Below are 166,019 nucleotides of genomic sequence, written 5' to 3'. Positions count from 1 at the left end.
CGGCCGCGGCGCCGGCGCCTCCACACGGGCCGCCTCGCGGCCGGCCGCCGCGGGCGCCTGGCGCACCACGCGCGGCATCGGGGCGTCGAAATCGTCCTCGGGGTCATATTCGACCGACGGACTGTCGAGCACGCCGCCGAATCCATCCTCCTCGAAATCAGGCTCGATGCGCGGCGCGTCCTTGAGCACGGGCGGACGCGGCGCGTCATAATCGGAATCGTAGGTGTCGAACTCGTCGAGAATGTCGCGTTCTGGCGGCCGCCGCTTCAACCGCTGGCCGAACATGCGCCGCACGAAGGCGCGCAGCGAAAGCCACCAATGGGTGATCGCGCCGAGCACCAGGGAGCCGCCGCCTTCGTCTTCGTCGTCTTCCTCGTCATCGAATTCTTCGGCCGTCGCCCGGCGTGCGGCGGGCATGACGACCTCTTCTTCCTCGTCATATTCATGGCGCTCGAAGCCAATGACGGCGGAAGCGAAAAGCATCATCCAGACGGCCGGAACGGCCAGGATCACGGCGGTGATCATGGCGAGCACGCCGCCGGGATATCCGCCGGTGAAAAAGCCCGGTACTTTCAGCACGAGATCGCCGAACACGCCGCCAAGGCCCGTCGGCAGCGGCCAGGTGGATGGTATGTCGAAGCAGCCGGCAATCGCCGCGCTCAAAAGCGCTGCACCGAACCAGGCAAGGCCGCGCCGCGGCAAGCGGTCGAGGCCGCGCGCGCCGGCCAGACGCAGGCCCCAGGCGAAAGCGGGGATGAGAGCGGCGACCGATGCCAGGCCGAAGAACTGCATGGCCAGATCGGCGAACACGGCACCGGGATAGCCCATGGCATTGGTGACCACATTCGACGTCGCATGGCTGAAGCTCGGATCGGCGACGTTCCAGCTGGCCAGGCCGGCGACGGCGAATGCGCACAGGCACAGCAGTCCGATCCCGACCAACCGCGTCAGCTGCCGGAGCAGGAAGATCTGGATGCCGTGTCCGATGGCGGATACGGCGAATGCCTGGGAACTGCCTGGGCGCATTACTCACCCCCTGTTACGCGCGTCGTGGCGTCCGGACCGAAGGCCGGGCGGATTCGTCGTCCCAACAGTATCGAGGCGACGGTTAATGCGGCATTAACCATGGCGCGATTGCACCACCGAAAAACGAAAATGGCCCGCCGAAGCGGGCCATGACCGTCCGGGGCCGGAGGCCACCGGATAAGTGCACCGTGCAGCCTACCGCACGGTCGACGCCGTGAACTCCGGATAGGCTTCGACGCCGATTTCCGCCAGGTCGAGGCCAGTCATCTCCTCTTCCTCGGAAACGCGCATGCCCATCGTCGCCTTGAGGATCGCCCACACGACGAGGGCCGCCACGAAGGTGAAGACGCCATAGGCGATGATGCCGACGAGCTGCACGCCGAAGCTGGTGCCAGGATTGGTGATCGGCACCGCGATCGTGCCCCAGATACCGGCCAGCAGGTGAACCGGAATGGCGCCGACGACGTCGTCGATCTTGAACTTGTCGAGCAGCGGCACCGTCAGCACCACGATCACGCCGCCGATGGCGCCGATGACGATGGCGGCAAACGGTCCGGGCGTCAGCGGCTCGGCCGTGATGGAGACCAGGCCGGCCAGCGCGCCGTTGAGCACGAAGGTGATGTCGACCCGCTTGTAGAGAATCTGGGCCAGGATGAGCGCCGCCACGACGCCGCCGGCCGCCGCCAGGTTGGTGTTGGCGAAGATGCGGCTGATGTCGGCTGCATCGCCAATCGTGCCCATGGCGAGCTGCGAGGCGCCGTTGAAGCCGAACCAGCCGAGCCACAGGATGAATGTGCCGAGCGTTGCGAGCGGCATGCTGGAGCCCGGGAGGGCGTTGACCACGCCGCCGGGGCCGTATTTGCCCTTGCGCGCGCCGAGCAACAGGGCGCCGGCAAGCGCCGCCCAGCCGCCCACCGAATGGACCAGCGTCGAGCCGGCGAAGTCGGAAAAGCCCATCTGCGAGAGCCAGCCGCCGCCCCACTGCCACGATCCGGCGATCGGATAGATGAAGCCGGTCAGCACGACGACGAAGATCAGGAACGGCCACAGCTTGATGCGCTCGGCCAGCGAGCCCGAGACGATCGAGGCGGCGGTGGCGACGAAGACCATCTGGAAGAACCAGTCGGAGGCCGTCGAATAGCCCGTCTCCAGAAGAGCCGCCGTATCGGCTCCCTCGAGACCGACGGGATCGAACGCATAGGGCCACAACGTGCCGAAATAGCCGTTCACGTCGACATACATCAGGCTGTAGCCGACGAGCCAGTACATCAGCCCGGCGATCGAATAGAGCGCGATGTTCTTCAAGAGCTGCATCGACACGTTCTTCGAGCGCACCAGCCCGGCCTCGAGCATGGCGAAGCCCGCCGCCATCCACATGACGAGGAAGCCGCCCAAGAGGAAAAGCAAAGTGTTGAAAATGAAGGCCGTGTCGGCGGCCTTGGCGAATTCGGGCGCGGCCTCGGCGGCCGCCTCCTGGGCGAATGCCCCGAGCGTTCCAAACGCGGTCAGTCCGACCGCGCCGAGCAGCGCCGGCCGCGCCGCCCTCAACAGGCTTGCAGAAATAGTCATCGTCCTCTCCTTGAAATCGATATGGCGTTCAAAGCGCATCGACGTCGGTCTCGCCGGTGCGGATGCGCACGGCCTGCTCGATCCCGAAGACGAAGATCTTGCCGTCCCCGATCTGCCCCGTCTTTGCAGTGCCGCTGATGGCGTCGACGGCCTTGTCGACCATGTCGGGCGCCACTGCGACCTCGATCTTGACCTTTGGCAGGAAGCTCACCGCATATTCGGCGCCGCGGTAGATCTCCGTGTGTCCCTTCTGCCGTCCGTAGCCCTTGACCTCGGTGACGGTCAGGCCCTGGATGCCGACGGCGGTGAGCGCTTCGCGCACCTCGTCGAGCTTGAACGGCTTGATGATTGCCATCACGATTTTCATAAGGTTTCACCCTTTGCTGTGCGGTTCCCCCGCGTTACGTGACACCGCCGGCGGGGCCGCACCCAGCCGGAGAATGCCAAGGGTGATTCAAGCTCCGTGCCAGATTCTGCGCAGGGTCGCCAAATCGTTGATAATGCATGACTTCGGCGCACGGAGAGCCGGTCCACCGTGTCAAATTATGAGCACAATGGCCTAAGGCCGAATCAATTTGGGCAGATTGCCTATTTTTTGGGCAGAGAACGGATCCGGATGAGGCCTTCCTGAGCCACGGACGCGACCAGCGTCCCGTCGCGCGCATAGATGGCGCCACGCGAAAGCCCGCGCGCGCCCTGCGAGGAGGGGCTGTCCTGGGTGTAGAGCAGCCAGTCGTCGAGCCTGTTGGGCCGATGGAACCACATCGCGTGGTCGAGGCTCGCCACCTGCAGGTCCGGGTCGAAGACGGCCCGTCCATGGGCGAAGGTCGAAGTGTCGAGCAGCGTCATGTCGGACATGTAGGCCAGGACCGCGGCCTGCAGGCGCCGGTCGTCGGGCACCGCGCCGGTCGCCCTGATCCAGATGTTCTGGTGCGGCGGCAGCTTGTCGCGGCTCGTATAGTGCTCCAGATTGACCGGCTTGATCTCCAGGGGCCGCTCGCGGGCCCAGAACTTGCGGATATGATCGGGAACATGCTCGGTCGCATCGAGCAGTTCGCGCTGCGACTTCAGCGTCTCGGGCTGCGGCACGTCGAGCGGTATCGGCATCTGGTGGGCCAGGCCGCCCTCATCCACCTGGAACGAGGCCTCGAGCGAGAAGATCGCCTGGCCATGCTGGATGGCGACCACGCGCCGGGTGGTGAAGGAGCCGCCGTCGCGGATGCGGTCGACCTCGTAGATGATCGGCACCTTGGTGTCGCCCGGGCGCATGAAATAGCCGTGCAGGGAATGCACCTGCCTTTCAGGCGCGACGGTGCGCTGGGCCGCGACCAGGGCCTGGGCTATGGTCTGTCCGCCGAACACCCTTTGCCAGTTGACCTGTGGGCTGCGACCACGAAACAGATTGTGTTCGAGCTGCTCGAGGTCGAGAATGGACAGGAGTTCCTGCATGGCGGACGACATCGGTGCCGGGCTCCAGATGAGGTGGAAACAAATGAGCCTGGCGGTTCGAGCAGGAAGCCCCCGCCAAGTCAAGCGGCAAGCCCGGGCGGCCGCGCAGCCGACGGTAAGGAGGATATGCGCATGAGCAAGCGACTGGACGGAGCCGCACTCGACATTCTCGTGGCCGGGGCCGGCTATGCCGGCCTGGCGGCGGCCGTATCGATCAAGCAGGCGCGTCCCGATCTCACCATCGCCGTCGTCGATGCCGCCCCGTCTCGCACCTGGGAAAAGGATGGACGCGCATCCGCCGTCGCCGCCGCCGCATGCCGCATGCTCGCCCGGCTCGACTGCTGGGACGAGATCGTCCCGCACGCCCAGGCGATCACCGAGATGATCGTCACCGATTCGCGTACCGCCGATCCCGTGCGGCCGGTTTTCCTGACCTTTGACGGCGATGTCGCTGCCGGCGAACCCTTCGCGCATATGGTGCCCAACAAGGCGCTGAACGGAGCGCTGCGGCGGCGCGCCGGCGAGCTCGGCGTCGACGTCATCGACGGGGTCGGCGTTGATCATTTCGAGATCGAGCCGGCCGCCGCGACGATCGGCTTGGCCGACGGCGTGACCTTCCGCGCGCGCCTTCTGGTGGCCGCCGACGGCGTGAAGTCGCGCCTGCGCTCCATGGCCGGCATCAAGACCCTGGAGTGGGAATACGGCCAGTCGGGCATCGTGTGCACCGTGGCCCATGAGCGGCCGCATGAGGGACGCGCGGAAGAGCATTTCCTGCCGTCCGGCCCCTTCGCCATCCTGCCGCTGACCGGAAACCGCTCCTCCATCGTGTGGACCGAGCGCACCGCGGAAGCCGAGCGCCTCGTGGCCGAGGACGACATCGTCTTCGAGCACGAATTGGAGCTGCGCTTCGGCCACAAGCTCGGCGCGCTTCATGTCGAGGGACCGCGGCGCGCCTGGCCGCTCGGGCTGACGCTGGCGCGCGATTTCGTCAAGCCGCGCTTCGCGCTGGCCGGCGACGCGGCGCATGGCATCCACCCGATCGCCGGCCAGGGGCTCAATCTCGGCTTCAAGGACGTCGCCGCGCTGGCGCAGGTCCTGGTGGAGGCCGACCGGCTGGGCGAGGACATCGGCGCCCTGGACGTGCTCGAGCGCTACGCGCGCTGGCGCCGTTTCGACACGCTGCAGATGGGAATCACGACGGACGTGCTGAACCGTATGTTCTCCAACGATTTCGCGCCGCTGCGCACGGTCCGCGACATCGGGCTCGGCCTCGTCGACCGCATGCCGCGCATGAAGGATTTCTTCATCCGCCAGGCCGCGGGGCTTGCCGGCCCGACACCGCGGCTGCTGCGCGGCGAGGCGATCTGATGGCGACCGCGGCCGGAAACTCTCGGTAGGGTCGTCGGGCGGTCACAAAAATGCGCCATTCAGGGGCGGCAATGGGGCATTGCCGCCTGCTGCCGAACACCACGAGAGGAGATACCGATGAACCGCACCGCAACCGCAATCTGGAAAGGCGCGCTCAAGGACGGAACGGGTACGCTTGAAGCACAAAGCGGCGCCCTGTCGGGCCAGCCCTATTCGTTCAAGACCCGCTTCGAGGACGAGAGCGGCAAGTCCGGCACCAATCCGGAGGAACTCATCGCCGCTGCCCATGCCGGCTGCTACGCCATGCAGTTCTCGCATTTCCTGGCCGAGAACGGCACGCCGGCCGACAAGATCGAGGCAAAGGCCGTCGTCACGCTCGTTCCCGGCACCGGGATCACGGGCAGCGCCTTGAGCGTCGTCGGCACCGTGCCGGGCATCGACGAGGCCAGGTTCAAGCGACTGGCCGAAAAGGCGAAGGCCGAGTGCCCGGTCTCCAAGGCGCTCGGCGCCATCGACATATCGCTCGATGCCCGGCTGGCCTGATTGCCGGCTTGCAGCCCCGGGTGGCGCAATCGCACGATTGTGACCGCAAATCACCTCCGCGCGCAACGGACGGTCGTGCGGAGGCACTACTTCGCCACCAAAGAACACCTAAATACGTCTAGGATTCCCTATCGGTTCAAACCGGGAGGACACAATGCTGCATGCCACCGAGCCGCGCAAACTGAAGGTGCCGGCAGGCAAGTCGACGCTTGTTCTCGACGACATCACCGAGGTCGCGTCCAAGCTGCAGGATTTCGACCAGCACGAACAGGTCTGGCTCGGCCGTGACGCCGAACGCGGCCTGACGGCCATTGCCGCCATCCACAACACCGCGCTCGGCCCGGGTCTCGGCGGCACGCGCGTGTGGCCACACGAAAGCTTCGAGGCCGCGCTCACCGACGCGCTCCGGCTTTCGCGCGGCATGACCTACAAGTCGGCCGTTGCCGGCATGCCCTTCGGCGGCGCCAAGGCCGTCATCGTCGCCGATGCGAAAACCGACAAGACGCCAGAACTGTTGAGTGCCTATGCCGACATGCTGGCCGCGCTGGAAGGCCAGTTCTACACCGGCGAGGATGTCGGGCTCACCGTGGCCGACGCCGATTTCCTGCGCGAGAGAACCCCGAACGTCACCGGCACGACCAAGGGCGGCAGCGGCAACCCGTCGCCGGTCACCGCTCATGGCGTCTTTCTCGGCATCAAGGCGGCGCTCAAGCAGCAGCGCGGCCCCGGCGATCTCGTAGGGGTGCGGATTGCCGTCCAGGGGCTGGGCTCGGTCGGCTGGGCGCTGTGCGAAGAACTGCATGGCGAGGGCGCGAAGCTCATCGTTGCGGACATCGATGCGCAGCGCGTCGAGCGCGCCGCCAGCGAATTCGGCGCGACACCGGTCGCCACCGACGCCATCATTGCGGCCGAGGCCGATGTCTTTGCGCCCTGCGCGCTGGGCGGCGTCGTGTCGGAGGCGACGATCCCGACGCTCAAGGCGGCGATCGTCGCCGGGGCGGCGAACAATCCGCTCGCCCGGCACGAGGATGCAAGGCGGCTGATGGAGCGCGGCATCCTCTATGCACCGGATTACGTCATCAATGCCGGCGGGTTGATCAATGTGGCGGCGGAGCTTGCGCCGGGCGGCTATGACCGTGCCGCGACCATGACCAAGGTGGCCGCGATCCCGGTCACGCTCTCGGCAATTTTCGAGCGCGCCCAGGCACAGGGCAGGCCGACCAACGATGTTGCGGCGGAAATCGCCATGGAACGCATCGAGAAAGCCAAGGCGCGGCCGGCCTGAGCCTGCTCCGGAAGGCGGCAACCGGCCTGCGTGAGGAACTGCGGAAAAAGGTGTTGGATCGGCGAACTCATTCCGCAATGCGGCGAGCCGATCCGGGCATGCACCTGCAGGCCTATTTCACAAGCCCACTGAAGGCCATCTCGCCCCAGACCTCCTTCACCCGCTGATCGCGGCCGCAACCCTCGCGGTAGCCATTGTAGGCGTCCGCTTTCGTGACAAAGCCGAAGCGCGTCAGGATGTGCTCGTCGCTTCGATAATAGTTCTGGTGATAATCTTCCGCCGGCCAGAAGGTGACCGGCCCTAGAACAGGCGTCACCACCTTGCCGCCAAGCACGGCATTGGCCTCCTGCTTTGCCTTCTCGGCCGCCGCCTTCTGCTCCGCGTCCAGCGCGTAGATGGCGGTCGAGTAGCTCTTGCCCCGGTCGCAGAACTGGCCGTTCGGGTCAGTGGGATCGACCGTGCGCAAGAGGATATCGGCAAGCTGCTTGTAGCTCACTTTCGTATCGTCGAAATCGATCTTCACCACCTCGCGGTGGCCGCCGGAGGAATAATTGCGGTAGGTGGGATTTTGCGTCTCGCCGCCGGCATAGCCCGAAACCGTGTCGAGCACGCCGGGCACCTTGTCGAAATCGGCCTCCACGCACCAGAAGCAGCCGCCGGCGAATATGGCCGTCTTTTCCTCTGCGGCTGCGGGATGCGGTAGAGTGAGCGCCGTCGCGAGTGCAAGAGCAGCCAGAACGGCATAAGGACGAGTCATGGGGCGGGCCTCCGTTTCAGACGATTCCTATCGCCACGGGCCGCCTTCGCAAACTCACTCCGCTACACGCTTGCGTGAGCGGCCAACACCGACGCCCTCAGACGCGCCGCTCCACCATCATCTTCTTGATCTCGGCGATCGCCTTGGCCGGGTTGAGCCCCTTCGGACAGGCCTGGGTGCAGTTCATGATGGTGTGGCAGCGATAGAGCCGGAACGGGTCTTCCAGATCGTCGAGCCGCTCGCCCGTCGCCTCGTCTCTGCTGTCGATCAGCCAGCGATAGGCCTGCAGCAGCACGGCCGGGCCGAGATAGCGATCGCCGTTCCACCAGTAGGACGGGCACGACGTCGAGCAGCAGGCGCACAGGATGCACTCGTAGAGCCCGTCGAGCTTGGTGCGGTCCTCGTGGCTCTGCAGCCATTCCTTGGCCGGTTCGGGCGACACCGTCTTCAGCCACGGCTCGATCGAGCGGTGCTGGGCGTAGAAATTGGTCAGATCCGGCACCAGGTCCTTGACCACAGGCATGTGCGGCAGCGGATAGACCTTGACCACGCCGTCGACCTCGTCCACGCCCTTGGTGCAGGCGAGCGTATTGGTGCCGTCGATGTTCATGGCGCAGGAGCCGCAGATGCCCTCGCGGCAGGAGCGGCGCAGCGTCAGGGTCGGATCGACATTGTTCTTGATCCACAACAGCGCGTCGAGAATCATCGGCCCGCAATCGTCCATGTCGACGAAGTAGGTGTCGACGCGCGGGTTCTCGTCGTCGTCCGGCGACCAGCGGTAGATGCGGTATTCGCGCAGGTTGGTCGCGCCTTCCGGCTTCGGCCAGGTCTTGCCCTGCTTGATCTGCGAATTCTTGGGGAGCGTGAGTTGGACCATTGTCTCTTATCCGTTCGCCGCCTGCTCGATTGCCGGCCCTAGATCGTTGTTTTCCTCGATCCTCAGCATTCGCATATCGCGTACCGATGGGCGGAACCAAGGGAAGCGTCTTGTAAGATCTTGCACGGCAAGCACACAGCTCACAGCGTTGACCGTCTCATCACCGAAATGGACGCTCCCCTGCTGCCAGTCGAAGCCGTGGTTGCGCAATGCATTCCGGATATCGGCATAGGCGTTCCGCCACGAAGCGTTGCCGTAACTCTGCTCCAGTGTCTGAGTGTCCAGATCAAAGGTGATCGCGTACATCCTGCCCCCACGCGCGCTATTGTGTCCGATCATGTTCATGGCGAAATCCCTTTCCCCACGACGGTATCACAGCCAACAACCGTTCAGTATACCCGCGCCTTGGGCGCGATCTTTGCCGGGTCGATGCCGCCTTCGGAGATCGGCAGCATGGTTTCGGTGTGCACCGGGCGGTAGTCGAGCTTCACCTTGCCCTTCTCGTCGACCCGCGAAAGCGTGTGGACACGCCAGTTCTTGTCGTCGCGCTCGGAAAAGTCCTCGCGTGCGTGCGCCCCGCGACTTTCCTTGCGCGCTTCGGCGCCGTAGACGGTGGTGATCGCACAGGCCATCAGGTTTTCCAGCTCCAGCGTCTCCACGAGGTCGGAATTCCAGATCATCGAACGGTCGTGGACCTTGAGGTCGGACAGTTCGCCCCACAGCTCGGAGATGCGCTGGCAACCCTTTTCCAGCGATTCCTGCGTGCGGAAGACGGCGGCGTCCTCCTGCATGGCGCGCTGCATTTTCTCGCGCAGCTTCGCCGTCGGCGTGCCGCCGTCGGCATGGCGGATGCGGTCGAAACGGTCCATGATCTTCTCGACCGCCTTCTCGTCGATCGAAGGAATTTCCGATTCACGATCGACAACCTTGCCGGCCTTGATCGCAGCCGCACGGCCAAAGACGACGAGGTCGATCAGCGAGTTGGAACCGAGCCGGTTGGCGCCGTGCACGGACGCGCAGCCCGCCTCGCCGACGGCCATCAGGCCGGGCGCCACGCGGTCGGGGTCCTTCTTCGTCGGGTTCAGCACCTCGCCCCAGTAGTTGGTCGGGATGCCGCCCATATTGTAATGCACCGTCGGCAGGACCGGGATCGGCTCCCTGGTCACGTCGACGCCGGCGAAGATGCGCGCCGATTCGGAGATGCCGGGCAGGCGCTCGGCCAGAACGGCCGGGTCGAGATGATCGAGATGCAGGAAGATGTGGTCCTTGTTCTTGCCCACGCCGCGGCCTTCGCGGATCTCCATCGTCATGCAGCGCGAGACGACGTCACGGCTTGCAAGGTCCTTGGCCGAGGGCGCATAGCGCTCCATGAAGCGTTCGCCCTCGGAATTGACCAGATAACCGCCCTCGCCGCGCGCGCCCTCGGTGATCAGGCAGCCCGCGCCGTAGATGCCCGTCGGGTGGAACTGCACGAACTCCATGTCCTGAAGCGGCAGCCCGGCGCGCGCGATCATGCCGTTGCCGTCGCCGGTGCAGGTGTGCGCCGAGGTGGCGGAGAAATAGGCCCGGCCGTAGCCGCCGGTCGCCAGCACCACCATCTTGGCGGCGAAGCGATGGATCGTGCCGTCGTCGAGGTTCCAGGCGACGACGCCGGTGCACACGCCGTCCTGCGACATGATCAGGTCGAGGGCGAAATATTCGATGAAGAACTGCGCGTTGTGCTTCAGTGACTGGCCGTAGAGCGTGTGCAGGATCGCATGACCGGTACGGTCGGCCGCCGCGCAGGTGCGCTGCACCGGCGGACCGTCGCCGAAATTCTGCATGTGGCCGCCGAAGGGCCGCTGGTAGATCTTGCCTTCCTCGGTGCGCGAGAAGGGCACGCCGTAATGCTCGAGCTCATAGACGGCGGCCGGCGCCTCGCGCGCCAGGTATTCCATCGCGTCGGTGTCGCCGAGCCAGTCCGACCCCTTGACGGTGTCGTACATGTGCCACTGCCAGCTGTCCGGGCCCATGTTCTTGAGCGAGGCGGCAATACCGCCCTGGGCGGCAACGGTGTGAGAACGGGTCGGGAAGACCTTGGTGATGCAGGCCGTCTTCAGGCCCTGCTCGGCCATGCCGAGGGTGGCGCGCAATCCTGCGCCGCCCGCGCCGACGACGACCACGTCGAACTTGTGGTCGATGAACTCATACGCCTTGCCCGACGGCTGGGTATTGGTGCTTGCCTTGGCCATGGACTGGGTCAGCCTCCGAACGCAATTCTGAGAAGAGCAATCACCGAGGCGAGCCCGACGGCGATCGTGAAGAATGTGCTGAGCACGAGCAGGATGATTTTAACGCCCTCGGCATGCACATAGTCCTCGATGACGACCTGCATGCCGAGCCGCATATGGACGAGGCCGGACACGATCATCAGCATGAGCATCAGATTGACGAAGGGGTTGGCGATCGCCGCCCGCGTCGCTTCGTAATCGGCGCCGTTGATCGCGATCAGGAAACCGATGAAGAACAGGATCAGCGGGATGTTGGCTGCCGCCGTCAAACGCTGGTGCCAGAAATGATCGGTTCCTTCCTTGGCCGAACCGAGGCCGCGCACCTTGCCGAGCGGCGTACGGAAATCAGTCATCGTCAGGCCCCCCTTGCCATGTAGCCGGCGATCCAGATCAGCACCGTGAGCGTAACGGACGCGGCCACGGTCGCCCAGGCCATTTTCGTCGCAGTATGCTTGTCGAGCCCAGTACCGGTGTCCCAGACCAGATGGCGTATGCCACCGATCATGTGGTGGAGGAGCGCCCAGGTGTAGCCGAACAGCACGAGCTGGCCGAACCATGAGCCGTAGATCGCGCTGACGAAGTCGAAATAGGGCTCGGACGAAGCGGCCGCGATCAGCCACCAGGCAACGAGCAGCGTACCGAAATAAAGCGCGCTTCCGGTGATGCGGTGGACGATCGACATGACCATCGTCGGGATCAGGCGATAGACTTGAAGATGCGGCGAAAGCGGTCGTGCGCGGGTGGCTGTGGTCTTGCTCATGGCTCCCCCAGGACGAAAGGCGCGCGATGCGACGCTGCAATTGCCGATCGCGACCCAGGATGCGGCGCTTTCTAATGCGCTTTTTGCACCGCGTCAAAGCCGGAAAAGCGTTTCGGCGCCTTCCCTTATGGGCCAGTTGCGGCCAGCGGCGACTTCAATCGTTTAGATCAGCCCGCCGCGCGACCGTCAGCGTTCGCAACTCGCTGGCGTTTCGCCGGCCTTCATCCACAGTGCCTGGGTTTCGTCGAGCACCAGCGCATAAAGCTCAGCGCCATACCGGTGGCGCGATTCGGTCGGCGAGGCCGGCAGCTCGATCTTCTCTTCGCCGCCATCGTCGACGACGACGCTCGTGCCACGGTTCTCCACGGTCAGGCTGGTGCCGTCACTGCAATGATAGGCTGCAAGCCGCGGCTGCGACGATACGCTGCCTTCTTCCATCTGTGCGGACTGGGGGACACACCCCGCCGGCAGCAAGAGCGCAAGGAGCGCCAGGACACTACGCAACACACTACCTCTCGATTCGCCCCTGCGCGCCAAGAATCGATCAATGCCGGCAAAAGATCAACCGGTCACCGTCGCTGCCGCATCGCTCGATCAGCGGTCGAAACGGATGATGTAGCTGGTCCAGTCGGCCGGTGCGGCAATTTGCTCATAGAGCTTGCGGCCGTCTTCGGGCTGTCGCGGCGCATTGAGGAGCAGCTTGGTCCAGCCGCGCTCTTCCGCCTGATCGGCAAGCACGTCGACCATGGCCTTGGCGATGCCCTTGTTGCGGTGGTCGTGATGCACGTAGATGTGGTCGCACACGCCGCAGCGCATGCCGGAGACGGGCTCGGGCATGTCGGTGAAGATGGCGAAGCCGACAAGTTCGCCGTCCATGCGCGCGCCCAGCACCTCCGCCGTGCGATCCTGCAACACCGATTCGGCGTAATACTGGTCGGGCCGGCGCGGCGCGCCGCGTTTCAGGGCCTGTGCGTAGGCCGCCAGCAGCGGCGCGAAATCGAGCGCGTCCTTCAGTCGAAGCTGGCTGATATCGATCGAATGCTGTTTGCTCATGCGTCCTCCAATGAGCGCATTAACCATAACTGTCAATTGGTGCGCCCGAATGGGGCGGATGCAGGGTGACAAAGGTTAACAAATTACTAAAGTGTTCGGTCAGGAGGCTGCGACCCGTCAACAGGAAAGGACGCACCATGCGCTGCCAAACCCGACCCTTCGAGCAACTGCGCCGGCTGGGCGCGCTTGCCTTCATCGCCGCATCGCTCGGTCTCGCCGCTCCGGCTTCGGCCGGCAGCCTGTTTCAGGACGAAGTCCACGCCGACAGTTTCGGCAACCTGGTGATCTACAGCCCGGCCGGCTACAAGCGCATCGTCGTCGGCAAGGGCCATCTGGCCGCCGAGATGCAGCAATATGGCGACGCCGGAGAAGAATTCGACGACGGCGACGTCCGGCCACTGCGCGGTCCTTACGTCGAATATGCATCGTGCCGCCGGGCCGGCGTTCTCCTGCACGGCCGCAGCTTCATGTACGGCCTGCCCAGCAACGTCGTGCCGGTGCTGCAGCACCCGTGCCATTGAAAGGCGATCGAAAGGCGCGGGCAAGGGCGCGAAATGGCGCTGCGGCCCTGATTTGGTCACCTTTCCCACGCCTTCTTGAAGCGCCTCGATCAGCCTCCTGAACCGGATGGAACCGGAATGCGCACGAGCCAGGCCGCCACCGCACGAAGGTTGAAGCACCACGCCGCGTCGCCGGAAACGATGACCCGCAACGTGACGTCGCTGTCGCTCGCCGATCGCAAGAGGACGGACCCGTGACCCAATTGCAGGACAAGGGCGCGGCAAGCGCCGGCAATCGTCTGAAAAAGGCGTTGAAGCGCCATTTCCAGCCGCTCGACGAGGGTGAGCTGGTGCGCTGGACATTTCGCGGCCTGCTTCTCGGCGCCTTCGTCATCCTCGCCATCGATCTGGGCGAGATGGTGGAGGTGCGCGCCGCGTTCACCGGCGACAGCGCTCCCGCGGCGGCGCGAGATCCCATCCTGCCGCCGGCGCCCGGCAACGAGAGTTCGCGCGCCAACGCCCCGGCCGACCCACGCCATTACCTGACGACCAGCGATGATGCGCTGAGCATCCCGATGCGGTTCGAACTGCAGCAGGATGGCCGATTGCTGGCGGCGTCAGGCTCGATCGATGTCGGCGCTGGCGCCCGCTTCGCCACGGAACTTGCCGCGCGCGGCGACGATGTCGAGACCATCTCGCTGAACTCGCCCGGCGGCTCGCTCGACGACGCCATCGCCATGGCGCGCCTTATTCGGGAAAAAGGGTTGGCGACGGAAGTTGAAGCCGGCGCCCTGTGCGCGTCTTCCTGCCCCCTCGTGCTGGCCGGCGGCACGGCGCGCAACGTGTCCGACAAGGCGGCGGTCGGCGTCCACCAGTTCTATACCGTGGGAGAGGCAACCTACGAGCCGGCACAGGCCATGGCGCACGCCCAGGTGACCACGGCGCGCATTTCGCGCCACCTTGCCGCGATGGGCGTGGACGGTGCGCTGTGGCTGCACGCGCTCGAAACGCCGCCGAGCGCCCTTTACTATCTCTCCCCCGAGGAACTCAGCGCCTACCGGGTCGTCACCGACCCGCCCGAACTGGCGAGCCGGTAGGCAAGAAAAAAGAGCGCAGCATCGCGGCAGCGCCTATTTCCACGCGCGGATGTCGACGAACCGTCCGGCGATCGCCGCCGCCGCCGCCATGGCCGGCGAAACGAGATGGGTGCGGCCCTTGAAACCCTGCCGACCCTCGAAATTGCGGTTCGAGGTCGAGGCGCAGCGCTCGCCGGGCTTCAGACGGTCGTCGTTCATCGCCAGGCACATCGAGCAGCCGGGCTCGCGCCATTCGAAGCCGGCGGCGACGAAGATCTTGTCGAGACCCTCGGCCTCGGCCTGCGCCTTCACCAGGCCCGAGCCCGGTACGATCATGGCATCGACGCTCTCATGGACCTTGCGTCCCTCGACCACCTTGGCGACGGCGCGCAGGTCCTCGATGCGGCCATTGGTGCACGACCCGATGAAGACCCGGTCGAGCTCGATGTCGGTGATCTTCGTGCCCGGCGTCAGGCCCATATAGTCGAGCGCCCGCTGCTTGGAGGCGCGCTTGGTCTCGTCGGGGATGTCGGCCGGGTCCGGCACCACGCCCTCGACGGAGACGACATCCTCGGGCGAGGAGCCCCAGGAGACGATCGGCGGCAGATTGGCCGCGTCGAGCACGACCACCTTGTCGAAATGCGCGCCCTCGTCGCTCTTCAGCGTCCGCCAATAGTCGACGGCCCGTTCCCAGGCCTCGCCCGTGGGCGCGCGCGGCTTGTCCCTGACATAGGCGAATGTCGTCTCGTCGGGCGCAATCAGGCCGGCGCGCGCGCCTCCCTCGATCGACATGTTGCAGATCGTCATGCGGCCTTCCATGGAAAGCGCGCGGATCGCCTCGCCGGCATATTCGATGACGTGGCCGGTGCCGCCGGCCGTGCCGATCTCGCCGATGATGGCGAGGATGATGTCCTTCGCCGTCACGCCTTCGGGCAATTGCCCGTCGACGCGCACCAGCATGTTCTTCGCCTTCGACTGGATCAGCGTCTGGGTGGCCAGCACGTGCTCGACCTCGGAGGTGCCGATGCCGTGCGCCAGCGCGCCGAAGGCGCCATGCGTCGAGGTGTGGCTGTCGCCGCACACGATGGTCATGCCGGGCAGCGTGAAGCCCTGCTCGGGGCCGACGATATGGACGATGCCCTGGCGGCGGTCGACTTCGTTGTAATATTCGATGTCGAATTCGGACGCGTTTTTCGCCAGCGCCTCGACCTGGATGCGGCTTTCCTCATTGGCGATGCCGTGCGTGCGGTCGGTGGTCGGAACGTTGTGGTCGACCACGGCGAGCGTCTTCTTCGGCTGGCGCACGGCGCGGCCGGTCATGCGCAGTCCCTCGAAGGCCTGCGGGCTCGTCACCTCGTGCACGAGATGACGGTCGATATAGAGAAGGCACGTTCCGTCGTCCTGCCGGTCGACGACGTGCTCGTCGAAGATCTTGTCGTAAAGCGTACGCGGTGCGGTCATTGTCTTGCATCCATCGATGGTTGGAAAGCTGGATCAGACCGGCCAGCAAGGCCGGGAGCGGGGCCGCTCAGGAAAGTCGGCTCAACAGGGTACCGGACAGCCACGCAAAGAACCGCGACGGCAGGCGTTTCTTGTCCTGCAGCACGAAGCCTTTGTAAGCTGGATTTCCAAACAGCTTTTCCATGGCGAGGCTCATACCAGTCTTTTGGCAGGGCGGCAATCGGGCTGTCCGCTCGCAGGCAAAGCCGCCATGGCGCGACGGCTATTTCTTCGCGTCCTGTCGGTCGCGGCGTTGTGTCCGGCGGTCCTTACCCAGCAAGCGCCCCTCGACAACGCGCATCACGGTCAGCACGATCACCGCCAGCAGCGTCGCGATGACCGCCACCTGCCAGAAGCCGAGCCCGCAGGCGAGCCCGATGGAACCGGCGAGCCACATGCCGGCGCCGGTCGTCAGCCCGTGCACGTGCCCGCGGGCAAAGACGATCATGCCGGCCGCAAGGAAAGCCACGCCGGCCGTCACGGCCTCGATCAGGCGGATCGGGTCGATGCGGATTCCGTCGGTCTGGAAGGCGGAGAGATGCGCGATCTCTATGGTCAGGACGGCCGCCGTCGCCGCCGCGATGCAAACCAGAATATGGGTCCGCAAACCGGCCGGACGTGCCCGCCGTTCGCGCTCGTAACCGACCAGCGCGCCGAGCAGGGTGGCGAGAAGCAGCCGCCACGCAATGACCGGCAGCGGCAGCCAGGTCTCCTGCAGAAGATCGGCGATGAGTTCGTCCAATTGTGGCCTCCGCAAGCTGGTTCAAAACGCCGTACGGTGCGCCCGGGTTCCCCTCTGTGCCTGCGCGGAGCTGATTGAGGCAGATGGATCTCATCACCGCCAGTGGCGGCTGTTCCGCCTCTGGTCAGGGATTAAAGATTGCATTTGCATTTATCTACGCGCCGGGTAACCTCATTTTCATAAGGGGAACGGAAGCCTTCTATATCCGGATGCAGATATATCGAGGCTGATCGTCCGGCGAGTGCCGGCCGGCGCACCACGGGAGACCATGATGAACAGAGCCACAATAACGGCCGCCGCAGTTCTGCTGCTTGCCGCGCCCGGCGCGTTCGCCCAGGACGCGACAGACGTCATCGAGCGTTCAATGGAGCTTGTGCCCAGTCCGCCATGGCCGTCCGGCGACGAGGTCGGCATGGCAAACGGCCTCGGTACGGGAACCTGGATGCGCTGCGCGGCACACCTGGCCCTGCCGGGCGCCAAGGCCTACGAGTTGTCGCACGAGCGCTCGAATTCGATGCCGATGTCGCCCTTCGGCGCACCGCTCGAATATGCCTACCGTCCCACTATCGGCATTCCCGGCACGCTGCATGCCTTCAACGGGGAAGACGTCAAAAGCGGCGAGCCCGGCGCGCAAGGCACGCAGATGGACGCGCTGGGCCATTTTGCGGTGTTGCCCGAACCATGGGACGGGACGAGCGATTTTCCCGCCGACGGCGCCGAGTATTACAGCGGCTACACCCAGAAGGACGTGAAGCCGACGCCGGACTCGCCGCTGCTCAAGCTCGGCATCGAGAAGGTGCCGCCGATCGTCACCTCCGCCATTCTGCTCGACGCCAAGGCGCACAATGGCGGCACCGCGCTCGAAGCCGGCGATCGCGTGACGACGCAGGACATAGAAGAAATGCTCGAGGCGCAGGGGCTCGCCGAGCGCGGCATCCTGCCCGGCGACGTGGTGTATGTTTACACGGGCTGGAGCGAGAACTGGCAGGACCCCGCCGGCGATACGCCCTACTACACGATGGGGCCGGGGCTGGCCTTTGATGCGGCGCAATACCTGGCCGAAAAGGGCATCGTGCTCCTGGCACTCGACAACCCCTTCACCGATCCGGTGAACGAAGGCGCGCTGCAGGGCAAGGCCGGCCCGCCGGAGGGAACGCCCGAAGGGCTTCCCTTCGCCCTCCACCACTTCAATCTGGCCAAGGCCGGCATCCACCAGATCCAGAACGCCAAGCTCGACGAACTGGCCGCCGACAAGGTGTGGACGTCGTGCACCATGATCCTGCCGCTACGCTCGCGCGGCGCGTCGGGTTCGCCGGTGCGGCCTGTGTCGATCGGCGCGTCGCAAGGCTGACGAGACGAGCGGGCGCCGCGCCTTGCCGCGCCTGCATGCTCCTCGAGCGTGTCCCGCTCAAACGGTTACGTTTGAGCGAAAGGTACATGCTCCACAATAGTGATCTGGCGCGAATATCCTTGCTTCAAACGTTTCCGTTTGAAGCGAAGGCGCGCTGTCGGGAAGCTGGCTACAGCACCTCGAAGACGAAAACCTTCACGCCGATTTCCGGCTCGGCAATCGCGTAGGGCCGGAAGGTGGGCGTTTCTTCCACGAGCCGCCATTTGCCGGCGGCGGCCAGTGCGTCGAAGCGTTCGCGAAAGCCGTTGCGCTCGATGATCGAGTCGCGAATGGTGAACATGGCATGTCCGCCCCTGGCGGTGATGCGCACGAGATCGTCGAAGGCGGAAGCCGGCGCATGGCCCTCGGTAAACACGCCCGAGGCGAAGAAGGCGCGGAAATAATCGTCGGGCCAGGGCAGGCGCTCGCCTAACGCGGCCTTCTCGAGCCTCGTATAGGCCTTGCGTCCCCTGGCCACCTCTAGCATTTCCTCGGAAAGATCGAGGCCCTCGACATCGTCATAACCGAGCGCCTTGGCATAGGGGCCGGTCAGCCCGGTTCCGCAGCCCGCGTCGAGCAGCGGTCCCTCACCTGCCGGCACATAGCGCGCCAGCCAGCCGGTGATCACGAAGGGCAGGCAATAGCCGAGTTCGGCGGTTTCGCGATCGTAGCCCGCCGCCCAGGCGGCGTAGCCGGCGGCCAGTTCCTCTTCGTTCTTCGCGGCATAAACGAGATCGAGTGCTTTGTTGACAGTCATCGTTCTCCCTTCGGGGTGTTGTCGGACGGTCAGGCCCGCGCCTTGCGCATGCGACGCTCCAGGGCCCGCAAGGCGAGCGACAGGCCGACCGTCAGGATGAGATAGATGTAGGCCACCATAGAGTAGGTCTCGAAAAAACGAAACGACCCCGAGGCGTAGATCTTGCCCATCTGCGTAATGTCGGCGACGCCGAGCACGGAAACGAGCGAGGAATCCTTGGCCATGGCGACGAAATCATTGCCGAGCGGCGGCAGAATGGTGCGGATCGCCTGCGGAAAGACGATCAGCCGGAAACGCTGGAAGGGCGACAGGCCGAGCGCCTTGGCCGCCTCGATCTGTCCCGGATCGACCGACAGGATGCCGGCCCGGAAAACCTCGGCGATGAAGGCCGAGTAGCCGATCGTCAGCGCGATGACGGCGCGCCATAGAAGCGACACGTCGCGCACCAGCAGTTCGCCGATGAGACCGGCCGTCTGCAGCGGGACGGTCAGCCAGTTCCACAAGGCGACGAAGCCCGGAACGCCGGCAAAGGCAATCCAGAACAGGAGCACCAGCACCGGAACGCCGCGGACGATCTCGACATAAAACCGCGCCGCCTGGCGCAGCCAGAGCCTGTTCGACAGCGCCATCAGCGCCATGGCGAGCCCGAGCGCCGAGGCAAGCGCAAAGCCGACCAGCGTGACGAAGATGGTGATGCCGACCCCCTTGGCCACCACCGTGAACACTTCCGCATAGAGCTGGTTGACGGCGATGAAGACGGCAACGCCCGCGGCAATCGTCCCGGCGGCGACGAGCCACCAGGGAAAGTCCTTGTCGGTGGCGGAAGACGGCGGCTGCATCATCGGCCGCTAGATCGCGACGTCGTTTTGTTGAATCGCCATCACGATCGTCCTCGCCCCACCCTCACTGTCCGAGCTTGTAGTCGAGGAACCATTTCTTGTTCAAGGCGTCGAACGTGCCGTCGGCCTGCATGGACGCGATCGCCGCGTTGAACGGCGCAACCAGGTCCGAGCCCTTGGGGAAGATGAAACCGAAATCCTCCGAGCCGAGCGGCCCGCCGACCACCTTGAGCTTGCCGCCGGTGGATTCGACATAGCCATTGGCGGCGACACCGTCGGTCAGGACGAGATCGACATCGCCGGCCAGCAGCGCCTGAACCGTGGCGCCGAACGTCTCGAACAGCTTGATGCGCGGATTGGACTCGTCACCGTCGAGAATATCGTAGACCGAGACGTAAAACGGCGTCGTGCCCGGCTGCGCGGCAATCAGCAGACCATCCTGGGCGGCGAATTCCTTCTCGTCCGAAAAGCGGTCCTCGCCGGCGCGCACCAGCATGCGCATCTCCGAATGCATGTAAGGATCGGAGAAATCGACCTTTTCCTTGCGGTCCTCGCGGATTGTGATGCCGGTCATGCCGAGATCGTACTGGCCGTCGGAGACCGACTGGATCATCGCATCCCAGCTCGTATTCTGATAGGCAACCTCGAAATTGAGCCGCTCGGCCATCTCGGCCATTGCGTCATACTCCCAGCCGATCGCCTCGCCCGACTTGGGATCGACGAATTGCAGCGGCGGATAGGCATTTTCGGTGACAACCACGATGGTCCTGCCGCCGAGATCGGGAAGGTCCTGGGCGATCGCCGCCACGGGAACGAAAAGCCCCGCCAGCAACGCCAGCAACAATTTGGTCCTGTTCATTGTCCTCTCCTGCAATGCAAGGCTTAACCCGGCAAGACCGCCGTGCTCCGGCGGCGAATGTATCCGGTTACCGGGCGCATGCAAGAATGGCCAGCCGCAAACGTCCGTTCTTCACGGGCTGGAGAATCGGTTTCCACGTCTCGTGAGATTGCTCTATGCGGCCTTGCCGAAGAACTCGCGTTCCTGCGCTTGTCCGATCAGCCGGAGCCGGCCCAGATTGCGCAGCAGCCGCCGCGGCCGCTTCATTGCCTCGCGGCTCAGGAAATATTTCACCAGCAGGCTCGGCGCCTGGCTGTGCGAGCCCTTGTGGGCGACGCGGTAGACGGCGCCGGGAAACGGCAGCGCCGCCAGCGGCGTGCCGCGCTCGGCGAGGATGTCGGCGATGCGGACGTGACTGCCCAGCATGGATTTGATCCAGTCGAGCGAGGCATCCTCGAACCGGTCGGGAACGCCGTAAAGATCCGCGCGGACGATCAGCGAGGTTCCGCACACACGGTCGAATCCGTCGTATTCGAGCAGGATCTTGCCGCCATCGTCCCAGATATAGCCGCGTTCGATGGTCCATCCGTTCGCCTCGGGGTCGTCCGCCACGTGCTGGACGATGCGAGAGCTGACGAAGTCGTCGTCGTCGACGATCATGAAATAGCGACTGTCCGGCGCGGCGAGCATGCCCATGAGCACGCGGCGCCCCTTGTCGGCGCGAAACGCCTCATACACCTCGTCGAGACTGGCCGCGCCCATCTCGTGCATGTCGTTGGGCGGGAAGTCGACGCGCACCACATCGAAGCCGTCCGGCAGGTCGGGAAGATCCGCACCCTGGTTCGCCACGACGAGACCGCGCCAGTCGCCATTGGTCTGGTTCGAGATCGATCTGACGGTCTGGGCCAGGTTCGTCCGGAGAAGATCCCAATCACGGGCATTGTCCTGATGGCGCACCGGAACGATGAAGGTAAGCAGTGTCATGAAATTCAGCCTCTGCAGACGGCGCGTTATTGGACCGGCTGCCCGGTCAGTTTGGCGAACAGGCGGCGCATCGGCGATTGCGCCGAATATCTGCCCCTGTTCGCATGGGGGAAGGGCTGGCGGGGGATTTCGCGGCCCAGGAAATCGCAAAGCTCCTTCCAGCCGCAGCCGTCTTCCCAGTCGACAACAAGTAGATCGTCGGGACGATCGCGAAAGTAGCGTTTCACGTCGTCATTGTGCCTTTGGTAGCGTTCGACAAGCTGCGCTTTGGTCACGTCAGGAAACGGCAGACCGTACAATGTCTCGCGGATCCTGTTCGTCTCGTCGGAGGCGATTCCCTTGTTGGCCAACATATTGGTGTAGCTGCCGATCCACTTGTCGGCATCCCGCACCGTCAGAACGAAGCGGCTACCGGGAAAGGCCCGGTCCAGTTCGCGATACAGGATGATCCAGGGCCAATCCTCGAACGACTCCTTTTGTTCCGCCCGGGCCATGATTGCCGACAGGTCGCCCTTGCGAATGCCTTCGACGAGGCTCAGATCCTGGCTTTGGTGGTCGTAGCCCAGGATCGTGAAGCAATGACCGAGCGTCGTCGTTCCGGTCTTCGCCCAACCTATTCCGATGATCTTGGACATCCTCCTTGTCCTCCATTTGCATCGTGTTGGAATTACGCCGCGGCATTATGCTCCTGCACCAGACGCCGCGCCTGCACCCCGCCCGCCCCTTCACGCACCGGCTTCATGTGCGGCCTGGCTGCGCGCCCAATCGATCGCGTCGTCGAATGACGTTGCCCTGTGCGACAGCGCCGTTCCGCCCGAGAATGCGTCCATGAAGCGCCGCACCTTGCCGTAACTGTTGTCGAGTACGGCATGCGGCCGCCCGAGCAGCAGAGCGCAGATGTGAACGTGCAGCCGGTCGGTCACGATGGCCCGCCCGCGCGAGATCTGCCGGATGCCGCGCCGGAGCCTCGCCTTGGCCGCCGCGTCGAACTTGGCCTGCTTGATACGCTCCGCATCCAGGGATGCGGCAGCCTTCGCCACGCCGAGCGCCTTGGCGATGCGGATGCCGGTGCGCGATTCGGTGATCCAGTCCTCCACCGGGACATCGCGGTAGGCCGTCAGGTCGTATTGCGCCGCCTTTTCCTGGTCCGTGCGCAGCATTGCCAGCACGGGGACGCGCGGCGCGGACAACGGCTCGATCGGACCGATGTGGAAGGCCATGTCGGGACAAAGCCGCACCTGGCAATCGAAGTGCTTTTCTGCGAATTCTTTCGACGGCTCGTCGCGCACCAGCAGCACGAAATTCTTGTGGCGCGCAATTGCGCGCGCCATACGGTCGGCATGCTCCATCGACCTGTAATGTATGGACTGCGGAAACTGCACGACCGGACGGCCCGGCCAACGCTCCAGAATGCTCTCGCGCAGTTCCTGGTGCGCCGGCCAGATGTCGCCGAACGTCCCGCCCCCGGTGATGAGGATAGGCCCGGACGGCATCGCCTCGTCGAGCGCGTCATGGGAAAAGTCGTGCAACGCCGACATGTAGGACGGCGTCTTGTTGAACTGCGATGAAAGATAGGCCATCTGGCCCAGCCAGATCGCCGAATCGCCGACATTGCGATAGTTCGGGAAGTCGACCATCGCCACCGGTTCGTCGCCGGAGATACAGTCTTTCAGGCAATCGCGAATCGTGCCTTGCAGGCTGGAGATCAAATCCAAATGTGATGGTGGGGGCATTTCTCGTAAACGGGTTGGCTGGTCGGATTGGCTGGACATGGCAACACTCACGCGTGGCGAAATTTGGTAACGACCCTGTTCATGATCTTCAGGATCTCCGTTTCGGGTCCGTCTGGCCGTTTCATCAACAGCCAGAGCACAAGGCTCGATCCGCAATAGAGCGCCGCCCCCAGCGCAACGAGGATCGCAAGGTGAAGCGCGAGTTCGGCACTGCCGGCCGTTTGCGGCAGATAGGCCGACGCCAAGGACACGCCTGCCGCCATGACGGCGACGCTGGCCAGTGCGCGTATGTTCACCCAAAGCTGTTTCATCACCGTGACGCCGGTGAAGCGGCGCACGAGCAGCATGTTGATGAATGCGCCGACCAGCCCGGTGAATACGCGGCCGATGACGATGCCGTGCAGCCCGTAGAGCATCAGCCCGATGACCATGACGGGCACCCGCACGAGCAGCATCTGGGCGCTGCGTATGAACAGCATCCGCGTCTCCCCCTTGGCCATGCCGAGCGGCTGGACGAGCGAGCCCAGCGTCTGCAGGGCGAAGACGGAGGAAAGCGCCTGGATGATGAAGATTATGGGCAACCATTTCTCGCCCAGCGCCAATCTGACGAGCGGATCCGCGACGACCGCAACCCCGATGCCGGCCGGCAGCGCGACGGCGGTGACCAGCGCCTGGGCGCGCTGGTAAGCCGCGGCAAGGCGCGGCGCGTCGTCGCGAATGCTGGCGAAGCCGGGATAGATCGTCAGGGTGAGCGGCGCGGTCGTCTCGCGGGTCGCCATCATCGAGAGATTGCTGCCGAAGGAATAGTAGCCGAGCGCCGGCGCGCCGAGCATCTTGCCGACAAGCAGGTAGTCGAAGCGCCAGTTGAGCGTATTGACGATCTGGCCCGCCGTGAGCCACGCCGAGAAGGAAAAGAATTCCCTCATGTGCCGAAAGGTGATCCTGGGCCGGAACGGCAGCACCAGATAGGAAACGGCGACATTCGTCGCCTGGGTCACGAGCGTTCCGACCACGAGCGCCCAATAGCTGTGATAGATCATCGCAATCGCCAGCGAAGCGATGAAGCCGGCGAGCTTCTGTGAGACGCTGACGATGAATTCCTGCCAGAAGATCAGCCGGCGCTGAAAGGTGATCAGGCGCGGATTGGTCAGGCCGCTCAACAGCATGCTGAAGCCCAAGGCAAGCATGACGCCGAACAATTCGGGCTGTTCGAACACCACGGATGCCGGATAGGCGCAAACGGCAAAGAGCAGGCAGAGGATCAAGCCGCGTGCGGCGTTGAGCGTCCAGGCGGCGCTGAAATGCGATTCCTCGGGCGCCTTGTGACGAATCAGCGCCTGGGCGAGCGACAGTTCGGTGACGGTCGAGACGATCATGAGGATCGTCATGCCCAGCGCAACGATACCGAAATCGGACGGCGCCAGATACCAGGCCAGTATGATTGTGCTCAAGGCGCCCAGCCCGTTCACGATCGCTCGCGACAGGCCCAGCCACATGCTTCCCTTGATCAGCCGCCCGGTGATGCTGGTCATGTTGCCAATCGGGCAATGGCGGTGCGCCGCGAACAAGCCGGGCGACGTGCCGCCTGGAAAGCGGGTCTTGCGAATGCAACAATCGTCAAAGCGGGGTCCGCCGATGCCAAATCTTACTCCACTGAGAACTGGCAGCACCGGCAACCAGTCATTCCCGCGCCTGTTGGCCCGCGCCTGTTGGCCCGCGCCTGTTGGCCCGCGCCTGTTGGCCCGCGCCTGTTGGAAAGTGCTTGCCATCAGGTCGGCGGCCGAAGCCGAGGCAATCTAGATGCGCCCATGCTGCACTGCAATAGACGCCCAATCACGGTTGGTTTCAAGCATAAGGCCAACGCGAGAATGATCGCCGGATCGGCACACCGGCGATGCACGGCCGTCATTGCGTTCGGGTCGGCGCGCACGTTCACCTCGCCAACGAAAAAAGGCGGCCGAAGCCGCCTTTTAAGCAATTTCTGATCCGACGGCCGCCTATTCGGTGGCGTTCTCCGCCGTTGCGGCTGCGTTTTCTGCCGCAGCCTTCTCGGCTGCCAGAGCCTCGGCCGCTGCCACCTTCTCAGCCTCCAGACGCGCCTTTTCGGCGGCCAGCGCCTCGCGCTCGGCTTCGTTCAGCTTGCGCGCACGCACGCCGGTGTTCTCCGAGATACGTGCCGACTTGCCGCGCCGGCCGCGCATGTAATAGAGCTTGGCACGCCGCACCTTGCCGCGGCGCACGACCTCGACGCCCTCGACGAGCGGCGAATAGACCGGGAACACGCGCTCCACGCCCTCGCCGTAGGAAATCTTGCGCACGGTGAAGTTCTCGTGCAGACCGGCGCCAGAGCGCGCGATGCACACGCCTTCATAGGCCTGGATGCGGGTGCGCTTGCCTTCGGTGACGCGCACCTGAACGCGCACCGTGTCGCCGGGAGAGAATTCCGGCAGCTTGCGCTGCGCTTCGATCTTGGCGGCCTGCTCGGCCTCGAGCTGACGGATGATGTCCATCGCTTCAAACCTCTTCTTGCTTCTCGACAGCCAGAGCGCCCGACGCTCGCCTGCAGTTCCTGGACCGCTGGGCTATGCCGCACCACCCGGACGGGCGACGAGGCAGGGACGATTGCACCGCATTTGTTGACGGTTTCAAAAGGCCGATCATTCGGCTTCGCGCGGGCACTTACACGCTTTTGCCGCCTTTGTCACCTGCTCGCGGAGAAATTCGCCGACAGTCTCGGCCTGGCCCAACGATCCGCGCGCGTTGCGCCCCTTGCCTAAGTCACGGTGACTGTCTAAACGCCGGGCTCTCTTCTTCACGCATCCTTCCAGTCCATCTCCACCACACTATCGTGACACTCCTCGCGGCCAGTCTCCTCTTCCTCGCCGGTTTCCTTTCCGGCGCCATCAATGCCGTCGCCGGCGGCGGCACCTTCATCTCGTTCGGCGCGCTGAGCCTTATCGGCGTCGCGCCCATTTCGGCCAATGCCTCCTCTTCGATCGCCCAGATACCCGGCTATATCACGTCGACGATCGCCTATTGGCGCGACATTGCCGGCATGTGGCGCGGCGCACTTCTCCTATGTGGACTTTCCGCCCTCGGCGCCCTGATGGGCGCGCTCGTTCTGCTGGCGCTCGACAATCCCTCCTTCCGCGCCATGGTGCCATGGCTCCTGATTGCCGCGACGGCGCTCTTTGCCGCCGGCCCGTGGCTGAAGCCGAAACCGCGCGACGAAGCCGGCCCGGTCCATGCAATCACCGGCCGGATCGTCCAGTTCCTCACCGCCGTCTATGGCGGTTTCTTCGGCGCCGGCATGGGCATCATGATGCTGGCGACGCTCGGCATCACCGAACGTGGCGATTACCACCGTCTCAATGCGCTGAAGAATATGCTGTCGATCGTCATCGCCGCGGTCGCCATTACCGTCTTCGTCTCCGGCGGCGTGGTTGCCTGGCGCGAGGTTGCCTTCATCGTGCCCGGCGTCGCCTGCGGCGGCTATACCGGTGTCTGGGCGGCCAGACGGGTGCCGCAGACGGTGGTGCGCGGCTTCGTCGTGGCCTTCGGCCTCTTCCTGGCCGGATACTACACGGTGACCGGCTGAGCTTATACGGTCATCGAGACGACGGGTCGCCCCGGTGCAGGAGATCGGGACGGCGCTGCGCGGTCAATTCGCGCGCCTTTTCGCGCCGCCATTCGGCGATCTTGGCATGATTGCCCGAGGTCAGAACCTCGGGGATGGAGCGGCCTTCGAATTCCTGCGGCCGCGTGTAATGGGGATGCTCGAGCAGGCCGCTTTCGAAGCTTTCCTCCTCGCCCGAGACCGCATTGCCCATCACGCCGGGCAACAGCCTGACGACCGCGTCGAGCAGCACCAGTGCGGCCGGCTCGCCGCCCGAAAGGATGTAGTCGCCGATCGAGATTTCCTCCAGATCGCGCGTCTCGATGACCCGCTGGTCGACGCCCTCGAAACGCCCGCACACGATCACCGCTCCCGGTCCCTCGGCGAACTGGCGCACGCGCGCCTGGGTCAGCGGCCGGCCGCGCGGGCTCATCAGCAGCTTCGGCCGCGTGTCGCCGGCCGGCGCGGCGTGATCGATGGCACGCGCCAGGACATCGGCCCGCATGACCATGCCGGCTCCGCCGCCCGCCGGCGTATCGTCGACGCTGCGGTGGCGGTCGGTGGCGAAATCCCGGATCTGGTGCGTCTCCAGCGACCAGTCGCCGCGCTCCAGCGCCCGCCCGGCAAGCGACAGGCCCAGGGCGCCCGGAAACATCTCCGGATAAAGCGTGAGCACTGAAGCGCGAAAGCTCATCGAGCGCCTTTCCCCGGGCCGGCACCGGCACCGGTTTCCTCGTCCTCGTCATCGAGCAGGCCGGCCGCCTTTCGATCAATGATGAGCCTGCCCGCCGCAATGTCGATCGTCGGAACGGCAGCCCGCGTGAACGGCACGAGCACGCTCGCGCGTCCCGCGCCCACGATCTCCACGATGTCGCCGCCGCCGAAGTTCTGCACCGCCTTGACCTTGCCGACAAGCGCGCCCGTCTCGTCGAGCACGTCGAGGCCGACCAGATCGGCATGGTAGAACTCCTCCTCGTCGAGTTCTTCCGGCAAGGCCGCGCGCTCGACGAACAGCCGCGTGCCGTTGAGCGCTTCGGCCGCATTGCGGTCATCGACCCCTTCGAAACGCACGACCACAACGTCCTTTTGCGCCCGGATCTGCGCGATGACGAAAACCCGGCCATTCTCGCTCAAAAGCGGGCCGTAATCGCCGAGCGCCAGCGGATCGTCGGTGAACGACTTCACCCGCACCTCGCCGCGTATGCCGTGCGCGGCGCCGATCACGCCCATCTCGACCGGATTGTCTGGTTTTGTCATCGCTCTGCTCTATTGCGGTCGGGCCATTATATCAATCGCGCCCATTCACCTGACGCTAACCGTCGCGGGCGACAATTGTACCGCGACAGGGAGACATTCGGCACGTGGCCAAACCGTCGACTGAAAAATTCCTCATTCCCGGCAAGCCCGATCTTCTTGCCGCGCGCCAAGACTGGCTGGCCGGCCTTGCCGGCGCGCGCCGGCTGGCGGCCAACACGCTTGAAGCCTATGAGCGCGACACGCGGCAGTTTCTGCAGTTCCTGACCGGCCATCGCGGCGGACCGCCCGGCCTGTCCGACATCGCCGATCTGCGCGCGGCGGACCTGCGCGCCTTTCTCGCCTGGCGGCGCGGCGACGGCGCAGGCGCCCGCACCCTTGGGCGCGGATTGGCCGCCATCCGCTCCTTTCTGCGGCATCTGGAGCGCCAAGGGGTTGCCAACGCGGCCGGGGCCACCGCGCTCGCCTCGCCCAAACAGCCGAAATCGCTGCCGCGGCCGCTGACCGCCGAGGATGCAAGGCGCGTCGTGTCGAACGACGAGCAGACCGCCGAGGAACCCTGGATCGCGGCGCGCAACGCCGCCGTGCTGACGCTGCTTTACGGCTGCGGCCTGCGCATTTCCGAAGCGCTCGGCCTGACGCCGGGCCTGTTCGACGCAGGCGCCGGCGAGACATTGCGCATCGCCGGCAAGGGCGGCAAGACCAGGCTCGTGCCGCTGCTGCCCGTGGCGCGTCAAGCGGTGGCCGAGTACCGGCGCCTGTGCCCGTGGCGCCTGGAAAGCGGCACGCCGCTTTTTCGCGGCGCGCGCGGCGGCCCGCTCGCCGCGGCCATCGTCCAGCGCGAGATGCGCCGGCTGCGCTCGGCGCTCGATTTGCCCGATTCGGCCACGCCGCACGCGCTGCGTCATTCCTTCGCCACCCATCTGCTCGGGCGCGGCGGCGATCTGCGCACCATCCAGGAACTGCTCGGCCATGCCAGCCTGTCGACGACGCAGGTCTATACCGGCGTCGACACCGAGCGCCTGCTCGACGTCTATCAGGCAGCCCACCCGCGGGCCTGAAACGCACCAAACTTCACGCGCGGATTAACGGTTTCGCCGCTTTTTCACGCTATCATTGCAGCATGTACGACCATCGCATCCACGCACCGACGCACGATATCGGCGAACCGGCGACGACGCTCGCCCTCAGGGTCCTCGCAGTCCTCAACACGCTCTTCTTCCTGGGCTTCCTGCTGGTTGCCTCATTGGCGGCTTCGAACGCCCATGCGGCCGACGGCGAATGCACCGGCGAAGACCTTGTCTCGCAGTTGGAGCGCAACGATCCCGACGCGCTCGCCGCCATTCACGCCGAGGCCGCAGCGACCCCCAACGGGCGCGGGCTCTTGTGGAAGGTCGAGAAGGCCGGCACTGAGCCTTCCTGGCTCTTCGGCACCATGCATATGACCGATCCGCGAGTGACCCAGTTGCCCGAGGAGGCGGGCGCTGCATTCGAGGCGTCGAAGACCGTCGTCGTGGAAACGACCGAGATCCTCGACCAGAAAGCCATGATGGCGGCGATGATGAAGCATCCCGAGCTCACCATGTATACGGGTGACGAGACGCTGTTTTCGCGCCTTTCGGCGGCGGACAGAGAGCTCGTCGAACAAGCCCTGGAAGCGCGCGGCGTGCCGCCGGCAAGCGTTCAGCGCATGAAGCCGTGGATGCTCACGGCACTCGTCACCCTGCCGGCCTGCGAACTCGCCCGCAAGGCCGAGGGCGCCGCCATTCTCGACGCCAAGCTGGCCAGGCAGGCCAAGCAGCAGGGCAAGTCGCTCGCCGGGCTCGAAACGGCCGTTGGCCAATTGCAGGCCATGGCGTCGCTGCCGATGGAGTTCCACATCGAAGGCCTCGTCGACACGCTCAGGCTCGGCGGACGGATGGACGATGTGATGGAGACGATGATCCGGCTCTACGCCGCCGGCGAGATCGGCATGATATGGCCGCTTTTCCGTTCCGTCCTGCCGAACGAGGAGACCGACGGTCCCGGCTATGCGGCGTTCGAGGAGCGCCTGATCAAGGCGCGCAACCGAACCATGGCCGAAAACGCCGCACCGCTGATCGACAAGGGCGGCGCCTTCATCGCCGTCGGCGCGCTGCATCTGCCGGGCGAGGAGGGCCTGGTGGAAGTCCTGCGCCGCCAAGGCTATTCCGTGTCCCCCGGCACCTGACAGGTTGCGGCCGGCAAGGCGCGTTCACGCAAAGCGTGATTTGGCGCGGCGCCGAGGCTCTGCTAGCCTTTCGGCGTTCGCCTTTCGTCGATCCATCGATCCTGAAACGGGGATCCTGAAAAGGGAATGTCGGCATGAAACATCTGCTCATCCTTGCGGGGGCGCTCGGATTGTCGCTTTCTGCCGCTCAGGCATGCGACTTTCACAAGACGGCGCACGGAGAGAAGAACATGTCGGTTGCCAGCAGCGATGTTGAACCGATCTCCACGCCCGACAAGAGCTTGACGACGGCTTCGATCGTCAAACCGGATTCGGAACGCCCGGCTGAAGCACCGGACGACTGACAGCAATAACTTCCAGGGGTGCGCCCGGCCTTCGAGCCGGGCACTTTTTTGCGCTGCGGCAGCCGCGCGAGGGCCTGCCGCGACTGAAAGGCGCGGAATCACGGACAAAGAAGGGCGGACTTCACTCGTGATGCAACCACGCTGGCAGCGACACATTTCCCGTGTTGCTGCCGTGGGGTGTGATGCGCCAGAATCCGCACACTGCATGGAGATCGTGATGACTGACCACGACAGGAAGCCCGACCCCGTGGGCCTGGGCAATCCGCATGAACCGCCGGCCTCTGTCCGGCGGAAGCCTGCTCTCCGTCGAGGCCGCAGCCTGAACGGCGCGGCCGTGGCGCTGGTGCTCGTCGTTCTCGGCGTGCTTGCCTTTGCCCTTCTCGGCGGCCCCGGCCCTGAACGGGAGCCACAGGTTCAGGCTCAGGCCCCCGCACAGAGCGACCATCGCATGACGACGGGATCGATCGAGCGGGAGGCACAGCCCGGCGAGCAGGCGATACCGCCGCTCGACCTCAACGATCCGGCAGAGCCCGTCCAGCCGGCGCCGGCGAACTGAACCGGTTCCCTCTCGCTGCACCATGCTGTGAAAGACCGCACCACCGCTGGAAGGGTGCGGTCTTTTCGCTTTGGCATCGCCGGCGGCAGTGGCCGACAGTCGGCCTCACATGTGGATCGGCTTGGCGAAAGTGGCGAGTGCTGCCTCCTTGACCGCTTCCGACATGGTCGGGTGCGCGTGGCAGGTACGCGCCAGATCCTCCGAAGACCCGCCGAACTCCATCAGCACCGCCGCCTCGTGGATCATCTCGCCGGCGCCGAAGCCGACGATGTGGACACCCAGAACACGGTCGGTCTTCTTGTCGGCAAGCACCTTGACGAAGCCGTCCGTATGCAGCGAGGCGCGCGCCCGGCCATTGGCCGAGAAGGGGAACTTGCCGGACGTGTATTCCACGCCGTCCTTCTTCAGCTCCTCCTCCGTCTTGCCGACGGATGCGACTTCCGGGCTCGTATAGACCACGCTCGGGATGACGTCGTAATTCACATGGCCCGCCTGGCCGGCGAGGATCTCGGCCACGGCCACGCCCTCGTCCTCCGCCTTGTGCGCCAGCATAGGGCCGGCGATCACGTCGCCGATGGCGTAGATGCCTTCCACTGACGTGCGGAAATTGCTGTCCGTCTTCACGCGGCCGCGATCGTCGAGCAGGATGCCGGCTTCCTCGCAACCCAACGCCTCCGTGAATGGCTTGCGCCCCGTGGCGACCAGCACGACATCGGTCTCGACGGATTCCGCATCGCCTCCCTTGACCGGCTCGAAAGTCACCTTGGCGCCCTTCTTGGTCTTTTCGACCCCGGTCACCTTGGAGCCCAGCTTGAAGTCGATCTCCTGCTTGGCCAGCATGCGCTGGAACTGCTTGGCGACCTCGCCGTCCATGCCGCCGAGGATCGTGTCGAGGAATTCGACGACGGTCACCTTCGTGCCGAGCCGCGACCAGACCGAGCCGAGTTCGAGGCCGATGACCCCGCCGCCGACGACGACCATGCTGCCGGGCACTTTTTCGAAATCGAGCGCGCCGGTCGACGACACGATGACCTTTTCGTCAAACGTCAGCTCGACACCGGGGATGCCGGCGACATCGGAGCCGGTCGCGATCACGATGTTCTTGGTCTCGATCTCTTCCGTCGTGCCGTCATCCTTCGTCACGACGACCTTGCCCTTGCCGGCGATCTTGCCGGTGCCGTGAAAGCCATCGATCTTGTTCTTCTTGAACAGGAAATCGAGCCCCTTGGTGTTCTGCTCGACCGTCTGCGTCTTGTGGGCCAGCATCTGCTTGAGATTGAGCTTCGGCTTGCCCACCTCGACGCCCAGCGCGGCGATGGAATGGCCGGCCTCGGCAAAGACTTCCGAGGCGTGAAGCAGCGCCTTGGAGGGAATGCAGCCGACATTGACGCAGGTGCCGCCATAGGTGGCGCGCTTCTCCACCACCGCCGTCTTCAGACCGAGCTGCGCAGCCTTGATGGCGCAGACATATCCGCCCGGTCCGCCTCCGATCACGACAACATCATACGCCATGCTTCATTCCTTTCAGTTCCGTTCTGGATCGGCGCCTATTCCTGGCAGCCGCTCAATTGAAATACATCCCATGGAAGGCGGTCCAATCCGCCCTCCGCGTAAAGACGCGAGTTGCCGACGGCCGGGCCGAGATCGGCCAACAGCAGTCGTTCGGCCGCCGGCTTGCCCCGAGACGGCAGCGGTCCGATTTCCCCCTTGTCATCCACTCCATAAAGGGCGCCCTGCCAGATGATGCAGGCGTCGAGCTCCGCCCCCGTTGCGTCGCCGTGCGGGCAATCCTGCGCGACCAGACCGTAAGACCGGCCGCCCGCCTGTTCATGCCGGATGACGCTTCCGTCGAGAACGATGCCTTGACCCAGAAGGAGCCTGAACGCCGCCATCTCGGCTCCGCCGCGCATGGCGGGGCGGAAGTCGATCGCCGCGTCTCCATGTGGCTGCGAATAGACGGCCAGCTCTTGCGGGCAGGCGGCATGTGCAGCCGCGGGGAGACATGCGCCGAGGAGAACGGCCGTTCCTGTGATGATGTGTCTGACGCCGCGCCCCACCGCGATCACCCCTTCTTCAGCGGCGCGTTGAAAGCCCAGACATGGCCGAACGGGTCGCGCACCCTGCCATAGCGCGCGCCCCAGAACTGGTCGGCCACCGGCATCGTCGCCGCCGCGCCTTCCGACACGGCGCGCCCAACGATCGCATCGACCTCTTGCGGCGTCGCCAGATTGACGTTGATCGCCAGTCCGGCGCCGCCCCGGGTGACGGGCGACAGGACGTCGGGCGAAAATTCGGGAAACTCGTCGTGCAGCATGATCTCGGTGCCGAAGAGCGAAAGATTGGCATGCAGCACGCGCTCCTGGTCCTCGGCCATCTGCTCGAAGTTCTCGACCGCGCCGAACGCCTTTTCATACCAGGCGATCGCCGCCTTGCCGCCCTTGACGCACAGATGGACCTGGACGGGTGGGACATTGGGTTCGAAGGCCATGTCTGATCTCCTTCGTTCCGCGACCGGCAGTCGTTTGCGCCTGACCGTCGGACGGTTCAGCGTTCGGTCAATGCCAGCCGCAGGCCGAAGCCGGCGAATACGCCGGCCACTGTTCGGCGCATCCACTTCATCACCGCTCCGTTCTCCAGCAACCGCGCGCCGGCCATTGCGGCGGCTGCGCCATAAAGGATGAAGACGGCAAATGTCATGACCATGAAGACGCCGCCCAGGAAAAGCATCTGCAAGACGGGAGACGGCGCCCCGGGATCGATAAATTGCGGCAGGAACGCGAGGAAGAAGACCGACAGTTTCGGGTTCAGGATGTTGATGAGGAAGCCCGTCCTGACGGTCGGCAGGAACGCGGCCGTTCCCTTGCCGCGCTTGCCGAGTTGCATCGGCCCGCTTTCCCTCAGCGTTCGCCAAGCGAGATAGAGGAGATAGGCCGCCCCGGCATAGCGCAAGGCCTGAAACAGAACGGCGCTCGTGTGCAGGATCGCCGCCAGTCCCGCGACCGAGGCGAGGATCGCCGGCAGGATGCCCAGCGTGCAGCCGAGCGCCGCGGCAACGCTCGCCCGCCGTCCGGCCGAAAGCCCCGTCATCACCGTGTAGATCACGCCGGTGCCCGGCACCAGGACGACGATCAGCGCGGTGATGAGGAAATCGGGGCTCATGAGGCAGGCCTACCCGGCGATCAGAGATCGAGCACCAGCCGCTCGGGATCCTCCAGGCTCTCCTTGACGCGCACCAGGAAGGTCACGGCTTCCTTGCCGTCGACGATGCGGTGATCGTAGGAGAGCGCCAGATACATCATCGGGCGGATCTTGATCTCGCCGGCGACGACCATCGGCCGTTCCTGGATCTTGTGCATGCCAAGGATGCCCGACTGCGGGGCGTTCAGGATCGGCGTCGACATCAGTGAGCCGTAGACGCCGCCATTGGAGATGGTGAAGGTGCCGCCCTGCATGTCGGCCATCGACAGCTTGCCGTCGCGCGCCGCCAGGCCAAGCCGGCCGATCTCTTTCTCGATCTCGGCAATGCCCATCTGGTCGGCGTCGCGCACCACCGGCACGACAAGTCCCTTGTCGGTGCCGACGGCCACGCCGACATGGCAGAAATTCTTGTAGATGATGTCGGTGCCGTCGATCTCGGCATTGACCGCCGGGATCTCCTTGAGCGCATGGGTGACCGCCTTGGTGAAGAAGCCCATGAAGCCCAGCTTCACGCCGTGCTTCTTCTCGAACAGGTCCTTGTATTTCTTGCGCAGATCCATCACCGCCGTCATGTCCACCTCGTTGAAGGTGGTCAGCATGGCGGCGGTCGCCTGCGCGTCCTTGAGGCGCCGCGCGATGGTCTGGCGCAGGCGCGTCATCTTCACGCGCTCCTCGCGCGGTTCGTCCTCGGCCGGCGACGGCGCGCGCGCCACCTTCGGCTGCTCGGCCGGCGAGGAGGCCGTGCCCCTGGCAATGGCGTCGAGCGCATCGCCCTTCAGCACCTGTCCGCGCTTGCCCGAACCATCGACCTGGTCGGCGGATATGCCGGCTTCAGACAGAAGCTTGGCGGCCGACGGGGCGGGCGGCATGTCGCCCTTGGCGGTCTTGCCTTCGCCGTCGGCCTTGGCGGGCTTTTCCGCCGCTTCCGCCGAACGCCCGGCATCACCGTCACTGCTCGCCTGAGCCACCGCGTCCTTGCCTTCCGACGGCTTCTTCGCCGCCGGCGCGCCCGAGCCTTCTGCGATCATGCCGAGAAGTGCGCCCACCTCGACGGTGTCGCCTTCCTTGACCGAGATCTCCTCCAGCGTGCCGGCAGCCGGCGCGGGCACTTCCAGCGTGACCTTGTCCGTCTCCAGCTCGACGAGCGTCTCGTCGGCCGCGACCGCCTCGCCCGCCTGCTTGAACCATTTTCCGATCGTCGCTTCTGTGACCGATTCGCCGAGGGTCGGTACGCGGATTTCGGTTGCCATTGTTCTGTTCCGTTGCCTTCTTGCTCGTACAGGCTGCAATCACTCGCCCAGCGCATCTTCGAGGAAAGCCCCGAGCTGCGCCAGATGTTTCGACATGAGGCCGGTGGCCGGCGACGCCGCCGCCGGACGTCCGGTGTAGCGCACACGCTGATGCTTGGCGTCGATATGCGCCAGCACCCATTCCAGATAGGGATCGATGAATGCCCAGGCACCCATGTTCTTGGGTTCTTCCTGACACCAGACCATCTCGGCATTGCGGAAGCGCGACAGCTCGTTGATCAGCGCCTTGGCCGGGAAGGGATAGAGCTGCTCGACGCGCAAGAGGTAGATATCGTCGATGCCGCGCTTTTCGCGCTCCTCGTAGAGGTCGTAATAGACCTTGCCCGAGCACATGACGACGCGCCGGATCTTGGAATCCTTGACGAGCTTGATCGGCTGGTCGGGAAGCTGCTGCGCATCGTCCCACAACAGGCGGTGGAAGGAGCTCTCGCCCGACATCTCGCCGAGCGTCGACACCGCGCGCTTGTGGCGCAGCAGCGATTTCGGCGTCATCAGGATCAGCGGCTTGCGGAAGTCGCGCTTCATCTGCCGGCGCAGGATGTGGAAATAGTTGGCCGGCGTGGTGACGTTTGCCACCTGCATGTTGTCTTCGGCGCACATCTGCAGCCAGCGCTCCAGGCGGGCTGAGGAATGCTCCGGTCCCTGGCCTTCATAACCGTGCGGCAGAAGGCACACGAGGCCCGACATTCTCAGCCATTTGCGCTCGCCCGACGAAATGAACTGGTCGAAAACGACCTGCGCGCCATTGGCGAAGTCGCCGAACTGCGCCTCCCACAGGACCAGCGCGCGCGGATCGGCCAGAGAATAGCCATATTCGAAGCCGAGCACCGCCTCTTCCGAAAGCATCGAATTGATGACTTCGTAATGCGCCTGGGCCGGACCCAGATTGTTGAGCGGGATGTAGCGGCTCTCGTCCTTTTGATCATAAAGCACGGTGTGACGCTGCGAGAAGGTGCCGCGTTCCGAGTCCTGGCCGGACAGCCGGATCGGATTGCCGTCGAGCAGGATCGAGCCGAAGGCCAGCGCCTCCGCCGTCGACCAGTCGATGCCCTCGCCGGAATCGATCATCTTGCGGCGATTGCCGAGGAAACGGTTGATGGTGCGGTGCGCCTCGAAATCCTCCGGCACCTCGGTCAGCTTCTTGCCGACTTCCTTCAGCGTCTTGACCGGCACGGCGGTCTTGCCGCGGCGTTGCTCGTCCTGATTGTCCGCCGTGCGCAGGCCGGTCCAGGCCCCGTCGAGCCAGTCCGCCTTGTTTGGCTTGTAGGACTGGCCGGTATCGAACTCGGCCTCCAGATTGGCCCGCCAGTCGGCTTTCATCTTCTCGAAATCGGCCTCGGTGACGAGGCCCTCACCGATCAGCTTCCTGGCGTAGATCTGCAGCGTCGTCTCGTGCTTGCGGATGCTGCGATACATGATCGGCTGCGTGAAAGCCGGCTCGTCGCCCTCATTGTGGCCGAAGCGCCGGTAGCAGAACATGTCGATGACCACCGGCTTATGGAACTTCATGCGGAATTCGGTGGCGATCTTGGCCGCGTAGACGACGGCTTCGGGATCGTCGCCGTTGACGTGGAAGATCGGCGCCTCGATCATCTTCGCCACATCGGACGGATAGGGCGAGGAGCGCGAGAAGCGCGGGTTGGTGGTGAAGCCGATCTGGTTGTTGATGATGAAATGCAGTGTGCCCGCGACCCGGTGACCACGCAGGCCCGACAGGCCGAAGCATTCGGCCACCACGCCCTGGCCGGCGAAGGCCGCATCGCCGTGGAGCAGCAGCGGCAGCACCTTGGCGCGTTCCTCCAGCGGAACGATGTCCTCGCGCTTGCGGCCCGAAATCAGGTCCTGCTTGGCGCGCGCCTTGCCCATGACGACCGGGTTGACGATCTCCAGATGCGACGGGTTGGCGGTCAGCGACAGATGCACCTTGTTGCCATCGAACTCGCGGTCGGAGGACGCGCCGAGATGGTATTTCACGTCGCCTGAGCCTTCCACGTCGTCGGGCGCGAAGGAGCCGCCCTTGAACTCGTGGAAGATGGCGCGGTGCGGCTTGGCCATGACCTGGGAGAGCACGTTGAGGCGGCCGCGATGGGCCATGCCGAACACGATCTCCTTCAACCCCAGCGAGCCGCCGCGCTTGACGATCTGCTCGAGCGCCGGGATCAGCGCCTCGCTGCCGTCGAGACCGAACCGCTTCGTGCCCTTGTACTTGACGTCGATGAACTGCTCGAAGCCTTCCGCCTCGACCAGCTTCTGCAGGATCGCCTTCTTGCCGTTCTCGGTGAAGTCGATGCCCTTGTCCGGCCCCTCGATGCGGGCCTGGATCCAGGCCTTTTCCTCCGGATTGGAGATGTGCATGAACTCGACGCCGAGCGTCGAGCAATAGGTCCGCTTGAGAATATCCAGCATCTGCCGGATGGTGGCGAATTCCAGCCCCAGGACGTTGTCGATGAAGATCAGCCGGTCATAGTCGGCCTCGGTGAATCCGTAGGTCGCCGGCGACAGCTCGTCATAGTCTTCGAGCGGCTTGGCGATGCCGAGCGGGTCGAGATTCGCATGCAGATGGCCACGCATGCGGTAGGCGCGGATCATCATGATGGCGCGTACCGAATCGCGCGTCGACTGCAGCACGTCCGTGTCCGACAGCGTGATGCCGGCAGCGCCCGCCTTGTTCTTGGTCTTCTTCTCGAAATGCTTTTCGACCTGGCCCCAGTCGCCGTCGAGAGCCGAGACGAGCTCGCCATTGGCCGCGATCGGCCAATTCGGTTTCTCCCACGACGCGCCGTCGGCGTTCTTGCGCACGATGTCGGCGTCGTCCTTCAGCGAGGCGAAGAACTCGCGCCACTCGTCGTTCACCGAAGCGGGGTCGTTCTCATAATCGGCGTAGAGCTCGTCGATATAGTGGGCGTTGCCGCCATAGAGGAATGAGGTGAGCGAAAACTGGTCGTTCGCCTGGTCTTGCCGAGACATTTTCGTTTCCGGGGTTTTGCCCCGTCTCCTTGCTTGGAGCGAGTAGCGAATAGTTATTGGCGAGTAGAGGAAAGGCAGTGCTCTCGCGCCGCTTTGATGTTTGTGAGCCCTATTCGCTATTCCCTACTCCCTATTCACTCAACCCTTGATCGCCTCGACCAGCGTCTGGCCGAGCCGCGCCGGCGATGGCGATACGCGGATGCCCGCTTCCTCCATCGCGGCGATCTTGTCTTCCGCACCGCCCTTGCCGCCGGAAATCACGGCGCCGGCATGGCCCATCGTGCGTCCGGGAGGCGCGGTGCGCCCGGCGATGAAGCCGGCCATCGGCTTCTTGCGGCCCTTCTTCGCCTCGTCCTTGAGGAACTGTGCGGCGTCTTCCTCGGCCGAACCGCCGATCTCGCCGATCATGATGATGGATTGCGTGGCGTCATCGGCCAGGAACATCTCCAGCACGTCGATGAACTCGGTGCCCTTGACCGGATCGCCGCCGATGCCGACGGCCGTCGTCTGGCCGAGGCCGGCATTGGTCGTCTGGAACACCGCCTCATAGGTCAGCGTGCCGGAGCGCGAAACGACGCCCACCGAGCCCTTCTTGAAGATGTTGCCGGGCATGATGCCGATCTTGCACTCGTCCGGCGTCAGCACGCCGGGGCAGTTGGGGCCTATGAGCCGCGACTTGGACTTGTCGAGCCTGGCTTTCACCGTGACCATGTCCATCACCGGAATGCCCTCGGTGATGCAGACGATCAGCGGGATCTCCGCCTCGATCGCCTCGATGATGGCCGCGCCGGCGCCCGCCGGCGGCACATAGATGACCGATGCGTCGGCGCCGGTCTTTTCCTTGCCTTCGGCCACCGTGGCGAAAATGGGAAGCTGCGCGCCGCTCTCGACCGAGCCCCAGGTCTCGCCACCCTTCTTGGGATGGATGCCGCCGACCATCTTGGTGCCGTTATAGGCCAGCGCCTGCTCGGTATGGAAGGTACCGGTCTTGCCGGTCAGGCCCTGGACCAGAACCTTGGTGTCTTTGTTGACGAGAATGGACATTCCTAAGTTCGCCTTTCGATCAACGATGCATGTATTTTCGAGAAAACGGGCCGCGTGTCAGACCAGCTTGAGCTTCGGCTTCGTTGGCAAGCAGCTTTCCTGCCATATCGGCTACCGACATGCCCTCCAATTCGGCCAGATACTTGATCCGTTCCATGGTTTCTTCGGACACTTCCACAACGATCTGTTTGGGTTCAGATTTTCCTGTCATGGCACTGCCCGTTGACTTTCCTACAACCGCTTCAACTCAGTTACCGTCAGTTCGCTCTCGGCATCGCCGGTGTTCAATGTCGTCGCCGGTTCGAACATCAGTACGACCGGTTCCTTTGTCAGCGACCGGGGCCGGTGCTCCAAGCCGCGCGGCACGACAATGAATTCGCCTTCGCCCATCTCCACCGCGCCGTCGCGAAAATCGATGGCGATGCGCCCGCGCAGGACGAGGAAACCCTCATCCTCGTTTTCGTGGGAATGCCAGTCGAAGACCTCGCCGAACTTGGCGAGCTTGACCTGGGCATTGTTCACATCGCCCGCGACATGGGGATCGAACACCTTATCGATGCGCCGGTCGGCGGCCTCCAAAAGGTTGATCTTCCTGGGCGGCATAGCGCTATCCTTCGCTTACTGCCTTCACGATCTTCTTGGCCGCATCGTCGAGGTCGTCGGCTGCAATGACGTTGAGCCCGCTCTCGTTGATGATCTTCTTGCCGAGCTCGACATTGGTGCCTTCCAGCCGCACGACCAGCGGCACCTTCAGACCGACTTCCTTGACCGCCGCAACGACACCCTCGGCGATCACGTCGCAGCGCATGATGCCGCCGAAGATGTTGACCAGGATGCCCTTCACGTTCGGATCGGCGGTGATGATCTTGAAGGCGGCCGTCACCTTCTCCTTCGACGCGCCGCCGCCGACATCGAGGAAATTGGCGGGCTCGGCGCCATAGAGCTTGATGATGTCCATCGTCGCCATGGCGAGACCGGCACCGTTGACCATGCAGCCGATATTGCCGTCGAGCGCCACATAGGCGAGGTCGTATTTGGAGGCCTCGATCTCCTTGGCGTCCTCTTCCGTCGTGTCGCGCAGTTCGACGATGTCGGGATGGCGGAAGAGCGCGTTGTTGTCGAACGACACCTTGGCGTCGAGCACGCGCAGACGGCCGTTCTCCATGACGATCAGCGGATTGATCTCGAGAAGGCTCATGTCCTTTTCGGTAAAGGCCTTGTAGAGTATCGGGAACAGTGCCTCGCCGTCCTTGGCCGCCTCGTCCTCGAGCTTCAGCGCCGCGTTGAGCGCCTTGACGTCGTCCGCCGTCACGCCCTTGTCGGGATCGATCGCCACCGTGACGATCTTGTCCGGCGTTTCCTCGGCCACGGTCTCGATGTCCATGCCGCCCTCGGTCGAAACCACGAAGGCGACACGGCCGACCGTGCGGTCGACGAGAATCGACAAATAGAGCTCGCGGGCGATATCGGCTCCATCCTCGATGTAGAGGCGGCCCACCTGCTTGCCCTCGGGTCCGGTCTGCTTGGTCACAAGCGTGTGGCCGAGCATCTCCTTGGCGTCGGCTGCAGCGTCCTCGATCGACTTGGCAAGCCGCACGCCGCCCTTGGCGTCGGGGCCGAGTTCCTTGAACTTGCCCTTGCCGCGGCCGCCGGCATGGATCTGGCTCTTGACCACGTAGAGCGGGCCGGGAAGCGATTTCGCCGCCTTCTCCGCCTCGTCGGCGCTCATGATCGCCACACCCTCGGCAACGGGAGCGCCGTAGCTCTTGAGGACCTGCTTGGCCTGGTATTCGTGAATGTTCATGGCTGCGCGGCTCGCTTGCTTATTTCAGGTTCGGGGCGATGTTGGCGCAGGCCTCGCACAGCCCGGCAACGGCTTCGACCGACTTGTCGAACATGGCGCGTTCCGACTTGTCGAGGTCGATCTCGATGACGCGCTCGACGCCATCGGCGCCCAGCACGGTCGGCACGCCGACATACATGTCCTTCACGCCGTATTCGCCCGACAGATGCGCCGCGCAGGGAAGAACGCGCTTCTTGTCCTTCAGGTAGCTCTCGGCCATGGCGATGGCGGAAGCGGCCGGCGCGTAGTAGGCCGAACCGGACTTCAGCAGGCCGACGATCTCCGCGCCACCGTCGCGCGTGCGCTGCACGATCTGGTCGAGCTTGTCCTGCGTCGTCCAGCCCATCTTGACGAGATCGGGCAGCGGAATGCCGGCCACCGTCGAGTAGCGCGTCAGCGGCACCATCGAGTCGCCATGCCCGCCGAGCACGAACGCCGTCACGTCCTCGACCGACACCTTGAACTCGTCGGCCAGGAAATAGCGGAAACGCGACGAATCCAGCACGCCGGCCATGCCGACCACCTTGTTCTTCGGCAGGCCGGAGAATTTCTGCAGTGCCCATACCATCGCGTCGAGCGGATTGGTGATGCAGATGACGAAGGCGTTGGGGGCATATTTCTTGATGCCGGCGCCGACCTGCTCCATCACCTTCAGATTGATGCCAAGAAGATCGTCGCGGCTCATGCCGGGCTTGCGCGGCACGCCGGCCGTCACGATGCACACATCCGCGCCCTCGATCGCCGCATAGTCGTTGGCGCCCGAGAAACCTGCATCGAAGCCGTCGACCGGCGAAGACTGCGCGATGTCGAGCCCCTTGCCCTGCGGAATGCCCTCGGCGATGTCGAACAGGACGACGTCGCCCAGTTCCTTCAAACCGACCAGGTGAGCGAGCGTTCCGCCGATCATGCCGGAACCGATGAGCGCGATCTTGTTGCGTGCCATTTTGTCTGGATTTCCCCTGCGACGATACGGGCCGAACGGGCCCCGGTGAAATGATCTGCTGTGTTTTGCGTCCCGCGTCGGGGCGCCCTTGTCTGCACTGGAATTCACCGGTGGCCATAAACCGGACCGTATTTAAATTCAACCGGTTCTTTCAGAGCGAATGAATTCAATCGTTTAAGATATTTGGGATTTACGTAAACGTAAGAAATATTCGCAGCCCGGAAACCCGATTGCCGGGCACGCCCCGGAATAGCGGGCGACCAGAGAGCGCGCAGCCTTCGGCGTCGTGCCCTTATCCGGCCGTAGCGCGCGCCGGTTCCTCTTCCTCCAAGCTTGCCAGCCAGTCCCTGCTTTGCATCTCGATAAGGCGCGAGACGGTGCGCTCGAACTCGAACGCTTCGGCGCCGATGCGCCCGCGATAAAGCCCCTGCGGCTGCGCCGCCGCGCTGGCGACGAGCCGGATGCGCTTGTCGTAAAGCGTGTCGATCAGCAGGATGAAGCGCTTTGCCTCGTTGCGGCTGGAATCGTCGAGTGTCGGGATATTCTCCAGAAAGATCGCCCGGTAGCGCTCCGCGATGGCCAGGAAGTCGCGGGCGCCATGCGGCTTCTCGCACAATTCGGCAAAGGTGAACCGCGCCGCATCGCGCGCCGCACGGCGGACGACGATGCGCCGACCCTTGACCGCGATCGCCTCCTCGCGCTCCTCGGCGCTGCCGGCATAGTCGCGCCAGGCGCGATCGAAGGCGACCGCGGTGTCCGCGTCCAGCGGCGTCAGATAGACGGGCACGCGGCCGAGCTTTTCCATCCGGTAGTCGGTGTCGCTGTCGAGCGCCACGATCTCGGCATGTCGTTCGAGCAGGCCTATGAACGGGGCGAAGAGCGGCCGGTTCAGCCCGTCCTTGTAGAGGTCCTTCGGCGCGACGTTGGACGTGGCGACCAGCACCACCCCTTCATCGAAGAGGGCCGCGAAGAGCCGCGACAGGATCATCGCGTCGGCGATGTCGGTCACCGAGAACTCGTCGAAACACAGAACCCACGCCTCGGCGGCGAGCGCCTTGGCGACCGGCGGGATCGGGTCATTGCCCTTGGCCTCGCCGGCTTTGACGGCCGCGCGGTGGCGGCCAATACGGTCATGCACGTCGGCCATGAAATCGTTGAAATGCACACGCCGCTTGCGCTTCACCGGGACGAGCCGGAAGAACAGGTCCATCAGCATCGTCTTGCCGCGCCCGACGCCGCCATGGACATAGAGGCCCTTCACCGGCGCCGGCGCGGCGCGGCGGGCGAACAGCCAGCCGAGCGCACTCGACTTGGCCGCCAGCCGCTTGGTGGCGATCTCCTCGATCAGGTGATCGAGCGCCCGCGTGACGGCGAGTTGCGCCGGATCCAACGCCACGTCGCCGCGCTCGACCAGATGCTCGTAGGCCTGGCGCACAGAGGGGAAGGGTTGCAGTCCGTCACGCAGCGACATTGGCTTGGCGGCTTTCAACACACCTTAGCGCGAGAGCGAGATCGGCTGGCCGGAGGTCGTCTGGCCGTCGAACCGTTCGGCGCTGGAGGAATAGAGCCGCGCCAGCACGCTGCCGCCCTCGTCATACAGCGAAAGCTGCTTGCCCGCGACGTTCCACGACTTCACGCCGTCGAGCGGCGGCGGACAGCGCAGCGGACCGGCACGAAAGCCCTGTCCGAATTTCGTCTGCGGCGTCGCCACCCGGCAGCTTTGGCCACCAACTTCCGCGTTCCAGACGCCGGCCACGCTGCCTGCCGTGATCTCCGGCGCCGCCGCGGCGGCCGTTTCGAACGCTTCGGCGCTGGCCGCGGGATCGGCCGCCGTCTCCGTGCCGGGCACGGTCGGGAATGAATTCGGACCCGTTGGTCCCGAGGGCTGCTGCGGCGGGGGAAGCTGGCTTGACTGAACTGACCCCGACGGGGCCGCCGTAAGCGGTGCGGGACTCCGCGAATCGAGCGACCCGAAACGCGAACTCTGGCAGCCCGAAACCGTCAGCGCCGCCAAGGCAAGGACGAGGACAGTCTGGGTTGTAAGTTTCATGCCTGTTTTCTCCGTGGGGGCGATCGGCCGTCCGGATCCGGCCTGTTTCTTGAGGGACATAATCATGGCATTGTTTTGGTCAGTTTCTCAAACCCATGGTTAACACCGTGTTGACGCGGCCATTACAAGGCCAAATCGCCGTGCCGGACGCATGACAGCGCCATTCTGGTCGATTTCATTCCATTGTTGAGATTCTGCAACGCAAAGGTCGGGTTATGGCACCAGCCAGCCTCAGATCATTGCAGCCGTGCCGCCGAAGTAATATCTTTAAACCAGCATTCCTTACCTTCGCCGAGGCTTTCATGACCGCCACAGTCACCACGAAAGGCCAGGTAACGATCCCCAAGCCGGTGCGCGATATGCTTGGGATCACTGCCGGCAGCAAAGTCGATTTCCGCCGCGCCGCCGATGGCAGCGTCATCCTGATACGTGTCGACGGCAAGCCGCCGGCAAGCCGCTTTGAGCGGCTGCGCGGTCATTCCGGCAAGGGGCTTGGCACCGACGCCATCATGGCCCTGACACGCGGCGAAACGTGACGCTTGTCGACACCAATGTGCTGCTCGACCTAGCGCGCGTTTGCTTCAAACGGAAACGTTTGAAGCAAAGATATGCGCGCCAGATCAATATGTTGGAACATGTACCTTTCGCTCAAACGATTCCGTTTGAGCGGGACATGTTCTGGTTACGAACGATCCGAACTGGGCAGATTGGTCGGTCGCACAGCTCGAGGCGGCGTTGCTTGCCGGCCCGCTTCTCATAAACGATGTCGTCTATGCCGAACTCTCGGTGCGTTATGAACGGATCGAAGATCTCGATGCGTTCGTCGCCGCCGCACGTCTCCAGTTCACGCCGATGCCTCGGGCAGCCCTCTACCTCGCCGCCAAGGTGTTTGTACGATACCGTAAGCAAGGCGGAACGCGCACCGGTGTGCTCCCGGACTTCTTCATCGGCGCACATGCGGCCGTCGCCGACGTGCCGCTGTTGACCCGCGATGTCGGCCGCTATCGCGCCTATTTCCCGAAGCTGCGCCTGATCGCACCGGGTTGATACCGGCGCGCCAATGCCTATCTCGAAAGCCATGCGCAGGCGGTCGGTGCTCAAATGGCTTGGACTTGGCGGTATCGCTGCCGCAGCGGGAGGCATGGCGATGGTTGGACGCGCAAACGGCGCAAATTCCTACTACCAGGGTCCGGCGAGCGATCATTTCGACGGCCGGATCTTCTTCAATCCGAACGGCAGCCCGCCACGTCCCTTCGGCGATTTCCTGAAATGGCAGTTCGACGGCAAGCGCGCCAAATGGCCGGCTGCATTCCCCAGTCCGCATCCGCCGGCAAGGCCCGATTTGACGCTCGATGGCGACCGGCTGCGCGTCACAATGGTCGGGCACGCCAGCCTGCTCATCCAGACGGCCGGGCTCAACCTGCTCACCGACCCGGTCTGGTCCGAGCGTGTTTCGCCCTTTTCCTTCATCGGCCCGAAACGCGTCAACGAACCCGGCATCGCCTTCGACGGACTGCCGAAGATCGACGCCGTGCTGCTCACCCACAACCACTACGACCATCTCGATATCGCCACCTTGCAGAACCTGCACGAGCGCCACGACCCTCTCCTGGTGACACCGCTCGGCAACGACGCCATCGTCAGGAAATCCGTGCCGGCCATGCGCATCGCCTGCGGCGACTGGGGCGACAGCTTCGCCCTTTCGCCCGAACTGCGCGTGCACATCGAGCCGGCGCATCACTGGTCGGCGCGCGGCACGGGCGATCGCCGCATGGCGCTGTGGTCGGCCTTTGCCGTCGAGGCGCCGGCCGGCAATGTCTACGTCGCCGGCGACACCGGCTTTCACGACGGCGTCAACTACCGCGACGCGGCGGCCAAGCATGGCGGCTTTCGTCTCGCCGTCCTGCCGATCGGCGCCTATGAGCCGCGCTGGTTCATGCAGGGTCAGCACCAGAACCCGGATGAAGCCGTGCGCGGCATGAAACTGGCCGGCGCGGCCTTTGCCGCCGGCTGTCACTGGGGAACGTTCCAGCTGACCAATGAGCCGATCGAGGAGCCGCGCGACCTGCTCCACACCGCACTCGATCTACACGGCGTGGACCGCGAACGCTTTCGCGCCATGCTGCCCGGCGAGGTCTGGGACATCCCGTCGGCGGCCGCCTGATCATCCGCTCGAGAGGAACCCTCGGCGCATTTCAGCGTTTAGTTACAATCGCAATCGCACCGAAGAGGGTCTCATGCTGAAATGGATTCTGATCCTTCTCATCGTTGCCGCCGTGGCCAGCCTGCTCGGCTTTCACTCGATATCGGGCATCGCCATGACCGGTGCGAAGCTTCTCATCGGCGTTGTGCTGGTCCTGTTCCTCCTCGTCGTCCTCGGCATCATCGCCGTCGCGTGAGCGGCAGTGCCGGCGACCAGCCGTATTTCCCCATCCCGGCAACGCCCTTGACGGTCTGGTAATTGCCCGCTCATTCCGCCATATAGGGGCCGAACCGAGAGAATGACGGGCGGCAATGACAACTGGCGCACCCTTTGCGAAGATGAACGGGCTCGGCAACGAAATCATCGTTGCCGACATGCGCGGGCGCGCCGACCGTGTCTCGCCGGCCGCCGCAAAGGCGCTGGCCGCCGATCCGGCGACCAAGTTCGACCAGATCATGGCGATCCACGACCCACGCATGGCGGGCACCGCCAATTTCGTCGAGATCATCAACTCCGACGGCACGCCGGCCCAGGCCTGCGGCAACGGCATGCGCTGCGTCGTCCAGGCGCTGGCTGCCGAGACCGGGCAGAAGGTCTTCACCTTCCAGACCGTCGCCGGCATCCTCAATGCGCGCGAAAACGACGACGGAACGATTTCGGTCGATATGGGCGAGCCGCGCTTCGGCTGGCAGGACATTCCGCTCGCCGAGGAGTTTCGCGACACGCGCATGATCGAGCTGCAGATCGGCCCGATCGACGCGCCGGTGCTTCATTCGCCGTCGGTCGTCTCGATGGGCAATCCGCACGCCATCTTCTGGGTCGACGAGGACGTGTGGTCCCATGATCTCGACCGTTTCGGGCCGCTGCTCGAAAACCACCCGATCTTTCCCGAGCGCGCCAACATCACCATCGCGCGGGTGACGGCGCCCGATGCCGTGACGATCCGCACCTGGGAGCGCGGCGCCGGTCTGACACGCGCCTGCGGGTCGGCTGCCTGCGCCACGGCCGTTGCCGCCGCGCGCACCAGGCGCACCGGGCGCGAGGTCACCATCACCGTGCCCGGCGGACCGCTCGCCATCGAATGGCGCGACGACAATCACGTCGTCATGACCGGGCCGGCCGAATGGGAATTTTCCGGCACGTTCGATCCCGCCACCGGCGCCTGGGCGCGCGACGTGGAAGGCGTGGCGTGATGGCGGTCGACGTGATCACCTTCGGCTGCCGGCTCAACACCTACGAGTCGGAAGTCATGAAACGCGAGGCCGAGGCGGCCGGGCTCGGCACGCTGAAGGACGGCGCCGTTGTCATCAACACCTGCGCCGTGACGGCCGAAGCGGTGCGCCAGGCCAGGCAGTCGATCCGCAAGGCGCGGCGCGACAAGCCTGGTGCGCGCATCATCGTGACGGGCTGCGCCGCCCAGACCGATCCGGCCTCCTTTGCCGATATGGGCGAAGTCGACCTGGTGCTCGGCAACGAGGAGAAGCTGAAGGCCAATTCCTACCGCGCCCTGCCGGATTTCGGCGTCAACGACACCGAGAAGGTGCGCGTCAACGACATCATGTCGGTCACCGAGACCGCCGCCCACATGGTCGACGCCATCGAGGGCCGGGCGCGCGCCTTCGTTCAGGTGCAAAACGGCTGCGACCACCGCTGCACCTTCTGCATCATCCCCTATGGACGCGGCAATTCGCGCTCGGTGCCGATGGGTGCGGTTGTCGAGCAGGTCAAGCGGCTGGTCGGCAATGGCTACCGCGAAGTCGTGCTGACCGGCGTCGACATGACGAGCTACGGCGCCGACCTGCCGGGAAGCCCACGTCTCGGCCGTCTTGTGGCGACGATCCTGAAACAGGTGCCGGACCTGGCACGGCTGCGGCTTTCCTCGATCGATTCCATCGAGGCCGACGACGACCTGATGGCGGCGATCGCCACCGAAAGCCGGCTGATGCCGCATCTGCATCTGTCGCTGCAGGCGGGCGACGACATGGTGCTCAAGCGCATGAAGCGTCGCCATCTGCGCGACGATTCCATCCACTTCTGCCACGAGGTACGCGCCTTGCGCCCCGACATCGTCTTCGGCGCCGACATCATCGCCGGCTTTCCGACGGAAACGGAGGAAATGTTCGAAAACTCGCTCAAAATAGTCGAGGAATGCGGGCTGACCCATCTGCACGTCTTCCCGTTTTCGCCGCGCGAGGGCACCCCGGCGACGCGCATGCCGCAGGTGGCCCGCAATATCGTCAAGCAACGCGCCGCACGCCTGCGTGCGGCTGGCGAGGCGGCGCATCGCGGCCATCTCGACGCACTCGTCGGCACACGCCAGCGCATCCTCGTCGAACGCGACGGCATCGGCCGCACCGAAGGCTTCGCCCTTGCCGCGATCGACAAGGGCCGACCCGGCGAAATCGTCGAGTGCCTTGTTGCCGGCCACGACGGCACGTGCCTCACAGCGGCCGCGGCCGATCGGAAGGCGGCATAGCGGGCATGGCGTTCGGGTTCATCAAGAAGGTCTTCTCCTTCGGCAAGAAGGAAGTCGAGGAACGCCCGGACGAGACCGAGGCGGCCGCCCTGCCGCCGGCAACGGAAACAGAAGCGGCTCCGACGCCCACCCCGCCGCAGCCTCCCGCGGAACCGGCGGCAGACGAGACAGTCGCTCCGGCGCCTCAGCCTGTTTCTGACGAGGACAAGACCGAACCGGAACAATCCGCGCCGCCGCCTCTCGAAGAAAAAAAAGGTGAGGCGGAAACCTCGGCACCAGTCTCTGCCGACCAGGATGAAAAGGATGAACCGGAGGCGCCGGCCGCTCCTCTGCAGGAGCCGGAGCTTGAGGAGCCGGAGCGCGAAGAGCAGCATACGGCAACCGAAAGCACGCCGCAGCCGGCTGCAGCGTCCGATCTCGAAGAGGCCGACATCGCACCGACACCGCCTCAGCCCAGGCAGCAGTCGGACGCCTCGCCTGTCCTTCGACAGGCTCAGGAAGAGGAGAGCGCACCGGAATTTCCTGTTCCAGCGGACGAGCGTGAAAGCGAAGATCCGCATACCGGCGTTGATAGTGCATCGGCACCCGACGACGTGGTCTCGACGACGCCGGACGTCGATGAGGACGAGGACGTTGAAGCACCCGCGCCCCAACGCGTCACCGTGGCGAAGTCGGTCGAGCAGAAGACCGAACCGGCGCCGGCACCCGAGCTGGCCGCAAAACCGAGCTGGTTCCAGCGTCTGCGCTCGGGCCTGTCGCGCTCGTCGAAGGAACTCTCCGGCAACATTGCCGGCGTCTTCACCAAGCGCAAGCTCGACGAGGACACGCTGCAGGATCTGGAGGACGTGCTTATCCAGGCCGATCTCGGGCTCGAAACCGCGATGCGGGTGACTGGCGCGCTCGCGTCCGGCCGCTATGGGCGCGACGTTTCCGACGCCGAGGTCCGCGCGGTGATGGCCGAGGAAATCGAGAAGGTGCTGGCGCCCGTCGCCCAGCCGCTGGAGCTCGACCTGTCGCACAGGCCGCATGTCGTCCTCGTCGTCGGCGTCAACGGCACCGGCAAGACGACGACGATCGGCAAGCTCGCCGCCAAGCTGGTCCAGGGCGGCCTGTCGGTGACGCTTGCCGCCGGCGACACGTTTCGTGCCGCTGCGATCGAGCAGCTCAAGATCTGGGGCGAGCGCACCGGCTCGCCGGTCATCGCCTCCAAGCTCGGCGCGGACGCGGCGGGCCTTGCCTATGACGCGTTTGAGAAGGCGAAGGAAGCCGGCTCCGACGTGCTCATCATCGACACGGCAGGCCGCCTGCAGAACAAGGCCGAGCTGATGGCGGAGCTGGAAAAGATCGTGCGCGTGCTCGGCAAGCTCGACCCCGAGGCGCCGCACACGGTCCTGCAAACCGTCGATGCAACCACCGGGCAGAACGCGCTCAACCAGGTCGAGATCTTCCGCAATGTGGCCGGCGTCAACGGCCTGATCATGACCAAGCTCGACGGCACGGCGCGCGGCGGCATCCTCGTCAGCATCGCGGCAAAGCACAAGCTGCCGGTCTATTTCATCGGCATCGGCGAGCAGGTCGACGATCTGGAACCGTTTTCCGCCGGCGATTTCGCCAAGGCCATCGCGGGGGTTGACTGAGATGCCGGACATGCAGTCGCTCTACATTGCCTTCCACAGAACGCACGGCAGCAGGATTGATGAATAAACCCGTCTTCGAACGCGATCCCGCCGACCCGAAACGCAAGGCGATCAACCCGCTCCTGAAGCTGACGCTGGAGCTTGGGCCGCTGATCGTCTTCTTTTTCGCCAATTCGCGCGGCGAATGGCTGGCCGGGACATTTCCGGCGCTGGGCAATCTCGGCGGACCGCTCTTCATTGCCACCGGCCTGTTCATGGTCGCAACGGCAATCGCGCTGGCCGCCTCCTGGCTCTTGACCCGCAGCCTGCCGATCATGCCGCTCGTCTCCGGCGTCGTCGTCTTCATCTTCGGCGCGCTGACGCTGTGGCTGCAGGACGAGACCTTCATCAAGATGAAGCCGACCATCGTCAACGTGCTGTTCGGCGCCGTGCTCATCGGCGGGCTCGCCTTCGGCAAATCGCTGCTCGGCTATGTCTTCGATTCGGCCTTCCGTCTCGACGCCGAGGGCTGGCGCAAGCTGACGCTGCGCTGGGGCCTGTTTTTCTTCTTCCTGGCCCTAGCCAACGAGATCGTCTGGCGCTCATTCTCGACCGACGCTTGGGTGGCGTTCAAGGTCTGGGGGATCATGCCGATCACGCTTGTGTTCACTTTCAGCCAGATGCCGCTCATCATGCGCCACTCGCTGGACGACGAACTGAGCGGAAAGGGCTGATATGGAATTTGTCTCGAGCCAGGAAGAGCTGCGACGCATCTACAAGGCGCCCGGCGAGCGCGCCGTGCAAAAGGAATTGCGCGCGATCGATCCGCATAGCCGCAATTTCATCGCCAGGAGCCCGTTCGTCCTGATCGGTTCGCAGGACGCCGAAGGCAATGCCGACGTCACGCCGAAAGGCGACAAGCCGGGTTTCGTGGCGGTGCTGGACGATCACACGATCGCCATTCCGGACCGGCCGGGCAACAACCGGCTCGATACGCTGGAAAACATTCTCGTCAATCCCGCCGTCGGCCTGATCTTCTTCGTTCCCGGCATGAACGAGACGCTGCGCATCAACGGCGAGGCCCGGATCACCGCCGACGACACCATGCGCGAGCGCTTCGCCGTCGACGAAAAACAGCCTCTTTCGGTCATCGTGGTCAGGGTCAGGGCCGTCTACATGCATTGCGCCAAGTCGTTCCTGCGGTCGCAACTGTGGAACCCCGAGAGCTGGCCGCCTCGCTCGGCGATGCCGACGCTGGGCGAGATCCTGAAGGATCAGATCGAATTGGCCGGCACGGCGGCCGACACCGACCGCGCCCTGGAGGAAGCCTATCGCAAGACGCTGTGGTAGAGGCCAAGTCCCTACTGCGCTGACAGCGCCTTCTCGATCTCGGGCAGCAGTTCCTCGCGCGCCGACCGCTCGGTGAACGGCCCGACATGCTTGTAGAGGATCGTGCCGGCGCGCCCGACGAGGAAGGTTTCCGGCACGCCGTAGACGCCCCAGTTGATCGCCGTGCGCCCGTGCTCGTCGACGCCGATCGTATCATAAGGATTGCCCAGCTCGCCGAGGAAGCGGCGCGCATTCTCCGGTTTGTCCTTGTAGTTCAGCCCGGCGATCTCGATGCGCTCGTCGCGCGCCAGTTCCATCAGGATCGGATGCTCCTGCCGGCAGGGTGCGCACCAGGACGCCCAGACATTGACCAGCGTCACCCGGCCCTCGAGCGATTCGTTGGTCAGGCCCGGCAGGTCCATGCCTGGAAGCGGCGCAAGGTCGGTCGGCGGCGCCGGCTCGCCGATCAACGCAGACGGGATGGCGGTGATGTCGCGTCCCGACAGGAGTTGCGCCAGGAACACGCCGGCAAGGGCCAGGAAAATGGCCAGCGGCACGAAGACCATGAGCCGGCGCGGGCTCTTCGAAGGTGCCTCCATGCTCATCGGCCGGCATCCTTGCCGGCCGAGCGGCGGCGCACGCCGTGTGCTTCGAGTTCGGCCAGTTCGGCCTTGCGGGCGCGTTGTTCGCCGATCAGCCAGCCGATCAGGGCGGCTATCGCCATGGCCGAGATGCCGTAGGCTGCGGCGACATACATTGCGTGTGTCATGGCACTACTCCCGCCCTTCGGCCCGGCGCGCGGCGAGCCGCCGCATGGCGACGACGCGCCGGCGCCAGATCTCGTTGCGCATGGCCATGATGTGCAGCGTGGCGAACAGGACCGTGAAGCCGGCGGCCGAAACCAGGAGCGGCCACAGCATGGTCGGATGAATGGTCGGCCCGTCGAGCCTGATGACGGCAGCCGGCTGATGCAGGGTGTTCCACCAGTCGACGGAAAACTTGATGATCGGAATGTTGATGAAGCCGACCAGGGTGACGATGGCCGCCGCCCGCGCCGAGCGTCCCGGATCGTCGAGCGCGCGGGTAAGCGCGATGATGCCCAGATAGATCAGGAAGAGCACGAAGACCGAGGTGAGCCGCGCATCCCAGACCCACCAGGTTCCCCACATCGGCTTGCCCCAGATGGAACCCGTGAGAAGCGCCAGTGCCGTGAAGACGGCGCCGATGGGTGCGGCGGACTTGAGTGCGACATCGGCCAGCGGGTGGCGCCAGACCAGCGTGCCGAGCGCCGCAGCCGCCATCACCGAATAACACAGCATGGACAGCCAGGCGAAGGGCACGTGGATATACATGATCCTCACCGTGATGCCCTGCTGGTAATCCTCCGGTGCGGCGAAGCCGAGCGACAGGCCGATAGCCAGGAGCAGGGCCGCGATGCCGCCGAGCCACGGCAGAACGATGCCCGCCAGCGCCAGGAAACGCGTCGGATTGGCCAGGTCGGCAAGCCTCTTGGTGGAAAGGGCGGTTTCGCTCATAGCGCTCTTATATATGTGTCGGCGGCGGGCCGGCAATTGATCCCGATTGCCGCAGGGCACCGATAAGCGGATCGTGATTGCTCAATCGGCCGACCATCTCAGCGCAAGGGCCGCGGCGAGCGGACCGAGCACGGCGAAGAACAGGGTCAGCGCCGTCATCATCAGAAACGGCGGCAGGAAGGGATCGGGCTCGGTGATCGCGCCGTAGCTGGCCGAAACGCCGAAGATCAGGACCGGGATGACGAGCGGCAGAACGAGCACGGAAACGAGCAGGCCGCCGCGCGGCAGCGCCACCGCGACCGCCGCGCCCACCGCGCCGATGAAGGCGATGGCCGGCGTGCCGACGAGCAATGTCAGCGTCGCCGCGGCAATGCCGACCGGTTCCATGTTCATGAACAGGCCGAGCAGCGGCGCCGCGACCACCAGCGGCAGGACGCTCGCGGTCCAATGCGCCAGGCATTTGACGAAGACCGTGAAGGCAAGCATCTGGCGCGCGCCGTTCATGACCAGGAGATCCAGCGAACCGTCCTCGCGGTCGGCCTGGAAGAGCCGGTCGAGGCCGAGAAGTGCGGCCAGCAGCGCCCCGATCCACAGGATCGCCGGCCCGATGCGCGCCAGAAGGTTGAGATCCGGCCCGACGCCGAAGGGCACGACGGCGATCACCGCCAGGAAGAACAGGATGCCCACCAGCGCCCCGCCGCCGGCGCGAATGTTGAGCCTGAGATCGCGGATGTAGAGTGCTAGCATGGGTCGGGGGCTTTCCCTTGCCGGATTTCTCGCCCTGTCGCACCCCCCTCTGGCCTGCCGGCCTCAAAGATCAGCGTCACACGTTTCCCCCCATCCTCAACTCCCCCGCCCCCTCGATCGCCAGCGGCAGATGGGTCGCGGCGACGATCATCCCGCCCTCCTTCAGATGCGCCCGCATCAGCGCGGCGAATTGCGCCTCCGACGCCGTGTCGAGCCCCGCGGTCGGCTCGTCGAGCAGCCAGACCGGCCGATGGCTGACCAGAAGCCTGGCGATCGCGGCGCGCCGTTTCTGGCCGGTCGAGAGATAGGCAAAGGGCAGATGGCCGATCTCGCCGAGGCCCACACTGTCGAGGGCGGCATCGACCGCGAGGTGCATTTCGCCCATGAATTGCTGCCAGAATCTGAGGTTCTCCTCGACCGTGAGCGCCACCTTCATGCCGTTCAGATGACCGAGATAGTGGCAGGCCGCCGCCGGATCGGGCCAGCGCTCGCCGCCGCTTTCCAGACCGACGGTGCCGGCCGCCACCGGCAGCAGCCCCGCGACAACACGAAGCAGGGTCGACTTGCCCGCCCCGTTGGGACCGGTGACGAGCAGGCAGCCGCCTGGATCGAGCGTGAAGCCGACCTTGGAAAAGATCGTCTCGCCGCCGCGTTCTCCGGCCAGATTGTCAGCGACGAGGCGCATCTTGGACCCTGTGTCGTGGTCATCGCGGACGGCTGCCGCGCCATGGATGTGCGAAGCAACACAAATTGTGCTCGCAACACTGGAACTCTGTTTAGAAATTCTCTAAGAGAACGGCAACCGTGCCAGCGGTCGGCGCGGGAACAAATTTGCGCCGAACCAGCGCGCCCGCCGCCTTGAACGGAAGGAGCGCCCGGAAGCGGACAGCGGAAATGACCGTACCCGCACCTTTGCGCGTGATATGCATGCCACTGGCGTCCGTTTCCACTTCGGCAACAGACAGTTAGGGACTGCACGTGTCAAAATCTCTCGACAGCTTCAACTGCCGCCGCACGCTTAAGGTGGGCGACCGCGAATACACCTATTACAGCCTCGTGGAGGCCGAGAAGAATGGCCTCGACGGCATTTCCAGGCTGCCCTTCTCGATGAAGGTGCTTCTGGAAAACCTGCTGCGCAACGAAGACGGCCGCTCGGTCACCAAGGCAGACATCGAGTCGACCAAGGCCTGGCTGGAGGATCGGGGCTCGGCCGGCTACGAAATCGCCTATCGCCCGGCCCGCGTGCTCATGCAGGACTTCACCGGCGTCCCCGCCGTCGTCGACCTTGCCGCCATGCGTGACGGCATCAAGGCGCTCGGCGGCGACCCGCAGAAGATCAACCCGCTTGTGCCCGTCGACCTGGTCATCGACCACTCGGTCATTGTCGACGAGTTCGGTTCGCCCATGGCCTTCGCGCGCAATGTCGAGCTCGAATACAAGCGCAACGGCGAGCGCTACCGCTTCCTCAAATGGGGGCAGAAGGCGTTCAAGAATTTCCGCGTCGTGCCGCCCGGCACGGGCATCTGCCACCAGGTCAACCTCGAATATCTCGGCCAGACCGTGTGGACCAGGGACGAGGACGGCGAGACCGTCGCCTATCCCGACACCTGCGTGGGCACCGATTCCCACACCACCATGATCAACGGCCTGGGCGTGCTGGGCTGGGGCGTCGGCGGCATCGAGGCGGAGGCCGCCATGCTCGGCCAGCCGGTCTCCATGCTCTTGCCCGAGGTCATCGGCTTCAAGCTGACCGGCAAGATGAAGGAAGGCGTGACGGCGACAGACCTCGTGCTCACCGTCACCCAGATGCTGCGCAAGAAGGGGGTGGTCGGCAAGTTCGTCGAATTCTTCGGCGACGGCCTCGACCATATGACGCTGGCCGACGCGGCGACCATCGGCAACATGGCGCCGGAATATGGTGCGACCTGCGGCTACTTCCCGGTCGATTCGGAAACGCTGAACTATCTCGACGTCTCCGGCCGCGCGAAAGAGCGCGTGGCGCTGGTGGAAGCCTATTGCAAGGCGCAGGGCATGTATCGCGAGACGGGCAGCGAGCACCCGGTCTTCACCGACACGCTGGAACTCGATCTCGGCGACGTCGTGCCCTCGATGGCCGGGCCGAAGCGCCCCGAAGGCCGTATCCCGCTGGAAAAGATCGCATCTGGCTTCGAGGAAGCGCTCACCAAGGAATACAAGAAGGACGCATCGGAGAAGGACAAGCGCTGGCCGGTCGAGGGCGAGGATTTCGATCTCGGCCATGGCGACGTGGCAATCGCCGCCATCACGTCGTGCACCAACACCTCCAATCCGTCGGTGCTGATCGGCGCCGGGCTCCTGGCCCGCAACGCCAACCGTCTCGGGCTGAAGCAGAAACCCTGGGTCAAGACCTCTCTGGCGCCCGGCTCGCAGGTCGTCGCGGAATATCTGGAGAACTCCGGCCTGCAGAAGGAACTCGACCAGATCGGCTTCAACCTCGTCGGCTTCGGCTGCACCACCTGCATCGGCAATTCCGGCCCGCTCAATGCGCCGATCTCCAAGACGATCAACGACAAGGGCCTGATCGCGGCCGGAGTGCTGTCGGGCAACCGCAATTTCGAGGGCCGCATCTCGCCCGACGTGCAGGCCAACTATCTCGCCTCGCCGCCGCTGGTCGTGGCCCATGCGCTGGCCGGCTCGGTGACCAAGGACCTGACCAAGGAGCCGATCGGCCAGGACAAGGACGGCAACGATGTCTATCTGAAGGACATCTGGCCCTCCAACCAGGAGATCCAGGAGTTCATCCAGAAGCACGTCACGCGTGACCTGTTCGAGACCAAATATGCCGAAGTCTTCGCCGGCGACGAGAACTGGCGCGCCGTTCAGGTGCCCGAGGGCGAAACCTATGCCTGGGACGACCAGTCGACCTATGTGCAGAACCCGCCCTATTTCGCCGGCATGGCAAAAAAGGCCAGCGACGTCACCGACATCAAGGGTGCGCGCATCCTCGGCCTGTTCGGCGACAAGATCACGACGGACCACATTTCGCCGGCCGGATCGATCAAGGCGGCTTCGCCCGCGGGCCAGTACCTCATCGACCATGGCGTCGATGTGGTCGACTTCAACCAGTACGGCACGCGGCGCGGCAATCACGAAGTGATGATGCGCGGCACCTTCGCCAATATCCGCATCCGCAACTTCATGCTGGGCGAGAACGGCCTGGAGGGCGGCTACACGATCCACTATCCCTCGAAGGAGGAGATGTCGATCTACGACGCCGCCATGCGCTACAAGGAAGAGGGCGTGCCGCTCGTCATCTTCGCCGGCGTCGAATACGGCAACGGCTCATCGCGCGACTGGGCGGCCAAGGGCACGAACCTTCTCGGCGTGCGGGCCGTCATCGCCCAGTCCTTCGAGCGCATCCACCGCTCCAACCTCGTTGGCATGGGGGTCGTCCCCTTCGTGCTGGAGGACGGAACATCATGGGCTTCGCTCGGCCTCAAGGGCGACGAGACGGTGTCGATCGAGGGTCTTGAGACGATCAAGCCGCGCCAGAAGCTGGTGGCCAAGGTCACCTATGCCGACGGCACGGTGAAGGATGTGCCGATCATCTGCCGCATCGATACACTCGACGAGCTCGACTACTTCAAGAATGGCGGCATCCTGCAATATGTGCTGCGCGATCTTGCCGCCTGACAATTGAGGCTCCGCTGCGGGCGGACCAATCCGTAGCAAGGCCGCCGGACTTTCCGCCCGGCGGCCTTGTTCTTTTGGAAAAGGTCCGCACCGCACGGCGGATTCACCGCAACGTGACTTTCTGTTGAAGCGGTCATCTGCCTATTGTGAAGGCATATCGCATCGGGGCCCTACGCCCCATCGAACAACCGGAAACACCCATGGAGCTTGGTCGACCCTTCCGAACGGCCGCCAGTGCCGCCGCTGTCCTGCTCGTGTGTCTTGCCGCACCCGGCATGGCGCAGGAGAACCGGCCGAGCGGTGTGGTCGAGCTCTTCACCAGCCAGGGATGCAGTTCCTGCCCGCGCGCCGACGCCTATCTCGACGAATTGGCCCGCAGCGGCGATCTCGTGGCGCTTTCCTACCATGTCGACTACTGGGACTATCTCGGCTGGCGCGACACGCTCGGCAGCGCCGACAACACCGCACGCCAGTCCGAATATGGCCGCAGTTTCGGCCTGCGTTCCATCTATACCCCACAGGCCGTCATCAATGGCCGCATGCATATGAGCGGCGCCAAGCGCCAGGCCGTGGCCTCGGCCCTGGATCACCTGCCAAAGGCCGGCAAGGGGCTCTCGGTGGAACTCGCCATCACCGAAAACGCCGAGAGCCTGGTGATCGAGGCCGGAGAGTCGCCCACCGGACCGCAAAAGGCCAATGTGCTTCTGGTCTTCTTCCACCCTTTGACGACGGTGAAGATCGCTCGCGGCGAGAATGCCGGACGTACCATCACCTACCGCAATTCGGTGACCGGCTTTCAGTCGGCCGGAATGTGGCATGGCAAGCGGGCAAGCTATGAGATCCCGGCCAGCGAGATCATGACGAAGGGAGGCGCGGGCTGCGCCGTGCTTTTGCAGTCGGTCGACCGGAACGGCAATCCTGGCCCTATTCTCGGCGCAGCCATTTTGGAGACGCCCGGAAGTTAAGGCGCTGAAACAAAACTGGCGGCGACCCTGAACAGGGCCACCGCCAGAAAATAGCGAAGCCGGAGGTTGGTTCGGCCCGGCGAAGACACCGTGGGCGGGGGGCTTGGGGTTACGGAGCCAGCGCCAGACCGAACCGTCTCAGGCAACGAGCAGATGTTCGCTGCGCATTGGGGCCGGAAGCGGGACAATTCACGGCAGGAATGTGGCAAACGATCACCAATTCCGACAAATTGTCCCGGACTGTGACCAATATTGTTACAGTGCGTGATCGACTTGGGCCTCCGCGCGCCCTTTCAGGGCGCCCAAACACCGCTCCACCATGTTGGATTGACGCGCTATTTGCCGCAAATCCGGTCCCGATCTCTCCTCTGATTCGTCAGCAACGCTTACGCCGCGGGCCATCGCGCGGGCCATCGCGCGGGGTTGCAATTCGGCGGCGAACGCGCAAACCTTGGATGGTCGCGAAACTGTCATGAAAGGTAGCACTGCATGGTCGATCGCGCGAACGGAGCGGAGGATGGGGACGGCTCCGCAGTACTGATCCCGCTGAGCGAGGCGAGGCGGGATCGAATGGACATACCGGTCACCTTCAACAGGCGCGAACTCGACCAGATCCTGCGAACCTATGGACGCATGGTCGCGGCCAATGAATGGCGTGACTATGCGATCGATCATCTGTCGGATCGCGCCGTATTCTCCGTCTTCCGCCGCACCAGCGAGGTGCCGCTCTACCAGATCGTCAAGAACCCGAAGCTGGCGCGCAAGCAGGGCGCCTACTCCATCGTTGCCGCCACCGGCCTCGTGCTCAAGCGCGGCCACGAGCTGGCCCGAGTCCTGGGCGTCTTCGACAAGAAGCTGAAGCTGGTGGAGGCTTGAAACCGCCCCAATGAGGCGTCTTCAAAGCGCGGCGCGAAAGATCCGCTCCGGCACCGACTCGGGATCGGGCGGCGTTGTTGTGCCGCCGTTCATGTCCAGTTGCATGAAGACCGTGTCGAGCCAGCGCCCGTGCTTGTAGCCCGAGCCTTCGAGCGTGCCGACGGGGCGGAAACCCAGCGCAGCGTGCAGCCCGACCGATGCCTGGTTGGTCGCACCGTCGCCGATCACCGCCATCATCTGGCGAAAGCCCGCTTCGGTGGAGGCGTCGATCAGCTTTATCAGCAATTGCCTGCCGAGGCCCCGGCCCCGCGCCTCAGGCGCCAGATAGATCGAATCCTCGACCATGAAGCGATAGGCGCGACGCTCGCGGAACGGTCCGGCATAGGCATAGCCGACGACTTTCCCGGCATCCGCGGCGACGAGATAGGGGTAGGACTTCTTCGCCAGCGCGGCGAAACGCGACGCCATCTCCTCTTGCGTCGGCGGCTCGAGCTCGTAGCTCGCCGTGCCGTTCGCCACGGCCTCGCCATAGATGGCGGTGATGCGATCGAGATCAGCCGTTTGTGCGGGTCTGATGGATATTGTGCTCATGATGCAGGCATTTCCGGATTTGCACAGCATTCATGCAGCGTGACGCCGCAAAAGAAAAGGGCGGCCCGCAGACCGCCCTCGAGATTTCGATTGGTCCAGCGGTTCCTATTCGCGGTTGCCCAGGAACTGCAGCAGGAACATGAACAGGTTGATGAAGTCGAGATAGAGCCGCAGCGCGCCCATGATGGCCTTGCGGCCGGCAACCGCCGTACCGTCGCCTTCAAAGTACATCTCCTTGATCTGCTGCGTGTCATAGGCCGTCAGCCCGGCGAAGATCAGCACGCCGATGCCGGAGATCGCGAACTGCAAGGCCGGCGAGGCCAGGAAGATGTTGACCACCATGGCGATGATGAGGCCGATCAGGCCCATGAACAGGAACGAGCCCATGCCCGACAGGTCGCGCTTGGTCGTGTAGCCCCACAGCGACAGCGCGCCAAAGGAGGCGGCCGTGATGAAGAAGGTCTGCACGATGCTGGCCGTCGTGTAGACGAGAAAGATCGACGACAGCGAGATGCCCATCAGGGCCGCAAAGGCCCAGAAGGTCGTCTGCGCGGCCGACACGCTCATCTTGTGAACGCGGAACGACAGGAAGAACACGAAGCCGAGCGGTGCGAGCATGATCAGCCAGCGCAACGGCGAGCCGTAGATGACGGTGCCGAACTGGGTCAGCATGTTGCCGTTGCCGAGCGTGGCGACGGCCGCGGACGGATCGCTCGTCGTCGCCAGGGATACGGTGCCCAGCGCGGCAAGGCCGGTGATGGCGAGGCCAAGCGCCATAAGGTTGTAAACCTTGATCATATAGGCGCGCAGGCCCTCGTCGATTGCGGCGTCGGCGCGGGTGCCCGCAGCGGCGGCGCGCGCATTGTAATTGCGAAGGTCAGCCATGATTTCCTCTTACTGCTACCGTCCCGTCGGGTGTCGGGCGCCGGCGTCGCCGCAGGCCCCCAGGCGCCGCTGGCGGGACTCCAGCATGCCTGCGGCTGAATATGATATTTCTTTGAGGCCAGAACAAGGGGCATCACGTCGCGCAACGCATTGTGATGCGTGTATTTTCGCGCTTCGGCGCCTGTCCGGGCGCCATCTCTCGGCCCTTTGGTGAATGTTCGGTTTCAAAAGGCGACGTTTTACAGGTTCCGCAGCACCGGCGCCGCCTTGTGGCCAAGCACGCGCCATGTGCCGACCAGGCCGAAACCGACCGTGAGGGCCAGCGCGACGGCCACGGTCGCAACGGCCACGCCGCCATCGAATGCGGCCGGCAGGTTCATGATCTGCGAGACCACGAACCAGGCCGCCAGACCACCGGCCGCCAGTGCGAAGACGGCTGTCGCCAGGCCGATCAGCGCATACTCATAGGAAAACGCGGCGATCAGCGTGCGCCGTGTGGCGCCGAGCGTCTTCAAGACGACCGCGTCGTGGATCCGGGCCCGGTTTCCCGCCGCCAGCGCCCCCGAAAGAACGAGAACCGAGGCGACCAGCGCCACCGCGGCGGCGGCGCGAATCGCCGTGGCGATCTGGCCGACGAGCCGGTTGACGACGTCGAGCGCGTCCTTGACGCGCACCGTCGTCACGGTGGGGAAGGTTCTGGTCACGGCGTTGAGGATCCGCCCCTCCTGCGCGGCGTCGGCCGCCGGTTCGATGAGCGTTGCCAGCCACGCATGCGGCGCGCCGGCAAAGGTGTTGGGCGAAAAGACCATAACGAAATTGATCGCCAGGGACTCCCATTCGACGGTGCGGAAATTGGCGATGCGCGCCGTTATGTTGCGCCCCAATACGTTGACGGTCACCGTATCGCCGAGTTTCAGGCCGAGTTCGCGCCCCTCCTCGACCGCAAACGAGACCAGCGGTTCGCCCGCATAATCGGCCGGCCACCAATCGCCTTCGGCGAGGGTCGAGTTTTCCGGCATTGATCGCGCATAGGTGATGCCGCGGTCGCCGCGCAGCACCCAGCCGCCCTGTGCCGGCACCTCGATCTCGCGCACGTCGATGCCGTTGAGCGCCATGACGCGGCCGCGCAGCATCGGCACGCGTACCAGCTTGCCGTCCGGTGCCTCGCGGGCGATAAGATCGGCGAACCGGTCGACCTCGTCATTCTGGATGTCGACGAAGAAGAAGTTCGGGGCCTGTTGCGGCAGATTGCCGGTGATCTGGCGCCGCAGATTGCCGTCGATGAGCGCCAGCGTGACGAGCAGGGTCAGGCCGAGCCCGAGCGACAGCACTACGGAAGGCGTCAGCGCGCCCGGTCGGTGGATGTTGCCCACGGCCAGGCGCAGGGCGGTCGACCGCAGGCGGGGGCTGCGCGCGGCCAGCCATTGCAGCCCATGGGCTACCCCGCGCAGGATGACGAAGGCAATGACGGTCGCCCCGACGAATATGACGGCGACGTCGCGGTCGTTCGAGCTCCATACGGCAAGACCGGCCAGCGCGATAACGACAATCCCGGCGGCCGCCAGATAGGTCGGCCTCGGCAACCCTGCCGCTTCCATGCCCATTTCGCGAAAGAGCGCCGTGGCGGGAACGTCGCGCGCCCGGCCGAGCGGCAGCAGCGCGAAAGCGAGCGTGACCATCACCCCGAACAGGGCCGCCAGCCCCAGCGCGTCCCGATGCATGCCGGGTTCGTTCGGCAGGGGCAGCACGGCTGAAAGAGCTGCACCGGCGGCGAATGGCAGCAAGGCGGCGACGAACAATCCCACGACGATGCCGATTGCCGCGATGATGAGGATCTGCACCAGGTAGATCGTGAAGACGAGGTTTCCGGACGCGCCGAGGCTCTTGAATGTGGCGATCACGCCGCGCTTGCCGTCGAGATAGGCGCGCACCGCGTTGCCGACCCCGACCCCGCCGACGACCAGCGCCGTCAGCCCGACCAGGGTGAGGAATTGCGAGAAGCGTTCGATGTTGGCCGACAGCGCCGGCGCGGCATTGGTGCGCGTGCGGATGCTCCAGCCGGCCGTCGGGAACTCGGCGGCCGCCCTGTTGCGGATCGCCGCGATATCGGTCTCGCTTGCCCCCTCGGGCAAGCGGATCTTGTAGGCATGCTCGACGAGGCTGCCCGGCTGCACCAGGCCGGACGCGCGCAGGCCGTCGAGCGAGACCATGAAGCGCGGCGCAAAGCCGAATCCGTCCGAAACCAGGTCCGGTTCGTTCTCGATGGCCGCCCGCACCTCAAACGTCGCGGCGCCCAACCGCACCTTCGCCCCCGGCTCCAGACCGAGACGCTGCAGGAGCAGCGGCGCAGCAGCGGCGCCGTAGACGCCTTGCGTCTCGTCGAACACCGCGTCCCGATCGAGTGGCGGCGCGGTGACCAGTTCACCGAAAAGCGGATAGGCGGGCGAAACGGCCTTGACCTCGACGAGCGTCTGGTCTGAGCCGTCCTCGAGGCGCAGCATGGAGCGCATGTTGGCGCTCGGCGCCACCTCGCCGAGGCTTTCGAGGAACGCACGCTCGCGCGCATCCGCCTCGCGATGGACCAGTTCGAAACGGATGTCGCCGCCCAGAAGCGTCTGGCCCTGGTCGGCAACGCCGGCGGTGATCGAGCGGGCCACCGAATTGACGCCGCCGATCGCCGCCACACCCAGCGCGATGCAGGCCAGGAAGATGAGGAAGCCGCGCAGTCCGCCGCGCATCTCACGCAACGAGAAACGGACGGCCAGCGCCAGCATGCCCAGTGGACCCATCGCTCAGGCCGAAACGGCGCTGAGCGCGCCGCTTTCGATGCGGCCTGAACGCATGGCGATCTGCCGGTCACACCGTGCCGCCAGCGCCTGGTCATGGGTGACCAGGATCAGTGTCATGTTGCGTTCGGCCGCCTTGGTGAACAGGAGATCGCAGATCTGGCGCCCGGTCGCCTGGTCGAGATTGCCCGTCGGCTCGTCGGCGATGAGAATCTTCGGCTCCGGAGCAAGCGCCCTGGCAATGGCCACGCGCTGCTGCTCGCCGCCGGACAACTCGCCCGGATAGTGCGTCACGCGGTCTTTTAGGCCAACCGCCGCCAGTTCGCGCGCCGCCACGGCGAAGGCGTCGTTATGGCCAGCCAGCTCCAGCGGCACGGCGACATTTTCCAGCGCCGTCATGTTCGGTATCAGGTGGAAGGACTGGAAAACGATGCCGATGGTGCGCCCGCGATAGGCGGCGATGGCGTCCTCGCTCTTGCCGTTCAAGGTTTCGCCGGCGATTCGTACCGTTCCCGAATCGACCCGCTCCAATCCGGCGATCACCATGAGCAATGTCGATTTGCCCGAGCCGGAAGGACCGACGATGCCGGTGGCCTCTCCGCGCGCGACGTCAAGCGTGACCTGCTTGAGGACATGGACGCGCGACGCGCCATGGCCCAATGTCAGGGAAACGTCCTTCAATTCGATTGCGGCTTCTGTCACCGGGCGTAAATCCTATATGAAGCTTGGCCAAAACGGCATCGAGGCGGGACTGTCCGCATGATATGGGTTTGACCTTATGGCAATCAAACGTCTGTTCAGCGTTTTTCTTTTTCTTGCCGGCATCTCGCTGGCGGTACCGGCTGCTGCGGCGACGATCAACATCGTCGGGTTCGGCGACAGCCTGATGGCGGGCTACCAGCTGGCACCAGGCCAGTCCTTTCCCGCAAAACTCGAAAAGGCGCTGCGCGAACGCGGTCACGACGTCACGATCGCCAATGCCGGTGTCTCCGGCGACACGACGAGCGCCGGCCTCGCCCGGCTCGACTGGTCGGTTCCCGAGGGCACCGGGCTCGTCATCCTGGAGCTCGGCGCCAACGACATGCTGCGTGGACTTTCGCCGGACCGAACGCGCGAGAACCTCGACCGGATGATCGGCGCCCTCAAAACACGCGGCATCGTCGTCATGCTGATCGGGATGCGCGCCGCGCCCAATCTCGGGGAAGAGTATGCCGCCGCCTTTGACGCGATCTATCCGAGCCTGGCGCAAAAGCACGGGCTGGTGCTCTACCCTTTCTTCCTCGACGGGGTTGCGGCGCATTCCGAGCTTCTGCTTGCCGACGGCATGCATCCCAACGCCCGCGGCGTGGAACGGATGGTCGAAAAGGCCTTGCCCTTTGTCGAGGAGGCGTTGTCCACAGCACGATGACTCTTAGACGACAGGACACATTACGGACTTGTCGTTGCCGCAAATCGGTGATTCGCTGTGTCTGACAGAGCGATTCGAGGAGGGAGCCATGCCGCGACTTTTCACCGCCCTCGAGATACCCCGCGACGCAACGCTTTCTTTGTCGCTGTTGCGTGGCGGTCTTCCCGGCGCCCGCTGGATCGACGTCGAGAACTACCACATCACGCTGCGCTTCATCGGCGACGTCGAAGGCCATGTCGCCGACGAAATCGCCAATGCGCTCGACAAGGTGCATCGCCCGGCCTTCGATCTCAGGCTGTCCGGGGTCGGCGCCTTCGGCTCCAAGAAGCCGCATGTCATCTGGGCCGGCGTTGCGCCCAGTCCGGAACTGAACGGACTGCATAGCGAGATCGACCGCCTCTGCCTGCGGCACGGTGCGTCGGCCGATGCGCGCAAATTCACCCCGCATGTCACGCTGGCCCGGCTGAAAAACGCGGCACCGCACGACGTAGCGTCCTATCTTTCGGCGCGCGGCAATTTTGCCACCTTGCCCTTCCGCGTCACGCGGTTCGTGCTCATGTCGTCGCGCGATTCGGTCGGCGGCGGCCCCTATGTCATCGAGGAGGCATGGCCGCTGGACGAGCCCGCCAACCTTTCGGCCAACCGCTCCGACGCGGTGCGGATCATGCGGTAGACATCCGCAAATCCGCCGGCACCGCCATAATAGGGGTCGGGCACCTCGCGCGCCTCGCCGAGTGCATATTCCATGAACAGATGGATTTGCGCCCGGCCGTCGGCCGGCGCCATGGCACGCAGGGTCTCCACGTTCGTCCGGTCCATGCCCAGGATGAGATCGTGACGGTCGAAGTCGCGCACATCGATCCGGCGCGCCCTTTGGCCGGATATGTCGATGCCGTTGGCGGCCGCGATTTCTACCGAGCGCGGGTCCGGCGGCGCCCCGGCATGCCAGGCGCCCGTGCCGGCCGATGCGATGTCCAGCAGCGGCGCGACGGCAATGCGCTGCCATTCGGCCCGAAACACACCCTCGGCCAGCGGCGAGCGGCAGATATTGCCCAGACAGACGAAGAGAATGGAACGGCAGGGGTTTGCCATGAAGGACAGCGCGCTATGATCAATGGGCAGTAGGGCCTCCTAGAACATGTCCCGCTCAAACGGAACTGTTTGAGCGAAAGGTACATGTTCCAGCATATTGATCTGGCGCGCATATCTTCGCTTCAAACGTTTCCGTTTGAAGCCAACGCGCGCTAACACGGACGATGACGATGACGCGAGAAAAGTTGGACGACGCGGCGATCGCCGAGGCATTGGCCGGCCTTGACGGCTGGGAGCACGAGGACGGTCGCGAGGCGATCACCAAGACATTCACCTTCCGCAATTTCAGCGAGGCGTTCGGCTTCATGGCCCGCTGCGCGCTGGCGGCGGAGAAGCTCGATCACCATCCCGAATGGCTGAACGTCTACAGGACCGTCGAGGTGACATTGTCGAGCCATGATGCAGGCGGATTGACGGAGCTCGACTTCGAGCTGGCGCGCCGGATGGACAAGATCGCCGGCTGAAATCTTGCGCCGGCCGGCCGACGAACCCACATTCCTGGCATGAGCGCATTCGATGACGTCAAGATCGGCGAGATCCTGGAGCCGGTCGGCCCCGAGGAGGAGTCGCATCGCGAGGAGCGCGTGCGGCGGCGCTTCTGGCATACGGCGCGGCGCGCGGCGCGCCACATTCCCTTCATGGACGAGGTGGTGGCGGCCTATTTCTGCGCGCTCGACGAGCGTACGCCGCCGCGCGTGCGTGGCGTACTGCTCGCCGCGCTCGCCTATTTCGTCCTGCCGCTCGACTGGATCCCCGATTTCGTCATCGGCTTCGGCTTTACCGACGACCTCGCCGTCCTGACGGCGGCGATCACCGCCATCCGCTCTCACATCACGCCGGCGCACAGACAGGCCGCCAAGAGCTTTTTCGAAGACTCCAATTGAACGGCAGCCGGCGTCCGGGCGGTGACACACTCTCGCCGTTTTCCTGCGTATCACGCTTTTTTACAGCAATGTCGAATTCCGCCGTTTCGCATCACTTGCGCCAAGCGCGAAAATTCGGCAGGGCAGAGGCGGTGAGTGGGGCGCGATTCATCCTTTCGTAACCCCGATTAATTCAAAATGAAGGGAACTCGGCCTGCGGGCCGCCACTCTCATCCGTTGATCAGGAAGATATAGGGAAACGGAACCGATATGCGTGCATTCAAATGGATCCTTGCCGGCGTGATGGCCATCGCGGTTGCGGGTCCGGCCTTGGCCCAATCGGCGACGAAGGTCGGCCAGTACAATGCGTGGGGAACTTATTCCTACCAGTCCGACAGCGGAAAGGTCTGCTATGTCCTGTCGGTCCCGACCGACAAGCAGCCCGCCAGTCTCGACCATGGCGACATTTTCTTCTTCGTCAGCCAGAAGCCGGGCCAGAACGTCGCCTACGAGCCCCAGTTCATCGCCGCCTACGATCTGCGCGACAAGGTGTCGGTGAAGGTCGGAGACCGCACGTTCACCCTGTTCACCAAGGGCAAGTCGGCCTGGCTGGAAAACGCAGCGGAAGAACCGCAACTCGTCGCCGCCATGAAGTCCGGCGCCGACATGACCGTCAACGCGACCTCCGGCCGCGGCAACCCGACGCAATACTCGTTCTCGCTGCGCGGCATCTCCGCCGCTCTGGATTCGATCGCTGCCTGCAAGTAGGCGGCGCTTCCCGGCGATCAACGTTCCCGCAGATGCGCCAGACCGGCCAGGATCAGGCCGGCGGCTTCGGCGGCGCGCCGTACCGAATCGGCCTCGAAGTGCTGCATGATGAGGCCGGGATCGCGGAAGCGAATGGTCACCGCCTCGACCAGCGCGGCCGCCTCGCCCGGATCGCGGCCGCCAAGAAGATGGTGCTCGCCGCATCGCTGCACGATCGCCTCGAGCTGGGCATGCAGCCGGTTGAGATGGCGCTGCACGACGCCCATTTCGGCCTGATCAAGCTCGAGATAGGAGCGGAAGAGCTCCGGATCCTCCGCATAGCGCGCCCGCTTGAGCTCGTATTGCCGCACCACGAAGCGCACAAGCTGCTCGGCCGGCGGCTCCTGCGAGGCGGCAATCGCCGCCAGTTCCTGCTCGATGGCCGCGAACCATCGCTCGCCCACCGCCTCCAGAAGCGCCTGCTTGCTGGCGAAGAACCGATAGGCGTTCGACTGCGACATGCCGCAGGCGGCCGCCACGTCCGACACGGTGATCCGCTTGGGTCCATGCGCCTTGAGCAGGCGTTCCGTCGCTTCGAGAAGCCGCTTGCGCACGGCATGGGTGTCGGTCTTCGGTCGTGCCAAGATGCGGCCTGTGCGTTTGTCTTCTTCCGATTGGCCCGTGCCAGGCGCACAAGCGTCGCTGAAATATATCGCCCGCACCGGGAAAGCGAATGCCCCGAATAAGAATTCTCTGGATAAGGCCTATCAATTATCACAAATGATCCGTCACGGTTTGCGTATGCCAAGACGTGACGCCGCCGCCACTTTCTGCTATGAGCCGCGTCAATCTGGCAACCGGCCGCGGCCGATCCTATCTTCCGACATCATGGCACTCAGTTTCGACATCACATCCGCAGACACGCGCGCAGCCCTTGCCGCCCGCGTTTCCGTCCCCGAGAAGCCCTCGCTCGTCGGCCTGACCCGCGCCGAGCTTGCCGAAACGCTGGTGGCGGCGAATGTCGTGCCCGAGCGCCAGGCGAAGATGCGCGCCAGCCAGCTCTGGCACTGGCTTTATGTGCGCGGCGTCTCCGATTTCTCCGAGATGTTCAACATCTCCAAAGATCTGCGTGCAGAACTCGACAAGCAATTCGCCATAGCCCGCCCGGAGATCGTCGACGAACAGATTTCGGCCGACGGCACGCGCAAATGGCTGTTCCGCTTTCCGCCGCGCGGCGCCGGCCGTCCTGTCGAGATCGAGACCGTCTACATTCCCGAAGAGGGCCGCGGCACGCTGTGCATCTCCTCCCAGGTCGGCTGCACGCTCACCTGCTCCTTCTGCCACACCGGCACGCAAAAGCTGGTGCGCAACCTGACAGCGGAAGAAATCCTCGCCCAATTGCTCACGGCACGCGACCGGCTCGGCGACTTTCCCGACCGCGACACGCCGGCCGGCGCCATCGTTCCGGAGGAAGGCCGCAAGGTCTCCAATATCGTGATGATGGGAATGGGCGAACCGCTCTACAATTTCGACAATGTGAAGAAGGCGCTGCTGATTGCGTCGGACGGCGACGGGCTGTCGCTGTCGAAGCGGCGCATCACGCTGTCGACGTCCGGCGTGGTGCCGGAGATCGACCGCACCGGCGCCGAGATCGGCGTCATGCTGGCCATCTCGCTGCACGCCGTGAACGACGATGTGCGCGACATGCTCGTGCCGATCAACAAGAAGTATCCGCTGGAAGAATTGCTGGACGCCTGCCGGCACTATCCAGGCATCTCCAATGCCAGACGGATCACCTTCGAATATGTGATGTTGAAGGACGTCAACGATTCGCTGGCCGACGCGCGCGAGCTGGTGCGTCTGCTCAGGGGCATTCCGGCCAAGATCAACCTCATTCCGTTCAATCCCTGGCCGGGCAGCAACTACCAGTGCTCCGACTGGGAAACGATCGAGAAGTTCGCCGATGTCGTCAACCGGGCCGGCTATGCCTCGCCGATCCGCACCCCGCGCGGCCGCGACATCCTTGCCGCCTGCGGCCAGTTGAAATCGCAATCGCAGCGCCTGCGCAAATCCGAGCGCCTGGCGCTGGAATCCATGATGATCGCGGGCCACGGCGAGGCGTGAGCCGCATACTCGATCATTTCCTGCGTCTGACGGCCATGCTCGTCGGCTTTGGCGCGGCCGTGCTGACGGCCAGCCTGTTCCTGAACCTTGTCTTCATCTCGGTGCTCGGCCTGACGGCCGAGGAGATCGGCTTCGTCGCCTCGACCAGCCTCGTCGTCTCGGTGCCGGTGCTGGCGCTCTTTCTCGGCTACTATGCCTTCCTGCCGGCGATCGTCGTCATGGCGGCAACGGAGATCCTCGGCCTTCGCGACTGGTTGTGGCACGCGCTCGGCGGCGGTGCGGTGTCGGCGGCGGTGCTGGCCTATGCCTGGCAGCGGCCGGGCGCCGACCCGGCCTTCAGCGATCAGGGCTTTTTTCTGATCGTCGTGGCCGCCGGATTGCTGGCGGGCATCGCCTATTGGCTCGTCGCGGGACGCGGGGCGGGCGGCTCGATCGGCGCGTGCAAGCCGCCGCCTACTTCGCCTGGGCCGTCAGGATCTTGAGCGCGAAGGCGGAGAACACGCCGGCGAACAGGTAATCCACCACCCGCGTGACCTTCGGGCTCTTTTTCATGAGCCCGGCAAACCCGTCCGCCGCCAGCACCATCGGCACCGTCACCGGCAGCGACAGCGGGATGAAAAGCAGGCCGAGGAAAAGCAGTTTCGCCGATGCGTGCGGATCGGAAACCGACACGAACTGCGGCAGGAAGGTCATGAAGAACAGGATGATCTTCGGGTTGAGCAGATTGATCCCGAGCCCCGTCGCCCAGTTGCGCCACAGCGATCCGGCCGGGCGCGTCGCCACGTCGGGCGAAAAGGCCGAGCCGCGGCGCACCGCCTGCCAGGCCAGCCACACCAGATAGCCGGCGCCGAAGATCTTGAGCGCCAGGAAGGCCTGCGGCGAAGCGACGATCAGGGCGGAAAGCCCGAGCGCCACCATCGACGTATGCACCACGATCCCCGTCATCGCGCCCGCCATGCAGGCCAGCCCTGCCGCGCGGCCTTGCGACAATGACCGACCGACGAACAGCGTCATGTCCGGCCCCGGCGTTATGGCGATGACGAACGTGGCGATGGCGAATTGCGCGATCGTTGCGTAATCCGGAACAAGATTCATCTCGGCCTATCCTCCAGCCGTCGCAGCCGCCTGATGGACCGCGCCGGGATTCGAAGCTTGCACATACCTTTCTTGGCCGCCGCACCGGCGAACCTGATCGTCATAACGCGCGCCGCCGGCTCGCGCCACTGCGCAGTCTGCAAATCGCCATTTCGAAGTTCCTGCCGTCCGACGAAGGTTCAATCGAGCGTGATCCGATAGATGCTTGCGTGACGTAACGGAATGCCTAATGTTATACAGCTAAACCAATAAAACAAACGGGAGGAGTTACAAAATGACCAGCAAAGCGATTTCCCGCCGCAAGTTCCTGGGCACTTCGACGGCCGTCGGCGCCGCGGCGGCCGGAACCCTGGCTGCGCCGGCCGTGCTTGCGCAATCTCCGATCACCATCAAGATGCAGACGTCCTGGCCATCCTCCGACATCTGGATGGATTTCGCGCGCCAGTACACCGAGCGCGTCGAACGCATGTCGGGCGGACGGATCCAGTTCGATCTCTTGCCCGCCGGCGCCGTCGTCGGCGCTTTCCAGGTGCTCGATGCCTGTCATGACGGCATTCTCGACGCCGCCCATACGGTGCCCGTCTACTGGTACGGCAAGCACAAGGCCGCATCCTTGTTCGGCACCGGACCGGTCTTCGGCGGCAGCGCGACGACCATGCTTGCCTGGTTCCACGCCGGCGGCGGCAAGGATCTCTATCGCGAGCTGACGCAGGACATTCTCGGCCTCGATGTCTATGGCTTCTACGGCTTCCCCATGCCGGCCCAGCCCTTCGGCTGGTTCAAGCAGCCCGTGACCGGCAGTGCCGACGTCGAGGGCCTGAAATACCGCACCGTGGGCCTGGCCGCCGACCTCATGCAGCGCATGGGCATGAGCGTGGCCCAGCTTCCCGGCGGCGAGATCGTCCCGGCGATGGAACGCGGCGTCATCGATGCGTTCGAGTTCAACAACCCGTCCTCCGACATGCGCTTCGGCGCCCAGGACGTGGCCAAGAACTACATGCTGTCGTCCTACCACCAGGCGAGCGAATCCTTCGAGTTCCTGTTCAACAAGGACTTCTTCGACGGGCTCGACGACGACCTGAAGGCAATCCTGGAATATGGCGTCGAAGCCGCAAGCACGGCCAATACGGCGATCGCGCTCGACAACTACTCCGCCGACCTGCAGGCGCTGCAGAAGGAGCATGGCGTGAGCGTCCACCGCACGCCGAAGGAGGTGCTCGACGTCCAGCTCCAGGCCTGGGACGAGCTGATCCCGACGCTCGAGGAAGACGAATACATGAAGCGCGTGCTGGACAGCCAGCGTGCCTGGGTCGAACGCGTCGTCTTCTACGAGCTGATGAATTCGCCCGACCTTGCGCTGGCCTACGATCACTATTTCCCGGACACGCTGAAGCTTTGATCGACGCCACGCAGTTGTGCAGATCCGGTCCGGCGGCCAGCATTCGAGCTGCCGGACCGCTTTTGGATCGGTTCGTCGCTTCGCCGGATCGATACATCAACCCAACACTTTGCTTTCGAGCAATTCCGGACGGAGAACGGGTTTTCACTTCTCCTGGAATTGCTCCAGCCGGGCGGGGAGCCTCATGATCCGCTATATCCGTCTTGCCGACCGCATCTCGGCCTGGTTCGGCAAGGCTTTCGCCTGGTGCATCATGGTGATGACGCTGGGCGTCGGCTACGAAGTCTTCGTGCGCTACGTCCTCAACGCCCCGACGGCCTGGGCCTTCGACGTCAGCTACATCATGTATGGCACATTGTTCATGATGGGTGGCGCCTACACCTTGTCGCGCAACGGCCATGTGCGCGGCGACTTCATCTACCGTTTGTGGAAACCGGCGACGCAGGCCAGGGTGGAACTGGTCCTTTATCTCATCTTCTTCTTCCCGGGCGTCCTGGCGCTGGTGATTTCCGGCTGGCGCTATGCGGGCCGCTCATGGAGCTATCTCGAAGTTAGCACGATGAGCCCGGCCAGCATTCCGATCTACCAGTTCAAGTCGGTCATCGTGGCCGCCGGGATCCTTCTCGTCATCCAGGGCGTCGCGCAGGTCCTGCGCTGCGTCGTCACCATCCGCACCGGCGAATGGCCGCGCCACGAGGAAGATGTGGAGGAGATGGAGACCATCCTTCTGCAGGAAGGCGCACAACATGCGGCGGGCACAGACGCCGACGGAGACCGTTCATGACCGACCCGCAGATCGCCGTCGCCATGCTCGGCATCTTCATCGCCGTCATCATGTTCGGCTTTCCCATCGCCTTCACGCTGATGGCACTGGGCATAACCTTCGGCTACTACGCCTATTTCGACCCCGCGCGCATGTGGCGCGACTATTACCGGGCGGTCGAACAGGGGGCGGATGCCTGGACGCTCGCCGAAAGCTGGGTGGCCGGCTTCTTCAACAACCGCGTCTTCGATCTCTTCGTCAACCAGACCTATTCGGTCATGGCCAACGACGTGCTGACGGCCGTGCCGCTCTTCCTGTTCATGGGCTACATCGTCGAACGCGCCAACATCGTCGACCGCCTGTTCTCCACGCTCAGCATCGCCGCGCGGCGGGTACCGGGCTCGATGGCCGTCGCCGCACTGATCACCTGCGCGCTGTTCGCCACCGCCACAGGCATCGTCGGCGCGGTGGTCACGCTGATGGGCCTGCTTGCCTTCCCGGCGATGCTGAAGGCGCGCTACGATACGAGCTTCGCTTCCGGCGTCATCTGCGCCGGCGGAACGCTCGGCATCTTGATCCCGCCGTCGATCATGCTCATCGTCTATGCCGCAACGTCGGGTGTCTCGATCGTCAGGCTCTATGCCGGGGCCCTGTTTCCGGGCCTGCTCCTGGCGGGGCTCTACCTCGTCTACATCATCGTCCGGGCCACGCTGCAGCCCACAGTGGCGCCACGGCCGGACATGAGAGGCCAGGAAGTGCCTCTCGGCCGGCTGCTGTTCCTGCTCCTGACCTCCTTTTTCCCGCTCGCCGTCCTGATCCTCTCCGTCCTCGGCGCGATCCTTTTCGGTCTCGCCACGCCCTCGGAAGCCGCCGCCGTGGGGGCCGGCGGGGGCCTGATCCTGGCGATGGCCTACCGCGCGCTTACCTGGCAGCGCCTGCGTGAATCGGTCTATCTGACGGTGCGCACGACGGCCATGGTGTGCTGGCTCTTCGTCGGCTCCTGGACCTTCGCCTCGGTCTTTTCCTATCTCGGCGGCGAGCAGCTCATCTCCGATTTCGTCGTCGGCCTCGACATGACGCCGCTGCAGTTCCTGCTGCTGGCACAGCTCATCATCTTCCTGCTCGGCTGGCCGCTCGAATGGTCGGAGATCATCATCATCTTCGTGCCGATCTTCCTGCCGCTGCTGCCGCATTTCGGCATCGACCCGCTATTCTTCGGCATCCTGATCGCGCTCAACCTGCAAACCTCGTTCCTGACACCGCCCATGGCCATGTCGGCCTATTATCTGAAGGGAATTGCGCCACCGCATGTGCAGCTCGTCCAGATCTTCAAGGGCTCGCTGCCCTACCTGTTGATGGTGTTCCTCTCGATGGTCATCCTCTACAATGTCCCCGAGATCGTCTACTGGCTGCCGCAACTGGTCTACGGACGCTGAGGAGGGACGAATGGCGACGCAAAACGGCAACGGCAACGGCATCTCGAGAACGGCGGACCGGATCATCGCGATCCTCGCCCTGCTTGTCTTGATCGCCTTTCTCGGCGTCATTGTCGCCAAGGTGCCGCATGCCGACCTCATCATCGTCGTGCTGATCGGCATCGCGCTCGCCGCCTTCGATTTCTGGGAACAGCTCTTCCGGCGACGATAATCGCGCGGCGGCCCGCTGCCGCAGCCGCCGGATTGCTTGCAACATCGCGTCTCGCCGTCCTATAAGCCGCAGCATTCAGCACCCCCGTTTCATGAGGACATCATGCCGGACGTCAAGAAAGTTGTGCTTGCCTATTCAGGCGGGCTCGATACCTCCATCATCCTGAAATGGCTGCAGACCGAGCTCGGCGCCGAAGTGGTGACGTTCACGGCCGATCTCGGCCAGGGCGAGGAACTGGAGCCGGCGCGCAAGAAGGCCGAGATGCTCGGCATCAAGGACATCCGCATAGTCGATGTCCGAGAGGAGTTCGTGCGTGACTACGTGTTCCCAATGTTCCGCGCCAACGCGCTCTACGAGGGAACCTATCTGCTCGGCACGTCCATTGCCCGGCCGCTAATTGCTAAACATCTTGTGGAGATTGCAGCCGAGACCGGCGCCGATGCCGTCGCCCATGGCTCGACAGGGAAGGGTAACGACCAGGTTCGGTACGAACTGTCGGCCTATGCGCTCAACCCCGATATCAAGGTGATCGCGCCGTGGCGCGACTGGAGCTTCAAGTCGCGCACCGACCTGATCAACTTCGCCCAGGCGCACCAGATCCCGGTACCCAAGGACAAGCAGGGCGAGGCGCCGTTCTCCGTCGATGCCAACCTGTTGCACTCGTCCTCGGAGGGGAAGGTGCTTGAGGATCCCTGGCTCGAGCCGCCCGAATATGTGCATCAGCGCAGCGTCTCGCCGATGGACGCGCCCGACGTGGCGACCGAGATCACGCTAACCTTCAAGAACGGCGATCCGGTCGCCCTGAACGGCAAGCCGATGTCGCCGGCCACGCTGCTGGCCGCCCTCAACGATCTCGGCCGCGACAACGGCATCGGCAGGCTCGATCTGGTGGAAAACCGCTTCGTCGGCATGAAGTCGCGCGGCGTCTACGAGACGCCCGGCGGCACGATCCTGCTTGCCGCCCACCGCGCCATGGAATCGATCACGCTCGACCGCGGCGCGGCGCATCTGAAGGACGAGCTGATGCCGCGCTATGCCGAGCTCATCTATAACGGCTTCTGGTTCTCGCCCGAGCGCGAAATGCTGCAGGCGGCGATCGATCACAGCCAGAAGGATGTCGAGGGCGAGGTCCGGCTGAAGCTCTACAAGGGCAATGTCATCGTCACGGGCCGCCGGTCCGACAAGTCGCTCTATTCCGACGCCCTCGTCACCTTCGAGGACGACCGCGGTGCCTATGACCAGAAGGACGCAGCCGGTTTCATCCGCCTCAACGCGTTGAGGCTGCGGACGCTCGCAGCCCGCGAACGCAACGGCTGACTACAATGCGCTTCGCCCCGTTTGCGGGGCGAAGTGGTCCGGCTCACCCGTCGATCTGTGCGGCCATGATGGCGATCGCCTGCTGGTAGACGGTCGCCGCATTCCATCCCTGAATGGCGCGGTAATTGGGTTGTCCGGGCTGATAGCCGGCACCGCGCCGCCAGCCATGGGCGACAAGAAAATTGGCCGTGGAGGCCAGGGCGTCAGCCGTCGAGCGCAGATTGAGACGTCCGTCGCCGTCGCCGTCGGCACCGTAGCGCAGCACGCTCCCCGGCAGGAACTGCGTCTGGCCGAGCTCGCCATGCTTGGCCCCCGTCGTCTGCGAGGAGATGACGCCGCGGTCGACCAGCGTCAGCGCCGCCATCAGATGTCCGGTAAAGAATTCCGAGCGCCGGCAGTCATAGGCCAAAGTCGCCGTCGCCGAGACGAGATTTGTGTCGCCCATGAAACGGCCGAAGCCGGTTTCCATGCCCCAGATGGCGAGCAGAGGCCCCGGCGGGACGCCGTAGCGCCGCTCGATATTGGCGAACAGTTGTCCATTCTTCTTCTTGAGCGACCGGCCCTTGGAGACGATGACATTTGAGCCGCGCACCTGCATGAACTTCTCGAGCGAATATTTGAAGCTCTTCTGGCCGCGATCGGCGCTGATGGTCGAACGCGAATAATGCGTGCCCTGCAGAGCGGCCAGCCCGCGCTGGCCTATGCCCGCGCCTCTCGCCTCGCCCGCCATCTCCTGCTTCCACGCCTCGAAGCCGCCGGCATTGTTGCCGCATCTGGCCGCCTCGGCAGCGTTGGCAAAAAGTCCGGCCACAAGAAATGCCGAAGCGAATACTCCCCATCCGGCAAACACTGCCATGACGCTCTCCTGAAGATCGAATCGAGATGTCGCGAACTTGCCATTTCCACCAGTATTTGTCACCGCTGCGCCGGATTCTTTCTCCGCGAGCAGCCGAGGGGGCTGGCCGGGCGGCAAAAACATGGCAGATCGATATCGCCATGCGGCGGTTGCATGCTCTCCCGCACGGTTCACACCCTCCATCCGTCCAATGCCCTGGTCCGATGGGAACGATATGACCGGTTGCTCGTTGCCTGTACCCGGGGGGTCGAGCAACGGAGCACAACAATGACAAGAACAATCAAGATCAGTGCCACCGGGGCTGCCGTCGCCGTCGGCATTCTCGGCCTGACAGGTGCGGTGGCGGCGCAAAGCAGCGTCATTGCCACCACGGACCTCAACATGCGCATCGGCCCGGGACCGCAATACGGCATCGTCACGGTTCTGCCGCTCGATCAACCCGCCTATCTCAACGGTTGCCTGGAAACGAGCGGCTGGTGCTCCATCAGTTATGGCGGCCGCGAGGGTTGGGTCTATTCCGACTATCTGGCAACCGATTACGCCGGACGGCAGGTGATCGTCGCCGACCATCGCGCCGACTTGGCCGTGCCGGTCGTGGTTTACGAAGGTGCCGGCGGCGCCGTGGTCGGCGGATCGACCGCGTCCGACACCCTGATCGGGCCGGCCGACACGACGGTCGGCGGCTATGTCGAGCAGACGGTCCGACCCCCGGCGGAGGTTCGTCGCTATATCTACGACCGCCCCGCAGAACCGGTCTATCTCGAGCGTCAGATCGCGGTCGGAACGGGACTTCCGCCCACTGTCGAAGTACACGAGATCCCCGATTACGAGTATGACTACGTCTACGTCAACGACCAGCCCATGCTGATCGAACCGCAGACGCGGCGGATCGTCTATATCTACAGATAGTCGGTCGCCGTCCGAGACAACGGTCCGCCGGGAAACGCCGGCGGTCCGGATCGCCGGCAGAATTGCTCGACGACCAAAGCAATGCCGTTCGGCACATTCGGCTTGACTCCGGCGGCCATATCCTGTCTACAGCGCCGACATTCAGCGACGAGTGACCACTCCGAGCAGCCGACCGGGACCCTGACAGGTATAAAGCGATCCCGGAGGTCAACACCCGGCAGCGCGATGCGCCCCCGGGTGCTTTTTGGCTTTGCCGGCCTGCTGCGGGTTCCATCACCGCCGCGGAAGCACTACTTCTCGGTTTCGAAACGATCCGAGATGCGAGGATGATCGATGTTTGAATCGCTGCAAGAGCGGCTTGGCTCCATTCTGAACGGCCTCACCGGCCGCGGCGCGCTTTCGGAGGCGGATGTCTCTGCGGCGCTGCGCGAGGTGCGCCGTGCGCTGATCGAGGCGGATGTTGCGCTCGACGTGGTGCGCTCCTTCACCGACCGCGTGCGGGCCAAGGCCGTGGGCGCGGAAGTTCTCAAATCGATCAAGCCCGGCCAGATGGTCGTCAAGATCGTTCATGACGAGCTGGTCGAAATGCTCGGCTCGGAAGGCCAGGCGATCGACCTCAACGCGCCCGCGCCGGTCGTTTTGATGATGGTCGGCCTGCAGGGCTCGGGCAAGACCACCACGACGGCCAAGATCGCCAAGCGCCTTGCCGAGCGCCAGGGCAAGAAGGTCCTCATGGCCTCGCTCGACACGCGCCGGCCGGCCGCCCAGGAACAGCTCAAACAGCTCGGCGAGCAGGTCGACACAGCCACCTTGCCGATCATCGCCGGCCAGTCGCCGGTCGACATCGCCAGGCGCGCCGTGCAGGCCGGCAAGCTCGGCGGCCACGATGTCGTTATCCTCGACACGGCCGGCCGCACCCATATCGACGAGCCGCTGATGATGGAAATGGCCGACATCAAGTCGGCCTCCAACCCGCACGAGATCCTTCTCGTCGCCGATTCGCTGACCGGTCAGGATGCAGTCAATCTCGCCCGCAGCTTCGACGAGCGCGTCGGCATCACCGGGCTGGTTCTCACCCGCATGGACGGCGACGGGCGCGGCGGCGCGGCGCTTTCCATGCGTGCCGTCACCGGCAAGCCGGTCAAGATCATCGGCACCGGCGAGAAGATGGATGCGCTGGAGGAGTTCCATCCCAAGCGCATCGCCGACCGCATTCTCGGCATGGGCGACATCGTCTCGCTTGTCGAAAAGGCCTCCGAAACCATCGACGCCGACAAGGCGGCGGCGATGGCGAAGAGGATGCAGGCCGGCAAGTTCGATCTCGAGGACCTCGCCGATCAGCTGCACCAGATGCAGAAGATGGGCGGCATGGGCGGCATCATGGGGATGATGCCCGGCATGGGCAAGATGAAGGACCAGATGGCGGCGGCCGGGCTCGACGACCGCATGTTCAAGCAGCAGCTCGCCATCATCTCCTCGATGACCCGGGCTGAGCGGACCAATCCGGATATCCTCAAGCACAGCCGGAAGAAGCGCATTGCCGCAGGCTCCGGGACCAACGCCGCCCAGATCAACAAGCTGCTGAAGATGCACCGCCAGATGGCCGATATGATGAAGGCGATGGGCGGCAAGAAGGGCAAGGGCGCGGGCATGATGCGCGGCCTGATGGGCGGCATGGCCCAGAAGATGGGGCTCGGCGGCGGCATGCCGGGCGGCATGGGCGGAATGCCCGATCTATCCAAGATGGACCCGAAGCAGATCGAAGAGCTCAAGAAGCAGGCCGAGGCCGCCGGGCTCGGCAGCGGCGGCTTGCCCGGCGGTCTGCCGGGTCTGCCCGGTGGAGGCGGCATGCCGGGCGGCGCCAAACTGCCCGGCCTCGGCGGCGGCCTGCCGGGCATGCCGAAGAAGAAATGAAGGCGGAAACGGATTTGACGGACATCAGCCAACGCGACGAGGTCCGTGCCAAGCTGGCCCAGTACCGCGCCTCGATCGACAATATCGACGCCGCACTCGTCCATATGCTGGCCGAACGCTTCCGCTGCACCCAGGCAGTGGGACGGCTCAAGGCCGAGCACAATCTGCCGCCGGCCGATTCCGCCCGCGAGGCCGCGCAGATCGAGCGCCTGCGCCGGCTGGCCCACGAAGCGCATCTCGACCCGGATTTCGCGGAGAAGTTCCTGAACTTCATCATCCGCGAGGTCATCCGTCACCACGAAATGATCGCTGCGGAAAGCGAAGACCCGTCGGAAGACGCGCCCCGCAGCGTCAGCGAAACCGGCTGAACCATCGGCCACAATACCCAGTCAAGACCCCAGGAGAATATGAAATGGCACTGAAAATCCGACTGGCCCGTGCGGGCTCCAAGAAGCGCCCCTATTATCACATCGTCGTCGCCGACGTGCGCTCCCCGCGCGACGGCCGGTTCATCGAGCAGATCGGCTCGTGGAACCCGACGCTGCCCAAGGACGCCGAACGCGTGAAGCTCAACGAGGAGCGCATCAAGCATTGGCTCGACAACGGCGCGCTGCCGACCGACCGGGTGCTGCGCTTCCTCGACCAGGCCGGCATGGCCAAGCGCCCGGCCCGCAACAACCCGAAAAAGGCCGAGCCGGGCCAGAAGGCGCAGGAACGCCTTGCCGCGATCAAGCAAGTCGAAGAGGAACTGGCGGCCAAGATCGAGGCGGAAAAGGCGGAACTCGCCGCCGCCGCGGAGGCCCCTGCGGAAGAGGCTCCTTCGGAAGAAGCCGCCTCCTGATTTGCGGCACCCTTCAACGCAGCGACGGCGGGCCTTGTGGCCCGCCGTTTTTCGTTGGCCGCCGGAAATTCCGGGTCGATAGCTCAGACGATTTGCCCGACGGGAGCCTTTTTTATTGCGTCGGCAGCCGGTAATCGAGCGGCGGCTCGCGATCGCCGATAAGTGCCTCATAGGCAAAGTCCGCACCGCGCTCCGTCTCGAATTCCGCCTTTGCCGCCACGATCGAATCGGGCGACTGGAACAGTTCCGCCGCGGTGGTTGCCAAGGTGAGCGCAGCGAGTTTCGTGCCCTTGTGGCCGATCGACATGCCGCCGGCGGCAACCGCCTGCCAGCTATGCGCCCAAGTGCCCGGCACCCAGGTCGCCGTGCCCAGCCCGACGGTAGGTGTGACCCAGCTCACATCGCCGACATCGGTCGAATAATAGCCCTGAGTCCCGAATTCGTAGGGTTCGACCTGCGAAACGCTGGAGAGGGTCGGGGCCTTGTCGCCAAGCGACGTCTGCAGCTTCTCGCCAAAGGCGGTTTCCTCATCCGTCCATTCGATCGGCGCGGCCTGGCGCAGATTGGCGTCCATCACCCGGCCAAGCGTATCGTTCGGCAACATTGAATAAACACCGCCGGTGCGTTCGACGCTGTAGCTCGTGCCGGTGCCGAGCGCCGCACCCTCGGCCGCCTTTTCAATGCGAGCGAACACGTCGGCCACAACAGCCGGGTCGGGATGGCGCACATAGAGATAGGTCTCGGCGAAGTCCGGCACGACATTGGGTGCATCGCCGCCATCGGTGATGACATAGTGGATGCGCGTTTCCTGCGGAACGTGCTCGCGCATGAGATTGACCATGTGGTTCATCGCCTCGATGCCGTCGAGCGCCGAGCGCCCCTTGTCCGGCGCCATGGCGGCATGGGCGGAGCGGCCCTCGAAGCGGAACTTGGCACTGACATTGGCCAGCGACTTGCCCTGTGAGGCTGAATTGCCGCTTGCCGGATGCCAGTGAAGCGTCACGTCGACATCATCGAACAGACCCGCGCGCACCATATAGACCTTGCCGGAGCCGCCTTCCTCGGCCGGTGTACCGTAGAGCCTGATCTGTCCGTCCACGCCATTTGCCTCGAGCCAGTCGGCGACCGCGATCGCCGCGGCCACGGATCCGGCGCCAAAGAGGTGATGACCGCAGGCATGCCCGGCCTCCAACCCGTCCATGGCCCGCCTTTCAGGCGATGCATCCTGCGAAAATCCCGGCAGCGCATCCATTTCGGCGAGGATTGCAATGACCGGTCCCTCGCCGGAGCCCCGCCTGGCGATGAAGGCAGTCGGAATGCCGGCCACGCCCGTGTCGATCTCGAATCCGTGCGCCTTCAATTCGCCCTGCAGCAACGCGCTCGTTTTCGTTTCCAGATAGCCGAGCTCGGGATTGCGCCATAGTTCGTCCGAGACCTCGTTCATCCGCGGCGCGTAGGACTCGACCGCCGCCGTGAGGTCGACACGCTGTTCGGGCGACAGCGGACCGGCCAGGGAATACAATGGAAACAGGGCGGCGGTTGCCGCCAGAATGAGCGTCTTGCGCATGGCGCACCTCGTTTGTTGGCGTGAGCTTTGCGCGCCAAGACTTGCCGATTGCACAATAGGCGGCAATGGACCACCGTGCGGGCATGATTGTCCATCGCCTGGAAATGCCGGGCGGATCAGTCGTCCGTGGCGATTGCCGCAGGGCAGCGGGAACCGACAGCCAACCCCGCGACCGCGGGCCGCCGGCCGTCCGGCGCCCCCGCGGAGGGCCAGCCGGCGTCAGGCGGCGGTGCGGCCCGTGAGCGACAAGTTACGCCGCCTGCTTCTTCGGCTGGATAAGACCGCGCGCAATCAGAAGCTCGGCGATCTGCACGGTGTTGAGGGCCGCGCCCTTCCTCAGATTGTCGGAAACGACCCACATGTTGAGGCCGTTGTCGATCGTCGAATCCTCGCGGATGCGCGAAATATAGGTCGCGTCCTCGCCGGCCGATTCCAGCGGCGTCACATAGCCCCCGTCCTCGTGCTTGTCGACGACCAGGCAACCCGGCGCCTCGCGCAGGATCTCGCGCGCCTCCTCGGCGCTGATCGGATCCTCGAACGCGATGTTGACCGCCTCGGAATGGCCGATGAAGACCGGCACGCGCACGCAGGTGGCCGTCAGCCTGATCTTCGGGTCGAGCATCTTCTTGGTCTCGGCGACCATCTTCCACTCTTCCTTGGTCGAGCCGTCTTCCATGAAATCGTCGATATGCGGGATGACGTTGAAAGCGATGCGCTTGGTGAACTTCTTGGCCTCGACCGGGTCGGCGACGAAGACGGCGCGGGTCTGCTCGAACAGCTCTTCCATGCCCTCCTTGCCGGCACCGGACACAGACTGATAGGTCGAAACCACGACGCGCTGGATCCTGGCACGCTCATGCAGCGGCTTCAGCGCCACGACAAGCTGGGCGGTCGAGCAATTCGGATTGGCGATGATGTTCTTCTTCGTAAAGCCGTCGATTGCGTTCGGATTGACCTCCGGCACGATCAGCGGCACGTCGGCGTCGTAGCGCCAGGCCGAGGAGTTGTCGATGACGACGCAGCCCTGCTTGCCGATCCTGGGCGAATACTCCTTCGACACGTTGCCGCCGGCTGACATCAGGCAGATGTCGGTGTCGGAGAAATCGTAATTCTCCAGCGCCTGCACCTTGAGCGTCCGGTCGCCATAGGAAACCTCCGTGCCGAGCGAACGGCGCGACGCCAGCGCCACGACCTCGTCGGCCGGAAAACCGCGCTCCTCGAGAATGCCGAGCATCTCCCGGCCCACATTGCCCGTGGCGCCGGCGACTGCAACCTTGTAACCCATTGTGGTCAACTCCTGTCCCTCTCTCCACGCTTCGCTTCAGGAAACCCGCCGGCCATCGCGGGTCCGGTCCCCGGGCCGAACCCGGGGAGAGGGCGAGCAGGCCAAGGGAAATCAGACCGTTTTGGTGGTCGTTTTGGCCGTGGTTTTCGTGCAGGAGCCGTGCGCGCGCGCAGCTTCATCTCCGCCAGCGTGGCCAGCGAAGCCGAACGGGTGAATTGCCATGACGAGGCCGCGCATGAAAAGCTCCGAAAAACGGCCTGTTTGTAGCGGCTTTCGGCCGGGAGTCAATGCGCGTGACGGCTCGCCCGTTCACCGGGAGTTCATTTGACGTGCCGGACTGCCGACTTACCCTCGCCCGGCAACTGTATGGAGGAGGTCGCCATGCACCATCCGTTCAACAGAAGGCAATTCGGCCTGCTGGCAGTGGCTGTCGCGCTGGCGCCGGTGGTGCCCGCCGCCGCCCATCATGGCTGGGCCTGGACCGACAATGCGCCGTTCAGGCTGACCGGCACCGTCGAACAGGTTTATGTCGGCAATCCGCATGTCACCGTGAAGGTCCGCGCCGAAGACGGGCTGTGGCATGTCGATCTCGCCCCGCTCGCGCGCACGCTGCGCGCCGGGTTCAACGAGGACTCTGCCGCGACAGGCGACGAGGTGGTTTGTCTCGGCTTCCGTTCACGCGATCCGGCTGACAAGACCATGAAGGCGGCGCGCATCACCGTGAACGGGACGGCCTACGACGTCTATCCGAACCGCGTTCCGAACATCTGAAGGACGAAGCGGACATGCTGGTCGAGTGGCTTCAGGCCCTGCATGAATGGCCGGTGGCGGCGTTCTTCCGCCGCTCCGTCTACGCCTATCCGCTGCTCAATGCCGGCCACATCTTCGCCCTGACACTGTTGATCGGCGCCATCCTGCCGGCCGATCTCAAGGTGCTCGGCTTCTTTCCCAGGATTGCGGCCGGCCCTTTCCTGCGCTCCATGACGGCGATTTCCGCCACCGGTCTGGCGCTGGCCGTCCTGACGGGCTTCCTGCTGTTTTCGGTGCAGCCGCTCGAATACGCCCGCAATCCGGCCTTCCTGGTCAAGCTCTCCCTGATTGCGCTGGGGACCGCCAATGCGCTCGTCATCCGCTTCAGCAGCGCATGGCGGGACGCATGGACCAAGGAGAGCATAAGCCCCGCTCTGCGCGCCGGGGCGCTTCTGTCCTTGACGGTCTGGGTCGCGGCACTTGTTGCCGGGCGCTGGATCGCCTTTGTGTGAAACGATCAGGCCGAAAGCGCCCGGAATTTCTCCACGATCGCATCGCCCATGGCCACCGTGCCGACCTCCGTCTTGCCCTCCGACATCAGGTCGCCGGTCCGCAGCCCATCGTCCAGAACGGCCGCGATCGCCTTCTCCAGCCGGTCGGCTTCGGCCACCATGTTGAAGGAGTAGCGCAGGCACATGGCAAAGGAGGCGATCATGGCGATCGGATTGGCGATGCCCTTGCCGGCGATATCGGGGGCCGACCCGTGCACCGGCTCGTAGAGCGCCTTGCGGCTGCCGGTCTTCGGGTCGGGCGCGCCCAATGACGCCGACGGCAGCATGCCGAGCGAGCCGGTCAGCATTGCGGCAACGTCCGACAGCATATCGCCGAACAGATTGTCGGTGACGATGACGTCGAACTGTTTCGGCTGGCGCACGAGCTGCATGCCGCCGGCATCGGCCAGCATGTGGTCGAGCGTGACGTCGGAGTATTTGGCCTTGTGCGTGGCGGTGACCACTTCGTTCCACAACACGCCGGACTTCATGACGTTGCGCTTTTCCATCGAGGTCACGTGGTTGCGCCTTGTGCGCGCCAGCTCGAAGGCGACGCCGGCAATGCGCTCGATTTCGAACGTGTCGTAGACCTGCGTGTCGATGGCGCGTTTCTGGCCGTTGCCGAGATCGATGATCTCCTTCGGCTCGCCGAAATAGACGCCGCCGGTCAGTTCGCGCAGGATGAGGATGTCGAGACCTTCGATGACATCGCGCTTCAGCGACGAGGTTTCGGCGAGCGCCGGATAGCAGATTGCCGGCCGCAGATTGGCGAACAGCTCCATCTCCTTGCGCAGCAGCAGAAGACCGGCCTCCGGCCGTACGTCATACGGCACCGAATCCCATTTCGGTCCGCCGACGGCGCCGAACAGAACCGCGTCCGCGGCCTGCGCCTTCGCCATGTCTGCATCCGAGATCGCCTTTCCATGCGCGTCGTAGGCCGACCCGCCGACAAGCCCTTCCTCAACCTCGAAGCCGGCGCCGAGCTGCTCGTTCATCGCGGCGATGATCTTGCGCACCTCGGCCATCGCCTCGGGGCCGATGCCGTCGCCGGGCAGAAGCAGCAATTTGCGTGTCGTCATGGAAAGTAACCCTCCTCGAATGCGATTAACCGCGATCTTGCTAGCGGCCAGCCCGGCAAGGTGCAAGCACGAAAAGGCGCTATTGCGCCGCTTCCGGGCGTCGCAGGGCCGTCACCTCGATCTCGATCTTCATTTCCGGCTTGTTCAGGCGGCACACGATCATGGTCGCGGCGGGCCGGATTTCGCCGAAGGCTTCGCCGAGGATCGGAAAGACGCGGTCGACATAGGAACCATCGGTCACGTAGTAATGCGCGCGCACCACATCTTCCAGGTCGAAACCACCCTCGCGCAGCGCATTACCGATGGTTGCCAGGCAATTGCGTGTCTGGTCTTCCACACTCTCCGGCATCGTCATGGTGGCGTAATCGTAACCCGTCGTGCCGGAAACGAAGCACCACTCGCCCTGCACGACCGCACGGCTGTATCCGGCGGTCTTTTCGAACGGCGAGCCTGTCGAGATCAGTCGGCGCATGAATCCTCCGGCAAGGTGATGTGACTGACGATGCGCCGCACCACCGGCGCCACGACGAGCACCGCCGGAAAGGCAACCGTCCAGGAAGGAAGCCAGGCCGAAAGCCAGCGCGCGGGAAAGGCCATGTCGACGCCCGAAGCGATCGCCGTAGACAGGCCGGAGACGAGGCACGACATCATGCCCGACAGCAGCAGGCCGAAGGCGAGGGATTCCCAACGCCGAGGCAGAAAAGGCCTCGCCATCCTCCGCTCAAGCCCAGGGGTGATGCTGGCCGTAGCTTTGCTCGAAACTGCTGATCGCCGGCGCCTTCTTCATCGTCAGGCCGATGTCGTCCAGCCCGTTGAGCAGGCAATGGCGCCTGAACTCGTCGAGATCGAATTTGACCACGCCGCCGTCGGGGCCGCGGATCTCCTTCGCCTCGAGGTCAATCGAGATGGTGGCATTGGCGCCGCGCTCGGCGTCGTCCATCAGCTTGTCGAGATCGTCCTGGCTGACCGTGATCGGCAAGATGCCGTTCTTGAAGCAATTGTTGTAGAAGATGTCGGCAAAGCTCGTGGAGATCACGCAACGAATACCGAAATCCAACAGCGCCCAGGGCGCGTGCTCGCGGCTCGAGCCGCAGCCGAAATTGCCGCCCGCCACCAGGATCTGAGCGTTGCGATAGGCCGGCCTGTTGAGCACGAAATCCGGATTCTCGGATCCATCCTCGTTGTAGCGCATCTCGGCGAACAGGCCCGTTCCGAGACCGGTGCGCTTGATCGTCTTGAGGTAATCCTTCGGGATGATCATGTCGGTGTCGACATTGACGATGGGCATCGGTGCGGCAACGCCGGTGAGCTTGGTGAATTTTTCCATGAGATGCGGCCGTTCGAGTGTTCCGGGACTATCCTGAACACGCTTTACACAGAACGGGCCGGCGAATCAAAGGGGCAGCAGTACGCATCGCTCTGCCGCCCCTCATTTTTGATCGTCCAGCGCTGCCGTCAGGCGCGGGACAGTGCCATCACGCCGGTCTCGGTGCCCGTCAGCCGGCGCGAGCGGCCATCGGCCCCGACGATCATCGTGATGCGCCGGCGCTCGGAGGAAAACAGCTCCGACGTCACCACATCGACCGGCGGATCGAAGGCGACGGTTGCCCGCCAGAGGTCGGGCTTGATCGTCTCTTCCAGTCCGATCACGCGGCCCTGCGCGGGCTTGCCGTTGAACGTCCCGACAACGCGCTCGCCGACAGCAAACGGCGCTTCCGGCCGCGCCTTCGCCGCCGCCGCGGAAAGCGTGTTCCAATCGCGGGCGCCGTGCTGGTGGGCAACGATCTCAAGCGCCCTGGAATGGCTGACATTCAGCCCATCCGCGGCAAGTGCGTCGCGCAGTCTCTTGGCATGTGTCTTGTGGTCCGCATTTCGCTGTGCGGTTGTCATCGTTTCGCTCCTTGGCAAAATGGACGGCATCATATCGCCAACGGGTGCCCGCATTGCCGTTTCGGCCGTCACAAGGACAGGGAAACGATGTCTCGGGGAAGCTTCACCATGGCTTGTCGCCGCGGGCGGCAGGGGCTTCCCGAACCCGAAGCGCTGACATAGGCGGCGCCGGGCAGGCAATCAAGAGGCGCAGGGCTGCCCCGCCGCCGATGCATTGCTGCCGCCGTCCGGTCGATGCGCTTGAAGACCGAAAAGACTGAATTTTTCATCTCTTTTGGTTGAAAGGACCAACAAACACCGAACAACAGGGCAAAATGCTTGGAGATCGTGTTAAGCTTAGGAAAAATTATAAGACAAACAGATTTGCCGCAGAATTCACGAGATGGGAGCCCTTCATGACAACCTCCAAGAGAGAACTGCCCAGCCTGCCGCTGGCCTTGACGCCGGTCGTTCTGACCTTGCTGGTCCTCGGTGTTCAGCTATTTTATTTTGACGACTTTACCCCGCATGTGCCGCTGGCCATCGGCCTGGCGATTACCGGCCTTGTCGGCATCAAGCTCGGTTTTGACTGGCACGATATCGAGAAAGGCGTGTTCCACGTCATCCATGTTTCGCTGCCGTCGGTTTCCGTGCTGATCACGGTCGGCATGATCATCGGCGTGTGGATCGCCAGCGGCACCGTGCCAACGCTCATCTATTACGGGCTGACGATCCTGTCGCCGCAGATCTTCCTGGCCGCGGCGATGGTGCTGTGCTCGGTCGTCTCCCTGTCGCTCGGCACTTCCTGGGGCACGGTGGGCACGGTGGGCCTTGCCCTGATGGGCATCGGCGCCGGTTTCGGCATTCCGGTCTACTGGACCGCCGGCGCCGTGGTTTCGGGTGCTTTCTTCGGCGACAAGGTCTCGCCCCTTTCCGACACCACCAACCTGGCGCCCGCCGTCACCGGCACGGACGTCTTCTCGCACATCAAGAACATGATGCCGACGACGATCCCCTCCATGCTGATCGCCTTCGGCGTCTATCTCTTCGCGGGCTATGCGCTGATCGACGCCGATGGCGCTTCCTTCGAGAAAATCACCGCCATCACCACGGCACTGCAGGACAATTTCCTCATCTCGTCCTGGCTCCTGCTGCCGGCGCTTTTGGTGATCGTGCTGGCGGTCAAGCGCATGCCGCCCATCCCCTCGCTCTTTGCCGGCGTGCTTGCCGGCGGCGCCGCCGCCATGCTGACGCAGGGCGTGACGCTGCACGAGGTCTTCACCTACGCCAACAGCGGCTATTCGATCGACACCGGCATCGGCGAGATCGATTCGCTGCTGAACCGCGGCGGCATCCAGTCGATGATGTGGACCATCTCACTGGTGCTGATCGCACTCGGCTTCGGCGGCGCGCTGGAAAAGACCGGCTGCCTGGAGACGATCATCAACGCCATCATGACCAAGGTGAACAGCTTTGCCGGCATCCAGACGGCGGCGATCGGCACCTCCATGGCCACCAATCTGGTTGCCGGCGACCCGTATCTGTCCATCGCCCTGCCCGGACGCATGTATGCGCCGGTCTATCGCGGCATGGGTTATTCGACGCTCAACCTGTCGCGCGCCGTGGAAGAGGGCGGAACGCTGATCTCGCCACTGGTTCCGTGGAATGCCGGCGGCGCCTTCGTCATCAGCGCGCTGGCGCTGAACGTGACGAGCGGCAATATGGAGAACCTGCTCTATATTCCGCTTGCCTTCGCCTGCTGGCTGTCGCCGGTCTTCGGCCTGATCTACGCCCATACCGGCCTCTTCTCGCCCCGCGCCTCGGAAGAGGAGAGACAGGGCTGGATCGAAAGCGGCGAGACGATCGCCGATCTCACCGACCGCGGCTGGGAACCCCAGGGAGGGGGTGAACCAAGACCGGCACTGGCCGACTGACCGCACCATCTTGTGAGGTCCCTAACCCCCGCCTTCACAGGCGGGGGTTTTTTTGTGGCCGGATTTCCGCTCTCGGCTGCCGGGTGGCGCGATCCTGCATATGCCGGAAGCGGCTCCGGCAACGCAGCTCAGATGACGTTCAGCTCGCGGTAGGGCCTGTTGTCGCGAATGCGGTCGTAGCCGAAGACCGAACAGTCGATGCTGCGATAGCCGCCGTGCACGACCAGTTCGGCGAACGCCTTGCCGACGGCCGGCGCCTGCTGCAGCCCGTGGCCGGAAAAGCCCGTGGCGAACAGGAAGTTCGGCATGTCGGGATGCGGCCCGATCACCGCGTTCTGGTCGAGCGTGTTGTAGTCGTAATGACCGGCCCAGGCGCGCGTCGGCTTGATCGCCTCGAAGGCCGGAATGCGCGCCGCCAGCACCGGCCAGATGACCTCCTCGAAGAGCGGCCAGTCCGGATCGAAATCGCCGGGGTCGGCCGGACCGTCCGTCTCCTTCGGCTCGGCCCCGCCGGTGATGTAGACCGAGCCCTCGGGGCGCACATAGATGCCCGAAGGATCAAGCAGCAGCGGCATGTCGTCGAAGCGCTCGCGCGCCTCGAAGATGAAAACCGAACGCTTGCGCGGTTCGACAGGCAGGTCGAGCCCGGCCATCGCCGCGACACGGCCCGCGCCCGGCCCGGCCGCATTGACGACCAGGCCCGCTTCGAGGCTCTCGCCATTGTCCAGCGTGACGCATGTCGCCCGCCCGCCCGCGCGACCGATGGCGCCAACCGACGCAGTGATGAGATCGACCGGCATGTGCTTCAACGCCTTGCGGTAAAGCATCAGCAATGCATGGGCGTCGAACCACCCCTCGCCGCTCATACCCAGCGCGCCCGCCGCGATCCCTTCCGTCGACAGCCAGGGATAGCGTTCGGCAAGCGTCTCGGGGGTCGCCAAGGCGATATCCGCGCCCTCGGCTTTCTGCACTTCGTGGTTGGCCTGGAGCACCGGAAGTCCTGCCTCTCCGGCGAGAATCAGATAACCCTTTTCGCGAAAGGCGATGTCGGCGTCTTCGCCGAATTCGTCTTTCAGCCGCCGGAACAGGCCGAGCGTCGCCTGCGACAACCGGATGTTCTCGGCGTTCGAGAATTGCTGGCGGATGGAGGCGCAGGAAAGCGTCGTCGCGGCGTGCTCGAAATGCGGATCGCGCTCGACGAGCGCGATCGAGCCCGAAAACCCCTCGCGGACCAGCGACCAGGCGATCGCGCTGCCGACGATCGCCCCGCCGATGATAACGACATCATAACGCGCCATGACTTGCCCCAGATTTGCGATTCGCGGCGGACGGAAGCAGGTTCGCCGCCGCGGTGCAAGAGCCGGCCCTTGCAAGGCCGCCAGGATCGGGTCAAAAAGTCGGCATGGAACTGTCGAGCCAACGTCCCCGCCGCTCCGTGCTGTTCGTGCCGGCGAGCAATGAAAAAGCCCTGACCAAGGCGGACAAGCTGTCCTGCGACGCGGTCATATTCGACCTGGAGGACGCCGTCGCACCGCAGGCCAAGCAAGCGTCCCGCGAGCGCCTTTCAGCCTGTTTTGCCCTGATGGGTGAGATGTCCCTGGAACGCGTCATCCGCATCAATTCACTGTCGAGCGAATGGGGCCGGGACGACCTTGCCGTGGCATGCGCGTGCCGGCCCGACGCCATCCTGCTGCCCAAGGTGGAAACGCCGGGCGATCTTTTGCAGGCGCGCGATGCGCTGGATCAGGCCGAAGCCGATTCGTCCATGGCTTTGTGGGCGATGATCGAGACGCCGCGCGGCGTGATCAATGTCGGTCCGATTGGCGAGCTCGGCAAGGATCGCGCGGCGCGGCTTTCCTGCCTGGTCGCCGGGACCAACGATCTGGTCAAGGAAACGGGCGTCCGCGTCGATTTCGACCGGCGCTTTATCCACCCCTGGCTGATGCAGATCGTGCTCGGCGCGCGCGCCGGCGGCATCGACGTTCTGGACGGTGTGAGCAACGATTTCCGCGATCTCGACGCCTTTGCGCGCGAATGCGCCGAGGGCGCGGCCATGGGGTTCGACGGCAAGACGCTGATTCACCCCGCCCAGATCGGGCCGGCCAATCGCGCCTTTTCGCCCGCGCCCGCGGCAATCGCGGCGGCCCGAGCCATTATTGCGGCCTTCGCCCAGCCGGAAAATGCCGGTAAGGGCGTCATTTCGCTAAACGGCCGCATGGTCGAACAATTGCATCTCGAACAGGCGCAACGTCTGCTGGCGAGGAGCCGACCGGCACAGGAAGACACCTCGCGATGAAGCTCTATCGCTTTCTCACCGGCCCGGACGATGCCTCCTTCTGTCAAAAGGTAACGGCGGCCTTGAACAAGGGCTGGCATCTCCACGGCCCACCGAGCTATGCCTTCGACGCCGAGACAAAGGCCATGCGCTGCGGCCAGGCCGTGTTCAAGGATGTCGACGGGATTGACTACGAGCCCGAGATGAACCTGGCGGATTACTGAGAACCGGAGGTCACGCACCCTTCCGCAATCGCAATATCTTCCCAAGCCGCCCGCAACGCCGCTTCGCGTCCCTTATTCGACGTTTTCCTCGATCCGGTGCATGTCGTCGTCCGACAGGCCGAAATGGTGGCCCAGCTCGTGAATCAGGACATGGACGATGATCGCGCCGAGGGTCTCCTCGTTCTCCGCCCAATAGTCGAGGATTGCGCGGCGATAGAGCGTGATCCGGTTCGGCCCCTCGCCCGTGGCGGGCGTCCAGCGTTCTGCCACGCCGCGTCCTTCGAACAGGCCCAGTAGATCGAAAGGCGTCTCCAGCGACAGATCGTCCATGATCTCTTCGCTCGGGAACTCGGCAATCTGGATGACGACGTCGCCCGTCAACGTGCGGAAGTCCTCCGGCAGATGCGCGTAGGCCTCTATGGCCATCATCTCCATCTCCTCGATGGAAGGTGACAGCTGATCGTGCAGCGCGCGTGTCATGTAGATTCGGGCCATACCTACCGTCCTTTCGCGCCATATAGCGTTTTGCCGCGCAGCTTTCGAGAGGCAAGTCCGGCTTTGGTCTGCTTCAACGACGGAGCGTCTGCCTGCGCGGCCCGGTGATATTTTTTTGCTGTGGCGGCGTCGCCCAACTGTGCTAGCCCATGGCCATGGCACAGAAGAAGGCAGGCGACGTCGAGAAGTGGCTTTCGCGACCCGATCCCGCGACCAGGCTTGTCCTGATCTACGGACCGGACCGCGGACTCGTATCCGAACGCGCGCGGCGCTTTGCCGTCAGCTCGGGGCTCGATCTCGACGATCCGTTCGCCGTCATCCGCCTCGATGCCGGCGAGGTCGAGTCCGATATCGGCCGCCTGCACGACGAAGTCCGCATGGTTCCCCTGTTCGGCGGCAAGCGGCTGATATGGCTGCGCAATGCCGGCAGTCACAAGGCTCTTGCAGGTGCGGTGAAGGCGTTGCTGGCCGACCCGCCCGACGACGCGACAATCCTGATCGAGGCCGGCGACCTGAAAAAGGGGACGGGTCTGCGCGGCGCGGTTGAAAACGCCCCGGCCGGCATGGCTCTGCCCTGTTACGCCGACGACGCGCGCAGCCTCGAGCAACTCATGGAAAGCACTTTTGCCGAGGCAGGCCTCAACGTCTCGTCCGACGCGAGGCTGCTTTTGAAAAGCCTGCTTGGCGGCGACCGTCTGGCCATTCGCGGCGAGTTGGAGAAGCTGGTGCTCTATTGTCGGAGCCAGTCGCGGGTCGAGGCCGAAGACGTGGCCGCCTGTTGCGGCGACATTGCCAGCGCATCGGCCGACACGATCGTCGACGCGGCGCTGATCGGAAATATCGACCGGATGGACGCGCAAATCGGCCGCTTCACATCCTCCGGCGCCGCCCCCTTCCTGATCCTGTCGTCCGCCATGCGCCAGTTCCAGACGCTGTCGGGCATGCGCCATGCGGTGGAGGCCGAGAGACGTTCCGTCGCCACGGTCATCGCTTCGGCCCGGCCTCCGATCTTTTTCGCCCGCCGTCCCGTCATGGAGCGTGCCTTGCAGGGCTGGACCAGCGCGGCGATCGCCTCGGCTCTGGACCGGCTTCAGGCAGCCGTACTCTTGACCCGGAAACGGCCGGATCTGACGCTCGAAACCGTGCGTCAGACAATGATTGCGCTGGCCGTGATCGCCAACCGGCAGGCTTCGCCAAGGCGGGCCTGATTTAACAGGAAAGAGCTGCCCGTATGCGCATCGGGAACGATGAATATAAGCCGGCTATCTAACGGGAATATACGCTTTGAGCTGATCGCTCGTTCAGATCGAAAGATTGATTCTCCGATCGAATTTAGCCGGCTTACGCCTGTAGGCGCCGGCACAACTCGTCCAGCTGATCGAGCGTGCTGTAGCTGATGCGCAGCTCTCCGCCCTTTTCGCGGTGACTGATCGAAACGGTCAGCCCGGTCACGTCGGTCAGCAGCTTTTCGAGTGCGAGCGTGTCGGCATCCTTCGATGCGGCCGGCGTGCGCTCCGCCCTGGCCGGGCGCTGCGCGGTCGTCTGGGCCAACGCCTCGGCCTGGCGGACCGAAAGCCCGTCGCGCACGATGCGCTGCGCCAGTTCCGCCGGCTGCTCCGCCGTCACCAGGGTGCGGGCATGGCCGGCCGAAAGCGCGCCGTCGACCAGCATGGTGCGGATATCCTCGGACAGCTTGAGCAAACGCAGCGTGTTGGCGACATGGCTGCGGCTCTTGCCGATCACCTGGGCCAGGTCCGACTGGCTGTACTGATGCTCTTCCATCAGCTTTTGATAGCCTGCCGCTTCCTCGATCGGGTTCAGATCGGCGCGCTGCACGTTCTCGATGATCGCCAGTTCAAGCGCCACCCGGTCGTCGACTTCGCGAATGATGACGGGCAGATGGGTCAGTCCGGCTCGCTGCGCGGCCCGCCACCGTCGTTCACCGGCGATGATTTCGTATCGGTCGGTGCCGGCCGGACGCACAACGACCGGCTGAACGATGCCGTGCTCCTGGATGGACTGCGAAAGGTCCGCCAGCTCCATTTCGGCAAATTTGCGTCTCGGATTGCGCGGATTGGGCGTGATGAACTCGATCGGCACCTTTCCGTCGGCTTGCGCCAAGGCCTGTCGCGGCTCGGCCGCCGGCTTGTCCATCTCGCCGATCAAGGCGGCCAACCCGCGTCCCAATCTCTTTCTCGACTGATCGTCATTCATTGCCGGAAATGCCCATATCGTTACGCAGGTGAATCAAAATCAGGCGGCGCGCAGCCGGCGCTCCCGTCGGATGACCTCGGACGCAAGCTGCAGATAGGCCTGGCTGCCCGAACACCTCAAATCGTAGAGGATGGCCGGTTTGCCATAGGACGGCGCCTCCGAAACGCGCACATTGCGCGGGATGACCGTCTGATAGACCATGTCGCCCATATGCTGGCGCACATCGTCGACCACCTGATTGGCCAGATTGTTGCGCCCGTCGAACATCGTCAGGACGATGCCCTGGATGTCGAGATCGGGATTCACCGAATGGCGGACCTGCTCGACGGTTTCCAGAAGCTGGCTCAGGCCTTCCAGCGCGAAGAATTCGCATTGCAGCGGCACAAGCACGGAATCGGCCGCCGCCATGGCATTGACGGTGAGAAGATTGAGCGACGGCGGGCAATCGATCAGCACATAGGAGTAGGAGCCCGACTGTTCCGCCGCGCCGCGCAAGGCCCGGTGCAAGCGTTTGGCGCGGTCGGGTGCGTCGGCGATTTCCATCTCGACGCCCAGAAGATCAAGCGTCGAGGCAACGATCGACAGTTCCGGCACCGCCGTTTCCATCGCCGCCTCCGTAATGGAGGCATTGCCGAGCAACACGTCATAGGAGGAAAGCCGCCTTTGCTGGCGGTCGATGCCCAGCCCGGTGCTGGCATTGCCCTGTGGGTCGAGATCGACGATCAGAACCCGTTCGCCGATTGCGGCGAGGGCCGTCGCAAGGTTGATCGCCGTAGTCGTCTTGCCGACGCCGCCCTTCTGGTTCGCCACCGTAATGATGCGTGCATCCCTACTCATCGCTTGCCCGCTTCCCCAGCCGCCCGGATGATGATGAATCGTCATGGTGTTTCAGTTTTCGAATATCAAGAATCACGCTGTCGTCATCGATAATGCTTCGATGTTGTACCAGATGGAGATTCCGCGTGTCACCGATTAGTTCGATTTCTGCGGCATAATCCCGTCCTTTGTGAAAGAGAGCGCGGCTTCCTGCGTCAATCCAGGGCCATGTCATGTCGAGCAGCGTCTCAAGCGACGCCAGGGCCCGCGCGGTGACGATCTGCGGCGGCGGGGTCGCCGCCACGACATCTTCGACGCGCCGTGCATCGACCCGGGCGCCGGCGAGACCGAGCTCGGCGAGCGCGTTGCGCAGAAACGCCGCCTTCTTCTGATTGCTTTCCACGAGCCGGACACGACTGCCGGGGCGTCCATGCAGCAGAATTGCCATCACGATGCCCGGAAAGCCGCCGCCCGAGCCGAGATCGATCCAGTCGGCCGCGGCGTCCGGCGCCAGTCGCAATAGCTGTGCGCTGTCGGCAATATGGCGCCGCCAGACGGCGCCCAACGTCGACGGCGCGGCCAGATTGATCCGACGGGCCCATTTGCCGAACAAGGCTTCGAACTGTTTCAGACGCATAAAGGTTTCACGTGAAACAGGTTCGCCAACAGCGGCTTCGAGAAGCTCCCAATCGTCGTCCTTCACGCCACGTCCTGTATAGTCGAGGTTTCGAAAGCCCGAACATAGGCGACGACGATCGCCATTGCCGCCGGTGTCATTCCGTCGATCCGATTGGCCTCGGCAACCGTCGCCGGCCGACGGAGACGCAACTTCTCCTTCAGCTCGTTCGACAGGCCCGGCACGTTCGAGAAATCGATGCCGGTCGGAATCGCCCGACTTTCCTCGCGCTTCATCTGCGCGATGTCGTGCTTCTGCCGCTCCATATAGACGGCATACTGCGCCTCGATTTCCAGCGCCTCGCCAATTCGGGGATCGATCGACTGCAGTTCGGGCCAGATCGGCTTCAACCGGTCTAGATCGGTGTCCGGATAGGCGAGAAGATCATAGGCCGAACGCCGGATTCCATCCCTGTTGAGCTGCAGGCCGTGGCGGGCCGCCTCGTTCGGCGTGAGACTGAGCGAGTGCACGAGCGCCCGGGCCCGGTTCAGATCGCCCTGCTTCGCCGCAAAGGTTGCTATCCGCTCCGGTGATGCAATGCCCAGTTCGATCGCCCGCGGCGTGAGCCGGCTGTCCGCATTGTCGGCCCGCAACGTCAGGCGGAACTCGGCGCGCGAGGTGAACATGCGGTACGGCTCGGTGATGCCCCGCGACACCAGATCATCGATCATCACGCCGATATAGGATTCACTGCGGCTGAAGATCTCCGGATCGCGCCCGCCCGCCGTCCGCGCAGCGTTGAGTCCGGCAACGATGCCCTGCGCCGCCGCCTCCTCATAACCCGTCGTCCCGTTGATCTGGCCGGCCAGAAAGAGCCCGGCGATCCGGCGTGTTTCCAGGCTGGCGCGCAGCTCGCGCGGGTCGACATGGTCGTATTCGATCGCATAGCCCGGCTGCAGGATCGTCGCCCCGGCCAGACCGGGGATGGAATCGATCATCGCACGCTGAACATCCTCCGGCAGCGATGTCGAGATCCCGTTCGGGTAGACCGTGTCGTCATCGAGACCCTCCGGCTCCAGAAAAATCTGGTGGCCTTCGCGATCGCCGAACTTGACGACCTTGTCCTCGATCGACGGGCAATAACGCGGACCGCGACCCTCGATGGAGCCGGCATACATGGCCGAGCGATGCAGATTTTCCCGGATAAGCCGATGCGTCTCTGCTGTCGTCCGGGTAATGCCGCATTCGATCTGCGGCGTCGCGATGCACTCGGTCAGGAAAGAAAACGGCACCGGCTCTTTATCGGCCGCCTGCATGTCCAGGTCCGACCAGGCAATCGTCCGTCCGTCGAGGCGCGGCGGCGTTCCGGTCTTCAGCCGTCCCAGTGAAAAGCCCGTACGGCGCAGCGTGTTTGAAAGGCCGGTCGAGGCCTTCTCGTTCATGCGGCCGGCCGGGATCCGGCGTTCGCCGATATGGATCAGGCCGCCGAGAAAAGTCCCCGTGGTCAGAACCACAGAATTGCAATCGAGACGCGTGCCGTCGGCGAGGATCACGCCGCGCACCGCATCGCCCGTGATGTCGAGATCGAAGACCTCGCCCTCGACCACGGAAAGACCGGGCTGGGCAGCGATCTCGGCCTGCATGGCCAGCCGGTAAAGCTTGCGGTCGGCTTGTGTGCGCGGTCCGCGGACCGCCGGGCCCTTGCGGCGATTGAGTAGCCTGAACTGGATGCCGGCCCGATCGGCAACGCGCCCCATGAGACCGTCAAGCGCATCGATTTCGCGCACCAGATGACCCTTGCCAAGGCCGCCGATGGCCGGATTGCACGACATGACACCGATCGTATCGGCGCTGAGCGTCACCAGGGCCGTCTCGGCACCGGCGCGGGCCGCCACGGACGCCGCCTCGCAACCGGCATGTCCGCCGCCAATGACGATAACGTCATAGCGCTGAGCCATATGCATCTCCATGCTAAAGATGGTTGAGTGATGGTCTTGCCGCGTCCCGGTGTCAAGGACGCAACGCTATCCACAACAAAAGTTTCACGTGAAACACGATCCGGGAATCCATCCGTTCATGTTTCACGTGAATCCGCAGAGGCCGCGTTGGTGGCCCGTGTTTCACGTGAATCCGTCTCCAGATCTGGATTCTGTTTCACGTGAATCACTTTCCGATACAGAATCGGGAGAAGATTTCTCCCAAAATCTCCTCAACATCGATTGCACCGGTGATCCGCCCGAGCGATTCACCGGCCAATCTCAAGCCTTCGGCACGCAGTTCCAGCCCCTTCCGTTCATTGAGCGCCTCATCGAGCCCCTTCAGGCACCACCGTAAAAGATCGACCTGCCGCTTCGTCGAGGGCAATGCGTCGTGGATATGACCCCCTTCCTGTTCAACTTTCTCGCGCAGGATAGAAATGAGCGTCGGTATGCCCTGGCCCGTCTGGGCAGAGAGGATGACATCGTGCGTTGATGCATGGCGTTCCAGCATATCTGCATCGCAGCGATCGGCCTTTGTTCCAACGCTCACGGCATCGTGGAACGCCTCGTCATGGACAAGCAGGTTCTGCCCCACCTCGCTGGCCAAAATCACCAGGTCCGCCTGGCGGGCCGCATCCATTGCCCGCTCGATGCCCAGCTGCTCGACCTTTCCTGCCTCGTTGCGGATCCCGGCCGTGTCGGCCAGGACCACCTTGAACCCGCCCAGATCGAGATTGACCACGAGAACATCGCGTGTCGTCCCGGGCTCGTCGGTGACGATGGCGACATCCCTCCTGGCCAGCGTGTTGAGCAGGGTCGACTTTCCGACATTCGGTGCGCCGATAATGGCCACCTTGTACCCGTCCCGGATGATTTCGGCATGATGGAAACCAGCAATGTGGTCCGACAGTTCCGTCGCTATTGCCTTCATGTCCCGCCAGATCTCCTCGGCCACGGAGCCCGGCACGTCGCCTTCATCGGCAAAATCGAGTTCAGCCTCGATCATGGCACGCGCGTGCAGGATCCGCTGGCGCCATTCATCGTAAAGCCGGCCCTGGCGGCCCGCAGCATTGGCCAGGGCAAGGCGCCTCTGGTTCTCGGTTTCGGCCTCGATCAGATCTGCCAGTGCCTCGGCACTGGTCAGGTCCATCTTGCCGTTGAGATAGGCGCGCCGCGTAAATTCCCCGGCTTCGGCGTGGCGCAGCCCATCAAGACGCGACAGGGCATCGAGAACGGCCGCCACCACCGCCCGCCCACCATGCAGATGCAACTCCGCGCAATCCTCGCCGGGAAAACTCGCCGGGCCGGGAAAAAAGACGGCAAGGCAGCGATCGATGATATGTCCGCCCTCATCGCGCAGTGCGACGCGATCGAGCCGCCGCGCCACTGGCACACCCCCGGCCAGTGCCACCATTGCATTGCGGCAATGCTGGCCCGATATTCGGATGACGGCGATACCGGCCGGCACGCGGCCGCTCGACAGTGCATAGATCGTGTCTCGGAATAGTGTTTGTTCGTTCACGCCATGCACCCCATCTTCACGGTCAGAAGGCGATTGGACCGATATGCCGCTTCCGCAAGAGAATCTCCTGAACCAGACGGCCAGCCCCTATCTGCGCCAACATGCCGACAATCCGGTTCATTGGCGGCCCTGGTCGGCCGACGCCCTCGCCGAAGCGCAAGAGCTCGACCGGCCCATCCTGCTCTCGGTCGGCTATTCCGCCTGCCACTGGTGCCATGTCATGGCGCATCAATGTTTCGAGGACGAAGCCGTCGCGGCGGTGATGAACCGTCTGTTCGTCAATATCAAGGTCGATCGTGAGGAACGGCCCGATATCGACCAGATCTATATGGCGTCCCTGGCGGCCATGGGAGAGCAGGGGGGTTGGCCGCTGACGATGTTTCTCACGCCGGAAGCCCGGCCTTTCTGGGGCGGCACCTATTTTCCAAAACAGGCCCAGTACGGCCGACCGGGCTTTATCGACGTGATGAACGCCATTCATGCCGCATGGACCGACAAGCGCGACGCGATCGAACACAATGCCCAGGCGCTGCGCAATCACGTCGCCGCCCGGCTTGCGTCTTCAACCACGCGCATTGGCCTGGACACCGGCATGCTTGCGCGTTTCGCCGGCTCGATTGCATCGATGATCGATCCGGTCCATGGCGGTCTTTCCGGCTCACCCAAGTTTCCCAACGTGCCGTTCATGAACGCATTGTGGCTGAACTGGCTCGAAAACGGCGAAGAGGCGCACCGCGACGCCTTCCTGAACGGCCTGGCGAGAATGCTCGACGGCGGCATCTACGATCACGTCGGCGGAGGGCTCTGCCGCTACTCCACCGATGCCGAGTGGATGGTGCCGCATTTCGAGAAGATGCTGTACGACAATGCGCTTTTGTTGCGCACAGCCTGCTGGGCCCATAGTGAGACGGGTCTCGCGAAGTATAAGCGGAGAATCGAGCAGACCGTCGAATGGGTCCTCCGCGAAATGTCAATCGGCAACGCCTTTGCGTCCAGTCTCGACGCCGACAGCGATGGCGAGGAAGGCAAGTTCTATGTCTGGACCCGTTCCGAGATCGAATCGGTTCTGGGAGCGGATGCGGAGTTCTTTCTTCACCATTATGACCTTGGTACGTCCGAGCATTGGGACGGCAGCCCCGTCCTCTATCGCAAGGGCACGGCCGAGCCAGATGCGGAGGACCGTGTGCGGCTCGACGGCATGGTCGAGACGCTCCGTGCTTCACGTGAAACACGTGTGCGGCCGGGCCGTGACGACAAGATCCTGACCGACTGGAACGGCCTCATGATCCGCGCCCTTGCCGAGGCCGGGCGTTTGTTGCAACGACGGGACTGGATACTGGCGGCCGAACGTGCCTTTGACGCCATCCTCGCATCGAGATCGAAAGACGGCCTGTTGCCGCACAGCGTGCTTGGCGAGACGAAACAGTTCCCCGCCCTGTCCAGCGACTATGCCGCCATGATCAATGCCGCGATCTCTCTTTTTGAGGCGACTGGAAAATCATCCTACCGCGACGAAGCCCGGGACCTCGACCAGATCCTCGACACGCACTATGGAGACGGCGCACAGGGCCACTACATGACGATTGAAGGCTCCGGCGATACCATCATGCGCATTCGCGGCGACAGCGACGACGCGGTGCCGTCCGCCACCAGCCAGGTCATCGAGGCCAAGACCCGCCTGTCGAGCCTCATGGGCGAAATCGGGATGCATGAGGCAGCCATCGGCGCCGCCGAACAGGCTCTCGGCCGGTCCGCGCAGCATTCCTACGGCCAGGCGGGTGTCATTGGCGCCGCCGCACTGGCCGCCGATCCGCACAAGCTGGTCGTCGTCGGCAATGATGTGGACGATTTCGTTTCGACGATGAATCGGTTTCCCGATCCAAGACGCATCGACCTCGTCTATCGTGATGCGGACGCAGCCCGCACAAACCTGCCGGAAGGCATCGATCCAGGCCGACACCCCGCCGCCGCCTACTATTGCCGCGGCCAGACCTGCCTGCCACCCGTCACCGACGCGGCCGGGCTGGCACAAGTGCTTGCCCGGCGCGGCGGCTGATCCGCCATTCAGGTGTTCATCGAATCGAAGAATTCGCCATTGCTCTTCGTCTGCTTGAGCTTGTCGATGAGGAACTCGATGGCGTCCGTCGTGCCCATCGGCGAGAGGATACGGCGCAGAACGAAGATCTTTTGCAGATCCTGGCGCGGAATGAGAAGGTCTTCCTTGCGGGTGCCCGATTTGAGAATGTCCATGGCCGGGAAGATGCGCTTGTCGGCGACCTTGCGGTCGAGAACGATCTCGGAATTGCCCGTGCCCTTGAACTCTTCGAAGATCACTTCGTCCATGCGGCTGCCGGTATCGATCAGCGCCGTCGCGATGATGGTCAGCGATCCGCCTTCCTCGATGTTGCGCGCAGCACCGAAGAAGCGCTTGGGACGCTGCAGCGCATTGGCGTCGACACCGCCGGTGAGGACCTTGCCCGAAGACGGCACCACCGTGTTGTAGGCGCGGCCGAGACGGGTGATCGAATCCAGCAGAATGACCACGTCGCGCCCGTGCTCGACCAGCCGCTTCGCCTTCTCGATGACGATCTCGGCCACCTGCACATGGCGTGCGGCCGGTTCGTCGAAGGTCGACGACACGACCTCGCCATCGACAGAGCGCTGCATGTCGGTCACCTCCTCCGGCCGCTCGTCGATCAGCAGCACGATGAGGAAGCATTCGGGGTGATTGGTGGTGATGGAGTGGGCGATGTTCTGCAACAGAACCGTCTTACCGGTCCGCGGCGGCGCCACGATCAGCCCGCGCTGGCCCTTGCCGAGCGGCGCCACGAGATCGATGACGCGCGAGGAGATGTCCTTCGACGTCGGGTTTTCGAGTTCCATGTTCAGCCGCTCATTGGGATAGAGCGGCGTCAGGTTGTCGAAATGGATCTTGTGGCGGATCTTTTCGGGGTCTTCGAAATTGATCGTGTTGACCTTGAGAAGGGCGAAATAGCGCTCGCCTTCCTTGGGGCTGCGAATCGGGCCTTCGACCGTATCGCCGGTCTTGAGCGAGAAACGCCTGATCTGCGAGGGCGAAATGTAGATATCGTCCGGCCCCGGCAGATAGTTGGCATTGGCCGAGCGCAGGAAGCCGAAGCCATCCTGCAGCACCTCCACCACGCCTTCCCCGATGATTTCCACCTCCTGCAGAGCCAGCTTCTTCAAGATGGCGAACATCAGCTCCTGCTTGCGCATGACGCTGGCATTCTCCACCTCGAGCGATTCGGCAAATGCGATCAGGTCGGTGGGTTTCTTGTTCTTTAAATCCTGGAGTTTCATTTCCTGCATCGTGAGGACTCTGTTGTAGCGGGAAAACAGCGAAGTCGGCATGAGCCGGCAGCGGTAGGGGAAAAATCGGCTGCGCTGTAGAGGAAGGAAGACCTGCCTTTTATCCTTGCTGCAAGCAAAGCGCAAGCGGGCTTTTTCGTTGCTCAGAACGGCTTGACGATGACGAGCACCACGATGGCGATCATCAGCACGGTCGGCACCTCGTTCATGAGCCGCCAATGCCGCACGCTCTTCGTGTTGCGATCCTCGGCAAACCGACGCACGGCGCCGGCATAATAGCCGTGGACCCCGGACAACACGACGACCAGCGCCATTTTGCCGTGCAACCAACCCCCGGAAAATCCAAACCCCTGCCAAGCCAGCCATAGACCGAAGGTCCATGTGAGGATCATTGCCGGATTGATGATCGCACGAAGCAGACGGCGCTCCATGAGCTTGAACGTCTCGGACTGCGCTGAACCCGGCTCCGACTGCGCATGATAGACGAAGAGACGCGGCAGATAGAGCATCCCGGCCATCCAGGCGATGACCGCTATCACATGGACGGCCTTGACCCAAAGATAGAAACGCGCCGGCACGATTGCAAACAATATCGCCGCCAGGAGCAGGAAAACGACGATTGCGACGACTGCCCGCAGTGCCGGCCGCTCCCTGGTCTTTCGGATACCGCCTGCCTCGTTCATCAGCCTTGCCTGTTCCGCACGCGCGCAATCATCGCTTCGACATGCCCAATCGGCGTGTCGGGCGTCACCCCGTGCCCGAGATTGAAGATCAGCGGCCCGTCGGCCAAGCCCCGCAAGACGGTATCGACACCCTCGTCGAGGGCCTTGCCCCCGGCCACCAGCCGTAACGGATCGAGATTGCCCTGGACAGGGCCTTCCTGCTGCAGCTTCGCCGCCTGGCTCATCGGTACTGTCCAATCCAGGCCGAGCGCCGTCACGCCGGTTCGCTGCCGATAAGCTTCAAGCATGCTGTTGGCGCCCTTGGGAAAGCCGATGATCGGCACGTCCGGATAGACGCTGCGCACCGCCTCGACCATGCGCGCCACCGGACGAACGCAGAACCGTTCGAAACAGGCCTCGTCGAGCACGCCCGACCAGGAATCGAAAATCTGCACCGCCTCGGCCCCGGCCTCGATCTGCCGGATCAGATATTGCGCCGACACGTCCGCCAGACACGCCAGCAGAGCTTCGAACGCGTCCGGCTCGCGATAGGCGAACAGCCGCGCCGGAGCCTGGTCCGGCGTCCCATGGCCGGCGATCATGTAGGTCGCCAGCGTCCAGGGCGCGCCGCAGAAGCCAAGCAGGGTCGTCTCGCCCGGCAGTTCCTTGCGCAGCCTTCGCAAGGTCTCGTAGACTGGCGCCAGATGGTCATGGACATGGCTTCCGTCCAGATGCGCGATATCGCCGGCGGAAATCGGTGTCATGACCGGACCGCGACCCTCCTCGAAGCGCAGATCGCGACCGAGCGCATGTGGTATGACGAGAATATCGGAGAACAGGATCGCCGCATCGAATCCGAACCGGCGGATCGGTTGCAGCGTCACCTCGACGGCAAGGTCCGGATTGTAGCACAGATCGAGGAAGCTTCCCGCCTTTGCCCGTACTGCGCGATATTCGGGAAGATAGCGTCCGGCCTGGCGCATCATCCAGATGGGAGGCGGTGACAGCGTCTCTCCGCGCAGCGCCCTCATCATTGCCTTGTCGCTCATCAAGCCGATGCCTTTCCCAGCTAGAACTCCCTAATAAAGGATTTCTATTTAGAGATTTATTGATTCTTAGACTCTGTCAGAATCGGGAATAGCGGATTTTCCAGATATTGCAGCGAAACGGATCGTCGCAGGCTGTGTGTGGAGCAATATAGAAGGTTCTGGGAATTATGGGCATAGGCAGAAATATGACAAATTTTTCAATGGTTTAGAAGGCATATCGACAAAAGGACTCGGCACCGCGGCGATGGAAGACTTTGGTTATCCCGGATATCGTCAACATGGGCACTGTCATTTCCCACGCGGCGCAATTGTGGACGACGGACGGTCTGATACAGTCGCGCGGCGCTACGGCGTCGATCGGGACACTCCAATCCACATCTTTCAACAGGAATGCCGGGACGGCTGTGCAGAAACACCAGAACTTCTTCCATCTCCATCTGATCTCGGACGCGACTGGCGAAACCCTGCTGGCGGCAGGCCGTGCGGCATCGGCGCAATACAAGGACGCCAGGGCCATCGAGCATATCTATCCGCTCATCCGAACCGAGAAACAGCTTTCGGCGGTGCTGGATGAAATCGACGACGAGCCGGGGATCGTGCTCTACACCATCGTCGACCAGCATCTCGCCGCGCTCATCGATGAAAAATGCGCCGCCATGGGGCTGCCCTGCGTTTCGGTGCTCGAGCCGGTGCTGACGGTCTTTCAGTCCTATCTGGGAACGCCGGCCGGCCGGCGGGTCGGCGCGCAGCATGCGCTGGACGCCGAGTATTTCCGCCGCATCGATGCGCTGAACTTCACCATGGAGCATGATGACGGGCAGCTGCCCTCCGACATCGAGGAGGCCGACGTGGTCCTGGTCGGCATTTCACGGACGTCAAAGACGCCGACCAGCATCTATATGGCCAATCGGGGCATCAAGACGGCCAATGTGCCGGTCGTGCTCGGCGTTCCGGTTCCCGAAATCCTGTTTTCCGCCAAGACGCCGCTGATCGTCGGACTGATAGCCTCGGCGGAGCGGATATCGCAGATCCGGCAAAACCGCCTCCTCGGGACCGGAAGCGGATTTTTCGACGCCAATGCCTATACCGATCGCGGGACGATCGCCGAGGAACTCGCCTATGCCCGGCAGATCTGCACGCGTCATGGCTGGCCGGTCATCGACGTGACGCGGCGGTCGATCGAGGAAACCGCGGCCGCCATCCTTGCGCTGCTGGCGCGCAGCCGGTAGCCCATGAGAATCTTGATTGATCCAAGAAAGGTGTCTCGATGCCGCAACGGCTGATCCTGGCGTCGCAAAGCCCGTTCCGGCGCGCCCTGCTTCAAAATGCCGGGCTCGAATTCGACGCGCAGGCGGCGGATATCGATGAAAGAGCGGCTGAACAACCGCTTCTTTCGGCCGGCGTCGGCCCTGAAGGCATCGCCATGGTGCTCGCCGAGGCCAAGGCCGTGGCCGTCAGCCAGGCGCATCCCGACGCGCTGGTCATCGGATCGGACCAGACATTGTCGCTCGGCGACGCCGTGCTGCACAAGGTCGCCGACATGGAGGCGGCACGCAAGCGCCTGCTGCAATTGTCGGGCAAGATCCATCATCTCAACAGCGCCGTGGTCCTGGCCAGGGGCGGCGAAGCCGTCTGGCGGCATGTCGACGTCGCCACCATGACCATGCGCCGTCTCGATCCGGCATTCATCGGCCGCCACCTGGCGCGTGTCGGCGACCGTGTGCTCTCCAGCGTTGGGGCCTACCAGATCGAAGGCGAGGGCGTGCAACTGTTCGAAGCGGTGGAAGGCGACTATTTCACCATTGTCGGCCTGCCGCTTCTGCCGCTCCTGGCCGAATTGCGTGACCAGGGGGCGATCGATGGCTGAAATGCCGCGCAAGGCTTTCGTGTGCGGCCATCCGGTCGGCCATTCCCGCTCACCTCTCATTCACACGCACTGGCTGGCCGAACACGGCATTGACGGCAGCTATGACAGCGTCGACGTGGCGCCTGCGGCCTTTGCCGAATTCATCGCCAATCTGGGTCGTGACGGCTTTTGCGGCGGCAATGTCACCATACCGCACAAGGAGGCGGCCTGGCGGCTGGCGCAATGCCGCGACGACGCGGCCGAGCAGATCGGCGCGGTCAATACGCTGTGGTTCGAGAACGGCCGATTGTGCGGCACCAATACCGACTGGCAAGGCTTTGCCGGTAATCTCGATGCGACCGCCACGGGCTGGGACAATGGCGGGACGGCGGTTCTTCTGGGAGCCGGCGGCGCGGCGCGGGCCGTCGTCTATGCGCTCGTCAGGCGCGGCTTCACGCAGGTGCGGGTGGTCAACCGCACGCTTTCGCGGGCCGAGGCGCTAGCCGGCCATTTCGGCCCGGCCGTGTCGGCGCATTCCTGGTCGTCGCTGGCGAACCTTCTGAACGATTGCGACCTGCTGGTGAATTCAACCGCACTGGGCCTGGTGGGCGACGAAAGTGCCGCGCCCGACCTTGCAGCGCTCCCCGATCATGCGGTGGTAACCGACATCGTCTATGTGCCGTTGGAAACGCCGCTGCTTCGCGCGGCGCGGGCGCGTGGTCTGGCCGTCGTCGACGGTCTCGGCATGCTGCTTCACCAGGCTGTGCCCGGCTTTGAGCTCTGGTTCGGCGTGCGCCCGGCCGTGACGCGGCAATTGCGCGATCTGGTGATCGCCGATCTGGAGGCGCAACCGTGATCAGGCTGGGACTGACCGGCTCGATCGGCATGGGCAAATCGGCCACGGCGCAAATGTTTGCCGATTTCGGCGTTCCCGTGCACGACGCCGACAAGACGGTGCATGACCTTTACCGCGGCAAGGCCGTACACCTGATCGAGGCCGCCTTTCCCGGCACCGTCGATGATGGCGAGGTCGACCGGACAAAGCTTTCGGCGGCAGTTCTCGGCGATGCGGCAAAGCTCGCCAGTCTCGAATCCATCGTCCATCCGCTGGTCCAGGAGGCCGAACGCAGGTTCCTCGAGGAGCACGAACGGCGTGGGGCGCCGCTCGTCGTGCTCGACATCCCGCTGCTCTTCGAGGTCAAGGCGACCGACAGGGTCGACCGAATACTCGTCGTGTCGGCGCCGGAAGCTGTGCAAAGGGAGCGTGTTATGGCTCGGCCGGGCATGACGGCGCAAAAGCTCGATGCAATATTGGCCAAACAGATGCCGGATGCCGAGAAGCGGCGCCGGGCCGATTTCATCATCGATACGAGCCTCGGCTTCGACCATGCGCGACACGCCGTTGCCGATGTGATCACGGCGCTGACCGGTCAAAGGCCGCAGGTTTCTGAAGGCGGCGCAACAGGGGACGGAAAGGCGGATTGATGCGGGAAATCATCTTCGATACCGAAACGACGGGTCTCGATGCGCGCGAGGATCGGATCATCGAGATCGGCGGCATCGAACTGGTCAATCGCTTCCCAACCGGCAGGAGCTTCCACGAATATATCCATCCCGGTGGTCGCGAGATTCATCCCGATGCCCAAGCCGTGCACGGGATCAGCCTTGCCGACCTGGAAGGAAAGCCGGCCTTTGCCGAGGTTGCGCAAAAATTCATCGCATTCATCGACGGCGCCAAGCTGGTGGCGCACAATGCCGGTTTCGATATGGGCTTCATCAACAGGGAGTTTGCCCGGATCGGGATCGAGGCAGTCTCTCCCGACCAGGTTGTCGACACGCTGCAGATCGCCAAGCGCAAGCACCCGATGGGGCCGAACTCGCTCGACGCGCTGTGCCGGCGCTACGGGATCGACAACAGCCGCCGGACCAAGCACGGCGCTTTGCTCGATTCGGAACTTCTGGCCGAGGTCTATATCGAGCTTGTCGGCGGCAAGCAGGCCGCCCTGGGACTCGAAGTCGCCGATGGGTACAGCGAAGCCGACGCCACGGTAGAGAAGGTGACGGCCGTTGCACCGCGCCCGCATCCCTTGCCGTCCCGGTTGACGCCGGGCGATCTGGAAGCCCATTCGGCGATGGTCGGCGGTCTCGGGGACGAGGCGATCTGGCTCAGCGAGGAGCTGGCCGCGTGGCGCGCCGATGGGAAAGCAAAAATCCCGGCCTGAGACCGGGATTTTCAAGTCATCAATCTGGTTAGAACATGTCCCGCTCAAACGGAACCGTTTGAGCAAAAGGTACGTGTTCCAACTTGTTGATCTGACGCGCATATCTTTGCTTCAAACGTTTCCGTTTGATGCGCCGTCAGCTGGCCTGGACCTTGGTCTTGGCCTGTTCCTCGGCAATCTTCTGCTGGAACATTTGCGCGAAATCGATCGGATCGAGCATGAGCGGCGGGAAGCCGCCATTGCGCGTCGCTTCGGCAACGATCTGCCGGGCGAAGGGGAAGAGCATGCGCGGGCATTCGATGAACAGCACCGGAAGCACGTGCTCCTTGGGGAAGTTGGCCAGCCGGAAGACGCCGCCATAAATCAGTTCGACATTGAACAGCACTTCCTCATCTGAGGTCGCCTTGGCGGTCAGCGTCATGTTGACGTCATATTCCGTCTCCGACATCGGATTGGCGTTGACATTGACATTGATGCCGATGCTCGGCGCCTTGTCGCGTCCACGCAGCGATTTCGGAGCGCCGGGGCTCTCGAAGGACAGGTCTTTGACATATTGCGTCAGCACGTTGAGGGAGGGCTGTGCGCCGTTTCCCGTCTTCCCTGTGCCGGTTGCCTCCTTCGGGGTCGCTGTTTCTGCCATCTTCTTCTTCTGCTTTCCTGCAACTGGGTTTTGACGCAAAATTCCGCCTGTCGCTAGCACGGTGGACCGGGACTGACAAGCGCGCGACCGCGCTCGGCCGAAAAGTGAACGCCGCGCCGCGCGAGCAACAAGGCTACGGGTTCGACAGGAGCCCGCGACCCCTCACTTGCGCCCGTTGACCCGCTTCCACGGGGAATCGGAGCGCTCGTCATGCGAATATTCGGATTCGTCGAGATCGACGACGCCGTCGTCGTCGGGCTCGAACGGTGAGCCCCGATACCCGTCCGTATTGACGTTGGTGACGATGCGTATGCGCGAGGAGAGAAAGCGCCAGACGGCGTCGCGCACGGCCGGGACGAACAGCAGGAGCCCGAAGGCGTCCGTGACGAAGCCGGGCAGAAGCAGCATCAGCCCCGCCAGAAGGATCATCGCGCCATGGATCAGTTCACGCTGCGGCACGCGGCCGCCATCGAGCTCGCGCCTGATGCGCGTCAGAATGCCGAATCCCTGATAACGCAGCAGAACGGAGCCGGCGATGGCGGTGGCAAATACCAGCGCGAGCGTGGCAAATACGCCGATCTCGCCGCCGATCAAAACAAAGGCGGCAATTTCGAGCAACGGTATTATGATGAAGAGCAGAAACAGGAACGGCAATGGCACGGACCGCATGTTGGTTGACTGTATGGCCGGATAAGCGGCCATCGCGCATATAGGAATGCAAGATCGCTATTTGAATGATAGGCGATCGCGTTCTATATGCACTCTTTGAAGCGCAGATGCGAGAGGCGGCTGCGCAGGCGTTGCTTGAGCGTGTGGATTTGCCGGTCCTGACCGGCTCGATTGGCGGACGAGATGGAATTTCTGGATTTTGGGACCCTGTTCTTCATCGTTGCCGCGGTGGTGATCTTTTTGCAACTGCGCAACGTTCTCGGTCGCCGGACCGGAAACGAGCGGCCTCCGTTCGATCCCTATACGGCGGCGCGCACCCGCACCGGCGAAGAGGCTGACGGGCAGGACAATGTCGTATCGCTGCCGCGCAGGAAAGGCGGTGCGGAGGTGGAAAACATCTATGCCGCGATCGACAAGGTCGCCGAACCGGGCACCCCGCTCAACAAGGGATTGCGGGCCGTCCGCGACGCCGACGCCGATTTCGATCCCGCCGGGTTCGTCGAGGGCGCCAAGATGGCCTACGAGATGATCGTCATGGCCTATGCCGACGGGGATCGAAAGGCGTTGAAGAACCTGCTGTCGCGCGAGGTCTATGACGGCTTTGTTTCGGCGATCTCGGAACGCGAAGGGCGCGCCGAGCAGATCCAGTCATCCTTCGTCGGCATCGACAAGGCCGATATCGTATCGGCCGAGATGAAGGGCACGGAGGCCCACATCACGCTGCGCATCGTCAGCGAGCTCATCTCGGCAACGCGCAACGACAGCGGCGCTGTCATCGACGGCGACCCGGAGACGGTGGCCGAAGTCAAGGATGTGTGGACCTTCGCGCGCGACACCCGCTCGCGCGATCCGAACTGGAAGCTTGTGGCAACCGAAGCCGAAGATTGAGGCGCAGGCGGAGATGGCGCTGTCTGCGGCCCTGCGGCGGGTCGACTTCGCCGATCTGCCCGGCTGGGACACGGACGATCATGCCGCGGCGTTCGAAGCATTCCGCCGTTGCGCCCATCATGCGGCCGTGCGGCCCTATCGCTCCGGCGCCCTGGGAATCGACTCCGCGGCGTTTCAATCGGCCTATGAGGCGGCGCGGCGCAGCGGTGCTCTGGGTCCGGATGAATCAAGGGCCTTCTTCGAACACCATTTCCGGCCTTTCGCAGTCGCGCCCGGCGGCAAGGCAGGCTTCGTCACCGGCTACTACGAGCCGATCGTTGCCGCCTCGACCGAGCGCACGTCGACATTTACGTTCCCGCTCCTGGCCCGGCCGGATGATCTGGTCGATCTCGATGACCGCAACCGTCCGGCCGACATGGATCCGTCCTTCGCCTTCGGCCGATCCGTTTCTGGCGCAATCGTCGAGTATCACGACCGCGCGGCGATCGAGCGCGGCGCAGTCGACCATCGGGTGCTGGCGCTTGCCTGGCTTTCAGACCCTGTCGATCTCTTCTTCATCCACGTGCAAGGAGCCGCGCGCCTCGTTTTCGGCGACGGCACGACCCGGCGTTTCACTTATGCGGCCAAGAGCGGCCATCCTTTCACCGGCCCCGGCCGGGTGCTTGCGGGGCTGGGCGAGATTGCGCCCGAAGATGTCACCATGCAGTCGATTCGTGCCTGGTTTCGCGCCAATCCCGGCCGAATAGACGAAATCCTGTGGCAAAACCGCTCCTACATCTTCTTCCGCGAGGCACCGGTCGCCGACCCCGATCTGGGCCCGATCGCGGCGGCCAAGGTGCCGCTGACGCCCGGTCGCTCGCTCGCCGTCGATCGATTGCTGCACACCTTCGGCACGCCCGTTCATGTCGATGCACCGCAGCTCGCCGTCGATGGCCGACCGTTCCGACGCCTGATGATCGCCCAGGATACGGGCTCGGCCATCGTCGGTGCGGCGCGCGGCGATCTCTTCTTCGGATCCGGTGACGAGGCTGGCGAGATCGCCGGCACCGTGCGTTATCCCGCCGGGTTCTACGCCCTCGTGCCGAATACGTTGGCAGGGCGGGCGCAATGAGGTCGAAGAATACGCGCAGGCTCAGCAAGGAAGAACGGCGGCTCTGGCACGAGGTTGCCCGTACCGCGGAGCCATTGAAGGGACGCAAGCTCCCGCTGTCGCCGGAAGATGTCGAGGCTGTTGGCGAATCCGAAGCGGCAATCGACCGCGGTCCGGCAAGAAGCCCGGCTGCTGCGCCCGCAGCCGGCGCCGGTATGGGTGGCCCGGCGCGCGCCCGATCCGCCGCGCCTGGTGCAATAGACAGAACGACGCGTGCCAAGATCGCCAAGGGCCGGCTGGCCCTGGAGGCCACCGTCGACCTGCACGGGCTGACGCAATCGGAAGCGCACAGCCTGCTCCTGGCCTTTCTCAGCCGGGCCTATGTCGGGGGGATACGCCAGGTTCTCGTCATCACCGGCAAGGGCACGTCGTCGGGCGGGGACGGGGTGCTGCGCAAATCGGTGCCGGACTGGCTGGCGACGGCAGCCTTCCGCCAGCTCGTGACGGGCTACAGCCATGCCGCGCGCCACCATGGCGGCAGCGGCGCGCTCTATGTGCGTCTGCGCAAGCCGAGATCGGACACATGACGCCGTTCGGCAGCATGTTGCGCGACATGCGCCGCCGCAAGGGTGTGACGCAGAAGGAGATGGCGGCCGCGATCGGCGTCAGTGCGGCATATCTCTCGGCGCTGGAACATGGCCGCCGCGGCATGCCGAGCTGGCCGCTGCTGCAGAAGATCATCGGCTATTTCAATGTCATCTGGGACGAGGCGGATGCCGTTCTGCAGGTGGCCGCCCGGTCGCACCCCAAGGTCACCATCGATACGGCCGGCCTGTCGCCCGCCGCGACCGAACTGGCCAATCTTCTGGCCGTGACGATCGACAGCCTCGCCGAAGACGAGATCGAGGAAATCATCGCCGCGTTGCGAACCGTCCGCCGCGGCTGACGGCATCAGCTTTCCGGAAACAGCGCCATGAGCTCGTCCAGCCGGTCATTGACCAGCCAGCCATAGTAGTTTTCCTGCGGCAGTCTGGGCCGTTTGCCCTGGCTGGCGCGGCGGCGGTTCTCCTTGCGCAGGGCCCGTGCGCGCTCGTCGGGATTGCCGACATTGTACAATGTGGCGGTGATGCCGGGGTTGTCCGATATGTCGAAGCCGGCGATGGATGCATAGGCTTCGATCGATTTCTTCAACGTCGCCGCCACATAAGGCAGTGTGCGGTCGGGGTCCATGATCGTGCGATAGACATCCTGCGGCCGGCGGTGGTCGAGCTTCGGCAGGCCCGACACGTCGTGCACCATGTCGGTCATCTGCAGGGCGGTCAGCGGATTGAGCTGTCCGAGGCCGAACGTCTGGCCGGCATAGAACGGCTGAAAGAAGACGGCGCTGAACCGGTTGTCGGGATAGTAGCGGCCGTCGACCCGCTTGCCCCGGAACTGGTCGTTCCACACCGCCTCGCGGCAGGACCAAAGCGCATAGCTTTCGCTCGCGTTTGCGCATCGGTCGAATTCGGGGTGTTCGAGGAAATCGCCGACATCCTCGCCGTCATAGGAGAAGCTGAAGCTCGACCGGAAATAGGAGACGGCCTTGACGTAATAGGTCTGCAGCCGGTCGTAGGCATCGACATTGTAGGTGTGCTCGCCGACGATGGCGCCGGCCATGTGCAACGGATCGATACCGTATTGATGCGCCGTCTCGCGGATTTTCGAGCGCAGGCCGTCGTCGCTCTTCAGCAACGCATAGATCTTGGCGTATTTGGATTCGAACGTCGTCTTGAGCGCGCGCGTCCGGCTCTTCGACCCTCCCGGAATCGGCGGCTGCTCGGCATTGCGGTTGCCCGGCGGCACAACGATGGAGCCGGCTGCGGCCGGCATGGCGGCGAGGCAGAGAAGGAGGGACAGGAAGAAGACGCGCGCGTGCGTGGCCATTCGCAGCCTTTGTTGGATTCCGATGATTGACCCCGGCGGCAGATTATTGGACGCCGCGCCGGGTGTCGAGATTGGGCCGACCCGTCCCGCCGGCGCGGGACGGGTCGGCGGGACCGTCGCTGCTTATAGGATGAATCGTGACAAATCTGTGTTCTTGGCAAGATCGCCGACATGTTTCGAGACATAATCGGCATCGATCGACAGGGTCGAGCCCGGACGATCCGGCGCATTGTAGGAGATCTCGTCGAGCACGCGTTCCATGACAGTCTGCAGGCGCCGCGCGCCGATATTCTCGACCGAGCTGTTGAGATCCACAGCGATGCCCGCAAGCGCGTCGATGGCGTCGTCGGTGAATTCCAGCGTGACGCCTTCCGTTTCCATCAGCGCCACATATTGCTTGATCAGGCTCGCTTCGGTCTCGGTGAGAATGCGGCGGAAATCGTCCTTTTCCAGGGCGCGCAGTTCGACCCGGATGGGAAGCCGGCCCTGCAGCTCAGGCAGGAGATCGGACGGTTTCGACACGTGGAAGGCGCCGGACGCGATGAACAGGATATGGTCGGTCTTCACCGGACCGTACTTCGTCGCCACCGTGGTTCCCTCGACAAGCGGCAGCAGATCGCGCTGCACGCCTTCGCGCGACACGCCGGCGCCCATGCCGCCTTCGCGGGTGGCGATCTTGTCGACCTCGTCGAGGAACACGATGCCGTCATTCTCGGTCGATTCGATCGCCTGGCGCACAACCTCGTCCTGGTCGAGCAGCTTGTCGGACTCGTCGCTGATCAGAAGCTCGTAGGACTCCTTGACCGTCGTCTTGCGCGTCTTGGTGCGTCCGCCCATGGCTTTCGAAAGCATGTCGTTGATGTTGAGCACACCGACATTGGCGCCCGGCATGCCCGGTATCTCCAGGCTGGGGCCGGAGGTGTCGGCGACCTCGACCTCGATTTCCTTTTCGTCGAGTTCCCCGTCGCGCAGCTTCTTGCGGAAACTGTCTCTGGTCGCCGGACTCGCCGTCTTGCCGACGAGGGCTTCCAGCACGCGTTCCTCGGCATTGAGATGGGCCCGCGCCTTGACATCTTCGCGCATCTTTTCGCGCACGAGCCCCATCGCCACCTCGACGAGATCGCGGATGATCTGTTCGACATCGCGGCCGACATAGCCGACTTCGGTGAATTTGGTCGCCTCGACCTTGGTAAAGGGCGCGCCGGCGAGCCTGGCCAGGCGCCGCGATATCTCGGTCTTGCCGACGCCGGTGGGGCCGATCATCAGGATGTTTTTCGGCATCACCTCTTCGCGCATCTGGCCTTCGAGCTGCTGGCGCCGCCAGCGGTTGCGCAAGGCAATGGCGACGGCGCGCTTGGCATCCTTCTGGCCGATGATGTAGCGGTCGAGTTCGGAAACGATCTCGCGGGGGGAAAACGTGGTCATATGTCTTACTCGTTGTTCGTATCGTATTGCATGATCAGGGCGTCGTTTGAACACCCTTCGAGATTTGCGATCGGGCGAAACCCGGCCTTCTCGTAGGCCCGCACGGCGCGTCGGTTGTTCGGGTCCGGATCGATGATGATCGTGTCATGGCCCATTTCCAGCAAGGTTGCGACGAACTGTCTGAGTGCCGTGCTGCCTATCGCCTGCGAGAGAATATGTTCCTCGCCGAGCGACAGGTCGACGCCGACGGCCTGCGCAGGCAGTTGGCGCAGCCACGGATTTTGCTTCACCTGGTCCTCGGCCTGGTTGTCGGCGACGAACCAGTACTGGATATAGCCCACCGGTTCCTCGTTCAGCTTGATGAGGAAGGGCCGCGTGGTATCGCGTCCCTCGACCATCTCGCGAATATAGCCGAGCTCCGTTTCCGGATCGCCCCACCATTGGCGGATATGCGGCCGGTTCAGCCAGAGCCTTATGAGATCGAAATGCTCACGCGTGACGGGAGCAAAACTGATCCGGCCCGCGCCGTTCTTCCGATCCTGTCGCATTGGCGCGGACGTCATGCGGGTCCACCTGACTGCTCAATGCCTATTCGGCGTCGAGCGTTTCCACGATGACATTGTCGTTGGTGTAGACGCAGATCCCGGCCGCGATCTCCATGGCCTTGCGGGCAATGGTTTCGGCGTCGGCGTCCGTGTCGATGAGCGCGCGCGCGGCGGCGAGCGCATAGTTGCCGCCCGAGCCGATCGCCATCACGCCGTGCTCGGGTTCAAGAACATCGCCGGTGCCGGTCAGCGCCAGGGTGACGGTCTTGTCGGCGACGAGCATCATCGCCTCGAGGCGGCGCAGATAGCGGTCGGTGCGCCAATCCTTGGCGAGCTCGACGCAGGCCCGCGTCAACTGGTCGGGATATTGCTCGAGCTTGGCTTCCAGGCGCTCGAGAAGCGTGAAGGCGTCCGCAGTGGCGCCGGCGAAACCGCAAATCACATTGCCCTTGCCGATGCGGCGCACCTTGCGTGCATTGCCCTTCATCACCGTCTGGCCGAGGCTGACCTGCCCGTCGCCCGCGATGACGACCTTGTCGCCCTTGCGCACCGTGACGATGGTTGTCGCATGCATGGATTGATCGTTTGCCATGAATACTCCGGAAAGAAAGAATGACAGCTTCGCTGATACCGGTCGGACGAAGCGTTTCGTTGCCGCCTTATTTAGGTATGGACCGCGCGAATGCAAATTTGTCCATGCTGCCTGCGCCGCGTCCTCGCGGCAACTGGAATTCGGCCTCGGGTGCTGATAGAAGGCTGGCGCAACATCGGCATGCAGGAAATTATCGCATGAACGCGCCCGCCAAGAAACGCTCGGCCAATATCGAACGTCGGACCAAGGAAACGGCCATCGCCGTGACGATCGACCTCGACGGCTCGGGCAAATTCGACATCGCCACCGGCGTGGGTTTTTTCGACCACATGCTGGAGCAGATCAGCCGGCATTCGCTCATCGACATGACGGTCAAGGCCGAGGGCGATTTGCATATCGACGACCACCATACGGTCGAGGATGTCGGCATTGCGCTTGGCCAGGCGGTTTCCGCGGCGCTCGGCGAGCGGCGCGGCATCGCGCGCTACGCGTCGATCGACCTCGCCATGGACGAGACGCTGACCAAGGCGGCGCTCGACGTTTCGGGACGGCCCTTTCTCGTCTGGAAGGTGGCATTCTCCTCGCCCAAGATCGGAACGTTCGACACCGAGCTGGTGCGCGAGTTCTTTCAGGCCCTGGCGCAGAATGCCGGCATCACGCTGCACGTGATCAACCATTATGGGGCCAACAACCACCATATCGCGGAGACCTGTTTCAAGGCGGTCGCGCGGGCGCTGCGCGCGGCCGTCGAGCACGATCCGCGGCAGGCCGGCGCCGTGCCGTCGACCAAGGGCTCGCTGAAAGGATAGGCCATGGCCAGCTACGTCGTCATGGAACCGCCCGGTGGGCAAGACAGTGCCGACAAGGGCGTTGTTCTGGTGCGCGACGGTTTCGCCTGGCTGGGGTTCTTCCTGCCCTTCCTTTGGCTCTTGTGGCACCGGTTGTGGCTGGAGGCGGCAATCGCGCTGGCCCTTGCCTTGGGGCTCGGCATCCTGTCGGAATTCGGCTCCTTTATTGTCGTTACGCCCGTCCTTTCGCTTCTCGTGTCGCTCTATGTCGGGCTGGAAGGCCCTGCCCTGCGCCTGGCAGGAATGGCACGACGCGGCTGGCGCCAGGCGGGTGTTGTCGAAGCCGACAGCCATGCCGATGCGGATGTGCGCCATATAGTCGATGCCGTGTCCACCGACGAGACGCATCAAGAACCCGCGCCGCAGGCGCCTGCGCCCTGGCGCGGCTCGTCGCGGTCGTCCGGTCCGGCCCTCGGTTTGCTTGGATATTCAGGGAACGCACGATGATGCGCGTCGCTATAATCGACTACGGCTCAGGCAATCTGCGTTCGGCGACAAAGGCGTTCGAGCGCGCAGCCCGCGAGGCCGGCATCGCGGCGGACATCGACCTGACCGCCGATGCCGAGCGGGTGCGCAGCGCCGATCGAATCGTCCTGCCGGGCGTCGGGGCCTATGCCGACTGCCGGGCCGGTCTTGATGCCGTCGACAGCATGGTCGAGGCGGTCGAAGAGGCGGCGATCGCCAGGGCGCGACCGTTTCTCGGCATTTGTGTCGGCATGCAGCTTATGTCGGAGCGGGGGCTGGAAAAGACGGTCACCGAGGGGTTTGGCTGGATCAAGGGTGACGTCAAGGAGATCACGCCGACCGATCCGGCCCTGAAAATCCCCCAGATCGGCTGGAACACGATTCACGTGAAACAGCCCCACCCACTCCTGGATGGAATCAGGACGGGTGACGACGGGTTGCACGCCTATTTCGTCCATTCCTATCATCTCGACGCCGCCGACGCGGCGCAGGTTATGGCGGTGGCGGACTATGGCGGCCCGGTAACGGCCGTGGTCGGACGCGACAATCTGGCCGGCACGCAGTTCCATCCCGAAAAAAGCCAGGCGCTCGGCCTGGGTTTGATCGCCAATTTCCTGAGGTGGGCGCCATGAGTGAAACAAAAAAGGGATACTGGATCGCGATGGTCTCGATCACCGATCCGGCGAACTACCCGTCCTATATCGAGGCCAACGCCGAGGCGTTCGAGAAACATGGCGCCAAATTCCTGGTCCGCGGCGGTCAGGCGCAAAGTCCCGAGGGTTTCGCCGCCGACCGCCATGTCATCATCGAGTTCGAATCCTACGAGAAGGCACTGGCCTGCTACCATTCTCCCGAATATCAGGCCGCGCTGAAGCTGCGCCGGGCTTTCTCGACGGCCCATTTCGCCATCGTGGAAGGCGTCTGAACAATGATCCTTTTCCCGGCCATCGACCTGAAGGACGGCCAGTGTGTGCGCCTGAAGCTGGGCGAGATGGACAGCGCCACCGTCTACAACGCCGACCCGGCCGCGCAGGCCAAATCCTTCGAAGATCAGGGTTTCGAGTGGCTGCATGTGGTCGATTTGAATGGCGCCTTTGCCGGCGAGAGCGTCAACGGTGCGGCGGTCGAGGCCATCTTGAAGGCGACGAACAATCCGGTTCAGCTCGGCGGCGGCATCCGCAGCCTCGAACATATCGAAACGTGGCTCGCCAAGGGGCTGGCGCGCGTCATCCTCGGCACGGTCGCTGTACGCGATCCTGAGCTGGTGAAGGCCGCCTGCCGGCGCTTTCCCGGAAAGATCGCCGTCGGGATCGACGCCAAGGGCGGCAAGGTCGCTGTCGAAGGGTGGGCCGAGGCCTCCGAACTCGGCGCGATCGAGCTCGCCGAGCGGTTCGAAGGCGCCGGCGTTGCCGCCATCATCTATACCGACATCGATCGTGACGGTGTGCTGGCGGGCATCAACTGGGACGCGACAATCGACCTGGCCGAGGCGGTGTCGATCCCGGTCATCGCGTCCGGCGGGCTGGCCTCGATGGCCGACATCGTGCGCATGACCATGCCAGATGCGCAAAAGCTCGAAGGCGCGATTTCCGGCCGCGCGCTCTATGATGGCAGGATCGATCCTGCGGAGGCGCTGCGGATATTGAAGGGCGAGCCGTCTTGAGCGGTGCTTCGTCCAACAAGGGGCGCGGCCTGTTCAGGCGGCCGGCGTTCTGGCTCGCGGCGATCATCGTGCTGGCCGTCCTGCCGCTGATCTCCGTGTTTGCCGCGGATTTCGTGGCGCAGTGGAACGGCTGCACCCTGAACGAGGGCCAGGTGCACCCGTGCGTGATTGCCGGTGCCGATCGCGGCGAACTGCTCTATACCATGTTCGTCATGGGCTGGTTGTCCTTGCTGACCGTGCCGGCCGGTTTCGGAGTGCTGATGATCTGGGCGACGGTGACCGTGGTGACCAGGATTTTTAGGCGTATTAAGGCGAGAACGGCATGACCCTGAAAATTCGCGTCAGGGACACCCAAATGAGCCAGATGAGAAAGAAGACCGTCCGATGACCCTGAAAGCCCGTGTCATCCCCTACCTCGACGTCAAGGACCTGCCGCGCCGCCCGCAGGCGCGTAGCGCCGAGGACGCGCAAACGGGAAAGAAGACCGTCCGATGACCCTGAAGGCCCGTGTCATCCCCTGCCTCGACGTCAAGGACCTGCCGCGTCGCCCGCAGGCGCGTAGCGCCGAGGACGTGCAAACGAGAAAGAAGGCCGTCCGATGACCCTGAAAGCCCGTGTCATCCCCTGCCTCGACGTCAAGGACGGCCGCGTCGTCAAGGGCGTCAATTTCGTCGATCTGATCGATGCCGGCGATCCCGTCGAGGCGGCCAAGGCCTATGACGCGGCGGGTGCCGACGAGCTGTGCTTTCTCGACATCACCGCCTCCTCCGATAATCGCGAGACGATCTTCGATGTCGTGGCGCGCACGGCCGAACAATGCTTCATGCCGCTGACGGTGGGCGGCGGGGTGCGCACGGTCGCCGACATCCGCAAACTGCTGCTGGCGGGCGCCGACAAGGTATCGATCAACACGGCGGCGGTAAAAAATCCGGATTTCGTCAGGGAGGCGGCCGACAAGTTCGGCAACCAGTGCATCGTCGTGGCGATCGATGCCAAGAAAGTCTCTGCCCGGGGTGAAGAGGATCGCTGGGAGATCTTCACCCATGGCGGGCGTGAGCGCACCGGCATCGATGCGGTCGAATTCGCCCGCAAGGTGGTCGAACTCGGTGCCGGCGAGATCCTGCTGACCTCGATGGATCGCGACGGGACCAAGATCGGCTATGACATCGAACTGACGCGCGCCGTCGCCGACGCCGTGCATGTTCCGGTGATCGCATCCGGCGGCGTGGGAACGCTCGATCATCTGGTCGAAGGTGTTCGCGACGGCCACGCGACGGCTGTGCTCGCCGCCTCGATCTTTCATTTCGGCACCTATTCCATTGCCGAGGCTAAGGCGCATATGGCCGGCGCCGGACTGCCGATGCGGCTGGACTTGGGCCTCCAATCCGCCTAGGCCGTGTGGACAGTTATGGATTGGAGCGTGGTATGAGCGAAAATCGTTCAGTTCCAGGAGCGGACCCGCAGGAAGGGTCGACCCATTTCAAGGGGCCGCGACGCCGAAATGGGCGATTTTCGCCATACCCGTATCGGGCGCGGCGGATTTCGCCCCTGAATACGTCGAAAATGCTCGACGGTGGTCGACACCGCCTTGCGCTTTTCTCCTGTTCAGGAACGAAATCCGGCTCGCGCCACGCCCAATCCATAATTGTCCACACGGCCTAAAGGGCGCGCCTATGACCGTATTCTCGCTGCAGGATCTGGAAAAAATCATCGCCGAGCGCGCCGCGTCGGGCGACGACCAGTCATGGACGGCCAGGCTGGCGGCAGCCGGCATGGACAAGGCCGCCAAGAAGATGGGCGAGGAGGCCGTCGAGACCGTTATCGCCGCCGTGGCGCAGGACGACGAGCATCTCGTCGCCGAAAGTGCCGATCTTCTTTATCATTGGCTCGTCGTTCTCCATCTGGCCGGTGTTCCGCTGTCGCGGGTCATGGCCGAACTGGAAAGCCGCACGGCCCGCTCGGGCGTTGCCGAGAAGGCGGCGCGGCGCGGGTGATCCCGGCTTCGGTCGAGTGAGGGACTGGCATGGATCAGCTTGCGCCGAACGAGAAATATTCTCCCTACCGCCTGTTTTCCGCCGAACGCTGGGCCGAGTTTCGCGCCGACACGCCGCTGACGCTCACCGAAGGCGAGGTCCAGCGCCTGAGTTCGCTCTACGACCCGATCGACCTGGACGAGGTGCGGCGCATCTATCTTTCGCTCTCGCGGCTCCTGTCGGCCCATGTCGAAACCTCGCAATCCCTGTTCGGCCAGCGCAAGGTCTTCTTCAACAATCCCGACGACGTGGTCAAAACGCCGTTCATCATCGGAATGGCGGGGTCGGTCGCCGTCGGCAAGTCGACCACGGCGCGCGTGCTCAAGGAGCTCCTGGCGCGCTGGCCGTCGAGCCCCAAGGTCGACCTCGTGACAACGGACGGTTTTCTCCATCCCAACGCGGCGCTGCGGCGGGAAGGCCTGATGGAACGCAAGGGCTTTCCCGACAGCTACGACGTCGGCGCGATCCTGCGTTTTCTTTCGGGGATCAAGTCGGGCGAGCGCAATGTGCGCGCACCGCTCTACTCGCATCTGACCTACGATGTCGTTGAGGGTGAACATGTGACGATCGACCGGCCCGACATCCTCATCTTCGAGGGCATCAACGTGCTTCAGACGCGCGAATTGCCGAAGGACGGCAAGGCTGTCCCGGTGGTCTCGGACTTCTTCGACTTCTCCATCTATATCGATGCCGAAGAGCGCCTGATCCACAAATGGTATATCGACCGCTTCATGCGGCTGAGACAGACCGCTTTCCGCAATCCGAAATCCTTCTTCCATCGATACTCGGAGCTTTCCGACGAGGCAGCGCAGGCGATTGCCGAAGGTCTGTGGACCAACATCAATCTGAAGAACCTGCACGAAAACATCCTGCCGACGCGGCCGCGCGCCGACCTGATCCTGCGCAAGGGTGCCGATCACCTGGTCAAGGAAGTGGCCTTGCGCAAGCTGTAGCGGCGGCTGCGGGGCGTTGCGTTATGCGGCGGCCGGTATTGTCACGCGCCGCAGCGTCAGGTTGATCCGCCCGCCCTGCTTCAGTAGCGTCGAGCTTTGCGGGTAGATCCGGTCGACGCCGTGATAGCAAAGCCGTCCGGGCCCGCTCAGCATGACGACGTCGCCGCTGTCGAGCCTGAAGGACGCCGTCTTGCCGCTGCGCGTCGTTCCACCGACCCTGAAGAGGCAGGAATTGCCCAGCGAAACCGAAATGACGGGAGCTGAAAAGTCCTTCTCGTCACGGTCCTGGTGCAGGCCCATCTTCGCCTGGTCGGTGTAGAAATTGACGAGACAGGCCTCGGGGGGATGGGGATAGTCCGCCAATGCGCCCCATATGTCGAGCAACCGGCGCGGCATGGGCGGCCATGGCGCGCCGATGACAGGATGCGCGGCCTGGTAGCGGTAGCCGCCGTCGCGGTCGGTGACCCAGCCGAGCGGACCGCAATTCGTCATGCGCACGCTCATCGGCTTGCCGGACCGCGGCATTTGCGGTGTGTAGAGCGGTGCTGCGGCAACCACGGCCCGGATGTCCTCGACCAATGCTTCCTGTTCGGCGCGCGAGAAATATCCGGGCCTGTAGATTACTCCTTCGGCCAAGGCTGGCATGGCGACACTCCCGACGAAATGGCACCCGTGAGGATGCGCGGTCGCCTGCGGCCGGGCAACCCGAAACCGTCAGGCGCTTTCCAGATCGGGGATGCGAAGCACCTGGCCGGGATAGATCTTGTCGGGATCGGACAGCATCGGCTTGTTGGCCTCGAAGATGACCGTGTATTTGGCGCCCTTGCCCTTGCCGTAATGCTTCTCGGCGATCTTCCACAGATTGTCGCCCTTGGCGACGGTGTGGAATACCGGATCCTTGGCCGGCGTCGACGCGGCGACGAGCTGCGTCATGTCGGCGCTTTCCAGCTTGAGGCCCGACTGCGGCGCGACGATCTTGAGCTCGGATGCCTCGACCTTGGATATGCCGAGCGTGTTGCCGACGGCGACGACCGCCTTTTCGAAGATCGACTGGTCGGGCACGACGCCTTTCAGAACGACCTTGTCGCCTTCCACCGCGACATCCACCTTGTCGGTTCCGAGCTTGTGCTTTTCGAGCTCCTTCTTCACGGCCTCCGCTGTCGGCGGCTCGTCCTCACCGCCAAGACCGAGCTTGTTGCCGACCGATTTCACGAAATCGAAGATACCCATGGACGTGCGCCTCCAGCGTCGTTGAATGGCCCCTACCCAAAATTGCATTCAAAGATGACAAATGGAAGAGCCGGCGCGTCGGCGCCGGACGTCATCGCACGCACGGCCAGCCGGCCGCCGCGCCATGCATTACTTGTCGACGCCGCCCCAGATCGCCTCGGCGGTGTGCACGACGAGGTCCAGCTTGCGCCTCTGGTCGTCCTCGGTGACCTTGTTGCCTTCCTCGGTCGAGGCGAAGCCGCATTGCGGCGCGATGCCGAGCTGGTCGATATCGGCGAACTTGGAGGCGGCGTCGAACTTGCGCTTCAGATCGTCGAGCTTTTCCAGTTCGGCCGTCTTGGTGGTGATGAAGCCCGGCAGCACGCGCTTCTTGCCCTTGGGCAGAAGGCGCAGCGGCTCCAGGCCCCCGGCCCGCTCGGTGTCGTATTCCATGAAATAGATGTCGACGCCGGTCTTGTTGAAGATGGCGTCCGCCGCCGGATCGTAGGCGCCCTCGGCGGCCCAGGTCGACTGGAAATTGCCGCGGCACATATGCATGCCGATCACCATGTCGTCGGGCCGGTCCTTGATCGCCTCGTGCATCATCCACGCATAGCGGTCGATCAGCCAGTCGGGGTCTTCGCCGACCGCCTGCTTGTCGGCCCGGTGCTTGGGATCGCACAGATAGGCAAAGAAGATGTCGTCCATCTGCAAATAGCGGCACCCGGCGTCGTAAAAGGCCTTCACGGCCTTCGCATAGGTCTTGGCGAGGTCGGCGAACAGCGCCTCGTCATCGGCATATTCCTTGGGATGGATGTCCTCCTTGGCCGTGCGGAAATGACAGCAGCTCGGGCCCGGAATGGAGATCTTCGGCGTCACATTGGTGACGCTGGCGAGGTATTTGTAGTGCTCGAGCATCGGATGGTCGTCCGGGAAGTCGAGCTTGTCCTTGATCGTCGGAAAGATCGGCCTGAGCTTCACGCCGTGGAACTGCACGCCGTCATCGCGCTCCTCCAGGTCGAAGCCGGTGAGCGCGCCCATGAAGTCGTAGTGCCAGAAGGAGCGGCGGTATTCACCGTCGGTGACGGCAAGCAGGCCGGCGTCCTCCTGCATCTTCACCACGTCGCGGATGGCTTCGTCCTCCACCGCTTTCAGCTCCGCGGCGTCGATGGCGTGGTCCTCATAGAAGCGCTTGCGCGCCGCCTTCACTGCGGCCGGACGCAGCAGGCTGCCGACATGGTCGGCGCGGTAGGGCGGTTTGGCGATCGATGTCATTCATTTTCTCCCGTTCGGCAGATAATCTGGTTTGCAAGAATAGGGCGGCACGGAGACCGCTACAATTCGTGATGGCGGTGGAGCCTGTGTATACAGGCCGGTCCGAGCCTGACATATCGTCTGGGCGCACCAAGTGCAATCCAAGCGTTGGCATTTGCTGCGCATGCCGATGGGCAGTCCGTTTGCCCGGGCCGCGGCAAGCGGTTGACAACAGCACACATTGTATACATGGCTTCAACCGATCGGCCCGCGAAGCAACCGGCGCGCGTCAATTCCACGCCAATTCTGCTTCTTCATCTTTTCGCGGTGAATGTTCTCTAGTATAACAATATACGATTGAACGGGAGGTTATAAAATGAATCTACTCAAATGCACGATCGCAGCCGGCCTGGCTCTGGGCGCCATGACGGTCTCCAGCCTTGCCCAGGAGGTCACATTGCGTCTGCACCAGATGCTGCCGCCGCAGGCGACGATTCCGGCCAAGGCGCTGACGCCGTGGGCCGAGAAGGTCGAGGCCGAATCGGACGGCCGCATCAAGGTCGAGCTGTTTCACGCCATGGCGCTCGGCGGCAAGCCGCCGGAACTGTTCGATCAGGCCAAGGATGGCGTGGTCGATCTGATCTGGGCGGTCATCGGCTACACGCCAGGGCGCTTTCCTTCCACCGAGGCGTTCGAGCTGCCCTTCGTCATGACCAACGGCGAAGCCACGTCGATGGCTTTTCAGGAATATTGCGAAAAGCATTGCATGGAGGAATTCGCCGGCGTCAAGGTCATTGCATGGCATGCCCATGGACCCGGCCTCATCCACTCCAAGGACCCGGTGAACGCGCTCGAGGACATGAAGGGCCTCAAGATCCGCGGCGGCTCGCGCACGATCAACCAGATGCTGGAAAAGCTTGGCGCGACCCCGGTCGGCATGCCGGTTCCGGCGGTTTCGGAAGCGTTGTCGAAGGGGGTTATCGACGCCACGACGATCCCCTGGGAAGTGACGCCGGCGCTGAAGGTCAGCGAACTGGTCCACAACCATACCGGCTTCTCCGGCGCCAACGGACTGTACACGCAGACCTTCGTCTTCGCCATGAACCAGGATTCCTATGACAGCCTGCCGGACGATCTGAAGGCGGTGATCGATGCCAATTCCGGTATCGAAACGGCCGCAATGTTCGGTCGGGTGATGGATGAGGGCGACACGGCCGGCAAGGCGATCGCCGAAAAGCTCGACAACAACATCATCGTGCTCGACGAAGCCGAAACTCAGCGCTGGAAGGATACCGCCGCACCGCTGATCGAGGCCTGGGAAGAAGAGATGACGGCAAAGGGCCTGGACGGCAAGGCGCTGGTCGAGGACGCCCGGGCCCTCGTCGACAAATATTCGCAAGGCATGTAACGCGACACCGGGTGCATTTGGCGCCCGCTGCGGCCGGCCGCTTTGCAGCGGCCGGCTAATTTTTGGCCCTTGGCCCGATGCTTCATTTGCGTATAGTTCCGTGCAGTCAGAAATCGGCCGTCCGCGGGGACGCACGGATATGGATTGGTGCATCGATTTCTGTGAAATGATGGGCCGATCGCGTGGAGGAAGACAGGCTTGAAGCGCTCCGAGGTCAACCGGGTCATCGTCGAGGCGGCCGAGTTCATTGGCTCTTTCGGCTATGTCCTGCCGCCTTTCGCATCCTGGGCGCCGGCCGAAATGCGGGCCCGTCGCGCCGAGATCGCCGGCATCGTGGAGGCGCGGCTGGGCTGGGATATCACCGATTACGGCAAGGGCGATTTCGACCGTCTGGGCCTGTTCCTGTTTACCGCGCGCAACGGAAAGGCGGCCGATCTCGCCAGCGGCCGCGGCATGCTCTACGCCGAAAAGATCATGATCTCGCGGCGCGATCAGCTTTCGCCCATGCACCGCCATGTGGTCAAGGCCGAGGACATCATCAATCGCGGCGGCGGAACGCTGGCGCTGAAGCTGTTTGCCGGGGCGTTGGACGGATCGATCGACCACGAAGCGCCCGTGTCGATTGCATGTGACGGCCTCGTGCGGCAGGTTGATGCTGGCGGCATCCTGCGTCTCGGACCCGGTGAAAGCGTCACGCTTCTGCCGGGGGTCTGGCATGCCTTCTGGGCCGAGGAACGGGATGTGCTGATCGGCGAGGTCTCGACGGTGAACGACGATCTGACCGACAACATCTTCGCCGAGCCGCTCGATCGGTTCTCGGCCATCGAGGAGGACGAGGAGCCGGTGCGCCTTCTCGTCTCCGACTACGAGACGTGGCTCGAATAACCGCAGGGAGACGCCCGCATGTCGGAAATCGCTCACCTCGTGGCGACGATCTACAAGAAGGCATCGGGCCGGCAGCGCTTCATCGTCGCCATCGCCGGGCCGCCGGGCGCCGGCAAGTCGGCGCTTGCCGACACCATGCTGCCGCTGCTGCCGGAAGGCTCGGCGGCGCTCGTGCCGATGGACGGTTTCCATTTCGACAATGCGGTCCTGGAGGCACGCGGCCTGCGCCCGCGCAAGGGTGCGCCCGAAACCTTCGACTTCGCCGGCTTTGCAGCCCTGCTGCGCCGCATCCGCGAGGCCGGTGAAGACGTCGCCGTGCCGCAATTCGACCGCGAGGCGGATCTGGCCCGGGCGGGTGCCTCAATCGTTCCGCGCGCCGCGCGCTTCGTTCTCGTGGAGGGCAACTATCTCTTGTTCAAGGAGGAGCCTTGGACGGATCTCGCACCCTTGTTCGACTTCTCCATCTTCCTCGACGTGCCCCGCAAGGAACTGGAGGACCGCCTCGTGCAACGCTGGCTCGACCACGGCCATTCGCCGGAGGAGGCGCGCGAGCGCGCCAGGTCGAACGATATGGCGAATGCCGAACGCATCCTGGGCGCGCGCGGCCCGGCCGACGTGGATCTGGCGTGGACGCAGCCGGAGTAGATCTTTCCCCAAGAGCCAGGAGGCGTGGAACCAGTAACTCTGTCCGGAATTGCGAAACACAAAAGGTTGAATCTGCACATCGTGTCTTGTGAAGACCGGCTCCGGTTTTCGGGCCGATGCACTGAGGGAGGAACAAACATGAACAGGATTCTGTCACGCCGAGGCGTTCTCGGCGCTGGTCTCGCCGGCCTTTTGGCAGCGACCGCGACCGGCTTCTCGATCGTCGAATCGTCCGCCCAGGAGGTCGTCTTGCGGCTTTCCTCGCCGGCGACGCCGACCGACCAGCGCGCCGTCGCGCTGACGGAGGTCTTTGCTCCGGCGGTCGAAGAGTTCGCGACGTTCGAGCCGCACTGGAATGCGACGCTCTTCAAGCAGGGAACCGAGCTCGAGGCGATCGCCCGCGGCAATCTGGAGATGTCGATCACCTCGGCGCAGGAACTGGCGACGATCTTCCCCGAATGGTCGATTTTCACCGCCGGCTATCTGCACCGCGACGCCGAGCACCAGAAGAAGGTGTTCGAGGCCGATTTCATGGAGCCGATGAAGAAGAAGGTCGAGGACGAACTCGGCGTCAAGCTCCTGGCGGTGATGTATCTCGGCCGCCGGCAGCTCAACCTTCGCACCGAGGACAAGGTGATGACGCCGGACGATCTCGCCGGTGTGAAGCTGAGAATGCCCGGAACGGACGCCTGGCAGTTCCTCGGTTCCGCGCTCGGCGCCAATCCCGTGCCGATGGCCTTCACCGAGGTCTACACCGCCCTGCAGACCGGGGCCATCGACGGCCAGGACAACCCGCTGCCGACCGACAGGGATTCCAAGTTCTACGAGGTGACCAAGCAGATCGTCCTGACGAGCCATCTGGTCGATTTGAACTATCTGGCCTTTTCCAGGAAGGTCTGGGATTCGCTGACGCCGGAGCAGCAGGAAATCGTCCAGAAAGCGGCAAACGATGCCGCCGAATCGGGCCGCCAGAAGCAGCTGGCGCTGGAAGAGGAACTGGTCCAGTTCTTCAAGGGTGAGGGGCTCGAAGTCTACGAGCCCGACATCGAGTCATTCCGCAGCCACGTCCAGAGGGCCTATCTGGAATCCGAATTCGCCAAGGACTGGCCGGAAGGCATGGTCGACAAGATCAACGCCGTCCAATAGCCGTAAGCGAGGATGAGCGCCGTTCTGACATGGCTGCGCCGGCGGGCCGACAATGTCACCGTGGCATTGCTGGCGGCCATGTTCGTGGCGTTCATCCTGCAGATCTTCACCCGCTACGTGATCAATCACCCGCTCGGCTGGACGCTCGAAGTCTGCCTGACCACCTGGCTGTGGCTGGTCTTCTGGGCGTCGGCCTTCACGCTCGACGAGCGCGACCACGTGACTTTCGATCTGTTCTATCTCGCAGCCCGCGATCGGTTGCGCCGGGTATTCGCCATCGTTTCGGCGGTCGCCATCCTCGCCGGGTTCCTTGCCGCGCTGCCGGCGACACTCGACTACATCACCTTCTACAAGATCAAGAAGAGCGCCACGCTCGGCATCAGGCTCGACGTCGTGTTCAGCGTCTATGCCGTCTTCGCCGTCGCCATGATCGTGCGCTACGCCCTCACATTGTTGCGGCTGATCCGCGGCGCGCCGGCGCCGTCGCATGACGATGCGGAGCCGACATGAGCCTCGCCTTTCTCCTGTGCCTGCTGGTCCTGTTCGTTCTGGCCGGCATCGGCACGCCGATCGCCCACTCGATGATCGTGGCTGCCGTGGTGTTTCTGGCCGTCAAGGGTCAGGATCTCGGTCTGGCGGCCGAGCAGGTCATCCAGGGGCTCTATGATTCCTTCATAATCCTCGCCGTGCCGCTGTTCATCGTCGCCGCCAACATCATGAATGCCGGCACGATCAGCGAGCGGCTCCTGCGCTTTTGCGTCGCCCTTGTCGGGCGTTTCAAGGGCGGGCTCGGGCATGTCAACGTGGTGGCCAGCCTGATTTTTTCCGGCATGTCGGGCTCGGCCGTCGCCGATGCCGCCGGCATCGGCAAGATCATCATCGAGATGATGACCAAGGGCGGGCGCTACCCCGCAGGCTATGCCGCCGCCATCACCGCCGCCTCGGCGACCATCGGGCCGATCATTCCGCCCTCGATTCCGATGGTCATGTACGCGCTCGTCTCCGACAGCTCGATCGGCTTTTTGTTCCTGGCCGGCATCGTGCCCGGTCTGATGATGGGCGCGGTGCTCATGGCCATGAACGCCTGGATCGCCCACCGCCGCGGCTTCGCCGTCGACGAGCCGGTGCCGCTCAGGGAATTGCCCGCCGTCACGATGACGGCCTTTCCCGCCCTTTTGATGCCGGTGATCCTTCTCTACGGCATTTATGGCGGTGCCACCACGCCGACCGAAGCGGCCGCCGTCGCCGCCGCCTACGCGCTCATTCTCGCCGGGCTCTTCTATCGTGCGCTGACGCTGTCGAACCTGTATTCGATCTTCCTGCACAGCGCCCGCTCCTCGGCTGCCGTCGGGCTGGTCATCGGCGCCGCGCTCATCTTCAACTATATCGTCGCCAGCGAAAACATTCCCGGCCTCTTGGCGGGCTCCCTGCAAGGGCTCGACATCTCGCCGATCGCCTTCCTGCTGATCATCAATGTCGTTTTGCTGCTGCTCGGCTGCCTACTGGACGCCACCACGATCATTCTCGTCATCGTGCCGCTGTTCATCCCCGCCTGCCGCGCGCTTGGCATCGACCTGGTCCATTTCGGCGTCGTCGTGGTCGTCAACTGCATGATCGGTCTTGTCACGCCGCCCTACGGCATCCTGCTGTTCGTCATCAACGCCACGACCGGCATTTCATTGCGCGACATCATCCGCGAGATCTGGCTGTTCGTGCTGGTGCTGCTGGTTGCGCTCCTGGCGATGATCCTGCTGCCTGATCTGGTATTGTGGCTGCCAAGACAATTCGGGTATCGTGGATGATGGATCGCGACCGCGCCGCACCGGGCGGCATCCAGCATATGCCGATCCGCCTCGGACTGATCGGCGACAATATCAGGCGCTCGCGCTCGCCCGAACTCCATCGTTCGGCGGGCCGGCTGATCGGGCTCGACGTCACCTACGACCTGTTCATCCCGCGCGATATGAGCCAACCGTTTGACGCGGTGTTCGAGCGTTGCCGCAAGGAGGGCTTGCGCGGCGTCAACATCACCTATCCCTACAAGGAACAGGCGGCCGAGATGGTCGAGATCGCCGATTCGCTGATCGCGGCCATGGGCGCGGTCAACACGGTCGTCTTCGGAAGCGGGCGGGCGGCCGGGCACAACACGGATTATTCGGGCTTCGTGGCGGCCTATCGCCAGGCGTTCGGCGATCGGACGCCGGGCGACGTCGTCATGATCGGCGCCGGCGGTGTCGGCCGGGCGGTGGCGTTCGGCCTTGTCACGCTGGGCGCCGGGCGGCTGACGATTGTCGACCGCGACGCCGGCAAGGCAGAGGCCTTGGCGGCGGTCGTCCAGCAGGTGAGCGAGGGCCGCATGCGGGCCACTGCCACGACGGACGCAGCGACGGCGGCGGATGCGCAGGGAATCATCAATTGCACGCCCGTGGGCATGGTGGGGCATCCCGGTTCACCGGTGCCGATCGAGGCGTTGGGCGGTCAAAGCTGGGCCTTCGACGCCGTCTACACGCCGGTTGACACGCTGTTCAAGCAACAGGCGGAAGCCGCCGGCATTGCGGTCCTGAGCGGCTATGAGCTCTTCTTCCACCAGGGGGTCCAGGCTTTCCGCATCTTTACCGGGCACCTGCCGCCGGATCTCGGCGTTTTGCGCAGCGCCCTTTCGACGCCACCTGATCATCAGAACGAATAGATCCGGAGCCAGATCAATTTGCTGGAACATCTTCTACGGCCAGTCGGCGAAGGACGGCCGGTGCGGGGATCTGCGCAGGGATAGCGCGCTGCGGAAGCGGCCGGGCGACATGCCGGTCTCGCGCTTGAAGAAGCGGTTGAAATAGCCGGCATCCTTGAAGCCGAGCGCCTCGGCCACTTCCGCCGCCTGCAGGCTGGAGCCGTTGAGCAGGATCTCCGCCTCGCCGATCAATCGGCCATGGATCAGGGTGAGCGGCGACTTGCCCGTCACCCGCTTGACGGCGCTGGTCAGCCTGCCGCGCGATATGGAAAGAAGGCGCGCATAATCGTCGACGGTCCAATGGTCGCGCACATGCAGTTCGACCAGGTGCAGGAAATTGCGCACGATGGCGCGCGGCGCCGGCTGCATGTTGGCCGGCTGCGGGCTCGAGGTGCGCCAGAGCGCGATGAGCACAAGCACCAGATGATGACGCGCCGCTTCCTCGGACCCGGCCGCGCCGCGCTCGAGTTCGCCGCCGATGGCCTCGATGGTGCGGCAAATATCATGTGCCGTGGCGGTGGGCAGCTTGGTGCCGAGGATGGGATGAAACAGCGCGTCCTTGACCTGCATGCCGATGGGACCGGCCGGCACGGCGCGTCCGAGCGACAGTTCCGAGACGGCCAGCGACGCGCCACGCGCACCCGCCTGAAGGACAAGCCGCGCCGGCTTGCCGGCCGGCAGCCACAGGATGCAGGGCGCGGCAAGGGGGACGGCGGCACCCCCGAAATCGAGGGCGCCGGCACCCGAAATGAGCACGAAGGCACGATTGCGGTTGCCGCGCAGCGTCCAGGCAATGGGCGTCAGCGACGCGTTGACCCCCGCCGCTTCGGTGTCGGGAAGAACGTCGATCGGACTGAGCGCGCCGGCATTGGGCGGCAACACGGACGGTGCATGATCCAAGGCGACGGCTCCTGCTGTTGCAATCGAAGGCATCCGGCGTTGATGCCGCGCAGTATCGCGCGATCAATCTCAATCAAAAGTACAATTCTTTCTTCAAATTGTCCATTTGCCGCCCGGGAGAAGACCGTATTCTGCTGATGTCACGGGCCGGCTTCCGGTCGGGAAAGGCGGGAGGTCGCATTTCGGTCGGTGACGGGAGATAGGGAGGATCATCTCATGACAATTTTCGGCGGCAGGGTACGCCTGTCGGCTCTAGGTCTCATCGCGGGCGCCTTGACGCTTGGCGCGGCGGCGCATGCCGGGGCTCAGGATCGGGACTCGGTCAAGATCGGCTATGCCGTGTCGAAAACCGGCGCCAATGCCGGCGGGGCGGCCATCACGACGATCCCGAACTACCAGCTCTGGCTCGACGACGTGAAGAAGAATGGCGGGCTGGAATTGCCCGACGGCTCGAAGCTGCCGGTCGAAGTGATCGAATATGACGACCGCTCCTCGGCCGAGGAAGTGGTGCGCGCAGTGGAGCGCCTGGCGACCCAGGACGAGGTCGATTTCATCCTGCCGCCCTGGGGAACCGGCTTCAATCTGGCCGTCGCGCCGCTCTTCGACCGCTACGGCTATCCGCAGCTCGCCGTTTCCTCGGTGACCGACAAGGCGCCTGAATTCGTCAAGCGCTGGAAGCGCAGCTTCTGGTTTCTCGGCGGCGGCGCCGATTACACCGACGCGCTGGCCGATGTGCTGAAGACCGAGATCGAGGCCGGAACGATCAACGACAAGGTGGCCATGGTGTCGGTGGCCGACGGCTTCGGCATCGACCTCGTCACCGCTGCCCGCGAATCCTTCGCCGATGCCGGGATCGAGGTCGTCTACGACAAGACCTACCCGGTCGGCACGACCGACTATTCGCCGATGATCAACGAGGCGTCGTCGTCCGGCGCCGATACATTCGTCGCCTTCTCGTATCCGCCCGACACGTTCGCCCTGACCCAGCAGGCGCAGATTGCCGACTACAATCCGAAAGTGCTCTATCTGGGCGTCGGTACCGGCTTTCCCGTCTACGGCAAGAACAACGGCGAAAATGCCGAAGGCATCATGAGCCTGGGCGGCATCGATCCGAACAACGAGCAGAACCAGGTCTACCGCAAGCGGCACGAGGATCTGACAGGCCAGGGACCGGACTACTGGGGCAGCGTCATCACCTATGCCAGCCTGCAGATGCTCCAGGAGGCGATCAAGCGTGTCGGGCTCGACCGCGAGGGGGTGGCCGAGGAACTGGCGAGCGGCACCTTCGAGACCGTCCTTGGCGAGACGAAGCTGGAGGACAACCAGTTGCGCAAGCTGTGGTGGGTCGGCCAGTGGCAGAACGGCGTCTTCGCCGGCCTTGCGCCGGCCGACCGGCCCGGTGCGTCGAAGCCGGTCTTGCCGAGAAAGCCCTGGCAGAAGCAGTAATGCGGCAGAATGGCACCATCCGGCGCACGGCCTTGTGCTGATGCGCCGGATGGCAGGGCCATCGCACAGCCACCCGGCCGACGCTTTTCGCCCTGATGGGGTCGGAGAACGAAGGCCGGGAGGCGGCGATGCCGGCTTGAAACACTCATCGGCGGCCGCACCGCGCCAGACAAGGCAGCGGCGGCCGGGACGGAGACGAATTTGACGCTCATCAACGTTTTGATTGCAGGGCTGGTGCTGGGGGGCACCTACGCGCTCGTCGCGATGGGGTTGACCCTGCAATACGGCATCGCCCGCATCATGAACCTCGCCTATGGCGAGACCATCATCGCGGCCGCCTTCGCGGCGTACCTCCTGCAAGGCGCGCTGGGCGTCAATCCGCTCCTCGGAATGCTTCTTGTCCTGCCGGGCGGCTTCGTCTTCGGCTACATCGTCTACGGGCTTATGATGCGGCCGCTGGTCGCCCGCTCGCAGGACCGCGGCAACCTGGAGATCGATTCCATCCTTGCCACTTTCGGTCTGCTTTTCGTCATCCAGGGCGTCATGCTGGTGATCTTCGGCAGCAACTATATGAGCTATTCGTTCCTCAACGTTCCGGTGACGATCCTGGGCGCCAATGTCGCGGCCAACCGGCTTCTGGCCTTCGTGCTCGCGCTTACCATCGGCCTGACGCTCTATCTCCTTTTGACGCGCACCCGCTGGGGCACGGCGCTGCGTGCCGTCGCTGTGGCGCCGCAGAACGCGCCGCTGGTCGGCATCGACGTCAACCGCACTGCGCGCTTCGCCTTCGCGCTTGGCGGCGCGCTGGCGGCGGCCGGCGGTGTCGTCATTTCCATGTACCAGACCTTCACCGCCACATCCGGGGTCGTCTTCACCATGAAGGCCCTGATCGTCGTCATCATGGGCGGGGTGGGCAATCTGCTCGGCGCGCTGTCGGCCGGTCTGATCCTGGGCCTCGTCGAGACGGGGGTGGCGAGCTATATCGATCCCGGCCTGACGCTGGCGGCCACCTACGCCATCTTCCTCGCCATTCTCCTGTGGCGCCCGCAGGGCCTGTTCGGCGGAGCCGGACGATGACCGCGCGCACCGCAATCGGCCTTGTTGCGGCGCTCGCCGCGCTCGCCATCCTCGCCGCCGCGCCCTTCTTTCTCGGGGCGTATGGCGTGGGGCTGCTGATCGGCCTGTCTGGCTATGTCACGCTGGCCAGCGCCTGGGCGTTGTTTTCCGGGCCGACACGCTACGTGTCCCTGGCGACCGTCGCCTTTTTCGGCATCGGCGCCTATACGATGGCCGTGCTGAGCGAGACGCTGCCCTATCCTCTGGTGCTCGCCGTCGCCGCGCTCATCGGCCTTGCCGTCGCCCTCGTCGTGGGCCTGTCGACCCTGCGCCTTGCCGGTGTCTATTTCGTCATCTTCACATTCGGCCTGGCCGAGCTCGTGCGCCAGCTCGTGACCTGGTACGAGGTCAATGTGACGGGCACGCTCGGCCGTTACATCTTCATGTCTTTCGGGCCCGAGACAATATACTGGCAGCTTCTGGCATTGGCTGCGCTGACGCTCGGCCTGTCCTGGTGGATCGGCCGCTCGCGCCTCGGCCTGGCGCTCAGGATCATCGGCGACGACGAGGTCGTGGCGTCGCATTGCGGCATCAATATTGCGCGGGTCAAACTCGCCTTGTTTGCGCTGAGCGCCGTCATCATGACGCTTGTCGGGGCGATCCAGGCGCCGCGCTGGACCTATATCGAGCCCGGCATCGTATTCAATCCGACGGTCTCCTTCCTGACCCTGATCATGGCCTTGCTCGGCGGCGCCAACCGGTTGTGGGGGCCGGTGCTCGGCGCGGTCCCGCTTTTCCTGCTGTTCGAATGGCTCTCGGCCAATTTCCCGAACCACTATTCGATCATCCTGGGGCTCCTGTTCATCGCCATCGTCTTCGTTTTGCCCAAGGGTGTGCTCGATTTCGTCGAGAAGGCCTGGGGGCGCGGCAGTTCACGCGCCCGCAACAAGCCGGATGAAGCCGGCCTGGGCGAGCTGGAGGCGGGCCGATGAGCGCGCTTCTCGAGATCTCCGGGTTGACCAAGCGCTTCGGCGGGCTGACGGCGGTCGATGGCGTCTCGCTGTCGCTCGAGGCCGGCGAGACGGTCGGCCTTTTGGGTCCGAACGGTTCGGGCAAGACGACGGTGCTCAACATGATCTCCGGCTACCTGCCGGCCTCCAGCGGCGCGATCAGCCTTGGCGGACGCCGGATCTCCGGCCTGCCGGCACACCGGATCGCCCATTGCGGGGTCGCGCGCACCTTCCAGCTCGTGCGCATCCTGCCCTCCATGACGGTGGGCGAGAATGTCGCGGCTGCCCTCGCCTTCCGCCGTGCGCCGCTCCACGGCGCAGCCGCCGCCGGGGAAGCGCGCGGCTTTCTGGCGCGCGTGGGCCTCGCCGGCCGCGAAAACGAGATGGCCGCTGACCTCACCTATATCGACCAGAAGCGGGTCGAACTGGCCCGGGCGCTGGCATCGTCGCCGTCGCTGCTGCTGCTCGACGAATGGCTGGCCGGTCTCAACCCGACGGAGCTCAAGGTCGGCATCGACCTGATCTCCGATCTCGGCAGGGATGGCCTGACCATCGTGCTGGTCGAGCATGTCATGGATGCGATCCGGGCGCTGTGCGGGCGCTGCGTGGTCATGAATGCCGGGCGCAAGATCGCCGACGGCGCGACGGGGGAGGTGCTGAAGGATCCCGAGGTCGTGCGCGCCTATCTGGGGGAAAGCCATGCTTGAGGTCAGCGGCCTGTCCTTGCATTACGGCCAGCATCTGGCACTCGATTCGGTGGATGTGCGCGCCGCGCCCGGCGAATCGGTCGTCATCCTGGGCGCCAACGGCGCCGGCAAATCCTCCCTGCTCAAGGCGATTGCCGGCCTCGTGCGTCCCGACCCCGGCACCGGGATCCGGCTCGACGGACAATCGATCCTGACCTTGCCGGCGCATTCGGTCGTGGAGGCGGGCATCGCCCTGGTTCCCGAGGGGCGCGGCATATTCGGCGACCTGACGGTCGAGGAGAACCTGCTTCTCGGCGCCTTCGCGCGGCGCGCCCGCGATGACGAGGCGGCACGGCGCGATCTCGTCTATGAGCTCTTTCCGCGCCTGGCCGAACGACGCCGGCAGATCGCCTCCACCATGTCGGGCGGCGAGCAGCAGATGGTGGCGATCGGCCGTGCGTTGATGTCGAACCCGGATTGCCTGCTGCTCGACGAACCGAGCCTCGGGCTGGCGCCGGTCGTCGTCGTCGAGCTTTTCCAGGCGCTTGAAAAGGTGCACAAGGCCGGCGTCGGCCTGATCATCGTCGAGCAGAATGTTCGGATCAGCCTGTCGATCGCCGATCGCGGCTATCTGATGGAAGCCGGCCGCATCGTCGGCGAAGGAGCGGCCGGGACCCTTATCGATGACCCTGCAGTTCAGCGCGCCTTTCTCGGCATGGGCTGAAGCCCGAAACCACCACAACCACGCAAAGGAAACTCCACCATGGACCAGTTGGGATTGCTGATCGGCGACGAGGACCAGGGCGCCTCCGATGGCGGTACGTTCGAACGCCTCAACCCGATGACCGGCGAGGTCGCAACCCGCGCCGCCGCCGCAACCGTCGACGATGCCAGGCTTGCCTGCGACGCGGCCGCCCGCGCCTTTCCGCAATGGTCGGTCACCTCGCCGGGCGAGCGCCGCCGCATCCTGCTGGCCGCGGCCGACGCGCTGCAGGCCAGGGCCGACGATTTCGTCGCCGCCATGGCCGAGGAGACCGGCGCGACGGCCGGCTGGGCGATGTTCAATGTCGGCCTGTCGGCCGACATGCTGCGTGAGGCGGCGTCGCTGACGACCCAGATCACCGGCGAGATCATTCCCTCCAACAGGCCGGGCAGCATGGCCATGGCGGTGCGCCAGCCGGCCGGCGTCGTGCTGTCGATCGCGCCGTGGAACGCGCCGATCATTCTCGGCGTGCGCTCGATCGCGACACCACTTGCCTGCGGCAACACGGTGGTCATGAAGACCTCCGAGATCTGCCCGCGCACGCATCGCCTCATCATCGATGCGCTGCTTGAGGGCGGCGTGCCGCGCGGCGTGCTGAACGCCCTGTCGAACGCGCCCGATGATGCGCCCGAGATCGTCGAGACGCTGATCGCCCATCCCGCCGTGCGCCGCATCAACTTCACCGGCTCGACGCGGGTCGGCCGCATCATAGCCGAGACGGCGGGCCGCTTTCTCAAGCCGGCGCTGCTGGAACTCGGCGGCAAGGCGCCCTTCGTCGTGCTCGACGATGCCGATCTCGAAGCCGCGGTCGATGCGGCGGCCTTCGGCGCCTACATGAACCAGGGCCAGATCTGCATGTCGACCGAGCGCATCGTCGTCGACGAGAAGATCGCCGACGCCTTTGTCGCGGCGCTGGCCAAGAAGGCCCGCTCGTTGAAAGCCGGCGATCCGCGCAAGGGTGATACGCCGCTCGGCTCGGTGGTCGACGAGAATGCCGCCAAGCGCATCCAGGAACTGGTCAAGGATGCGGTCTCCAAGGGCGCGGTGCTGGCCGCCGGGGGCGGCGTCGACGGCACGGTGATGGAGGCGACCCTGCTCGACCATGTGACGCCGGCGATGCGCATCTATGGCGAGGAGAGTTTCGGCCCGGTGGTCACCATGGTGCGCGTGAACGGCATCGACGAGGCCGTGCGCGTGGCCAACGACACCGAATACGGCCTCTCCTCCGCTGTGTTCGGCAAGGACGTCAACCGCGCCATGGCGGTCGCCCGCCGCATCGAATCGGGCATCTGCCATATCAACGGCCCGACCGTGCATGACGAGGCGCAGATGCCCTTCGGCGGCGTCAAGGAGTCCGGCTACGGCCGCTTCGGCGGCAAGGCCGGCATTGCCGAATTCACCGAGCTGCGCTGGATCACGGTGCAGGACGGTCCGCTGCATTATCCATTCTAGATCTGGCGCGCATATCTTTGCTTCAAACGTTTCCGTTTGAAGCGAACGCGCGCTAGTTGGGCGGGGGCCCTGCCGGCCGGTTAGCGAAAATGCGCCGGCCGGCATCTGTATTTGACGGGCGGGACACGACATGAAGCTCAAGGACAAGAACTGCATCGCCACCGGCGGCGCCGGGAGCCTGGGGGTCGCAACGGCGCGGCTGTTCCTTGACGAGGGCGCCAACGTCGTCCTCGTCGACCGCGACGAGGATGCGCTCAAGGCGGCGGCGGCCGGCTTGCCGTCAGAGCACGTCGAGACGGTCGCGGCAGACGTTTCGTCGGCAAATGACGTGCAACACTATGTCGAGCGGGCGGTGGCGCGGTTCGGGCCCATCGACGTCCTGTTTTCCAATGCCGGCAATTTCGGCGCGGTCGCCCCGATCGCCGACTATCCGGAAGACGTGTTCGACGCCGTTCAGGCGGTGCATGTGCGCGGCGCCTTCCTGGCGGCAAAGCATGCCGTGCCGAAGATGCGCGACGGCGGCAGCATCGTCATCACCTCCAGTGTCGCCGGCACGCGCGGCGATGCCGGCGTCTACGCCTATATCACCGCCAAGCACGCGCAGGTCGGCCTCATGCGCTGTCTTGCCAAGGAACTCGCGCCGCGGCGCATCCGCGTCAACACGATCCATCCCGGGCCCGTCGACAACGGTTTTCAGCACGCGGTGGAAGACGGGTTGGGGCGCGAGATGGGTGTCGACGGCGCCGCGTTCTTCGATCAGCTCATACCGCTCGGCCGGCACGGCGGTGCGGATGAGATCGCCCGCTCCGTGCTCTATCTGGCCAGCGACGATTCGAGCTTCACGACCGGTACGACACTGATGGTCGACGGCGGCATGAGCGCGTGAGTGTCACGTGACCCGGCCCTTGGGCCCACGTCGCATCAACGGGCATGGCAATCCTATTTGCCCCCTCCCCCGCTTCGCAGGGGAGGATCCTGTGCCGGCGCCTGATCCTCCCCCGTTTACGGGGGAGGGGAACCGCCGAAGGCAGTGGAGGGGGCAGAAAGACCCGTCCTTTGTCACCGGAACAGCGTGTCCACGAAGTCGGCTCCGATGCCCACCTTGTCGTAGTGGTTGCGGCACATCTCGATATAGGTGTGGACGTCGAAAAAGCCGTCGGGCTCGCCCTTCTTGTCGAGCCAGATCAGCGGTCCCTTGACCTGGAAGAAGACGCGCATGGGATCCTCGTGCTCGTAGGCGACCAGCGTGTGCCCCTCGCCCGGCGTCTCGTAGACGAAATCGCCCGCCGTCGCCGTCCAGTCATGCTCGAGATAACCCCATTTGCCGGAGATCGTGTAGGCGAAGACCTCGTGCGGGTGGTAGTGCCGGTTCACCAGTCCGGCGCTCTTGGCCATCAGGATGTCGCACCATTTGTTCTGCGTCGGCGAGATCCACAGCGGCCGCGAAGAGACCGTCTCGGTGAACGGCACGTAATAACGCTCGTCCTTGGTCGGCGCGTTGGCCATGTAGACCTCCGGCAATGCGTCGCGCTGAAACACCTTCTCGATCGGCTTCAGATCCTTCCAGAATTCGTCTCTTGCGGCTTCGGGCATTTGTCTCCTCCTCGCTGTCCGGCTGGGTGTGGGTTGTTGTAATGTCGGCTACGGGCGCACGCGCACGTCGAGCAATGCCAGCGTGCGCCTTGTCTCGATGTGGCGGATCGCCTCGTCGATCGCGCCCGGCAGTGCCGCGCCATCCACCACGGTGCGGGCGAAGGCGCGGCTTGCCTCGGCCACCTTGGTGAAGTCGGGAACGGGCGAAAGCTGCGTCAGCGGCATCATGTTGGTGCGCGCGGCATAGCCGTCGGGATAGATGCCGAGCACCGAGTGGCGCACCGCTCCCCATTCGGCATTGTTGGTGATGATGAGCAGGATCGGCAGCTCCAGCGCCTCGGCGATCTGGTGGCAGGCGACAGGATTGGAAAACATGTAGGAGCCGTCGCCCATCGTCGCGACGATCAGCCGGTCGCGATCGGCGAGCTGCATGCCGAGCGCGGCGGGAAAGGACCAGCCGAGCCCGCCCGAATGGGGTTCCTGATACCAGGCCTTGGGATGGTCGAGCGCCATCGGCGCCATCGGGCAGCCGAGCTCGGAAAACACAGTGGCCCCGCGCCCGGCGATGGCGTTGGACAGGCACAGGCTCACCCACTCCTTGGTCATCGGGCTGCCATTGCCGCTTGCCGCGCGTGCGATCGCTTCCTTGCGCGCGGCTGCATTGGTTCGCGCGATTGTCTTGTGCCGTGCTGCGTTTCTCTCCTTGTGCGCCTGAAGAGCCGGCCGCATCGCTCCTTCCAGTGCGACGAGCCCGTCGCCCGTGTCGCAGGAAAGGGCGATGTCGCAGCGGAAATTGCGTACCGGAAAGCGGCTGTAGAGTGGATCCTGGCCGAGATGGATGACCTTGCAGCCGGACTGCAGCGTGTGGATGTCGGGCGACCACGGGGCCAGCGAATCGATCACCAGGATCGCATCGGCCTTTTCGACGAGCGGCGCCGGATCGGCGGCCGCGGCCATGGGATGGTCGAGCGGCAGGGCGAGCCGCACCGCCCAGTACTGGCAGACCGGAATACCCCAGTCGTCGGCGAGCCCCTGGAGCGCGGCAAAGCCGGCCTCGTCGCCGGCTCCGCGCTGCGCGATGATGACCGGCCGTTCGGCCTGCGCCAGCACGCGCGCCGCCTGTTCCAGGCTCGCCGTGTGGATCCCCGGCTGGACCGGCTGCATGAGCGGCGGATCGGCGAGCTGATCGGCCGGACAGGGCTCGCACAAAACCTCGCGCGGCAGGCTCACATAGACCGGCCCGCGTGGTGCCGAGGCAGTGATCGCATGCGCCCGGTCGATGATCTCCGTCACCTGTTCGGGAAACCGCAGTTCATAGTCCCATTTGCAGGCTTCGCGCACCAGCGCCGTCTGGTCGCGCATCTCCTGGCCCCAGCCGATCGGCACGGTGCGCGCGCCGAGCCGGCCTTTTTCGACCGTCGGCGTGCGGCCGGAGAACAGCAGCATCGGAACATGCTCGGTCGCCGCGTTGATGGCGCCGATGGCACAATTGGCCAGCCCCACATTGGTATGGGCCATGACCGCCTGCGGCCGGCCGGTCGCCAGATAGTAGCCATGCGCCATGCCCATGGCGGCTCCCTCGTGCGGCATGACGAGCGCGGTCGGCAGGGCGATCTTCTTGGCCTCCGCTTCCGCCAGCCCCTCGATCACCGGCGGGAAATCGGTTCCCGAATTGGCGAAGATGTAATCGACGCCGATCGCCTTCAGCCGCGCCAGAAGAGCGCCCCCGGCAGTGAGTGTTGCGGGTCGATTCTCGACATGGGAGTCTTGCATGGCGGTCGTGGAGCTTTCCGTTTGATTGCTATATTTGAAATAAAAAATTCAAATATAGATTGACAACCGCATCGCCCGCCGTCAATCTCACCCGTGCATTTTTCGTTGCGGCCAGGTGCGGCCGCTCCGGCGGGGGGATACGATCGGCCGGCCGGATTTCCATGGGAGGTAACCAATGCAGCACGATTTCGTGAACGCATTGCCGCGCGCCGCGCGTGCTTTGCTTGGCGCCACGGCGCTGATTGTGGGCCTGTCGGCCCCCGCATTCGCACAGGAGCAGATCAAGCTCAAACTGCATCATTTCCTCGGCCCCAAATCGCCGGCCCAGACGCAGATGCTCGAGCCGTGGGCAGAGCGTATCGAGGAGGCGTCGAACGGTCGCGTCGACATCGAGATCTTCCCCTCCATGTCGCTCGGCGGTCGTCCGCCGGAACTCATTCGCCAGGCGCGCGACGGTGTCGTCGACATCATCTGGACGGTGAACGGCTATACGGCCGGTCTGTTCCCGCGCTCGGAAGTCTTCGAGCTGCCTTTCATCCACACCAACGACCCGGTGGCCACGAACCTGGCCATGCGCGAGATGTTCGACGACTATCTCGCCGAGGAATATGACGGGGTGAAGGTGCTGTTCAATCACGTCCATGCCGGCCAGGCCATCCACATGGTCGACACGCCGGTCAGGAAGCCGGCCGACCTCGAAGGCAAGCAGATGCGCATCCCCACGCGCACCGGCGCCTGGGTGGTCGAGGCGCTGGGCGCGAGCCCGGTTTCCATGCCGGTGCCGGACCTGCCGCAGGCGCTCTCGCGCAAGGTCGTCGACGGGGCCTTCATTCCCTGGGAGATCATCCCGGCGCTGAAGCTGCAGGACCTGACCGACTACCAGATCGAGGGTGCCGACATGACGCGCTTCGGCACCACCACCTTCCAGGTCTCGATGAACCAGGCCAAGTGGGACAGCCTGCCGGAAGACATCCAGCAGATCTTCCTCGACAATTCGGGTGAGGACTGGGTGCGCGAGGTGGGCGAGATCTGGCGCGAGATCGACAATGGCGGCATCAAGCTGGCCGTCGAGGCGGGCAACGAGCACATCACCTTGACGCCCGAAGAGACCGAGGCCTTCCAAACGACGCTCGAGCCGGTGGTCGATCGCTGGATCGAGGAGGTTTCGGCCAAGGGCATCGACGGTCAGGCTCTGGTCGAGGCGGCGCGCGCCGCGATCGCCAAGCATTCGGCGACGAACTGACCGGAGAGCGAGCGGCGATGCCGGGCAAATTGATTGCGGTCCGACTGGAAATGCTGGCGCGGCGCCTGATCGAATATTGGGCGCTCGCCGGCGGGGCGCTGCTGCTCGGCGTCGTCGCGGTCAACGCTCTGAGCCTGGCCGGCCTCATCCTTGCGGGCCGGCCCTTTCCCGGCGACTTCGAGATCGTCGAGGTCGGTGTCGCCGTGGCCATCTTCGCCTTCCTGCCCTATTGCCAGCTCACGGGGGCCAATGTCACGGCCGACATTTTTACGGCCGGCGCAGGCCCGCGCCTGTTGACGGTGCTGTCGGCGCTCGCTTCGGCTGTAGCCATGGCATTCGCGGTTTTCCTGCTGGTGCAGATGTATGAAGGCTTCCTCGATTTCCGTCTCTACGAGGAAACGACGGCGATCTATCAATTTCCCATCTGGGTCGCCTATCTGCCCATTCTGGTGTCGATCGCGCTGCTGATCGTCGCGACCGTCATCACATTCATCGAAGCCTTCCGGAGCGAGGCTCCCCACGCAGAGCCGACCGATCTTTGAGCGCATAAGCGGACCCGAACATGACGAATGAACTGGTTATGGGCCTCACCGGGCTCGGCTTGCTGATCGCGCTCATCGCGATCCGGATGCCGATCGCCTATGCGATGATCATCGTCGGCGCCGGCGGCACATTGTTTCTGTCGGGCCCGCTGGTGCTCTTGTCGCAGATGAAGACGCTCGCTTATGGGGTCTTCTCCAACTACGACCTGTCGGTGGTGCCGCTCTTCGTGCTGATGGGGCATCTGGCGACCAAGGCCAACCTGTCGCAAAGCCTGTTTCGCGCCGCCAATGCCTGGCTCGGCCGCTTCCGCGGCGGCGTGGCGATGTCGGCGGTCGCCGCCTGCGCCGGTTTCGGCGCGGTGTGCGGCTCCTCGCTCGCCACGGCGTCGACGATGGGCCAGGTCGCCCTGCCCGAACTGCGCCGCTACCGCTATTCGCCGGCGCTCGCCACCGGCACGCTGGCCGCCGCCGGCGTTTTGGGCATCCTCATCCCGCCCTCGGTGGTGCTGGTCGTCTATTCGGTGATCGTCGAGGCCAACATCGTCAAGATGTTCGCCGCCGCCTTCATCCCCGGCATCATGGCGGTCCTCTTCTTCATCGCCACCATCGCGATCTACGTCCGCGTCTTTCCGGGCTCGGGCCCCGAGGCCGATCCGGTCACGCGCAAGGAGTTCGTTGCCGCCACGTTCGGCGTGCTGCCGGTCGCCGTCATCTTCGGCCTCGTTATAGGCGGCATCTATTTCGGCTTCTTCAATCCCACGCCCGCCGCTGCTATCGGCGTTTTCCTGGTGCTCGTCTACGGCATCGGCATACGGCTGATTGGCCTGGCGGAACTGCGCGACGCGCTGCTCAGCACGGCCAAGACCTCGGGCATGATCTATCTCATCATGCTGGGTGCGGAGATGCTCGAGATCTTCATGTCGCGCGGCGGCGTCCCGCAGGCGGCCGCCAGCATGATGGCGACGAGCGGGCTGTCGCCGCACGTCATCCTCATCCTGCTCCTGGCCGCCCTGATCATTCTCGGCTGCCTGATGGACAGCCTGTCGATGATCCTCCTGGCCATCCCGTTCTTCTGGCCGGTGATATCCGAACTCGACTTCGGCATGGGACCGGAGGAAACCAAGATCTGGTTCGGCATATTGGCGCTGGTCGTCGTGGAACTCGGCCTGATCACGCCACCGGTCGGCATGAACGTGTTCGTCATCAACGCCATGGCGCGCGACGTGCCAATGAAGGAAACCTTCAAGGGTGCCCTGCCGTTCTTTTCCGTCGAGCTGGTGCGCGTGGCGCTCCTGATCGCCTTTCCCTCGATCGTGCTCATATTGCCGGCCATACTGGATTAGATTGGCGCGACCATGGGTGCGACACCCGGGCGTCAGCAAAGGAGGCGAAAGTGGCGCCGCAGATAAACGCGTCCGTGGTCAAGGCCTTTCAGGTGCTGAAGCTGTTTTCCGATCAGCGTCCGGAGCTGACCGCGTCCGATGTCGCAAACGAATTGGGATTGAACTTCGTCACCGCGCATCGCTTCCTGAAGACACTCGAGCATGTGGGGGCGCTCGTTGCATCGTCGAAGGGCGTCTATCGGCTGGGCTACGTGTTTGCCGATCTCGGCGACCGCGTGCTGCAGAACGATGCGCTTGCCAGGCTCGTTCAACCCTATCTCAATGCGGTCACCGCCGAGATCAAGGAAGCGTCGATGGCCACGGTCTTCCGTTCCGACATGGTGGTCTGTATCGCCAGGGCCACGTCGCAGCGCTCGCTGTCGGTCGACATCCGCATCGGCACGCAGCTCGAAGCCTATTGCACTGCGCATGGCAAGACCTGGCTGGCCCATATGCCGGATCACGAGCGTGAGCGCTATCTGGAGACGGTCGCGCGCGAACGCTTCACCGACAGGACCATCATCGATCGACAGGCATTCGACCACGAGATCGCGCAGATCCGGGAACAGGGCTATGCCGTCAACGATGGCGAGCGCGAGGAAGGCATCAGGGCGATCGCAGTGCCGGTCAGAACCCGCGCCGGGCGCATGATTGCCGGCTTGTCGGTCTTCGGCCCTTCGACCAGGCTCACCGATGCGGTGATCGACGATGCATTGCTGAAACTGCGCGAAGCGGCACGGGCGATCGAGGCCAGCCTCTATGGCGGCGAAACGGACGGCGTCCACGGCTGAGCTTCTGGACCGGCGTTGTTCCCTATATCCCGCTGCCCCCGCTTTCGACCGGTTGCTGGGTGAGTGACACGATGAAGCGCTTGGTGCGCTCGCGCTGTGGCTTGGAAAACAGCGTACGCGCGGGGCCGCGCTCGACAATGGCGCCGTTTTCCAGAAACACCGCTTCCTGCGCCGTGCTGGAGGCAAGGCGCAGATCATGCGTGGCGATCACCATCGTCGTGCCCTCGCGGGCAAGTTGGGAGATGACGTCGACCACTTCGCCGGCCAGTTCCGGGTCGAGCGCCGAGGTCGGCTCGTCGCATAGCAGGACCTTGGGCGAAGGCGCCAGCGCACGGGCGATCGCCACGCGCTGCTGCTGACCGCCCGAAAGCGTTGCCGGCCAGGCATCGGCCTTGTTGGCCAGGCCCACCTTCTCGAGCAGCTCGGTGGCACGTCGGCGCGCATCTTCGCGCGACCATTTGAGCACCGTCACCAGCCCCTCCATCACATTCTCGATTGCCGTGCGGTGCGGGAAAAGCTGGAAGTTCTGGAACACCATGCCCGTCTTGCGCCTGAGCCGTTGGACCGCCTGGCGGTCGACCCGGATCCCGGGACCGAAACCCATTTCCATCTCGTCGATGCGCAGGCGGCCGGCCGTCGGTATCTCCAACAGGTTGATGCAGCGCAGGAGTGTGCTCTTGCCGCCGCCCGAGGGACCGACAAGGGCGGTGACGCTGTTATCGGCGAATTGCAGCGAGATGTCGTGCAGGACGACATTGTCGCCGAAGCGCTTTTCGATGTCGGACAGCTCGATCATGCGCGCGCCTCCATGTAGCCGCCATAGCGCCCGAGGCGAAGCTCGAGGCGCGCCTGCAGCGCCGAAAGGACCGAGCTCATGGCCAGATAGATGGCCGCCGCCTCGATATAGAGGATGAGTGGTTCGTAGGTCGTGGCGACGATGCGCTGCGCGGCCTGGAAGAGCTCCGGCACGGTGATGGCGGCGGCGAGCGATGTGTCCTTGACCAGCGAGATGAAGGTGTTCGACAGCGGCGGCACAGCCACGCGCCCGGCCTGCGGCAGGATGGACCGCCACATCGTCTGCAGCCAGCTCATGCCGATCGAGAACGAAGCCTCCCACTGCCCCTTGGGCACCGAAGAGATCGCGGCGCGGATGATCTCGGAGGAGTAGGCGCCGACATTGAGCGTGAAACCGATGAGCGCGGCGGTGAAGGCGTCGAGCACGATGCCGACGCTGGGCAGGCCGTAGAAGATGAGGAAGAGCTGGACGAGCAGCGGCGTCCCGCGGAAGATCCAGACATAGAAGCGCACGATGGCCGACAGCGGCCTGGGCGCGAACATTCTGACAAGCGCCGCCACCAGACCGACGAAAAGCCCGAGCGCGAAGGACGACAGCGTCAGCGGCACGGTGAATTTCAGCCCGGCGAGCAAGAGCGGGCCGAGCGATTCGAGCATCAGTTGCAGCCAGTACGGCACGGCATTGTCTCCCGCAAAAAGGCGGCGTTCGCCCTGAAAGTGAAAGGCGGAGACGCCGTGTCTCCGCGGTGACGGTCCAGTCCGTCGACAAGGCGGCCGACAGGCAGCGACCGCGTTCCTGCCTCGAACCCTCCGGAAAATCCACCCGGAGGGGCCAATTCGACATCTGGCCTCCGATTGGTGTCGGTGCCGGGCCAAATGTCAAATTTGAGTTCCCCTCGCGGATGGCATCGTCCGGGTGTCGACAGTCAAATCAATTCGACACGTCGTGGCCGAAATATTTGTCTGCGATGGCCTGATAGGTTCCGTCCGCCTTGATCTCCGCGAGCGCCTTGTTGATGGCGGCGAGCAGCTCCGGCTCGCCCTTGCGGATGATGACGCCGGAATGCTCGGCGTCGTCCTGTGCCGCGGCAATGCGCACGGGAGCGTCAGGCTTGCGCTTGAGAAAGTCGTAGAAGGACAGGCTGTCGTTGATGGTTGCGTCGGCGCGCTTGTTGAGGACGAGCTGGATCGACTGGTCGAAACCGTCCGTGGCCACGAGTGTGGCGCCGGAATCTTCGGCCAGCTTGCCGAAATTGCTGGTCAGCGACTGTGCTGAACGCTTGCCAGCAAGGTCGGCGAAACCTTGAATGCTGTCGTCGTCGCGGCGCACGATCAGCACCGCCTTGGAGGCGATGTAGGGCTCGGAGAAATCATACTTGCGCTGGCGCGCCTCGGTGATGCCGACCTGATTGATCACCGCGTCGTAGCGGTTGGCGTCGAGACCGGCGATCAGCCCGTCCCATTTGCCTTCGTGGAACTCGGCCTCGACACCGAGCCTTTCGGCGATCGCCCGGCCGATTTCGACGTCGAAGCCGACCAGCTTGCCCGCGCCGTCGTGATAGGTGAACGGCGGATAGGTTCCTTCGGTGCCGATCCGGAACGCGCCGGATTGCTCGATCTGATTGAGATTGCCGCCGGCATGGGCGGGCAGCAGGGCCAGCGCCTGTGCGGCCAGGATGATCAGAATCTTGTGCCAGGTCATGGGGGGCGTCCATTCTTCCTTGATTGCAGCGGTCTTGGCCGCGGGCCGGCTAAGCTAGGCAGCGGGCCCGCCGGACACAAGATCGCCAAAACCGGTCCGATTGACCAGCATTGCAAGTTCATTCTCGGAATTGGCCGTGCAATAGAACGAAATTGCGCAGTAACTTTCGTCGCCGCGGACAAGGTAAAACTCCATTCCACGCTCGTGGAATTGTTTGATCCGGTGCGGGAGCACCAGGCCGCAATTGAGTGGAGCGCGGACATTTTTTGCCTTTCTAATTCGCAGCCGCGCATTTACTCTTCCCGTGGTGGTGGTCAGGTAAGGATCGCAGTTCTTTTCAGGAGGTTGTCCATGTCGACCGTTCGCCTTGCCCAGACCACGATCCTTGCCCGAATTGTCGGAATACTTGTTGGGTTGCTGCTCCTCGGCGGGTTGGCTCATGGCCAGCAGGCGCCAGCACCGGCGGTCGTCGTCGCGCCGGCTCAGACCATGGATTTGCGCGAAACCGCGGATTTCACCGGACGCGTCGTGGCGATCCAGAAGGTCGATATTCGGGCGCGGGTTTCGGGCTTTCTGGAAGCGATCAATTTCACCGAAGGCGCAAAGGTTGCCGAAGGCACGGTACTCTACGAAGTCGAGGACGGTTCCTACCGCGCCGCGGTACAGGAGATCGAAGGTCAGATCGAGGCCGCGGAGGCAGCCCGCAAGCTGGCCGAGCTTGAACGCGACCGTATGCGCAATCTCGTGGCCCGACAGGCCGTCTCGCAGGCGCAATTCGACACCGCGCAAGCCGAACTCGGCAAGGCCGAAGGCAATCTCAAGCAGCTTCACGGAGCAAAGGACGCCGCCGAACTCAACCTCTCCTACACCAGCATTCTGGCGCCGTTCGACGGCTTGGTGGGCCTGTCGGCCCCTGATGTCGGCGCCCTTGTCGGTCCCGACAGCGGGGCGCTGACGACGTTGACGCGTCTCGAACCGATCAATGTCGAGTTCCCGGTCGCCACCGCGCTCTACCTGCAGTATCGGGAACGCCAGGCCAAGGGCGAATTGAAGGGTGGGGCGGATGTGACGATCACACTGCCCGACGGAACAGAATACCCATCCAAAGGCACCATCAATTTCGTCTCCTCGACGGTTGCACGGGGCACCGATACGGTCACGGTGCGCGCCCAGTTCGACAATTCCAATGGCGAGCTGCTCCATGATGCCCTGGTGCGGGTGATGCTTGAGCAGTCCGAACCGGAGGATGTTCTGGCCATTCCCCAGCAGGCCATACAACGCGACCAGCTTGGCGCCTTCGTCATGGTGGTCAAGGACGATTCGACCGTCGAGCAGCGGCGCGTGGATGTCTCGCGCACGACCAAGGGCCAGGCCGTCATCGCCGGCGGTCTGAAGGAGGGCGAGAAGGTCATCACCGACGGGGTCGGAAAGGTGCGTCCGGGCATCAAGGTGGATGCTTCCGAGGCAAAGGGCAGCTAGTACGATGATCTCAGACGTCTTTATCAAACGGCCGCGCCTGGCGATGGTCGTTTCGATCGTCCTGACCCTGGCCGGCCTCATCGCGCTGACCCGGCTGCCCGTGGCGCAGTTTCCCGACATCGTCCCCCCGCAGGTCACCGTGACGGCGTCCTATCCAGGCGCCGGCGCGGATGTGGTGGAGGCAACGGTTGCACAGCCGATCGAAAGCAAGGTCGTCGGGGTCGACGACATGATCTACATGAAATCGACCAGCGGCGCGGACGGCTCTTACAACCTGACCGTCTCCTTCGCCGTCGGCACCGACCCGGACATCGCCACCGTCAATGTGCAGAACCGCGTGGCCCTTGCCGAGCCGCGCCTGCCCTCGGAGGTCAAGCAGACCGGCGTCAGCGTTTCAAAGAAGTCCTCGGCCCTGATGCAGGTCATCTCCATTTATGCAGAGGACGACAATCCCGCCTATGATTCGTTGTTCCTGTCGAATTACGCGACGATCAACGTGCTGGACACCATCAAGCGGGTATCGGGCGTGGGAGACGCTTCGATGTTCGGTGCGCTGGACTATTCCATGCGCATCGTGCTCGATGTCGACCGGATGACGAGCCTCGACATGACGCCCAGCGACGTCATCAACGCGCTCAACGCGCAGAATGTCCAGGCGGCAATCGGGCGCATCGGCGCCCAGCCGATGACCGATGATCCGCTGTTTCAGCTGAACCTGGAGACCCAGGGTCGTTTGACCGATCCGGCCGAGTTTGAAAACGTCGTCCTGCGGGCCAAGCCGGACGGATCCTATGTGCGCGTCAAGGACATCGCCCAGGTCAAACTTGGCGCGCAGACCTCGGATACGGGCTCGCGCTACAATGGCAAGCCGGTGGCCATGATCGGCACGTACCAGTCGCCGGGAGCGAACGCGCTCGCCGCTGCGGACGGCGTTGTGGCGCAGATGGAGCGGCTGTCGGAGAGTTTTCCGGATGGATTGACCTACGAGATCACCTACGACACGTCGCAATTCGTCAAGGCAAGCGTCGAAGAGGTCCAGCACACGCTGTTCGAGGCGTTCGCCCTCGTCATCGTGGTGGTGTTCCTTTTCCTGGGCAATTGGCGCGCCACGCTGATCCCGCTCGTTGCGGTTCCGGTGGCGCTGATCGGCACCTTCGCCGTCATGCTCGTCATGGGTTTCTCGCTCAACACCGTGTCGCTGCTGGCGCTTGTCCTGGCAATCGGCATCGTCGTCGACGACGCAATCGTCGTGGTCGAGAATGTCGAGCGCGTGATGGAGGAAAATCCCGGTATGTCGGCGGCCGAGGCCGCTCACGAGGCCATGGGCGAAATCACCGGCGCCATCGTCGCCATCACCATGGTCCTCTTGTCCGTCTTTGTCCCGGTCGCCTTCATTCCTGGCCTCTCCGGCCAGCTCTTCCAGCAATTCGCCGTAGCCGTTTCGGTGTCGATGGTGCTTTCGGCCATCAACGCACTGACGCTGAGCCCGGCGCTGTGCGCGGTCCTGCTCAAGCCCCACCACGGTCCGAAACGTGGCATTCTCGGCTGGATATCGCGCCGCATCGACAATGGCCGGGATGGCTACGCCCATATTGCCGGGGCGATTGCGCGAAGGGCGATCCTCGGCCTGCTGCTGCTGGCGATTGCCGCCGGCGCGGCCGGCTGGCTGTTCAAGGTGGTACCGACCGGATTCCTGCCGGCCGAAGATCAGGGCGCATATTTCGTCGAAGTGCGCCTGCCTGAAGGCGCGTCCTACAACCGCACTGATGCCGTGATGCGGCAGGTGGAGCAGATGCTGAGCGGGATAGGCGGCGTCAAGGACACCGTCAGCGTCACCGGCTTCAGCTTCCTCGACGGCCTTGCCAAGTCCAACAGCGGCTTCGTCGTCGTTGCGATGGAACCCTTCTCCGAACGGGCGGATGCGGCAAAGTCGGTCACGGCCGCCATTGGAACGACCATGGCGCAGGGCGCCGCCATCCGAGAGGCGCAGGTCTTTGCCTTCAACCTGCCGCCGATTATCGGTCTGGGTACGGGCTCGGGCTTCGAATACCAACTGCTCGACCTGCAGGGCCGTTCCCCGGCCGACTTGGCGGCCACGGCCGGCGGACTGATGGTGGCTGCCAACCAGGATCCGCGCCTCGGCGCAACCTTCAGCACCTATTCGGCAAGCTCGCCGCAACTCTATCTCAATCTCGACCGGGATCGTCTGCAGGCGCTTGGGGTTTCGGTCAGCGACGTCTTCACCACTCTGCAGGGAACGCTGGGATCCTACTATATCAACGACTTCAACCTCTATGGCCGCAGCTGGCAGGTGACGATGCAGGCGGCCCAGGCCGATCGCAACGCGGTGGGCGACATATCCCGATTGAATGTGCGTAATTCGTCCGGCGAGATGGTGCCGCTCGCGGCCGTCGCCAGCGTCGAATATATCGTCGGCCCCCAATCCATTGTCCGCTACAACAACTACCGCTCCGTAACGTTGAATGGCGGCCCGGCTGCGGGCGTTGCCTCGGGCGTCGCGCTGCAGGCGATGGAGGAGATTTCGGCCAAGACGCTGCCGCAGGGCTACGGCTATGAATGGACGGGCACGGCGCTGCAGGAGCTGGAGGCGGCGGGCCAGACCACCGCCATCCTGGCGCTCGCCGTGCTCTTCGCCTATCTCTTCCTGGTCGGCCTTTATGAGAGCTGGACGATCCCCGTGCCGGTGCTGCTTTCGGTCACGGTCGGCGTTGCCGGTGCACTGCTTTCCGTTTTGGTCGCCGGGCTCGAATTCGACATCTATGCCCAGATCGGCCTGGTCGTGCTGATCGCGCTCGCCGCCAAGAACGCCATCCTGATCGTCGAGTTCGCCAAGGACAGGCGCGAGCAGGGCATGGGTATCGTGGACGCGGCCATCGAGGGCGCCCGGACCCGATTCCGCGCGGTCATGATGACGAGCTTCGCCTTCATTGCCGGCTTGATCCCGCTGGTGACGGCCGATGGCGCCGCCATGCTGAGCCGCCGCGCTGTCGGCACCGGCGTGGCGGGCGGCATGCTGGCCTCAGCGCTTGTCGGCATCTTCATCATTCCAGCACTCTATGTCGTCTTCCAGTGGCTGCGTGAGCGCGCTCACAAGCTCGTAGGCATCGGTCCGTCGACACCCAAGGAGTGATCTCCCGTTCACCGGAGCCCTCGCGCCGGCGGCTCGCCGGCACGGCAGTCATGCGTCCGAAAAATATTCATCATACAAATCGCCCTATGCGTATTGACATAGTACTTCTTGTTCCATACCAGCGTCACCGTCCAACAATCCGGGAGGCAAGCCGCACGTGGCAGGACTGCTTGACGAGGATCGCCTGTTTCCGCTCGAGCCGGGCGCGAGGGCGCTGGCGCGTTCGCTCTACGCGAGCGTCAGGGACCTGCCGATTGTCAGTCCGCATGGTCATACGGACCCGCGCTGGTATGCCGAAAACCAGCCTTTTCCCGACCCTGCGCAGCTTCTCGTGGTGCCGGACCATTACATCTTCCGCATGCTTGTCAGCCAGGGCGTGCCGCTCGACAGTCTGGGCGTGCCGCGGACCGATGGCAGCGTTGGGCAGACCGACAGCCGCGCCATCTGGCGCCTGTTTGCAGATAACTATCATCTGTTTCGCGGCACGCCGACGCGGCTCTGGCTCGATTACACGTTCGCCAATCTGTTCGGTCTCGAGGTGCCGCTCGGCACGGATACGGCGGATTTGTATTATGAATCGATTGCCGAACGCCTCGCCGATGACGCCTATCGGCCGCGCGCGCTTTACGAGCGGTTCAACATCGAGACGATCGCGACCACCGAAGGCGCGCTCGACGACTTGAAATGGCATCGCATGATTGCCGAATCGGACTGGGACGGACATGTCATCACGACCTATCGCCCCGACTCGGTGGTCGATCCCGACTTCGAGGGCTTTGCCGACAATCTGGCACGCTTCGGCACGCTGACGGGATGCGACACGCAGAGCTGGCAGGGTTATCTGGAAGCCCATCGCCGCCGCCGTGCCTTCTTTCGCGATCATGGCGCGACCGCCACCGATCACGGCCATTTGAGCGCCGAGACGGCGGCGCTGTCGCCGCATGAGGCCGAAGCGCTGTTTGCGCGCGTGCGCACGGGCAAGGCCGCGGCCGAAGACGCCGCGCTCTTCCGCGCCCAGATGCTCACCGAAATGGCGAAGATGAGCGTCGAGGACGGCATGGTGATGCAGATCCATGCCGGTTCGCGGCGCAATCATTCGCCGGCGATCTTCGCCCGCTATGGCCGCGACAAGGGGTTCGATATCCCGACACGCACATCCTATGTCGACGCGCTCAAGCCGCTGCTCGACACGGTCGGGCTGGAACCGGGACTGACCATCGTTTTGTTCACGCTCGACGAGACCGTCTATTCGCGCGAACTCGCGCCGCTCGCCGGCGTCTATCCATGCCTGCGGCTGGGGCCGCCCTGGTGGTTCTTCGATTCGGTGGAGGGCATGCGCCGCTTCCGCCAGGCCGCCACCGAGACGGCCGGCTTCTACAACACCGTCGGCTTCAACGACGACACCCGCGCCTTCCCGTCGATCCCGGCCCGCCATGATGTGGCGCGGCGCGTCGACTGCGCTTTTCTGGCCGAACTCGTGGCGAGCGGGCAGTTGCGCGAGGAGGAGGCGGGCGAACTCGCCCACGATCTTGCATACCGGCTGGCCAGGCGGGCCTACCGGATTTGAGGCTTGTCATCAGGAAAGGGAGGAAACGATGAACCTGATACGCAAAATGACGGCAGCTTTGGCCTTTTCGGCCGCACTCGGCGCCTCGGCGGTCTTCGCGCAGGAGATCACGCTGAGGTCGTCGGACACCCATCCCGACGGCTATCCGACCGTCGAGGCGGTGAAATATATGGGCGAACTGATCAAGGAGCGCACCGACGGGCGCATCGCCGTCGAGGTCTATCATTCGGCGCAGCTCGGCGAGGAGAAGGACACGATCGAGCAGACCAGGGCCGGGGTGATCGACCTCAACCGCGTCTCCATGGGACCATTCAACGGGTTGGTGCCGGAAACGCGTGTCGTCTCGCTGCCCTATATCTTCCGCTCCGTCGATCACATGCACAAGGTGATGGACGGCGAGATCGGCGAGGACATCCTGGCCGGCTTCGAGCCGCACGGGCTGATCGGGCTTGCCTATTATGACGGCGGCGCGCGTTCCTTCTACAATTCGTCCAAGCCCATCGAATCGCTGGCCGACCTGCAGGGCATGAAGTTCCGTGTCATGCAGTCCGACATCTTCGTCGACATGGTCAACGCGCTCGGCGCCAATGCCACCCCGATGCCTTATGGCGAGGTCTATTCGTCGATCGAGACCGGCGTCATCGACGGCGCGGAGAACAATTTCCCGAGCTATGAATCGGCCAAGCATTCCGAGGTCGCCAAGTACTTCTCGCTCGACGAGCATCTAATCGTTCCGGAAGTGCTGGTCATGGCGAAGACGAGCTGGGACAAGCTGAGCCCGGAGGACCAGGCGATCGTCAGGCAGGCGGCAAAGGACAGCGTCGCCAAGCAGCGCGAACTCTGGGCCGCCCGCGAGGTCGCCTCGCGCAAGATGGTCGAAGAGGCGGGATCGACGATCACCACGCCGGACAAGCAGCCCTTCATCGACGCGATGGATCCGGTCTATGAGAAGCATGTCACCGACGACAAGCTGAAGGAGCTGGTCGAGCGCATCCGCGCCGTCCAGTAGGGGATAGACCCGACGGCGCGGCAAGTCCGCGCCGTCCAACGAGTGCAATTCCATGAGAAGTCGAAACCGGTTCTCCGAACGGAATTGCGTTAAATCAAGAAGTTCGATCGGCGCATCGATCCGTGAAGCGGTGAACCGATCCAGGGGAATGGGCGATGACAATGTCTCCGCCGGACAATGCGATGGGCCGCGTGGCGCGGCTCTTGTCGGGGCTCAGCCGCCTGTCCCTGTGGCTGGCCGGCATCGACCTTGTCGCCATGACGGGATTCGTGGCCTGGCAGGTCTATGGGCGCTATGTGCTGAATGATTCGCCGAGCTGGACCGAACCGGCTTCGGTGATGCTGATGAGCTGGTTTATCTTCCTGGGCGCGGCCGTCGGCATCCGCGAGAACTACCATCTCGGTTTCGACGTCCTGCTTTATGTCGTGCCAAGGGCGGGCAAGCGGGTGCTGCGCATGATATCCGACATCGTCGTCTTTGCCTTCGGTGCCGGCATGGTCTGGTATGGCGGGCAGCTCGTCATGCTGACCTGGGATTCGATCCTGCCGGCGCTGGGCATCTCTGGCAGCTTCGACTATTTCCCGGTCGTCGCCGGTGGTCTCCTGGTCTGCCTTTTCTCGCTCGAGCGCATCGTACTACGCCTCTCCGGCGTGCCCGTTGACAACGAAGTCGAAGCGGAAGCGGAGCAATCCGGACATTTCGAAGAATCGAGAATCTGAACGATGGAATTGTTGATCCTCTTCGGCACCTTCGTCGCCCTGATGCTGATCGGCACGCCGATCGCGTTCTGTCTCGGCGTGGCGAGCTTCGCCACCGTCGTCTATCTGGGCCTGCCGCCGCTGGTCGTCTTCCAGCGGCTGAATTCGGGCATGAGCGTCTTTTCGCTGCTCGCCATACCCTTCTTCATCTATGCCGGCGACCTGATGGTGCGCGGCGGCATCGCCAGCCGCATCGTTGCCTTCGCCGGGTCGATGATCGGCCATATCCGCGGCGGGCTCGGCCAGGTCAACATCGCCGCCTCGACGCTCTTCGGCGGCATCTCCGGTTCGGCCGTGGCCGAAGCCGCCGCCGTCGGCGGGCTGATGATCCCGCAGATGAAGAGCCGCGGCTACGGTGTCGACTACGCCGTCAACATCACTTCCATGGCGGCATTGATCGCGCTGCTTCTGCCGCCCTCGCACAACATGATCATCTATTCGATCTCGGCCGGCGGAAAGATATCGATCGCTGATCTCTTCACCGCCGGCATCCTGCCCGGCCTGATGCTGGCCGGCGCGCTGATGGCGACGGCCTATATCGTGGCGCGAAGGCGCGGCTATCCGACGGAGCCCTTTCCCGGCCTGCGCATGATCGCCCATCTGGCGGCAGTCGCCGTGCCGGGGCTGCTCCTCATCGGCATCATTTTCGGCGGCGTGCGCTCCGGCATCTTCACCGCCACGGAAAGCTCCTGCATCGCCGTGCTCTACGCGCTGCTGGTGACCGTTTTCGTCTATCGCCAGATGGATTGGGACGGCTTCGTCCATGCCACGCTCGGCGCGGTGCGCACGACCTCGATGGTGCTTCTGATCATCGGCACGGCGGCTGCGTTCTCCTGGCTGATGGCCTATCTCAGGGTGCCGGCCTCGCTGGTCGCGGCGATGAATGCCGTCTCGGAAAATCCCTATGTCATCCTGCTCCTGATGAACTTGCTTATGCTGATGCTCGGCACCTTCATGGACATGGGGCCGCTGATCATCATCGCCACGCCGATCTTCCTGCCGGTTGCCCAGGCCTATGGCGTCGACCCGGTGCATTTCGGGGTCATCATGATCCTCAATCTCGGTCTCGGGCTGAACACGCCGCCGGTCGGCGCGGTGCAGTTCGTCGCCTGCGCTGTGGGCAAGATCAGCGTGTGGCGTGCCATGCGCTCGATCTGGCCCTTTTATGCCGCCGGGCTCCTGGTTCTGGCGCTGGTCACCTACATTCCTGCCATCTCGTTGTGGCTGCCGGGGGTGTTTCGATGAGCGACCTGCCGGCACACGGCACGGCGCGCGATCGACCGGCGCGGCGGCCGAGGCTCGCCGACGCGCTCGTCGACGCGATCCGGATGAAGGTCGTTTCCGGCGCGCTCGCGCCGGGGACCAAGCTGCCGACGGAGAACCAGCTTTGTAAAGAGCATGGCGTCAGCCGCACGGTCGTGCGCGAGGCGATCGCGCGCCTGTCGGCCGACGGGCTGGTCCAAGCACGCCAGGGAGCGGGCGTGTTTGTCCGCGAGGACGCGCCGGACGCCGTGGCCGAGATCTTTTCCGAGATCGGCAGCAAGGTCTCCCTGGTACTCAACGTGCTCGAGGTGCGCATGGCGGTCGAGATCGAATCGGCCGGGCTTGCCGCCCAGCGGCGCTCCGCCTCCCAGCAGGCGGAGATCCACGCCGCCTTTGCCGAGTTCGAGGAGATGCTGCGCCAGGGCAAACCGACCGGCGCCGCCGACTTCGCCTTTCACCGGGCCATTGCGACAGCGACCAACAACCCCTTCTACGTCGAGATGCTCGACGTGCTCGGTCGGCGCACCATTCCGCGCGATCTCGTCACCACCCTTTCCTCCGATCTTCTGCAGTCGGAGGAGTATCTGGCCGGTCTGCAGGCCGAGCACGGCGCCATCATGCAGGCCGTTGCCGAGGGCGATCCCGCGGCCGCACGCGAAGCGATGCGGGCGCATCTGTCGGCCAGCCAGCGCCGCTATCAGGCGCTGCTGCAGCACGGCTCCGACCTCGGCAAGGCCTTCACCGGGCAGGTCGATTAGGCACCGCCATCGCCACCGAACGCCAACACGCAGAAAGCAGGGAATGCACAATATGAATGTCGACATCCGCCAGGCCATTCACCCGGAAATGGCCAAGACCTTCGACACGGAGCGGCTGCGCCGCGAATTCCTGATCGAGAGCCTGTTCGCCCCGGACAAGCTCAATATCACCTACACGCATCTCGACCGCCTCGTCGTCGGCGGCGCCGTGCCGGCTTCCGCGCCGCTCGAGCTCCTGCCGATCAAGGCGACCGGCACGGAGAATTTCCTCGACCGCCGCGAGATGACCGTCGTCAATGTCGGCGGCAAGGGCCAGGTGTCGGCCGGCGGGCAGAGCTATGCGCTCGGCCATCGCGACATGCTCTATCTGGCAAAAGGCACGCAGGACGTTCGTTTCGAGAGCAAGAACGCCGCCGAACCGGCGAAATTCTATCTGCTTAGCGCGCCGGCGCACCACGCCTATGAATCTCGCCTGGTTCGCATTTCGGATGCCAAGCGGCTCGATCTCGGCGCCCAGGCGACCTCGAACGAGCGGTCCATCTTCCAGTTCGTGCATCCCGACGTCATGCCGTCGTGCCAGCTCGTCGTCGGCATGACGGTGATCGCGCCGGGCTCGGTGTGGAACACGATGCCCTGCCACCGGCACGACCGGCGCTCCGAGGCCTATCTCTATTTCGGCCTCGACGCCGACCAGCGCATCTTCCATTTCATGGGCGAGCCCGACGAGACGCGCCATCTGGTGGTGGCCAACGAGCAGGCGATCCTGTCGCCCGGCTGGTCGATCCATTGCGGCGCCGGCACCTCGGACTACACCTTCATCTGGGCCATGGCCGGCGACAATGTCGACTACCGGGACGTTGACATGGTCGCGATGGAGGATATGCGGTGAGCCCGTTCAGCCTCGAAGGGCGCCGGGCCATGGTGACCGGCGCCAATACCGGCATCGGCCGCGGCATCGCGCTTTCGCTGGCGGCAGCCGGCGCCGAGATCGTCGCCGTCGGCCGCTCGTCCATGGCCGAAACCGCCGACGCGGTGCGCCAGGCGGGCGGATCGATCGCCGAAGTCACCATGGACCTTGCCGAAACCGGACGCGTCGCCGCCGCCTTTGACGAGGCATGGCGCACGCACGGACCGATCGACATACTCGTCAACAATGCCGGCATCATCCGCCGCGCCGACGCCGTCGACTTCTCGCTCGATGATTGGGACGTGGTGATGGACGTGAACCTGAAGTCGGTCTTCCTCCTGTGCCAGGCACATGCCCGCGCCGCACTGGCCGGCAATCGGCCGGCAAAGATAATCAACATCGCATCGCTGCTTTCCTTCCAGGGCGGCATACGCGTCGCTTCCTATACGGCCTCGAAGAGCGCCGTCGCCGGTCTGACGAAACTGTTGGCCAATGAATGGGCGGCCAGGAACATCAACGTGAACGCCATCGCGCCCGGCTATATCGAAACCAACAACACCGAGGCCTTGCGCAACGATCCGGAACGTTTCGGCGACATTCTCAAGCGCATTCCGGCCGGGCGCTGGGGACGGCCCGACGATATCGGCGGGGCGGCCGTGTTCCTGGCCAGCGATGCGGCCAATTATGTTCACGGGGCGATCATTCCGGTCGATGGCGGCTGGCTGGCGCGGTAGAATGGAGCAACGCATGAACAAGAGCAGCAATTTCGTCCGGCCCTCGGAGGACGGGTGGCTACCGGCCGACCCCGGCGTGCGCCGGCGCGTCCTGGCGCATGACGAGCAGCTTATGATCGTCGAGTTCGCCTTCGAAAAGGACGCGGTCGGCAAGCCCCATTCGCACCCGCATGTGCAGGCGTCCTACGTGGCGCAAGGGCGCTTCGAGGTGACGGTCGACGGCGAGACGGAGGTGCTTTCGGAGGGTGCAAGCTTTGTCGTGCCGTCGAATGCGGTTCACGGTGTGCGGGCGCTCGAGCCGGGGCGGCTGATCGATTCCTTCACGCCGGCGCGCGGCGATTTTCTATGATTGGATGGTCCGGCGGCGCATCTTCGCGTTGACGCCGTCATGCGCTGATGCACATGATCGGTCGGTGAATCGCGGCCGCGTCGGTTTCTTCCCGCGGCGCCCTCAAGAACATGCAGATCGAGGCCAATGACATGCAGCACGCCGAAATCGGATTAATCGGGCTCGGCGTGATGGGCGCCAATCTCGCCCTCAATATTGCGGAGAAGGGGCACCGCATCGCGGTGTGGAATCGGACGAGCGAGAAGACGACGCAATTCGCCGACACCGCCGGTCCGCTGCGCGAACGCATCATCGCCTGCGAAACGCTGAAGGAGCTGACCGCGGCGATCCGTCCGCCGCGGCCGATCATCCTCATGGTTCCGGCGGGCGCGGCGGTCGACGAGCAGATTGCCGCACTCAGGCCGCTGCTTGCCGCCGAAGACATCATCATCGATGCCGGCAATGCCAATTTCCGCGACACGATGCGCCGTTTCCAGGAGATCGAGGGCTCGGGACTGACCTTCATCGGCATGGGTGTGTCGGGCGGCGAGGATGGGGCGCGGCATGGGCCGTCCATCATGGTCGGCGGTTCGGACGAGGCCTGGCGCAGGGTCGAAAAGATCCTCGTGTCGATCGCCGCGCGCTACAAGGACCAGCCCTGCGTGGCGCGGCTCGGCAACAACGGCGCCGGCCATTTCGTCAAGACGATCCACAACGGCATCGAATATGCCGACATGCAGATGATCGCCGAGGTCTACGGCATCATGCGCGATGGGCTCGGCCTGTCGACCGACGAGATGGCGAACCGCTTCGAGGCATGGAACGCCGGCAAGCTGGAATCCTACCTGATCGAGATCACGGCCAAGGTGCTTGCGGCACGCGACCCCGACAAGAAGGTTCCGGTCGTCGATCTGATCCTCGACCGCGCCGGGCAAAAGGGCACCGGGCGCTGGTCGGTCATCGAGGCGCAGAAGATGGGCGTGCCGGCCACGGCGATCGAGGCGGCCGTCGCGGCGCGCAGCCTGTCGGCGATGAAGGCCGAACGCGAGGCGGCCGAACAGGCCTATGGCGCCGTCGATCGCAGCATCCCCGCCGCTGAAGCCGAGGCTTTGCTTGCCGATCTCGAAGCGGCCCTTTTGGCCGGCAAGATCGCGGCATATGCGCAAGGCTTTGCCGTCATGCAGGCGGCGTCCGGCGAATTCTACTGGAACCTGCCCATGCCGACGATCGCCCGCATCTGGCGTGCCGGCTGCATCATCCGCTCGCAATTCCTCGACACGATCGCCGAGGCATTTGAAGAATCAAAGCCGGCAAACCTCCTTCTCGCCCCACGCTTCGTCGAGCTGATGCAAGAGACGAATCCGGCACTCAGGCGGGTGGTGGCCACGGCCTCGCGCGCCGGAATTGCGGTGCCGGCACTCTCCTCCGCCCTTGCCTATTTCGACGCCTACCGGCAGGGGCGCGGGACCGCGAACCTCATCCAGGGTCAGCGCGACTTCTTCGGCGCGCACGGTTTTGAGCGTATCGACATGCCGGGCGCGCATCACGGCGCGTGGGCGCAATCGCGAGGGTGAGCGCGGCCGGCGTGCAAATGTGAGAAAAAGATGGGTGCGAGCGCCGGCATCGAGCAGTCGCGGCCTTGCCTTTATCCGCGGCGAGCAGCCAGTACATTGGCCACCAGGATCAGGCAGGCCCCGATCAGGGAAACACCAGCGAGCGACCAGCCTACAGCATGCCAACCGTAGGTCTCCGCCAGAAATCCGGCAATCGGCGGCCCTATCAATGTGGCAATCCCGCCGCACTGCGCCACGGCACCGACGACCGAGGCGGCCGCCGCTTCTGTCACCGCCACGCAAGGAATGAGGGCGAAGATGCTCGAGGCCGCCATGCCACCAGCAAAGGCATAGACGGGCATCGCCAGTATGTCGAAATTGACGGACGAGTAGAGCAGGCATGCGGCCAATGCGGCCGCGACGAAGCCGGCAATGGCAAGGATTCTCGGGCGGTTTGAACTTGGACCCTTCAGCAAGGCTGCCGTGGCGAAGCTCCCAAGGGGAACGCAAATAGCCACAAGGGGTGCGGAGACGGCGTGGCCCGTTTCAAGCGTGCTTATATATTCGGGCAGGAAAGTGAAAAAGCCGATGGACAGGTAGACATAGAGGCCGAAGGCGATTGCCAAGGCCAAGCCTGCCGATGGAATCGGAGCCGGCGTGACCGGCGCTTGCTTGCTTGGCACCGCATCAGCGGGTGATACGAATATCGCGAGCATCAACAATGCCGCCATGGGGGCTGCAAACGTCAAGAGCGTCCATTCCAACGACCAACTGACCGGCAGCAGGGCGACCTGGAGGTTCGCCAGAGCATAGCCGACCGGAACGAAGCTGCCCCAGAGCGCGAGAAAGAGGCTTCGCATATGCACAGGTGAAAAGGTTACCAGATAGGCGGGCGCGGCGATCACCATGACGACATAACCGGCTGCCTCGACGCCTCGCGACATGACGAGTGTCGTGGGAGACTGCGACAGCCCGAGGGCGACCGCGCCACCAATCATCACCAATGCGCTTGCCAACAGGCTCCGTGTGGCTCCGATTCGGGCAACCATGCGCGCGGCGGGGTAAGCTGCGAGCGCGACGAAGAGTCCGAGCAGGGACGTTAGCCAACCAGCGAAAGTCAGACTTATACCCAGGTCCGCCTGCAACCGTCCGACAAGCGGTGCAATCTTTCCCAATTGCATGCCGGCCGCAAAGCCAATGCACAGGACAAGCGTGCTGGACGCGGCGCTGCTCACAACCTGCAATGCCATACCCTCTGCCTTTTGCGATTCACATCGCGACGATTTGTAAAACCTTAACTTTACTTTAGGTCAACAAAAGGTTGTGCGAGCGCCTTCCGTCGCCAAAGGCTGGTCTTAGTCTACAGACGGAGGGATACGGTCGTCGCGGCTCGGCGAGCCTGGTGGAGGGCCTGGATCTATTCTCCGCCCGCCGCATCGACGGGCCTCTCCTCCCAGACCGGGCGGCTGATCGCCTGCAGCGTCTCCGGCCTGGCGCCGCCGATGCGCTTGATGAGCGCGCGGGCGACGTCGCGGCCGGCAAGCGTGAAATCCTCGTGCGCGATGAAGATCTGCCGGCGGAACCAGTGCAGGAACTGCGTCGACTGCTTGGAGACGATGTCGACGTCGTGTCCGAGCTCGAGGCCGGCCTCCTCGATCCCCGCCACCAGGGCGATCGTCGCGCCGGCGCCCGAACTGACGATCCCGTCGGGACGGTTCTTCCTGCACATGAGATCGGCGGCCAGCGCCCGGATCCGGTCGAGCGGCAGGTCGAGATGGGCCGAGGGGAAGGGAGCCTCGCTGGCGCCGGTCTCCAGCAGCCCTTCGGAAAAGCCGTTTCGCGTCTCGTTGTAATAGGTGAGGAAAGGCGGCGGCGGAAGCAGGGCGAGCTTGCGCCGGCCGGCCCCGACCAGGGTGCGCACGGCCTGTGCGGCATAGGCGTGGTTGTCGTAATCGTGAAACGGGTGCGTGACACCCATCGCCGTGCGGCCATGGGTGGCGAAGGGGAAATCGTGCTCGACCATGTAGCGCACTCGCGGATCGTCCGGTTCCGTGCGCGAAATGATGATGCCGTCGGCCGAGCCCGTCTCCACAACGTAGCGCACCGGCTCCAACGGGTCGTTGGTGCGCGAATAGGGCGTGACGACGAGATGGTAGGGCGTGTCCGCCAGGGCCTCCGAAATGCCGTAGATGATGTCCGACAGGAAGCCCGTCACCTCGTCCTCGGTGTTGAGGATGAGGCTGATGACATTGGTCTTGCCGGTGCGCAGGCGCACGCCGGCCCGGTTCGGACGGTAGCCGATCTGCCTGGCGACGAGCTGCACGCGCCGCCGCGTCGCTTCGCCGATTTCGGGCGCATCCTTCAGGGCCCTGGACACCGTTGTCACGCCGAGGCCCGTCATGAAGGCGATGGTCTTGAGCGTCGGACGTTGTCCGTCCTTTTCCGCCAGGCCGGTCTCTGCCGGCGCGGCTACCGATCGTTCCTTTGTTTTCTTGTCCATCGTTTCAACCCGTCGCCCCGAAACGCTGGATGCGTACAGGACAGTGCTCCAATCCGGCCGGCCACCGCATAGACGTCTCGACGGACGGTGCCAAGCCATTTGCGCCCATTATCACCTGAAACGTTACAGGGAAATAGCAGTGTTTTCTGCCGCTTTGCTGTCCTGTGCTTCCACGCCGGTTCCGAGCAACGCAGGTCGTGCTCGGTTGCAGCGCAAACGGAAATGGATTCAATGCCGTATCGCCCTCCAGGCGCGCTGGCCGCTGCGCTGCAGCA

At 64.2% G+C, this 166,019-nt stretch carries 178 protein-coding genes; 93 read left to right on the top strand and 85 right to left on the bottom strand.

Annotation, left to right across the window (positions count from 1 at the left end; all coding sequences use genetic code 11):
- From GM909_RS02275 to tesB, 4 genes are all read right to left on the bottom strand, one after another.
- Positions 1-1,026, bottom strand: a 1,026-nt coding sequence (locus GM909_RS02275) for a DNA translocase FtsK 4TM domain-containing protein (protein ID WP_198174083.1), incomplete at its 3' end; no start/stop codon positions are given.
- A 195-nt stretch (positions 1,027-1,221) separates the two neighbouring features.
- Entirely contained in the window at positions 1,222-2,595 is a 1,374-nt protein-coding gene (gene amt / locus GM909_RS02270) for an ammonium transporter (RefSeq protein ID WP_157014555.1), read from the bottom strand.
- 28 nt (positions 2,596-2,623) lie between these two features.
- Entirely contained in the window at positions 2,624-2,962 is a 339-nt protein-coding gene (locus tag GM909_RS02265) for a P-II family nitrogen regulator (protein WP_157014554.1), read from the bottom strand.
- A gap of 221 nt (positions 2,963-3,183) precedes the next feature.
- A complete protein-coding gene (tesB, locus tag GM909_RS02260; protein ID WP_157014553.1) occupies positions 3,184-4,056 on the bottom strand; it encodes an acyl-CoA thioesterase II in 873 nt (290 codons plus the stop codon).
- Between the two features lie 120 nt (positions 4,057-4,176).
- On the opposite strand from tesB, the gene GM909_RS02255 reads away from it, so the two are divergent.
- The 3 genes from GM909_RS02255 to GM909_RS02245 all read left to right on the top strand — a co-directional run bounded on the left by GM909_RS02255 (position 4,177) and on the right by GM909_RS02245 (position 7,240).
- A complete protein-coding gene (locus GM909_RS02255) occupies positions 4,177-5,412 on the top strand; it encodes a ubiquinone biosynthesis hydroxylase (RefSeq protein WP_157014552.1) in 1,236 nt (411 codons plus the stop codon).
- A 117-nt stretch (positions 5,413-5,529) separates the two neighbouring features.
- On the top strand, positions 5,530-5,955 hold the full coding sequence (locus tag GM909_RS02250; protein WP_157014551.1) for an OsmC family protein: 426 nt from the start codon (positions 5,530-5,532) through the stop codon (positions 5,953-5,955).
- A 154-nt stretch (positions 5,956-6,109) separates the two neighbouring features.
- Positions 6,110-7,240, top strand: a complete 1,131-nt coding sequence (locus GM909_RS02245) for a Leu/Phe/Val dehydrogenase (RefSeq protein WP_157014550.1) — start codon at positions 6,110-6,112, stop codon at positions 7,238-7,240.
- A 112-nt stretch (positions 7,241-7,352) separates the two neighbouring features.
- Here GM909_RS02245 and msrA read toward each other — a convergent pair whose 3' ends face one another.
- The 8 genes from msrA to GM909_RS02205 all read right to left on the bottom strand — a co-directional run bounded on the left by msrA (position 7,353) and on the right by GM909_RS02205 (position 12,957).
- Complete coding sequence (gene msrA, locus GM909_RS02240) at positions 7,353-7,997, bottom strand: peptide-methionine (S)-S-oxide reductase MsrA (RefSeq protein WP_157014549.1); 645 nt, start codon at positions 7,995-7,997, stop codon at positions 7,353-7,355.
- Between the two features lie 97 nt (positions 7,998-8,094).
- On the bottom strand, positions 8,095-8,874 hold the full coding sequence (locus GM909_RS02235) for a succinate dehydrogenase iron-sulfur subunit (RefSeq protein ID WP_157014548.1): 780 nt from the start codon (positions 8,872-8,874) through the stop codon (positions 8,095-8,097).
- A gap of 6 nt (positions 8,875-8,880) precedes the next feature.
- Positions 8,881-9,219 carry a virulence factor gene (locus tag GM909_RS02230; RefSeq protein WP_235911570.1) on the bottom strand — a complete coding sequence of 113 codons (339 nt, stop codon included), beginning with the start codon at positions 9,217-9,219 and terminating at the stop codon, positions 8,881-8,883.
- A 44-nt stretch (positions 9,220-9,263) separates the two neighbouring features.
- On the bottom strand, positions 9,264-11,105 hold the full coding sequence (sdhA, locus tag GM909_RS02225) for a succinate dehydrogenase flavoprotein subunit (RefSeq protein WP_157014547.1): 1,842 nt from the start codon (positions 11,103-11,105) through the stop codon (positions 9,264-9,266).
- Between the two features lie 8 nt (positions 11,106-11,113).
- Complete coding sequence (gene sdhD / locus GM909_RS02220) at positions 11,114-11,497, bottom strand: succinate dehydrogenase, hydrophobic membrane anchor protein (protein WP_157014546.1); 384 nt, start codon at positions 11,495-11,497, stop codon at positions 11,114-11,116.
- Positions 11,498-11,499: 2 nt separating this feature from the next.
- The gene (gene sdhC, locus GM909_RS02215; RefSeq protein ID WP_157014545.1) at positions 11,500-11,904 is read right to left on the bottom strand and encodes a succinate dehydrogenase, cytochrome b556 subunit; all 405 of its coding nucleotides are present in this window, start codon (positions 11,902-11,904) and stop codon (positions 11,500-11,502) included.
- A gap of 186 nt (positions 11,905-12,090) precedes the next feature.
- Positions 12,091-12,411 (bottom strand): hypothetical protein, encoded by a 321-nt coding sequence (locus tag GM909_RS02210; RefSeq protein WP_157014544.1) that lies wholly within the window; start codon positions 12,409-12,411, stop codon positions 12,091-12,093.
- Positions 12,412-12,498: 87 nt separating this feature from the next.
- On the bottom strand, positions 12,499-12,957 hold the full coding sequence (locus tag GM909_RS02205) for a GNAT family N-acetyltransferase (protein WP_157014543.1): 459 nt from the start codon (positions 12,955-12,957) through the stop codon (positions 12,499-12,501).
- A gap of 137 nt (positions 12,958-13,094) precedes the next feature.
- Here GM909_RS02205 and GM909_RS02200 point away from each other — a divergent pair, with 137 nt between their 5' ends.
- A complete protein-coding gene (locus tag GM909_RS02200) occupies positions 13,095-13,478 on the top strand; it encodes a hypothetical protein (protein WP_157014542.1) in 384 nt (127 codons plus the stop codon).
- Positions 13,479-13,711: 233 nt separating this feature from the next.
- Positions 13,712-14,554, top strand: a complete 843-nt coding sequence (locus tag GM909_RS02195; protein WP_235911568.1) for a COG3904 family protein — start codon at positions 13,712-13,714, stop codon at positions 14,552-14,554.
- A 33-nt stretch (positions 14,555-14,587) separates the two neighbouring features.
- Here the strand turns inward: GM909_RS02195 and leuC are convergent, their stop codons facing one another.
- Both leuC and GM909_RS02180 read right to left on the bottom strand, forming a co-directional pair.
- Entirely contained in the window at positions 14,588-15,994 is a 1,407-nt protein-coding gene (gene leuC / locus GM909_RS02190) for a 3-isopropylmalate dehydratase large subunit (RefSeq protein ID WP_157014541.1), read from the bottom strand.
- A 262-nt stretch (positions 15,995-16,256) separates the two neighbouring features.
- Positions 16,257-16,775 carry an MgtC/SapB family protein gene (locus GM909_RS02180; RefSeq protein ID WP_157014539.1) on the bottom strand — a complete coding sequence of 173 codons (519 nt, stop codon included), beginning with the start codon at positions 16,773-16,775 and terminating at the stop codon, positions 16,257-16,259.
- Between the two features lie 271 nt (positions 16,776-17,046).
- Here GM909_RS02180 and GM909_RS02175 point away from each other — a divergent pair, with 271 nt between their 5' ends.
- Positions 17,047-18,126 carry a cyclase family protein gene (locus GM909_RS02175; RefSeq protein WP_198174082.1) on the top strand — a complete coding sequence of 360 codons (1,080 nt, stop codon included), beginning with the start codon at positions 17,047-17,049 and terminating at the stop codon, positions 18,124-18,126.
- A gap of 169 nt (positions 18,127-18,295) precedes the next feature.
- Here the strand turns inward: GM909_RS02175 and GM909_RS02170 are convergent, their stop codons facing one another.
- The 8 genes from GM909_RS02170 to rplS form a co-directional block, all read right to left on the bottom strand.
- Positions 18,296-18,922 (bottom strand): class I SAM-dependent DNA methyltransferase, encoded by a 627-nt coding sequence (locus tag GM909_RS02170; RefSeq protein ID WP_157014537.1) that lies wholly within the window; start codon positions 18,920-18,922, stop codon positions 18,296-18,298.
- Between the two features lie 29 nt (positions 18,923-18,951).
- Complete coding sequence (locus GM909_RS02165; protein ID WP_157014536.1) at positions 18,952-19,764, bottom strand: amino acid ABC transporter permease; 813 nt, start codon at positions 19,762-19,764, stop codon at positions 18,952-18,954.
- A 61-nt stretch (positions 19,765-19,825) separates the two neighbouring features.
- Entirely contained in the window at positions 19,826-20,620 is a 795-nt protein-coding gene (locus GM909_RS02160) for a transporter substrate-binding domain-containing protein (RefSeq protein WP_157014535.1), read from the bottom strand.
- Between the two features lie 153 nt (positions 20,621-20,773).
- Positions 20,774-21,583 (bottom strand): galactosyl transferase, encoded by an 810-nt coding sequence (locus GM909_RS02155; protein ID WP_157014534.1) that lies wholly within the window; start codon positions 21,581-21,583, stop codon positions 20,774-20,776.
- A 26-nt stretch (positions 21,584-21,609) separates the two neighbouring features.
- Positions 21,610-22,218, bottom strand: a complete 609-nt coding sequence (locus tag GM909_RS02150; protein ID WP_157014533.1) for a sulfotransferase family protein — start codon at positions 22,216-22,218, stop codon at positions 21,610-21,612.
- Between the two features lie 90 nt (positions 22,219-22,308).
- A complete protein-coding gene (locus GM909_RS02145) occupies positions 22,309-23,316 on the bottom strand; it encodes a polysaccharide pyruvyl transferase family protein (protein ID WP_157014594.1) in 1,008 nt (335 codons plus the stop codon).
- A gap of 47 nt (positions 23,317-23,363) precedes the next feature.
- Positions 23,364-24,848, bottom strand: coding sequence for a lipopolysaccharide biosynthesis protein (locus GM909_RS02140; protein WP_157014532.1), 1,485 nt, complete (start codon positions 24,846-24,848; stop codon positions 23,364-23,366).
- A 465-nt stretch (positions 24,849-25,313) separates the two neighbouring features.
- Complete coding sequence (gene rplS / locus GM909_RS02135) at positions 25,314-25,826, bottom strand: 50S ribosomal protein L19 (RefSeq protein ID WP_157014531.1); 513 nt, start codon at positions 25,824-25,826, stop codon at positions 25,314-25,316.
- Positions 25,827-26,164: 338 nt separating this feature from the next.
- On the opposite strand from rplS, the gene GM909_RS02130 reads away from it, so the two are divergent.
- Positions 26,165-26,914, top strand: a complete 750-nt coding sequence (locus GM909_RS02130) for a sulfite exporter TauE/SafE family protein (protein WP_157014530.1) — start codon at positions 26,165-26,167, stop codon at positions 26,912-26,914.
- 10 nt (positions 26,915-26,924) lie between these two features.
- Here the strand turns inward: GM909_RS02130 and trmD are convergent, their stop codons facing one another.
- Complete coding sequence (trmD, locus tag GM909_RS02125) at positions 26,925-27,626, bottom strand: tRNA (guanosine(37)-N1)-methyltransferase TrmD (protein ID WP_157014529.1); 702 nt, start codon at positions 27,624-27,626, stop codon at positions 26,925-26,927.
- The gene (gene rimM, locus GM909_RS02120) at positions 27,623-28,189 is read right to left on the bottom strand and encodes a ribosome maturation factor RimM (protein WP_157014528.1); all 567 of its coding nucleotides are present in this window, start codon (positions 28,187-28,189) and stop codon (positions 27,623-27,625) included. Before rimM ends, trmD begins: the two co-directional genes overlap by 4 nt.
- Positions 28,190-28,293: 104 nt before the next feature.
- Between rimM and GM909_RS02115 the strand changes: the two genes are divergently transcribed.
- From GM909_RS02115 to GM909_RS02100, 4 genes are all read left to right on the top strand, one after another.
- Positions 28,294-29,247 (top strand): tyrosine recombinase XerC, encoded by a 954-nt coding sequence (locus GM909_RS02115; RefSeq protein ID WP_157014527.1) that lies wholly within the window; start codon positions 28,294-28,296, stop codon positions 29,245-29,247.
- A gap of 62 nt (positions 29,248-29,309) precedes the next feature.
- Positions 29,310-30,395, top strand: a complete 1,086-nt coding sequence (locus GM909_RS02110) for a TraB/GumN family protein (protein ID WP_157014526.1) — start codon at positions 29,310-29,312, stop codon at positions 30,393-30,395.
- Between the two features lie 134 nt (positions 30,396-30,529).
- On the top strand, positions 30,530-30,739 hold the full coding sequence (locus GM909_RS02105; protein WP_157014525.1) for a hypothetical protein: 210 nt from the start codon (positions 30,530-30,532) through the stop codon (positions 30,737-30,739).
- A gap of 217 nt (positions 30,740-30,956) precedes the next feature.
- Entirely contained in the window at positions 30,957-31,295 is a 339-nt protein-coding gene (locus GM909_RS02100) for a hypothetical protein (protein ID WP_157014524.1), read from the top strand.
- 105 nt (positions 31,296-31,400) lie between these two features.
- On the opposite strand, the gene lpdA is transcribed toward GM909_RS02100, so the two are convergent.
- The 13 genes from lpdA to GM909_RS02035 all read right to left on the bottom strand — a co-directional run bounded on the left by lpdA (position 31,401) and on the right by GM909_RS02035 (position 44,650).
- A complete protein-coding gene (gene lpdA, locus GM909_RS02095; protein WP_157014523.1) occupies positions 31,401-32,807 on the bottom strand; it encodes a dihydrolipoyl dehydrogenase in 1,407 nt (468 codons plus the stop codon).
- Positions 32,808-32,842: 35 nt separating this feature from the next.
- Positions 32,843-33,361, bottom strand: a complete 519-nt coding sequence (locus tag GM909_RS02090; protein WP_157014522.1) for a hypothetical protein — start codon at positions 33,359-33,361, stop codon at positions 32,843-32,845.
- Complete coding sequence (locus tag GM909_RS02085; protein WP_157014521.1) at positions 33,358-33,783, bottom strand: VOC family protein; 426 nt, start codon at positions 33,781-33,783, stop codon at positions 33,358-33,360. Before GM909_RS02085 ends, GM909_RS02090 begins: the two co-directional genes overlap by 4 nt.
- 56 nt (positions 33,784-33,839) lie before the next feature.
- Entirely contained in the window at positions 33,840-34,454 is a 615-nt protein-coding gene (locus tag GM909_RS02080; protein ID WP_157014520.1) for a LysE family translocator, read from the bottom strand.
- 20 nt (positions 34,455-34,474) lie between these two features.
- Positions 34,475-35,743, bottom strand: a complete 1,269-nt coding sequence (odhB, locus tag GM909_RS02075) for a 2-oxoglutarate dehydrogenase complex dihydrolipoyllysine-residue succinyltransferase (RefSeq protein WP_157014519.1) — start codon at positions 35,741-35,743, stop codon at positions 34,475-34,477.
- 39 nt (positions 35,744-35,782) lie between these two features.
- On the bottom strand, positions 35,783-38,770 hold the full coding sequence (locus GM909_RS02070; RefSeq protein ID WP_157014518.1) for a 2-oxoglutarate dehydrogenase E1 component: 2,988 nt from the start codon (positions 38,768-38,770) through the stop codon (positions 35,783-35,785).
- 138 nt (positions 38,771-38,908) lie between these two features.
- Positions 38,909-39,814 carry a succinate--CoA ligase subunit alpha gene (gene sucD, locus GM909_RS02065; RefSeq protein ID WP_157014517.1) on the bottom strand — a complete coding sequence of 302 codons (906 nt, stop codon included), beginning with the start codon at positions 39,812-39,814 and terminating at the stop codon, positions 38,909-38,911.
- 19 nt (positions 39,815-39,833) lie between these two features.
- Positions 39,834-40,025, bottom strand: coding sequence for a hypothetical protein (locus GM909_RS02060; protein WP_157014516.1), 192 nt, complete (start codon positions 40,023-40,025; stop codon positions 39,834-39,836).
- Between the two features lie 20 nt (positions 40,026-40,045).
- Positions 40,046-40,417: a cupin domain-containing protein gene (locus GM909_RS02055; protein ID WP_157014515.1), complete on the bottom strand. Its 372-nt coding sequence runs from the start codon at positions 40,415-40,417 to the stop codon at positions 40,046-40,048.
- 4 nt (positions 40,418-40,421) lie between these two features.
- Positions 40,422-41,618 carry an ADP-forming succinate--CoA ligase subunit beta gene (gene sucC / locus GM909_RS02050; protein ID WP_157014514.1) on the bottom strand — a complete coding sequence of 399 codons (1,197 nt, stop codon included), beginning with the start codon at positions 41,616-41,618 and terminating at the stop codon, positions 40,422-40,424.
- A 19-nt stretch (positions 41,619-41,637) separates the two neighbouring features.
- Positions 41,638-42,600 (bottom strand): malate dehydrogenase, encoded by a 963-nt coding sequence (mdh, locus tag GM909_RS02045; protein ID WP_157014513.1) that lies wholly within the window; start codon positions 42,598-42,600, stop codon positions 41,638-41,640.
- Between the two features lie 292 nt (positions 42,601-42,892).
- Complete coding sequence (zapE, locus tag GM909_RS02040) at positions 42,893-44,071, bottom strand: cell division protein ZapE (RefSeq protein ID WP_157014512.1); 1,179 nt, start codon at positions 44,069-44,071, stop codon at positions 42,893-42,895.
- Positions 44,072-44,095: 24 nt separating this feature from the next.
- Complete coding sequence (locus GM909_RS02035; protein WP_157014511.1) at positions 44,096-44,650, bottom strand: protease inhibitor Inh/omp19 family protein; 555 nt, start codon at positions 44,648-44,650, stop codon at positions 44,096-44,098.
- Between the two features lie 302 nt (positions 44,651-44,952).
- Between GM909_RS02035 and GM909_RS02030 the strand changes: the two genes are divergently transcribed.
- The 9 genes from GM909_RS02030 to GM909_RS01990 all read left to right on the top strand — a co-directional run bounded on the left by GM909_RS02030 (position 44,953) and on the right by GM909_RS01990 (position 52,295).
- Positions 44,953-45,186, top strand: coding sequence for an AbrB/MazE/SpoVT family DNA-binding domain-containing protein (locus GM909_RS02030; RefSeq protein WP_157014510.1), 234 nt, complete (start codon positions 44,953-44,955; stop codon positions 45,184-45,186).
- Positions 45,187-45,328: 142 nt separating this feature from the next.
- Positions 45,329-45,697 carry a type II toxin-antitoxin system VapC family toxin gene (locus tag GM909_RS02025; protein WP_157014509.1) on the top strand — a complete coding sequence of 123 codons (369 nt, stop codon included), beginning with the start codon at positions 45,329-45,331 and terminating at the stop codon, positions 45,695-45,697.
- A 100-nt stretch (positions 45,698-45,797) separates the two neighbouring features.
- Positions 45,798-46,814, top strand: coding sequence for an MBL fold metallo-hydrolase (locus GM909_RS02020; RefSeq protein ID WP_407941232.1), 1,017 nt, complete (start codon positions 45,798-45,800; stop codon positions 46,812-46,814).
- A 73-nt stretch (positions 46,815-46,887) separates the two neighbouring features.
- Complete coding sequence (locus tag GM909_RS02015; RefSeq protein ID WP_157014508.1) at positions 46,888-47,049, top strand: DUF1328 family protein; 162 nt, start codon at positions 46,888-46,890, stop codon at positions 47,047-47,049.
- 115 nt (positions 47,050-47,164) lie between these two features.
- Entirely contained in the window at positions 47,165-48,046 is an 882-nt protein-coding gene (gene dapF, locus GM909_RS02010) for a diaminopimelate epimerase (RefSeq protein WP_157014507.1), read from the top strand.
- A complete protein-coding gene (mtaB, locus tag GM909_RS02005; RefSeq protein ID WP_157014506.1) occupies positions 48,046-49,329 on the top strand; it encodes a tRNA (N(6)-L-threonylcarbamoyladenosine(37)-C(2))-methylthiotransferase MtaB in 1,284 nt (427 codons plus the stop codon). The genes dapF and mtaB overlap by 1 nt, the downstream gene beginning before the upstream one ends.
- A 5-nt stretch (positions 49,330-49,334) precedes the next feature.
- Positions 49,335-50,966 (top strand): signal recognition particle-docking protein FtsY, encoded by a 1,632-nt coding sequence (gene ftsY, locus GM909_RS02000; RefSeq protein ID WP_157014505.1) that lies wholly within the window; start codon positions 49,335-49,337, stop codon positions 50,964-50,966.
- Between the two features lie 59 nt (positions 50,967-51,025).
- Positions 51,026-51,679, top strand: a complete 654-nt coding sequence (locus GM909_RS01995) for a septation protein A (protein WP_157014504.1) — start codon at positions 51,026-51,028, stop codon at positions 51,677-51,679.
- A 1-nt stretch (position 51,680) separates the two neighbouring features.
- Positions 51,681-52,295 (top strand): pyridoxamine 5'-phosphate oxidase family protein, encoded by a 615-nt coding sequence (locus GM909_RS01990; protein ID WP_157014503.1) that lies wholly within the window; start codon positions 51,681-51,683, stop codon positions 52,293-52,295.
- Positions 52,296-52,306: 11 nt separating this feature from the next.
- Here GM909_RS01990 and GM909_RS01985 read toward each other — a convergent pair whose 3' ends face one another.
- The 5 genes from GM909_RS01985 to ccmA all read right to left on the bottom strand — a co-directional run bounded on the left by GM909_RS01985 (position 52,307) and on the right by ccmA (position 55,241).
- Positions 52,307-52,879 carry a DsbE family thiol:disulfide interchange protein gene (locus GM909_RS01985; RefSeq protein WP_157014502.1) on the bottom strand — a complete coding sequence of 191 codons (573 nt, stop codon included), beginning with the start codon at positions 52,877-52,879 and terminating at the stop codon, positions 52,307-52,309.
- The gene (gene ccmD, locus GM909_RS01980; protein WP_157014501.1) at positions 52,876-53,043 is read right to left on the bottom strand and encodes a heme exporter protein CcmD; all 168 of its coding nucleotides are present in this window, start codon (positions 53,041-53,043) and stop codon (positions 52,876-52,878) included. The genes GM909_RS01985 and ccmD overlap by 4 nt, the downstream gene beginning before the upstream one ends.
- 4 nt (positions 53,044-53,047) lie before the next feature.
- Positions 53,048-53,809: a heme ABC transporter permease gene (locus tag GM909_RS01975; RefSeq protein ID WP_157014500.1), complete on the bottom strand. Its 762-nt coding sequence runs from the start codon at positions 53,807-53,809 to the stop codon at positions 53,048-53,050.
- An 81-nt stretch (positions 53,810-53,890) separates the two neighbouring features.
- Entirely contained in the window at positions 53,891-54,556 is a 666-nt protein-coding gene (gene ccmB / locus GM909_RS01970; protein ID WP_157014499.1) for a heme exporter protein CcmB, read from the bottom strand.
- 76 nt (positions 54,557-54,632) lie between these two features.
- Positions 54,633-55,241, bottom strand: coding sequence for a heme ABC exporter ATP-binding protein CcmA (gene ccmA, locus GM909_RS01965; protein ID WP_157014498.1), 609 nt, complete (start codon positions 55,239-55,241; stop codon positions 54,633-54,635).
- A gap of 293 nt (positions 55,242-55,534) precedes the next feature.
- On the opposite strand from ccmA, the gene acnA reads away from it, so the two are divergent.
- The 3 genes from acnA to GM909_RS01950 all read left to right on the top strand — a co-directional run bounded on the left by acnA (position 55,535) and on the right by GM909_RS01950 (position 60,069).
- Positions 55,535-58,228, top strand: coding sequence for an aconitate hydratase AcnA (gene acnA, locus GM909_RS01960; RefSeq protein WP_157014497.1), 2,694 nt, complete (start codon positions 55,535-55,537; stop codon positions 58,226-58,228).
- A 200-nt stretch (positions 58,229-58,428) separates the two neighbouring features.
- A complete protein-coding gene (locus GM909_RS01955) occupies positions 58,429-59,193 on the top strand; it encodes a DUF1223 domain-containing protein (RefSeq protein WP_157014496.1) in 765 nt (254 codons plus the stop codon).
- A 489-nt stretch (positions 59,194-59,682) separates the two neighbouring features.
- Positions 59,683-60,069: a DUF2794 domain-containing protein gene (locus GM909_RS01950; protein WP_157014495.1), complete on the top strand. Its 387-nt coding sequence runs from the start codon at positions 59,683-59,685 to the stop codon at positions 60,067-60,069.
- A 21-nt stretch (positions 60,070-60,090) separates the two neighbouring features.
- On the opposite strand, the gene GM909_RS01945 is transcribed toward GM909_RS01950, so the two are convergent.
- The 4 genes from GM909_RS01945 to GM909_RS01930 all read right to left on the bottom strand — a co-directional run bounded on the left by GM909_RS01945 (position 60,091) and on the right by GM909_RS01930 (position 65,033).
- Entirely contained in the window at positions 60,091-60,660 is a 570-nt protein-coding gene (locus GM909_RS01945; protein ID WP_157014494.1) for a GNAT family N-acetyltransferase, read from the bottom strand.
- A gap of 105 nt (positions 60,661-60,765) precedes the next feature.
- Positions 60,766-61,545, bottom strand: coding sequence for a Bax inhibitor-1/YccA family protein (locus tag GM909_RS01940; protein ID WP_157014493.1), 780 nt, complete (start codon positions 61,543-61,545; stop codon positions 60,766-60,768).
- Between the two features lie 239 nt (positions 61,546-61,784).
- Positions 61,785-64,334 carry an ABC transporter permease gene (locus tag GM909_RS01935; RefSeq protein WP_157014492.1) on the bottom strand — a complete coding sequence of 850 codons (2,550 nt, stop codon included), beginning with the start codon at positions 64,332-64,334 and terminating at the stop codon, positions 61,785-61,787.
- A 3-nt stretch (positions 64,335-64,337) separates the two neighbouring features.
- On the bottom strand, positions 64,338-65,033 hold the full coding sequence (locus tag GM909_RS01930) for an ABC transporter ATP-binding protein (RefSeq protein ID WP_157014491.1): 696 nt from the start codon (positions 65,031-65,033) through the stop codon (positions 64,338-64,340).
- 76 nt (positions 65,034-65,109) lie between these two features.
- On the opposite strand from GM909_RS01930, the gene GM909_RS01925 reads away from it, so the two are divergent.
- On the top strand, positions 65,110-65,739 hold the full coding sequence (locus GM909_RS01925; RefSeq protein WP_157014490.1) for an arylesterase: 630 nt from the start codon (positions 65,110-65,112) through the stop codon (positions 65,737-65,739).
- An 88-nt stretch (positions 65,740-65,827) separates the two neighbouring features.
- Positions 65,828-66,412, top strand: a complete 585-nt coding sequence (thpR, locus tag GM909_RS01920; RefSeq protein WP_157014489.1) for an RNA 2',3'-cyclic phosphodiesterase — start codon at positions 65,828-65,830, stop codon at positions 66,410-66,412.
- On the opposite strand, the gene GM909_RS01915 is transcribed toward thpR, so the two are convergent.
- Positions 66,328-66,831 (bottom strand): low molecular weight protein-tyrosine-phosphatase, encoded by a 504-nt coding sequence (locus tag GM909_RS01915; RefSeq protein ID WP_157014488.1) that lies wholly within the window; start codon positions 66,829-66,831, stop codon positions 66,328-66,330. The two genes, thpR and GM909_RS01915, sit on opposite strands and share 85 nt — an antisense overlap.
- A gap of 170 nt (positions 66,832-67,001) precedes the next feature.
- Between GM909_RS01915 and GM909_RS01910 the strand changes: the two genes are divergently transcribed.
- The 3 genes from GM909_RS01910 (at position 67,002) to GM909_RS01900 (ending at position 68,462) form a co-directional block, all read left to right on the top strand.
- Positions 67,002-67,295, top strand: a complete 294-nt coding sequence (locus GM909_RS01910) for a 4a-hydroxytetrahydrobiopterin dehydratase (protein WP_157014487.1) — start codon at positions 67,002-67,004, stop codon at positions 67,293-67,295.
- A 39-nt stretch (positions 67,296-67,334) separates the two neighbouring features.
- Positions 67,335-67,715 carry a YkvA family protein gene (locus GM909_RS01905; protein ID WP_157014486.1) on the top strand — a complete coding sequence of 127 codons (381 nt, stop codon included), beginning with the start codon at positions 67,335-67,337 and terminating at the stop codon, positions 67,713-67,715.
- A 249-nt stretch (positions 67,716-67,964) separates the two neighbouring features.
- On the top strand, positions 67,965-68,462 hold the full coding sequence (locus GM909_RS01900; protein ID WP_157014485.1) for an invasion associated locus B family protein: 498 nt from the start codon (positions 67,965-67,967) through the stop codon (positions 68,460-68,462).
- 17 nt (positions 68,463-68,479) lie between these two features.
- Here the strand turns inward: GM909_RS01900 and GM909_RS01895 are convergent, their stop codons facing one another.
- A complete protein-coding gene (locus GM909_RS01895) occupies positions 68,480-69,085 on the bottom strand; it encodes a TetR/AcrR family transcriptional regulator (protein WP_198174081.1) in 606 nt (201 codons plus the stop codon).
- A 244-nt stretch (positions 69,086-69,329) separates the two neighbouring features.
- Here GM909_RS01895 and rlmN point away from each other — a divergent pair, with 244 nt between their 5' ends.
- Both rlmN and GM909_RS01885 read left to right on the top strand, forming a co-directional pair.
- On the top strand, positions 69,330-70,565 hold the full coding sequence (rlmN, locus tag GM909_RS01890) for a 23S rRNA (adenine(2503)-C(2))-methyltransferase RlmN (RefSeq protein ID WP_157014592.1): 1,236 nt from the start codon (positions 69,330-69,332) through the stop codon (positions 70,563-70,565).
- A complete protein-coding gene (locus GM909_RS01885; RefSeq protein ID WP_157014483.1) occupies positions 70,562-71,047 on the top strand; it encodes a hypothetical protein in 486 nt (161 codons plus the stop codon). Before rlmN ends, GM909_RS01885 begins: the two co-directional genes overlap by 4 nt.
- Here GM909_RS01885 and GM909_RS01880 read toward each other — a convergent pair.
- Positions 71,019-71,660, bottom strand: coding sequence for a LysE family translocator (locus tag GM909_RS01880; RefSeq protein WP_157014482.1), 642 nt, complete (start codon positions 71,658-71,660; stop codon positions 71,019-71,021). The two genes, GM909_RS01885 and GM909_RS01880, sit on opposite strands and share 29 nt — an antisense overlap.
- 274 nt (positions 71,661-71,934) lie before the next feature.
- Here GM909_RS01880 and GM909_RS01875 point away from each other — a divergent pair, with 274 nt between their 5' ends.
- From GM909_RS01875 to GM909_RS01855, 5 genes are all read left to right on the top strand, one after another.
- The gene (locus tag GM909_RS01875) at positions 71,935-73,059 is read left to right on the top strand and encodes a TRAP transporter substrate-binding protein (protein WP_157014481.1); all 1,125 of its coding nucleotides are present in this window, start codon (positions 71,935-71,937) and stop codon (positions 73,057-73,059) included.
- Positions 73,060-73,243: 184 nt separating this feature from the next.
- Positions 73,244-73,843, top strand: a complete 600-nt coding sequence (locus GM909_RS01870) for a TRAP transporter small permease subunit (RefSeq protein WP_157014480.1) — start codon at positions 73,244-73,246, stop codon at positions 73,841-73,843.
- Positions 73,840-75,258, top strand: a complete 1,419-nt coding sequence (locus tag GM909_RS01865; protein WP_157014479.1) for a TRAP transporter large permease — start codon at positions 73,840-73,842, stop codon at positions 75,256-75,258. Before GM909_RS01870 ends, GM909_RS01865 begins: the two co-directional genes overlap by 4 nt.
- Positions 75,259-75,268: 10 nt before the next feature.
- Positions 75,269-75,469 (top strand): hypothetical protein, encoded by a 201-nt coding sequence (locus GM909_RS01860; protein WP_157014478.1) that lies wholly within the window; start codon positions 75,269-75,271, stop codon positions 75,467-75,469.
- A gap of 102 nt (positions 75,470-75,571) precedes the next feature.
- Positions 75,572-76,786, top strand: coding sequence for an argininosuccinate synthase (locus GM909_RS01855; RefSeq protein ID WP_157014477.1), 1,215 nt, complete (start codon positions 75,572-75,574; stop codon positions 76,784-76,786).
- 43 nt (positions 76,787-76,829) lie between these two features.
- On the opposite strand, the gene GM909_RS01850 is transcribed toward GM909_RS01855, so the two are convergent.
- Positions 76,830-77,642: a lytic murein transglycosylase gene (locus GM909_RS01850; RefSeq protein ID WP_157014476.1), complete on the bottom strand. Its 813-nt coding sequence runs from the start codon at positions 77,640-77,642 to the stop codon at positions 76,830-76,832.
- Positions 77,643-77,909: 267 nt separating this feature from the next.
- Here GM909_RS01850 and GM909_RS01845 point away from each other — a divergent pair, with 267 nt between their 5' ends.
- The 4 genes from GM909_RS01845 (at position 77,910) to rpsP (ending at position 81,306) form a co-directional block, all read left to right on the top strand.
- On the top strand, positions 77,910-78,551 hold the full coding sequence (locus GM909_RS01845) for a DUF1236 domain-containing protein (RefSeq protein WP_157014475.1): 642 nt from the start codon (positions 77,910-77,912) through the stop codon (positions 78,549-78,551).
- 333 nt (positions 78,552-78,884) lie between these two features.
- On the top strand, positions 78,885-80,465 hold the full coding sequence (gene ffh, locus GM909_RS01840; protein ID WP_157014474.1) for a signal recognition particle protein: 1,581 nt from the start codon (positions 78,885-78,887) through the stop codon (positions 80,463-80,465).
- Positions 80,462-80,833, top strand: coding sequence for a chorismate mutase (locus GM909_RS01835; protein ID WP_157014473.1), 372 nt, complete (start codon positions 80,462-80,464; stop codon positions 80,831-80,833). The genes ffh and GM909_RS01835 overlap by 4 nt, the downstream gene beginning before the upstream one ends.
- A 44-nt stretch (positions 80,834-80,877) precedes the next feature.
- Positions 80,878-81,306 (top strand): 30S ribosomal protein S16, encoded by a 429-nt coding sequence (gene rpsP / locus GM909_RS01830; RefSeq protein WP_157014472.1) that lies wholly within the window; start codon positions 80,878-80,880, stop codon positions 81,304-81,306.
- 112 nt (positions 81,307-81,418) lie between these two features.
- Here the strand turns inward: rpsP and GM909_RS01825 are convergent, their stop codons facing one another.
- Both GM909_RS01825 and GM909_RS01820 read right to left on the bottom strand, forming a co-directional pair.
- Positions 81,419-82,873 (bottom strand): amidohydrolase, encoded by a 1,455-nt coding sequence (locus GM909_RS01825; RefSeq protein ID WP_157014471.1) that lies wholly within the window; start codon positions 82,871-82,873, stop codon positions 81,419-81,421.
- Between the two features lie 250 nt (positions 82,874-83,123).
- On the bottom strand, positions 83,124-84,158 hold the full coding sequence (locus GM909_RS01820; RefSeq protein WP_157014470.1) for an aspartate-semialdehyde dehydrogenase: 1,035 nt from the start codon (positions 84,156-84,158) through the stop codon (positions 83,124-83,126).
- 381 nt (positions 84,159-84,539) lie between these two features.
- Here GM909_RS01820 and GM909_RS01815 point away from each other — a divergent pair, with 381 nt between their 5' ends.
- A complete protein-coding gene (locus GM909_RS01815) occupies positions 84,540-84,929 on the top strand; it encodes a DUF6152 family protein (RefSeq protein ID WP_157014469.1) in 390 nt (129 codons plus the stop codon).
- Positions 84,930-84,943: 14 nt separating this feature from the next.
- A complete protein-coding gene (locus GM909_RS01810; protein ID WP_157014468.1) occupies positions 84,944-85,420 on the top strand; it encodes a DUF2214 domain-containing protein in 477 nt (158 codons plus the stop codon).
- 5 nt (positions 85,421-85,425) lie between these two features.
- Here GM909_RS01810 and leuB read toward each other — a convergent pair whose 3' ends face one another.
- The 5 genes from leuB to GM909_RS01785 all read right to left on the bottom strand — a co-directional run bounded on the left by leuB (position 85,426) and on the right by GM909_RS01785 (position 88,428).
- A complete protein-coding gene (leuB, locus tag GM909_RS01805; RefSeq protein WP_157014467.1) occupies positions 85,426-86,538 on the bottom strand; it encodes a 3-isopropylmalate dehydrogenase in 1,113 nt (370 codons plus the stop codon).
- Between the two features lie 79 nt (positions 86,539-86,617).
- Positions 86,618-87,010: a RidA family protein gene (locus GM909_RS01800; RefSeq protein WP_157014466.1), complete on the bottom strand. Its 393-nt coding sequence runs from the start codon at positions 87,008-87,010 to the stop codon at positions 86,618-86,620.
- Entirely contained in the window at positions 86,998-87,252 is a 255-nt protein-coding gene (locus tag GM909_RS01795; protein ID WP_157014465.1) for a DUF2798 domain-containing protein, read from the bottom strand. The genes GM909_RS01800 and GM909_RS01795 overlap by 13 nt, the downstream gene beginning before the upstream one ends.
- Before the next feature lie 7 nt (positions 87,253-87,259).
- Positions 87,260-87,865 carry a 3-isopropylmalate dehydratase small subunit gene (leuD, locus tag GM909_RS01790; protein WP_157014464.1) on the bottom strand — a complete coding sequence of 202 codons (606 nt, stop codon included), beginning with the start codon at positions 87,863-87,865 and terminating at the stop codon, positions 87,260-87,262.
- A 128-nt stretch (positions 87,866-87,993) separates the two neighbouring features.
- On the bottom strand, positions 87,994-88,428 hold the full coding sequence (locus tag GM909_RS01785; RefSeq protein WP_157014463.1) for a glyoxalase superfamily protein: 435 nt from the start codon (positions 88,426-88,428) through the stop codon (positions 87,994-87,996).
- A gap of 395 nt (positions 88,429-88,823) precedes the next feature.
- Between GM909_RS01785 and nhaC the strand changes: the two genes are divergently transcribed.
- Positions 88,824-90,341 (top strand): Na+/H+ antiporter NhaC, encoded by a 1,518-nt coding sequence (nhaC, locus tag GM909_RS01780; RefSeq protein WP_157014462.1) that lies wholly within the window; start codon positions 88,824-88,826, stop codon positions 90,339-90,341.
- A gap of 128 nt (positions 90,342-90,469) precedes the next feature.
- On the opposite strand, the gene GM909_RS01775 is transcribed toward nhaC, so the two are convergent.
- The gene (locus tag GM909_RS01775) at positions 90,470-91,639 is read right to left on the bottom strand and encodes an NAD(P)/FAD-dependent oxidoreductase (protein ID WP_157014461.1); all 1,170 of its coding nucleotides are present in this window, start codon (positions 91,637-91,639) and stop codon (positions 90,470-90,472) included.
- Between the two features lie 104 nt (positions 91,640-91,743).
- Here GM909_RS01775 and GM909_RS01770 point away from each other — a divergent pair, with 104 nt between their 5' ends.
- Positions 91,744-92,637, top strand: coding sequence for an HpcH/HpaI aldolase/citrate lyase family protein (locus GM909_RS01770; RefSeq protein ID WP_157014460.1), 894 nt, complete (start codon positions 91,744-91,746; stop codon positions 92,635-92,637).
- Complete coding sequence (locus GM909_RS01765; protein ID WP_157014459.1) at positions 92,634-92,840, top strand: DUF1737 domain-containing protein; 207 nt, start codon at positions 92,634-92,636, stop codon at positions 92,838-92,840. The genes GM909_RS01770 and GM909_RS01765 overlap by 4 nt, the downstream gene beginning before the upstream one ends.
- A gap of 72 nt (positions 92,841-92,912) precedes the next feature.
- Here GM909_RS01765 and GM909_RS01760 read toward each other — a convergent pair whose 3' ends face one another.
- Positions 92,913-93,335: a metallopeptidase family protein gene (locus tag GM909_RS01760; protein ID WP_157014458.1), complete on the bottom strand. Its 423-nt coding sequence runs from the start codon at positions 93,333-93,335 to the stop codon at positions 92,913-92,915.
- 155 nt (positions 93,336-93,490) lie between these two features.
- Between GM909_RS01760 and holA the strand changes: the two genes are divergently transcribed.
- Positions 93,491-94,543, top strand: coding sequence for a DNA polymerase III subunit delta (gene holA / locus GM909_RS01755; RefSeq protein ID WP_157014457.1), 1,053 nt, complete (start codon positions 93,491-93,493; stop codon positions 94,541-94,543).
- 133 nt (positions 94,544-94,676) lie between these two features.
- Here holA and GM909_RS01750 read toward each other — a convergent pair whose 3' ends face one another.
- The 5 genes from GM909_RS01750 to mnmE form a co-directional block, all read right to left on the bottom strand.
- A complete protein-coding gene (locus GM909_RS01750; protein ID WP_157014456.1) occupies positions 94,677-95,549 on the bottom strand; it encodes a ParB/RepB/Spo0J family partition protein in 873 nt (290 codons plus the stop codon).
- 39 nt (positions 95,550-95,588) lie between these two features.
- Positions 95,589-96,386: a ParA family protein gene (locus GM909_RS01745; RefSeq protein ID WP_157014455.1), complete on the bottom strand. Its 798-nt coding sequence runs from the start codon at positions 96,384-96,386 to the stop codon at positions 95,589-95,591.
- Positions 96,379-97,068 (bottom strand): 16S rRNA (guanine(527)-N(7))-methyltransferase RsmG, encoded by a 690-nt coding sequence (rsmG, locus tag GM909_RS01740; RefSeq protein WP_407941231.1) that lies wholly within the window; start codon positions 97,066-97,068, stop codon positions 96,379-96,381. The genes GM909_RS01745 and rsmG overlap by 8 nt, the downstream gene beginning before the upstream one ends.
- Positions 97,065-98,951 carry a tRNA uridine-5-carboxymethylaminomethyl(34) synthesis enzyme MnmG gene (mnmG, locus tag GM909_RS01735; protein WP_407941230.1) on the bottom strand — a complete coding sequence of 629 codons (1,887 nt, stop codon included), beginning with the start codon at positions 98,949-98,951 and terminating at the stop codon, positions 97,065-97,067. The genes rsmG and mnmG overlap by 4 nt, the downstream gene beginning before the upstream one ends.
- A gap of 193 nt (positions 98,952-99,144) precedes the next feature.
- Positions 99,145-100,482 carry a tRNA uridine-5-carboxymethylaminomethyl(34) synthesis GTPase MnmE gene (mnmE, locus tag GM909_RS01730; protein ID WP_157014453.1) on the bottom strand — a complete coding sequence of 446 codons (1,338 nt, stop codon included), beginning with the start codon at positions 100,480-100,482 and terminating at the stop codon, positions 99,145-99,147.
- Positions 100,483-100,525: 43 nt separating this feature from the next.
- Between mnmE and GM909_RS01725 the strand changes: the two genes are divergently transcribed.
- On the top strand, positions 100,526-102,538 hold the full coding sequence (locus tag GM909_RS01725; RefSeq protein ID WP_157014452.1) for a thioredoxin domain-containing protein: 2,013 nt from the start codon (positions 100,526-100,528) through the stop codon (positions 102,536-102,538).
- Between the two features lie 8 nt (positions 102,539-102,546).
- Here the strand turns inward: GM909_RS01725 and rho are convergent, their stop codons facing one another.
- The 3 genes from rho to hemE form a co-directional block, all read right to left on the bottom strand.
- Positions 102,547-103,812 carry a transcription termination factor Rho gene (gene rho / locus GM909_RS01720; protein ID WP_157014451.1) on the bottom strand — a complete coding sequence of 422 codons (1,266 nt, stop codon included), beginning with the start codon at positions 103,810-103,812 and terminating at the stop codon, positions 102,547-102,549.
- A 143-nt stretch (positions 103,813-103,955) separates the two neighbouring features.
- Positions 103,956-104,495, bottom strand: a complete 540-nt coding sequence (gene hemJ / locus GM909_RS01715) for a protoporphyrinogen oxidase HemJ (protein WP_157014450.1) — start codon at positions 104,493-104,495, stop codon at positions 103,956-103,958.
- Positions 104,495-105,523, bottom strand: a complete 1,029-nt coding sequence (hemE, locus tag GM909_RS01710; RefSeq protein WP_157014449.1) for a uroporphyrinogen decarboxylase — start codon at positions 105,521-105,523, stop codon at positions 104,495-104,497. The genes hemJ and hemE overlap by 1 nt, the downstream gene beginning before the upstream one ends.
- A 404-nt stretch (positions 105,524-105,927) precedes the next feature.
- Between hemE and GM909_RS01705 the strand changes: the two genes are divergently transcribed.
- Genes GM909_RS01705 through dnaQ form a run of 5 tightly spaced genes read left to right on the top strand, consistent with a single transcriptional unit; the run spans position 105,928 to position 109,591 of the window.
- The gene (locus tag GM909_RS01705) at positions 105,928-106,752 is read left to right on the top strand and encodes a pyruvate, water dikinase regulatory protein (RefSeq protein ID WP_157014590.1); all 825 of its coding nucleotides are present in this window, start codon (positions 105,928-105,930) and stop codon (positions 106,750-106,752) included.
- Positions 106,753-106,790: 38 nt separating this feature from the next.
- Positions 106,791-107,390 carry a Maf-like protein gene (locus GM909_RS01700; protein WP_157014448.1) on the top strand — a complete coding sequence of 200 codons (600 nt, stop codon included), beginning with the start codon at positions 106,791-106,793 and terminating at the stop codon, positions 107,388-107,390.
- The gene (locus GM909_RS01695; protein WP_157014447.1) at positions 107,383-108,225 is read left to right on the top strand and encodes a shikimate dehydrogenase; all 843 of its coding nucleotides are present in this window, start codon (positions 107,383-107,385) and stop codon (positions 108,223-108,225) included. The genes GM909_RS01700 and GM909_RS01695 overlap by 8 nt, the downstream gene beginning before the upstream one ends.
- A complete protein-coding gene (coaE, locus tag GM909_RS01690) occupies positions 108,222-108,854 on the top strand; it encodes a dephospho-CoA kinase (protein WP_157014446.1) in 633 nt (210 codons plus the stop codon). The genes GM909_RS01695 and coaE overlap by 4 nt, the downstream gene beginning before the upstream one ends.
- Complete coding sequence (gene dnaQ, locus GM909_RS01685; protein ID WP_157014445.1) at positions 108,854-109,591, top strand: DNA polymerase III subunit epsilon; 738 nt, start codon at positions 108,854-108,856, stop codon at positions 109,589-109,591. The genes coaE and dnaQ overlap by 1 nt, the downstream gene beginning before the upstream one ends.
- A gap of 136 nt (positions 109,592-109,727) precedes the next feature.
- Here dnaQ and secB read toward each other — a convergent pair whose 3' ends face one another.
- Together secB and GM909_RS01675 are read right to left on the bottom strand one after the other, a co-directional pair.
- Complete coding sequence (gene secB / locus GM909_RS01680; protein WP_157014444.1) at positions 109,728-110,231, bottom strand: protein-export chaperone SecB; 504 nt, start codon at positions 110,229-110,231, stop codon at positions 109,728-109,730.
- 162 nt (positions 110,232-110,393) lie between these two features.
- Complete coding sequence (locus tag GM909_RS01675; RefSeq protein WP_157014443.1) at positions 110,394-110,900, bottom strand: FxsA family protein; 507 nt, start codon at positions 110,898-110,900, stop codon at positions 110,394-110,396.
- 183 nt (positions 110,901-111,083) lie between these two features.
- Here GM909_RS01675 and GM909_RS01670 point away from each other — a divergent pair, with 183 nt between their 5' ends.
- Genes GM909_RS01670 through GM909_RS01655 form a run of 4 tightly spaced genes read left to right on the top strand, consistent with a single transcriptional unit; the run spans position 111,084 to position 113,824 of the window.
- Positions 111,084-111,788, top strand: a complete 705-nt coding sequence (locus tag GM909_RS01670) for a Tim44/TimA family putative adaptor protein (RefSeq protein WP_157014442.1) — start codon at positions 111,084-111,086, stop codon at positions 111,786-111,788.
- Between the two features lie 13 nt (positions 111,789-111,801).
- A complete protein-coding gene (mltA, locus tag GM909_RS01665; RefSeq protein ID WP_157014441.1) occupies positions 111,802-112,899 on the top strand; it encodes a murein transglycosylase A in 1,098 nt (365 codons plus the stop codon).
- On the top strand, positions 112,896-113,465 hold the full coding sequence (locus tag GM909_RS01660) for a Smr/MutS family protein (protein WP_157014440.1): 570 nt from the start codon (positions 112,896-112,898) through the stop codon (positions 113,463-113,465). Before mltA ends, GM909_RS01660 begins: the two co-directional genes overlap by 4 nt.
- Entirely contained in the window at positions 113,462-113,824 is a 363-nt protein-coding gene (locus GM909_RS01655; RefSeq protein ID WP_157014439.1) for a helix-turn-helix domain-containing protein, read from the top strand. Before GM909_RS01660 ends, GM909_RS01655 begins: the two co-directional genes overlap by 4 nt.
- A gap of 5 nt (positions 113,825-113,829) precedes the next feature.
- On the opposite strand, the gene GM909_RS01650 is transcribed toward GM909_RS01655, so the two are convergent.
- The 4 genes from GM909_RS01650 to hslV all read right to left on the bottom strand — a co-directional run bounded on the left by GM909_RS01650 (position 113,830) and on the right by hslV (position 117,366).
- Positions 113,830-114,750, bottom strand: coding sequence for a DUF1402 family protein (locus GM909_RS01650; protein WP_407941235.1), 921 nt, complete (start codon positions 114,748-114,750; stop codon positions 113,830-113,832).
- A 177-nt stretch (positions 114,751-114,927) separates the two neighbouring features.
- The gene (gene hslU / locus GM909_RS01645) at positions 114,928-116,229 is read right to left on the bottom strand and encodes an ATP-dependent protease ATPase subunit HslU (protein ID WP_157014437.1); all 1,302 of its coding nucleotides are present in this window, start codon (positions 116,227-116,229) and stop codon (positions 114,928-114,930) included.
- Positions 116,230-116,234: 5 nt separating this feature from the next.
- Positions 116,235-116,792 carry a GNAT family N-acetyltransferase gene (locus tag GM909_RS01640; protein WP_235911566.1) on the bottom strand — a complete coding sequence of 186 codons (558 nt, stop codon included), beginning with the start codon at positions 116,790-116,792 and terminating at the stop codon, positions 116,235-116,237.
- 25 nt (positions 116,793-116,817) lie between these two features.
- Positions 116,818-117,366, bottom strand: a complete 549-nt coding sequence (hslV, locus tag GM909_RS01635; RefSeq protein WP_157014436.1) for an ATP-dependent protease subunit HslV — start codon at positions 117,364-117,366, stop codon at positions 116,818-116,820.
- 197 nt (positions 117,367-117,563) lie between these two features.
- Between hslV and hisB the strand changes: the two genes are divergently transcribed.
- From hisB to coaA, 9 genes are all read left to right on the top strand, one after another.
- Entirely contained in the window at positions 117,564-118,175 is a 612-nt protein-coding gene (gene hisB / locus GM909_RS01630; RefSeq protein WP_157014435.1) for an imidazoleglycerol-phosphate dehydratase HisB, read from the top strand.
- Positions 118,176-118,178: 3 nt separating this feature from the next.
- Complete coding sequence (locus GM909_RS01625) at positions 118,179-118,661, top strand: DUF2628 domain-containing protein (RefSeq protein ID WP_157014434.1); 483 nt, start codon at positions 118,179-118,181, stop codon at positions 118,659-118,661.
- Positions 118,661-119,311 carry an imidazole glycerol phosphate synthase subunit HisH gene (hisH, locus tag GM909_RS01620; RefSeq protein ID WP_157014588.1) on the top strand — a complete coding sequence of 217 codons (651 nt, stop codon included), beginning with the start codon at positions 118,661-118,663 and terminating at the stop codon, positions 119,309-119,311. The genes GM909_RS01625 and hisH overlap by 1 nt, the downstream gene beginning before the upstream one ends.
- Positions 119,308-119,604, top strand: a complete 297-nt coding sequence (locus tag GM909_RS01615) for a DUF1330 domain-containing protein (RefSeq protein WP_157014433.1) — start codon at positions 119,308-119,310, stop codon at positions 119,602-119,604. The genes hisH and GM909_RS01615 overlap by 4 nt, the downstream gene beginning before the upstream one ends.
- A 3-nt stretch (positions 119,605-119,607) precedes the next feature.
- Positions 119,608-120,342 (top strand): 1-(5-phosphoribosyl)-5-[(5-phosphoribosylamino)methylideneamino]imidazole-4-carboxamide isomerase, encoded by a 735-nt coding sequence (gene hisA / locus GM909_RS01610; protein WP_157014432.1) that lies wholly within the window; start codon positions 119,608-119,610, stop codon positions 120,340-120,342.
- Positions 120,339-120,668: a hypothetical protein gene (locus GM909_RS01605; RefSeq protein ID WP_198174080.1), complete on the top strand. Its 330-nt coding sequence runs from the start codon at positions 120,339-120,341 to the stop codon at positions 120,666-120,668. Before hisA ends, GM909_RS01605 begins: the two co-directional genes overlap by 4 nt.
- Before the next feature lie 272 nt (positions 120,669-120,940).
- On the top strand, positions 120,941-121,735 hold the full coding sequence (gene hisF, locus GM909_RS01600) for an imidazole glycerol phosphate synthase subunit HisF (RefSeq protein WP_157014431.1): 795 nt from the start codon (positions 120,941-120,943) through the stop codon (positions 121,733-121,735).
- Between the two features lie 280 nt (positions 121,736-122,015).
- A complete protein-coding gene (locus GM909_RS01595) occupies positions 122,016-122,336 on the top strand; it encodes a phosphoribosyl-ATP diphosphatase (protein ID WP_157014430.1) in 321 nt (106 codons plus the stop codon).
- A gap of 29 nt (positions 122,337-122,365) precedes the next feature.
- Positions 122,366-123,328: a type I pantothenate kinase gene (gene coaA / locus GM909_RS01590; protein WP_157014429.1), complete on the top strand. Its 963-nt coding sequence runs from the start codon at positions 122,366-122,368 to the stop codon at positions 123,326-123,328.
- Between the two features lie 21 nt (positions 123,329-123,349).
- Here the strand turns inward: coaA and GM909_RS01585 are convergent, their stop codons facing one another.
- The 3 genes from GM909_RS01585 to GM909_RS01575 form a co-directional block, all read right to left on the bottom strand.
- Positions 123,350-123,973 carry an alpha-ketoglutarate-dependent dioxygenase AlkB family protein gene (locus GM909_RS01585; protein ID WP_157014428.1) on the bottom strand — a complete coding sequence of 208 codons (624 nt, stop codon included), beginning with the start codon at positions 123,971-123,973 and terminating at the stop codon, positions 123,350-123,352.
- A gap of 69 nt (positions 123,974-124,042) precedes the next feature.
- Positions 124,043-124,558 (bottom strand): peptidoglycan-binding protein LysM, encoded by a 516-nt coding sequence (gene lysM, locus GM909_RS01580; protein WP_157014427.1) that lies wholly within the window; start codon positions 124,556-124,558, stop codon positions 124,043-124,045.
- Positions 124,559-124,687: 129 nt separating this feature from the next.
- Positions 124,688-125,812 carry a 5-methyltetrahydropteroyltriglutamate--homocysteine S-methyltransferase gene (locus GM909_RS01575; protein ID WP_157014426.1) on the bottom strand — a complete coding sequence of 375 codons (1,125 nt, stop codon included), beginning with the start codon at positions 125,810-125,812 and terminating at the stop codon, positions 124,688-124,690.
- 355 nt (positions 125,813-126,167) lie between these two features.
- On the opposite strand from GM909_RS01575, the gene GM909_RS01570 reads away from it, so the two are divergent.
- The 7 genes from GM909_RS01570 (at position 126,168) to GM909_RS01540 (ending at position 132,564) form a co-directional block, all read left to right on the top strand.
- Positions 126,168-127,199 (top strand): TRAP transporter substrate-binding protein, encoded by a 1,032-nt coding sequence (locus tag GM909_RS01570; RefSeq protein WP_157014425.1) that lies wholly within the window; start codon positions 126,168-126,170, stop codon positions 127,197-127,199.
- 198 nt (positions 127,200-127,397) lie between these two features.
- The gene (locus GM909_RS01565; RefSeq protein ID WP_157014424.1) at positions 127,398-128,084 is read left to right on the top strand and encodes a D-lyxose/D-mannose family sugar isomerase; all 687 of its coding nucleotides are present in this window, start codon (positions 127,398-127,400) and stop codon (positions 128,082-128,084) included.
- Between the two features lie 18 nt (positions 128,085-128,102).
- Complete coding sequence (locus GM909_RS01560) at positions 128,103-128,729, top strand: nucleoside triphosphate hydrolase (protein WP_157014423.1); 627 nt, start codon at positions 128,103-128,105, stop codon at positions 128,727-128,729.
- A 138-nt stretch (positions 128,730-128,867) separates the two neighbouring features.
- On the top strand, positions 128,868-129,875 hold the full coding sequence (locus GM909_RS01555) for a sialic acid TRAP transporter substrate-binding protein SiaP (protein WP_157014422.1): 1,008 nt from the start codon (positions 128,868-128,870) through the stop codon (positions 129,873-129,875).
- A 12-nt stretch (positions 129,876-129,887) separates the two neighbouring features.
- Positions 129,888-130,385 (top strand): TRAP transporter small permease, encoded by a 498-nt coding sequence (locus GM909_RS01550; RefSeq protein ID WP_157014421.1) that lies wholly within the window; start codon positions 129,888-129,890, stop codon positions 130,383-130,385.
- Positions 130,382-131,677, top strand: a complete 1,296-nt coding sequence (locus GM909_RS01545) for a TRAP transporter large permease (protein ID WP_157014420.1) — start codon at positions 130,382-130,384, stop codon at positions 131,675-131,677. Before GM909_RS01550 ends, GM909_RS01545 begins: the two co-directional genes overlap by 4 nt.
- Positions 131,674-132,564, top strand: a complete 891-nt coding sequence (locus tag GM909_RS01540) for a shikimate dehydrogenase family protein (RefSeq protein WP_235911563.1) — start codon at positions 131,674-131,676, stop codon at positions 132,562-132,564. Before GM909_RS01545 ends, GM909_RS01540 begins: the two co-directional genes overlap by 4 nt.
- A 33-nt stretch (positions 132,565-132,597) precedes the next feature.
- Here GM909_RS01540 and GM909_RS01535 read toward each other — a convergent pair whose 3' ends face one another.
- Entirely contained in the window at positions 132,598-133,503 is a 906-nt protein-coding gene (locus GM909_RS01535; protein WP_198174079.1) for a helix-turn-helix domain-containing protein, read from the bottom strand.
- Positions 133,504-133,719: 216 nt separating this feature from the next.
- Between GM909_RS01535 and GM909_RS01530 the strand changes: the two genes are divergently transcribed.
- The 7 genes from GM909_RS01530 to GM909_RS01500 all read left to right on the top strand — a co-directional run bounded on the left by GM909_RS01530 (position 133,720) and on the right by GM909_RS01500 (position 140,802).
- On the top strand, positions 133,720-134,949 hold the full coding sequence (locus GM909_RS01530) for an amino acid ABC transporter substrate-binding protein (RefSeq protein ID WP_157014418.1): 1,230 nt from the start codon (positions 133,720-133,722) through the stop codon (positions 134,947-134,949).
- 264 nt (positions 134,950-135,213) lie between these two features.
- The gene (locus GM909_RS01525) at positions 135,214-136,026 is read left to right on the top strand and encodes a branched-chain amino acid ABC transporter permease (RefSeq protein WP_235911586.1); all 813 of its coding nucleotides are present in this window, start codon (positions 135,214-135,216) and stop codon (positions 136,024-136,026) included.
- Entirely contained in the window at positions 136,023-136,997 is a 975-nt protein-coding gene (locus GM909_RS01520; protein WP_157014416.1) for a branched-chain amino acid ABC transporter permease, read from the top strand. The genes GM909_RS01525 and GM909_RS01520 overlap by 4 nt, the downstream gene beginning before the upstream one ends.
- On the top strand, positions 136,994-137,722 hold the full coding sequence (locus GM909_RS01515; RefSeq protein WP_157014415.1) for an ABC transporter ATP-binding protein: 729 nt from the start codon (positions 136,994-136,996) through the stop codon (positions 137,720-137,722). Before GM909_RS01520 ends, GM909_RS01515 begins: the two co-directional genes overlap by 4 nt.
- On the top strand, positions 137,715-138,425 hold the full coding sequence (locus tag GM909_RS01510; RefSeq protein WP_157014414.1) for an ABC transporter ATP-binding protein: 711 nt from the start codon (positions 137,715-137,717) through the stop codon (positions 138,423-138,425). The genes GM909_RS01515 and GM909_RS01510 overlap by 8 nt, the downstream gene beginning before the upstream one ends.
- A gap of 39 nt (positions 138,426-138,464) precedes the next feature.
- Positions 138,465-139,916 (top strand): aldehyde dehydrogenase, encoded by a 1,452-nt coding sequence (locus GM909_RS01505; protein ID WP_157014413.1) that lies wholly within the window; start codon positions 138,465-138,467, stop codon positions 139,914-139,916.
- Positions 139,917-140,046: 130 nt separating this feature from the next.
- On the top strand, positions 140,047-140,802 hold the full coding sequence (locus GM909_RS01500) for an SDR family NAD(P)-dependent oxidoreductase (protein ID WP_157014412.1): 756 nt from the start codon (positions 140,047-140,049) through the stop codon (positions 140,800-140,802).
- A gap of 173 nt (positions 140,803-140,975) precedes the next feature.
- Here GM909_RS01500 and GM909_RS01495 read toward each other — a convergent pair whose 3' ends face one another.
- Together GM909_RS01495 and GM909_RS01490 are read right to left on the bottom strand one after the other, a co-directional pair.
- Complete coding sequence (locus GM909_RS01495) at positions 140,976-141,509, bottom strand: 2,4'-dihydroxyacetophenone dioxygenase family protein (protein WP_157014411.1); 534 nt, start codon at positions 141,507-141,509, stop codon at positions 140,976-140,978.
- A 48-nt stretch (positions 141,510-141,557) separates the two neighbouring features.
- The gene (locus GM909_RS01490) at positions 141,558-143,282 is read right to left on the bottom strand and encodes a thiamine pyrophosphate-requiring protein (RefSeq protein WP_157014410.1); all 1,725 of its coding nucleotides are present in this window, start codon (positions 143,280-143,282) and stop codon (positions 141,558-141,560) included.
- A gap of 175 nt (positions 143,283-143,457) precedes the next feature.
- Here GM909_RS01490 and GM909_RS01485 point away from each other — a divergent pair, with 175 nt between their 5' ends.
- The 4 genes from GM909_RS01485 to GM909_RS01470 are packed head-to-tail and all read left to right on the top strand — an operon-like array spanning position 143,458 to position 147,240.
- Positions 143,458-144,525, top strand: coding sequence for a TRAP transporter substrate-binding protein (locus GM909_RS01485; RefSeq protein ID WP_157014409.1), 1,068 nt, complete (start codon positions 143,458-143,460; stop codon positions 144,523-144,525).
- 17 nt (positions 144,526-144,542) lie between these two features.
- Positions 144,543-145,067, top strand: coding sequence for a TRAP transporter small permease (locus GM909_RS01480; protein ID WP_157014408.1), 525 nt, complete (start codon positions 144,543-144,545; stop codon positions 145,065-145,067).
- A 20-nt stretch (positions 145,068-145,087) separates the two neighbouring features.
- Entirely contained in the window at positions 145,088-146,410 is a 1,323-nt protein-coding gene (locus GM909_RS01475; protein WP_157014407.1) for a TRAP transporter large permease, read from the top strand.
- Between the two features lie 50 nt (positions 146,411-146,460).
- A complete protein-coding gene (locus GM909_RS01470; RefSeq protein WP_157014406.1) occupies positions 146,461-147,240 on the top strand; it encodes an IclR family transcriptional regulator in 780 nt (259 codons plus the stop codon).
- 22 nt (positions 147,241-147,262) lie between these two features.
- Here GM909_RS01470 and GM909_RS01465 read toward each other — a convergent pair whose 3' ends face one another.
- The 4 genes from GM909_RS01465 to GM909_RS25685 all read right to left on the bottom strand — a co-directional run bounded on the left by GM909_RS01465 (position 147,263) and on the right by GM909_RS25685 (position 150,178).
- Positions 147,263-148,036, bottom strand: coding sequence for an amino acid ABC transporter ATP-binding protein (locus GM909_RS01465; protein WP_157014405.1), 774 nt, complete (start codon positions 148,034-148,036; stop codon positions 147,263-147,265).
- Complete coding sequence (locus tag GM909_RS01460) at positions 148,033-148,713, bottom strand: amino acid ABC transporter permease (protein WP_157014404.1); 681 nt, start codon at positions 148,711-148,713, stop codon at positions 148,033-148,035. Before GM909_RS01460 ends, GM909_RS01465 begins: the two co-directional genes overlap by 4 nt.
- Positions 148,714-148,966: 253 nt before the next feature.
- Positions 148,967-149,737, bottom strand: a complete 771-nt coding sequence (locus GM909_RS01455; RefSeq protein ID WP_157014403.1) for an amino acid ABC transporter substrate-binding protein — start codon at positions 149,735-149,737, stop codon at positions 148,967-148,969.
- A 54-nt stretch (positions 149,738-149,791) separates the two neighbouring features.
- A complete protein-coding gene (locus GM909_RS25685) occupies positions 149,792-150,178 on the bottom strand; it encodes a hypothetical protein (RefSeq protein WP_198174093.1) in 387 nt (128 codons plus the stop codon).
- Here GM909_RS25685 and GM909_RS01450 point away from each other — a divergent pair.
- The 11 genes from GM909_RS01450 to gndA all read left to right on the top strand — a co-directional run bounded on the left by GM909_RS01450 (position 150,089) and on the right by gndA (position 163,265).
- Complete coding sequence (locus GM909_RS01450) at positions 150,089-151,216, top strand: efflux RND transporter periplasmic adaptor subunit (protein ID WP_157014402.1); 1,128 nt, start codon at positions 150,089-150,091, stop codon at positions 151,214-151,216. The genes GM909_RS25685 and GM909_RS01450 overlap by 90 nt on opposite strands.
- A 4-nt stretch (positions 151,217-151,220) precedes the next feature.
- Positions 151,221-154,367 carry an efflux RND transporter permease subunit gene (locus GM909_RS01445; protein ID WP_157014401.1) on the top strand — a complete coding sequence of 1,049 codons (3,147 nt, stop codon included), beginning with the start codon at positions 151,221-151,223 and terminating at the stop codon, positions 154,365-154,367.
- Between the two features lie 157 nt (positions 154,368-154,524).
- Positions 154,525-155,934: a glucuronate isomerase gene (uxaC, locus tag GM909_RS01440; RefSeq protein ID WP_157014400.1), complete on the top strand. Its 1,410-nt coding sequence runs from the start codon at positions 154,525-154,527 to the stop codon at positions 155,932-155,934.
- Between the two features lie 28 nt (positions 155,935-155,962).
- On the top strand, positions 155,963-156,943 hold the full coding sequence (locus GM909_RS01435; RefSeq protein ID WP_198174078.1) for a TRAP transporter substrate-binding protein: 981 nt from the start codon (positions 155,963-155,965) through the stop codon (positions 156,941-156,943).
- A gap of 155 nt (positions 156,944-157,098) precedes the next feature.
- Entirely contained in the window at positions 157,099-157,662 is a 564-nt protein-coding gene (locus GM909_RS01430) for a TRAP transporter small permease (RefSeq protein WP_235911559.1), read from the top strand.
- Positions 157,663-157,665: 3 nt separating this feature from the next.
- Positions 157,666-158,946 carry a TRAP transporter large permease gene (locus GM909_RS01425; RefSeq protein ID WP_157014399.1) on the top strand — a complete coding sequence of 427 codons (1,281 nt, stop codon included), beginning with the start codon at positions 157,666-157,668 and terminating at the stop codon, positions 158,944-158,946.
- Positions 158,943-159,722 (top strand): FadR/GntR family transcriptional regulator, encoded by a 780-nt coding sequence (locus GM909_RS01420; RefSeq protein WP_157014398.1) that lies wholly within the window; start codon positions 158,943-158,945, stop codon positions 159,720-159,722. The genes GM909_RS01425 and GM909_RS01420 overlap by 4 nt, the downstream gene beginning before the upstream one ends.
- Positions 159,723-159,774: 52 nt before the next feature.
- The gene (kduI, locus tag GM909_RS01415; protein ID WP_157014397.1) at positions 159,775-160,611 is read left to right on the top strand and encodes a 5-dehydro-4-deoxy-D-glucuronate isomerase; all 837 of its coding nucleotides are present in this window, start codon (positions 159,775-159,777) and stop codon (positions 160,609-160,611) included.
- 29 nt (positions 160,612-160,640) lie between these two features.
- On the top strand, positions 160,641-161,363 hold the full coding sequence (gene kduD / locus GM909_RS01410; protein ID WP_235911584.1) for a 2-dehydro-3-deoxy-D-gluconate 5-dehydrogenase KduD: 723 nt from the start codon (positions 160,641-160,643) through the stop codon (positions 161,361-161,363).
- 13 nt (positions 161,364-161,376) lie between these two features.
- On the top strand, positions 161,377-161,712 hold the full coding sequence (locus tag GM909_RS01405) for a cupin domain-containing protein (protein ID WP_157014395.1): 336 nt from the start codon (positions 161,377-161,379) through the stop codon (positions 161,710-161,712).
- Positions 161,713-161,843: 131 nt separating this feature from the next.
- Entirely contained in the window at positions 161,844-163,265 is a 1,422-nt protein-coding gene (gndA, locus tag GM909_RS01400; protein WP_157014394.1) for an NADP-dependent phosphogluconate dehydrogenase, read from the top strand.
- Positions 163,266-163,336: 71 nt separating this feature from the next.
- Here the strand turns inward: gndA and GM909_RS01395 are convergent, their stop codons facing one another.
- Both GM909_RS01395 and GM909_RS01390 read right to left on the bottom strand, forming a co-directional pair.
- Positions 163,337-164,494, bottom strand: a complete 1,158-nt coding sequence (locus GM909_RS01395) for an MFS transporter (protein WP_157014393.1) — start codon at positions 164,492-164,494, stop codon at positions 163,337-163,339.
- Positions 164,495-164,661: 167 nt separating this feature from the next.
- On the bottom strand, positions 164,662-165,744 hold the full coding sequence (locus GM909_RS01390; RefSeq protein ID WP_157014392.1) for a LacI family transcriptional regulator: 1,083 nt from the start codon (positions 165,742-165,744) through the stop codon (positions 164,662-164,664).
- Positions 165,745-166,019 lie beyond the last annotated feature (275 nt).

Source organism: Mesorhizobium xinjiangense (genome assembly GCF_009749525.1).
GTDB classification, from domain to species: domain Bacteria; phylum Pseudomonadota; class Alphaproteobacteria; order Rhizobiales; family Rhizobiaceae; genus Mangrovimarina; species Mangrovimarina xinjiangensis.
This window is presented reverse-complemented; position numbering and strand designations above follow the sequence as displayed.

What these genes read in the sequence shown, in the direction of transcription:
- amt (WP_157014555.1), bottom strand. Translation starts at nt 2,595, where the DNA reads ATGACTATTTCTGCAAGCCTGTTGAGGGCGGCGCGGCCGGCGCTGCTC.
- GM909_RS02265 (WP_157014554.1), bottom strand. Translation starts at nt 2,962, where the DNA reads ATGAAAATCGTGATGGCAATCATCAAGCCGTTCAAGCTCGACGAGGTG.
- tesB (WP_157014553.1), bottom strand. Translation starts at nt 4,056, where the DNA reads ATGTCGTCCGCCATGCAGGAACTCCTGTCCATTCTCGACCTCGAGCAG.
- GM909_RS02255 (WP_157014552.1), top strand. Translation starts at nt 4,177, where the DNA reads ATGAGCAAGCGACTGGACGGAGCCGCACTCGACATTCTCGTGGCCGGG.
- GM909_RS02250 (WP_157014551.1), top strand. Translation starts at nt 5,530, where the DNA reads ATGAACCGCACCGCAACCGCAATCTGGAAAGGCGCGCTCAAGGACGGA.
- GM909_RS02245 (WP_157014550.1), top strand. Translation starts at nt 6,110, where the DNA reads ATGCTGCATGCCACCGAGCCGCGCAAACTGAAGGTGCCGGCAGGCAAG.
- msrA (WP_157014549.1), bottom strand. Translation starts at nt 7,997, where the DNA reads ATGACTCGTCCTTATGCCGTTCTGGCTGCTCTTGCACTCGCGACGGCG.
- GM909_RS02235 (WP_157014548.1), bottom strand. Translation starts at nt 8,874, where the DNA reads ATGGTCCAACTCACGCTCCCCAAGAATTCGCAGATCAAGCAGGGCAAG.
- GM909_RS02230 (WP_235911570.1), bottom strand. Translation starts at nt 9,219, where the DNA reads ATGAACATGATCGGACACAATAGCGCGCGTGGGGGCAGGATGTACGCG.
- sdhA (WP_157014547.1), bottom strand. Translation starts at nt 11,105, where the DNA reads ATGGCCAAGGCAAGCACCAATACCCAGCCGTCGGGCAAGGCGTATGAG.
- sdhD (WP_157014546.1), bottom strand. Translation starts at nt 11,497, where the DNA reads ATGACTGATTTCCGTACGCCGCTCGGCAAGGTGCGCGGCCTCGGTTCG.
- sdhC (WP_157014545.1), bottom strand. Translation starts at nt 11,904, where the DNA reads ATGAGCAAGACCACAGCCACCCGCGCACGACCGCTTTCGCCGCATCTT.
- GM909_RS02205 (WP_157014543.1), bottom strand. Translation starts at nt 12,957, where the DNA reads ATGAGCAAACAGCATTCGATCGATATCAGCCAGCTTCGACTGAAGGAC.
- GM909_RS02200 (WP_157014542.1), top strand. Translation starts at nt 13,095, where the DNA reads ATGCGCTGCCAAACCCGACCCTTCGAGCAACTGCGCCGGCTGGGCGCG.
- leuC (WP_157014541.1), bottom strand. Translation starts at nt 15,994, where the DNA reads ATGACCGCACCGCGTACGCTTTACGACAAGATCTTCGACGAGCACGTC.
- GM909_RS02175 (WP_198174082.1), top strand. Translation starts at nt 17,047, where the DNA reads ATGAACAGAGCCACAATAACGGCCGCCGCAGTTCTGCTGCTTGCCGCG.
- GM909_RS02170 (WP_157014537.1), bottom strand. Translation starts at nt 18,922, where the DNA reads ATGACTGTCAACAAAGCACTCGATCTCGTTTATGCCGCGAAGAACGAA.
- GM909_RS02165 (WP_157014536.1), bottom strand. Translation starts at nt 19,764, where the DNA reads ATGATGCAGCCGCCGTCTTCCGCCACCGACAAGGACTTTCCCTGGTGG.
- GM909_RS02160 (WP_157014535.1), bottom strand. Translation starts at nt 20,620, where the DNA reads ATGAACAGGACCAAATTGTTGCTGGCGTTGCTGGCGGGGCTTTTCGTT.
- GM909_RS02155 (WP_157014534.1), bottom strand. Translation starts at nt 21,583, where the DNA reads ATGACACTGCTTACCTTCATCGTTCCGGTGCGCCATCAGGACAATGCC.
- GM909_RS02150 (WP_157014533.1), bottom strand. Translation starts at nt 22,218, where the DNA reads ATGTCCAAGATCATCGGAATAGGTTGGGCGAAGACCGGAACGACGACG.
- GM909_RS02145 (WP_157014594.1), bottom strand. Translation starts at nt 23,316, where the DNA reads ATGCCCCCACCATCACATTTGGATTTGATCTCCAGCCTGCAAGGCACG.
- GM909_RS02140 (WP_157014532.1), bottom strand. Translation starts at nt 24,848, where the DNA reads ATGACCAGCATCACCGGGCGGCTGATCAAGGGAAGCATGTGGCTGGGC.
- rplS (WP_157014531.1), bottom strand. Translation starts at nt 25,826, where the DNA reads ATGGACATCATCCGTCAGCTCGAGGCCGAGCAGGCCGCCAAGATCGAA.
- trmD (WP_157014529.1), bottom strand. Translation starts at nt 27,626, where the DNA reads ATGAGCTTTCGCGCTTCAGTGCTCACGCTTTATCCGGAGATGTTTCCG.
- rimM (WP_157014528.1), bottom strand. Translation starts at nt 28,189, where the DNA reads ATGACAAAACCAGACAATCCGGTCGAGATGGGCGTGATCGGCGCCGCG.
- GM909_RS02110 (WP_157014526.1), top strand. Translation starts at nt 29,310, where the DNA reads ATGTACGACCATCGCATCCACGCACCGACGCACGATATCGGCGAACCG.
- GM909_RS02105 (WP_157014525.1), top strand. Translation starts at nt 30,530, where the DNA reads ATGAAACATCTGCTCATCCTTGCGGGGGCGCTCGGATTGTCGCTTTCT.
- GM909_RS02100 (WP_157014524.1), top strand. Translation starts at nt 30,957, where the DNA reads ATGACTGACCACGACAGGAAGCCCGACCCCGTGGGCCTGGGCAATCCG.
- lpdA (WP_157014523.1), bottom strand. Translation starts at nt 32,807, where the DNA reads ATGGCGTATGATGTTGTCGTGATCGGAGGCGGACCGGGCGGATATGTC.
- GM909_RS02085 (WP_157014521.1), bottom strand. Translation starts at nt 33,783, where the DNA reads ATGGCCTTCGAACCCAATGTCCCACCCGTCCAGGTCCATCTGTGCGTC.
- GM909_RS02080 (WP_157014520.1), bottom strand. Translation starts at nt 34,454, where the DNA reads ATGAGCCCCGATTTCCTCATCACCGCGCTGATCGTCGTCCTGGTGCCG.
- odhB (WP_157014519.1), bottom strand. Translation starts at nt 35,743, where the DNA reads ATGGCAACCGAAATCCGCGTACCGACCCTCGGCGAATCGGTCACAGAA.
- GM909_RS02070 (WP_157014518.1), bottom strand. Translation starts at nt 38,770, where the DNA reads ATGTCTCGGCAAGACCAGGCGAACGACCAGTTTTCGCTCACCTCATTC.
- sucD (WP_157014517.1), bottom strand. Translation starts at nt 39,814, where the DNA reads ATGTCCATTCTCGTCAACAAAGACACCAAGGTTCTGGTCCAGGGCCTG.
- GM909_RS02060 (WP_157014516.1), bottom strand. Translation starts at nt 40,025, where the DNA reads ATGACAGGAAAATCTGAACCCAAACAGATCGTTGTGGAAGTGTCCGAA.
- GM909_RS02055 (WP_157014515.1), bottom strand. Translation starts at nt 40,417, where the DNA reads ATGCCGCCCAGGAAGATCAACCTTTTGGAGGCCGCCGACCGGCGCATC.
- sucC (WP_157014514.1), bottom strand. Translation starts at nt 41,618, where the DNA reads ATGAACATTCACGAATACCAGGCCAAGCAGGTCCTCAAGAGCTACGGC.
- mdh (WP_157014513.1), bottom strand. Translation starts at nt 42,600, where the DNA reads ATGGCACGCAACAAGATCGCGCTCATCGGTTCCGGCATGATCGGCGGA.
- zapE (WP_157014512.1), bottom strand. Translation starts at nt 44,071, where the DNA reads ATGTCGCTGCGTGACGGACTGCAACCCTTCCCCTCTGTGCGCCAGGCC.
- GM909_RS02035 (WP_157014511.1), bottom strand. Translation starts at nt 44,650, where the DNA reads ATGAAACTTACAACCCAGACTGTCCTCGTCCTTGCCTTGGCGGCGCTG.
- GM909_RS02030 (WP_157014510.1), top strand. Translation starts at nt 44,953, where the DNA reads ATGACCGCCACAGTCACCACGAAAGGCCAGGTAACGATCCCCAAGCCG.
- GM909_RS02020 (WP_407941232.1), top strand. Translation starts at nt 45,798, where the DNA reads ATGGTTGGACGCGCAAACGGCGCAAATTCCTACTACCAGGGTCCGGCG.
- GM909_RS02015 (WP_157014508.1), top strand. Translation starts at nt 46,888, where the DNA reads ATGCTGAAATGGATTCTGATCCTTCTCATCGTTGCCGCCGTGGCCAGC.
- dapF (WP_157014507.1), top strand. Translation starts at nt 47,165, where the DNA reads ATGACAACTGGCGCACCCTTTGCGAAGATGAACGGGCTCGGCAACGAA.
- mtaB (WP_157014506.1), top strand. Translation starts at nt 48,046, where the DNA reads ATGGCGGTCGACGTGATCACCTTCGGCTGCCGGCTCAACACCTACGAG.
- ftsY (WP_157014505.1), top strand. Translation starts at nt 49,335, where the DNA reads ATGGCGTTCGGGTTCATCAAGAAGGTCTTCTCCTTCGGCAAGAAGGAA.
- GM909_RS01995 (WP_157014504.1), top strand. Translation starts at nt 51,026, where the DNA reads ATGAATAAACCCGTCTTCGAACGCGATCCCGCCGACCCGAAACGCAAG.
- GM909_RS01990 (WP_157014503.1), top strand. Translation starts at nt 51,681, where the DNA reads ATGGAATTTGTCTCGAGCCAGGAAGAGCTGCGACGCATCTACAAGGCG.
- GM909_RS01985 (WP_157014502.1), bottom strand. Translation starts at nt 52,879, where the DNA reads ATGAGCATGGAGGCACCTTCGAAGAGCCCGCGCCGGCTCATGGTCTTC.
- ccmD (WP_157014501.1), bottom strand. Translation starts at nt 53,043, where the DNA reads ATGACACACGCAATGTATGTCGCCGCAGCCTACGGCATCTCGGCCATG.
- GM909_RS01975 (WP_157014500.1), bottom strand. Translation starts at nt 53,809, where the DNA reads ATGAGCGAAACCGCCCTTTCCACCAAGAGGCTTGCCGACCTGGCCAAT.
- ccmB (WP_157014499.1), bottom strand. Translation starts at nt 54,556, where the DNA reads ATGCTAGCACTCTACATCCGCGATCTCAGGCTCAACATTCGCGCCGGC.
- ccmA (WP_157014498.1), bottom strand. Translation starts at nt 55,241, where the DNA reads ATGCGCCTCGTCGCTGACAATCTGGCCGGAGAACGCGGCGGCGAGACG.
- GM909_RS01955 (WP_157014496.1), top strand. Translation starts at nt 58,429, where the DNA reads ATGGAGCTTGGTCGACCCTTCCGAACGGCCGCCAGTGCCGCCGCTGTC.
- GM909_RS01950 (WP_157014495.1), top strand. Translation starts at nt 59,683, where the DNA reads ATGGTCGATCGCGCGAACGGAGCGGAGGATGGGGACGGCTCCGCAGTA.
- GM909_RS01945 (WP_157014494.1), bottom strand. Translation starts at nt 60,660, where the DNA reads ATGAGCACAATATCCATCAGACCCGCACAAACGGCTGATCTCGATCGC.
- GM909_RS01940 (WP_157014493.1), bottom strand. Translation starts at nt 61,545, where the DNA reads ATGGCTGACCTTCGCAATTACAATGCGCGCGCCGCCGCTGCGGGCACC.
- GM909_RS01935 (WP_157014492.1), bottom strand. Translation starts at nt 64,334, where the DNA reads ATGGGTCCACTGGGCATGCTGGCGCTGGCCGTCCGTTTCTCGTTGCGT.
- GM909_RS01925 (WP_157014490.1), top strand. Translation starts at nt 65,110, where the DNA reads ATGGCAATCAAACGTCTGTTCAGCGTTTTTCTTTTTCTTGCCGGCATC.
- thpR (WP_157014489.1), top strand. Translation starts at nt 65,828, where the DNA reads ATGCCGCGACTTTTCACCGCCCTCGAGATACCCCGCGACGCAACGCTT.
- GM909_RS01915 (WP_157014488.1), bottom strand. Translation starts at nt 66,831, where the DNA reads ATGGCAAACCCCTGCCGTTCCATTCTCTTCGTCTGTCTGGGCAATATC.
- GM909_RS01910 (WP_157014487.1), top strand. Translation starts at nt 67,002, where the DNA reads ATGACGCGAGAAAAGTTGGACGACGCGGCGATCGCCGAGGCATTGGCC.
- GM909_RS01905 (WP_157014486.1), top strand. Translation starts at nt 67,335, where the DNA reads ATGAGCGCATTCGATGACGTCAAGATCGGCGAGATCCTGGAGCCGGTC.
- GM909_RS01900 (WP_157014485.1), top strand. Translation starts at nt 67,965, where the DNA reads ATGCGTGCATTCAAATGGATCCTTGCCGGCGTGATGGCCATCGCGGTT.
- rlmN (WP_157014592.1), top strand. Translation starts at nt 69,330, where the DNA reads ATGGCACTCAGTTTCGACATCACATCCGCAGACACGCGCGCAGCCCTT.
- GM909_RS01880 (WP_157014482.1), bottom strand. Translation starts at nt 71,660, where the DNA reads ATGAATCTTGTTCCGGATTACGCAACGATCGCGCAATTCGCCATCGCC.
- GM909_RS01875 (WP_157014481.1), top strand. Translation starts at nt 71,935, where the DNA reads ATGACCAGCAAAGCGATTTCCCGCCGCAAGTTCCTGGGCACTTCGACG.
- GM909_RS01870 (WP_157014480.1), top strand. Translation starts at nt 73,244, where the DNA reads ATGATCCGCTATATCCGTCTTGCCGACCGCATCTCGGCCTGGTTCGGC.
- GM909_RS01865 (WP_157014479.1), top strand. Translation starts at nt 73,840, where the DNA reads ATGACCGACCCGCAGATCGCCGTCGCCATGCTCGGCATCTTCATCGCC.
- GM909_RS01860 (WP_157014478.1), top strand. Translation starts at nt 75,269, where the DNA reads ATGGCGACGCAAAACGGCAACGGCAACGGCATCTCGAGAACGGCGGAC.
- GM909_RS01855 (WP_157014477.1), top strand. Translation starts at nt 75,572, where the DNA reads ATGCCGGACGTCAAGAAAGTTGTGCTTGCCTATTCAGGCGGGCTCGAT.
- GM909_RS01850 (WP_157014476.1), bottom strand. Translation starts at nt 77,642, where the DNA reads ATGGCAGTGTTTGCCGGATGGGGAGTATTCGCTTCGGCATTTCTTGTG.
- GM909_RS01845 (WP_157014475.1), top strand. Translation starts at nt 77,910, where the DNA reads ATGACAAGAACAATCAAGATCAGTGCCACCGGGGCTGCCGTCGCCGTC.
- ffh (WP_157014474.1), top strand. Translation starts at nt 78,885, where the DNA reads ATGTTTGAATCGCTGCAAGAGCGGCTTGGCTCCATTCTGAACGGCCTC.
- GM909_RS01835 (WP_157014473.1), top strand. Translation starts at nt 80,462, where the DNA reads ATGAAGGCGGAAACGGATTTGACGGACATCAGCCAACGCGACGAGGTC.
- rpsP (WP_157014472.1), top strand. Translation starts at nt 80,878, where the DNA reads ATGGCACTGAAAATCCGACTGGCCCGTGCGGGCTCCAAGAAGCGCCCC.
- GM909_RS01825 (WP_157014471.1), bottom strand. Translation starts at nt 82,873, where the DNA reads ATGCGCAAGACGCTCATTCTGGCGGCAACCGCCGCCCTGTTTCCATTG.
- GM909_RS01820 (WP_157014470.1), bottom strand. Translation starts at nt 84,158, where the DNA reads ATGGGTTACAAGGTTGCAGTCGCCGGCGCCACGGGCAATGTGGGCCGG.
- GM909_RS01815 (WP_157014469.1), top strand. Translation starts at nt 84,540, where the DNA reads ATGCACCATCCGTTCAACAGAAGGCAATTCGGCCTGCTGGCAGTGGCT.
- GM909_RS01810 (WP_157014468.1), top strand. Translation starts at nt 84,944, where the DNA reads ATGCTGGTCGAGTGGCTTCAGGCCCTGCATGAATGGCCGGTGGCGGCG.
- leuB (WP_157014467.1), bottom strand. Translation starts at nt 86,538, where the DNA reads ATGACGACACGCAAATTGCTGCTTCTGCCCGGCGACGGCATCGGCCCC.
- GM909_RS01800 (WP_157014466.1), bottom strand. Translation starts at nt 87,010, where the DNA reads ATGCGCCGACTGATCTCGACAGGCTCGCCGTTCGAAAAGACCGCCGGA.
- GM909_RS01795 (WP_157014465.1), bottom strand. Translation starts at nt 87,252, where the DNA reads ATGGCGAGGCCTTTTCTGCCTCGGCGTTGGGAATCCCTCGCCTTCGGC.
- leuD (WP_157014464.1), bottom strand. Translation starts at nt 87,865, where the DNA reads ATGGAAAAATTCACCAAGCTCACCGGCGTTGCCGCACCGATGCCCATC.
- GM909_RS01785 (WP_157014463.1), bottom strand. Translation starts at nt 88,428, where the DNA reads ATGACAACCGCACAGCGAAATGCGGACCACAAGACACATGCCAAGAGA.
- nhaC (WP_157014462.1), top strand. Translation starts at nt 88,824, where the DNA reads ATGACAACCTCCAAGAGAGAACTGCCCAGCCTGCCGCTGGCCTTGACG.
- GM909_RS01775 (WP_157014461.1), bottom strand. Translation starts at nt 91,639, where the DNA reads ATGGCGCGTTATGATGTCGTTATCATCGGCGGGGCGATCGTCGGCAGC.
- GM909_RS01770 (WP_157014460.1), top strand. Translation starts at nt 91,744, where the DNA reads ATGGAACTGTCGAGCCAACGTCCCCGCCGCTCCGTGCTGTTCGTGCCG.
- GM909_RS01765 (WP_157014459.1), top strand. Translation starts at nt 92,634, where the DNA reads ATGAAGCTCTATCGCTTTCTCACCGGCCCGGACGATGCCTCCTTCTGT.
- GM909_RS01760 (WP_157014458.1), bottom strand. Translation starts at nt 93,335, where the DNA reads ATGGCCCGAATCTACATGACACGCGCGCTGCACGATCAGCTGTCACCT.
- holA (WP_157014457.1), top strand. Translation starts at nt 93,491, where the DNA reads ATGGCACAGAAGAAGGCAGGCGACGTCGAGAAGTGGCTTTCGCGACCC.
- GM909_RS01750 (WP_157014456.1), bottom strand. Translation starts at nt 95,549, where the DNA reads ATGAATGACGATCAGTCGAGAAAGAGATTGGGACGCGGGTTGGCCGCC.
- GM909_RS01745 (WP_157014455.1), bottom strand. Translation starts at nt 96,386, where the DNA reads ATGAGTAGGGATGCACGCATCATTACGGTGGCGAACCAGAAGGGCGGC.
- mnmG (WP_407941230.1), bottom strand. Translation starts at nt 98,951, where the DNA reads ATGGAGATGCATATGGCTCAGCGCTATGACGTTATCGTCATTGGCGGC.
- GM909_RS01725 (WP_157014452.1), top strand. Translation starts at nt 100,526, where the DNA reads ATGCCGCTTCCGCAAGAGAATCTCCTGAACCAGACGGCCAGCCCCTAT.
- rho (WP_157014451.1), bottom strand. Translation starts at nt 103,812, where the DNA reads ATGCAGGAAATGAAACTCCAGGATTTAAAGAACAAGAAACCCACCGAC.
- hemJ (WP_157014450.1), bottom strand. Translation starts at nt 104,495, where the DNA reads ATGAACGAGGCAGGCGGTATCCGAAAGACCAGGGAGCGGCCGGCACTG.
- hemE (WP_157014449.1), bottom strand. Translation starts at nt 105,523, where the DNA reads ATGAGCGACAAGGCAATGATGAGGGCGCTGCGCGGAGAGACGCTGTCA.
- GM909_RS01700 (WP_157014448.1), top strand. Translation starts at nt 106,791, where the DNA reads ATGCCGCAACGGCTGATCCTGGCGTCGCAAAGCCCGTTCCGGCGCGCC.
- GM909_RS01695 (WP_157014447.1), top strand. Translation starts at nt 107,383, where the DNA reads ATGGCTGAAATGCCGCGCAAGGCTTTCGTGTGCGGCCATCCGGTCGGC.
- dnaQ (WP_157014445.1), top strand. Translation starts at nt 108,854, where the DNA reads ATGCGGGAAATCATCTTCGATACCGAAACGACGGGTCTCGATGCGCGC.
- secB (WP_157014444.1), bottom strand. Translation starts at nt 110,231, where the DNA reads ATGGCAGAAACAGCGACCCCGAAGGAGGCAACCGGCACAGGGAAGACG.
- GM909_RS01675 (WP_157014443.1), bottom strand. Translation starts at nt 110,900, where the DNA reads ATGCGGTCCGTGCCATTGCCGTTCCTGTTTCTGCTCTTCATCATAATA.
- GM909_RS01670 (WP_157014442.1), top strand. Translation starts at nt 111,084, where the DNA reads ATGGAATTTCTGGATTTTGGGACCCTGTTCTTCATCGTTGCCGCGGTG.
- mltA (WP_157014441.1), top strand. Translation starts at nt 111,802, where the DNA reads ATGGCGCTGTCTGCGGCCCTGCGGCGGGTCGACTTCGCCGATCTGCCC.
- GM909_RS01660 (WP_157014440.1), top strand. Translation starts at nt 112,896, where the DNA reads ATGAGGTCGAAGAATACGCGCAGGCTCAGCAAGGAAGAACGGCGGCTC.
- GM909_RS01655 (WP_157014439.1), top strand. Translation starts at nt 113,462, where the DNA reads ATGACGCCGTTCGGCAGCATGTTGCGCGACATGCGCCGCCGCAAGGGT.
- GM909_RS01650 (WP_407941235.1), bottom strand. Translation starts at nt 114,750, where the DNA reads ATGCCGGCCGCAGCCGGCTCCATCGTTGTGCCGCCGGGCAACCGCAAT.
- hslU (WP_157014437.1), bottom strand. Translation starts at nt 116,229, where the DNA reads ATGACCACGTTTTCCCCCCGCGAGATCGTTTCCGAACTCGACCGCTAC.
- GM909_RS01640 (WP_235911566.1), bottom strand. Translation starts at nt 116,792, where the DNA reads ATGACGTCCGCGCCAATGCGACAGGATCGGAAGAACGGCGCGGGCCGG.
- hslV (WP_157014436.1), bottom strand. Translation starts at nt 117,366, where the DNA reads ATGGCAAACGATCAATCCATGCATGCGACAACCATCGTCACGGTGCGC.
- hisB (WP_157014435.1), top strand. Translation starts at nt 117,564, where the DNA reads ATGAACGCGCCCGCCAAGAAACGCTCGGCCAATATCGAACGTCGGACC.
- GM909_RS01625 (WP_157014434.1), top strand. Translation starts at nt 118,179, where the DNA reads ATGGCCAGCTACGTCGTCATGGAACCGCCCGGTGGGCAAGACAGTGCC.
- hisH (WP_157014588.1), top strand. Translation starts at nt 118,661, where the DNA reads ATGCGCGTCGCTATAATCGACTACGGCTCAGGCAATCTGCGTTCGGCG.
- GM909_RS01615 (WP_157014433.1), top strand. Translation starts at nt 119,308, where the DNA reads ATGAGTGAAACAAAAAAGGGATACTGGATCGCGATGGTCTCGATCACC.
- hisA (WP_157014432.1), top strand. Translation starts at nt 119,608, where the DNA reads ATGATCCTTTTCCCGGCCATCGACCTGAAGGACGGCCAGTGTGTGCGC.
- hisF (WP_157014431.1), top strand. Translation starts at nt 120,941, where the DNA reads ATGACCCTGAAAGCCCGTGTCATCCCCTGCCTCGACGTCAAGGACGGC.
- GM909_RS01595 (WP_157014430.1), top strand. Translation starts at nt 122,016, where the DNA reads ATGACCGTATTCTCGCTGCAGGATCTGGAAAAAATCATCGCCGAGCGC.
- coaA (WP_157014429.1), top strand. Translation starts at nt 122,366, where the DNA reads ATGGATCAGCTTGCGCCGAACGAGAAATATTCTCCCTACCGCCTGTTT.
- GM909_RS01585 (WP_157014428.1), bottom strand. Translation starts at nt 123,973, where the DNA reads ATGCCAGCCTTGGCCGAAGGAGTAATCTACAGGCCCGGATATTTCTCG.
- lysM (WP_157014427.1), bottom strand. Translation starts at nt 124,558, where the DNA reads ATGGGTATCTTCGATTTCGTGAAATCGGTCGGCAACAAGCTCGGTCTT.
- GM909_RS01575 (WP_157014426.1), bottom strand. Translation starts at nt 125,812, where the DNA reads ATGACATCGATCGCCAAACCGCCCTACCGCGCCGACCATGTCGGCAGC.
- GM909_RS01570 (WP_157014425.1), top strand. Translation starts at nt 126,168, where the DNA reads ATGAATCTACTCAAATGCACGATCGCAGCCGGCCTGGCTCTGGGCGCC.
- GM909_RS01560 (WP_157014423.1), top strand. Translation starts at nt 128,103, where the DNA reads ATGTCGGAAATCGCTCACCTCGTGGCGACGATCTACAAGAAGGCATCG.
- GM909_RS01555 (WP_157014422.1), top strand. Translation starts at nt 128,868, where the DNA reads ATGAACAGGATTCTGTCACGCCGAGGCGTTCTCGGCGCTGGTCTCGCC.
- GM909_RS01550 (WP_157014421.1), top strand. Translation starts at nt 129,888, where the DNA reads ATGAGCGCCGTTCTGACATGGCTGCGCCGGCGGGCCGACAATGTCACC.
- GM909_RS01545 (WP_157014420.1), top strand. Translation starts at nt 130,382, where the DNA reads ATGAGCCTCGCCTTTCTCCTGTGCCTGCTGGTCCTGTTCGTTCTGGCC.
- GM909_RS01540 (WP_235911563.1), top strand. Translation starts at nt 131,674, where the DNA reads ATGATGGATCGCGACCGCGCCGCACCGGGCGGCATCCAGCATATGCCG.
- GM909_RS01530 (WP_157014418.1), top strand. Translation starts at nt 133,720, where the DNA reads ATGACAATTTTCGGCGGCAGGGTACGCCTGTCGGCTCTAGGTCTCATC.
- GM909_RS01525 (WP_235911586.1), top strand. Translation starts at nt 135,214, where the DNA reads ATGGGGTTGACCCTGCAATACGGCATCGCCCGCATCATGAACCTCGCC.
- GM909_RS01520 (WP_157014416.1), top strand. Translation starts at nt 136,023, where the DNA reads ATGACCGCGCGCACCGCAATCGGCCTTGTTGCGGCGCTCGCCGCGCTC.
- GM909_RS01515 (WP_157014415.1), top strand. Translation starts at nt 136,994, where the DNA reads ATGAGCGCGCTTCTCGAGATCTCCGGGTTGACCAAGCGCTTCGGCGGG.
- GM909_RS01510 (WP_157014414.1), top strand. Translation starts at nt 137,715, where the DNA reads ATGCTTGAGGTCAGCGGCCTGTCCTTGCATTACGGCCAGCATCTGGCA.
- GM909_RS01505 (WP_157014413.1), top strand. Translation starts at nt 138,465, where the DNA reads ATGGACCAGTTGGGATTGCTGATCGGCGACGAGGACCAGGGCGCCTCC.
- GM909_RS01500 (WP_157014412.1), top strand. Translation starts at nt 140,047, where the DNA reads ATGAAGCTCAAGGACAAGAACTGCATCGCCACCGGCGGCGCCGGGAGC.
- GM909_RS01495 (WP_157014411.1), bottom strand. Translation starts at nt 141,509, where the DNA reads ATGCCCGAAGCCGCAAGAGACGAATTCTGGAAGGATCTGAAGCCGATC.
- GM909_RS01490 (WP_157014410.1), bottom strand. Translation starts at nt 143,282, where the DNA reads ATGCAAGACTCCCATGTCGAGAATCGACCCGCAACACTCACTGCCGGG.
- GM909_RS01485 (WP_157014409.1), top strand. Translation starts at nt 143,458, where the DNA reads ATGCAGCACGATTTCGTGAACGCATTGCCGCGCGCCGCGCGTGCTTTG.
- GM909_RS01480 (WP_157014408.1), top strand. Translation starts at nt 144,543, where the DNA reads ATGCCGGGCAAATTGATTGCGGTCCGACTGGAAATGCTGGCGCGGCGC.
- GM909_RS01475 (WP_157014407.1), top strand. Translation starts at nt 145,088, where the DNA reads ATGACGAATGAACTGGTTATGGGCCTCACCGGGCTCGGCTTGCTGATC.
- GM909_RS01465 (WP_157014405.1), bottom strand. Translation starts at nt 148,036, where the DNA reads ATGATCGAGCTGTCCGACATCGAAAAGCGCTTCGGCGACAATGTCGTC.
- GM909_RS01455 (WP_157014403.1), bottom strand. Translation starts at nt 149,737, where the DNA reads ATGACCTGGCACAAGATTCTGATCATCCTGGCCGCACAGGCGCTGGCC.
- GM909_RS01450 (WP_157014402.1), top strand. Translation starts at nt 150,089, where the DNA reads ATGTCGACCGTTCGCCTTGCCCAGACCACGATCCTTGCCCGAATTGTC.
- GM909_RS25685 (WP_198174093.1), bottom strand. Translation starts at nt 150,178, where the DNA reads ATGAGCCAACCCGCCGAGGAGCAGCAACCCAACAAGTATTCCGACAAT.
- GM909_RS01445 (WP_157014401.1), top strand. Translation starts at nt 151,221, where the DNA reads ATGATCTCAGACGTCTTTATCAAACGGCCGCGCCTGGCGATGGTCGTT.
- GM909_RS01435 (WP_198174078.1), top strand. Translation starts at nt 155,963, where the DNA reads ATGAACCTGATACGCAAAATGACGGCAGCTTTGGCCTTTTCGGCCGCA.
- GM909_RS01430 (WP_235911559.1), top strand. Translation starts at nt 157,099, where the DNA reads ATGACAATGTCTCCGCCGGACAATGCGATGGGCCGCGTGGCGCGGCTC.
- GM909_RS01425 (WP_157014399.1), top strand. Translation starts at nt 157,666, where the DNA reads ATGGAATTGTTGATCCTCTTCGGCACCTTCGTCGCCCTGATGCTGATC.
- GM909_RS01420 (WP_157014398.1), top strand. Translation starts at nt 158,943, where the DNA reads ATGAGCGACCTGCCGGCACACGGCACGGCGCGCGATCGACCGGCGCGG.
- kduI (WP_157014397.1), top strand. Translation starts at nt 159,775, where the DNA reads ATGAATGTCGACATCCGCCAGGCCATTCACCCGGAAATGGCCAAGACC.
- kduD (WP_235911584.1), top strand. Translation starts at nt 160,641, where the DNA reads ATGGTGACCGGCGCCAATACCGGCATCGGCCGCGGCATCGCGCTTTCG.
- GM909_RS01405 (WP_157014395.1), top strand. Translation starts at nt 161,377, where the DNA reads ATGAACAAGAGCAGCAATTTCGTCCGGCCCTCGGAGGACGGGTGGCTA.
- gndA (WP_157014394.1), top strand. Translation starts at nt 161,844, where the DNA reads ATGCAGCACGCCGAAATCGGATTAATCGGGCTCGGCGTGATGGGCGCC.
- GM909_RS01395 (WP_157014393.1), bottom strand. Translation starts at nt 164,494, where the DNA reads ATGGCATTGCAGGTTGTGAGCAGCGCCGCGTCCAGCACGCTTGTCCTG.
- GM909_RS01390 (WP_157014392.1), bottom strand. Translation starts at nt 165,744, where the DNA reads ATGGACAAGAAAACAAAGGAACGATCGGTAGCCGCGCCGGCAGAGACC.